Consider the following 183581-nt stretch of genomic DNA (forward strand, 5'->3'; position numbering starts at 1 on the left):
CCATCCCGAACCCGGAAGTTAAGCCCTTCAGCGCCGATGGTACTGCACGGGAGACTGTGTGGGAGAGTAGGACACCGCCGGACACATATTAGAAAGGCCCCGCCTCACGGCGGGGCCTTTCTCATTTATGCGGCCGTTTTAGATGTCGTCGCCTGCCAGGACGGCGTCGGCGTCGACGATGCGGTAGGCATAGCCCTGTTCGGCCAGGAAGCGCTGGCGGTGGGCGGCGTAGTCCTGGTCCAGGGTGTCCCGGGCCACGACGGCGTAGAAGCGGGCTCCGTGCCCGGAAGCCTTCGGGCGCAGCAGCCGCCCGAGCCTCTGGGCCTCTTCCTGCCGTGATCCATACGCTCCCGAGACCTGGACGGCGACGGAGGCCTCCGGCAAGTCGATCGAGAAGTTGGCGACCTTTGACACAACCAGGACGTCGATCTCTCCCGACCGGAAGGCGTCGAAGAGCCGTTCGCGCTCTCGTACACGCGTCTCGCCCTTGATGACCGGGGCGTCCAGCAGTTCGCCGAGCTCGTCCAGCTGGTCGATGTACTGCCCGATGACAAGGGTCGGCTCGCCGCGGTGCCGGTCCACGAGGGCCTGGATGAGCTTGGTCTTGGTGTCGGTCGTCGCACAGAAGCGGTAGCGCTCCTCCGGCTCCGCCGTCGCGTATGCGAGTCGCTCGGAGTCGGTCAAAGTCACCCGTACCTCGACACAGTCGGCCGGGGCGATCCAGCCTTGCGACTCCATGTCCTTCCAAGGCGCGTCGTACCGCTTCGGGCCGATGAGCGAGAACACATCGCCCTCGCGCCCGTCCTCACGTACGAGCGTCGCCGTGAGGCCCAGCCGGCGCCGGGCCTGGAGGTCGGCGGTCATGCGGAAGATCGGCGCGGGCAGCAGGTGCACCTCGTCGTAGACGACCAGGCCCCAGTCGCGGGCGTCGAACAGCTCCAGATGCGAGTACGCGCCCTTCCGGCGAGTCGTCATGATCTGGTACGTGGCGATCGTGACCGGCCGGATCTGCTTCTTCGTACCGCTGTACTCGCCGATCTCGTCCTCGGTCAGCGACGTGCGCTTGATCAGCTCCTGCTTCCACTGATGCGCCGACACCGTGTTGGTGACCAGGATCAGCGTGGTGGCCTGCGCCTGGGCCATGGCGGCCGCGCCGACGATGGTCTTGCCTGCGCCACAGGGGAGGACCACGACTCCGGACCCGCCGTGCCAGAAGGCCTCCGAGGCTTCCTTCTGGTACGAGCGGAGGACCCAGCCGTCCTCTTCCAGCGAGATCGGGTGCGCCTCGCCGTCCACGTACCCGGCCGCGTCCTCCGCGGGCCAGCCCAGCTTGAGCAGCGCCTGCTTCAGCGCGCCGCGTTCGCTCGGGTGCACGGCCACGGCGTCGTCGCCGACCCGGTCGCCGAGCATGCCCTTGATCTTCTTGGCGCGCAGGACCTCCTCCAGGACCGAGCGGTCGGTGGAGGAGAGGACGAGACCGAACGTGGGGTGCTTCTCCAGCCGCAGCCGCCCGTACCGCGCCATCGTGTCGGCCACGTCGACCAGCAGCGCGTGCGGCACGGGGTAACGGGAGAACTTGAGCAGCGTGTCGACCACCTGCTCGGCGTCATGCCCGGCGGCGCGGGCGTTCCAGAGAGCGAGCGGGGTCACGCGGTAGGTATGGATGTGCTCGGGGGCCCGCTCCAGCTCGGCGAACGGGGCGATCTCCTTGCGGCACGCGTCGGCCAGCTCGTGGTCGACCTCGAGGAGCAGGGTCTTGTCGGACTGGACGATGAGCGGACCGTCGGTCACAGGAAGGAACCCCCGGTTGGGATTGGAAGATGGTGTGCGCCTGCTGCACGGTACCTGAGCGCAGCCTCGCAGCACCGGCCCTCGGCCGAGTGGCCCGGCCTGAACTCCAACAGCCGCGGTCCGCCTTCTCTTCCCGAGCCCTCCCAGGCCCCTTCCCGAGCCCTCCCAGGCCCTTCCCCAGGCTTCCCAGGCCCCTTCCCGGGCCCTTCCTGAGCCCCGCTCCACCTCAGCGGATCAGATGTCGCTGTTCGAAGAGCCGGCCTCGTAGAGCACCGCGACGTAGACCACCATAATGATCAGGCCGACCACGAGGGAGACGCCGAAGATCACCCAGCTCCAGGTGATGAGCTTGCGCGCGGAATTGGGGTCGGTGTGGACCTTGGACATGGCCATGGCGGACGTGACGATCCCGGCGATCCCGAACACGCCGCAGCAGAACAGGGTGACGATGATATTGGCGATGAGGGCGCCGATGGCCGAGCCCTGGCTGGCAGGTGGCCCGTGCACGCCGGGCGGGCCATAGCCGTACGAGCCCCCTGGCGGCTGGCCGTACTGCCCGTAGGGATCCCAGCCGGACTGCCCTGCCCCGCCCTGCCCGTATGGGTTCTGCGGCTGCCCGTACGGGTCGTTCCACCCCGGCGGTTGCCCTCCGTAGCCGCTCACCGGCAACCTCCCCGCGCCGATTGGACCGGGTCTGCCCCGCGTGAATCCCACATGAATCGCACGCTACTCGCCCGGTGTCTCATTTCATTGGACTGAGGAGGCTATCTGTTGGTTCCTGTTCTCGGTGACCGGTCTCGGGCATTCTTGATCAGGACCTGATCCCGGGAGCGAGGAGATCGATCATGACTCTGGCGATGACCGCGGCCGAGCGGGAGCGCTTCCTGGCAGACCTGCACGTGGGGATCCTCAGCGTCACCGCGGAGGAAGGCCGGGCGCCGCTGGCCATGCCTGTCTGGTACCTGTACGAGCCCGGGGGCGAGGTCTCGTTCGTCACCGGCCAGGACAGCCGCAAGATGTCCCTGATCCGCAAAGCCGGCCGGGTCAGTCTGGCGGTCCAGAACGAGCAGATGCCTTACGGATACGTCACCGTGGAGGGCGCCGTCACCGCCGTCGAGCAAGCTCACCCGGAAGAACGCCGGACTCTTGCCGAGCGCTACCTCGGCCCCGAAGGCGCCGCCCAGTACTTGGAATCCACCAAGGACGTCGCCCACACCATGGTCGTCGTTCGCGTGCGCCCTGAACGCTGGCTGACCCGCGACTACAGCAAGATTTAGAACCCTATTCGTTCGGGGTCGGGCCGGCGGGGTCTACTTCGGCTACGCCGGTAATGCGGTGGAGGGCGAAGCGCTGGACTGCGGCTCGGGTGGCGTCATAGCCGGTGAGGAAGCCGCCTTCGACTCTCACGGGCTCGACGATCCGGCTGGAGGCCTGGCCTTGCTGGTCCAGGTAGCCGATCCACATGCGGGCGCCACGTTCGGCCGCGTCTCGGAGTAGCTCGATGGTGGCCATGGAGGGGGAACGGGGCGGCTCGCCGGACGGGGTCTCGGCGCGCAGGCGGGCCTGCTCGGCACCGTGGCGGGTGGCCTCGTCGCCTGCGCGCAGCGCCCGTACGGCTGCGGAGATCATGGCGGTGTCGGCGCTGGCGTCGGGGCGCAGCCGGACGATCTCGGTGCTCGGGAGCGGTTCCGCGCGGTGCGCGTCCGGGCGGGTCACGATCACACCGCCGCCGGGGGCCTCGGCGACCGGGGCCAGGCCCATCGTGCGGAGGGCGTCGAGGAGTTCCTGGCGGGGCACCGCCGAGGCGAGCACGGTTGGGGCCAGCCGGAACAGGCGCAGGGTGCCGGAGCGGCGGTCGGCCAGGATCTCGTCCAGGGTGGCGGGGGAGTCGGTGCGGACGTACGAACTGAGGCTGCCGACGCGGACATGGCCGTGGCGCCGGGCCACGTCCTCGATCAGGTACGTGAGGGGCTGCGGGAGCGGCGTCGCCGAGTGCCGGGTCAGAAAATCGAGCAGGTCGGCACCCGTCCGGCCCGCGTCCAGAGCGCGCCGGATCGATTCGGGGGTGAACCGGTAGACCGTGGCGCCGCCGGTCGACTCGACGTCGGCGCAGAGCGCGAGCTCGCGAGCCAGGTCGGAGACAAGGGGGCCCGGGGCGACGGCGGTCAGGTCCGCCTGGATGAGGACCTGATCGACCGGAGTCGGGAGGTATTTCTCGAGGCGCGGCTCGGGGTCGCCGCCGTCGAGGAGATCACGGGCGTACGGGACGACCTGGCCGAAGCCTGTGAGGCCCAGTGCGGCGGCCTCGCGCAGTGTCCAGCCGACCAGGCGGTCCCGGAGAGGCCCGCTGCGGCGGGGCTGGAGCCATGTCATGCGTGTACTGATGGCCTCCGCGGCGGGGGCCTCGCCGGCCGCCTCAGCCAGGACTTCGAGCGTCAGGCGGCGGAGGGCGGGGGCGCCGCCTCGCACCATCCCCTCGCTGAGCGCGTTGATCAGCCGGTCGCGGTCGTCGCGTTCACCGGCGAGTCCCGCGGCGCGGTCGGTGCGCAGCCAGCCGCGTGCCAGCTCGGTCCAGCGGCCGGGGATGTCGCGCAGGAGCCACAGGTCGTACGCGGGGGTCGGCAGCCATTCGCCGTCCAGATCCCCGCTGCGGGTCAGCAGGCCCGCCGCGTAGGCGACCTCGGCCAGGAGCGCCGCCCGCCATTGCTCGACGTCCAGCAGCGTGGCGGCGGCACGCAGGTCGCGCACCGCCAGCCCGCCGCTGCGCAGCACGGCGGGCGGCTCGATGCCCCAGCGTTCGAGGAGCTCCTCGGTCTGGCGGACGGCGGTGAACGCCTCGCCCGCGGCGGTCCGTACCGCGAGATCTTCCGGCCGTCTGGCGGCGGAGTGTCCGGTCAGCGGGGGCGCCTGCGGGCTGACGTCGCGGAAGAGACGGCCGCCGCGCAGATGGAGGGCGACCTCCCGGGGAAGGGTCACCGTGCGGTCGTCCTCGGCGGCAAGGAGACCGCGGGCCAGCAGGCGTTCGATGGGGGTCTCGGCGGTCTTCACCCGCACCGGACGGCGGGCGTCGCTGACGCGGCCGACCGGGGGTCCCCAGGCGAGCTGCTCCAGGGCCGCCCGGGCCTCCGGGCCGGCGTCGGCGATCAGGGGCTCGGGATCGGCCAGGATCGTCGCCAGGCGCTGCAGGAGCCGGGCGGCGTCCGCGAAGCCACGCGGCTCCTCGCCCTCCAGGTCCGTGACCAGCGTGGTGAGGCGTTCGAGTGGATAGCCGGCGAAGACCTCCTGGACCGGCGGGCCCAGACCGGCCGGATGCGGCAGCGCCTGCCGGACGCCGGGAGCCGGGGTGGCCGTCCCGTTCCCCCAAGCCAAGCCGAATCGGCGCAGGCGTTCCAGGGCTGCCTCTGTTTCCTGAGGTGTGGCGTTAAGGGCGGCCGGCAGTGCGCTCAGGGCGGCTGGCAGTGCCGATCGACGGAGCGTGGACTTCCGCGCCGGTGCACCCGTTGGCGGTGCACTCGTTGGCTTGGACGTGCTGGACTGCACCAGCAGGGCCTCGAGAACGGCCAGCGAAAAACGGTCGAGCCGATCGAGGGCACGGGAGATCGCGGCGGGCGTGGCGGCACGGGCGGCGAGAGCGGTGAGGTCGGCGGGAACGGGCGCGACCAGTTCTGGCCGGGCGGACAGGAGCGCACGCAGCTCGTCATCGCTGCGTGCGCGCAACCAGTCCGCGTACGTGTCCATCCCGCTCCAAACTTAATGTGGCGTGCCCAATGCTTCGGCGGGCACTATCAGCGTAGGAGGCGGGGGGCCTCCCTGGGCGCACTGCCGGAGCGAGGTGGCGGTATGACCGAGGTTGCCGAGCAGTTGATCCTTGAGTATCTCGGGAGGGTCGCCGACGCCGCCCATGGCGAACTCAGCTCGCCGGAACGGCTCGACTTCTGCAACCGGCTGCGCCGGCGGATCGAAGAACATCGGCGCGGCAGCAATGATCCCAGGCAGGTTCGGCAGGTCCTCGAGCAGTTCGGTGATCCGAAGTTCCTGGTGGCGAGGGAGCGGCGCCGGCTGGACGAGCTCCGCGCGGCGACGGCCTCGGCGGCCGCGGGGGACGGCCAGGTCAGCCCCCTGGAGCAGGACTCCGAGGACGAGGCCTCGGCACGGTCGGGACACCCGCCGCGCAGGCCGCGCGCCCCGGTACGCACCGTCCGCCGCGGTGGCCGGACGACCCGCCGCTTCACCTGGAGCCCCTCCGGCGCTGCTCGGCTGCGTCGCGAGCTACGAAAGGAGAGCAGCCGCAGTCCGTTCGCTCGCGTTATGACCGCGTTGCGCACAAGCTGGCGCTCGTTGTTCCGCCGAAGAAGAACCGGCTGAATGCACGGGCGCTCGTTCAGGCGGAAGCGGCGGGCGCCCGTTCAGGCGGGAGCGGCGGGCGATTTTTCGAGGTTGATCAGGCCTAGGCCCAGGCGGGCCCAGCTGGCCACAAAGCGCTTTTCGTCTATGCGGGTCGGCGGCTCGTACATCGACTCGTTGGCCAGCCAGTAGTTAACCACGGCGCCGCCCAGGATGGAGGCGATGGCGGGCCAGTCTTCGTCCACATGCTCGAATTCGGGCTGCTGGGAGAGCCACGTGGCGATGCCGTCGTAAAGCGGGTTGACGATCCCCTCGCGCATCTCGGCCACCAGGTGCGGGAACTGGTCGAGGTCGCGGAACAGCACCCGGATCAGGTCCTGCTCCTCGCGCATCTTCGCCAGGCCGGCCTGGCAGGTCATCTTGAGCCGGACTTCGAGCGGCCGGTCCTCGTACGCGACGGCGTGGTCCAGTACCTCGTTGACCTGCTGCCGGGTACGGTCGATGTGCTCGCGGATGGCCGAGGCGAGCACTTCCTCCTTGGAACGGAAGTGGCGGTAGAGGCCACCCGCGCCGGGAGACAGTCCGGCGGCCGCCTCGATCTCCGCGACCGAGGTCGCAGCGTAGCCCCGGTCGGCGAACAGCCGGAGCGATTCGGCCACGATCCGCTCGCGCGTAGATGTCGTCATGTTCTTTAATTCCTCCGCAAGAACACTAAGGCATGTTCGACCAGGTGTCCGTGCTCCAGGCGAGCCACACCCGAATTCGTGATCTGTCTCGCACCGGCGGGCGGGCTACTAGAGTTCGTTTCTCCGTGCCCTGTCGCCGTAGGGGCGCTGCCGGAAGGATCGACGATGCCTGAATTCCTCGCCGAGGACTTCGTGATCCCCACCCTGGTCGCCGGGCCGCGGTTCCGGATCCGTCCCATCACCGTGCACGACGTGGTCAAGGACTACGGCGCGATCGTGGGTAGCATGGACCGCCTCCGTGATCAGTTCGGCCCCGAATGGGGGTGGCCCGCATCGGAGTTCACTTTCGAGCAGGCTCTGATCGACGTGGCCTGGCTCCAGAAGGAGGGCCAGCTCCGGCGATCGTTCAGCTACGTGGTGACCACGCCGGACGAGGAACGCCAGCTGGGGCGCATTCACGTGGCCCCTTCCGACGAGCCCGACACGGATGCGGTCGTGGTGTTCTGGGTGCGCTCCGACCAGGATGATCCGACCCTGGAGAAGGAGCTGGAGGAGTTCGCGCGCGAATGGGTCAGCACCGCCTGGCCCTTCAAGGCGGTCCGCTTTCCCGGCCGCGAACTCCGCTGAGGCAGCCGGCTGAGGCAGTTGTCAGCCGAGGCAGCTGATGGATCAGGGGTGGCTGGTTGATCAGGCGAGGCGGCGGACCAGGGATGTCAGGATGCGGCCGACGATCAGGTAGACGAGGGCGGCAAGGCCGTAGTTGACGGCTACCTCGACCTTGTGGTCGTCGGGCTGGAAGACGTCCTTGAACTGCCAGGCCAGGTCGTCCGCCCAGTCGCCGACCGTGTTGACGAGATCGTTGGCGGTGTTGGCCTCGAACGCCACGAAGACGATGTGCACGGCGAGGATCAGCACGACGACCGTGGTGACGAGGGAGATGAACCAGGCGACCGCGTTCACGGCGCGTCTGCGGACCATCGTCATGGCTTCGGCACGGGGGCGCCGTACGCGGTGGGAGGTTCCGGTGGTTGTGGAGCCGGCCACCTTGGTCTCGCCCGGGGTTCGAGTTCGATCGTTGTCATCTGCCATGACGCCTCCCTGTGAGCCGGGCTGGGGTCGTTGGAACCCGGGGGCCGGGGTGGATTTTCGGGTTGCGTGTTTTTCCTGGTAGCGCGGTTTACGGCTGCGGGGGTGGGTATATCCGGAACACGAAACGCCGTTTCGGGCGGCCGGGCGAACCAGTTCCGGTCGCGCAAAACTGGAACGGCCGTGACGCGCACAGATTCCCGCGCCCTCCTACTCGGATCCCGTCGCATCGCCACTACCAGGGGGGCGCGGGTGCGTGTCCAGGTCAGGCCCCACATCGGGGAGACGAAGACATTGACGGAGACATACCGCCGGGCTCGGGCCCGAAGCCGTGTCATCTCCGTCATACCTATCCCTTTACCCTGTGGGACGTGCTGGATCTAGATTCTCGCGGTGCCGATGTTCCCGCGGTCGCGGTGGGGTTCGACCTCGATCTGACCTTGGCCGACACGCGCGCCGGCATCAGCGCCGTGTACGACGCCCTGGCCGCCGAGACGGGCGTTCCGATCGACACCCGGCTGGTGGTGACCAGGATCGGCCCGCCGCTGGAGACCGAGCTCGGCTACTGGTTCCCGCCCGGTGAGGTCGCGGCCATGGCCGAGCGTTACCGGGCGATGTATGCGGACATCGCGATCCCGGCGACCGTGGTGATGCCGGGCGCCGTCGCGGCGATCGACGCCGTCCGGGCGCGGGGCGGGCGGACGATCGTGGTCTCCGGCAAGAACCAGAAGGACACCGAACGGACCGTGCGTTTCCTCGGCCTGGAGGTCGACGAGGTTGTGGGCGGGGTGTTCGGCGCCGACAAGGGCCAGGCGCTGCGCCGTTTTGGGGCCGGCGCGTACGTCGGCGACCACACCGGTGACGTGGACGCCGCCCGCGCCGCCGCCGCGGTGGCGGTCGGCGTGGCCACCGGCTCGTTCGATAGTGCGGCCTTGACGGCTTACGGCGCCGACATCGTGCTTCCCGATCTGCTGGCGTTCCCCGGATGGCTCGGCGGGTTCTCCGTTGCCGGTCGGGGTTACCGATCGGGCGATGACGGCCGATAGTGGCCTCTGCCTGCAATCTTCCTGCGATGATCCGTTCCGGCCGAATATCCGGATGCCATGGCGGCCGGTCACCTGTAGCTTCTGTCCGTTGGCTCGCAGCTGTCTCCAGCCGTCGCTCGTGTGTTCATCGCCTCGCGGCCGGGCGCTAATCTTGGGGCCAATCCAGGACGAGAGTTGAACGAGGTCCCCCGTGCCGACTGGCAAGGTCAAGTGGTACGACGCCGACAAGGGTTTCGGCTTCCTCACCCGCGATGACGGCGGTGAGGTCTTCGTGCACTCTTCTGCGCTCCCCGGCGGCGTGACGGCGCTCAAGCCGGGGCAGCGCGTCGAGTTCGGCGTGGTCGAGGGCCGGCGTGGCCAGCAGGCGCTCCAGGTGCGCACGCTCGACACCCTGCCCTCGGTCGAGAAGGCCGTGGCCAAGGCCCGCCGCAAGAAGCCCGACGAGATGGTGCTGATCACCGAGGATCTCATCAAGCTGCTCGATGGGATCTCCAACACCTACCGCCGTGGCAAGCATCCGGCGCCCGCCGAGGCGAAGAAGATCGCCACCGTGCTCCGCGCGGTCGCAGACGACCTCCTCTCCTGAGGCACCTTCTCGGCGGGGTCAGGAGGTCCGGCGGGCCGGGGTGCCCGGCGTGTCGTCCAGGTTGAGGCGAGGGCGCAGGGGGTGGCCGCCGGTGCGGTGGACCAGCAGGGCGCCGAAGGCCAGGGTCAGGACACCGGCGACGATCGCGAGTGCCAGGCGGCCGTCGGCGACGATCGACATGCCGAGGCCCAGTAGGCCGCCGATGACCCAGACGAGCTGGTGCAGGGTCTCGGAGACGGCGAACGTGGAGGAACGGACCTCCTCGCCGATCTCACGCTGCACGACGGCGTCCAGGGACAGCTTGCCGAGCGACTGGCCGAGCCCCGCGGCGAGGGCGACCGCCAGGGCCGCCAAGAGGCCGAAGAAGGCGGCGCTGATCGCGGTGACGGCGGTGACGAACGCGAGGGTGGCGAAGACGATGATCCGGGGTGCTCGAGCCTTCATCCAGGCGCCCAGGGCCGTACCCGCCAGACCGCCGGCTCCGGCGGCCGCCGCCAGGAGACCCAGCGCCACGTTCGCCGAGACCTGGTCAAAGCGCTCCTGACGCAGCAGGAACGCCAGGTAGAGGATGAGGAAGCCCGAGAAGGCCCGCAGGATCGCGTTCGCCTCCATCGCCTCGGCCACGACCGGGCCCACGCGGGGGAACGTCCGCCAGCGGCGTTTCTTCGCAGGCGGCGAGTCCTCTGGGACGGGGGCCGGCGCCGTTTCGGGGGTGTCGACGTGGGCCGGGAGGCGCATGCTGAAGAACACGCCTGCCAGGAAGACCAGCATGGCGATGCGGAGCAGCCAGCCAGGGCCGATGAGCACGGCGAGGCCCGCCGCCACCGGAGCGGCGATGGAGGCCGCGATGAGCCCGGTGAACGAGGCGCGCGCGTTGGCGGTGACCAGCGTGATCTCGTCGGGCAGGACCCGCGGTGTGACAGCCGCGCGGAGCACGCCGAACGACTTGGACAACACGAGCACGCCGAACGCGGCGGGCAGGAAGGTCACCGCGTCGTTGTTGGAGACCGCTCCCGCCATGCCCCAGCACAGCAGGCCGCGGGCCACGAAGGTCCCCGCGATCGCGTACCGCCGGGCGTGCCGCATCCGGTCGAGCGCCGGGCCGATGAGGGGCGCGACGAAGGCGAACGGGGCCATCGTGACCAGCAGGTAGAGGGCCACCTGGCCGCGCGCCTCGGTGACGTCCAGGCCGAAGAACAACGTGCCGGCCAGGGCCACCGCGACGAGGGCGTCGCCGGTGGAGTTGACGGCGGCCGCCTCGATGAGGCTGCCGAGGCCGCTGCGGCCCGCGCCGCCAGCGTGCGTGGCACGGCGGGTGAGCCTGCCGGTGGACCGGGCGGCATCGCCGACCCGCCGGGCAGCCCGGCCGGCGCCGCGCGCGGCCGTGCCCGCACCGCGCGCCGTCGCGTCCACGCCCTCCCGGAAACCCATGCGGCTTGTCCCCCAGTCCGGTCTGCCTCGTCACTCTCTGTGGGAACGTCCTGAACCATCTTCACCCCGGAAGGCCCCGTCTTCACCCCCCACCCGGGCCAGGACTGGGCCAGGAATGACGTTTACCCGGGCCTCGGCGAACCCAACCTCGGACCGCGCGCGTGCGTCCGCATGGACGCGCGGACGCACGGACGTGTGCGTCCGTGCGCGGCCACGTCATTCCATGAGCGAGAATTGAGATGTGAGCCCACTTCGTCAGTCCAGCCCCGCGCGTTCGTCCACCACCGGGTCCGCCCGGCGAACCCGTCCGCCGGCCGTCGACGCCGCCTGCGCGGAGGCCATCGATCTTGCTCGGGAGGCCGCGGTGGAGACCTCGCGGCCCATTCCCGTCGGCGAACACCTGGGTGTACGGGCCGAGGGTGACCGGCTGGTCACGCACTACTTCGACTGCCTGGACCCGGCCTACCGAGGCTGGCGCTGGGCTGTCACCGTGACTCGCGCCTCCCGCGCCAAGGTCGTCACGGTCGACGAATGTGTCCTGCTGCCCGGCGATGACGCGCTGCTCGCGCCGCCGTGGGTGCCGTGGCTCGAACGCCTGCGCCCCGGTGACCTCGGCCCTGGAGATCTGCTGCCCACGGCTCCCGACGACGTCCGGCTGGCGCCCGGATTCACGCAGGTCACCGACTCGGCCGACCCGCAGCTCGGGTGGGAGCTCGGCCTCGGCCGGCCTCGCGTGTTGTCCCAGGAGGGGCGCGACGAGGCCGCGAGCCGCTGGTACGAGGGAGTGGCGGGCCCGCGCGCCCCGATCGCCTCATCGGCCCCGGCGCAGTGCTCGACCTGTGGCTTCTACGTGCCGCTCGCGGGTGAGCTGCGGCAGATCTTCGGCGTCTGCGCGAACGAGTACGCCCCTGACGACGGCCGGGTGGTCTCCGCCGACCACGGGTGCGGTGCGCACTCCGAGGCGGTCAACCTGCCGGCCGCCTCCGAGCACAACCCGCCGGTGATCGACGAACTGGGGTACGACCTCATGCCCTCGCAGGCCGCCGCCACGCTGGACACCGCCACGCTGGACACCGAGGCCGAAGAGGCACTCGGCCACAGTTGATCCACTCGTACGGTGTCCTCGATGTCGTGCAGACGGATGGGTGAACGGGCGGATGACTGAACCGTCGGATCGAGTGGACGTCTTTCGCGATGGCGTCGGAGTCGGCGTCGGCATTAGCGCGGGCGCGGGCGCGGATGTGGACGCGGGCGCGGATGCGGATGAGGGCGTGGATGCGGGTGAGGTTGCCGGGGCTGATCCGTTCGCGACCGGGGCTCTTCGTGAACGGGTGCTCCGCGCCTGGGCGGAGTCGCCCGCGCGGTTCCGTGAAGACGCCAACGCCGAAGAGGATTACGCGCTCGGCGGCTACCGCGACCGTGTCATCGTCGAGCTGGCGCAGAACGCCGCTGATGCCGCCACTCGGGCCGGGGTGCCGGGGCGGCTCCGGCTGAGCCTGCGGGACGGCGTCCTGCTCGCCGCCAACAACGGGGCCCCGCTCGACGCCGCCGGAGTCGAGGCGCTGTCCACCTTGCGCGCGTCGGCAAAACGGGACGACGCGGGCGCCGTGGGGCGGTTCGGGGTCGGGTTCGCCGCCGTGGTCGCGGTGAGCGACAACCCCTCGATCGCCGGCGTCGAATGGTCGGCCGACCGGGCACGCGAGCTGGTGGCGCGGATCCCCGCGCTCGCGGAGGAGCTCGACCGCCGGGGTGGCCACGTACCCCTGCTCCGTCTGCCCTTTCCGCTCGCCGATCCGCAGCCGCCCATTCCTGAGGGCGCCACGACGGTCGTACGGCTGCCGCTGCGCGACGCCGCGGCTGAGGCCCTCGTACGGGATCAGCTCGATCAGGTCGGCCCCGCCCTCATGCTGGCGCTGCCGGCCCTTGAAGAGATCGAGCTCGACGTTGACGGGACGCGCCTCCGCACGCTGACCGCCGATCACGGCACTCCCGGCACCGCGATGATCGACAAGGTGTCCTGGCGGACGGTCGAGGCCCATGGCTCGATCCCGGCTGAGCTCCTGGCCGACCGTCCCACCGAGGAGCGCGCCCGGCCGACCTGGCAGGTGCGCTGGGCGATGCCCGAGTCCGGGGGGCTCCCCGCAGGCATGCCCGCGGTCCTGCACGCTCCGACGCCGAGTGACGAACGGCTCGACCTTCCGGCCCTGCTGATCGCCTCGTTCCCGCTCGCCCCCGACCGCCGTCACGTCGCACCCGGGCCGCTCACCAGCTTCCTGGTGGAACGGGCCGCCGAGGCCTACGTACAACTGCTGCGGGGCGTGCCGGCGACGCCGCGCCTACTCGATCTCATCCCTGGCCCGATCGGCGCGGGGGAGTTCGACGCCGCGATCCGCCGGGCCATCCTGGCCCGCCTCCCCGAGACTCCGCTGCTGCCGACGGCCGCGGCTCCGGACGGCGGTGTCGTCCCCACCAGTTACCGAAGGGGACGGGACGCGGTGGCGGTCGACGGGCCGTCGGCGCTGATCGACCTGCTTGCGGGCGGGCCGGACGGCACCGAGGTCGTGGTGCCGGGTCTCCTGCCCGCCGGATGGCCCGTTCGGCACCAGGCGCTCACCGCGCTCGGCGTTCGCCGCATGGAGCTCGCGGACGTCGTTGACGAACTGGCCGCGCTCGACCGGGAGCCCGGATGGTGGCGGCGGTTGTACGAGGCGTTCACGGGTGCGTCCACCGACTCCCTCGGAGCCTTGCCGGTGCCGCTGGCAGGCGAGCCCGATCCGTTCAGAGAGCACGGCGCCCGGATGGTCCGCGGGCCGCGCGGGCTGCTGGTCGCCACCGACGGCATCGACCCGGTGAGCCTCGACGCCCTCGGGCTGCGGTTCGTCCACCCGGCGGCCGAGCACCCGCTGCTGCTGAGGCTCGGCGCGGTGGAGGCCGGTCCGCGGACGGTGCTCGCCGATCCGGCCGTTCGGGCAGCGGTTGAGGGCTCGTTCGACGCGGACGACCCGGATCGGGTCGCGGAGGCGGTGCTCGGCCTGGCGGCGGCAGCCCACCTCGATCCCGGCACGGAACCCTGGCTCGCCGAGCTCGCACTGCCGGGCGACGACGGCGACCTCTACCCGGCCGGGGAGCTCCTCCTGCCCGGCAGCCCGCTGCGCGACATCATGGCCGACGACGCGCCGTTCGGCGTGGTGGCGGCCGAGCTGGTGGAACGCTGGGGCGCCGAGCCCCTTGAGGCCGTCGGCGTGCTCAACGGCTTCGCCCTGGTCCACGGTGAGGACGTCAACCTGCCCGCCCTCGCCGATCTGGCGGAGTCTTTCGACCTCGACGGCGAGGACCTCTGGGCGGACGAGGTGCTGGAGCGGCTCGGGTTCCAGGACCTGCCGCCGCTGGTGCCGGAGTTCCGGGCCGTCCGCGACCTCGAGCTCGTCGCCGACTGGGACGCCGCGCTCCGATCCCTCGCCCGGCCGCCGTGGCGCGCCGCGCTGGTCGAGCCCGCACATGTGACGCTCGCCGACGGCCGTCGCGTGTCGGTGCCCTCGTACACGGCCTGGTGGCTTGGCCGGCATCCGGTCCTGAACGGGCAGCGGCCTGGCGAGCTGCGCTTCGCCTCTGGTTCGGATGAGCTGGCCGGGCTGTACGAGGTGGTGTCCGGCGATCTTGACCGCGAGGTCCTGCTGGCGCTGGGCGTGCGCACGTCGCTCGCCGAGCTGCTGGCGGAGCCTGGCGGTGCTCAGGAACTCCTGGACCGCATGGGCGACCCGTCTCGCACCGTCGCACGTGACCGGCTGGGCCCCCTGTGGACTGCGCTGGCCGATCTCCCCGAGGACGTGCGGGTGCGGCCGCCGGAGCGGGTGCGCGCCGTCGTGGACGGTGAGGTGGAGGTCGCCGAGGCGCCCGACGCGCTGGTCCTCGACCGTCCCGACCTGCTACCTCTGCTGGTGGGGCAGCCGCTGATCATCGCCGCGTACGGGCGGCACGAGCGCCTGGCCGAGCTGCTGGACCTGCCGGTCGCGAGCGAGGAGATCTCGGGCGTAGTGGGGTCGTCCGGCGAGACATACCTTGTCCCGGATGAAGCACGCGCCGTGCTACCGGACGCCCCCGAGACCTACATGGCCTACGTCAGCCTCCTGGTGAACGGCCAGCCCGTCTCCTGGTGGTACGAGGACGGCGTGATCCATGCGTGCGGCCCGGCAGGCCTGGCCCGCGCTCTCGCCTGGTCCTGCGGGCGCTGGGAGGACCGCTTCTTCCTGGAAGCCGTCCTCCGCGAACCGCACGCCCTCCCCACTCTCCAAGCCGAATCAGACCTCCACACCCCCTGATCTGGCACACCCCCTGATCTGGCCGAGCGAGGGTCACTCCAGGTCATTCCGGGTCGGTGGGGTCCCGGTGGGCGGCTCGGGCGGCCTCTTGGCGGGCGCGGCCCGACTGGAGGCGGGGGACGTACCAGATGGCGAAGAGGCCGATGGCGATGCCGGTGACGCAGACCCAGAGCCACCAGCGGTCGGCCCCGGTGATCAGGAGGACGACCAGGGCGATCGCCCAGGCGACGGTCCCGGCCAGGGCGATGCGCACGTCGTCGGTCTCCAGCGGCGGCGGATCGGGGCGGCGGGCAGGGGTCATACGATCAGCCTAAACGGCGGGCTCCAGAGATCTGGATCACACCCTCTGCGGCGCCCATGTTTCGCTCGGCCGCACGCCCGGTTTCACGCTCGTAACGATGGTCCGCGGTGGAGAGTTCTTTACTGATTGAGGTCTTTTCGGTCGGCCGTGTTTCTGTCACGGTGCGCGCATGAGCACTACCGATGACGCAGTCGAACGGCAGGCCAGTCCACTCGACCGGTACTTCAAGATCTCCGAGCGCGGCTCCACCGTGGGCCGGGAGGTGCGGGGCGGGCTGGCCACGTTCTTCACGATGGCCTACATCGTCGTTCTCAATCCGCTGATCATTGGGACCGTCGCCGATGCGGACAAGCAGTTCCTCGGCGACCTGACCACGCCCGGGGGGAGCATCGCGCTGGTGGCGGCGGCGACGGCGCTGGTGGCGGGGCTGCTGACGCTGGCCATGGGCGTGATCGGCCGCTATCCGTTCGCGATGGCGGCCGGGCTGGGGCTGAACGCGCTGCTCGCGTACAGCATCGCCAGCGGCATGTCGTGGGAGGACGCGATGGGCATCATCGTCCTCGAAGGCCTGATCATCACCGTGCTGGTGCTGACCGGCTTCCGGGTGGCGGTGTTCCGCGCGATCCCGGCGGGGCTGAAGACGGCGATCGCGGTCGGCATCGGCTTGTTCATCGCGTTGATCGGGTTTGTGGACGCCGGGTTCGTGCGGCGCATCCCGGGCGCCGTCGGTGAGGCCACGGTGCCGCTGCAACTGGGGGCGACGGGCAGCCTGTCCGGCTGGCCGACACTGGTCTTCGCGTTCGGGCTGATACTGACCGTGCTGCTGGTGGCGCGGAAGGTGCGCGGGGCGATCCTGATCGGGATCTTGGCAACGACGGTCGTCGCCATCGTGGTGGAGGCACTGGTCAAGGCCGGGCCGTTCAACAAGGGGCCCGGACCGGACGGGAAGCCGGTGATCAACCCGGACGGCTGGCAGCTGAACGTGCCGAAACTGCCGGACAAGATCGTCGGCACCCCGGACCTGAGCCTGATCGGTGACTTCAGCCTCTTCGGGAGCTTCGAGCGGGCCGGGGTCACGGCGGCGATCCTGTTCATCTTCACGGTGATGCTGGCCGACTTCTTCGACACCATGGGCACGGTCGTCGGCGTCGGCAAGGAGGCCGAGCTGCTCGACGAGAAGGGCGAGCTGCCCGGCATCCGCAACGTCCTGCTGATCGACTCGGTCGGGGCGGCGGCCGGCGGCGCGGCGTCGACCTCGTCCAACACCACCTACATCGAGTCGGCCGCGGGCGTGGCGGAGGGCGCGCGGACCGGGCTGGCGAGCGTGGTGACCGGCGGGCTGTTCCTGGTCGCGATGTTCTTCGCACCGCTGGTCACGATCGTGCCGTTCGAGGCGGCCACACCGGCACTGGTGGTGGTCGGCTTCCTGATGATGACGCAGATCAGGCACATCGACCTGAACGACTACGACATAGCGATCCCGGCGTTCCTCACGATCGTGCTGATGCCGTTCGCGTACTCGATCACTGTCGGCATCGGGGCGGGCTTCATCAGCTATGTGGCCATCAAGGCGGCCCGGCGCCGCTTCGACGAGATCCACCCGCTCATGTGGCTGATCGCGGCCCTGTTCGTGCTGTACTTCGCGCTCGACCCGATCAAGGAGCTGCTGAACGTGCGTTAGGCCCTGTGGTGCGTTGGGCCGTTGGCGGGTCAGGCTTTGTGGAGGCCGCCGATGACCATCTGGATGAGGAGTTCGTAGCTGGTCTCCAGATCTTGCGGGAGGCCGAAGCCTCCCGACGCCTCCAAAATGGCGAAGCCGTGCGAGGTCGAACGAAGGGCTCGGGCGGCGTGGATGAGGGCGTCGTCGCCGAGCTCGTACGCGCGAAGGGTGGCGAGGATGATGCCGAGGAGCCGGCTGGCGGCGGCCTCCAGACGCGGTTCGGGCGCCTGCTCCATGGCGGCGTAGCGGCCCGGGTGGTCCACCACGTAGGAACGGTAGGCCCGCATGATGGCGCGTACCGCGTCGTCTCCGGAACGGCCCAGGGCCGCCTCGCCGAGCCGTTCGGTGAGCTCCTCGATCACGCGGAGCGTCACCAGCTGCCGGAGCTCGGCGAGATTGCGCACGTGCTTGTAGAGGGACGGCGTCTGGACCCCGGCCTGCGCGGCGACAGCGGAGAGGGTGAGGGCGGCGGGGCCCTCGGCGTCCACGATCGCGATCGCGGCGTCGACGACCCCGGCAGGGGAGAGACCTACCCGCGGCATCAGGCTGCTCCCTGGGTGGCCGGCGCGATCTGGCTGAGGAACGCCAGCACGGCGGCGGCGGTCTCGGCGGGGAACTCCTGATGCGGGTAGTGGCCCGAGCCCTCGATCATCACGATCTCCGTCTTACCCGCCAGCTCGCCCGCGACGATGTCGGCCTCCGCCTTGGGATCGGGGAAGTCGGGGTCCTTGGTGCCCATGATGATCAGCGCGGGCTGGAAGACCCGGGCCAGCACACCCTCCAACTCGGCCTTGGCGTCCAGCCCCATGCTGCGGGCCGCCGCCAGCCGGCCGCGCTCCCGCATGTTCGCCTTGAGGGTCTTGAGGTAGGCGGGGAAGTCGGCGGGCTTCGGGCCCTTGAGGAGGTTCTTGTAGTACATCCCCCACAGTGCCGGGCTGCTGAGGATGACCTTGGCGAGCTGCCGCATCACCGGGTTCATGGAGACCGGCCGGGCGAACGGCGCCTCCAGCACGATCCCGCTCACGAGGGACGGCTCTGTGGCTGCCACCCAGGCCGCGGTGCCGCTGGAGAACGAGTTGCCGAGCACCACCGCCGGGCCGCCGCCGAGATGCCGGATGAGCGCCGCCAGGTCGCTGCCGCCGTTGGAGATGCTGTACGAGTCGAACGGGACGCTCGACTCGCCGTGCCCCCGCAGATCGACCGTGGCGACGCGGTAGCCGGCCTCGACGAGCTTCGGCGCCAGCAGCCGGAACGTGGCCCGCACGTCACCCATCCCGGGGGCGAGGATGACGAGGGGCCCCGCAGGCCGCCGCGAAGCAAGGCCTGATGGGGAGGTCGCGGGGGTCTGGGGGTCGTCCCCCAGAGGAGGCAGCCCTTCGCCGGTCACGTCGTAGGCGATCCGTCCGCCGGGAACCTCGATGTACTCGGTCATTCCGCGCTCCTTATGTCTGATAGCTGAAAAGCTAATCTCTTTAGCCTACCTTGTCAAGCGGGTCCATGGGACGATGGAGGCCGGGAGTCCAGCCGACCGATCGGAGGGGCCGGAGTCGTTGCGTGCCGCCGCCGGCGGGGGAATATCAACTCCTGCCGGATCGTTAGCAAAGGAAATGACTTCTGCGAACGAACATGACCATGTCACCGACCGGAACCGGAGCATCCGTGCCGTCCTCGGCGCACGGGCTGGCCGAAGATCTGCGCATCTCGATCGCCCGGCTGTCACGCCGCCTGCGCAGGCTGAGCCCCGCACCCACCGAAGGCGCCGGCGGTCCCAGCCCGCTGTCGCTGACACAGTTCGCCGCCCTCGCCGCCCTGGAACGCCATCAGTCGATGACGCCCCGAGAGCTGGCGGACCACGAGAAGGTGCAGCCGCCCTCGATGACGCGCGTGATCGCGTTCCTGGAGGGCCAGGGGCTCGTGGAGCGCAGCCCGCACCCGACGGACGGCCGTCAGGTGATGCTGAGCGCGACGACCGCGGGGCGGGACCTGCTGGCGGAGGAACGGCGACGCAAGGAGGCGTGGCTCTCGCAGCGCCTGAGCGAGCTGACGCCGGAGGAACGCGCGATCCTGCGCAAGGCGGCGCCCATCCTGGACAAGCTCAGCCAGGCCTGACCCCGGTGTCCTCGCTCTCCGACACCGCCGCCCCTTCCGACACCGCCGCCCCTTCCGACGCCGCCGACCCCTCCGACACCCCGGCTGCCGAGAGTGCGGCCGGTGGGATGTTCCGGTCGCTGCGCAATCGCAACTACAGGCTCTTCACTGCCGGGCAGGTCGTCTCCAACACCGGTACCTGGATGCAGCGGGTGGCGCAGGACTGGCTCGTGCTGGACCTCACCCACGGCAGCGGCGTCGCGCTCGGGATCACGACCGGGCTGCAGTTCCTGCCAATGTTGCTGTTCGGGCTCTGGGGCGGGGTGGTCGCCGACCGCTACTCCAAACGCCGGGTGCTGATGATCACTCAGGTGTCGATGGGTGTGCTCGCGCTGATCCTCGGCGTGCTGGCCATGAGCGGCACGGCACAGGTCTGGCATGTCTACCTGCTGGCGTTCGGCCTCGGCCTCGCCACGGTGGTCGACAACCCCACACGGCAGGCGTTCGTCGTGGAGATGGTCGGCAAGCGCGACCTGCCCAACGCGATCGCGCTCAACAGCGCCACGTTCAACGGCGCCAGGCTGCTCGGCCCGGCGCTCGCCGGGCTGCTGATCGCGGCGATCGGCACCGGCCCGGTCTTCCTGGTGAACGCGGCGTCGTTCGGCGCCGTCCTCCTCGGCCTGTACGCGATGCGCGAGCGCGAACTGAACGTCGCCGAGCCTGTCGCGCGGGCCAAGGGGCAACTTCGCGAAGGGCTCCGGTACGTACGCGGACGCCGCGATCTGATGCTGGTGCTCGTCCTCGTCGGCTTTGTCGCCACGTTCGGCATGAACTTCCAGATCACGGTCGCGCTGGTGGCCCGCGAGGTCTTCCACACTGGCGCGTCCTCGTTCGGCCTAGCCTCCAGCATGCTCGCGCTGGGTGCGCTTACCGGCGCCCTCCTGGCGGCCCGTCGCGTGTCACGCCCGCGCCTGCGTCTGCTGCTGGGCGCGGTCCTGGTATTCGGTGTGCTGGAGGTGGTGACGGGCCTGATGCCGACGTACGGCACGTTCCTGGTGATGCTCGTCCCCACCGGCATAGCGCTCATGACCTTCACCACCGCAGCGAACGCGTCGATGCAGCTGAGCGTCGAGCCGGAGATGCGTGGCCGCGTGATGGGGCTGTACATGCTCGTCTTCATGGGGACGAACCCGCTGGGCGCGCCGATGGTCGGCTGGATGGCCCAGGCTTTCGGTCCCCGCATGACGATCGTCTTCGGCGGCGTCATCGCCACCCTCACCGCCCTCGTCGTCGCGCTGCTGGCCGCTCCCCGCAGGTCGATCGCCCGCGCGCCGCGCGAGGCCGACAGCTCCGCACGCAAGGCGGACAGCTCCGCTCGCAAGGCCGACAGCGTCCCGCGCAAGGCCGGCAGCGTCCCGCGCAAGATCGGTAGTGTCACGCGCAAGATCGGACGCGTACCGGCGATGCTCGCGAACCGGATGACAGCGGGGCGCGGCTACTGACACTCTTTGACGGTCATTGCTCGGCATGCCGGAGATCGTCCGGTTTGATGCCTGCCGGCTATTGATGCAGGGTGCTGCTCGTACGGAGGAGGGGGAGGGCACGGCGATGGCTGTTTCGATGCAGAAGGGCCAGCGGATCTCGCTGGAGAAGCCCGGCGACGCGCTGACGATGGTGCGGATGGGCCTGGGCTGGGACGCGGTGAAGAAGAAGGGCTTCTTCGGCGCCCGCCAGCAGGAGATCGACCTGGACGCCTCCTGCGTGCTGTTCGCCGACGGGCGGCTCGCCGACGTCGTCTACTTCGGCAAGCTCGTCAGCGACGACGGTTCCGTCCGGCACACCGGCGACAACGTGACCGGGCACGGCGACGGCGACGACGAGTCGGTGCTCGTCGACCTCGGGCGGCTGCCGGTGCACGTCACCTCGCTGGTGTTCACGGTGAGCTCGTTCAACGGGCAGACGTTCGACGAGGTCGACAACGCGTTCTGCCGTCTGGTCGACGAGACGGGCGGCGGCGAGCTGGCCCGCTACACGCTCACGGGCGGCGGCGGGCACACGGCCATGGTGATGGCCCGCCTCTACCGGCACGCCAACGGCTGGAAGATGGCCGCCATCGGCGAGCCCAGCCAGGGCCGCACGTTCGAGGACATGTTGCCGTCGATCATCGCGCAGGCCTGAGCGCGGACGACGGATGACAGAGCTGCCCCGCGGGGCCAACGCCCCGCTGCCCGCGCGCCTGGTCGGTGTCGTCGTCTCCTGTGCGGTGCCGGTCGACGTGAGCGCGCTGATCGTGGGTCCCGACCGGCGCGTGCGTTCGGACGCGGATCTGGTGTTCTTCAACGCGCCCGAGGCGTCCGGCGTGCGCTGGTCGGAGGCCGGCGGCGGTCAGCGCATCGACGTCGATCTCGACGCGGTGCCGGGCGGCGCCGACGCCGTGATGGTGGCGGTGAGCCTCACCGATCCGGGATCGTTCGGCGCCGTCCCGCCGCCGCGCCTGGAGATCGTCGGTGCGGACGGGACGGCGCTCCTGGCGTTCACCGTCGACGGGCTCGGCCCGGAGAAGGCGATCGTCGGGTTCGAGATCTACCGGCGAGCAGGCGCGTGGAAGGTGCGGGCGGTCGGGCAGGGGTACGCGGGCGGCCTGGCCGAGCTGGTCACCGACCACGGCATCGAGGTCGAGGACGCCGAAGAGGACAACGCGTCCGCGCAGGAGAGCTCGCAGCCCGCAGCGCCCCCGTTCGTCGCCCCTACGGGCGCTCAGTCGCCGCCTATGCCGCCTGTGGGTGGTGCTGCGCCTACCCCTGGGCCATCGCCGACGGGGGCGCCGCAGCAGCCTGGGCCGCACGAGGTCGGCTACGTCGAACGGTGCTGGCTGGTCTGGGAGGACGCGAGCCGTTCGCTGTCGGCGTTCCGGGCCTCCACCGAGCACGCCCTGGTCATCCGGAACGACGAGATCGCCGGGCGGGCGCCGTCCGGCCGCTACCAGGAGCTGATGAGCGCGGCGACCGAACGCCTCAACGCCGACGCCGCGCAGCTCCGCGACGAGCTCGCGGCGTGCGATCCGTTCTCCACGGCGGAGGTCGCGCCGTTCTCCGGACCTGCCTGGCTGACCTGGCAGCCGCGTACCGACCTGGCCGAAGGCGTCCTGCTGGGCGGGCTGTCGGTCGACGAACTGCCCGGCCTCCAGGTGCCGCTCGTGCTGCGCATGCCGTGGCGGCGCGGGATCTGGATCTCGCGCGGCGCGCTGCCCGGGGACTCGCTCGCGTACGCGTGGTCGCTGGTCACCCGGTTCTTCGCCGCCCTGCCGCCCGGCGTGGCGGGCGTCGAGGTCATCGACGCCGCGGGCCTGTCGGGCGCGGGCTGGCTGAACGACCTGGACCCGGCGGGACCGGTGCTGCGCGAGGTCCTGCTCGGCGGGGGCGTCGCCAGCGGCCCCGCCGCCGCCGAACGGCTCCGCCGCCTGCTCGACCTCATCGACCTGCGCGGCGTGGGAGCTGACGAATCCGAGCTGCCCACCGGACCGCCGATCAGGCTCGCCGTCATCCTCGACGCGGGCTCGATGCTCGAAGGCGACCAGGCACACCAGGTGCTCCGTCTGGTGGAGGACGGCCCGCTGGTCGGCGTTCCCGTGCTGCTGGTGGAGACCGACACCCCGGCGGCCGAGTCCGTACGGGCGATGCGGGTACGCCAGGTCTGCAACAGCCTGCCGTCCACTCCCGGCAGCGTCGCCGACTCGTGGGTCGGCGCTGACTGGACCCTCACCCCGGACGTACTGCAGGACGCCGGTGACGGCACCCGCGCACCGTCCCTTCTGGCGCACGTGCTCGGCGCCCACGCCCGCACGATCGCCTCGTACGGCGGGGAGTCGCAGTCGCTGGGGTGACAGGCCCGGCATCGGGACGTGACAACGCGGCTCAGGTGCTGACAGGCTGTGCAGGTGGCGATGTGCATCGGTCCTTGGGAACGCCGATGAGACTCTTCGTCGCGCTCGTTCCGCCGCCGGAGATCCTTGATGAGCTCGAGGAGTTCATCGCTCCGGTCAAGGCCGAGTGGCCCGACCTCAAGTGGATCCGCCGCGAGCTGATCCACGTCACGCTGACGTTCCTCGGCGAGATCGACGAACGCACGCTGGAGAAGTTGCTGCCCCGCCTGGAACGCGCCGTGGGCCGCCACGACCGGCTCTCGCTGTCGCTGGCGGGGGCGGGCGCCTTCCCCGGCAGCGGAGCGCACGCCCGCGTCGTCTGGACGGGCCTCTACGGCGACCGGCGCGGCGTCGCCCGCCTGGCGGCCTCGACGACGGCCGCCGGCCGGCGCGTCGGCACCCCGCCCGACAAACACCGGACGTTCCGCCCGCACCTCACCCTCGCGCGGTCCCGCCAGCCGGTCGACGTACGGCCGCTGCTGGAGTCGCTGTCCACGTTCGCCGGCTCCTCCTGGACGGCGACCTCGATCCACCTGATGCGCAGCCATCTGCCGGGGAAGGGACACCCAGAGCTGGAGTACGAGTCGCTCAAGACATGGTCGCTCCGCTGAGAGCCCAGATGTGGCCGTTGTACGTGGCAGGATTCACCACCGCGTTCGGCGCTCACGGCATCGCGGCCAACCTGGGTTCCGAGGACGCGGTCCAGTGCGAGGCCGTCCTGTTCCCGTTTCCGGCGGTGGGTTGGTCGCCGTCGATCTAGGCCTTACGGGCTTCGGCTGTGGCCGTTAGAGCTCGGGTGGGGGTGGGGCGGGGCGGTCGGCGTCGGGTGGGCCCCAGGGGAGGCCGTGCTGCTCGCAGGCTCGGCGGAGTTCGTTGAGGTCGGGTGGGAAGGTGACCTGGCGGATGATGCGGCCTGTGGGGCTCCAGACCACGAGGCGGGGCATGCGGTCGGTGGAGTCGTCGATGCCGATGCCGCCGACGCGGTCGCGGTCGAGGTCCCATTCGACGCGGCCTTGGCGGGTGACGACGGCCAGGCCGGCGGAGGAGACGCGCAGCTGGGAACGGTTGCGGTCGTAGAGCCAGTAGCCGGCCAGGCCGATGAGGATCCCGGCGGGCATCGACCAGCTCGCGGTGGTGAAGAAGCCGCCCATGTCGGGGCCGAGCCATACGGCGCCGAGGATGGCGACCAGCTCGCAGAGGAGCACGCTCATCGCGTAGGTGCCGACGCGGGATCGGCGGGTCGCGTCGAGCAGGACGCCGGGGGCCGCCACGGCGCTGGGGGGCGGGGACAGTTCGAGTGGGGGGATGGTGACGGATGAGGCGGGGGCGGACAGGGTGGAGACGGCCGAGTGGAAGGCGGCGCTGAGGTAGGCGTCGTACTCGGCGTCGGTGATGGGGAGGCCGGCGCGGCGGGCGGACTCGCGGAGGTCGGTGCGGGAGATCCGGAGTGCGGAGAGGGGTGCGGCGAAGAACTCGTCGCCGTCGGAGTCGTAGAGGCGGACCCACGCGTGGCCGCCGATCGTCAGCAGCTCGATCCCGCCGATGCGGTCCTGCGGCATGCGCAGCACGACGTCGCCCGCGGCGTCGGCCCAGCCGAGGCCGTCGTCGGCGACGACCAGGCGTCCGCCGGGGACCTGCGCGAAGATCTCCGGCAGGCCGTCCAGGCCGTAGTCGGGGGTGCGGGTCGGGCGGGTGGCGGAGGTGATCACGCGGTAGCCGTGGTCGTCGAGCGCGTGCGCGAGCTGGAACGCGTCCAGGCCGTGCGCGGGCAGGCGGGCGACCAGGCGGAGCCGGTGGTCGAACGCGAGGACGGCGAGGGGCACAGGCCGGGGGTCGCCGGAGACGGGGTCTGGACGCAGGCCGGGGCCGAGAACGAGTGCGGCCACGTCGGCGGCGGGGACCTCGACGGTCACGCGGGGGCCACGGGCGTGCAGGCGTTCGCTTGTGATCTCCCACTGGACGTGATCGGCCCGCAGCAGGCGCCGCCGCGCGATGAGCACGGCGGTGATCGCGGCAAGCGCCCAGCAGCCCGCGGCGAGGCGGGGCCCGAAGCCGTCGGCGCCCTCAATGGCGATGCGCGTGACCATGGTGACGCCGAGCACGCCGGCGAGCCCGCCGAGGACGGCGATCCGGCGGCGGCTGGGAAGGGGGGCCGGTGTCGAGAGGTGAACGGGCGGGGCAGGGGCCGGTGGGTCGGACGGTTCGTGGGAGGCGGCGAGGAGCTGGGCTTCCTGGTCCAGGAGGCGCTGTTCGGCGGCGTGGTCGCGGGACAGGCCGGTGTCGTCCAGCCCGGGAACGCGCGGGGCGTCCTCGACGGCCGGGTCGAGCAGGTCGGCCGCCTCGCCGTCCAGGATGTGCATCGTGATGCCGAGGCGGCGGGCCGTCACGAAGAGGGCCAGCGGCTCCATGCCCATGGCCGACAGTTCGCCCACGGCGGTACGGCCGAACTTGTGGAAGACCGTCAGGACACCGTCGTCCGAGGTGAGGGCGAGGCCGTCGATCCGGGACCGCTCGTACCGCACCCCGCCGGGGCCGAGGCGTTCGAGGCCGTCCGCGGTCAGCCGCCAGTGCGGCCGGGGTCGGCGGCCACGGGCCTCGGGCGCCGCGCTCAGCAGCCACGGCGCGGCGGCCACGGCGGCGATCAGCGCCGCCCAGAGCCAGACCGGACGGATCGGCAGCAGCGCGAGCGCCACCGCCAGCAACGAGAACGGCCCCGCCGCCACCGGGCGCCACCGGCCTCCCGGCCCCTGCAGGCCGACCAGCTCATGCTCCACAGTTCCCATCCTCTCCGGAGCCTTGCGGGCCCGTTGCCTCCTTCCGACGATCCGATGAAGCGCTCTGTTCGAGAACGCTCGGTATGTAATCGTTCAGGACCGTTTGCGTACTACTCCGTAGCCGATGGCCGCGGCGATGCCGAGCACGAGGAACATCCCGACGCCGGTGCTCGTGGAGTCGCGGCTCCCCTCGCCGGCGCCGTCCTTGTCACCGCCCCGGGCTGCGGGTTTGGCGGCCGGGGACGGGATGGCGCTCTCCGGCAACGGCACCTCGTACACCGGCTGGCCACCGCCCTCTGAGCCGACGAGCAGGGACCTGCCGTCTGGCGAGTACGTGACCGACTCGCCCTGCTCCTGCGCGGGCAGTCCCACAGAACGCATGGATTTGCCGGGCCTCCCGTCGTCCTTCACGGAATAAATTCGCGCGCCGAAGTAGGTGCGGATGGCGTAACTTCGGCCGTCTGGCGCGAAGGCCCCGTCGGTGGCGATGGCGGGGGCGTCCCCGATCTTGCGCATCTTGTTGTATCCGCTGGTCCGCAGCCGTGCCGGTGCCTCGTACAGAGCACCCGAGAACAGCTTGCTCGCCACGTACAGCCGGTTGGTGCGCGGGTTGATCATCATCGTCTCGGCGTTGCGCGGGCCGTCCTCGTACTTGAGCTTGAACGAGGTCGCCCGCAGGGTCTGGCTGCGCAGCCGGGTGGGCTCGGGGATCCGGTAGACGGTGACGAACGGCCACGCGCCGCCGAGGTTGTCGCCGATGTCGGCCACGTAGATCGCCGGGCGGCCCTTCTCGTCCTGGCCGATCGCCATGCCCTCCCAGTCGCGGGCCCCCGCCCCCGCGAGGGTCAGCACCGCCTTGGTGGAGCCGTCGGGGCCCAGCGCGAAGATCTGCGCCACGCCGCCGGAGTCGTTGTGCGTGTAGATCACACCCTGGTGCCGCCTGCTGACCGCCAGCCCGCTGGACTCGTTGATCCGCGGATCGGAGATCTTGAAGACCACCTTCGGGTCGCGTTCCGCGGCGCCGGCCGGGGCGTCCGCGGTGGGAGCGGTGACCGCGGCGGCAGCGGTGACCGTGCCGGTGAGGGGGAGCGCGACGGCGAGGGTGAACGCGGCGAGGGCTGCAGCGGATCGGGTGAGCCGGCTGCGGCGCGGCGATGGCGATCGCATGAACTGATCTTCCCCGGTCCGGGTCATGTCGATCACGCGCTCCACGCCGTTCCGGTGCGTGCCAGACCCTGTTTCGGTCACGTTCAATTCAGCAGCGCGCCGACGACCACCGCGAGGACGAGCGCGGTCAGCACGGTGGGGAGCAGCCATTGGGGCGCACGGTTCACGTTCTGAGCTTATTCGCCCGGGCGCACGGCTCGAACCGGGAGCTCATGATCTGCATCTCATCCAGCATGTGCGGATTGTTCGGGTTGCTGCGTTCCCCCCTGGCTGACCACCCGGAGCGGGCGTCGGAGGCGTTCGTCACGCTGGGCACCTTGGCGGAGGAACGGGGGCGCGACTCGGCCGGCGTGGCCCTGTTGAACGGCAGGCCTGTGCTGCAGGCTGCCCGTCAGTCAGAAAGGGCCAACGGGTGCGAGGACGACCGCCGGTCCGACATGAGCCACACCGGCGTGCGGGTGATCAAGGGCCGCGGGCGGTTCTCGGGCATCTGGCGTGCGGACCTGCTCGACCGCCTGGACCGGTCGCCGATCGCGATGGGGCACACCCGGTGGGCCACCCAGGGCTCCCCGTTCGACCTGCTGAACGCCAGCCCGCTGGTAGTGCCGGACGGCACCGGGTCCGGCATCGTCGCCACCCACAACGGCGACGTGGAGGCGGGGGCACTGCGTGCTCGGCACCCGCTGCTGCCGCCCGCGCTGGGCACCACCGACAGCGAGCCGGTCTTCCAGCTCCTCGCCGGGTGCCGTGGCGCCGCGAACGTGACGGGACTGCTCGGCTCGCTCGTCGGCCGTGCCGCCCTCGCCTGGGTCGACCGGGCCCGTCCCGACCGTGTCCATCTGGCCAGGGCCGCGCTCAGCCCGCTGACCGTGGCGGTGGACACCGAGCAGAACTTCTACTGGGCCTCCAACCCGCGCTGGCTGGCCGAGGTCGAGCGGCACACGAAGGTGCGTTTCGCGTCCGCCGTGATGCTCCGCGAGGGCACCTACCTCCAGGTCGGGCTGACCGCCGCCTCGTCCCGCCGCCGTCCCCGGCCGCGCGTGCTCACCCGGGCGGGCTTCGTGCCGACCGCCCGCGACTGGGACCTTGATGATCGCGTGTGGACCGGCTTCACCGCCGCCGACATGGCCCGCGACCGTGCGACCCTGCGGCACCGCGTGATCAGCATCCCCGCGCCTCGGCAGGTGCCGGAGAAGGTCGCCGCCGCCACTGCGGTGTCGCCCGAGTTCGCCCCCGCCGTCTGACGTCCGTCTGACGTCCGTCCGACGACGAGAAAGCCGACCTCGGGCGCCGGGCGTGGAGGCCACGCCCGGCTCCGGGGCCGGCTCAGTCGTTCGAACGGCTCATGGGCTCGAACGGCCCATGAGCTCGAACGGGGTCAGAGACGCTCGACGATGTAGTCGACGCAGGCGGTGAGGGCCTCGACGTCGGCCGGGTCGATGGCCGGGTACATGCCGACGCGCAGCTGGTTGCGGCCCAGCTTGCGGTAGGGCTCGGTGTCGACGATGCCGTTGGCCCGCAAGATCTTGGCGACCGCCGCGGCGTCGACCTCGCCGGTGAAGTCGATCGTGCCGACCACCTGGGACCGCTGCGCCGGGTCGACCACGAACGGGGTCGTGTACGAGGTCTTGTCGGCCCAGGTGTAGAGACGCTGGGACGAGTCGGCGGTGCGGGCGGTGGTCCAGGCCAGGCCGCCCTGCTCGTTCATCCACTCGATCTGCTCGGCGAGCAGCAGGAGTGTCGCCACGGCCGGGGTGTTGTACGTCTGGTCCTTGGCCGAGTTGTCGACCACCGTCGGCAGGCTGAAGAACTCGGGGACGTAGCGGTCGGTGGCCGCGATCTCGTTGATCCGGGCGAGCGCGGCGGGCGAGGCGAGGGCCACCCAGAGGCCGCCGTCGGAGGCGAAGCACTTCTGCGGTGCGAAGTAGTAGACGTCGGTCTCGCTGACGTCCACGGGCAGGCCACCCGCGCCGGAGGTCGCGTCGACCAGGACCAGGGAGTCGTCGCCGCCGACCCGCTGGATCGGCATGGCCACGCCGGTCGAGGTCTCGTTGTGCGTGAGGGCGTAGACGTCGACGCCGTCCTCGGTGACGGGCTGCGGGTACGTGCCCGGGTCGCTGGAGATCACCGAAGGGTCGTCGAGCCAGGGTGCGCCCTTGGTGACCTTGGCGAACTTGCTGGAGAACTCGCCGAACGTCACGTGCTGGGACTTGGCGCGGACGAGCCCGAACGCCGCGATGTCCCAGAACGCCGTGGTGCCGCCGTTGCTGAGCAGGACCTCGTACCCGTCGGGCAGCGAGAACAGCTGCGACAGGCCGCTGCGGACCCGGCCGACCAGGGACTTGACCGGCTTTTGCCGGTGCGAGGTGCCCATGTAGGTCGAGCCGGACTCGGCCAGCGAAGCGAGCTGCTCGGGCCGGACCTTGGACGGGCCGCAGCCGAAGCGGCCGTCGGCGGGCTTGAGGTCTGCGGGAATGTCAATGGCTGGGTTCGCGCTCTCGGTCACCTGCTCAAGGGTAGTAGGCCCGGGGGAGCGATCTTCGGCGGGTCCGCATCGTGGGACGCCCGTTCCGGGTGGGCGCGCGGGCGAATGATCAATATGGTGCGGGGGTGCGCCATCAGATGACCACCCTGGCAGCGGGTGCCGCGATCGCCGCTACCGTCGCCGCCGCCGCCGTCGCCCGCCGCCGGCTGGTGATCGTGAATGTGACCGGGCCGAGCATGCTGCCCACGTACCAGCCCGGTGACCGGGTGCTCATCCGCCGGGTGTCCGCGCGGAGCCTCCGGCGTGGCCAGGTGGTGGTCTTCGAGGGGCCACAGGAGGGCCGGTGGCGCGCCGGTCCGCTGCCCGGGCTGGACGCCGCCGCATGGATGATCAAGCGGGTCACCGCGCTGCCCGGCGATCCGGTGCCCGGCGACGTCGTTCCCGCCGTCGCGGAGGCAGTGGTCCCGGAGGGGCGGCTGGTCGTCATCGGGGACGGCGTGTTCAGCGCCGACTCGCGCAGATGGGGATACGTCCCGGGCGATCGGGTGCTCGGCGTGGTCGTGCGCAGGCTCGTGTCCGGCCGGGCACCGGTGGAGCACGAGTCCGCTCAGCCCGGCTGGACGCCCGAGGGGGCCGGCTGGGTACCGGTGGACGGCTCGTAACCGCTGGCCTGCAGGGAGAACAGCCGGGCGTACTCGCCGTCCCGCGCCATGAGCTCCTCGTGCGAGCCCCGCTCGGTGATCTGCCCGTCGGAGAGCACGACGATCAGATCGGCCTCCCGCACGGCGCCGAGCCGGTGCGAGATGAGCACGCTGGTGCGGCCCGCGCGGTGGGTGCGCAGCCCCATGTGGATGGCGTGCTCGGCCTCGGCGTCCAGACCCGAGCTCGGCTCGTCCAGGATGAGCAGGTCCGACCGGTCGCGCATGAGCGCACGGGCCAGCGCGAGCCGCTGCCACTGCCCGCCCGACAACATCACGCCCGCCTCTTCGTCGTTGTCGCCGAAGAAGATCCGGCTGAGCAGCGTCTCGTAGCCGCGGGGGAGCGCGGCGAGGGTGTCGTGGATGCCGGCGCGCCGGGCGGCGTCTTCCAGCACCGCCTGGTCTCCGCCGCTCGCCAGGTCGCCGAGCATGATGTTCTCGGCGGCGGTCAGGTCGTACGACATGTAGTCCTGGAAGACCGCGCCGATTCGGCGGCGCAGCTCGTCCGGGTCGGCCTCGCACAGGTCCACGCCGTCCCAGCGGATCGAACCGCGCACCGGGTCGTACAGGCGGCACAGCAGCTTGACCAGCGTGCTCTTGCCCGCCCCGTTGAGCCCCACCAGCGCGACCGACCGGCCGTACGGGATGAACAGGTCGACCCCGCGCAACACCCACGGGTGGCTCTCGTCGTAGCGGAACCACACATCGCGCAGCTCGATGCCTTGGCGCAGCGCGGGCAGGGACACCGGCTCGGCGGGCACGGGCAGCAGGGGCTCGGCACGCATGACCTTCAGGTAGCGGCCGAACATCAGCAGCGCGTTGTGCGCGTCGGCCCACTGTCCGACGATCGTGTTGAGCGACGTCTGCACCCCGGCGACGGCGGCGATGAAGACCGAGACGTCGCCGATGCTCAACGCGCCATCGGCCGCCGCGAGGACGGCCCACAGCAGCCCGCCGCCCGCGATCAGTGCGCCGAGCAGTGAGAGCAGGCCCTGGCTGCGCAGGGTCCGGCGCTCGATGTCCTCCTCGGCGGCGTTGATGGTGCGCAGCTCGGTGAGCATGCGCTCGCGCAGGTGGCCGCCCAGGCCGAACAGCCGCACCTCTTTGGCGGCCTCGGGACTGCTGAGCAGGGCGCTGAAGAAGATCTGCCGCCGCGTGTTGGTACTGACGCCCCACATCATGCGGGCGCGCCGCCTGCTCAGCACGAGCTGGGCGCGGGCCGAGGGGAGGGCGGCGAGCAGGATGACGACGATCATGATGGGGCTGATCACGACGAGGGTGCCGACGAAGCCGATCAGCGTGATCGCGCCCTGGCCGATCGCGAGGGAGCCACGGACAATGCGGTCAGGCGCGTCCTGGCCCGCCTCCTGCGCCAGCCTGAGGTCGTCGTGGAAGGCGGGGTTCTCGAAGCGGCCGAGGCCCGGGTCGGCGTTCACCCGCTCGTACAGGCGTCCGGAGATGAGCACGCGCAGCGATCGGTGCAGCCGGCCCTGCATGTAGTCCGAGACGTACGGCATGACGATGAGGACGAGGCCCGCGGTGGCCAGCGCGACCGCGGCGGGAACCAGATCGGCGGCGGTCGTGCCCTTGCCGATCCCGTCCAGCACGACCTTGGTGAGCCAGGCCGTGACCACCGGCGCCAGGCCCATCAGCACCGCCGCGGCGACCGAGAAGGCCGTCGCTCCCGGCTGCGCCTGCCAGCTCAGTACGGCCGCGGACCGCGCGCGCTCCCAGAGCGTGCTGCCGTCGTCCCCGTCCTGCTCTTTCATGGGCTTGGCTCTCCCACTCGCGTTCGGCGGACCGGTCGGTAAAGCGGAACGGCATCCGCCTGGGCTTGATGACGGATGCCGTTCGCCGAAGGGCTGGGTCAGCCGGATAAAACGGTGACTACCAGAGTCGCTTGCAGTAGGTAATACCGCCCATGGGGCAGCACTCGTACACGCCGCCTCCACGGTATTCGCGCCAGCAGCCGGGGTCCGCGGACGCCTTGGTGTTGGGGGCGAGCCTGTCCAGCAGGCGGTCGCCGAGCTTGTTCAGGGAACGGATCATGGTTGGGATCCTCCGTCCGAGGTGAGCGCTGGTGATCAGCGCTCGGCTGCATGGACGGTAACCCTCTTCGCGATCTTCAAAATATGGTGAGGCTCGCCAGTGACGATCATGGAAATTGATCAGTTCTTGCACGTTTGACCGGCGTAGCGAGGGTCAACGGCGACGACGCAGGAAGGCCCAGAGGGTCAGGGCGACGAGAGCAGCGACGCAGATGGCGGCGATCGTGCCGGGTGGGTACAGCCAGGGGTCGCCCTTATCCCGGGCCTGCAGCGCGGTGTCGATCGAGTCGTATGCGAGGAACGCCAGCAGCAGCGCGGCGAGCGCGGCGGCGATGCGGCCGGAGAGGGCGTTCGTTCGGCGGCGCCTCGCCTCGCGTTCCTCCTCGTATCGAGTGAGCTCCGCCGCCGTGTCGGCCGCGGTGTCGGCAGCAGCGGGCTTGTCCGACCGCGACGCCGGTGCGGACGCCGGTTGTGACGACGGGCGGACACTGGGGCCGATATCGCCCTCCAGCGGCTCATCAATGTCATCGATCACGACTCAATCATCGCAAATGGGCTTCCCTTGTCCTGCCGGTGATCGATTTCATTGCCGTCGGCGTCTGATTGGTGACGCGCAGGAAGCCGGGAGAACCAGCGACCGTGGAGGTGCCGAGTGAACATGGGCGGCGATGTCACCCGGCTGGAGGGGTTGCTCAGCCTTTTCCAACGGATCAGGGAACGGCCGACGAGCCGGGCCGGTGATCGGCTGCGCCCCCTCTTGGTCACCATCGGGACGCCGCACGAGACCAGGCAGGTCGCCCATTTCTTCGTCGAGGCGTGCATGGCGGACGGCGGCCCCTACAGCCACATCACCGCCGACGGCCAGTCCTCGTTCACCGATCTCGCCCTGCTCCTACGGCACACCAGCCGCGATCTCTCTGCGAACCGGCCTCGCTTTGAGCCCGCGTTGCGCTTCCCGCTGCTGAGCATGGCGCTGTGGCTGCTGGAGTTGCGGCGGATGCGCCTTCAACAGGAGCAGGCTGGCGAGAACGAGCAGGCGCCGAGGTTCTCGTCCAACGCGCAGCGGCAAGCCTGGCAGCTGGCCGGCGACCTGCAGGCCGCCGAGGAGGACGCGCACCGCCGCACCCTGCTGGGCCGCGGCATCCGCAAGCGCCGCCAGATCGTCGTGCCCGCCGAACGACCGGGCGAACGAGGGCGGCTTGCTTCGGCACTCGTCCATCTGGAGCAGGTGGCGCCCATCGGGGTGGCGGCGGTGGCGCTGCTCAGCGCCGGTACCGCAGCCGCGCTGAACCTGGCCACGGCCATGCTGGCGGCCGCGGTCGGCATCGTCTTCATCGCCGGCCAGATCACCGCGCGGACGCGGGACTGGGCGGGACGGCGCCGCTATCGCTGGTTCACGACCACGCAGCAGACGTACCTGCGCGGCAACCGTTCGTCGGACTTCCTCGGGCTGGCCCTGGACGTCTTCTTCCGGGACGAGCCCGACCCCGGCATCCCGCTGGACGACGAGCTCGAACGGCTGCTGGTCGCCGCGTTCCTCCAGGACCTCCGGCACGGCTACCGGCGCAGCATCTGGCGGGCCGCCTGGGCACGGGTGCGTTATCCGGCGGTGGTCTTCGACCTCTTCCCAGCCGGCCACCCGAGCCGGGACCAGGCCCGGCGGTTCGTCGAGCGGATCGAGGAGCTGCGCCGGCATGAGGAGCGTTTCGATCCGCTCGTCATCGCGTTCCCGCTCGCCTCGGCGGACGAGGCCGGCCGGTTTGCCGACTCGGTACGGGTGCCGCTCGCCGAGCCCGCCACAGTGGACCTGGGCGTGCTGCGCGAGTACGGGGAAGGCAACCCGTTCTGGAACGAGTACCTCGCCGAGCAGCAGCGGGTGGCGGTGCTCGGCACGCGGCGGGCGTTCCAGGTGGATCTCGGGGCAGGCGACGGCTCGTCCACCGAGCCGATCCACCGGGGGCGGCGGCGGCCGTGGGTGACGCATCCGGCGATGCCGTGGATCGCGATGGGCGCAATCCTCGTCGCCTCGGTCACGGTGATCACGTTGCAGACGGTGCGCTACTGCTCACCGGTCTCGGTCTGGCACGCGGACAACGGCGAATGCATCGGCATCACCGATGGCTCGCACATCTACGCCAACCGGCTGGAAGGAGTCGAGAAGCGCATCCACAAGCTCAACGAGGACGCGGTGTCCTCTGGCAAGCCGTACGTCACGATCGTCTACCTGGGGCCGATGACCACGGACCCGCAGGACAAGAGCCTGCAGGCCGATCTGATGGCCGGGGTGCACGGCGAGCTGGTCGGCCTGTCGATCGCACAGGAGAAGCACAACGAGGCCAACGGGCAGCCGCGGCTGCGCGTCCTGCTGGCCAACTCCGGCTCGCGTTTCCGGTACGCGAAGGAGGTCGCCGAGCACATCCGGAAGAGGGCGGGCGAGGACCCGCGGATCGTGGCGGTGATCGGGTTCGGCCAGAGCAAACGGCAGACGGACGAGGCCATTGACGTGCTGGGCAAGTCGGCGCTGCCGATGCTCGGGACCACGAACACCTACGACTTGACCGCGCGCCGCAAGACCAGCTTCTCGCCGTACTACTTCCGTCTGGCGCCCTCCAACTGGCGACTGGCCCGGCACGCCGCGTACTGGAGCCGGAACGGGCAACTCGACGGTCTCCAGGCGTCCAGCGCGGACGTCTTCTACGACGCCTCCAAGGACGATCAGTACAGCCAGAATCTGGCCCGCGACTTCGCCGACTCGTTCAAGCCGGGCACGGTCCGGATCTTCGCGTACTCGGACCCGAGCCAGGTGCCGGGCAAGGTGGAGGAGGCGTGCGCGAAGCCGGCGCAGCTCTTCTACTACGCGGGCAGGTCGGACGAGTTCCGCTCGTTCATCAACAAGGTCGCCAACACCTCGTGCGGCGGCGGGAGCCTGGTCGTGCTGGGCGGGGACGAGGTCACCAAGTACGTGAGCGACAACGGTGCCGAGCTCGGCAGGACGGAATCGCTGCGGCTCTACTACACGCCGCTGGCGGCCAAGGAGGCGTGGGACCGCCGCTGGGTGGGCGACCGGCCGCTGCAGACGTTCTACGCCGAGTTCGAGCCGGTGGTCGACAAGCTGGTGGGCAAGACCGCCCCGGCGAACCTGCGCCCCTCCCGCACCCACGCGGCCATCGGTTACGACGCCGCCCGGACGATCATCAACGTGGCGGAACGGATCTTCGGAGAGCAGGCCCGGACACAACCCACGGCCGCGGCGATCCTGTCCGAGCTGACCGAACCCGACCGCCGCGCGTTCCCGCAGGGGGCGAGCGGGTTGTTGCTGTTCGGCCCGCGCACGACCGGGCACGAGGTCGAACAGAAGCCGGTGGTGCTGGCCAAGGTGGAGAAGAACGGCGCCACAACCGTCCTCCAGGTGTGCGGACGCCTCGTCGAGGGCGCGCAACCGGAGGCTTCTTGCCCGCCCAACCCCTAGCGGGGCGCATGGACAGTTGCGAGGCGGGCATGCAAAAGGCCCCCGGCGGGCTGCCGGGGGCCTCGAGCGCGTCGTGCGGGGGTGGCGGACGCCGTGCCGGAAAGAATCCGTCAGGCGTCGTTGCGCTTGAGGGCCTCCGCTGCGCCGGCGACGTCCTCGATGGAACGGCTGCCGGGACCGACGTACTTCGCGCTCGGCCGGACGAGGCGGCCGGTGCGCTTCTGCTCCAGGATGTGCGCTGCCCACCCGGCGGTACGGCCACAGGTGAACATGGCGGGCATCATCGCGGTCGGGACCTGGGCGAAGTCCAGGATGACCGCGGCCCAGAACTCGACGTTGGTCTCGATCGGGCGGTCCGGACGGCGCTCGCGCAGCACCGCCAGGGCGGCGTCCTCCAGGGACTTGGCTGCGTCGTAGCGCTCGGCGCCGAGCTCCCTGGCGGTACGGCGGAGCACGCGGGCGCGCGGGTCCTCGGCGCGGTAGACGCGGTGGCCGAAGCCCATCAGGCGCTCGCCGCTGTCGAGGATGTCGGTGACGACCTTGCGCGCGTCGCCGACCTGCTCGACCTTCTCGATCATCGGCAGCACGCGGGCCGGGGCGCCGCCGTGTAGCGGGCCGGACATGGCGCCGATGGCACCGGAGATGCTGGCCGCGACGTCGGCGCCGGTGGAGGCGATGACGCGGGCGGTGAACGTGGAGGCGTTGAGACCGTGCTCGGCGGCGGAGACCCAGTACGCGTCGATGGCCTGGACATGCTTGGGATCAGGCTCACCGCGCCAGCGGATCATGAACCGCTCGGTGATGGTCTTGCCCTCGTTGATGCGGCCCTGCGGGACCATCGGCACCGCCAGTCCACGGGCCGACTGGGCCGCGAACGACAGCGCCGTCACCGACACCTGGGCCAGGTTGGCGCGTGCCTCTTCGTCGCTGATGTCGAGCAACGGGCGCATGCCGTACGCCGGGGCGAGGATCGGCAGGGCGCTCTGGACGTCGACCCGGACGTCGCCGGAGTGGACCGGCAGCACGTGCGGCTCGGCCGGGGCGAGACCGGGATCGAAGCTGTCGTCGACCAGCAGACCCCAGGCGTCACCGAAGGAGACGCGGCCGACGAGTTCCTCGATGTCGACGCCCCGGTAGCGGAGGGCGCCGCCTTCCTTGTCCGGTTCGGCGATCTCGGTCTCGAAGGCTACGACCCCCTCGAGACCAGGTTTGAAGTCGGACATGTCGTCCTGCCTTTCGTCCCCATAGTGATAAGGCGGTGCCGTGCCATTGAACCCTGTCCGTCCTACTGGTGAGTACCCAGGTCCCTGTGAGATGCACAATGCCCTGGTGGGAGGCTCAGACGCTGTGGATCGCCCAACGCCAGACCCCGCACGGCTCCGGAGAGCTTATGAGGGAGGGGAATTGCTGGAGAGCGACGTGCCCGACAACCCGTTCGAGCTCTTCGACGCGTGGTTCGCCGGCGTCGCCGCCGCGGACCTGCCGGAGCCGAACGCGATGGTCCTCGCGACCGCCTCCGCCGACGGCGTGCCGAGTGCCCGGACGGTCCTGCTCAAGGGGTACGGGCCGGGCGGCTTCCGCTTCTTCACCAACCTGACCTCGGACAAGGCCCGGGACCTGGCGGCCAACCCCCGCGCGGCGCTCGTCTTCCCGTGGCACCCGCTTCACCGGCAGGTGCGAGTCGTGGGCCGGGTCGAGCCGCTGACGCACGCGGAGAACGAGGCCTACTTCAGTACCCGCCCGTACGGTTCGCAGTTGGGTGCATGGGCCAGCCACCAGTCCGAGGTGATCCCGAACCGGGACGTGCTGGAGGCCCGCTACGCCGAGCTAGCCGAGCGCTGGCCGGATCCGGCCGCGGCGGCCAACGAGCCTGGTGACGAGGGTGCGGCGAGTGTGCCGCGGCCCGACTTCTGGGGCGGGTACGCCGTGATCCCGGAGTCGGTCGAGTTCTGGCAGGGCCGCCTGGACCGCCTTCACGACCGCCTCCGCTACCGGCACGAGGGCCCCGAGTGGATCCTGGAACGCCTAGCCCCCTGACCACCGGAACGTCTAGCTCCTGACCACCGGAACGCCCTGCCCCTGACCACCGCACGCCCCGCTCAACCAGGCCCGGCGTGAAGTGCTTACCCTTGCTAAGGAGTGCCCCCGACTACAAGCGAGCGACGTGCGAGACGCAGCCGAGCCCCCGGAGAGGACCGGCAAAGAAGAGACCGGTAAGGCAGAGACCGGCAAGGCAGAGACCGGCAAGCCCCGATCAGGCTGGATGAAGCGGATCGTGATCGACACGCGTCCGCTCGCCCACTCCGCGTACCGGCGGTTGTGGATGGGGCAGGGCGTGTCGTTCGTCGGGTTCCAAGTCACCGCCGTTGCCGTGCCGGTGCAGGTCTACGACATGACCAGGTCCTCGTTCTGGGTCGGCGCGCTCGGTGTGGTCAACCTCGTGCCGCTGATCGTTTTCGGGCTGTGGGGCGGGGCCGTGGCCGACCACATGGACCGGCGCCGGTTGCTCTTCCTGTCCTCGTGCGTGACCTGGGTGTCCACCCTGCTCTTGCTCGCGCAGGCGTTGCTCGGGGTGAACGACCTCTGGCTGATCATGGCGATCGTCGCCGTGCAGGCCACCGGCTTCGCCGTCTCCTCGCCCACCCGCAGTGCGATCATCCCCCGGCTGCTGGAGAAGGATCTCGTCCCGGCGGCCAACACGCTCAACTTCACGGCCAGCACGGTCGGCATGCTCGTCGGGCCGCTCTTCGCCGGATTGATCCTCGCCACGTTCAGCTACTCGGCGGCTTACGCGTTGGACGCGATTCTTTTCACCGTGGGGCTGTACGCGGCATTGCGGCTGCCGCCGGTGCCTCCGCTGGGGGACGTCACCGGCACGCCTGGCTTGCGTTCGGTGTTCGAGGGCTTTCGCTACTTGGCGACTCAGCCGGTGCTGATGATGTCGTTTGTCGTCGACATCATCGCTATGGGCGTGGCCATGCCGCGCGCACTCTTTCCTGAGCTGGCCGACACGCGCTACGGCGGTGACGGGGCGGTCGGCTGGCTGTTCGCCGCGATCGCGATCGGCGCGGTCCTCGGAGGCCTTTCGTCGGGCTGGATCGGCCGCGTCCGCCGTCAGGGCATCGCGCTTGTGGGGGCCATTGTCGTCTGGGGGCTGGCGGTGGCCGCCGCCGGGCTTGCCCACAGCCTCTGGCTGGCGGTGCTCCTGCTCGCCGTGGGCGGCGCGGCCGACCTTGTCTCGGCCGTCTTCCGCCAGACCATGCTGCAGACGTACGCCCCAGACGAGATGCGTGGCCGCCTCCAGGGTGTCTTCACCGTCGTGGTTGCGGGTGGTCCTCGCCTGGGTGACCTTCGTGCGGGAGCCACCGCGGCCATGGCCGGGGCCACTGTCTCCTGGGTGGGCGGCGGGATCGCATGCGCCGTTCTTGTGGTGGTCGCAGCGCTCGCCGTCCCGGCCCTTCTCCGCTACGACACCCGCACTGCCGCCCCTGCCTCCACCCCGGAACCGGCACCGACCAACTAACCGAGGACGCTGGCGCCCTTACCGAAGCTGCTGGCGACCTAGCCGAGGCGGCTGGCGACCTAGCCGAGGGCGCTGGCGACCTTCTTCAGATCGTCGACCAGACCGGCGTACATCTCATCGCGATTGTCCGAGCGGAGCACAGCCGACGGGTGGATGGTCGCGAGCAGCTGGGCGCCGGAGCGTTTCTTCGCTTCGGCGTTGGCCTTGGCCGCAGGGGTGCCGATCAGCTCCAGGTCGGGCAGCGGCAGGAGTTCGCCGCGCTGCTTGGTCACGCGGAACGTGGAGCCGAGGAGCGCCTTGCCTGCCGTGGCTCCCAGCGTGACCACGACGTCGGGGTCGAGGCTCTGGAGTTCGGCGAGGAGCCAGGGGCGGCAGGCACGCATTTCGCCGGAGTTGGGGTTCTCGTGGATCCGGCGTTTTCCCTGGTACTTGAACTTGAAGTGCTTGACCGCGTTCGTCACGTAGACGTCGCCGCGTTCGATGCCCGCCTCCACCAGGGCGCGGTCCAGCAGACGCCCTGCCGGGCCGACGAACGGGGCGCCCTGGCGGTCCTCTTGATCACCTGGCTGCTCGCCGACGAGCACGACGTGCGCGTCCGGCGAGCCTTCGCCGAAAACCGTCTGGGTCGCGTTCTCGTGCAGCGGGCACCCTTTGCAGCCCGCCGAGGCCTGCCGCAGGGCCTCAAGATCGGCCCGGAGCTGGGGATCTTCCGGCAGGAAGGGCTCCGCGTCGTGGGAAGGAGTCGCAGTCATGGTGTGTTGCTCCATACCCACCACGAGAGGGATATGTGCAGGCACCGCCTCTGAGTCGGTTGAGCAAGTAGACTCGATCGCACAAGACTGGAGGGAGCTCGTGACCTCACACGGCCTGATTGACACTACGGAGATGTACCTCCGTACGGTTTTCGAGCTCGAAGAAGAGGGGATCATCCCTCTCCGCGCCCGTATCGCCGAGCGTCTCTCCCAGAGCGGCCCCACAGTGAGCCAGACGGTGGCTCGCATGGAACGCGACGGGCTGCTGCGAGTCGAGGGCGATCGGCACCTCGAACTGACCGAAGCGGGCCGCCACCTGGCGGTGTCCGTCATGCGCAAGCACCGTCTCGCGGAGTGCCTGCTGGTCAACGTGATCGGCCTGCCCTGGGAAGACGTCCACATCGAGGCCTGCCGCTGGGAGCACGTCATGTCGGAGCAGGTCGAGCGGCGCCTGGTGGCCCTGCTGGACAACCCGACGGCCTGCCCGCACGGCAACCCCATCCCCGGCCTGGACGAGCTGGGCGGCCACGGCGACGACAGCGAAGCCGCCCCCGTCTCGGTGATGTCCGACGTGGCGACCCCCGTCGGCGCCCGCGCGATCGTTCGCCGGATCAGCGAGCAGGTGCAAAGCGACAGCGATCTGATGCTTAAACTCAAGCAAATCGGGATACAACCGGGACGCGAGGTAACCCTTCAGACGACGGACGACGGTGTGCGGGTGACATGTGACGACGAGGCCGACAGCCCTGCGAGCGAGCTGCCGCGCGACATCGCCGAGCACGTCTTCGTCAGCCGGCGCTGACGGGGGTCCGTTGGCTATCGAGTTCCGGGTCTTTTCCGAAGATCTCCGTTCCCTCCTGTCGTTCTCGCGTATCCATGAGGCAAGTTCGTCGTTCAATACTGGGGACGCATCTGGACTCGGACGGGCGGGGTCATGAAGAGCTGGGGGGAATCGCCGTTCGCGGCGCACCTGCCACCTGAGACCGTCCTGAGCCAGATGGAGATGGCGGTCATCGTCTGCGACCGCTTCAGCAACGTCATCTACGGCAACTCGTTCGCCCGTCAGCTCTTCGGCTTCGGCGGAGACGAGGTGATCGGGCACTCGGTGTTGTCGCTGGGCATCGCCGAGGAAGATCATGAGCAGGCCACCGAGCTGGCCAGGCATGTGCTCAAGGGCGGGGTGTGGGAGGGGACCTTCTGCAACCTGCGCTCCGACGGCACCTCGGTCTACACGCGGGCGCACGCGGTGCCGCTCCGGCATCCGTCCGGGGCCGTCGACGGCATCGTGATCTTCGCCCGCGAGGCGCTCCGCAGCAACCAGCGCGAGCAGGACCGGTACGGCCTGCTGGAGCGCATCGGCGAGCGGCTGGCCGGGTCGCTGGAGCTGCAGACCACACTGCGGCGGGTGGCCGACATCCTGGTGCCGCAGTTCGCCGACCACTGCTTCATCGACCTGTTCGACACCGGTGAACGGCCCAACCAGGCCTATGGCCGGCTCGTCCGGCGTGCGGCACGGCACGCGGGCGGCTGGGAGCCACCGCCCGGCACCTGGGCCGACATCGGCGAGGCGATCTCCTACCCGGCCGGGCATTTCAGCGCCAAGGCGATGAGCCGCCGGGACGCGGTGCTCGTCGAGGACATGGTCCAGCATCGGTTCTCCGCGCCGAGCGACTCCAGCAAGCGGCTCGGCGACGAGATGGGCATCACCTCGGTGATCTCCGCGCCGCTGCTCGTGCGGGGCGAGCTGCTGGGCGTCATGAGCGTGGCGCTGTCCAACCTGACCAAGCGCCCCGACCCGCACTACGACGGTTTCGACCGCGACCTGATGGGCGCGATCGCCGGGCGGGTCGCGATAGCCGTCGACAACGCGATGCTCTTCGAGGAGGAACGCGAGACCGCACTCGCGTTCCAGAAGAACCTGCTCCCCAGCGAGCGGCCACCGCGGCTGGACGGCCTGCAGGTGGCCTGGCGCTACGAGCCCGCGCGGCCCAACGAGTCGCACGGGCACGGCGTGCAGACCCAGGTCGGCGGCGACTGGTACGACGTGATCCCGCTGTCGGCGGGCCGGGTCGGGCTGGTCATCGGCGACGTCGAGGGACGCGGGGCGCGGGCCGCCGCGGTCATGGGCCAGCTGCGCGCCGCGATGCGCGCGTTCGCCCAGGACGACAAGTCGCCCGCCGAGATCCTGCGCAAGCTCGACGAGTGGGTGCGCACGATGACCCGGCCGGAGCGGCAGCGCTCGGGATGGGCGCCCTACAACGACGAGGTCCGGCCGCCGCTGGTCTCGTGCACCTACTTCACCTACGACGCGTGGTCGCGGGTGCTGGAGTTCGCCAACGCCGGGCATGACCCGCCGCTGCTGATCGCGGACGGCGAGATCTCGGAGCTGAAGTTCGAGAGCGAGGGCGCCATGCTCGGCGTCCGCGGTCCGGGCATGGGCGGCGAGATCCTCTTCAACGAGGAGTCGACCGAGCTCAAGCCCGGCACCACGCTGGTGCTCTACACCGACGGCCTGATCGACCGGCGGCCCAAGGAGAACGGCGAGTACCACACCCGCGAGGAGGCCCGCGAGCTGGTCCGCGAGGCCATCGCCGAGGTGGCCCGCCGGGACGTGGAGACGATCGCGGAGGCCGCCTACGACGCGGTGCAGGGCGACATCGACGACGACGTCGCCATCGTGGTGATCCGTACCGCCGCGGAGGAGCTCGCGGTGGAGGAACGCCTGTTCCCGGCCGAGCCGATCATGGTCTCGGAGGCGCGCCGGATGGCCGCCGACGCGTTCGCCTCCTGGGGCATGCTCGACGAGCAGGCCGAGCTGGCGTGCCTGCTGGTCTCCGAGGTGGTCACCAACGTCGTGCTGCACGCCACGACGACGCCGACCCCGCGCCGCGAGCTGGTGCCGTCCGGCATGCCGCAGGTCCAGTTCAACACGGCGGGCGACCTCGACGGGGTCTTCGACGAGGACGACTGGAACCTGGGCGCCGACCTCGGCCGCCGCGAGCCGCCGACCAAGGACTTCCGGCTGCGGCTGCGCCGTGGCGCGGACGCGATCTGGGTGGAGGTCTTCGACTCCGACCTGCGGCTGCCGCGCATCCGCAGCGCCGGCGAGACCGACGAGGGCGGCCGCGGGCTCTACCTGGTCGACCAGCTGGCCAGCCGCTGGGGCGCCCGCCCCACCGCGGACGGCAAAGCCGTCTGGTTCGAGCTACCTCTCATTCCCTGATCCTCCGTACCTCGCTGGCCTCGGTGCGCAGCTGGTCCCGGAGCGCAGAGGTCTCGGTGCCCCGCTGATCTCGCCGGGGCGTTGGGCGTACCGTGGTGGGGTGCGTGCCTGGATGGTCGACAAGCCCGGACCGATCGCCGACCGGCCGTTGCGGCGGATCGACCGGGACGTGCCCGAGCCGGGGCAGGGCGAGCTGCTGCTCAAGGTCCTGGCCTGCGGGGTCTGCCGTACGGATCTTCACGTCGCCGAAGGCGATCTGCCTGTTCACCTGCCCGGGGTGACGCCGGGCCACGAGATCGTCGGGACGGTGCTCGCCGTCGGGGCCGGATGCCGGATCGGGGTGGGCGAGCGGGTCGGCGTGGCGTGGCTGCGCGGCACCTGCGGGGCGTGCCGGTTCTGCAGGCGCGGTGCCGAGAACCTCTGCCCGGCCTCGGTCTACACGGGCTGGGACGCGCACGGCGGGTACGCGGAGTACGCGATCGCCGTGGACGCGTATGCCTACGCGCTGCCGCCCGAGCTCGACGACGTCCGTGCCGCACCGCTGCTGTGCGCGGGGATCATCGGTTACCGGGCGCTGCGGTGCGCGGAGCTGCCACCCGGCGGACGTCTCGGGATCTGGGGGTTCGGCGGCTCGGCGCATCTGGCCGCGCAGATCGCGCAGGCGGAGGGCGCCGCGCTGCACGTCTTCACCCGGTCACCTGCGGCCCGCGAGCTGGCGCTGTCGCTGGGTGCGGTCTGGGCGGGCGACTCGTTCGGCGATGGGCCCGAACCGCTCGACTCGGCGATCATCTTCGCGCCGGCGGGCGGCCTGGTGCCGACCGCGCTCGAACGGCTCGATCGGGGCGGCACGCTGGCGATCGCCGGTATCCACCTGACCGATGTGCCGTCGCTCGACTACCAGCGGCACCTCTTCCAGGAGCGGCAGGTGCGGTCCGTGACCGCCAACACACGGGCGGACGGGGAGGAGTTCCTCGCGCTGGCCGCCCGGCTCGGGGTGGCGGTGACGACGCGCCCGTACGGGCTGGACGATGCGGATCAAGCGCTGGCCGATCTGGCGGCCGACCGTTTCACCGGAGCAGCCGTACTCGTGCCTTGAGACCGTGTCCTGAGGCCGTGTCCTGAGGCCGTGTCCTGAGGCCGTGCCCTGAGGTGGGCCGGGATCAGATCGGCTCGGCGGCCACGTGTGCCCAGTTCTGGGTGAACCAGAGCTCGCCGCCGATGATGCGGGGCTTGGCGCCGGTCCGGGGACCGCCGTCGACCTCCTCCTCCAGGGCCTCGCGGATCTCCGCGGCGGCGGCCAGGGAGTGCGCCCCGGCGAGCCAGGGCTCCACCGGCCGTTCGACCGTGAAGACGTCCAGCCGCCGGACGTTCGCGCCGGCGCTCGTGATCAGGTCGGTGAGGCCGGCGATCGAGAACGTGCCCGGGTGGTCGGGGTTGCGGACGCGCTCGATCCAATCCCGGTCGGCACCGGCCAGGTTGGTGCGCACCACGTCGGCGATGATCAGCCGTCCGCCGGGGCGGGTCACGCGGAGCAGTTCCCGCAGCACCTGCTCGGGATCGCCGAGGTTGTAGAGGGAGAAACGGGTGGTGACGAGGCTGAACGCGTTGTCCTGGTAGGGGAGTGCGGTCGCCTCCGCACGTACCGTCTCGGCACGTACCGTCAGCGCGTCGGCGGACTCGACCGGAAAACCGTCGGGATCGGTCAGGCCGAGCTGCCCGCCTCTGGCCGTGTGCTGCGGCGGGAGGTGCTGTGACCGGCGAATCTCGCGATGCGCGGCGGCGGGGCCGGCCTGGTCGCCGTCCGCGTCGGCGATGCGGACGGGGCCGGTGCCGAACTCGACGGTGGGCACGCGGCCCTGGCCGTCGGGACGGCCGGCCCAGGCCGCCGGCGGGGGCGCCGCGTCCACGGCGGTGACATGGCGGACCTGGGGGGACAGGGCGGCGGGCATCGGCCCGCGGCCCCGGGCGACGTCCAGGCAGACGTCCTCCTGGGTCGGCTCGGCGAAGTCCAGCAGGCGTCGTACATGCGGGGTCACCGTGCCGCCGGACTCATGGACCTCGGTCGCGGGGTGCGGCACGTCGGGTCTCCCTCGGCTCAGGTCGGCTTCGCGATGCGGGATGCCGCTCGGTCTGGCCGTACGCATGCCATCGGCACTGACTACGAGCGGGGTATGGAAGCCGAATTCGTCAGTTATGACTCTCCGGAGGGGGAGAAAGTTCGCCTCCTGTGGAGGGAAGTTCGTCCCCGTTAGAGGAGAAAACGTTACTCGACCTCACGAGTCGAGCTGTCGTCCGAACAAGGCCAGTGTGACCAGGACAAAAACGACGAAGACCGCGATATAGGTCGGCACTGGCAGCCGCAGCCGCTGGGCGGCCCAGCGCACCGCGAATCCGCACAACAGCGCCGTCACGACGAGCGCGATGATCCCTTCCATGGCCACCTTCGATCCGGGGGAGGTGCCTCTCCCCCTGAACGATAGACGGATTGATCGAGCGAGTCGCGGGGATGACCGCTGATATGGCGATCAAGGAGGAAGGCAGGTCCATGCCTCAGGGCCGGTCCATGCCTCAGGGGCGGGACCTGTACGTGATCCTCGGTGCGCTCATGCTCGCCATGCTGCTCGCGGCGCTGGACCAGACGATCGTCTCCACGGCCCTGCCGACGATCGTCAGTGATCTGGGCGGCCTCAACCACCTCTCGTGGGTGGTGACGGCGTATCTGCTCTCCTCGACCGCGTCCACGCCGCTGTGGGGCAAGCTGGGCGACCAGTACGGGCGCAAGCGGTTGTTCCAGACCTCGATCGTCATCTTCCTCATCGGGTCGGCGTTGTGCGGCGTGGCCCAGGACATGACCCAGCTGATCGCGTTCCGCGCCGTGCAGGGCCTGGGCGGCGGCGGGCTCATGGTGCTCGTCGTCGCGATCGTCGGCGACGTGGTGCCGGTCCGGGAGCGCGGCCGTTACCAGGGGCTGTTCGGCGCGGTCTTCGGTGTCTCCAGCGTGTGCGGGCCGCTGCTGGGCGGCTGGTTCGTCGACAACCTGTCGTGGCGCTGGGTCTTCTACATCAACATCCCGATCGGCATCGTCACGCTGATCGTCATCGCCGCCGTGCTGCACGCCGTGTCCGTTCGCGAGCAGCACACGATCGACTACCTGGGCACCCTGCTGATCGTCGGCTGGGCGGTCGGGCTGGTGCTCATGGCCACCTGGGGCGGCACGGAGTACGCGTGGTCGTCGCCGCAGATCATCGGTCTCGGTGTGGGCTCCGTCGTCCTCATCGTGTTGTGGATCTATGTGGAGCTGCGGGCCGGCGAGCCGGTCATGCCGCCGCGGCTCTTCAAGGAGGCCGTCTTCTCACAGGGCTCCGCGATCAGCTTCGTGATCGGCTTCGCGATGTTCGGTGCCATGACGTTCATCCCGATCTTCCTGCAGGTCGTGCACGGCGTCTCGCCGACGATGTCCGGCGTGCACCTGCTGCCGATGATGCTCGGCATGCTGGTCGCCTCGATCGGGTCGGGCCAGCTCATCAGCAGCACCGGCCGCTACAAGATCTATCCGGTCGTGGGCACGCCGATCGTCGCGCTGGGCATGTGGTTGTGCGCGGGTATGGACGAGACCACCTCCACGCTCTCCATGAGCCTGCGGTTCGCTCTGCTCGGCTTCGGGCTGGGGCTGGTCATGCAGGTGCTGGTCATCGCCGTGCAGAACGCCGTTCCGTACGAGGATCTCGGCTCGGCCACGTCGGGCGTCACGTTCTTCCGCCAGATCGGTGGTTCCTTCGGCGTCGCGGTGTTCGGCTCGGTCTTCGCCAACCAGCTGGCCTCCAACATGGAGGCAGTGGTGCGCAAGGGAGAGCTGCCGCCGGGCTTCGACCCGTCCGCCGCCCAGGGCGATCCCAAGCTCCTCGACCAGCTGCCGCCCCAGGTGAGGGGCGACGTGCTGCACGTGTACGCGGAGTCCATCCAGACCGTCTTCCTCTGGGCGGTGCCGGTCGCGCTCGTCGCGGTCGTGCTGACCTGGTTCCTGCGCGAGGTGCCGCTCCGCGCGACCGCCGGTGCCCAGGACTATGGCGAGGGATTCGGCGGCGCCCCCACGGTCCGGTCGTCCCGGCACGAGATCGAACGGGCGCTCAGCGTGCTGATGCGCAAGGACGCCAGGGCCATGGAGGTGTACGAGCGCCTCGGCGCCCTCTCCGGGGTCAACCTGCACGCCGGGAGCATGTGGGCCCTCTGCCGGATCGCCAAGGACGGCACGGTGTCCGGCGCCGAATTGGCCGAACGCGCCGGCGTGCCTGTCGAACGGGGCCGTCCGTACGTGGACCGCCTGGTCAACGCGGGTTTCGTCATACGCAGTGATGGCGACCTCGTCATCACCGACAGCGGACAGGCGGTCGCCGGCCGGCTCTTCGAGGCCCGTCGCGAGGGACTGGCCGAGCACCTGTCCGGCTGGTCTCCCGACGAACATCCTGAGCTCGCCGAGATCCTCACTCGTCTCTCCCGCGAGAGCCTGGGCGACGACGTCGACGCCAAGGCCGTCCAGACCGGCTCGGCGCCCGACGGCGGGGGCCACGAGAAGGGAGGCCGGCACGTCGCCCACGACTAGCCGGCACGCCGCCCACGACTAGATGGCGGGCCTATAGATGGCGGGCCTACCGAGACCCAGGTCACATGGCGTTGCCGCCGAGGCGATGTAATCTCATACTGACTAACCGAATCTCACTCGGTTTCGGGACGGAACCCCAACCCCACATTTGGAGGCGCAGTGGCCGAGGCGTACATCGTCGGCGCGGTCCGTACCCCCGTCGGCACCAAGAAGGGTGCCCTGAAGGACGTTCACCCCGCCGACCTCGGTGCCCACGTGCTCAAGGAGCTCGTGAACCGGACCGGGGTCGACCCGTCCGCCGTCGAAGACGTGATCACGGGCTGTGTCATGCAGGTCGGGCCGCAGTCGCTCGACATCGCGCGTACCGCCTGGTTGTCGGCCGGCCTCCCCGAGAACGTGCCCGGTGTGACCATCGACCGGCAGTGCGGCTCCTCGCAGCAGGCGATCCACTTCGCCGCGCAGGGCGTGCTGTCCGGCACCCAGGACCTCGTGGTCGCCTCCGGCATCGAGCAGATGGCCGTCGTGCCGATGGGTTCCTCGGTCGCGATGGCGATGGAGAAGGGCATGCCCTTCCCCTACGGCGACGGATGGGCCGAGCGCTACGGCCAGCAGGAGATCTCACAGTTCCGCGGCGCTCAGCTGATGGCCGAGAAGTGGGGCTTCTCGCGCGAGGACCTGGAGAAGTACGCCCTCGAGAGCCACCAGCGGGCGGCCAAGGCGATCGAGGCCGGCTACTTCGACCGGGAGATCGCGCCGATCGCCGGGCAGTCCAAGGACGAGGGTGCCCGCCCCGACACCTCGCTGGAGAAGATGGCGGGCCTCAAGCCGCTCCGCGAGGGCTGGGCCATCACGGCCGCGGTCGCCTCGCAGATCTCGGTCGGCGCCTCCGCCCTGCTCATCGCCTCCGAGGAGGCCGTCAAGCAGCACAACCTGACGCCGCGGGCACGCATCCACACCCTCACGGTGTGCGGCTCGGACCCGGTCTACATGCTGACGGGCCCGATCCCGGCGACCGAGAAGGCCCTGCAGCGCAGCGGCCTGAAGATCGACGACATCGACGTCTTCGAGGTGAACGAGGCGTTCGCCCCGGTGCCGATGGCGTGGGCTGCCGACACCGGGGCCTCGCTGGAGAAGACCAACCCCAACGGTGGCGCGATCGCCCTCGGCCACCCGCTGGGTGCGACCGGCGGCATCCTGATGACCAAGCTGCTGCACGAGCTGGAGCGCACCGGCGGCCGCTACGGCCTCCAAACGATGTGCGAGGGCGGCGGCCAGGCCAACGCGACCATCATCGAGCGAATCTGACTGTCGGCGGGCGGGGCCATGGCCTCGCCCGCCCCCGCGTTGGGGAGAGGCATGATCCTGTACGAGGTGGCCGGCCGGGTCGCGACGATCACTTTGAACCGGCCGGACGCCCGGAACGCGCTCAACGACCAGATGATCGATGAGCTGCTCGACGCGTTCGACCGGGCCGGTGCCGACCACCGCGTCCACGTGATCGTGCTGACCGGCGCGGGCGACCGGGCGTTCTGCGCCGGCGCCGACCTCGGCGGGCTGGACACCGGCGCGATCGACGACATCCGGGCGAGCGCGCCGTACCGCCTGTTCACGGCGTTCCCCCGGCTGGGCAAGCCGATCATCGCGCGCCTCGCCGGGCACGCGGTCGCGGGCGGCCTCGGCCTCGCCGCCGCCTGCGACCTGGTCATCGCCGCCGACGACGTCAAACTCGCCACACCCGAGGTCAACGTGGGCCTCTGGCCGATGATGATCATGGCCATCATCAACCGGAACGTGGCGCCCAAACACGCGTTCAAGCTCTACTACACCGGGCAGCGCATCACCGCCGCCGAGGGCCGCGAGATCGGCCTGGTCACCGAGGTCGTGCCGCGTGCCGACCTGGACACGCGGGTCGCCGAGCTGGCCGCGACCATCGCCGCCAAGAGCCCCATCGGCCTCCGCATGGGCCGCGAGGCGTTCTTCGCCATCGAGGGCCGCCCGCTGGAAGACCAGATCGCGCACCTGCTGGGCGAGCTGGTCGCACTGGCCGGGACCGAGGACGCCAAGGAGGGCATCACGGCCTTCCTGGAGCACCGCGAACCGGACTTCCAGGGCCGCTGACCTGGGCGCCTCCGGGAATATCGGGCCCCGCGGAAATCGGGGCCCCGCATGGTTGAGTGATCGACCATGCGAATCCGACGGCCCGCCGCCAACGCGCCACCAGGCATCATCGGACGGCGCGCGCGTGGGTTAGGCGATGGTGAGGCTCAGGGTGCGTTGAATGCGGGCGGCGGTTGCCTGTATGCGGTGTGCGGAGGCCTCGATTTTGGGGAGCTTGCTGGTGCGGCACGAGATGGCCAGCGCGCCCACGACACTGCCGGTGGCGTCGGTCACGGGGACGGCGGCGCAGCTGGTGCCGATCGCGTATTCCTCGCGGTCCAGGGAGAGCCCGGACGGCTTGGCCAGCGTGCGCAGGAGCTGCTGGTGGTCGGTGATGGTGTGCGGGGTGAGGTCGACCAGCGGGTGCCGGGCCAGGTAGTCGCGACGGCGTTCGTCATCGAGCTGGCCGAGCACGCACTTGCCGATGGCGGTGGCATGGGCCGCGGCGTCGAAGCCCACCCAGAGGTCGACGCGCGGTGTGCGGGGGCCGTCGGCTATGTCGACTATGCGGATCTCGTCGTCCTCGTGCAGGCCGAGGTAGGCGGCGACGCCGAGCTCGTCACGCAGAGCCATCAGGGCGGGGCGGATGCGGGCGAGCAGCTGCTGGGCCTTGCTCTGGCCGTTCAGGGACTGGACCCGGTCGCCGATCACCCAGACGCCGTCCGAGAGGCGCATCGCGTAGCCCTCGTGGGCGAGGGTGCGCAGCAGGTGATAGGTCGTGGCGAGAGGCAGTCCGGCCTCGCGGGCCAGCTGCTTGGCGGGCGCCCCGTTGGGATGCGAGGCCACTGCCTCCATCAGGTGCAAGGCACGTTGCACTGAGGCGATGAGAGTAGGTCTCCGTGTCTCATCCATCACGCACAGCGAACCCCTCTGGCCTCGTTAGGTCAAGGCCTTTCGTGATACTGGGTCCATTGGATCACTTCTTGCTCGACCTGGTGCCGTGTTCACGGAAGCCGGCGACCGAATTCAGTGTGCTGGAACGGTCCTTTCTTGGGCCTTGACTCCGAGGCGAGATCATTGTTCCCGCAGACAACATAAGTGCACTGTTAACGCATTGGCATCTTTGTGGTCTTTGGTGGGCTGGTGTTCGGTGGGCCCTACTCAGGGGTACGACTCGGGAGTAACTTCGCAAGGGAGACGCGGAAGCCATTCCGAGGAGCCGGTATGACCCAGCCGAGCCGCGTAGACGAGCGCACCGCCCGCAAGATCGCCGAAGAGGCGCGCGAGACCGAATGGCGCCTTCCGAGCTTCGGAAAGCAGCTGTTCCTGGGCGACTTCCGTCTCGATCTCATCCATCCCCATCCGCGTTCTGACGAGGTCATGGCGCGCAAGGGGGAGGAATTCCTGGCCCGGCTCCGGGAGTTCTGCGCGACGAAGGTCGACTCGGCGCTGATCGAGAGGGATGCGCGTATACCGGATGACGTCGTCAAGGGGCTGCGCGCGCTCGGTGCTCTCGGCATGAAGATCCCGGAGAAGTACGGCGGTCTCGGGCTCGGGCAGTATCACTACGGGCGGGCCCTGATGATCATCGGTTCGGTCAGCCCGGCGCTCGGTGCGCTCGTGTCGGCCCACCAGTCCATCGGAGTCCCGCAGCCGATCAAGCTCTTCGGCACCGACGAGCAGAAGAACACCTGGCTGCCGCGCTGCGTCAACGAGATCAGCGCGTTCCTGCTGACCGAGCCGGACGTCGGCTCGGACCCCGCGCGGCTCCGTACCACCGCGGTGCCCTCCGAGAACGGCGACTACGTCCTGAACGGCGTCAAGCTGTGGACCACCAACGGCGTCGTCGCCGATCTCGTGGTGGTGATGGCGCGGGTGCCGAAGTCCGAGGGGCATCGCGGCGGCATCTCCGCGTTCGTCGTCGAGGCGGGATCGCCGGGCATCACCGTCGAGCGCCGCAACGCGTTCATGGGACTGCGCGGCATCGAGAACGGCGTCACGCGCTTCCACGACGTCCGCGTCCCCGCCGCGAACCTGATCGGCAAGGAGGGTGCCGGGCTGAAGATCGCGCTCACCACGCTCAACACCGGCCGCCTGTCGCTGCCCGCGTTGTGCGCGGCGGCCGGCAAGTGGTCGACCAAGATCGCGCGCGAGTGGTCGAGGGAACGGGTGCAGTGGGGCCGTCCCGTCGGCGAGCACGAGGCGATCTCCAAGAAGCTCGCGTTCATCGTCGCGACCTCGTACGCCCTGGAGGCGATGCTCGACCTGTCCGGCCAGCTGGCCGACGACGAGCGCAATGACATCCGCATCGAGGCGGCGCTGGCCAAGCTGTGGTCCTCCGAGATGGCGTGCAAGATCGCCGACGAGCTGATCCAGATCCGTGGCGGCCGCGGCTACGAGACCGCGGCGTCGCTGGCGGCCCGCGGTGAACGTGGCGTGCCCGCCGAGCAGGTCCTGCGCGACCTCCGGATCAACCGGATCTTCGAGGGTTCGACCGAGATCATGCATCTGCTGATCGCCCGTGAGGCGGTGGACGCGCACCTGTCGGTGGCCGGCGACATCATCGACCCGGACGCGCCGCGCGGGCAGAAGGCGCGCGCCGCGGCCCGCGCCGGCGGCTTCTATGCCCGGTGGCTGCCGACGCTGGTCACGGGGGCGGGGCAGCGTCCCGGATCGTACGGCGAGTTCGGGCCGCTGGCGCAGCACCTGCGCTATGTCGAACGTGCCTCCCGCAAGCTGGCCCGCTCGACCTTCTACGCCGCCGGACGCTGGCAGGGGAAGTTGGAGTACAAGCAGGGCTTCCTCGGCCGCATGGTCGACATCGGCGCCGAGCTCTACGCCATGAGCGCCGTCTGCGTACGGGCGCTGCAGGACAGCCGGGAGGCCGGTGGGCGGTCGGAGGAAGGTGAGGGCAAGGCGGGCCGTCCTCCGGGGGTGTCCGCTACCAGGCTGGCCGACGCCTTCTGCAGGCAGGCGCGGGTACGGATCGACGAGCTCTTCGATGGGCTCTGGCGCAACACCGATGCCCTCGACGCCAAGCTCGCCAAGCACATCCTCTCCGGCGACTTCATATGGCTGGAGGAAGGCGTCCTCGACCCGTCCATCCCCGGTCCGTGGATCGCTGACGCGACCCCTGGCCCGTCCGACCAGGAGAACGTCCACCGCCCGATCGGCTGAGCGCCTCGGGTCCCTGACCCGGGGATCGTCGCACAGTGTCATCATGTGAAAACTCTCTGCCTGCGTTCTGGGCCAAGTGCCGATATGTTGCACTCACCCGGCGGTGCCGTGGTGACGACAGGGCGAAGGCGGAGGGACGACGCGATGCTCAGCGTGATCGTCGACGGGATGCGTGATCCCGAGTGGAACCTCGCCCTCGACGAGTCGCCGGTGCGCGTCGGCACGCCCCCGTTCCGGCAAGGACCCCCGTTCCGGAGTGCGGCCCGACCTCGATGTGCTCGTGGCCACGGCTGTCGAAGGGTTCGGCCTCCCGGCCGCCGCACTCCGGGACGGGATCATGCAGGTGTCCCGCGTCCGCGCTCGACAGGCCGAGCGTGAGCGAGCTCACCGAGACCACCTCTACGCGGTCCGGTACGGTGACGTGACCTGGCATTTGGCGGGTCGCCGGTCGACACGCCCAAGCGTGCGGCACAGCAGCGGGCTCTGGGGCGTTCGAGGCTGAAAGCGCACTCTCGGCTTGTGAACGGTCACTGTGGACTAGACTGACCCGACCTTGCGCTAGAGATCGGCCCGCCTCGAAGTCCAGGTCGGCACGCCGGTCCGGCGAACGCCAGCCGATTGCCAGGCGAGCGACAACGCACTCCAGCGAGCGGGAAGTATGCATTCACCAGGTCAGAAAAAGTCCATTGCCGGTACGCTCCTCAAGCTCCTTGGCAGCAAGACCGAGCCTGCCGTTCCCACCGCCGGCGACGGCGAACTCGTCCAGCCCGCCGCAGGCGACGGCGCCCTGGAAAACCACCTCGGCGGCGACGAGGCCCGCAACTACCGCAAGTACGAGTACGACATGGTGGCCCCGCACGTGGGCCGTTCCCTGCTGGAGATCGGCTCCGGCCTCGGGCACTTCTCCGAGCAGTTCGCCGGGCGGCTCGACTACCTGGCCGTGAGCGACAACGACCCCTACTGCGTGGGCGAGCTCCGCAAGCGCTACGACGACAACGACGACGTCGAGGTGCTCGACCTGGAGCTGCCGGCCGAGGTCGACATCCGGCAGAAGGTCGACACCGTCGTGATGATGAACGTCCTGGAGCACATCAAGGACGACGTCCAGGCGCTGCGCGACCTCGCCTCGGTGACCGCGCCCGGCGGCCGCATCGTCATCTGGGTGCCCGGCTACATGCAGCTCTACGGCGAGTTCGACCGCAAGGTCGGCCATGTGACCCGCTACACCCCGGCCACCCTGGAGGCCTCGGTCCGCGAGGCCGGGTTGACCCCCGAGGTGCTCAAGCCGATCAACTTCCTGGGCGGCATCGCCTGGTGGGCCGCCGTCCGCCGCGGCGGCGCCGGCTACCCCGACCCGCGCCTGGTGAAGATCTACGACCGCACGGTCATCCCCACCACCCGCGCCATCGAGCGCCTGATGCGCCCGCCGTTCGGCCAGACCGTCTTCTGCGTGGCCCGCGTCCCCAAGTAAACCGGCCCACAGGTCGCGGTCGGTAATCGGGCCCTCTCGGGCCGTGGTCGGACGGGTACGATGCGGGAAACCCTCCGAAACGTCGGTCACTTCACCGGCGATGCGACCAGAGGCGGCCCGTGGCGAGCGTTGCGCTGGAACAGCGGGCGGGCAGGCTGCCCGCAGAGGTGACAAGGTTCGTCGGAAGGAAGCGCGAGCTCGCCGAGGGCAGGCGGCTTCTGGACGCGTCCCGGCTGGTGACGCTGACGGGGGCGAGCGGGGTCGGCAAGACCCGGCTGGCGCTCCGGCTGGCGGCGGAGGCCCGTCCCGGCTACGCGGACGGGACATGGTTCGTCGATCTGTCGGCGTTGCGTGACGCCGAGCTGCTCGCGCACACCGTGGCCGAGGCGTTGCACGTGCCCGACCAGTCCACGCGCGACAGGCTGGACATGCTCGCCGAGCATCTTGCCGACCGCGAGCTGCTTCTGGTGCTCGACACCTGCGAGCACCTCGTGGACGCCTGCGCGATGCTGGCGGAGGTGTTGCTACGGTCCGCGCCGCACCTGCATCTGCTCGCTACCAGCCGCGAGCCGCTGGATGTCTTCGGCGAGCACACGATGGTGCTGCCGCCGTTGAGCCTGCCTGACGCCGAGGGCCCGGAGGCCGAGGTCGCGGCGTCGGACGCGGTGGCGCTCTTCGCCGACCGTGCCGCGGCGGTCGTGCCCGGCTTCACGCTCAGCGGGGGCGATCTGCCTGCTGTCGCGCGGCTGTGCCGGAGGCTGGACGGTATTCCGCTCGCAATCGAGCTGGCTGCCGTACGGCTTCGGGCGTTGTCGGTCGAGCAGCTCGTGGAACGGCTGGACGACCGGTTCCGGCTGCTCGGCACACATCGTGCACAACGGGCAGGCCGTTCCCGCCATCAGACTTTGCGTGCGGCGGTGCAGTGGAGCCATGAGCTCTGCACGCCGCGGGAGGCGTTGTTGTGGGCACGCCTCACGGTGTTCCCCGGCGGGTTCGATCTCGCCGCAGCCGAGCATGTCGGCGCCGACGGGGAGGGTGTGGAGGCCGGGCTTCCTGCGGATGCGGTCTATGAGACGCTCGCGCGTCTCGTCGAAAAGTCGATCGTGCTGCGCGAGGAGGGCGGCTGCCGCTACCGGATGCTCGACACGCTGCGTGAGTACGGCAGTGACCTGCTGGCGGGACTTGAAGAGGCAGAACGGCTGCGGCGTCGGCACCGTGACTGGTTCCTCGGGCTCGCCGTCCGCGCTGAGGCCGAGGCTTTCGGCGCCGATCAGGCCGAACGTCTCGAACGCCTCATGCGTGAGCACGCCAACCTCCGTGCCGCTCTCGATTACTCGGTCACCACGCCGGGGGAGGCCGCGCAGGCGACGCGGATGGCGGTGGCGCTCGCCCAGTTCTGGTTCTCCGCCGGGTTGCTCGGCGAGGGCCGCCTGTGGTTGGGCAAGGCCCTCGACGCGTCCGCGTCGTCCGATCGTGCCAGGGCGCTCTGCCTGGCCGGATTGCTCGCGGTGTTGCAGGGAGACCTTGAGGCGGCCGAGAGTTTCCAGGCTGAGGCGGTGCCGTTGGCTTCCAGCAGCTTGGAACGCGCCTACACAGTCGAGCTGGCCGGGCTCGTGGCGTTCTTCCGAGGCGACCTGGAGGCGGCCCGGCCGCTCCTGGCCGAGCCGGCACCGAGCGGCGATATCTGGACGATGCTGCGGCTGCCACTGCTCGCGGCGCTGCACTGCCTCACCGGCGACATCGACCGGGCGCTGGAGTACTGCGAGGAGTGCCGGGTCGTCAGCGCCGCGTCCGGTGACCAGTGGTGCCTGGCGTACGCGACGTGGGTGCGCGGGCTCGCGCACTGCCTCCGCGGCGATCCGCAGGCGGCGAGTGCGGAGACACAACGGACGTTGCGGCTCATGCGCGGGCTCAATGACCGGCTCGGCAGCGCGATGGCGCTGGACCTGGCCGCAGGCTGCGCGGGCTTCACCGGATCGTCCGAACGGTCGGCGCGGCTCTTCGGTGCTGCCGACCGGATGTGGCGGATCGTCGGCGCACCGATGTTCTTCGGGCCCGCCTATCTTTCACTGCGCGAAGTCGTGCTCGCCGAGGTGCGCGGCTCGCTCGGGGAGCGCGGCTGGCAGGTCTTCTACGGGGAGGGACTCCGGCTCAGCCTCGACGAGGCCATGGACCACGCCCTGGACGACCGGCCCGGCGTCAACGCGCGCGGCGTCGATCCATGGGAGCCCCTGACCCGCCGCGAACGCGAGATCGCCGCCCTGGTCGCGCAGGGACTGTCCAACCGGGAGATCTCCGAACGCCTGGTCATCGCCAAGCGCACGGTCGACTCCCACCTCGAACACATCCTCGCCAAGCTCGAGATGGCCTCCCGGACGCAGATCGCCGCCTGGGTCACCGAGCGCCTCCGTCCCAGCCGTTGATTTTTAGGTACGCCTATCGGGATGTCTCCCGATGCATCTTCGTGTCCAGGTCCGGAAGACTGTGTACTGCCGAAAGGGTCACGGGCCGCCTCTCCGAGCGGAGAAGTGCCGCCTACTTCCGCGGGCCGTGTCCGGGACGGCAACCACTGAAGTTCCCGTGTGGTCCGGCGATGCGGCGGCGGGAGCCCGGGAGGGGAGGTTCCCGCCGCCGGATCCACGCTCTGCCCTTCCACGAGCGAGCTCGTTCATGGACGCGCGTTCAGGGACACGCGTTCGAGGACGCGCGTTCGTTCAGGGGCGCGGTGTTGGGAAGAGCGCCAGGCGGTGCGCGGTGGCTGCGGCTTCGCCGCGGCTGGCGACGTCGAGCTTGGTCAGAATGTTGGAGACATGGACGCTCGCGGTCTTGGCCGAGATGAAGAGCACTTCGGCGATCTCACGGTTGCTCTGGCCGTCGGCGACCAGGCGCAGCACTTCGAGCTCGCGCGGAGTCAGACCGAGCGGCGGGCCTGAGGAGGGCGGCGCGGTGCCCGGCCCGACCGTGCGGGAGAGGCGGGCGCGGCGGCAGAGGTCATCGATCTGCGAGGAAAGCGGCCCGGCCTGGAGTTGTTCGGCGAGGTTCGCGGCCCGCCGCAGGCGAACGGCGGCGCCGTCGCGGTCGCCGTCGAGGATCGCTGCCTCACCGGCGCGGGTCAGCGTGGTGGCGAGCGAATACCTTTGGCCGAGCTTGTCCCACGCGGCCGCGGCGGCGTCCCAGGCGACCCGGTCGTTCACGCCACGGGCTCGGGAGACCTCCGCCAGGAACGTGAGGCGGTGCGCCTCTTGGGCCGGCCCCAGCACCTTGAGGCCGGCGGCGCGGGCCTCGATCTGCGGGAGGGCCGGTGCGCCGTCGATCACCGCCTGGTCGCCGAGGGCGGCGCAGGCGGTGGCGCCGAGAACCATGACAGGCCAGGTGTAGCGGCTGTCGTCCGGCAGACCCGTGGTGGGGATCACCGGGCGTACGGCCTCCAGCGCCTCCTCGTACCGGCCCGCCGCGATCCGGAGCCGTGCCTTCAGCCGGAGTGTGGCGAAGTAGTCCTGGGTCTTCAGCCACTCCATCGTGAGATCTTTTACCGCCATCGAGGCGTCGAGCCAGGCCTCGGCGGTCGCCAGGTCGCCGCGCGCCGCCGCGACCTCGCCGAGGAGCACGAGCAGAGAGGTACGGATCGTGATCGCCGGGTCCTGTTCCAGCGACTGGTCGAGGACGGTGAACGCCTCGTCCCAGCGGCCGAGCGACACCAGCGGCTCGGCGAGGTTGATGCCGAGGAACGTGCCCTTCGTACGGGCGACACCGAAGTCCTTGGCCTGCTCCATGCCGCGCCGGGCCACCTCGATGGCCTCTTCGTGCCGCCCGCTGCCCTCCAGGAAGTGCGACTTGATCACAGCGAGGCGCAGCAGCACACGGTGGCTCCCGGAGCGCAGCGCGACCTCGTCGGCCTCGGTGAGCACCGCCTCGTCCTCGTCGTAGTCGATGTCGACGCAGAACAGCGTGATCAGCGCGTCGGCCTCGGCGGTGACGTCGCCGAGCGCACGGGCGATCTCAAGCGACTCGATCGCGGCGCTCCGGGCCTCGTGGGTATCGGTCGTGAGACGTACATACTGTGCCAGCGTGGCCAGTGTGCGGGCGCGGATCACTGTCGGCTCGGGCGGCAGGCAGCGCACCGCCTCGCGCAGGTCCTCGACGAACCCGGGCCGGGCCATCTCATGGCGCATCCGGCCGCGCAGCTCCAGCAGGGCGGCGCGCCGCGTGTTGGGCCCGCCGGACTCCTCGACCTCGCGCAGTGCCGCGGTCGCCAGCTTGATGCCGATCTCGTACTCGCCGGCGAGGTCGGCGGCGATCGCGGCGTCCTCCAGCACGTCGGTGTGGTCGGCGCCGATCCGTTCGGCGGCGTCCGGCACCCGTTCCCAGAGCTCCAGGACGCGCGACAACATCCCCAGCGACTCGGCGTAGGCGAGGGCCTTGTGGGCGTCACCGGCCGCGCGGCTGGAGCTGACCAGCGCCCACGTGGCATCGTGCGCCGCGTTCCAGTGGTGGCTGAGCTCGATCCACAGCCGCCCGGCGGGTACGAGGCCCGGGGAGTTCTCGAGTGCCTGGGCGTAACGGGTGTGGAGCCTGGTGTGCTCGCCCGGCAGGAGATCGTCGTGGAGCGCTTCGCGGATCAGGGCGTGCCGGAACGCGTAGCCGTCGCCGTCCACGACCAGCACGTTGGCGGCCACGGCGGGCCGCAGGACGCGGGTCAGCGTGGCGTCGTCGAGCCCGGAGACCGCGGCGAGCAGGGCGTGCTCGATGCGGGTGCCGCCGCCGCTGGCGTCGCGCAGGACGTCCTGCGTCTCCTCCGGCAGCCGCTGCACGCCCGCGAGCAGCAGGTCACGCAGTGACTCGGGGATTTCGCTGGCGAGCGTGCCGTCGCTGTCGAGCAGCGCCTCGATGAACAGGGGATTGCCCTCGCTGCGTGCGTGGATCTTGTCCACGAGCTGCGGCTGCGGCTCGGTCCCGAGGATCCGGGCGGCCAGCTCGGCGACCTCGGAGCGCGACAGCCGGGCCAGCTCGACCCGCCGGACCTTGTCGCTGCGGCCGAGCTCGGCCAGCAGCGGCCGCAGCGGATGGGTCCGGTGCAGCTCGTCCACGCGGTAGGTGACCACGATCAGCAGCGGTGTGGCGATGACGTTGCGGATGAGGAACGCCAGCAGGTCACGGGTGGACCGGTCGGCCCAGTGCGCGTCCTCGATCACCAGCACCAGCGGCTGCCGCTCGGCCAGCCGTTCCAGCAGAGTCAGGACCAGCTCGAACAGCCGAGCGCGCTCCTCGCCGGAAGGAGTGTCGCTCTCGGGCTCGCCGAACTCGGGCAGGAGGCGCGCCAGACCGCGGGTGTCGCCGCGCGGCAGCAGCTCGGCCACCCCGTCGATGCCGATGTCGCGGACCAGGCCGCGCAGCACAGTGGTGAACGGGGCGAACGGCAGGCCATCGGAGCCCAGCTCCAGGCAGCCGCCGACCAGCAACCGGCCCCGGGGTGTCCCGTCGGCCGGTGCCTCCACCGCCCGGGCGAACTCCCGGATGAGCCGTGTCTTGCCGAGGCCCGCCTCACCGCCGACCAGCACGGCGCCCGGCGCGGCGGCCAGCGCCTCGTCCAGATCGCCGAGCTCGGCCGAGCGGCCCACCAGGACCGGACTCATCACGCGCGCACTCACGCACCAAGGATGCCCCATGAATACGACGAAATCGCACGAATATCACCCTGTGAGATCGCCAGCACGCCCCCGCCGACCTGCGGCAAGGCGCCGTCAGGAAACGTTTCCACCCACCCCGAACACGAGTCAGGCGCGCTGCGAGGCCGCCGCGGGTGAAATGCGCCTCAGCTCAGGCGCGCCACAGGTCGGGTGCGCCTCAGCTCGGGCGGGCTGCGGGTGGGGTGCGCCTACGAGCCAGGGTGCTGTGGGTGAGATGTGTTGCAGATCGGATGCGTCACGTGTGAGGGGCGCTGGGCGTCAGGTGCTCCACGAGCCGGGCGCGCTGCGGGCCGGGGGCGTTGCGAGTGGGGGATAGCGGGTGGGTGCGGTGTGGGTGGTGTGCTGCGGGTTAGGGGTGCCAGGTCTGGTTTCGGTGCTCGTCGAGCTCGGCGACTGGGCCTGGCGGCAGTGGCGGATGCATTGTCGTGCGGACGGGGCTTCCCACCGTGTCGCCGTGGATTACGCCCCGGCTCCCGAAGTGATTGTGCGCCATCATCTCGGTGCGTGTCAGCAAGGGTGCGACGGGAGCGCCCGCAGTGTCGAGCCGTTCGACAGCCTCGTCTCGGGTGAGCCGTGCGACGGCGGCCGCGACGGCCTCGTCCAGTTCACGCACCCGCCCGAGCCGTTCGAGGAACGGGACTTCCGCATACTCGTCCAGCCCTAGCGCCCGACATGTCGCGGCCCAGAGGTTCTCTTCGGAGACGACCCCGAGCGTGATCTTCTGCCCGTCCTTGGTCGTGTAGACGCCATATCCAGGCACGGGCCCTGACGTGGTGTTCCGGCTTATTGCTGTGGGCACCGTTCCGACCCAGTTGGCCAGCACGTCGGCCATGCCGAGGTCGATCCTGTCACCGACGCCGGTCGCACGGGCCTTGAGGCACGCCGCGGTGATCGCGAACGCGGCCATGGTCGCGGCCGCCATGTCGGCCACCGGTAGCTCATCGGCGTCGGGTGAGACCGCGTCCGCCGGAAGCGCCGCCGCGTAGGCCCGGTAGTTGACGTCGTGGCCGGGGGTCGCCGCCAGCGGTCCATGCGCCCCGTACCCCGAAAGAGAGCAGTAGACGAGGCGTGGATTGAGTGCCAGCAACGCCTCGTGGCCGACGCCGAGCCGGTCGGTGACCCCCGGCCGGAAACCTTCGACGAAAACCTCGGCACCGGCCGCCAACTCAAGACAACGTGCCCGGTCGCCGTCGTCCTTCAGATTGAGCGCGATGCTGCGCTTGTGCTGGTTGAGCAGGTCGAAGTGGCTCCGGAACATCCGCATCGGCTCGCCACCGGGCGGCTCCACCTTGATCACGTCCGCGCCGAGCTGGGCGAGCAGCTGCGTGGCGTACGGCCCAGGCCGCCACATCGTCAGATCCAGCACCCGCAACCCGTCCAGCAACGCCATGGACACCTCGTCTCGCCCGACCGTGATCGTTCCACGGTGTCGTCCCGGCATCGTGTGAGTCAAGCGAGCGCTTGGTGCATTCGGTGCCCGGTGACGCGAGAGAGCGCCCCGGGCTCCTCAGTCCTGCGGCTGGATGAGGGCGGAGAAGGTCACGGCGGGGCGCTTGAACGTTCGGCTGCAGGTGCCGCAGCTCAGATCTGGGGCAAGCCGTTCGCCGCAGGTGCGGTGGGTCAGCGTGATCGACAGGGGCCCGGACACCAGCCAACGGTCGCCCCACACGAGCATGGCCAGTGGCAGCGGATACAGGTCGAGCCCCTTCTCTGTCAGGTGGTATTCGTGCCTCAGCGGACGTTCGCGGTAGGGGGCGCGTGAGAGGACACCACTCTCGACCAGCCGGGTCAGGCGCTGGGAAAGGATGTTGGGCGCGATAGCGAGGCGCTGCTGGAAAGCGTCAAACCGGTGTGTCCCGACAGCGCACTTCTGGAACGAGTGAGCCGCCCGATCTGGTCCGGAGGTACGAGACGGCTGGGGTCGACCAGATTGGTTTTGTGCTGCAGTCCCGGCCCAATAGGCATGAGCACATCTGCGAGAGCATCGAGCTCTTCGGGAAGGCTGTCATACCGCATTTCCTGGAGAGACGGCAGGAGCGGGAGGCCGCGAAGGCTGAGCGGCTCGCGCCGAAAATCAGCGAGATGTTCGGCGGGCCGTCGCCCTATTGACGGTATTTTCGCTCGATGTTCTCTCTCCAGGAGCCCCCTCTCTTCACGCGCTTGAAGAAGTCCCAGCGCATCCTGGTCGCCGGCGCGGGTGGCGGCTTTGACGTGTACGCGGGCCTGCCGCTGGCCCTCGCGCTCCGTGAGACCGGCAAGGAGGTCCATCTCGCGAGCCTCTCGTTCAGCATGCTCTACGGCTTGGGCTCCGAGGTGTGGGTCGAGCCTGACGTCGCTGCCCTTACCCCGGAAATCGAAGTTCGGGATTGGTACGCCCCTGAGGCGACGCTTTCTCGTTGGCTTGACCGACATGGCGAGCCGTCGACGGTCTACGCGTTCCCGAGGTTGGGTGTACAGCCGCTGCGCGACGCCTACCGGGTCCTGATCGAACGGCTTGACCTGGACGCCATCGTGTTGGTGGACGGCGGCACTGACATTCTTATGCGCGGCGACGAGTCAGGGTTGGGTACGCCTGCGGAAGATATGGCGAGTCTTGCGGCTGTGCATGGGCTCGACGTTCCTCAGAAGCTCGTGGCCTCGCTTGGCTTCGGCATCGACGCCTATCACGGCATCAACCACGTGCAGGTCCTCGAAAACCTGGCGGCGCTCAACCGTGAGAACGCCTATCTCGGCGCCTTCTCAATACCGCATGACAGCCGCGCGGCCACCCTCTACATGGACGCGGTCGCGTACGCGGCGGAACGCACACCTGACCGTCCGAGCATCGTGAACGGGTCGATCGCCGCGGCCGTACGGGGCGAGTTCGGCGACGTGCGCTTCACCGAACGCACCGCCGACAGCGAACTCTTCATCAACCCGCTGATGGCGCTCTACTTCACCGTGGATCTGGACGGGCTCGCCCGCTACAACCTCTACCTGGACCGGATCGAGAAGACCCGGCAGATCAGGCAGATCGCCTCCATCATCGAGGAGTTCCGCGACGAGATCAGGCCCCGGGTGCCTCGGCAGTTTCCGCACTGAGCGCTGCGAGGTCATGCCCAGTTTGGATGGGTGACAAGCGATCACTGGTACGGGTCGGTGACTTCGCGGAGCTTGGTGAGGGCGCGGCGCAACTGCGTCGCGCCCTGCTTGCCCAGGTGCCGGGTCCATTCGGCCTCCACCTCGGCTTCCGCCGCCCGCGCGACCTTGACGGCGGCCTCTCCGCGTGGGGCGATTTGCACCAAACGTGCTCGTGCGTCGGCGGGGTCGGGCACCCGGTGCACGTAGCCCGCCCGTTCCAGCTGATCGACGAGGAACCCCGCCGTCTGCTTGGTGATCTGCGCCTGCTCGGCCAGCTCGGTGACCCGCGTGCCGTCCGGCCCGATCCGGGCGAAGACCCGGCCCTGCGCCACCGTCACATCGTCGAACCCCGCCGCGACCAACGCCTCCATCACGCGGGTCTCCATGGCCCGGTAGGCGATGAAGCACAGCAGTCCCAGGTTGGGGTCGTCGCTCATCCATCCCCTTGACATTAGACAGTCTCGCTGACCAATATTAGTAAGAGAATCGTACCAAACTGGGGGTCGTCATGGACCGTGACGATGTATGGCGAGCGATCGACGACCAGCGGCGCAGCCTGGCCGATCTCTTCGACGACCTGGCCGACCACGAGTGGGAGACCCCGTCGCTCTGCACCGACTGGCGCGTACGCGACGTCGCCGCCCACCTCACGCTCGCCCACACCGGCATGGGCACAGCCGGCCTCGCGTTGCTCCGTGCTCGCGGCAACGTCAACCGCATGATCCGCGACACCGCGTTGCGTGAGGGCAAACTTCCCGTCGACAGCTTCGCGCCCAAGCTCCGCGCCATGGTCGGCTCTCGCGCGAAGGCGCCCGGGATCTCAGAGATGGAGCCGCTCATCGACGTCCTCGTGCATGGCCAGGACATCGCCATCCCGCTCTCGCGCACTCGCCCCATGCCGACCGAGGCGGCTGCCGCCGCCGCGTCCCGCGTCTGGCCCGACCTCTGGCCCTTCCGGGCGGAACGCAGGCTGCAGGGCATTGAACTCGTCGCGACCGATCACGCCTGGACGGCAGGCGAAGGCCTCCTGGTCAAGGGCCCGATCTCGGCGATCCTGCTCCTCATCACTGGCCGTCGAGCCGCCCTTCCGCTTCTCGCCGGTCCCGGCGTTCCGAAACTGGAAGCCTTGCTGGCATCGTGAGAGCACTGGGGTCTTGAAGGCAGGTTGGCTCCTGTAACCGCAGCCGGCCGGAGGTTACCTCTCCTCAAGTTGCCGCAGATACTCGGCCAGTTCGGGGACTGTCGGCAGCACCTGCGGGTCCACGCTCTCCCGGATCAGACTGGCTTCTTCATCCCCGCGTTGCCCTTCGAGGATGACGACGATGAATCCAGGCGGAAGTGAGCCGTGGATGCCGCCCCGGCGCGCTGTCGTGGTCATCGCCTTGCAGACACCGGCCATCGCGCTATCGTGCGCCGACTCGAGCGTGTTCATTGCCGCGTCCTGTTCGGCCTCGGTGGTGGCGGGTGCCAGGTACTCCTCAACGAGACGGTGGTACCAGGGCGACATCGCATCGCTCGCGGCGTCCAGGACGTCCCACCGCCACTCCGGTGGGACGAACCGTGTCGAGTCCCCATGGTTCTTGTGCACCGCTGCCTCAGTGTTGGCGGCCAGGGCAGGCGGGAGGATCTGGACGTCGTCGCTGTAAAAGAGATGGAAGGCTGCGGCGTACAGCCGTTCGCCTGGATAAGCCGCTGCGAGGTCGGACAGGATGCGGCATCCGCTGTCATGCCATGCCGTCTCGAAGGCGCTCCAATCCATCGCCGCATGCTACCCCCCATGCATTCAGGCCGACGGTGTGGTTCACCTTGCGGTGGCGGCGCTGGTAGTGGAGGGCTACGGCGGCTAGGAGGGGCGCCCAGGCCACCAGGGGCAGGTAGAGGAAGCCGACCACTAGGTGCCCGGTCGCGGTCATGTTGTCGTGTGGCATCGCCCACCAGGCGGCGAACGGCGTCCAGAGGAACGCGAGGATCGCGACTCCCGTCCAGGCTGGGATCAGGACTGCGCGGGGCGGGATGTTCCTGCCTCCGACGAACGGGATCCAGCGGGGGACCACTTCGCCCCATGGCTGGATCAGGCCCAAGGTGAGTAGCGCGGCGGCCTCGGTCAGGAGGCTGAGGAGGATCAGGTACGTCGGTCCCCAGATGCCGGGAGGACAGATTTCGCGGAGGCCTTCTTCGGTGTACCCGGATGGTCCGCCCAAGACCACGCCGATGCGCCATAGGCCGGACGGGAGGGTGGTCAGGGCGGCCAGGTGGGCGGCTAGGCGGATCGGCGTGGGGATCATGCGATTGATCTTCGTGGGGGTGAGGGTGGGTCACCTCCCCCCTGGGGAGGCGACCGGTTCCCCCGTATGGGGGAGTTCAGGCGTAGGCGGGTTCGCGGGTTGACCGGAGGGCTAGGGCTAGCCAGACGATTCCTGCTCTGGCGACCAGGTGGCCGGTGGGCCGGTGTCATCTGAGGCCTGAGCACCCATGACCTTTGGCCAATATCGCCGCTGGTTTGTATCGGTGGGTGGTTCAGGCTCTTAATCTGGGCGCATGCCGCGCATGGCCTCGTGGTTGGCGATCTTTCTTTACGTCACGGTTCTGGTGGCGGGACTGTATTCAGCGATTGCCGGGTTGTGCCCGGCTGGTCTGCGCACGGCGGGATTTGCTGGGGCGCTGCTGTCGCTGGTGGTGCTCGAAGTGACGCGTTGGGGGCCGGCGGGTCCGATGCTGGCGTTGCGGGGTGGGCTCTATGTGGTGGTGGCCCTCCTGGATTGCTCAGGTATGGGGCGTGCGCTGTTGTTGCTCATTCCGTTCATCGGCTATTTCGTCCTCGGCCGCAGGGCGGGTTATGGGCTGGCTGCGCTGTGCCTTGCCGGGGTGATGGGGGCGCTCTCAACGCGGTCTGGGTGGTACGAGGACACCGAGGCCGTCTCGGATCTGCTGATGTTCGTGATCGGGCTCGTCTTCGCGATCGCGATGGCTGCGGTCGCCCACCGGCACGCCGAGCAGGCGGCGGCGCTGGCTGCGGCTGCCGAACGCAATCGAATCGCGCGAGACATTCACGACAACGTGGGTCACCATCTGACCGTGATCTCCGTTCAGCTGGAGAAGTCGGCGGCCTTTCGAAGCATCGATCCGGAAGCGGCCGACCAGGCACTTACGGACGCGCGGGAGTCCGCCCGGCTCGCTTTGGAGGACGTCCGGCGGTCGGTGGGGACGCTCCGGGCGCACGGGCAGTTCTCGCTGGCGGCGGCACTGGCCGCGCTGGTCGGGCGGTTCGGCACGGCCGTGACGCTCGATATCCGGGGGGATGAGTCGGTGCTTGATGGGCCGGCCTTGCCGGTGCTCTACCACGCCGCTCAGGAGAGCCTCACCAACGCGCATCGCCATGCCTGCGCGGAGCGTGTGAGCGTGGAGGTCGAGCTGGGGAGGCGGGAGGCGCGTCTGGTGGTCGAGGATGACGGCAAGGGCTTCGAGTCCCAGGTTGAGGGGTTCGGCGTGCGGGGGATGCGGGAGCGCCTGGAGCTTGTGGGCGGCTCGCTTCGGATCGACAGCGCGCCCGGTGAGGGTACGCGGGTGACCGCCACCGTGCCTGGATCGCGATGAGCGACGTCCGGGTGCTCGTCGCCGATGACCAGCGGCTGATCCGCGAAGGCGTCGCCTCGCTGCTGGGGCTGCAGCCCGGGGTGGTCGTGGTGGGGGTGGCGGAGGACGGGCGGGAGGCGGTCGAACGGGCTCTCGCGCTCACCCCCGACGTCGTGCTCATGGACGTGCGCATGCCGGTGATGGACGGTGTGGAGGCCACTTCGCTGCTACGGGGCAGGTTGCCAGAGTGCCGGATCTTGATGCTGACCACGTTCGACGATGAGGAGTACGTGGTCGCCGCGTTGCGTGGCGGTGCCAGTGGCTACCTGCTGAAGGATCTGCCTGCGGCTGAGCTGGCGCAGGCGGTGCGCATGGTGCATGCGGGAGTCGATCAGTTCGCTCCGGCCATTACTGGGCGGCTGCTCGGAGCCGTCCGGGACGTGCCCAGATCAGACGTTGCGCTCACCCGCCGTGAGCTGGATGTGATCCGGCTGATCGCGGCTGGTGCCACCAATCGCGAGATCGCGGCCCGTCTCTATGTGAGTGAGGGCACGGTCAAGAATCACGTCTCCAGCATCCTGGCGCGGCTCGGGCTGCGAGACCGTACCCAGGCCGCGATCTACGCCCATGACCACGGGCTGCTCTAGACGAAGACGCTAGGGCGTCCGGCCGACCGCGACGCCGCGCGGGGCTTGAAGGCCTCCCGGCAGGATCACAGCTCGTCGAGGATGTTCTGAAGGATCTTGGGTGTGGCGGAGGCCGGGGCCGACTGGACGGCGAGCCGGTTCATCACGTCGGTGTAGTGGAAGATGTCGGCCGGCTTGTCGGGATAGAACGCGTTGGTGAGCTGCTCCAGGTAGACCACGTCGGGCAGGTCGGCGGCGGGCAGCCGGAGAATGCTGATCGGGCCGCCCGCACCGTGGCCGCCCGCGCTGAACGGGCTGATCTGCACGGTGACGTGCGGCAGCTCGTTGAAGGCGATGAGCTGCTTCAGCTGGGCCCGCATGGTCGCGCGGTCGCCGAACGGCCGGCGGATCGCAGCCTCGTCGAGCACGGCCCAGAACCGCAGCGGGTCGGGCCGGGTGAGCACCTGGTGGCGCGCCATCCGCAGCTCGACGCGGCGTTCGATCTCGTTGGTGGACGCGCTCGGCATGCCGAGCCGGACCACAGCATGGGCATAGGCCTCGGTCTGCAACAGACCCGGCACGAACTGGACCTCGTAGCAGCGGATCATGCTGGCGCCCTGCTCCAGCCCGAGATACGCCTCGAACCACGGTGGCACGAGGTCGCTGTAGGGCTGCCACCAGCCCGGCGCGCTCGCCTGCTGCGCCATCTCCAGCAACGGCAGCCGGTCGGCCAGCTCGGTCACGCCGTACAACGTCAGCAGGTCGGAGACGTCACGGTCCTTGAACCGGACCCGGCCCAGCTCCATCCGGCTGATTTTCGACGCGGAGCCGCGGATCTCGTACGCCGCTTGCTCGGCGGAGATGCCGCAGAGCTCGCGCAGCCGTCTCAGCTGCGCGCCCACGACCAACCGCAGCACGGTCGGTCCCGCTCGCCCGTGCGTCAGCGCACTGGGCGGCACGTCCATGACACGTTCGGTGCCCACTCCCACTCCCGAAAATCACAAGCGACGCCGAACCCCGGTCAAGACTGACATCCACCACGCGGTGAGACAACCTCAGCTGGGACCTCTTCGCTCAGCGTTTACGCGCGACGCCGCACAGGGTGGACGTCTTGGTGATGTCATCGAACGGAGTGGGTTCGGGGCGCCACGACTCGCAGGCCACCACGCCCGGCTCGACGAGGTCGAAACCGTCGAAGTAGCCGATGATCTGCTCCGGCGGGCGCAGCCGGTAGGGCACCGCGCCGGTGTCGTCGTACTCCTGCTGGGCCTTGTTGTGCGCGTCGTCGGTGTCGGTGTCGTCGTACAGGGCCAGGTAGCTGCCCTCCGGGAGCCCGCTCATCAGGCCCCGGATGATGGACAGGACTTCCTCGTACGTCTGGATGTGGCCGAGCACGCCCATGAGCATCAGGGCGATGGGACGCTCGAAGTCGAGCTTCTCCTTGGCGAGGCGCAGGATCTCCTTGGGTTCGCGCATGTCGGCCTCGATGTAGCTCGTCGCGCCCTGAGCCGAACTGGTCAGCAGGGCGTGCGCGTGGACGAGCACGAGGGGGTCGTTGTCGACGTAGACGATGTGCGACTCGGGGGCCACCCGCTGGGCGACCTCATGGGTGTTGTCGACCGTCGGAAGCCCGGTGCCGACGTCGAGGAACTGCCGGATGCCCGCCTCACCGGCCAGGTAACGGACTGCGCGGGCGAGGAAGTGCCTGCTCACGCGGGCGACGTCCACGATGCCCGGATAGACCTGGACATAGGCGTCCCCGGCTTCGCGATCTACGGGATAGTTGTCCTTGCCGCCGAGCCAGTAGTTCCAGATCCGGGCGGAGTGCGGCACGGTGGTGTCGATCTGCGGGTGCACCGGGTCGTCTGCCATGGCGCAGCGGGCTCCTCTACACGGTCCACGCCGGAGGCGTGTGGGGAAGTGTGCGGGGCCGTCCCACCATTGGGCGGCACGCAGGTTTGAATTTCCCGACCAAGATAGACGACCTGTAGAATTTTTGCACTCCCTGGCCGTTTTGTGCAGGTGCCGGGCGTACGCGATGCTGGGGGCGTGTCAACGGAGACTCTTGTGAGCGCCACTGAGCTGCGCGCCTTCCTGCACGGGCTGCCAGGCGTCGACCAGGTCGGGGCGGAGGAGCGGGCCGCGCGGCTCGCCACGCGTTCGATCAAGACGTCGGCCAAGGCCCAGGCCATCGACCTGGCGATCACCATGGTCGACCTCACCACGCTGGAGGGCGCGGACACGCCCGGGAAGGTGCGCGCCCTGTGCGCCAAGGGCATGCAGCCCGATCCCGGTGATCCGGACGTGCCCAAGGTGGCGGCCATCTGCGTCTATCCGGACATGGTCCCCACGGCGGTCGGGGCCCTCCAAGGCTCCGGGGTCGGGGTGGCGAGCGTGGCCACCGCGTTCCCTTCGGGGCGGGCGCCGATGGAGGCCAAGCTGGCCGACACGCGGGCGGCGGTCGAGGCGGGCGCCACCGAGATCGACATGGTGATCGACCGCGGCGCGTTCCTGGCCGGCGACTACCTCAAGGTGCACGACGAGATCGTCGCGACCAAGGAGGCCTGCGCCGGCGCGGTCAACGACGGGCACGGCGCGCACCTCAAGGTGATCTTCGAGACCGGCGAGCTCGTCACCTACGACAACGTGCGGCGCGCCTCCTGGCTCGCCATGCGGGCGGGTGCCGACTTCATCAAGACCTCCACCGGCAAGATCTCCCCGGCCGCCACGCTGCCGGTGACGCTGGTCATGCTGGAGGCGGTACGCGACTTCCGGGACGAGACCGGGCGCATGGTCGGGGTCAAGCCCGCGGGCGGCATCCGCACCACCAAGGACGCGATCAAGTACCTGGTGCTGGTCAACGAGACGGCCGGATCGGACTGGCTCACCCCGGAGTGGTTCCGCCTCGGTGCCTCCAGCCTGCTGAATGATCTCCTCATGCAGCGCCGCAAGCTGGCCACCGGTGTCTACTCCGGCCCCGACTACTTCACGCTCGACTGACTGGACTGGCTGATCATGGACTTCGAGTACGCGCCGGCACCCGAGTCGCGGGCCGTCGTCGACATCAGGCCCTCGTACGGGCTGTTCATCGATGGCGAGTTCCGCGACGGGCACGGCGAGCCGTTCAAGAGCATCGACCCGTCGAACGAGGAGCCGCTCGCCGAGATCGCCGCCGCCGACGCCGCGGACGTGGACCGGGCGGTGGCCGCCGCCCGGCGCGCCCACGACAAGGTGTGGGGCCCGATGCCGGGCCGCGAGCGGGCCAAGTACCTCTACCGGATCGCGCGGATCATCCAGGAGCGGTCGCGTGAGCTGGCCGTGCTGGAGTCGATCGACAACGGCAAGCCGATCCGCGAGTCGCGGGACGTCGACCTGCCGCTGGTCGCCGCGCACTTCTTCTACTACGCGGGCTGGGCCGACAAACTCTCCCATGCGGGCTTCGGGCCGGATCCCAAGCCGCTCGGCGTGGCCGGTCAGGTCATCCCGTGGAACTTCCCGCTGCTGATGCTCGCCTGGAAGATCGCCCCGGCGCTGGCGTGCGGCAACACGGTGGTGCTCAAGCCCGCCGAGACCACGCCGCTGACCGCGCTGGCGTTCGCCGAGATCTGCCGCCAGGCCGACCTGCCGCCGGGCGTCGTCAACATCATCACCGGCGCGGGGGAGACCGGCCGGCTGCTGGTCGAGCACGCGGCCATCGACAAGGTCGCGTTCACCGGTTCCACCGAGGTGGGCAAGCAGATCGCGCGGGCCGCAGCCGGCACCGACAAGAAGCTGACGCTGGAGCTCGGCGGCAAGGCCGCCAACGTGATCTTCGACGACGCGCCGCTGGACCAGGCCATCGAGGGCATCGTCAACGGGATCTTCTTCAACCAGGGCCATGTGTGCTGCGCCGGGTCGCGCCTCCTCGTCCAGGAGTCGGTCGCGGAGGAGTTGCTCGACCGGCTCAAGCGGCGGATGGCCACGCTGCGCGTCGGCGACCCGCTCGACAAGAACACCGACATCGGCGCGATCAACTCTGGTGCCCAGCTGGAAAAGATCCGGATGTTGTCGGAGATCGGCGAGCAGGAGGGCGCCGGCCGCTGGTCGCCGCCGTGCGAACTGCCGCAGCGCGGATTCTGGTTCGCCCCGACGATCTTCACCGACGTCGCCCAGTCGCACCGCATCGCCCGCGAGGAGATCTTCGGGCCGGTGTTGTCGGTGCTGACCTTCCGTACGCCCGCCGAGGCCGTCGAGAAGGCCAACAACACGCCGTACGGGCTGTCGGCCGGGGTCTGGACCGAGAAGGGCTCCCGCATCCTGTGGATGGCCGAACGCCTGCGCGCGGGCGTCGTCTGGGCCAACACGTTCAACAAGTTCGACCCAGCGTCGCCGTTCGGCGGCTACAAGGAGTCCGGCTACGGCCGTGAGGGCGGCCGGCACGGACTGGAGGCCTACCTCGATGTCTGAACGCACTGAACGATCTGAGCGGCTCGCCGTGCGCAAGACCTACAAGCTGTTCATCGGGGGCGCGTTCCCCCGGTCCGAGTCCGGCAGGTCGTACGTGGTGAACGACGGCAAGGGCACCTTCCTCGCCAACGCCTCCCAGGCGTCCCGCAAGGACGTGCGGGACGCGGTGACCGCCGCCCGCAAGGCGTTCGGCGGCTGGGCCGGGCGCACCCCCTACAACCGGGGTCAGATCCTCTACCGCATCGCCGAGATGCTGGAGGGCCGCCGGGCGCAGTTCGTCGAGGAACTGCGCGCCGCCGGGCTGGCCAAGGCGGCGGCGAACGCCGAGGTGGACGCCGCGATCGACCGCTGGGTCTGGTACGCGGGATGGGCGGACAAGCTCGGCGCGGTCGGCGGCTCCGCCAACCCGGTCGCCGGACCGTTCTTCAACTTCTCCACGCCGGAGCCGACCGGCGTCGTCGGCGTCGTCGCCCCGGACTCCCCGCTGCTCGGTCTCGTGTCGGTCGTCGCCCCGGCGATCGTGTCGGGCAACACGTGCGTCGTCATCGCCTCCGAGCCGTCGCCACTGCCGTCGATCACGTTCGCCGAAGTGCTGGCGACGTCGGACCTTCCCGGCGGCGTCGTCAACCTGCTGACCGGCCGCCGCGACGAGCTCGCGCCGTGGCTCGCCGCGCACATGGACGTGAACGCCATCGACCTCGCCGGAGTGGCACGAGACAACGTCAGAGCCCTGGAAGAGGCCGCCGCTGAAAATCTCAAGCGGGTCCTGCGACCGGGCGTGACCGACTGGTCCGCAGAGCCCGGAACAGGCCGTATGACCGCCTTCCTGGAGACCAAGACGGTATGGCATCCGGTGGGCGTCTGACCTGATGAAGTACCTGATGAAGTAACAGTGTGTGTGTAGAGCGTCAACAAATGTGGAATAGATCTCCCCGTAACTGATCACACGGGGGGGAGATCAGTGCCTACCAAGACTGCAGAGCGCGCGACGTCCAGCCGAGGTACGGCTAGTCGCGCGAAAAGCTCAGCCACGAGGAAGACCACCGCGCGCAAATCGGCCACCAGGAAGTCGGCCGGCAAGCGCGTCAGCGCCGCTGCGAAGACCACGGCGCCGCGTACCACGGTCAAACGCTCGACGGCTGCCAAGGGCACCGCCAAGAAGTCCACTGCCAAGACGGCGGCTGCCAAGAGGTCCACTGCCACGAGGTCGACCACGCCTCGGAAGTCTGCTTCCGCGGCCCGCAAGTCGACCACCGGCAGGGCGACGACCGCCAGAAAGTCCACCACGGGCAGGAGGGGCACGACCGCCGCGAGGAAGACGGCGTCCCGCAGCACCGCCACCACCGGCCGGACGTCCTCGGCGATGGCGACCAAGGCGAAGACCGCCGCCACCAAGGCCTCGTCCGCCGCCAAGCAGATGAAGTCGGCGACGACCAAGGCCACGGCGTCGGTCAAGGCCATGACTGCCATGACCAAGGCGATGACCACCGCCACCAAGGCGATGAACGACGCAGCCAAGGCGATGAGCACCGCTGCCAAGGCCGTGTCCACGGCCCAGCGGACATCGGGCACGGCCCGGAAGGCGCCCGCTGGCCGGAAGGCCACGACGGCGGCCAAGAAGACGACCGCGGCCGGCCGGGCCGCAGGGACCCGGAAGGCGACCACGGCCCGGAAGGCGACCGCGAAGAAGGCGACCGCCAAGAAGACGACGGCGCGCAAGACGACCGCCCGCAAGGCGACCACGGGTCGCAAGGCCGCGTCGGCGGCCAAGAAGTCCACCGCCGCAGGCGAGCCCACGACGGCACGGAAGAGCACGGCGCGGAAGTCCACGACCGGGCGCAAGGCGACCGCCAAGAAAGCGACCACGTCCGCGGCCAAGAAGGCACCCGCGCGGTCGGTGACGGCGCGCAAGGCCACGGCCGCGTCGAAACGGGCGACCACCCGCAAGCCGGAGCCCTCGGAACCCTCGGAGGCCTCGTCCACGGCCATCGTCGAGCCGAAGACCGACATGGGCTCGATGCAGCACTCGTCCACCGGCACCGGCGGCTTCCTGTCCGGCGTGACCGGCGACGACGACGCTTCCCGCGGTTGACGGCCGGGGAGCCGGCGACGGAGCCCCTTCTCTACATTGGGACGGGGCTCTGCCGGATTTTCGAGGGAGCGGAGGGTTCATGGACGACGGCACGATCCTGTCGAACATCAACGACTACGTGGCCGAGGAGCACAAGCTGCGCGAGCTCCACCAGCGTGGTGAGCTCACTGGTGAAGAGGAACGCAGGCGGCTGCAACAGCTGGAGGTGGCCCTGGACCAGTGCTGGGACCTCCTCAGGCAGCGCAGGGCCCGTCTCGACGCGGGCGAGGACCCTGACAAGGCCGAAGTCCGCCCGCCGGGCGAGGTCGAGGGCTACCTGCAGTAGACCCGCACACACGAGAGAGCCGGTCCCGGAACGCTCCGAGACCGGCTCTCCGTAGTTGTTCTCCGCCGGGTGCTCCGGACTCTCGGCCGGATGCTCCGTTGTGCTCTCAGCCGTGCCGTCCGCCTCTACATCCGCCCGGGCACCGGGATGCCCAGCAGGTCGAGCCCCGTGGTCAGCGTGGTCAACGTGGCCGCGCACAGCGCCAACCGGGACTCCTTGGTCTCCTCGTCGGGCGCCTTGAGCACCGGGCAGTTCTCGAAGAACAACGTGTAGGCCTGGGCCAGCTCGAACAGATAGCTCGCCAGGCGGTGCGGCTCGCTCAGCTCGCCGGACTGTTCGACGACGCTGCCGAAGTCCAGGAGCTTGAGGGCCAGCGCGCGCTCGGCCTCATGTCCGATCTTGATCGGGCCGGTCGCCTTCTCCGGGTCGGCCCCGCCCTTGCGGAAGATCGAGCGGATCCGGACGGTGGCGTACTGGAGGTACGGACCGGTCTTGCCGTTGAACAAGGTCATCCGGTCGATGTCGAAGATGTACTCGCTGTCGAGCGACACCGACAGGTCGGCGTACTTCACGGCGCCGATGCCGACCTTTTCCACGATCTCGTCGCGGGTCGCGGCGTCGAAGTCGTCCTGGTGCTCGATCGCGTCGAACCGTTCACCGGCCCGTTCGACGGCCTCGCCCAGCAGCTCGGCGAGCTTGACGGTGCCGCCTGCCCGGGTGCGCAGGATCTTGCCGTCGGTGCCCAGCACGTTGCCGATCTGGGCGTGCTCGGCCCTGACGTCGTCGCCCAGCCAGCCGGCCATCCGGGCGACCGCGAAGACCATCTGGAAGTGCAGGGCCTGCGGCGCGCCCACCACGTAGATCATGCGGTGGACGTGCTCGGTGTCGACCCGGTAGCGGATGGTCGCCAGGTCGGAGGTGGAGTAGTTGTAGCCGCCGTCGCTCTTGCGGATGATCACCGGCAGCGGCTCGCCCTCGCGCCCGGTGAAGCCGGGCGGGAACGCGCACAGCGCGCCGTCGCTGACGACCGCGATGCCCTTGTCCTCGAGTTCCTGGACCGTGGGGGCGAGCAGGTCGTTGTAGAAGCTCTCGCCCTTGATGTCGTCGTCGGTGAGCGTGACGCCCAGCCGCCCGTAGACGGTGTTGAAGTAGCGCTTGGACACGTCCACCAGGACCTGCCAGAGCCGCAACGTCTCGGGGTCGTGCGCCTGGAGCAGCACGACCCGCTTGCGGGCGCGGTCGGCGAACTCGTCGTCGCTGTCGAACTTCTGCCGCGCGGCCTGGTAGAAGGCGGTCAGGTCGCTGACAGAGGAGTCGTCGTCGGCGGCCTTCTCCTCACCGATGTCGAGCAGGTGCTCGATCAGCATGCCGAACGGGGTGCCCCAGTCGCCGACGTGGTTGTCCTTGATCACCTCGTGGCCCAGGAAGCCCAGGATCCGGGCGATCGCGTCACCGACGATCGTGGTGCGCAGGTGCCCGACGTGCATCTCCTTGGCCACGTTGGGCGAGGAGTACTCGACGACGATGCGCTGCGGGGCCTCCGTCTTGGGCACCGCGAGCCGCGGGTCGGCCAGCGCCTGCTGGGCCTGCCCGGCGATCCAGTCGTCCCGCAGCGTGAGGTTGATGAATCCGGGACCGCTGACCTCGACCTTGCCGATCAGGTCGCCCTTGTCCAGCTTCGCCACGATCTCGTTCGCGATGTTTCGCGGGTTCTGCTTCTCGCCTCGCTCCGCGGTCAGCGGCTTGACCAGCGACATGGCCACGTTGGCCTGCAGGTCGGCGAACTGCGACGGCCGGATGACCGGGTCGGTGCCGGCGTACGACGGTCCGAAGGCGGCGGTCAGTGCCTCCCGGACCCGGGCGGTGAGTGCGAGTTGCGGATCGGGCATGGCCCAAGGTTATCGGGGACGCAACGGTGATCAGGTATTGCTTTTCCCGTTGTGTGGACCGGAAGAGTTGCGGAGCCTCGTCAACCATTTGTCCCAGCGCAGCGCGAAGGTGAGCAGGACGGCGGCGCCGGCGGCGATCCCGAGCGCGACCAGATCGTTGCGGAGGTATTCGGGCCGCAGCGCGAAGAAGTCGCGCAGCCACGGGACCGCGAGGACGACCAGGAACGCCATGCTCATCGCGACCACCAGGCCCAGCCGCCACCAGTTCCAGGGACGGGCGATCAGAGCCAGCACCCAGATGGTCAGGAAGAAGAGGGCTAGCGTGGCGGTGGAGCTGTTCGTGGAGAACGGGCTGCTGGTGTACTCGCTGGCCAGGTAGTACCCGGCGAACGTGGCGATGCCGCACGCGACCCCGGCGGGCACCGCGAAGCGCAGCACCCGGGGGACGAAGCCGGACCGGGCCCGCTCCAGGTTGGGCGCCAGCGCCAGGAAGAACGCGGGGATGCCGATGGTCAGGCTGCTGATCAGGGTGAGATGCCGGGGCAGGAACGGGAAGCGCACATGCATCAGCCCGACCAGCACGGCGAGGATGATCGAGTAGACCGTCTTGGTGAGGAACAGGTTGGCGACGCGTTCGATGTTGCCCAGCACCCGGCGGCCCTCGCCGACCACGTACGGCAGCGTCGCGAAGCTGTTGTCCAGGAGGACGATCTGCGCCACGCCCCGGGTGGCGCCACTGCCCGAGCCCATCGACACGCCGAGGTCGGCGTCCTTGAGCGCGAGCACGTCGTTGACTCCGTCGCCGGTCATCGCGACCGTGTGGCCGCGCGACTGGAGCGCCTTGACCATGGCGCGCTTCTGCTGGGGGTCGACCCGGCCGAACACCGAGTTGTCCTCCAGCGTCTGCGCCATGGCCTCGATGTCGTCCGGGAGCGAGCGGGCGTCCACGGGATGCTCGGCCTTCGGCAGGTTCAGGGAACGGGCGATGGCGCCTACCGAGGCCGGGTTGTCGCCGGAGATGACCTTGACGGCGACGCCCTGCTCGGCGAAGTACTCCAGCGTCTTCGGAGCCTCGGCGCGAATCCGCTGCCGCAACACGACCAGCGCGGCAGGCTCGGCACTGGCGGTCACGTCCAGGCGTTCGGGGGCGGTGAAGGAACCGTCGGGCACGCGGGCGAGGACCAGGACGCGCAGGCCGGTCGAGCCGAGCCGCTCCGCCTGCTGCCGGTGGGAGTCGCCGGGATCCAACAGCACGTCGGCTGCGCCGACGACCCAGGAGCCCTGACCGTCGAACGCGGCGCCGCTCCATTTGCGGGCCGAGGAGAACGGGACCGTCTCGCTGATCGGCCAGCCCGGATCGTGCTCGTCCAGGCCCTCCTTGACGGCCCGCATGGTCGCGTTGGGATCGGGGTCGCCGCCCGCGGTGGCCGCCAGCGCCTGGCGGGCGGGCAGGTCCTTGTCGAGGACGATGACCTCGTCCAGGTCCATGCCGGGCTCGGTGAGCGTGCCGGTCTTGTCGACGCACAACACGTCGACCCGGGCCAGGCCCTCGATCGCGGGCAGTTCCTGCACCAGGCACTGGCGATGCCCGAGCCGCACCACGCCGACCGCGAAGGCGATGCTGGTCATCAGCACCAGCCCCTCGGGGATCATCGTGACCACGCCGGCCACCGCGCCCACGATCGCTTCGCCGAAGCCGATGGAGGTACGGAACTGGCTGATGAAGAGCAGGATCGCGGTGGGGATGATCAGCCATGTGACGTACTTGAGGAACCGGTTGATGCCCGACATCAGCTCCGAGTGCGACAGCGAGAACCTGCTGGCCTCCTCGACCAGCCGCGCCGCGTAGGCCTCGCGGCCGACCTTCTCGGCGGTGAACGTGCCGCCGCCCGCCACCACGAAGCTGCCGGACTTGACCTCGTCGCCGGGCGCCTTCTGCACCGCGTCGGCCTCGCCGGTGAGCAGCGACTCGTCGACCTCCAGCCCGTGCGACGCGGCGACCGTCCCGTCCACCACGATCTTGTCGCCGGAACCGAGCACGATCAGGTCGTCCAGCACGACGTCCTGCTGCTCGAGCTCGGCGAGCGAGCCGTCCCGCATGACCTTGACCGGTGTCTCGCCCACGACGGCGAGCTTGTCCAGCGTGCGCTTGGCGCGCAGTTCCTGGATCACGCCGATCGCGGAGTTGGCGATGATGACCCCGCCGAACAACCCGTCCTGCCACTGGCCGAAGACCAAGACCAGAACGAACAACGTGCCGATGAGCGCGTTGAACCGGGTGAACACGTTCGCCCGGAGGATCTCGGCCACCGACCGGCTGGACCGGCGCGGCACGTCGTTGGTCTGGTTCGCCGCAACACGCTCGCGGACCTCCGCCACGGTCAGCCCCCGCGCGGGACCCTGCTGTACACCCGTCACTTCGCCCCCAGTGGGATGCAGCATTCCCCAAGATCCTTGAGGACAACCCCAGGCTAGGTGGCGGCGGGGGGCTCGCTCCGGGTGGGACCTATTTCGGCCGCGTCAGGCGGCGTGTTCGCCGCGTCGTGCGGCCGATCCTCGGAGGGCTGCTCGGCAGGCTTGTCCGGGGCCGTGCCGGCAGAGTCGTCCGGGGCCTTGTCGACGGCTTCCTCAGCCTTCTCGCCGCCACCATCACGGTCGACAGCCTTCTCGCCGCCACCATCACGGTCGACATGGATCAGGCGGCCCAGCCGGGATGGCGTACGGGTGGCCGCGACCTGGTCCCTGATGCGATCGACGATCCGGCCGGTGGCCAGTTCGTACGCGAGCGCGCAGGCCGAGGAGATGGCGCGGGCGCGGGAGGCGCCGTGCGCGATGACGACCGTGCCGTTCAGGCCGAGCAGCACCCCGCCGCCGTAGGTCTCGGAGTCGAGCCGGTCACGCAGGTCGGTGAGCTGGCGGCGCTGGAGGAAGCTGCCCAGCTTGGCGGTGCGGCTCCCGGTCATGGCCTCGCGGACCTCCGCGAGGGCCATCCGGACCGAGCCCTCCATGGTCTTGAGGGCCACGTTGCCGGTGAAGCCGTCGGTGACCACCACGTCCACCACGCTCCGCAGCAGGTCGTGGCCCTCGACGTTCCCGGCGAAGCGGATGCCGTGCCGGCCGTTCGCCAGCAGTTCGTGCGCGTTCTTGGTGACCTTGTCACCCTTGCCCGGCTCGGCGCCGATGTTGAGCAGGCCCACCGTCGGGCGTGCCAGCCCCAGCCGGATCTGGGCGTACGCGGTGCCGAGCGCCGCGAACTGCACGAGCGTCTCTGCCTTGACGTCGGAGGTCGCCCCGGCGTCCAGCAGCACGGTGGGCCTCGGCCGAGTGGGCAAGGTCACAGCGATCGCCGGGCGCATCACGCTTTGCTGGCTCTTGAGCCGCAGCCGTGCGGTGGCCACGACCCCGGCGGTGGAGCCCGCCGACACCAGTGCGGACGCGCGCCCCTGCTTGATCAGGTGGCATGCGATCGCGACCGACGAACGGGGCTTGCGCCAGCTCGCCAGCGCACCCTCGCCCATGTCCAGGGACTCCTCGGCGTGAACGATCGGGATCTCGCCGGAGATGCCGAATCGGTCCAGTTCACGGCGGATCCGCGGGGCCTGCCCGACCAGCACGAGCCGGACGCCGTGGTCGCGGACCGCCGCCACCGCCCCGGCAATGATCTCCTCCGGGGCGTGGTCGCCGCCCATGGTGTCGACCGCGATCGGCGCGGGCCGAGCCGGCGCCGCGCGCGACTCGCCTTTGCCGGTCATGGGCCTCCTGGTGGATCAAGGGATCACGACGGCCGCAAGAGTGCAGCTCATCGCATCGTATGGCGTCCCTTTACCCGTCCCGACAGCGGAACCTCGCCTGGTCCCGCGATGATCCGGCGGTTCAGTTCTGCTTCCGGCAGTCGGGACCGAGGCAGTGCGCGTTCTCCACGATGGGACGGCCGTCCACCAGGATCGTGTAGTAGTGCTCTTGCTTCTTGCGCTCGCCGGAGGCCAGGACCTGGACGGCCTTCTTGTCAGCCGTGGTTCCGGTGCAGGCCACGCGCAACTTGGCGTTGGTCCAACCGGGCATGTGCGTACAGTTCAGCGCGGTACTGAGGGTCACACCCCGGCTCCGAAGCTCAGCGTCCGCGGTGGTCTTCGTCGAGTTCAGCAGCTTCGCCTGTGTCTGGTAGCGGAGCTCCTTAGTGTCGATGAAGGTCGCGTAGACGATGGCAGCGGCCACTCCGATCAGGACGAGGGCGAGGGCGACGACGCCGAGCGCAATGGCCTTCACCTGATTGTCCTTGACGGCGACCTTCAGCCGGTCGGCCATGCCAGCGACATTGTCTGCAGTGTTGTCTGGGGCGTTGTCTTTCATAGCGGCGTTCACACGCGTAGCGTCACCGCCGCCGACCGGGCGCAGGCGTAGCGCCGGGCGGGTTTTCCACGGACCGGGTGAAACCGTTGCCCGATCACGAGGATGCGGGAGAGCAGCCCAGCCCCAGGCAATCCTGGTCGACCACCGGCTTGCCGCCGACCGTGATCACGTACTGCTCGCGCGGGTGGTCGGTGTCGGCCTGGGTGGCCTCGCCGGACACCACGACCGGGACGCCGGTGGTGGTCCGGCCCGTGCACCGCACCCGGACGAGCGATTCGTCGCCGGTCGCCGGCAACTCGCACGAGGGGCGGCCGGCCAGCCGGATCCCCCGCTTCTGGAGCTCGGCGACGGTGCCGTCGCCGACCGCGTTGCGGTACGCGCCGTCGGAGATCCGCTGCATGAGCTCGCAGCCGCTCAGCGTGCAGACGAGCAGCGCGGCCATCAGGCCTGCGCGGAGGGCCTTCACGCCCCCTCCCGCACGCTCTCCCGGGTGGGCGGACCTGGACCGTCGAGCACCGCGGTCACGGCGTCAGCGACAGCCTCGGGCCGGTCCAGATGCACCATGTGCCGGGCGCCCGGGAGCACCACGTGGCTGCCGTACGGGCTCATTTCGGCGAGGCGGCGGTGCCCCTCGCGCCATTTCTCGCGCTCGTCCTCCGACTGGCCGGGATCGCCGAGCGCGGTCAGCACGACCAGCGGGATCGCGGGGAACGGCCGGCGCTCGCGCAGCCGGTCGAGATCCTCGGCCATCTCCCGGTAGGCGAACTCCTCGGAGAGGACCGTGCCGATCACCGTGCCCCGCCCGTACACCGAACGGACGGTCTCGGCCGGGACGGGCTCGCCGCGGTCACTCGTGCACCGCATGACCAGCCGCCGCCCCGCCGGGCCGACGATCTTCGACAGCCGGGTGAATCCCAGCGCGGCTCCCAGCGCCTTGGCCGCCGGGTCGACCATGGCCGTGAGCCGGAATCGGGCACGAGGGTCGCGCTCACAACTCGGATCCACGAGCACGAGCCCCCTGACGAGCTCAGGGTGGAGCCGGGCGAGCGCCTCCGCGTGGAATCCGGCCATCGAGTGGGCCACGACGGTCACCGGCACCCCTGCACTTTCGGCGAGTGCCCTTTCGGCGAGCCCGGCCAGGATCGCGACCTCGCGGCGCAGACTGGGCGGGCTGGCCGCCAGCGGGCTCAGCCCGAGCCCGGGACGGTCGAAGTTGTGGACCCGGCAGCGGCCCTCCAGCAGGTCGACGGACGGCTGCCAGTCGAACCACGCCCCGCCGAGCCCGCTGCTCAGCAGCAGCGGCGGCCCGTCAGCCGGGCCGCTCGTGACCAGATGGACCTGCTCACCGTCGACGTTCTCCAGGGTGATCCGGGGGGTCATAGGCGTGTCGTCTCCCGTTCGGGCCGGTCACCGGGGGCGGACCGGCGGAGCCGCCGCCGGTCGTCGTACAGGGCCCAGGCGATGGTGACGAGCCCGAGGACCAGAATGCTGATCTGAACGCGCTGGATGATGCCCAGCCAGCGGCCGAGGAGCATTGCCAGGACCGTGCTGAGCGCGAACGCGGTCTCCGCGAGCGCCAGCAACCAGCCCCAGCGCGCGAGGACGGGCCACCAGCCGTACCGGCGAGCCGCGATCGACAGGGTGAGCAGCGCCGCCACCCCGAAGGCGATCACCATGCTGCTGGTGACGGCGTGGAACTGGTGGGAGAACGAGACGTTCTCTGATCGTTCCCGGAGCGAACACCACGTCTCCAGGCTGGGCGCGCAGTCGAGCGGGAAGACCGCGTCGCCGATGGCGCACACCCCGAAGAGACCGAGGAACGTCCAGCCGAGGGTGGACCAGGGGCGCCGCGGCAGGGTCAGCAGGCAGGTGCCGGCGACCGTGATCGAGAGCACCCCGGTGACGAAGTCCCCGGCGCTGTAGACCTGGTGGAACGGCTGGTCAACGGCCGAGAGCTCGCTCACATAGCCGTTGATGACGTCCAGGTCGGGGCTGAGGAGATGTTCCAGCAGGAAGGTCGAGTAGGTGATCGCGGCGACGGTGGCGAGGACCACGGCAAAAGCCGGCACCGCTCCCGGCGCGTCGTCGCGCGGCTCCGGCTTCACCCCGTCCCCCCTCGCCCCGTACGGCCCGTGCCATCCACTACCAGTATTTCTGTAGTCAGCATAAGGACGTGACCGGGGCGCCACTTTCACGTGCCGTAATCGTTGTACTAGCGGTGGACTGCCGAGACCCCCGTCTCAGGCGGTTTGTCTGGCTCGGGCTTGACCAGCTTCTTTGTACCCTGGAGGGGGTACCTATTCGTCATGAAGGTGGATCAAACGCTTCAATGGGGGTGAATCGGGACTCATTGATCACTGTCCGTGACGACGCGCCCCGGCGCGCGTTTTCCCCCGCTGACTTTCAAGGAGTACCAACACGTGACTTTGGTGAACGACGCGGCTCCCGCAGTGCGATCCACTGGTCGCAAGTTCCGCGCCTTCACGGCGAAGCATCTCGACGAGCTCACCGCTCGTGCTGGTCTGTCGCCCGAACAGCGGCTCGCGACCCGGGCGGTGGCGACAGTCCTGCCGTTTCGGACCAACCAGTACGTGATCGATGAGCTCATCGACTGGTCGGCGGCACCCGAAGACCCGATCTATCGGCTGGTCTTCCCCATGGAGGACATGCTCCCCGCCGAAGACGTCGCGCACCTCTCGGACCTTCTCCGCAGGGAGGCCCCCAAAGCCGAGGTTGAGGCGGCGGCACGCGCCGTCCGGATGAAGCTCAACCCGCATCCGGCCGGGCAGATGGAGCTCAACATCCCGAGCTTCGGGGACGGCAAGATCCCCGGCCTGCAGCACAAGTACGACGAGACCGTGCTGTACTTCCCCAAGCAGGGGCAGACCTGCCACGCGTACTGCACCTACTGCTTCCGCTGGGCGCAGTTCGTCGGCGAGGCCGACCTCAAGATGGCCGGTGACGACACCCAGCAACTGCGCGACTACGTGCTCGCGCACCCCGAGGTGACCAGCGTCCTGTTCACTGGCGGCGACGCCATGATCATGGGTGAGACGGTGCTCCGCCGCTACGTCGAGCCGCTGCTCGACCTGGAGCAGCTGGAGTCGATCCGCATCGGCACCAAGTCGCTGGCCTACTGGCCGCAGAAGTTCGTGACCGACCCGGACGCCGACTCCATGCTGCAGCTGTTCGAGCAGGTCGTCGAGTCCGGCAAGAACCTCGCGTTCATGGCGCACTTCACGCACCCGCGCGAGCTGGAGCCCCTGGTCGTCACCGAGGCGGTCCGCCGGATCCGCGACACCGGGGCGGTCATCCGCACCCAGGCGCCGCTGATCCGCACGATCAACGACGACCCGGCGGTCTGGGAGGACATGTGGCGTACCCAGACGCGGATGGGCATGGTCCCGTACTACTTCTTCGTGGAGCGTGACACCGGGCCGCAGGACTACTTCGCGGTACCGCTGGCACGGGCGTACGAGATCTTCCGGGACGCCTACCAGGGCGTGTCGGGGCTCTCCCGCACCGTCCGAGGGCCGTCCATGTCGGCGACCCCCGGCAAGGTGTGCGTGGACGGCGTGCTGGATCTGATGGGCGAGAAGGTCTTCGCCCTGCACTTCATCCAGGCCCGCAACGCCGACCTGGTGGGCAAGCCGTTCTTCGCCAAGTACGACCCGGACGCCGTCTGGCTGGACGATCTCAAGCCGGCCTTCGCCGACCGCTTCCCGTTCGAGGTCTGACCGCTTCCGTTCGAGATCTGACAGGGCCGTTGGGCCACGGCGAGTCGGCCGGGGTGGCGTACCCACACCGGCGACTCGCCGTGGCCCGGCGCGCTCCAGCGAGGCGCCCGGTCCGGACGCGTCAGTGGCCGTACACGGGGACGATCGAGGCCCTGGCCAGGGTGTGGGCCGTGATGTTGAAGCCCGCCACGGCAGGGGAGACGTCCGAGTCGATGCCCAGCGTCTCCACGTCCAGTGCGTGCACCGTGAAGACGTAACGGTGCGGCGTCCCGGGCGGCGGGGCGGAGCCGCCGAACGCCTTGATCCCGTAGTCGTTGCGCGCCTGGACCCCGGTCTTGGAGTCTTCCGACCCGGCGCCCGTGGGCAGCTCGGTCACGTCGGCCGGGATGTCGAACGCCACCCAGTGCCAGAAGCCGCTGCCGGTCGGCGCGTCCGGGTCGAAGCAGGTCACCGCGAAGCTCTTGGTCTCCGCCGGGAAGCCCGACCAGCGCAGGTGCGGGGAGAGGTTCTCGCCGCTGAAGCCCCAGTCGTTGAAGACATGCCTGTTCGAAAGCTGCTCGCCGTGGGTCACGTCGTCGCTCTCGATGGTGAATGGCGGCACCTTGGGCAGATGCTCGTGCGGAAGCGGGGCGGGCATGGCGACCTCCTCGTCAGACGATCGTTGTCCCTCCCATCTCTATCAGTGGAGCCTCACGGCTTCACCGCTACGTCTTCACTGCGCCCATGGTGAAGCCCGTCACGAAACGATCGAGGAAGAGGTTGAACAGGAACGCGATCGGGACGGCCATGGTCACCGTGGCGGCCTGGAGCGACTGCCAGAAGAAGACATCGCCGCGGATCAGCTGGGTCGGCACGCCCGTGCTGACGACCATCTCCGGGCTCGCCGACACGAACGCCAGCGCGTACACGAACTCGCTCGCCGTCAGGGTGAAGCTGAAGACGACGACGGCGACGATCCCGGGGAAGACGAGCGGCAGGACCGCCCGCCCGAACGCGCCCAGCCGGCTGTAGCCGTCGACCATCGCCTGCTCCTCGACGTCCTTCGGCACGGCCTTCAGAAACCCGATCAGCAGCCATACCGACACCGGCACGGTGATCGTCGGATAGACGACGACCATCGACCAGATCGTGTCCTCCAGGCCGAGCGCGACCACGACGCGGGTCAGGGACAGGAAGAGCAGCGACGGCGGCACCAGATAGACCAGAAAGATCGCGATGCCCATCGGGGTGCCCCACGGCCGGTTGAGGCGCGCCAGGGAGTACGCGGCGGGCAGCGCCAGCGCGAGCGTGAGCACGACGACAAGGGCGCCGACCAGGAGCGTGTTGACCACGAACGTGAGGAACGGCGTGTCGGTGAACAGGAACGTCACGTGGTCGGGCGTGGCGGGCTCGTTGAAGAGGAACGGGCTGCTCTCGGGGTTGTAGAGGTCGCGGTTCTGCTTGAACGCGCTGACGACGCTCCACAGGAACGGAAGGGCGCACACCAGCGACGCCAGCACCGCCGCACCGTACACACCGCACCGGGCGAGGACATGCCGGATCGCGTACTGCCGCCGGAGCCGCGCCATCTCCTGCGCGGTCTGCCGCTGCGCCCCGTTCTTCGTCACGAGGGTGTTGGTCACTGCGACTCCAAGCGACGGACGGCGCGCAAGATCGCGACCGCGCCGGCGAGCAGGATCGGGAAGAGGAACAGCGCGATCGCAGCGCCCTGGCCGACGTCGCCGCCCTCGATGCCGCGGAAGTAGGCCCATGACGCCAGTACTTCGGTCGAGTGCGTGGGGCCGCCGCGCGTCAGCACGTACGACACGGTCATGTCGGTGAACGTCATGATGGCGCCGAACAACCCCGCGACCGCGATCACCGGCAGTGTGAGCGGGATCGTCACCTCGAACATCCGCCGCCAGAAGCCCGCCCCGTCGATCCGGGCGGCCTCGTCGATGTCGCGCGGGATGGCCACCAGCCCGGCCATCACGATCACCGCGGCCAGCGGGGTGAGCCGCCAGACCTGGACTGCGATCACCGACACCATCGCCGTCGAGGGGCGCCCGAGCCACACCACGTTGGTGTCGATCACGCCCACCTGGCGGAGCACCCAGTCGACCGGCGAGTAGATCGAGTCCAGGAACCACAACCACGAGATCGTCGACAGCGCCACCGGCGTCGTCCACGGCAGCAGCACCAGGAAGCGCACGAACCACTTGCCGCGGAAGTCGGCCACCAGGATGTTGGCCAGGATCTTGCCCAGCAGCACGATGAAGATCATGGTGATCACGGTGAAGACCACCGTGTTGACCAGCGACCGCCAGAACACCCGGTCGTCGAAGATCGCCTCGAAGTTGCGGGACCCGACGAAGTCGTACGAGGGATCGCCGGTCGTCACGTCCGAGAACGCGAACGCGATGGCCAGCAGGAACGGCACGCCCACCAGCGCGATGATGTAGACCACCGAGGGCAGCAACATCGCCCAGGCCAGAAACCCCTCCCGGTCGGCGAGCCCCGGCTTGGACCGCCGCGCCGGCCGGAACCTGCCGTCCGGCGGACTGTCCGGCGGGCCGCCCCGCCGCATCCGCGCATGGGTCACGAGCCGCTCCCGTTCCCGACAGGCACCGCCGGCGTGCGGCCGCCCTCCGCGGCGTCGAAGAAGCGCAGCCGCCCCGCCACCACAGCGAACTCGTGCGTCTCGCCCGCCGACAGCGGGGTCGTCACCGTCGCGGGCAGCCGGGCGATCACCCGCGTCTCCTCGCCGAGCCTGGTCACCGTGCCGTACACGTGCCGGTCGCCGGACAGGTACTCCATCCGCTCGATCTGCAGCGGCATCGTGACGCGCGCGTCGTACGGCACGTTCTCGGCCGGGAGCAGGTGCTCGGGCCGGAAGCCGATCAGCCGGTCGTCGCGCCGCACCAGGTTCATCGGCGGCGACCCGATGAACGTGGCCACGAACGTGTCGGCGGGGTCGTCGTACACCTCCACCGGCGTCCCGATCTGGCGGACGCGGCCCTTCTCCAGGACCGCGATCCGGTCGCCGAGCCCCATCGCCTCGGCCTGGTCGTGGGTGACGTAGATCGTCGTCGTCCCGATCTGCTCCTGGAACTGCTTGAGCTCGTCCCGCGCCGTCGCGCGCAGCTTGGCGTCCAGGTTGGACAGCGGCTCGTCCAGCAGGAACACCGCCGGATCCCGGACGAGGGCACGCGCCAGCGCCACCCGCTGCCGTTCACCGCCTGACAGCTGCCGAGGCTTGCGGCCCAGCAGCGGCTCGATGCCCAGCCGCCCGGCCGCGTCCTTGGCCCTGCGCTCCCGCATGCCGCGCGGCATCTTCTCGGCCTTCAACGGGAAGACGATGTTGTCGAGCACCGACTTGTGCGGGTAGAGCGCGTACGACTGGAACACCATCGCGACCTGGCGGATCCGCGGCGGCAACCCGTTGACCACGTTGCCGCCGATCAGCACCTCGCCCTCGGTCGGCTGCTCCAGGCCGGCGATCGTGCGCAGCAAGGTGGTCTTGCCGCACCCCGAGGGGCCCAGCAACACCAGGTATTCACCCGGCTCGGCCGCGAGGTTGACCCCGGCCAGGGCGCGCACGTCGTCGTCCTTCCGGCGACGGCCGCGCAGATGTCCGTCGAAGGTCTTGACCAGATCCCGCACCTCGACAGCGTTCATATGCTCGCTCCGCTCGCCGGCGTTCATGGATCGATCAGCCACCCACCAGGCCTCGCGCGCGCCAGTTCTTGAAGATCGAGTTGATCTGCTTGTCCGCCTCCGCGACCGCCTGCTTGGCGCTGACCTGGCCGCGCGCCGCGCGCCCGAACATCGTCGGCAGGACGTTGGTGTTGAAGATCTCGCCGATCGCCGGATTGGAGGGCCCGGGGTAGCCGATGTTGGCGCTCCACGACGTGGCGGTCTTGAGCAGCGCGAGTTTGTTGGCGGGCTTGGCGCCGAACGGGTCCTTGTCCAGCCAGCCGTTCAGCTGCGGCACGAGCGACGGCCACCCGGGCAGGTCGTAGAGCTCGGAGTTGTAGGTGACCGCCGGGAAGTTGGCGGTGTAGTGCAGCAGGAACTCCTTGGCGGCGTCCGCGTTCTTGGCGTGCTTGGGGATGACCCACTGCTGGATGACGTGCTGGGCCGCCATCGCCGCCCGGGGGCCGCGCAGCGCCGGCACGAAGAAGATGTCGTCGCCGATCTTGGGGTTGGTGCCCATCGCGGTGCGCCAGGCCGAGATCGAGTTGAGGATGTAGGAGGACTTGCCCGCGATCAGCGCCTGGTTGTTGGACGCGGGCACCCAGGAGAAGACCTCGTTGGTCTCGGCCTGCTTCCACAGCCGGGTCATGAAGTCGACGGCCGCCACCGTGGCATCGGAGTTGATCACGACCTTCTCGTTGGGGTCCTGCTCGGACGCCCCGTACGACCAGAGGAGCGCCCGCGCCGCCATGTTGGAGTCGGTCTCCGGCGACAGCCCGATACCGCACGGCACGCCCGTCGTCCGCTTGATCTCGGACGCGCCCCGCAACAGTTCGTCCCAGCTGCCGGGCCCGTTGGGCAGGCCGACCTTCTCCCACATCGACTTGCGGTAGTCGCCCGGGTCCGGCGACCAGCCCGGGCAATAGCAGTAGAACCGCTTGGTGTTGGGGTTGAAACTCGACTTGCGGCACAGCTCCAGCTGCGGCCCCCACCGCCGCGTGGCCTCCTGCACCAGGTCGGTCATGTCCAGCACGGACGGCTCGTACTGCGAGAACGGCGCGATGTGCTGGATGACGTCGTGGCCCTGCTTGGCCTGGATCTCCGACGCCGCCCGGCGCGGCACGTCCACCGTGTTGATGTGGTCGACCCGGACGGTCACGCCGACCCGCTTGCCCCACTCGGCCACGAACTTGTCGAACCACTTGTCGTGCCGGGGCACGAAGTGGCTCCACATCAGGATGCTCAGCGAGCCACTGAGCTTCCGTGTGGGCGCGGTGAAGACCTCCTTGGGCGCCTGTCCGGGATCCTTGGCCTGGGGTCCGCTGCTCTCGCTCGCGCAGCCCGCCGCAATGCCCGCGGCTCCCACGGCCACTGCCGTCGATTGAAGGAAGCCGCGTCTGCTCAGCTGCTCGGCCATGGCGGAGTCTCCCTCGCCGCTGAAGGTCTTCCTTCGAAGTTAGATCGGCAAGGGGCCTCTCATCCAGAGGCGAATAGGTAACTCTATGTAACTGTAGTCACTCGCACCGCAACAGTCACAGTAGTCTCGAAAGTGACTACTTTCCGGTGGCGTCGGTGTAGGCCTTGAGGACTTCCGTGGGGTCGCCGTCCATCTTGATCCGGCCCTCGTCGAGCCAGATGACCCGGTTACAGGTCTCCTCGATGACGTCCAGGTTGTGCGCGACCAGGAAGACCGCGCCCGCGTCCTTGCGCAGCTCGTCGATCTTGGCCTTGCTGCGCCGCTTGAACTTGGCGTCACCGGTGGCGAGGGCCTCGTCGATGAGCATCACGTCGTGCGTGCGGGCCGCGGCGATCGCGAACCGGAGCCGGGCGCCCATGCCGGAGGAGTAGGTCGACATCGGGTAGTCGATGAAGCCGGGCTTGAGATCGGCGAACTTCACGATCTCGTCGTACTTCTCCTTGGTCTCCTCGGGCGTGAGGCCCATGGCCAGGCAGCCCAGCACGATGTTGCGGGAGCCGGTCAGGTCCTTCATCAGCGCCGCGTTGACACCCAGCAACGACGGCTGGCCGTCGGTGTAGACGCCGCCCTTGGCCGGGGGCAGCAGGCCCGCGATGGCCTTCAGCAGGGTGGACTTGCCGGAGCCGTTGGTGCCGACGACACCGATCGCGTCGCCCCGGTAGGCGATGAACGAGACGCCGCGGACGGCGTGGATCTCCTTCATCTGGGGGCGGTTTTGGCGCTTGACGACCCGCATCAGCGCGGTCGCCGCGTTGCCGCGGCCACCGCCCGAGCCATAGACCCGGTAGATGATGTGCAGGTCGTCCACGACGACGATCGGCTCCCGGTTGGGGTCGATCGCGACCGCGGGCTGCGCGTCGGACACCGGAGACTTCTCCTTGAGCGCTCTAGCCACGCCCGTACCTCTCCTCCGCACGGTGGAAGTACCAGAATCCCCCGACCAGCGCGATCACAGCCCAGGCGATCGCGTACCACCACAGATGGCTGTCGGTCCAGTGCCACTTGGGGAGGTCCTTGTTGCGATAGGACTCGATCAGCGAGGTGCGAGCGAGTTCCACATAGACCGACCCGGGATTGGCCTTCAGCAGCTCGGTCAGCCACGGGTGGTCCTTGAGCCGGTCCTGGGCGATCTGCGGAATCGCGAAGATGACGCCGGAAGCGTAGAGCCAGGTGCGCAGGATGAACGGCAGCAACTGCTGGATGTCGGGGGTGAACGCGCCGATCCGCGCCAGCACCAGGCTGAGCCCCATGTTGAAGCACAGCTGGAGCAGCAGTGTCGGCACGATCAGGAGCATGTAGAGCGACGGCACCTCACCCCAGGCGAACACCACCGCGAACAGCACCACCATGGAGATCAGCAGCTGCTGGAGCTCCACGATCACATGCGCGAACGGCAGCGAGGCGCGCGGGAAGTGCAGCGCCCTGATCAGCGACAGGTTGCCACTGATCGACTTGGCGCCCGCCGTCACCGACCGCTGGGTGAAGGTGAAGATGAAGACACCCGTCACCAGGAACGGGATGAAGTCGGTGACGTCCCGTCCTGTCTGCAGGAGCACACCGAAGATCAGGAAGTAGACCGCGACGTTCAACAGCGGCGTCAGTACCTGCCAGAGCTGCCCCAGCCGGGAGCTGGTGTACATCGACGAGGTCTTGGCGGAGGCGAAGTTCCAGATGAACGTTCGCCGTTGCCAGACCTGCTGGACGTAGGTGCTCAGCGGGGGGCGCGCTGCGCTCTGCTTCAGCCCATGCCGTGCGGCGAATCCGGCCAGCGACTCGCTGCTCTGCCCGTTCATTCGAGGAGACTCCGAGATCGTGCCGACCGGCTCGCCACCCGAGGAGCTGAGCCGTTCCGGGTGACTCATGCCGGGAAGCCTATTGCAGTCCACGTTGTGTGAGGGACGTTCGCCCACATGTGACCCCCGCATTGTGATCTTTGGGGAATCATGTCCTGTTCCTTGGGGATACCCCCGTCATGCATGCCTATGACGGGAGACGAGCGCGGTGGTCACCGATTGTGATCGTGGAGCCGCCGGGGGTTGATCATGGCAGCCGGGTGCTCCGGCGGCTGGGCAAGATCGACCGGCAGGCCTTCGACAGCGTCGCGGCCGCTCATCTGCCGGGGCTGGAGTACGTCCTGCCCCGGTTGTCGCGTGCCGCCGATCATGGTGTGCTGTGGTTCACCATGGCCGGTGTGATGGCCGTGTCCCGGCGTGCCCGGCTGCGGCGGGCGGCGCTGCGCGGCGCCATCGGGATCGCTGTGGCGAGCCCCGCCGTCAACATCATCGGCAAGCAGGCGTTCCGCCGGAAACGCCCGATCGTGGACCTGGTCCCGCCGATCCGGATCCGCTGGAAGCTGCCCACGTCACACGCCTTCCCCTCGGGGCATTCCGCCTCGGCCGCCGCGTTCGCCGCCGGGGTGGCCATGGAGGCGCCGCGCGCGGTCGCCGTCCCGGTGGCGGCCACCGCGGCCGCGGTGGCCTTCTCCCGGATCTACACGGGGGCGCACTATCCCGGCGATGTGATGGCCGGGGTGGGGATCGGCGTGCTGGCGGGCGTGGGCACCCGCCTGGCCTGGCCGGCCCGCCCGCCGGTCGCACAGGTCTCGCGGCGCACGACCAGGTCCGTGCAGGTCAGCGAGGACGGGGAGGGGCTCGTCGTGGTGGTCAACGGCAAGGCCGGTGGCACGGAGCCGGCCTCGAAGGGCAGTCAGGCGAAGAGCACCGACCGCGAGGTTCCGCCGGGACGAGGGCTCGTCACAGGCCGGACCGATCTCGACGTGGCGGTGTTGTCGCGGGAGTTCCCTGCGGCGGAGGTCATCCGGGCCGGACAGGACGAGGACCTGGAAAAACTGCTCGACGAGTTGGCCAAACGGGCCACCGTGCTGGGCGTCGTCGGCGGGGACGGGACCGTCAACGCGGGGGCCCGGGCGGCCCTGAAGCACGACGTGCCCCTGCTGCCGATCCCCGCTGGCACGTTCGACCACTTCGCCCGCGCGCTCGGCATCGAGACGCCCATGGACGCGGTCGCCGCGTACCGGGAGGGATGTGTTGCCCGGGTCGATGTGGGATCCATCACGTCGCGGGAGGGCGGGGACGGCCTGATCTTCCTGAACACGGCGAGTTTCGGGGCGTACACCGAGCTGATCCTGCGGCGGCGCCGACTGGAGGCGCGGCTCGGCAAGTGGCCCGCGCTCGCGGTGGCGGCCGTCCGTACGCTCCGGCACTCCACGCCGATCGAGATCGTGGTCGACGGCCGGAAACGCCGAGTGTGGATGGCGTTCGTTGGCAACGGGACATACGGCTCGCGCGGCGCGGCGCCGACCTGGCGAAACCGGCTGGACGACGGGCGGCTCGACATCCGGATGATCACCACGGGCAAACGGGTGCCCCGGGTACGGGCGCTCGCCGCCGTCCTGCTCGGCCACCTGCACATCACCCCGGGCTACCGGTCCTGGCACGGCGATTCGCTCGAGCTGATCGCTACGGAGGGTGACCTCCGGCTGGCCCACGACGGTGAGCTGTCGACGGTCCGGAGCGTGGTGAGATTCGCGAAGGAGGCCGGTGCGCTGTCGGTCCTCTGCCCTCGGACACCGAGCTGAGAATTCCCCTCTTATTCACCCCCGCGTCGAAAGGAGATCGGGCAACGGCGGAGGCCGGCGACCACGGAGGAGCCGTTGTACGTGGCGCCGCCCGCCGGCTCGATCCGGTCGTACCGCTCCAGGAGGGCCTCCAGCACCAGCCGGATCTCCATCCGGGCCAGCGCCGCGCCCAGGCAGAAGTGCGGGCCGAACCCAAAGGCGAGGCTCGGCGCCGGAGGCCGCCGGGCGATGTCGAAACGGCCGGCGTCCGGGCCGAACGCCGCCGGATCGCGGTTGGCTGCCCCGTACAGGAGCATGACCTTGTCGCCTTCGGCGATCTCTGACCCGCCCAGCGTGACCGGGCGGGTCGCCGTACGGAGGAAATAGACGACGGGTGAGGTCCACCGCAGGATCTCCTCGACCGCGGTCGGCAGCAGCTCGTCGCGCCGGGCCTTCAGCGCCGTCCACTGGTCCGGCCGTTCGGCGAACGCCAGGAGCCCGCCGGAGAGCGAGTGCCGCGTCGTCTCGTTCCCCGCCACCAGGAGCTGGATGAGGAACATGACCAGCTCCAGATCGGTGAGCTTGTCGCCGTCGAGCTCCAGGGTGGCGAGCTGGGAGATGACATCGTCGCGCGGGGATGCCCGCCGTGCGTGTGCCTCGCCGATCAGATAGGTGCCGCACTCGATCCGCAGGGCGCCCCGCTCCTCCTCGGTCAGGTCGGGGTTCGCGCCCGGGACGATGGCCTCGGACCAGGAGTGGAAACGTTCCCAATCCGCCTCCGGGATGCCCAGCAGCAGGCAGATCACCTGCAACGGCAGCGGCACGGCGAGCCCGTCGACCACGTCGAAGCGCCCGTCCCCTGGCACCGCGTCCAGCAGGGCCGTGATCCGGTCCCGGACGGCCCCCTCCAGCCGCCGCAGCACCGAGGGCCGGAACGCGGGGGCCACCAGGCCGCGGTAACGGGTGTGGTCCGGCGGGTCCGTATGCATGATCGTCGGCGGTGCGTCGTACGAGTGCCCGATCTCGGAGATGAGGATGCCGTCCCGGGACCGGTACGTCGCGGGGTCGGTGACCGCCTCCATCACCTCGGCATGAGTGCCGACGACCCACAGCGGCAGCTCCGGATGCCGCACGGGCGACCCGTGCCCGTGGAGCTGCTCGTAGAGCCCGACCGGGTGCCCCTCCCCGAACGATCCGTCCGGGAAGTCCTTCGGGATCACGGGAGGATGCCCTCGGGACGCGGGATCCCCGCGGCGTCGCACATCGCGAGGTAGGCGTTCAGCGTCGACTCGCCGTCCACGACGCCGCTGATGTTGCCGTCCGCGTCGTACTCGATGAACGCGCCCTCGATGATGAAGAGGATGTCGCTGTCCTCTTCGATCATCAGCGTGTGGACCGATCCCGGCGGCTCGTGGATGAACGTCCCCGCCACATAGTCGATCCCGTACTCGGCGTACTTCCACCGTCCCGAGAACGTGTAGGCGTGCACGCTGCCCGTGTGCTTGTGCGTGGGCAGCTGGAACGGCGCCTTGAACCGGTTGCGCACCACCCAGGTGTCGGGCGACACCCGCAAGACCTGCAGGCCCACCGGCCCGGCGTTCACCCACGGAAGATCGTCAGCATGCACGAACCCGACCAGCGGGCCGATCGTCTCAGTCATGATCAAACGCTAGGTAGGTGGGAGTCCGGGCGCAAGGGTTGTGCGCTTTCGTCCCGGTTCGTCGACGTTCAGATCGGGTAAGGCACCGTTCGGCGATACGGGGGCAGCCGATTCGGAAGGGTGAACATGTCCACGGGAGTCGATCCGAGCGCACTGAGTGACGAGGATCTACTGCGGGAGCTGGGAAGCCTGTACGACACCAGGCTCGACGCCTTGCGGCACGCCGCCGTCCAGGCGTTCGGCGAACACACCAAACGCATGAACATGCTCGAAGCGGAGTACGTCCGCCGCCGCCCGGCCCGGGAGATCGACCCCGGCCGCCTGCGCGCCGGCGCCCGCGCCCGCTAACGCAACAGCCCGTCCACCAACGCGCGAAGAGAGAGCTCGAACAGCCGGTCCTGATCGACCGGCTGTCCGAGTTCGTGCGCAAGGGAGGGCTCAATGCCGATCTCGTCGGCGTCCCGCCACAGCTCGGCCGTGGTCGGGTGCTGCTCCGGCCCGCGCCTGACCGCGCGCTCCAGCAGCACGTACCCCACCACGTGGTGGAGCACGGCACGCACCACGACGGCGCCCCGGCGCCCGTCCAGCCCGGCGGCGCCCACCTCCCGGGCGAGCGCACGTTCGGCTGGCAACATCATCAAGGCCGTCCGGCCATGCTCGTACACGAGCGCGATCACATGCGGATGGTCATGGATCATCCGGCGCAGCGCCTTGCCCACCGCGATGATCCGCTGCCGGGGGCTCCGGCCGGCCGGAGCGACATCGCCGAGCTCGGCCAGCACCCGGTCCACCAACTGCGCGATCAGGGCCTCCCGGTTGCCGACGTGCCAGTAGATGGCTGTCACCGCCACGCCCAGCTCCGCCGCGAGCCGCCGCATCGAGAGCCCTTCCAGACCCTGCTCCTCAACAAGCCGCATGGCGGCATCGAGCACCGACTCCCGACTGACCCGTGGCGCGTTCATCCCTAGTGGTCGACAGACCGCTCGTGCTCGGCGACGATCGCCAGGACGTCCGCCGGAACGTCGGTGAACGTGTAGACGAGCTCCATCGCTGCCGGATCGAGATCGGCCATGTACGGCATGATGCGCCAGGCCTCGTCCATCAGCTCGGCGACCGTCGCCCCGATGCAGCTGCCTGGATGGCTCGTCGGCAGCCCCAGCCACCAGCCGGCCTCGCGGGTGACAACGATCTCGACGGGATCTCGCCCCTGCTCATCTGCCATTCCAGAGCAATAACACACTCCGTCCGGCCTGGTTGGGCTGAGACCGGAAGGGGCGGGCGTGGCCGGATGCGGTCGGGAGGGGTTGGCGGGGGCTGGGGTCTCTGTAACGGTGTTACAGGGACCTCGTCGAGAGGGGTGCGACTCCAATGGCCCGTGTCCGTTATGGTCCGCGTACGGCTGAGGAGCTTCGGGCTGCGCGGGAGGCTCGTGCTCGGATACCCGACATCTGGTCCACCGGGATCATCGCCCTGTGGGAGAGCGATCCCGACGCCGTCGCCCAGGTGTTGCCGCCGCCGCTCAAGCCCGCGGGGCGGCCGCTCGTGCGGGCCACGATCAGCCGCGTGGACCTGCCAGGCGGCCATGTGCTGGGTGCTGGATCGGTTGCCGTGCGGGCCGTGCATGACGGGCAAGAGGGCGACTATCCGCTCGTCATGCCGATGACGACCGAGCGGGCGCTGATTGGCGGGCGGGAGGTCTTCGGGGAGCCCAAGAAGCTCGGCGAGGTGGTGGTACGGAGGTCCGGCGACCGCGTGAGCGCCGGGTTGACGCGGCATGGTGTGTCGTTCGTGCTGGTGAGCGGTGAGGTGACGGAGGAACTGCCGCTGCCTGGCGAGCACGAGAACCTGGACTTCTACTTCAAGTTCCTGCCCGCGCCTGATGGGAGCGGGCTGGACGGAGACGCGGCTCTTGTCCACTGCACGCGACGGGGGAGGACGCGGTCGCTGCATCGGGTGGAAGGCGAGGTCGTTCTCAACGAATCGCCGTACGACCCGGTGGCGGACTTGCCGGTGCGACGGCTTGTGGGAATCACGCTCGGGGAGCGGACCTCCGTGCAGGAGGGGCGGATCGTCGAGCGGGTGGCGGCGGAGGTCGTGCTGCCGTTCGTGCACCAGCGGTACGACGATCCGATGCAGGTCCTCGATGCTTGAGCTGCGGGGGAAGGTCGCCGTGGTCACCGGGGGCGCAGGCGGCATCGGGCTGGCGATGGGACGGGCGTTCGCCGCCGAGGGCATGCGGGTGGTGCTTGCGGACGTGGAGGAGCCCGCGTTGTCCAAGGCGGCCGCGGAGCTTGGAGCGCTCGGCGTGGTGGCCGATGTGACGTCAGAGGCGTCCATGCAGGCGCTTGCCCAGCGGGCGTACGACGCGTACGGCGCCGTCCATGTGCTGTGCAACAACGCGGGTGTCGGGCCCGCCGCCGCACCGCCGATCTGGGAGCAGGAGATTGGCGACTGGCAGTGGGGGCTCGACGTCAACGTGGTGGGCATCCTTCACGGGCTGCGGGCGTTCCTGCCACGGATGATCGCGGCGGGGGAGCCCGGGCATGTCGTCAACACGGCCTCGGGGAACGGGGGCGTGGCGCCGATCCCGTCGGCGGCTGTCTACGCGGTGACCAAGGCCGCCGTGGTGACGCTGTCCGAATGCCTCTACGGGCAGCTCGGCGGGACCGCGATCGGAGTCTCCGTTCTCTTCCCGGGTCCGCACATGTTGCGTACGGGGATCTTCACCGCCGAACGCAACCGGCCTGAGCGGTACGCGCGCACGACGGCGGGCCCCGCCGCGCGGACCGCTGACGAGGTCGCCGAGGCGATGCGCGCGCACGGCCTGGAGCCAGAGTTCACGCCGGTCGAAGAGGTCGCGGATCAGGTGGTCGAAGGAGTGCGGGCGGGCCGCTTCTGGATCCTGCCGCCGAGTGAACGCACCGACACCATGATCCGCGCCCGCGCCGAGTCGATGTGCGCTCGATCCGCGCCTACTTACCTCCGCTGAACGAGGAGAGCGGCATGACGAATGACCCTTATCTGATTATTTCGGCGGACACGCATGCCGGGCTGCCGACCGAGCAGTACCGCCCGTATCTGGACCCCGCGCAGCACGAGGCTTTCGACGTGTTCCTCGCCCAGCAGACGGCCATCGCCGACGCGCGCAAGCAGCTGGGCTTGCAGAACGAGGAGTTCGCGGGCGCTTGGTTCGAGGAGCATGAGGAAGAACTACGTGCCGGCTGGGACGCGGCCCGGCGCGATGGCGAGCTCGACAAGGACGGTGTGGTCGGCGAGGTCATCTTCCCGGACGCCGATGCCGTGGCGGGCAGCACCGCCGCCCCGTTCGGGGCCGGGCTGGGGATGGTCGGCGCGGACTACGAACCGGAGCTGGCGCTCGCCGGGGCGCGGGCGCACAACCGCTGGCTCGCTGGGCTGTGCCAGGACTCCCCGGCACGGCGGCGGGGCGTCATCGTCGCGCCGGTCGTGGGGGACGTGCCAGGTGCCGTGACGGAGATCCGGCGGGCGCATGCGGACGGGCTGCGCGGCGGCATCATGATCCCGTCGATGTGGGGGGAGGGGGAGAAGCCGTACCACGACCAGGCGTACGACCCGGTGTGGGCGGTGTGCGAGGAACTCGGCCTGCCCGTTCACACGCACGTCGGAGCCGCGCCGCGGCACGAGCTCGGCACCCACCTCGGGCTGTACGTGACGGAGGTGGTGTGGTGGTCCGCCCGGCCACTGTGGTTCCTCATCTGGACGGGCGTCTTCGAGCGCTTTCCCGGGCTGCGCTTCGGGGTCACCGAGGCCGGCGCCTGGTGGGCGGGCAACCTGCTGTGGCAGATGGACGTCGCGTACGACCGCGAGCACGGCACCCAGAAGCTCGCCTCGTTCGGCGAGCACATGAAGCGCAGGCCGTCGGAGTACTTCGACGCGCACTGCTTCATCGGCATGTCGACACCGAAGCGCCGCGAGCTGTCGCAACGGTACGAGATCGGCGTCGGCAACCTCCTGTGGGGCAACGACTTCCCCCATCCCGAGGGCACCTGGCCGCACACCCGCGACTGGCTGGCCCACGCGTTCGCCGACATCCCGGGCGATGAGACCCGTGCGATGCTGGGGCTGACCGCAGCGCAGACCTACGGCTTCGACACCGCCGAACTCAGGCCGCTCGCCGACCGGATCGGCCCGACCCCGCAGGACCTCGGCCAGGACAAGGCCGACACCTCGATCTGGAACGCCGCCCGCGAGACCGGTCGTCACTGGCTGACCGGCCCCGATGTCCCGGCCGTCGTCGGAGCCGCCAGGAGGGCTCGATGAACCAGCTTGTCATTTCCGCTGACTCGCACGCGGGCGCCGACCTGCTCGACTACCGGCCGTACCTGGAGTCGCGGCTGCACGACGAGTTCGACGCCTGGGCCAAGGGCTACGTGAACCCCTTCGCCGACCTGCAGGCACCCGAGGCCACCCGCAACTGGGACTCCGACCGGCGGCTGCGCGAACTGGAAGAGGACGGCATCGTCGCCGAAGTGCTCTTCCCCAACACGATCGCGCCGTTCTTCCCCATGGCCAACCTCACCGCACCGCACCCGGCCCCGGGAGAGTACGAGCGGCTCGCGGCGGGCCTCCGGGCGCACAACCGGTGGATGGCCGACTTCTGCGCACAGGCACCCGGGCGCCGCGCCGGGGTCGCGCAGATCATGCTGAACGACGTGGACGACGCGGTGGAGGAGATCCGGTGGGCGCACGCTGCCGGGCTGACCGGCGGCGTGCTCGTCCCCGGCGTTCCCCCCGGCGCATCCGTACCGCCGCTCCACTCGGAGGTATACGACCCGATCTGGCGGACGTGCGCCGAGCTCGGGATGCCCGTCAACCACCACGGCGGCACGGGCGCGCCCGGCCTGGAGCCCAACCCGGTCTCGCTCGCCGTCTTCATCGTCGAGGTCAGCTGGTACGCGCATCGTGCGCTCTGGCATCTCATCTTCGGCGGGGTCTTCGAACGCCACCCGGATCTGGTGTTCGTGCTGACCGAACAGGGGTCCGACTGGATCCCCGGGGTGCTGAAGACGCTCGACTACTACTACTCGCGTTTCCGTTCCGGCGACGCGACGGCGGAGGCGAAGTTCGGCGGCCCGGCGGCCTCGCGGCTCTCGCTCAAGCCGAGCGAGTACTTCGCGCGCAACTGCTACGTCGGCGCGACGTTCATGAAGCCGTCGGAGACCCCGCTGCGGCACGAGATCGGCGTCGAACGGCTCATGTGGGGCAGCGACTTCCCGCATGACGAAGGCACATTCCCGTACAGCCGCGAAGCCCTACGCCGGACGTTCCACAACGTGCCGGCCGAGGAGAAGCTCGCCATTCTCGCCGGCAACGCGGCGCGGGTGTACGGCTTCGACCTCGACGCGCTGCGTCCCCACGCCGATCGTGTCGGCCCGTCCGTAGAGGAGCTTGCCCAGCCGCTGACCGAGCTGCCCGAGGGCGCCACCAGCCCGGTCTTCAACCCGGAGACGATCATTCGTGCCTGGTAAAGCTTCACTAGATAGATCGCGCGTCGGTGCCGCCGCTCCCGCGGCGCCGTGCCACGCTGTGTGCTCTCCCCCCGGCTGTCAGGACCGTCACGGCTCGTCGCTTCGGGGAGGTGTGGCCACGCTGTGGGTGAGGCGAGAAGGACCAGGCCCGCCAGACACGGCAGGCATCGCGGCACCGAGGATCCCCCGCGGGTCCACGGTGACCAGCCCGGCCTGGCAGAGTGCGCGCTCCGCTGGTGGCCGTTCGTCGCGGGCGCGCTCGCGGTGACGGCGATCCTGCTCGGCACCTATCTGGTGGCGGGCATAGGTCTGGTGGCGGGCGTAGGCCCCCGTTCACCCGACGCGTCCGCCGCCGAACATCTCGCCCGGCCCGCGACCACCCCGCCGACGGACCGCGTCGACCAGCCCGCGGACCGGATGGCGCCGGAGACGCCGCCGCCCGGCATCCATCGCCTGATCAGCACGTACACGACGCGTTTCAAGGCGGGCGAACCGCGCGTCCGCAACATCCAGATCGGCGCGCGCAGGCTCGACGGGACGCTCGTCCGGCCCGGCGCCGTCTTCTCGTTCAACCGGGTCGTCGGACCGCGCACCCGGAGCCGGGGTTACGTCCCGGCGCCCGCGATCGTCGGCTCCCGGATGGTGGACGACGTCGGCGGCGGGATCTGCCAGGTCTCCGCGACGTTGTTCAACGCCGTATTCCAAGGCGGGCTGAAGATCCGCAAGTGGCGCGCCCACTCGCTGTGGATGCCGGAGTACCCCAGGGGCCGAGAGGCGGCGGTCGCCTACCCGGACCTCGACTTCACCTGGCGCAACGACACCGGGCGGCCGGTGACGATCAGCGCCTCGTACACCCAGACCTCGCTGACCGTGAGCCTGTGGGGCACGCGCCGGTACGAGGTCCGCGCCCGGCGTTCCCAGCCCTACGCGTTCGTCCCGTTCACTTCGGCGGTTCTCCGCGGCCCTCGCTGCGTCCCCATGACCGGGGGCAGGGGCTTCCAGATCGACGTGTGGCGCACTCTGAAGAGCGACGGCCGCCAGGTGCGCCGGGAGAGGTTCCACACCGGCTACCGCCCCCAAACGCAGGTGCACTGCGCCTAAGGTGCACTGCTTCTGAGGTGCACAGCGCCTAGGGTGGGCCCATGTCGCTGAACGAGGGCACGTACGAGCTGGGACCGGACAACGGGCGGCTGGTGCTCAGGACCAGCCGCAGCGGGCTGGGACGTCGCGCCGGTCACGACCTCACGATCGAGGCCACCCGGTGGTCGGCGACCGCCACGATCGCCGACTCCACCGCCGCGTCTTCGGTCGAGGTGACCGTCGAAGTGGATGGTCTGGAGGTACGGGAGGGGACAGGTGGCGTGCTGCCCCTCTCCGACTCCGACCGCAGCGAGATCAAGAAGAACCTGCGCAAGGTGTTGCAGGTCGACCGCCATCCGACGATCACGTTCCGGTCCACCGCGGTGGAGGGTTCGGCCGAGAAGCTCACAGTCGATGGCCAGCTGACCATCATGGGGCGGTCCGAGTCGCTGGCCGTCCAGGCGGCGGTGGCGGACGGACGTCTCCAGGGCGGTGCGACCATCCAGCAGACCCGTTGGGGCATCAAGCCCTACTCGGCCTTCTTCGGCGCGCTCAAGCTCGCCGACGACATCGAGGTCGCCTTCGATCTGACCCTTGGTGATCGCTAGGGCGCTTCGAGACGCGCGCCAGTCTTCGAGACGCGCGCTAGCCGACGGGACCCTGGTGGCGTGCCGCGCGGGTGAACTGGTCGTCCAGCGTGCGCGGGAACGGGACCAGCCGGTGCCGGTCGCGCCAGGGGGCGAACTGGCGGACCACGTTGAATCCGGCGGCCGTGATGATCCGCGTCGCCCGGCCGGCCAGCGGCCAGGCCGGGTAGACGTCCAGGTGCTCGACGCCGGCGGGCAGCGCATCAGGCCGGCGGGGGGACACAAGGGTGAGATCCGGGCGGAGCCCCTCCATCGCGGCCGTCTCCTGGGCATAGGCGACGAGTTCGAGGATCTCCTCGTCCGGCCCCGAATGGACGATCAGCCAGCCCGTCGGGCTCGGCAAGTCACCGCCAGGCCGTGCCGGTGGATCGGTGAGCCCCAGCGGAGCGATCTCGCGCGACACGGCCTCAAGGTGCGCGTGGTGCTCCGGCGCCAGGGGTTCGAGGACGAACGTGAGGTCGAAGCGCGGCGGGTCGGCCGGGAGGACCGGCCGGTAGTTCTCCCAGCGCAGGAGCCGGGCCAGATGGACGACGCGCGTTCCGGCCGGGATCGCGGCAGCCGTGAGCTCGCCGCGGAGCCCTGCCGGGAACGCGTCGATGACTAAGTCCCGGGGTGCCAGGGCGGCCAGTGTTTCCGCCGTCCAGCGGGTCAGGCCGGAGCGGTCAAGGCCGTGCGGCGGCCGCACCACCGGCAGGTCGCCGACCACGCGCTCGTCGGCGGCGAACGGCGAGTCCGACAGGAGCGTCACCGGCTCGTCCCAGCCGAGGGTGTGCAACGCCGCGCGGATCCGGGTGAGATGGCCGAGCCCGCCGCCGTGGACACAGCAGACGATCAACTGTCAGCCCACCTCGTCGAAGACGGTCACGTAACCGGCCGTCTCGTTGGCCGGGGTGAAATCCCGCCGGACACGCTGCTCGCCGGCCGCACCGAGCTTGGCCAGCTCCGCGTCGGTGGCCCGGGCCGCCCGGTCGATCGCGGCCCGGCAGGCGTGCGCGTCGCCTGCCGGAAAGATGAAACCGATCTCGTCGTCAGCCACGTCGGCCAGGCCGCCCGCGTCCGATGTGAGCAGCGGCACCCCGAGTGCCGCCGCCTCCAGCGCCACGTTCGGCATCCCGTCATAGAACGACGGCAGCGCGGCCAAGTCGCAGGAGGCGTAGACGGACGGCAGCTCGTACCGCTCCATGAAGGGCAGGACCGAGTGCGGAACGGCATCGCCGCGTTCAGCCAGCCACTCCGTGACGCTCTCCTCGACTTCGCCGACCAGCAGCAGGTGGAACGCCTCGGCGTGGCCTGAGGCCCAGAGGGCGTCGAGGAGGAAGCCCACGCCCTTCTTGTTCTTGAGCTGCCCGATGAGCCCGATCGTGCGCCGCCCGGAGGCGACATGACCGGCCCGCCACGTCCGTGCCCGGTCGCGCTCGGAGGGCAGGATCCGCCAGTCGGTCATATCGACGCTGTTGGGCACCCATGTCACGGCCGTGTCCGGTGCCAACGCGGCGATCAGGGGCCGGTGCGAGCGGGCGACCACGCAGACCCGCGCTGACGCGGTCAGCGCGTCCCGCAGCACGTCCCGGCGCCGCATCGAGAACGCGCCGATGTCGATGTCGTTGCCGCGCAGGAGCGTGACCAGCGGCGCACGCAGCAGCGACGCGTACATCGGGGCGCCGAGCATCGCGTACGTGCCGCCGAACGCGACGACATGGCTGTACGAGGTCTCATCGGACGCCAGGACCGTCCAGAGCCGCCGCAGAGCGTGCTCCGGGTCATCTTGTAGCGGGGCCGTGAGCAGACGGCCGCCGTGCTCACGCTCGATCTTCCACGGCCGGGCACGCCGGGTGAGGTGCGCGACGTCGATCTCCACACCCGCGGCGCGCAGGCCCCGCACGATGCGGTCGCACGACTGCGCCATCCCGCCCTGGCTCGGCGGGTAGTGCTCGGTGAGCCAGAGGATCCGTGTCATCAGCTGTCCACGAACCCGCCGTCGTCGTCCGTGCCGTAGTCGCCCGAGCCTGACGACCAGTCGTCGCCCGGGTTGAACGTGCCCCGGTCGTACGAGTCGAGGCTCGCGTACCAGGCCGCATCGCTGTAGGTCTGCGAGCTGCGTTGGTAGTGATAGCGCCGGTAGGCGCCGACCCAGCGCGGGTCGTGCGGGTCCCGCGCGCCGTATCCCGCGGCCGTGGCGCATTCCGGGCACAACCCGTGCGCGTCCACGTGCGCGGCGCAGATCGGGCGGCTGCACTGCGGGCAGGAGGCGACGGCCGCCTGGCCGCATCGGCCCAGCACGAAGAAGCCGGTGGTCACGGTGCAGGGGGTCACCCGGTCCTCCTCGTCGCGCCGCCCGGTGGCGTCCACCGGAACAGCTCCGTCGTCACATGCAGGATCTGCTCAGGCAGCGCGCGTTCGTCCGTCGTGCCCATGAGCTTGGCACTCGCCCGGATCAACGTGCGCCGTCCACCGCGCGCCTTGACCGTCACCCACTGCGGCGGCGGCGTTGCCGGACGCTGCGTGACGGCGCCCTCGGGGAGCTTCCGCGAGACGGTCACCCGCTGCACCGTCTTGGTCTTCGTCTTGACCTTGTGCTTGCCTCTGGCGTTCACCTTGTGGATCTTCCGGTGCCGGACCCGGTCGGCCACCGCGAGCTCCAGCACGCTGCCGTCGCGCAGCTCGGCCCGCAGCCGCAGCCAAGGGTCGAACGACCACCACTCGGTGATGCTGCGGACCCACCGGTTGGGGCCGGGAAATTTCTGCTGTGGGGTGACCTTGCCCTGCACGTTCGGCCCGCGCAGATCGGCGGTGACGCCCAGCATCCCGTCCGGCCGCATGTCGGCGGCGAACACCCGGATCAGCGGCACCAGGACGGTGCGCGCCCGGTCGGGCGGAGCCCACTTGCGCCGCCGGACCACCGCGTCATGCCCCGCCAGGCTCTGGACCAACTGCTCCCACTCGCCCGGCCGCATCGATACCGACAGCCCCCGCTGCCAGATCAACGCCTGGTGCAGCGGGTGGAACCTCTCGATCGCTGCCTTCTGTTTCTGCCAGAACACCCGCCACCCCAATCTTCGGCGCGATCGTACGGTAGACCGCCGCGAGGCGGGCGCGCGAGTGTGGCCAGGTCAGGCCGTCCGAGATCCGCCGCTTTGCCCGCCCGCCCATGGCCCGGGCCTCTCCGGGATACTCCAGCAGGATCCGGATCGCGCGGGCGAGCGGTGCGGGCCGGTCGGCGGGGACGAGCCGGCCGTGCTCGCCGTCGGCCATCAGCTCCCGGACGGCGGGGAGGTCCGAGGCGACCACCGGGGTGCCCGCCGCCATCGACTCCAGCACCTTGAGCGGCGCGCAGCCCTGGTCGAGATTGCGGGCGCAGCCGGTGAGCGGCGCCACCGACACCTCCGCGTTCGCCAGCCAGGCCGCCACCTCGTGGTGCGGCAGCGTGAACCGCCAGTCGATCCGGTCGTCCACCCCGAGGCGCTCGGCCAGGCGGCGCAGCGGCTTGGCGCGCCGCTCCGGCACCGACGAGCAGATCACCAGCCGCAGGTCCGGCAGGTCGGCCAGCCGGGCGAACGCGCGGAGCAGGACGTCGAGACCCTGCCACGGCTGGAGGGCGCCGACGTAGACGATGTAGCGGCCGGGGGCGGTCGCCGGGCGGGCGGGCCGGGCGCCCACGTCGGCTCCGTTCGGTACCAGAGTGATCTTGGAGTCCGGCACGCCGAGCCGGCCGAGGGCGTCGGCGATCACGTTCGACGGGACGACCACCGCGTCGCTGCGCTCCAGGCAGAACCGTTCCAGCTCGCGGATCTTGGCCAGCGTGCTGGGAGCGGTCAGCGGCCAGGTGTGCCGCATCTCGATCGACGGCAGCCCGTTGACCTCGTACACCACGCGGTGCCGCCGTCCCGGCGCGGTGACGGCGGGCAGCGCGCCCCACGGGTCGCGGACGTGGCAGACCTCCAGCGACGCGAGGTGCGGCTCCAGATGACCGGCGACCCAGCCGGAGAACGCCTCCGTCCGGTCGATCAGGTTCGGGACCTCGGCCTCGAACCGTGCGATCTCCCGATCGCCCTCCCGCTGGTAGCGCGGCAGCCCGCCCCCGCCGAGCGCCGCCAGCAACCCGCCGCCGAAGTGCGTGAACAGCTCGTCGGCCATCTGCGCGATATGGACCGCCGAGCCCTTGCTGGAGGGGAAACGATCGAACGCCACGTACGCGGCCCGATGGCGGATCATCGGGCGCCTGCCCGGAGCGACCGGTGCCAGGCGATCTGGTCAGGCAGGCCTTCGGCGAGCCCGGTCCGGGCCGACCAGCCCAGCAGCCGCGCCGCCCGGCCGGTGTCGGCCCAGGTGCGTTCGGCGTCGCCCGCCACCGGCTCCTCGGTCCGGATCTCGGCCGCCACGCCGAGGGCGCCGGTGATCAGCCCGATCGCCGCCCGTACGGCGGCCGGCTCGGGATGCCCGATGTTGATCGCGATCCCGGGTGGCAGCTCGGTCTCGGCGGCCGTGACCGTGGCCGCCACCACGTCCCGGACATGGGTGAACGATCGCGACCTCTGCCCGTCGCCGAAGACCGGCAGCGGGCGCCCGTCCAGCGCCGCCTCGATGAACCGGTGGAACGCCATGTCGGGACGCTGGCGCGGCCCGTACACAGAGAAATAGCGCAGCAGGACCGCGGGCAGGCCATCCTTGGCGGCGCGGACGGTCAGCCGCTCCACCTCGGCCTTGCTGCGCGCGTACGGGCTGGCCGGGGCATGCGGAGCGTCCTCGCGGTGGGGATGGTGGTGCGCGGACCCGTAGACCGACGAACTCGAAGCCACGACCATGCGGGGCCGCCGCTCCGCGCAGGCCTCCAGCAGCCGCCTGGTCGCGGTCACGTTGTCCCGCTCGGCCAGCGCCCGGCCCGCGCCCCACGAGGTACGGATGCCCGGCCGGCCAGCCAGATGCACGACCGTGTCGGCCTCACCGAGCTTGGTGAGATCGTCTTCCGCGAGATCGGCCTCGATCGGCGTCACGCCCGGCGTGTCGGCGAGGAGGGCCCAGGTCCGCTCCGCGATCTCCGGTGTGAGTGAACGGTCCGGTGCGTCCACGGCCAGCACCTCGTGCCCGGCACCGGCCAGCGCCTCGGCCACATGGCTCCCGATGAACCCAGCGGCGCCCGTAACAACTATCCGCATCCCCTCACCACCACGCGCATCCGTGCACAGTACCCATCACGGACACCCCATCGTGGACATGATGTCCGCCGTGTCCGGTCAGGTGAGCAGGCTGCGGACGCGCTCGACGACCTCGGTGGGTGGGATCTTCACCGTCTCCCCGGTGGCGCGGGCGGTGACCTCGACCACGCCTTCCGCCAGGCCGCGCCGCCCCACGGTGACGCGGAACGGGATGCCGGTGAGCTCCACGTCCCGGAACTTCACGCCTGCCCGCTCCGCCCGGTCATCGATGATCACCTCGACCCCGGCGGCGCCGAGCCCGGCGTAGATCTCCTCGGCCGCGGCGGCGGTCTCCGCGTCGTCGGACTGGGCGATCACCACGGCCACCTGGAACGGCGCGACCGCGACCGGCCAGACGATCCCCTTGTCGTCGTGGTGTGCCTCGACGATGGCGGCCATCGCGCGTTCCACCCCGATGCCGTAACTCCCCATGGTCAGCGGCACCCGCTTGCCGTCCGGGTCCAGCACCTCGGCGCCCAGCGCGCGGGCGTAACGGTCGCCCAGCTTGAAGATGTGGCCGACCTCGATCGCGCGCTCGATCCGCAGCGGCTCGCCGCAGCGCGGGCAGGGCTCCCCGACGGCCACCTCGCGCAGATCCGCCCAGGTGCCGACCGGGATGTCGCGGTCGACGTCGACCCCGCGCAGGTGCACGTCGTCGGTGTTGGCGCCGGTGAACATGCCGCGGCGCCCGCGCAGGGCCTCATCGGCGATCACCGGATGGCCGGTGACCCCGACCGCGCCGAGGCTGCCCGGCAGGGCGCCGAGCGCGTCCTGGATCTCCTCGGGTGCGGCGGCCCGGATCGAGGTGGCGCCGGTCGCGTCGACGAGCTTCTGCTCGTTCAGCGGATGGTCGCCACGGAGGAGCACGAGCGTGAGCCGGCCCTCCAGCAGGTAGACCAGCGTCTTGATCTGCCGGTCGCCGGGCGCGTCGTAGCCGTTGGCCAGGTCCTCGATCGTGCGGACGCCGGGCGTGTCGAACGGCTCGGGAGCGGGCTCGCCGGGCCCGTCGTCCGGCTGGGGCAGGCGGGACGTCGCCTTCTCGATGTTGGCCGCGTAGCCGCAGGCGGGGGAGTGCACCACCAGGTCCTCGCCGATCTCGGCGGGACACATGAACTCCGTCGAGCCGGATCCGCCCATGGTCCCGCTGGACGCGTCGACCGGGATGGCGGGGATGCCGAGCCGCTCGAAGATCCGTACATAGGCGCCGTGGTAGGCCTCGAACGAGGCGTCCAGGCCCGCCTGGTCGACGTCGAAGCTGTAGGCGTCCTTCATCGTGAACTCGCGGACCCGCAGCAGGCCGCTCTTGGGGCGCGGCTCGTCCCGGAACTTGGTCTGGAACTGGTACCACTGCTGGGGAAGCTGCTTGTAGGAGCTCAGCTCCTGGGCGATCGTCGCGAAGATTTCCTCGTGCGTCATGCCGAGGGCGAGATCCGCCCCGCGCCGGTCCTTCAGCCGGAACATCTCCTGGCCCATGAGCTCCCAGCGTCCCGACCGCTGCCAGATCTCAGCCGGATGCATGGTGGGCAGCAACATCTCCTGCGCCCCTATCCGGGCCATCTCCTCCCGGATGATCTGGATGATCTTGGACCGGACCCGGACCGCCAGCGGAAGCAGCGAATAGTGACCCGCTGTGAGCTGCCGCACATAGCCCGCGCGCAGCAGCAGGCGGTGGCTCGGGGCGTCGGCCTCGGCCGGATCGTCCCTCAAGGTCGGGGTGAACGTCTGGGACCAGCGCATTAGCGGACCATAACAGCGAGGCACCGAAGGACCATTGTGTCCTGGCTATGTCGCCTGACTTAGTACCCTCGTTGCCGTGAGTCGAGAAGGTGTGACACCGCAGAGCGAGGATTTCTCCGCCTGGTACAACGAGCTGGTCGTGCAGGCGCAGCTCGTCGACCGTGGCCCGGTGCGGGGCACGATGGTCATCCGACCGTACGGGTACCGGATCTGGGAGCTGCTCCAGGCCGACCTGGACCGGCGGATCAAGGAGTCGGGGCACGACAACGCGTGCTTCCCGATGTTCATCCCGGAGTCCTACCTCAAGCGTGAGGCCGAGCACGTCGAGGGGTTCTCGCCGGAGCTGGCCGTGGTGACGATCGCCGGCGGCAAGGAGCTGGAGGAGCCGCTGGTCGTGCGGCCGACCTCCGAGACGGTCATCGGCGAGTACATGGCCAAGTGGATCGACTCGCACCGTGATCTTCCACTGCTGCTCAACCAGTGGGCCAACGTGGTCCGCTGGGAGATGCGGCCGCGGCTGTTCCTGCGTACCACCGAGTTCCTCTGGCAGGAGGGGCACACCGCGCACCTCGATGAGGACGACGCGATGCGCGAGACCATGTGGGCGCTGGACGCCTACGGCCAGGTCGCGCGCGAGCTGGGCGCGATCCCGGTGGTGGCGGGCGAGAAGACCCCGGGCGAGCGGTTCGCCGGGGCCGTCCGCACCTTCACGGTCGAGGGCATGATGCGGGACGGGCGGGCGCTGCAGTCCGGCACCTCGCACTACCTGGGCACCAACTTCGCCAAGGCGTTCGAGATCCAGTACCAGGACGCGGACGGCAAGCTCCAGCTCGCCCACACCACGTCCTGGGGCATGAGCACCCGCATGATCGGCGGCGTGATCATGACGCACGGTGACGACAAGGGCCTGGTGCTGCCGCCGCGGCTGGCCCCGTACCAGGTCGTGATCGTCCCGATCGGCCGCAAGGAGCAGGGCGAGCTGGCCGCCGCCGAGGCGCGCAAGCTGGGCGCCGCGATCAAGGCGATGGGCATCCGCGTGCACGTGGACGACAACCGGCCGCAGCTGTCGCCCGGGTTCAAGTTCAACGAGTGGGAGATGCGCGGCGTCCCGATCCGCATCGAGCTCGGCAAGCGCGACATCGAGGCCGGCGTGGCCACGCTCGCCCGGCGCCTCCCGACCGTGGAGGGCCAGGGCAAGGAGCAGATCCCGCTGGAGAAGGTGCCCGAGCTGCTGCCGGGCATCCTGGCCGACTTCCAGTCGTTCCTGCTGGCGCGCGCGGAGTCCTTCCGCGACGAGCACACCGCCGAGGTCGACACCTGGGAGGTCTTCACCGGGCAGGTGGCCACGGGCTGGGCGAACGTCTTCCACTGCGGCCGCCCGGAGTGCGAGGACGAGATCAAGGCCGACACCGCCGCGACACCGCGGGTCATCCCGGCCGACGCGCCGGAGGAGACCGGCGAGTGCGTGAAGTGCGGCCGTCCGTCCATGTACGGGAAGCGTGTGATCTTCGGCAGGGCCTACTAGCGGCGGCTGAGCCTCTTAGGTCCCTAGCCCCCTGAAGCCTCTTGGGCCGGATCCTCGGCGGGCCCCTCCTCATCTGTGAGGAGGGGCCCGCCTCTTTGTGCGTGCGAGTTTTTGTGTGCGGGCTAGCACGTCGCTTGAGAGGGTGCATCGGTTTACCGGCAAATGTGTCCGCATGTGGCCAATGTGGTCTCTGTTCGCCATGGAAGTCTTGCCGGGTTTTGGGGCTATATGCGCAACATGTGGTGCTTCGTGATCGACTCCACCGCAGCAATGCGCGTGGAGCAGACCCCCCGCTCCCCCAGGAGGCACCCGCGAATGAGTAAGGCGTCGAAGTCGAGGCGATCCCTCGCAACGCCCGTCATCGCCACTGCGGCACTGGCCATCGGTGTCGCGCTCCCCGCCCAAGCCCTCGCACAGGCTCAGTCGTCTGAGCAGGGCGTCGTCCGTTACGCCGGTGCTCCCAACGCCGTGCCGGGCGACTACATCGTGGTGCTGAAGGACACCGCCAACACCCGCGACAAGGGCGTTCCGGCCGTCGCGCGCACGCTCGCGAGCAAGCACGACGGCACCGTCCGCAAGGTCTTCCGCACCGCCGTACGCGGCTTCTCGGTGCGGCTGGACGGGACGCAGGCGCGTCGCATGGCCGCCCGCTCGGATGTCGCGTTCGTCGAGCAGAACCGCATCTTCAAGATCAACTCTGCCGTTCCGGCCGCTCCGCAGGCCAACCCGCCCTCGTGGGGCCTGGACCGAGTCGACCAGCGCAAGCTCCCACTCGACAAGTCCTACAACCCCAGCGCCACAGGCAAGGGCGTCAACGCCTACGTCATCGACACCGGCGTCCGGCTCACCCACTCGACCTTCGGGGGGCGGGCCACCAGCGGTTACGACTTCGTCGACAACGACAACGACGCCACCGACTGCCAGGGCCACGGCACGCACGTGGCCGGGACGGTCGCCGGGAAGGAGTACGGCCTGGCCAAGGAGGCGAACGTCGTCGCCGTCCGGGTGCTCGACTGCCAGGGCAGCGGCTCCACCGAGGGCGTCATCGCCGGCGTGGACTGGGTCACCCAGAACGCCAAGAAGCCGGCCGTGGCGAACATGAGCCTCGGCGGCGGGGCCTCGGAGGCCCTGGACGACGCGGTCAAGAAGTCGGTCGCGTCCGGCGTGACCTACGCGCTCGCCGCGGGCAACGACAACCAGGACGCGTGCGGCTCCTCGCCCGCCCGCGTGCCCGAGGCGATCACCGTCGGGGCGACCGACGAGCAGGACGCCCGCTCGTCGTTCTCCAACTTCGGCCAGTGCGTGGACATCTTCGCGCCGGGCTCGGACATCACCTCGGCTTGGATCACCGACGACAACGCCTCGCGCAGTGCGAACGGCACGTCGATGGCCAGCCCGCACGTCGCGGGCGCCGCGGCGCTCTACCTGTCCGGCAACACCGCGGCGACCCCGGAGCAGGTGGCCGAGGCGCTGGGGACGAACGCGACCCCCAGTGTGGTGACGAACCCGGGCACGGGCTCGCCTGACAAGCTCCTCTACGTCGGCAGCTGATCGAGACCATCCGGTGAGGGGTGTCCCGTCGTGCGCGGCGGCGGGGCACCCCGTTCGGGTCCCCGTGGCCCAGGCGAATTTGGCCGGGTCCCCGTGGCCTGGATGAACGTGGTCAGGACCGATCCTTGTGCTCCAGCGAGCGCAGGGTCAGCAGAGGCTGAACGAACCAGGCCCAAGCGGACAGGATGACGACCACGATCGCCGTGGCGACGGCCGGCCCGGTCCCGCCCAGGGTCTTGACGATCAACGTGGTGGAGGCGGCGATGGAGAGCGCGAGCGCCACCGCGCCGAGGATCCCGAACCGGTTGGCCCGCCTGATCAGCAGCGGCTTCTGGTTCTGCTGGAACAGAATGCGGTGCTGGATGGTCGGGGCGATGAAGCAGACGGATGCCAACGCCGCCCCGAAGAGAGCCACGTAGAACAGTGCCCGGCCGGAGTCGTCCACGCGGTTGAACCCGGGGGCGAACGGCACGGTCAGCAGGAAGGCGAAGAGCACCTGCACCCCCGTGACCGCGACCCGGAAACCCTGCAGCAACTCCATGAGCTGCCGATCGAGGCGTTCGTGCTCGGTTTCGTTACGGGGGTTCGTGGCTGCGGAGGGCGATGCGGTTCCCATGGGGGGCAAATACCCCCGAAACGGACGATTTCACTTCCGCTTCAGTTGAGGGGGGTGGGGAGCCTGCGCAAGGCCAGCATGGATACGTCGTCCCGGAGATCGCCGTCGCAGTAGTCGATCAACCGCTGCTCCACCGCGTTCAGCATGTCCTGCAGGGGAGCGGCGGCGTGTCCCGCCAGCACCTCCAGCAGCCGCTCCTGCCCGAACTGCCGCCGGGCCAGGTCGCACGCGTCCAGGACGCCGTCGGAGTGGAGGAACAGGGTGTCGCCCGCGGCGAGCTCGATCTCCTCCCTGCCCGCCTCGAAGTCCTCGAAGAGGCCGAGCGGCAGGCCGCCGCTGGAGGCGTACCGGACCATCCCGTCGGGACGGATCACGATCGCCGGCGGATGACCCGCCGAGGCGAGGGTCGCCGTCACGCCCTCATCGCCGATCGTCAGCCCGGCCATCACCGCGGTCACGAAGCGCTCCTCGTCGAGCAGCGTCTGGTTGACCATGGACAGCACCTCGGCCGGATCGGACTTCCAGCCGGACAAGGTCCGCACGCCGTGCCGGGCCGCGGCCGTCACCGCGGCCGCCTCCTGGCCCTTGCCGCAGACATCGCCGAGGACCATGGCCCAGCCGCCGCCTGCCGCAGGGAAGACGTCATAGAAGTCGCCGCCGACCTCGATGCCGTGCGTGGCGGCGCGGTAGAGCCCCGCCACCTCGACGCCGGGGATCTGGGGGAGCCGCTGTGGCAGCAGGCTCGCCTGCAGGGACACGGCGATCTCGTCCCGGCGCTGGTAGAGCCGGGCGGCCCGGATGACGAGCGCCAGATAGCGCCCGAGCCGCTGCGCGACGCCCAGGTCGAGGAGGTCGAGGGGGCCGTGCTCGCCGCTGCTCGCGAGCGTGATCGTCCCGATGCAGCGGTCGCCGTCCTCGACCGGCACGCACAGGACCGAGGTCGCGCCCATCTTGACGCAGGCAGGCTGGCCGTCGGCGCAGACGCCGAGGAGGTCGAGATCCTCCACGTGCGGTCGCAGTGCGCTCTGCCGGGTGGTGAACACCGTGTAGGGCAGGGTGCCGGGCTCGGGGGCGAGCTGCTCCAGGCTGTGCACGGTCTCGTCGCCGCGCTCGTCGGGCTGGCCCATGACCACCACGCGCCGCAGATCACCATTCGGCTCGTGGCCGGCCGAGCCGAGGCCGCCCGGCCCGCCCGTCGACGCCGGGCCGGGGCGGGGCGGGGTGAGGTCGATGAAGACCCATTCGGTCATCTCGGCGGTCAGCAGCCGCGCGCAGCGGCGGACCGCCACGTTCTCGTTGAACACGGGCTCGTCGAGCAGCAGCTCGGAGGCGGTGGCGAGCACGTCCATCCGGTGCACCAGCGCGGCCATGACCTCGTCGTCGCGGTCGCCGCTGCGGGGTGAGACCTCGCGCGCCGTGCCCGCGGTGGATCCGGCGGCGGATCCGGCACTGGGTGCCGCGGCCTGTGCGGGCCGGGCGCCGTCCGCCAGCGCGCGAACGGCGGCGGGTGCCGGGCCGTCGGCGAGGGTGGCGGCACCCGCCGCGACGACGACCATCGGATCGGGCTCCCCGCGGATCCACACCCGGGCCATGGTGACCATCGCGTCGACCGGGTGCTCCCGGCCCAGGAAGCGCACCTCGGTGCGGCGCCGCCGGCCGGTCCGGACGACCGCGGCCAGCTGCGACCGGAGCGCCGCGCGAGTGGGAAGGTCACAGAACGCGATGAACTGCTTACCGGAGACATAGCCGGGGGAAGTGCCCAGCATCGCCGCGGCCTGCTTGTTGACCCGGCGTACGCCGGCGTCGCGGTCCAGCAGGAAGAGCGGCACCGGGGCGTCCTGGAAGACGGTCCGCAGCACGCGGCGCTCGGTCTCGGCGGTCGTCGAACGACCGGCCGCGTTGGCCTGGTCGGCGCCCATCGTCCGCAGTGCCGTCAACGCGAGCTCGAGCTCGACCATGGCCGCGTCGAGCGTGGCCCGCAGGTCGGGCGCGGGCATGTTGGCAGCCTGCCGCAGCTCTTCGATCCGGCCCTCGAGATCGCTGATCTCACGCAGGATCGTCTCTGGTTCGAGCTGTTCGGCCATGTACGGTGCTCCAGGTGTTCGTCGGCGAGACAGGCGGGTCAGTGCCCGTACTCGTGTCAAACGTCCCCGCTGGTCTTGGTCGCCGTCCGAAGCCTATTCCTGTTGCGCATGCCTGGCCTAGTGCGGGCGCAAGAGCCTGTGCGGTGGCTCATGGTGGCGCGGGAACGGGATGTACGCAGCCTATGCGGGCCTATGCGGTGCCGTTAGGCGGGTTCAGCCCTTGATCTCCGACGATGCGTTGAGCCAGTGCGGTCAGCTTGACGCGCCGCGACTGCGAGATCCGGCGCAGCGCGGAGAACGCCTCGTCGGCGTCGCAGCCGAGGGCGTGCATCAAGATGCCCTTCGCCTGGTCCACGACGGCGCGGGTCTCGACCGCCTCCTGCAACTGGATCGCGGTGCGGTGGACCTGGTCGTACTGCAGCGTGTTGGAGACCGCCGCGCTGCCCTGCGCGGCCAGCAGGGCCGCGAGGGACTGCTGGTCTGGACGGAGGGACCGCGGCGTCACCCCGTACAGCGACAAGGTCACGAGCACGGGCGCGTTGTAGTGCGGGGTCGTGCTGAAACAGCGCACCCCCCGGCGCAACATGTCCGAGGTTGAGGCGGGCCAGCGGGTCTCCGCCAGGACGTCGTCCGAGATCATCGCGCGACGGGTCCGGACGACGTCGAAGATCGGGCCGTTGCCACGCTGGAGCTGAAGGTCGGTCACCTCGGCGAGATCGGGATGGCTGGCGGCCGAGGCCAGCGGCTCGGGACGCTCCGTCTCGTCGGACGGGAGCGCCCAGCGGACGCTCGCGGCACCGGCGCAGCCGGGCACCGCACGGGACGCCAGCTCGGTGACCCGGTGCAAGGTCCCCAGGTCGGACGACTCGCCCACGATGCCCAGGCGAGCGATCTCCACGGCGAGCTGGTCGGTGAGGACGGTCTCGGCTGAGGGCACATCAGCGACGTTATCCCGGTAAGGGGCCGTTTCGTACTCCCAGGCCGGTCTCAAGCTGCTGCAACGACCGATCAATCGCCCCGACATGTCCGCCTCACAGTCGTTCTCAGGTCCGGCAGCGGTCCGCCAGGCTCCGTCTCACGAATGCCGTCTCACATGTGCCGTCTCACAAGTGCGGCGGTGCCTTGCTGATCGCGGCGAGGACCCCGGGCGCCTCGCCGTTCGCCATTGCCAGATCACCGATCGACACGATGCCCACCGGACGATGCTCCGCGTCGACCACCGGCAGCCGCCGGACGGCCTGCTCCCGCATCAGCCGTGCCGCCGTCTCGGTGTCGTCGTCGGGACCGAGTGTGGTGATCTCGGCCGTGCACACGTCGCTGAGCGGAGTGAGTGAGGGATCACGGCTCTCCGCGACCCCGCGGACGACGATGTCGCGGTCGGTGACCATTCCGCACAACCGGCCGGCGAGCGTGACGAGCACGTCGCCGATTCCGTTGTCCCGCATGATGCGGGCGGCCTCGTCAAGGGTCGCCTCCAGCGGGAGGGTCTGAGGGGTGGCGGTCATGAGGTCACTGACCCTCCGAGACATGGCGCCCGCACTCCTTCCGCCCGACCCAGGTGCGTGTGGCTTGCTTGCTGTTCCCGCGCCGTACCCGCAATGCAACGCCCTATGCCGGAACGATGGATCCGAAGGTAAAGATGTTCGGAGGCGCCCGCAGAGGGCCCGTCAGAGTCCCGTTCGGACCGTTCAGAACAAGAAGACCTTGCCTGTGTGGGCGCGCATGGCGCAGTCGTTGGGGTACTCCCGCTCGAAACGCACCGACCGGCCCTTCCAGTGCCCCTCGGCCTTCGCGACGATCGGCGCGTAGATCAGCGTGCACATGGTGCTGGCGGGGTCCCGCTCGATCTTGCCCTTGCGCGCGGTCAGCTCCCGGCAGGCTGCTTTGGCTCTGGGGTGCGTCCCGCCGCCGGAGTGCGTTCCGCCGCCCGGGTCGCAGATCAACAGGGCCTTGCGGGTGCTGGACGTGTTCGCCTCGGGAGACGTCAGAGTGAGCTGCAGTTTGGCGCTCGGCGAGGTCAGGGGCAGCGTGGTCGCGTGGACGGGTGTGATGGGCAGAAGGGCGAGGGCGGCGCCGGTCAGTGCAGTGGAGATGAGATGCGGCAAGGGAACCTCCCGAGCTCGACACAGGATCATCGCTAAATGTATCTGTACAACTACAGAAAGTGTTGAGATTTGGTTCGCGTGATCCAGCGGCAGAGCGGGGAGGGCGGGAGGCTGCAGAAAGGGGTGATCCCGCGGTCACGGGGGAACCGCGGGATCACGTCTTAAGGGTCCGGGGAGGGAGAAGTCCGAGTAGGGGAGTGAGGAGGGCTCAAGGGGCTGAGGCGACTGAGGGGACGACTGAGGGGACTGAGTGGCGTCAGGCGGCGAGGGTGTGGCGGTCGGTGAGCGCCTCGCGCAGCTGCTTGCGGCCGCGGTGGAGGCGGGACATCACCGTGCCGATGGGGGTGCCCATCATCTCGGCGATCTCCTTGTAGGGGTAACCCTCGACATCGGCGAGATAGACCGCGTCCCGGAAGTCCTTGGGAAGGCCGCGGAGCGCGGCGACGACGTCCGAGTCGGGCATCCGGTCGAGCGCCTCGGACTCGGCGGACCGGAAGCCGGTCGAGTGGGCCTCGGCCTGGGCGATCTGCCACTCCTCCAGCTCCTCCGAACCGGCGCGCATCGGCTCGCGCTGGCGCTTGCGGTAGGAGTTGATGAAGTTGTTGGTGAGAATGCGGTGCAGCCAGGCCTTGAGGTTCGTGCCTTCCTTGAACTGGTGGAAGTTGACGTAGGCCTTGGCGAGGGTCTCCTGGACCAGGTCCTCGGCGTCGGCGCTGTTGCGCGTCATGCGGACGGCGCTGGCGTACAGCGGGTCGACATAGGGGAGGACGTCGCGCTCGTAGCGCTCGGGGTCCGTGCAGGCAGGGGCAGTGGATCGGGTCTTGCGGACAGGCGGGTTGTGAACAGACATGGTGGCTGCGGTCATCATCGCTCCCGTAGGTCATGACCCGGTAGGGCCGGTTGACTCCGCGCACGGTGGCGCGGCCGGGCGGATCAGGCCGCCCCCCTTGTGAGGTACGTTCCACCACTCCCGACGAGTTCGACGCCGGCCTATGACGCGACAATGCGGAGCCGGGTGCGGGCCAAGGGTCTGGGCCGCGCATGGAGGGTGGGGGGAGGGATAGTGCGGACCGCCGGAACCAGGGCGACCCCGTGGCCGGGACGTCGCGGGCGTGACGCGATCGGGCGCTTCCACTCCTCGTGGGTGTTCCCCATATGTAAGACGCTTGGGACGGCCCGAAAGGTTGCGTGGCGTCGGTCACATTTCCCCCGCCGAAGGTCACGACGGGATTTACCGGCTGGTATAGCACCTGGTCCCGGGGGTTTATTCCGGATCTGCTCCGGCTCGACTCCCGTTCGGCTCCGGCTCGACGGCCGAAGGCCCCGACCGGTGGAGGCGGTCGGGGCCTTCGGGGCTTACGCGGGACAGCCGGGCAGGTGCCCCGGCGTCCCGAGGATCACGTACGGGGGCGGCGTGATCGTCTGCCCGGGAACATCTGGTGTCAATGTGGCAGTCGCGCTTGTTGCCGCATCTGGTCAATCTCGAGCCGTTCCGGACGTGCGGACTGGCGGTCACTTCGTCAGAGAGCCAGCGCTGGGGGCTCACGCGAGGTAACGTCCTCTTTACCGCGGGTTGTCGGGGCATGAAATCGAAGACCGCCCAGAGAGGGGTCCGCGTGTTCATCGCTCACGGGTCAGCCGCCGGCGGATCACGGCCGATCCGCACCGGCTCCACGGAGACAGGCAACGCGCCCGGTGGCCTCAGGCCGGGCGTCATCGGCCCGGGACGGCGCTCACGCCCGACCCGGCGGGATCCCCTCGACCGCGCCCAACCCACGAACTGGAGACGATGGCTGTGCGGGAGCGGTTCATCTTCCTCGGCGAGGCCGGCCAGCAGATCGGCAGCTCGCTCGATCATCTACAGGCTTCCCGGACGCTCGCGGAGGTCCTGGTACCGCGGCTGGCCGACTTCGTCGCCGTGGAACTGCTGGAACGGGTCGCCGCCGCCGACTGGGCGCCGGCGTCACACGTGGTCGACGCCACCACCCTGATGCGCCGGGTCGCCGTCGTGCACGACGGCGAGCCCGGCCGCTGGGACGACACCATCCCCGAGGGCGAGGCGCTGTTCCTGCCCGACGACACCCCGTTCGCCGAGGCGATGCGCACCGGCCGGGCCGTGCACGTGCCGCGGCGCGCGCTGCTCGTCGTGCCGCTGGTCGCGCGCGGGCAGGTGCTCGGCACGTTCAAGCTGCTGCGCAAGGCGAGCCGGTCCGGCTTCGACGAACTCGACGTCGCCGTCGTCGACGAGCTGGCCCGCCGCGCCGCCCTGTGCATCGACAACGGGCGGCTCTACCGCCGCGAGGTCCAGATGGTGCAGGAGCTGCAGCGCACCATGCTGCCCGCCGAGGCGCCGCGGATCGCGGGTGCCCGCGTGTGCTTCCGTTACCGGCCCGCAGGGCAGGTCGCGCAGGTCGGCGGCGACTGGTTCGACGCGATCCCGCTGCCGGGCTGCCGGCTGGGCATCGTGATCGGCGACGTGATGGGCCACGGTGTCACGTCCGCGGCCATCATGGGGCAGCTGCGGACCGCCGTGCGCACGCTCGCGATGCAGGACCTGCGCCCCGACCAGATGCTCCGGCACCTCGACGACCTGGCGCAGCGGCTCGGTGAGGGCTGCGTCGCCACGTGCCTGTACGCGGTGTACGACCCGGTCGACCGGCGGTGCCAGATCGCCAACGCCGGGCATCTGCCGCCCGTGCTGGTCTCGCCGTACGGGGAGACCGCGGTCCTCCGGGTGCCCTCCGGTGTCCCGATCGGCGTCGGCGACGAGTCGTCCGAGTCGTTCGAGACGGTCGAGTTCCCCGTCGCGGACGGCGCCCGGCTCGTCCTCTGCACCGACGGCCTGCTCGAACACCGTGACCGCGACGTCGTGGAGGGCCTGGAGACGTTGCGGGGCTGCCTCGCGGATACGGGCCGTCCCCTCGACCGGACGTGCGACGACATCGTCGACGTGCTCACCCCCGAGTCCCCGGCCGACGATGTCGCCCTGGTCGCCGTCGCGCTCGACGGCATCCCCAAGGAGGACGTCGCGGCCTGGGACCTGGAGGCCGAGGCCAGCATGGTCCCGAGGGCCCGTGCCCAGGCCACGGCCAAGCTCCTCGACTGGGGTCTGCATGATCTTGTCGACACCGTCGAGCTCCTGGTCAGCGAGCTGGTCACGAACGCGCTCGTGCACGGCGCCGGGGCCATCGGCATGCGGCTGATCAAGGGCAGCACGTTGTTGTGCGAGGTCAACGACGACGGGTACGAGCTCCCGCGCCTCTGCCAGGCCGACGCCAACGACGAGTCCGGGCGGGGCCTCCAGCTGGTCAGCCATCTCGCCGAACGCTGGGGCACCCACCGCACCGACCTGGGCAAGGTCGTCTGGTTCGAGATGCTTCTCGGAAGTCCCTAGGTTCCGAGACACTACGTCTGACGTGGGGCTTCGCACAAGAGGCGCCAGGCACAGGCCAGCCACCGCGCGGCCAAAGGTAACCGGGTGCAGCTCGTTCTAGGGGCACTCTTAGCTGAGCGGACAATGTGGTCTTGTGGTCAGAGCAGTGATCCATCCGCCGCCTGACAGGCGCCAGCGGCAACTCAATGAACGATCTTGTATCTGCGCCCATGAAGTCACCCGCAGCTTTGCAGTGATCATGCATCCGAACCCGGGTCGCCAATCCGCCAAATGCTCAGCTCAGCCCATCACTGAGAACGAGCTCCACTCCTGGTGGATCGCCACCGCTCGTTGTTTCGGGCCTTCGCACCAAACCACGCAAAGTGCGTTAGAAGGGGTGACGTGGCAGCAGCCATCGGCAGGCTACCGGGGGCACCCCTAGGAGCGGGTCAGCCAACGGCGCGGCTGATGCGCACCTGGTCGCTGAATTCATCGAAGGTCAGGCCGTATTGATCGTTGACCAGCGTCGGGGCGCTGCCTATATGTGTGTTGATGTCCTTGCCGCTACGAGCATCGAGGACCACTGGGTCGATGGCCTCGCCATAGACGACGCCGCGCCATGCGGCCGTTACGGTGGGCGCTTTCCGGTTCGCAGCCTTGTCTGGAAGCTGCCACAGCCGTCGAGCCGTGGCCAGGTCGATGGCCGCGACGATGCCCGAACCAGAGCACACGGCGGTCGACTGTCTATCGTAGAGGCACTCGTGCGACGGACCGTCCAGCGTCAGCTTAATGCGGCCGGTGGCAGGGTCGAGGAACAGACTCGCCACCTCCAGGGGTCTCCCACCCTCCGGGGTGCCTGCCACGTGTGTCAGCCCCGGCCCGGGATCAGGCGACGGCATGACTAGGCTCACCTGGCGTTGCCAGAGCTGGCGCCCGTCGGTGGTGGACTTGCCCACTACTCGGCGGCCACGCATCCCCACGACTGTGTGAGGTTCCAGATCGATGGCCCGAAGCCCCTGGTCTTCCCAGATCACAGCGCCGTTGCGCACGTCGATCAAGGCACTGACGATGTCCTCGTCATGCTCCCCGGTCGTGACCAGAACATGCTGGTCGTCGGCCCCGACCACGTCCGGCAGCCCGAGATCGGTGTCCTGGTAGGAGCCGTTGCCCTTGGCGACCTCCGTCGCCCAGATCTGCCCTCCGGTCGCCGCGTCGTATGCGGCGACCCTGATGGAGTACCGGCCCGCCAAGGTGCCCTCGCCCCGGGTCGAGATCGGGAAAGCGCTGACCACGGCCCGGCCGGAGATTCGCGGGGTGGTCCTGCCGGTAGTGAACAAGGTGACCATGTCCGGTACCGGGACGCGCCAGACCTCCTTCCCATCCGAGAGCCGGAAGGCGACGATGCCGCCAGTGCCGCCATCTGAGAATTTGCTGGCGTGCTGGTAGACCAGGTCGGTGCCCAGCGCCAGCTCTTCTGGAAGGGTCTTCCCGGGGGACGTGATCTCCAGAGAGGTGAGGGACTCGAACGCCTGTGGAGGGCCGGTTGGCCGTGATGGCATGCTGTGGATCGGTCCCTCTCCCGACCGGCCGATCTGCCGGTGCGCCGAGTCCTGGCCGCCGCACGCGGCCATGGCGCACACCATGACAATCCCAGCCACCATCCTCCACATCACACCGGGCAGAGTAACGGCACGATCTCAGTCCGTGATGGGAGCTCACGAAAATGGTATGACGGCAGCCGCGCAGCCCATGGAGCTCACTGCTGGTGATCGTTGACCACTGGATGAGACTCCCAAACTGAAAGTGGGCGCCTGTGGGCCCCGCTGCCCCACGCCCGCGCGTGAGGGAGGTAGTGCCGTTGCTCTACATGCACGGCCTGTCGCACCGGGAAGTGGTAGAACGCCAGCAACTCGTTCCAGATCGTCGACCACCTTGCGACGGCCTTGTTCCCAGAGCTCCGCCAGGTGGCTTCTATCGACCCCTGGATGCGCCGACTTCGGCATCGCCCCCCTCGAAGGCCTTCTCTGGGCGTCAAGCTACACGGGCCTCTTCGGCCGCCCACCGGGCCTGCTCGGCGTCGTTGGCTTCCCTGCGGGCCTGCTCGATTTCCGCCGACTGAATCCGCTCCGCCTTGCGAAGCGCCTGATTGGCCTCTTCGAACGCCTCGTACGCCCGGTTCATGAGGGTCAGGGTGCGCTCTTCGTCGGCCTTGAGGGGGTGGCCGATCTTCCAGAAGCTCCGGGGGTGCGTCTCGTCCTTGGTCTTCTGGTAGGCGTCGCTGGCCTTGTGGTGCGCAAGGATGGCGGCCTTGTGGGCGACCTTGGCCTGATCATGCTTGGCCTGGGCTTTATCCAAGGCGACCTGCGTCTTCAGCCGGGCGGCCAGCACCTCTGGGTACTCGGCCGGTTCCAGGGCGGACGGTGGCACGATGGCCTTTACGACATACACACAGCACTCGCAGTGGGCTTCGGCCTTGGCCTGCTTGGTTTCAGGCTTAGTGGTCCTCATGATGTGGGCTTCCTTTCGTCGTTCCGCAGGTCGCGGATCACGTTTTGTAGCCGGAGAGTCTCTCCGGCCAATGCGTCACTCAGATACTCGCTACCTTGACGCCGGACGATTCCGGCCATCGTCTTGACGCGCTCTCCGATATCTTCGAGCAGCCCGGCCAAAGCGTTGTCGGTGACTTCGCTAGCCACCCTCATCATGTAGTCGTCACCGAAGTCACCCATTGGCTCGCCTCGCAGCCTGCGCCCGTTCAACGGCCACGAGCTCGCCGCTGGACTCCTCGTCGAGAGCTTCGCGCCAAATCTCCAAGAGCTCTTGCTGCTCAAGTTCCTCGCGGATCTGGTTGAGTTCTTCAATCTCGTTCACGCAGCCTCATCCTCCAGGTACAGGGAACGAAGGATCTCAGCCAGTTCCTGTCGCTCGACGTGGGCCCTAATGTCTTCGAGCTCGGACTTGGCTGAGACCGTGTGCGTGCCGATGCCCGCCGCGACAGTCACAGGCGAGATCTCGTGAACGAGGACCTTTTTGAGGATCCTCCGGCACTGTTCCCCGTCACCCGGCGAATGGTTCTCGACGTCGAACCCATAGGAGTATTGGGTCAGCTTGCCGTTGGCCATGTCGAAGCGAATAGCCTCGAAAAGGTCGCGCGCCGCCTGAAGCTGCATGTTGAACTGCAAGTCCGCCCGAGCGTCCTTGTGCGTCTCATAAATTCGAGCCACACCGAGCGGAAGCGCGTTCGTCTCCCAAAGGCCATGATTCCAGCCCGAGATGTGAACGGTCTGATTGCCAAAGGCGCCCCTCTCAGTCAGGTCTCCGTGATGATCTACGACGTCGAATTCCGCGAAGACCACCGTCACCTTTCCATGCGCTCCGACGTCTTCGGTGGTGGCTGTTCCCTGATCCGTAATGGACTCGGTCGGCGCCAGCTTCGTGCTGGTCATGCTGCGTCCTTAGTGTCGTCCAGTAGGCGGGTTTCCCCGTGACGATTTGAGGGGGACGGGCCAGGCTTGCCGAGTAGTGCGGTTAGCCCCGCCTTGTGGTCCCACCTATGAAAGGTGCGTGGTGCCTTTCGCCACGGGTCTTGGAGGCGTCGCCATCCATTGCTAGCGGGCAGCGGAAGACCAACCACCACCGTGGCCATGCAGTTATCGCATGCCGAACGCACACGGGTGAATCCGTGCCGATGTCCGTAGGCAGCCTGCCCCGCGCATCGTCGGCACAAGCCGTGTTCTTGATACCGGGCGGTTACTCTCTCCCAGTAGAGAGCCTGATCCGGGGTTTCCGGCGGTTCTTCAAACAACGGTCGCTTCACCCGGTCGCGATCCACCGTCTTACTGACCACCAGGGCCAAGGTGAAGACGTAGTCGTGCGATCCACCGGCCATCGTCTTGTCATAGGCCATGGCGAGCGTTGGATTATTGTTGCCCAGGCTGACGGCCCCGGGGACGATGGTCACCGAAGGCGGTTCCTGCGCTCCCGGGATGTAGGCGAAGATCCGGCCATTGAGCTCTGGAATGGTCTCCAGGCGGTCTTTGAGGCCGTCCTTGACCTGGGTGAGCGTGGCCGTCGTCATGCCGCCGCCGCTTCGAATTCGTCCACGAGGAAGCGAGCCAGTTCCCGCCGGACGGCCTCTTGGCTAGCCACCGGGAGATTCTCCATGTAGGTGGCCAAATGATCCCGTGCCTTCGTAGCGTGGTACTTCGCCCGGACCTCTTTAAGGTCAGGCGACTCCGTACGCGTGGCGACCATGAGCAGGCCCCGCCACCGGCGGACGTCTGGCGATTCCTTCAAGGCCGATCCTCTCCTGCTGCTGACATTAAGAAAGCGAGCTCTGGCTAAGACCTCTTTATGGGAGGTCCTGCCAGGCTCGCTACCTATTATCGATTCTATTCGATGAAACGACCGCTTGAACCTGCTGGCCACCGTTTCCTAGAATGCAAAAGGGAGACCCCCGGACGCGAGGGTCTCCCTTTCTGCTAGGGGCCCCGCCTGGGCTACTGGGCGCAGGGTCCGGGAGTCCCGGCCGAGGGGTGGAGGTTAGGTAGGTGCCCGGACAACTAAGACCGTGTCCTACGTGGTGAGTTTGAGGAGGCGTTTGTAGCAGGTGAGGGCGGCGGCGAGGCCAAGAAAGGCCAGGTAGTTGCGGGGGTAGCGTTCGTAGCGGGGTGACAGGCGGCGGTACCCGGTCAGCCAGCTGATGGTGCGTTCGATTACCCAGCGGTGTCGTCCAAGCCGCTCGCTACTGTCGATGCCGATGCGGGCGATGCGCGGGGTGATGCCAACCCTGCGGAGCCATCGGCGCAGGTCAAGGTGATCGTAGGCCTTGTCAGCGTGCAGCTTGCCGACCAGCCGATACCGGCCCATTTCCGGGTCGTGTTTCATTTGGAATGCGGCGACCATCGGCTTCAGGCCGTGCATGTCGTGGGTGTTGCCGGCCGAGATGCCGACGCCGATGGGCAGCCCGGCCGCGTCGGACAAGATGTGCATTTTGGAGCCGGGTTTGCCGCGCGGGTTGCTGGACCTATCGCGTGTCATCTTGGACTCGACTCACGTGCGGGCGAAGAAGGGGGCGGGCACACCGAGCCCAGCCCCGTCGACCGCGCGGGGCCGTTAGGCTCCCGACGTCTCCCAGGCGCCATCCGTATCCATCCATGATCGTCCAAGGTCTCCGCTCGCGGGGGCTGGGGGTCGCGAGCCCCCGCTTCGGGCACGCCCAAGCCCTTTGTTCCACCCATGCCGAATCGGGCTCAATATCCTGACCTTTCCCCTTGTGTGGCACTGTAGTGCATTCGCAGGCCAGTGCCGTGCTCTACTCATGCGGCCATTCATAGTTAGATCCTCATATCGGTGGCAGGCCAAGATGTTTACAGACATACTGCGGAGCCCCAGCCTTGTCGATCTGGTAAAGAGGTATTGATGACAAGAGCTACAAGAGGGCGCCGCACGCACCCACCAAGCAGATCTGGACGGAGTCAACGTTTTAGCAAAATTCGGGTCTGGTTTGCCGGGATTGCAGCAACCGCGCTTGCGGCTGCTTTGGTCCCCGTCCTTACTGGATGGATCAATTCGATAGGCCGAAACGCCAAAGACGTCGTTTCCAAAAAAGAGTCTCCGTTGCGGGTTGCGGTGATGCCTTTTACTCAACCATGCCAGCACGGCTGGGTGGTACCAAAAAGACCGCCCAGTGAGATCAGCGCCTCTGACCCTCCACACGTTGACAACCTGCGGTCTTGGGCGAATTTGCCTGTTGCCTCCACAGGAGCCAGCGCTTCTCCGAGCGGCGTCCTGCTGACTGTGCAAGGGCGCTCAAGTGCAGAAGTCGTAATTACGAGCATTACGGCTCGTGTGCATCTTCGCCGAACGCCGCCGTCTGGAACCCTGCTTGAAGCGGCCTGTGGCGATGCGGGGGCATTTCGCTGGCTGGGCGTCGATCTTGATCGTCGCCCTCCTCGCATTCTTCCCGGATGGGATGCCGATATGGCTGGAGCCGCGCGAATCGATGGCGACACACCACACTGGCATATTAAGCCGATCAAATTTCCCTACAAGGTCTCCAGTTCCGAGGCAGAATCTTTCTATGTCTCAGTGCACACCAAGGAGTGCGATTGCACTTGGGAGGCAGAACTGACTTGGGCCTCGGAAGGTCGAACCGAGACCATGAGAATCCCGGAAAACGGTGCTAGATTTCGCACCATCAGCACAAAGAATGTACTGGGCCGCTGCACTCTGATCGGCGAATATTTTGAGTGCAAGTAGTCCCCCTCCTCATGGTATGTGCTTGAAGTCTTCTCCTTGCTTATTGAGGGATGAGCGAGCGGTGTAGCGAAGACTGGCCCGGAGAGGCCGCACGCCCGCGCGGCCGCCGGACGGGCGATCTCGTGTCGGATCGTGTTCTCCCCGACCTCGCGCGAGTTGGCCAGCGTCAGAGGCATACTCAGAAAGATCGTGGAGCCCGTGACAACTCCCTTACAGTCCACGTGCGATTCGCACACCCCTAGGGAGGTCTGGCGTCGGTTCCAAGCGAACTCCCAGTCAAACCCCGTAGGGTCAAGCCACTCGGCGATCAGTTTGCGGGCAAGGTCTTCAGCATCGGTCAGGTTCAAAAAGCACTTGTCCCCTCGTAACGCCCGGGTTCAAACGATCAGGTGACACCAGCCCATAAGCACCCGCCTACTGATCGCCGGCTCACAATTCCCGCACTTGTGGTTGATCGCTACAAGCCCAGACAAAGGCCGCACGCTCAAAGGTTTCCTTGCCCTTTCAACCGGCCCCGACCAAAAGACCAGCCACAGGCTGCCCGACCAGTATTTCTTAATCATTACGGGACAGTCTTAGGGCGGTCGGCAGGAGGGGCTTCAATCAACGCGGGCCCAAGGCTGGGGGAGCGCCTTCGTTACGAAGGGGCGAGATCAAACCAAGCAACCGCTAGGGGGGATCACCGACGTGCTAACCCCGCCAACTTGGTAGGGATTTGCCCCTTCATTGCCGCAAGGGCTTCGGTGAAAGTGTCCGACCGGTCGGACAGGTGCACCACTTCAAGCAAGCTCGGCCCGTTGTGCAGCTTCGAGCTACCCGAGCAGCGGGCCCCGTTCATCACTCTTGTGGCTGCGCTGGCACCGGGCGCACTCGGGGCGCAGATTGGCCGGGTGATCGGCGGCCGTCGAATCGACGAATCGAGCTCGCGGGATGACGTGCCCTACCGTGATTTTGTTGTTCGGATCACCGTAAGGCTGGCCACACAGAGCGCACCCAAGCTGCTCCTTGTGGATCCGCCGGTACAGACGCCCATGGTGTTCCCCGATACCGCGATCCCTAGGCGAACCGCGCCGTACGTCACGCTCTTTCTGCGCGCCACGCTTGCAACCGGGACACTTGTTGCCCGGGGTTTCTCGGGTCTTCTCGAAGAGCTGGTGACAGGCAACACACATCTTGCTCGGCATGGTTCGGGCTCCTTCCCCCACCTAGGAATAACAACCACCAGGCGCAGCGACCTTCCCGTTTTCAGTTTTTGGCCCTAAGTCGACTTTTCCGAAGTGCGTAGAAGTTGGGAATACAGAGGGTCATCTGGAGCCTGATCGTTTGCGCGAGACGGGGTACCCCCCCGGGTCCCGGCCGAGTGGCCGCCCTTCTGCGTTGAGAGCCCTGCTGCTTTGCTTGCCACCACGCGGGTGAAGGTGAGCCTAGGGTCCGCGCTTCCGCGTCGTCTCCGGCTACCTGACAGCCTTTTGTCCTCGGTCCACCGCTCGCTTAAGACGGCCCCGCGAACGAGAACCGCTTCGGACTTCGCTGACCTTCGCCTGCTTCGACTTTCGACCGCTTCGAGGCTGAGGCCTTGGCCTGCGCCGGTGCCTTGGGCCCTTGACCTTGGCCTTGCCTGCTGCCCTGTGCCTGGGCCTTGTGCCTATGCCTGATGCCCACACATTGCCCGAACCCTGTGTGTGCCTATGCCTGACATTGCCCGGCTTGTGTCGAGCCATTGCAGCATTGGCCTTGCTGGCATGTGTCGAGCTATTGCGGTATTGCATTGGCATGCATGATATGCATCACTATGTGCCATTGATATATGAGTGCGTAACTACCTAGCACTATGTGCCATGAACTAGCACTATGCACCATGTGTATGCCAACTACCACGGGTACCTACCTATCCCACTACTTGGTACCACGCACTACCCCCAACCCCCGGACCCCCGGTAGCACATAGGCCCTTGGCCCTGCTTAGGCCCCTGCCCCGCTTGAGAGGGCCCACCCTGGTCGAAGGTGGCGCTCTGGTCGAAGGAGGCCCTCGATCTTGGAGCAGGCCCCCGGGTTCGCGAAGAGGGGGGCGATCTTGGCGAGAGCCCGGGGTTCTGCCAAGCCACCGCCCCCCTTCTCGAAGGGGGCCCGTCCTTTAGCGGAGCCTTCGACCCTGCTATGCGAAAGGGGGTCTGTTTCTGGGGGGGAAGGCGGGGATCGAATTCGTCGGCCCTCTTGACTGGCTCACGGGTCGATCTTTTCCCGGCACTCTTCCGGCATGCCCGTTTGCTCGATGCACTGGGCGATCTGCTCTTCCTTCGGCGGCACTTCCACGCGGCTGTTACGCTCTCGCGTTTTCTCCTGACCGGGCCACTCCTCCTTGGGCGGCTGAACCTCACCCACACCTTCCGGCCCGAATTCCTTGATGCAGCTCTGCCGAACGCTCCCGCCCGCCGGACTCCGGCACTCTTCGGGCAGCGCTTGACGAGTCGGCTTCGGCTTGGGCTTCGGTTTCAGGGTTGGCTTCGGCTGAGCCGGTTGGGTCGTCTTCGTTGGCTGCGGTTTCGTTGGCTGAGCCGTCGTCGTTGGCGCGGGCGGCGGGGGATCTTTGGCGTCGCTGCATCCTGCCACCGCTGCGAAGGCGATGACTGAAGCCGCCGTGAGACTGCTGAGATTCATGATTCCTCCATTCGAGGCCAAGCGCCCCGACCACAGAGGGATTTCGAAGATCCTTTTTCGCGGAGTCGGGCAGAGTCGTGAGTTGGGAGTGCAAACCCAGTCGATCAGGTAACGCTCGCCACCTCAACCAAGCCCGCCCACGCGTTTGGGGACCAAGGCATTACTGATCATCAGCCGGCAAAAGTTGATCTCGGGTTTGTCGAGCCCGGTTAGAGATCTTGACTTGTTCGCTTAGGACGGGTTAAGAAGACGCGCCCCCTGCTGGACCTAGACCTAGCGAAGCGGCCAAAGGTTGTGGGTCGAGTAGGGAGGGGCGGCGCTGTTACGCCCTCTACGAAGTGGACCTGACTTACCTATGTATATAGGGGGCCAGGTCAGGTTCAGTTGTTGATCTAGGAATGGGGCCTTAGCCGTGACCCCGGGTAGGCTGGTTGACAAGTTCCCCACGTGAAGGGACCACCGACCGATGAGCCCAGAACTTCGGGCGTACCTGGCAAGCCGAGAACGAACCCCACAACAAGAGATGGCGTCCCTGCGTCGCCAAATCGGCCTCGCCATGAACCGGGACCGATGGAAAAAGGCAGCCGAGCTTGAGCGTCGGTACGAGGCACTAGCAGCACGTGTGAGCTAGTTCACACGAACGTGGGATGATCGAGTTCGCGCGCCGTTGTTCTACCTTTCAGATGCACCTTTCCGGGTGTTGGCGGAGGGGTGACCAGACTTCCGCATTCTGGTCACCCCCAGCACCGGAAAGTCTCGCCAACAGCCCGTATCGAAAGGTCCGCGCGATGTCGTTGCCGTCCCCCCAAGAGCTCATTGAGCAAGCCAAAGATCTTGCCACCAAGGGCTATTTCGTCTTCCCGCTGGCCGGTAAGTCCCCGGCCGACCACTTCCGCTTCCACCATGGTGAGCAGCCGCACGAACGGGCCTCCGACGATCCCGAGATGATCTCCCAGATGCCGTGGGGCGGAGAGGCCGATGGCGTCGGCATCCACACCGGCCGATCCGGCATCGCAGTGGTGGACGTGGACGCCAAGAACGGGATCGACGGTTTCGACTCGCTGGCCACCGTCGATGACACCCTCCTAGAACACGCTGAGAAGCTCCACAACGGCCGACACCTGGTGTTCACGCAGTCGGATAACCCCGTTCCGACTAACGTCGGCTGGCTTGCCCAGGTGGACGTCAAGGCCAACGGCCCGGCCTATGTCAAGGCTCACAATCTCGACGAGTGGCCGAAGGTCGCAGAGCTCCCCAAGGCGCCGGGGTGGCTGACCAAGATGGTCGGGCTCTCCCAGGTCGATTCCGGTGAACCCCGCTTCGCGCCGCGCGACCCTCAGTTCCCGGACGATGTGAAGGGGACGACCGCCGGTCTGGCCAAGCTGAGATACCAGCTGCAGGACCTCCGGAAAGCGTGGGACGAGCACGGCCTCAGCAAACCGGGCACCGACGAGCACAAGCCGTTCAACTGGTGGCTGAACCGCACGGCCTACATTGCGGCGCGCCTGGTTGCGGGTGGCGAGCTTGACGACGAATACGCCTATGCCACCATTGACGACCTTCTCATTGAGCTAGGTGCTCCAGAGGACCAATGGAAGTCGTTCGGTTCCGGCTGGGACAAGGGTCTCGCCAACCCCCTCTACCTGACTGTGGAGGACGGAGAAACCCAAGACAAGGTCACTACACTCCGCGAACAGATGCGGAAGGCTACGCGAAAGCCCAGTGATCCCGAGTTTGGAGCCAACCCTCCTACGTGGATCATCGGCGGGTGGCTGGAAGACAAGGGCGTCCACCAGATTTACGGGCCGTCCGGTGAGGGCAAGTCCTTCACTGCCGTTTCGCAAACTTGCCACATTGCGAGCGGAAAACCGTGGAGCGGCCACGCGGTCAAACGGTCCCGGGTTTTGTACGTCGCAGCCGAAGGTGCCGACGGCATTGAGCGTCGTATCCGAGCTTGGTGCCAATATCACAAGGTACGGCGTACAGAACTCGACGACTGGTTGACCGTTCTCTCGTTCGCGCCCCAGCTCCAGAAGGAAGAACATCGGGAAGCGTTCATAGCCGAGTACGCCGAGTGGAAGCCCGAAGTGGTGATCCTCGACACCCAGGCGCGGGTCTCGGTCGGCATTGAAGAGAACTCCGCTCAGGCCATGCAACCTTTCGTGGAAGATCTGGAAGGCATAGGCGAGGCTTTCGGCGCAGTGGTGATGTTGATCCACCACAGCGGTAAGCCCGGGCAGTGGGGATCCATCTCGTCGCGTGGCTCTACTGCCATGAAGGGCGCTCTGATCTCGGAGACGGAAGTGCGCAAGCGTAACGGCGCCTACCTGATCACCAATACAAAACAGAAGAACGCACCCGAGCAAGACGAGATCTGGTTCAAGGTCGAAATGGTCCATGAACTGGAAACGGGCGTGCTGGTGAAGACCGCTAAGCCTGCTGAGAAGAAGGACATTGACTCGGAGGACCTTCGGAAACGCCGCGTTCAGTGGTTGGATGCCAACGCGGAAGAGTTGAGGCTGGGTGATATGAGCCAGAACAAGAGTGTTACTGCTGTGAGGGACAATCTGCCAAAGTATCTGAAGGCCCCAGGTCACTGCAGTACGGATGACTATAAAGCTCTTATCCAGAGCTGGAGGGACAACAGGATTGCCGACGCAGCGTAAATAGCGCCGCTCATAACTGAACACAGCCGAGACCCTCTCTCACTCCCAGTGAAACGAGGGTCTTCGCATGTCCGCTGTCACGTACGCCCGGCACTACTGTTCTCGCCAGCACCGCACGTTCAAGGCCGCTGCCGCGTGCATCTTCGGCAAGAGCCCGGTCACCGGCGAAGGCCAATGGGCGTTCGTCCACGAGTACTTGTGCTTTCCAGAGCAAGACCGCCGGTACTCGATTGAGCTCTACTCCACCGAGGCCGAAGCCCAAGCCGAAGTCGACCGCCACAATGGCTACGGCAAATGTTCCGGCTCATGCGCTGGCCACCGGTTGGTGCGAATCGCCGACCTGGACCGTCTCATTCAAGTGGAGAGGAACACCGCACTGAAGGAGTACCGCCGTGGATGATCTGATGGTGACCGAAGCCACTCACGCGCACCACGCCCGGGTGTGGGCCGTTGTGCGCAAGCTGGGCGTTGCGGACGGGGCGTCGAGCCGAACCAGGGCGCACGGGCCGCCCGCCAGGCACTGCTTGACTCAGACTGCATCGGCGTCCCCTTTCCTAGTCTCGTGAGGCTCCGGCAGGCCAGAACACGCGTACTGGCACGTTGGTCCGTTCTGCGGCTTGAACGACATCTGCCGTGCCCCCGAAGCCCCGTGCGGGCTTGCCGTCCCAGACCGCCCAGAGCTGATCGGCGAGCGTCAGCATGAACTCGCTGGCTGCCTGGTGCGCCTCGCTGGTGGATTCGGTGAAGGGCAGCTCGTGCACGTCCGTGGCAGCAGCCAACAATCTGTCGTAGGTGGCGTGATGCTCCTCTGGCAAGTTCTCCCGGTACTCAGCGGCAGGTATCACAGCCACCAGTTCGCCGCCGTTCTCCAGGACGGCTTGAGCGAACAGGGCATCCGCTCCGTCCGCAAGGCATGAGACTCCGATGAGCGGGGTGGGCTGCGCCGTGAGGGCGCCTCGAAGCTCGTCCAAGACGAGGGTTTCCGTCTCGGCGGGCAACAAGCGGTGCCCACTGATAGCGATGCGCACGAGTTCTCCCTAGACGAATGTGGACCGAAGCCGGTCATCGAACCGGGCAACGGCCGAACCGGACGGCCCCGAGTAGCTGTAGCGGAACTGTCTGGCCTTCTGAAGTACGCGCTCTGAGTTGTAGCTAATGCCGATGTCCAGCGCTCCCATGGCGAGTCCGAACGCCTGCTCAACGTCTCCTCGTTGAGCCTGCGCCGTAGCGACTTCCAGTGTGGTCAAAGCGGCTTGCTTTGGGGCTGGCTGCTTGGTGGGCAGTGATTCAGCGAACGCCCTGACCGCCTGCTCTCCTTGGCCGAGCCGGACAGCGACAGACGCGCGGGTCCGGGCGAGCTTAGCGTCGTCGAACGGGAAGACCCACGGCCACGGAGGTGGACTGTCAGCGGTCTTGATGGCGGCCTCCGAGCGCAGCAGGGCACGTGTTGCCGCCTTCTCGTCCGGGCGCGGTCCGGATGAATGGGCGAGGGCTTCCAGGGCCTCCAGCCAGGCGGCGGGAGTGCTCCCGCCTGAGGTGCGATCGAGGTAGGTGCGAGCTTGTTTGAGCATGGCTAGGCCCAACAGCGGGTCTGAAGCTGCGTCGATCTCGAAGGTCGCCAGGCTTCCCGTCATGTATGCGGCGAGTAGATCGTTGTCTGCGGCCTGCGCTGCGGCGATCGCCCGGCGGTAGTAGGTGCGTGCACTGCCCAGATCCATCATGTCCATCGACAACCACGCAGCGAAACCGGCGGCCTCGCTCACAGCTGCTGCGATTGGCATCGCGTGTGCTCCGGCGTTCTGGTGCGCCCTGATCGCCATGTCAAGGTGCGCCCTGACGCCGTCAATGAGGTCACTTGATCGAAACGTCGCGTCCAGCCGCCGTTGCTGACCAGTGATGGTGGTCAGCGTCTCGGCGGTGGCCGTGTTGCTGACCTTGTTAGTTCGTGGAAGCGGCAGGAGGCCGAGCATGGCCATCGTGCCGAACTGTCTGCGGTTCGTGGGGTCTTCCTCTTCCTTGCTCTCGTCGGGATCGCCCAGGCGAAGGAGATGCGTAGGGATGTCGAGAACACGGGCGATGGCGCGCACTTGGTCGAGGGTGAGACTCGTTTCTCCTCGGATCACCTTCGACGCCCAGCTCTGCGTATAGCCGACCGCCTCTCCAAGGTCGGCCTGGCTCCATCCCCTAGCGTTTCTGATCTCCTCCATGAGGGTCCCCATGTCGCACGTGGCGAGCGCTTGGGCGACGACTGGATGAGACCAAAACTCAGGTGGCTCCACGAGCCTACGTTAGGGCGATGAGCCCTGAACACGCGATAGTCGCCTGTGGAATGGGGGGCCGCGAGTTCTAGTCGTGCCAGTAGTACGACCTTTCCCATCACGGGTACGGGCCGTGACTATCGGCGACACAGTCTGTCGCCCACGTAGTTAATGGAGCCGCCGTGATCCCCGCTGCCCCTCCTCGAACAACCCCCGCCCAGAGGTGGCTTGGCCGCCAAGCCCTCCGGCCCGCGTCCAGGCGGTAGCCGTGGGACGGCGGGCCGAGGGGGCCCACCTCGCGCCGCCTCCGCCCGAACTGATTAGGAGTCCCACTCCAGAACCTCTGATCCCGCAGCGTGAGCGGGTCACGTTCCTGGTGCACCTAGCGCAAATGTTCCAGGCGATGACAGGCCTCATGACCGCCTATGCGGTGATCGGGGGCTACATGGTGCTCAACGTGATCCCGGTAGACATCCGGTACTCCGCCGTCACGATCGGGCTCTGCTACCACGACGGCGCGTGGTGGTTCTTCAACGTCCACAGCGGGAAGCCGATTCGGCCGGCAAACGAGCTGAGCGCAGCAGCACACCAGATCAGGACCGAGATGGAAGAGGCAGCAGCAGCATGACCGACCAGGAATACAGCCACGTCGCCCGCAAGCAGATCGGCCAGCTCGCGAAGGTCCACAATCTCGCCGAGGGCACGTGGATCACGGTGCGGGATGCCAAAGAGCTGACGGGGATGACCCCCGGTGTCCTGACGCGCTGGGAAGAAGAGGGCGTGATTTCGTGCTTCCAGCCACAGCCGGGCTCGCCTCGCATGTACCTCCGTGAGGAGTTGGAGTTGTTGGCTGGGTTGCGCACCAACGGGCGGCCCCCTGGCCTACGTGTGGTGCGTCGGCTTGTGGAACAGCTCCAAGCAGAGCAGGGCGCCCGATGACGCCCCCCGGCCCAATGGGATACCAGGCCCGGCCGGTGGCAATGGCCACGCTGGTTTCCAGCATTGTCCAAGACCGTCTGTTTGAGCACGGCATCAAATACGCCTGGGTCGGGCTGATGGCCGTGCACGTGGAAGAGCACGCCTTCCCCGAGCTGGAAGCTATGGACAGGTGCCCCGCCGACAAGGCCATGGATGTCGCCCTCCCCGCGACCATCAAGGCATGGGACGCCGCCATGAGGGCGCACGGGATGTTTCGCGGCACGATCGACAAGACCATGCGCCAAGCGCAGATGGATATCGAGGAGCTCATGGATGAGCGCATCGCGCACATCCAGGCCACGATCAAGCAACAGGCCCTAACGCCTAGTGAGGACGCTGCCTTGCAGGCCGAGGAAGCCGAGTTGGAAGGCGTTCTTCATCGGGTCCGTGTCTCGAGTGCCGACCCGATCAAGTGACCGACGCCCCTCTCGCGCGCAGCCACGCCAGGGCGCGGGTGCTGGCCAGACCTCCCCGCCAGAAACGAGTCCGTCCACACCGAGACGGCTGGGAAAACGTGTCCGGCGGGTGAGGGGTAGGGGTCGCGCCTTCCAGGGCGATGGCGGGCGCGGCCTCAGCCTCCAACCACCAGCAGCCGAAGGAGGTGACGCACCGAAGTTCGACAGATCGGGGGAACCATGCGCGGCGAACCGCGTCGCGCTGTGACTCAGGGAGAAGGCATGACCGTCGCGTTGGACAACGTCATCGAAACTGGCAGGGACCCGCGTGAGCTGATCCCGGCCGAGGCATTCACCCTCCTGGTGGAGGACTTCCGCAAGGCCACCCACGCCAGCCACGACTACACCTCGCGCGTCGTCGCGCAGTGCCTCGTGTTCCTCAAGGCGGTGGGCAACATCCGCCAGGCCGAGCGCCTGGCCCCCTGCAACTACGTTCGCATCGTGCCGACGCCCCCGGTTGATGAGGCGTGGCATCAATTCCTCCAGCGGACGGAGGTATACGTTCCGATGAGCCTGGCGTTCGCCGAGGGCTTCATCCACCACCGCCCAGTCATGGACGACGACATCCGGTCAGGCGCGGCGCTCGCCCGCACCATCCCGCAGCTTCACGCCACGGGCTACTACGTGGACCCGGAATTCTGGGAGGGCGAGGCGGGCCAAAGCTGCTGCCCACCCGAGTGCAACGACCAGGGCGGCCGTGACTGGCGGGCCCTGGTGGACTGGAGCGGCTTCCTGCCGCTGGACGGCCCGCTGGACATCCGTATCTGACCAAGTGACCTAGAAAGGGCTCACGTGCGTACTGACTGGACCGACCTGCCCAAGGAACTGCGGACTCAGATCGAAGCCCACACCGGCTCGATCGACCGCATCGTCCCGGCCCCCACGGGCAACCACGCGGACATCGCCTCCACTCTGGAGACCAGCGACGGGCGCGTGTTCGTGAAGGCCGCCCGCAAGTTGGAGGACCGGGACGGCCCAGAGGTCATGTCACTGCGTCGTGAAGCCGCCGTGAACCCTGCCGTGTGCGAGTACGCCCCCCGGCTTCGGTGGCAGGCCGAGACCGAGGGGTGGCTCGCGCTGGGCTTCGACCACGTTCAGGGCCGCCCCGCTGACTTCTCCGCCGGGTCACCCGACTTGGAGATCTTGGCCAAGACCGTTCACGCCCTTCAGAGTGCGCCGTGCCCCGACGTGCCGATGCTGTCGGGTGGGAAGCGCTGGCAGAAGTTCGCCGACGATCCCGCACCGTTCGAAGGTGTCACGCTGCTGCACACCGACCTCAACGAGGACAACTTCCTCATCACCGACCAAGGTCGCGCCTTTGTGATCGACTGGGCGTTCGTCACGCGCGGCGCGGCCTGGCTGGAACTGGCGTTGTTGATCCCATGGCTGATCAAGGCCGGGCACACGCCGCAGGCCGCCGACGAGTGGGTCAGCCAGTTCACTTCGTGGGGCGACGCCCCTCCGGCCGACCTCGACATGTTCAGCGCCGCGTTTGCCGAGCAGTGGCGCACGGCCAGCCAGGTCCGAGACGACGCATGGATCACGCGGCACGCTGACCTGACAGCGAGGTGGGCCGCCTACCGGCTGAAGGAGTAGGCCAGATGACTGACTGGGTCCAGCACCATCCCACGCACCAGCTCACAGCGCCGGACGGTCAGGAAGTGAACATCGACGTGGAGATTGTTCCGCTGGTGGCCGCGCTGTGGCGGTTGGGGTTTGAGACGAAGGTGGCCTGTCAGGATGCCGGGGAGGCCGTTCGCGAGGGTGGAACACGCGCGCCCGAGGCTGACCGGCCGCGAGTGTCGGCGAAGCTGATGGGCCGGGCGTGGCTTGTGATCCGGCACGAGCATGTTCCGCGGTTCCTGGAGATCTGCTCAGGGCTCGGACAGCCAGACGACTGGATAGTACGGCCAGTGAAAAAGGACCGCGCCGCCGACGAGTGGTTGTCGGTCGTGTTTCCTCGGGAGCTCATCCCAGCGGCGGCGCGGGCCGTTCAGGCGGCGGGGTAGCACTCGGCGTAGCAGTAGACGCACGGGCCGCCGGTGTCGTAGCGGACCAGCCCCGCGTGTGGCAGATAGGACACCGTTCGCGGATGCGGACCACTTCGGGCGGATCCAGACGGCGGCGTGCGACGTCGGTGAGGTGCAGCAGCCGCCCGGCGTAGCTGTCGCCGCCCGTCATTGCCAGCGCGGCGGCCAGGTGCCGAATGAGCGTCCGTACGGGCGTCAGGGTGGAGTACGGATCCACGCACGCGGCCCACTCAGTCACGGTCTCGCTCAGCTTCACGCGCAGGTCCATGACGCCTTCGTTTGCGGGTGAGGACGGGCCGCCGCTGCTAGACGAGCGGCGGACCAACCTCACCCAGACGCGGGTCCGCGTGGTCAACCAACTCCACGCGCTGCTGCGGGATCTGGCTGCCCGGTGGAGCGCCCGCGCAGCCTGCCAGGCCAGTGAGGCGACGGCTCTGCTGCGCGCTGTCGGTGCGGCCGGACCGGACCGGTCGAGCAGGCCCGCCACAAGGAAGTGATCGCCGACATCCGCAGGTCTGATGATCAGTCTGGCGGCCAACGCCGCCAAGCTCAAGCACGCCGTCACCCAGGCCGACAGCACCTTGATGGACACCACCCACCACGGGTAGTCGGGGCTCTCGCGTGGCCAGCCTAGGCGGCCTTGGCGAACGTCACCCGGGTCTCGTGGCCGGGACGGAACGGCAACGGGCCGACCACGTCGAAGGTCACGAAGTGCTTGGCGCCGTGGCCCTTGAAGGCGATCGAATGCGGATCGAACCTCCCTGGAGAACTGCGCTTGATCACGATCTGCGCGAGCATGGCCCGCACGATCGACCGCTTCTCCTCCAGGGACGCAGCGTTCCAGTCGGCGGCCGTGAACCTGGCTTGAGCCTCGCGGCGCGCCTTGTCCTGCTCTGCGGTGCGGGCCTTGCGCTTGGTGGTGTTGAGGGTCGCGCGGAGTTCGCGGAGGGTCGGGAAAAAGTCGGCGTCGTCCACGTGACCCGTCGCGTACCCGGCACGAAGGCGTTCGATACGGGCCTCGGTTTCGGCGATGGCAGCGTCGGCGTCGTGCTGCGAAGGCTGGCCACCGCTTCCGATCGGTCCATGCTTCGCCTGGTGTTCCTCGAACAGAGTGAGCACGGCCAACGTAATCAGCGCGTCCACGGTTGGTCCGCTCCGACCGATCCGGCCACACCCGCCCCACTGGGGTCGGCACCGGTACATCCACCCACCGTTGTAGGTCGCGCCGTACATGGACGCTCCGCACAGCCCACAAGTCAGCAGACCGGACAGAAGGAACTTCCGGGGCTTGTGCTGACCGTGGCCCGGGTTGCTGGACAGGGCAGCGTTGAGCGCTTCGTGCTGGGCCAGCGTGATGATCGGGTCCCAGTTGCCCTTGAAGCGCTCTGTGCGCTTGGCCCCGGTTTCCGGGTCGCGGTACGTGTGGTCGAGCTGGCCAGTCAGAGCCGGACTGCGCAGGATGGACCGAACCGTGGCGGGCCACCACGTCCTACCACCTCGCGGCGTCGGCACGCCCTCAGCGTTGAGCGAGCGAACGAGTTGCCCGAGCGAGCCACCGGCAAGGATGTGCTTGACCCAGGCGCGGATGCGGTCGGCTTCCTCAGGCACGATCTGCATGTCAGCGTCGTAGCCGTACGGTGGCCGTCCCGAGGGTTTGGCACCGTTGCGGGCCCTCGCGAGCAATGCGCGGGATGTTCGCTCGGAGATCCTCCGGGCCTCTTGTTCAGCCACCGCGCCCTTGATGTGAGCCACCATCCGACCGTTCGCCGTCAGAAGGTCATCACCTTCACACGTCGCTACGGGGCAGCCTGTCCGCTCGACCCACTTCACGAACGGGACAAGCTCATCCAAGCGGCGGGTCAGCCGGTCGAAGTTGTAGACAAGGATGCCGTCGATTTCGCCCGCCTCGAAGTCGGCTTTGAGGCTCTCGAAGACGGGTCGGCGCTTGCCCTTGGACGCGGACGTGTCGTTCTCGACGTAATGGGTCGGCGAATCCCAACCGAGCTGCGTGGCTAGCGCTTCGAGATCCTCGCGCTGCCGGGTGACGCCGAGTGCCAGACCTTCGGTGTCTTGGCTGATTCGTTCGTAGGCGCCCGGCTTGATCGGCTTTCCCATGGTTCCCCCCGTGTTGTCGCAGGTCAGGGTACGTGAGCCTGAGGACTTCCCGGAACCGTCTGGTTCGAACACCGCCTGCCCTGACCTGACCCGGCAGAGGCGCCGGTCAGATCCAGCTGTCGAACCAGATGCGGAAGCGCCAGGCGTCGTACGTGAGGACTCTCGCGGTGAGGATGGGGTGGAGGAGGTAGAAGTTCGCCAAGACCGTGAGCATGTAGGCGCCGCTGAGGGTGGCGCCCACCAGACGGCGGCCCGAGTCGTCGGCGGGGCCGAGGAGCAGCCCGAGCGCGAGAACGATCGCCAGCACCATGAACGGGATCATCGGTGTCGCGTAGAAGGCGAACATCGTCCGGTCGCCGGCCGCGTAGTAGAACCAGGGCACCAGCCCCGCCCCGTACCCGAGGAGCGCCGCCCCGGCACGCCAGTCCCGGTGCACGAGCCACCAGCCGAGCAGGACGGCGAGGGCGAGGAGCGCCGCCCACCAGATCGCCGGGGTCCCCACGCCCAGGACCTCGCGGGAACACTTGGCAGCCCCGCAACCGGACGGCTCTGAGTAGTAGAACGCGACGGGCCGCCGCAGCAACGGCCAATCCCACGGCCACGACTGGTAGCGATGCTTGTCATCGAGTCCCGTGTGGAACCCCATCACCTGGGCGTGGTAGTGCCAGAGGGAACGGAGAGGCGCGGGCACGAACGAGAACGTGCCGCCCCGTCCGTCCGCCCAGTGCCGCCCCCAGCCGATGTCGGAGGCGAACCATCCCGCCCACGTCGCCACGTACGTGACCGCCGAGACGATCACCACGGACACGAAGCCGGGAAGCGCGTCACGGCGCAGCGCGCCCACGAAGGGACGGCGGATACCGGCGGCCCGGCGGGCGCCCGAGTCCCAGAGGAACGTCATGACTCCGAACGCCGCGACGAAGAAGATGGCGCTCCACTTCGTCCCGCACGCGAGCCCGAGGCAGATCCCGGCGCCCAGACGCCACCACCGCATCCCGAGGCCGGGGCCGAACCGCATCCCGAGACCGGGGCCGGACCGCAGGTCGTCGACGCGATCGGCCAGCCGGGCGCGCGCGACGTCACGGTCCACGACGAGACAGCCGAACGCCGCGAGCACCCAGAACATCACGAAGACGTCGAGGATCGCGGTACGGCTCGCCACCAGGTGCAGGCCGTCCAGCGCCAGCAGCAATCCCGCCCCGGTGCCCAGCAGGGTCGAACGTGTCATGCGGCGGGTCACGCGGGCCAGGACCAGGACCGAGAGCGTCCCGAACAGCGCGGCGGCGAAGCGCCAGCCGAACGGCGTCATGCCGAACAGCCACTCGCCGCTCGCGATCATCCACTTGCCGGCCGGCGGGTGGGCGACGAAGCTGCCGCCGCCGGTCCAGATACTGTCGGTGTCACCCTTGAGGATCAGCGGATCGGCGAGGTCCTTGCCCTTGGCGTCCTTGATCGTGGAGTGCTCGACGCCGAACGTCAGGAGCGCCAGCGCGTCCTTGGCGTAGTACGTCTCGTCGAAGACGACCGCGTGTGGTTGCCCGAGCCGGTCGAACCGGAAGAACGCGGCGAACGCGGTGACCAGGAGCGGGCCGAGCCAGCCGAGGAGCCGGCGCCCCGGCTGCGGAGGGGAGAGCCACTCCTTGAGAGTGAAACCTTTGAGAAGGAGACCTGCGCCTTCGCCCCTGGCCATCAGCGACATCCGGCCATCCTAGGGATCTTCACCCCATGTCCGAAGTGGCCGGTGTTGCGCTGTTGGTAGGAAATTGTCGCCTTAACGGCAGAATTTTTTCGGGCTCGATCACCGGTCAGATCGCTAGTGTCGGTTCTGACGGAGGGTCCGCGCTTGGACTCTGTATCGGGGGACGAGTTGGGTGACATTCTGACGCTGCCGGTCCCGGAGACTCTGCACGCCACGTACGCCGTCGCCCTGGTGGCCGACCCGGCAGACCCGCGCGAGCTGGCTCGCGCACAGGTCGCCCTACGTGTCGCACCACCGCTGCGCGACCTGGTGCTCGGCATGCTGGACAGCCCGATGCTGACGCTCGACCTGCGGCCCGCGGACGAGTTTCCGCCGCTGCCGACCGATCTGCTCGCCGTATACGGGGCAAGCCCGGGGGAACTGGCCGACGTCCGTGCCGCGTCGCACCTCCTCGCCGTCCGCGCCGCCTACCGGCCGGGCCGGCCGCCGGCCCACGAGTGGGCGACGAGGGCCATCGCCGGGGCGATCGGCGCCGCCCTCTCGGCCCCGGTCATCGACGTCTTCACCCCGCAGGTGCTCTCGCCGGAACACCTCCGGCGCTCGCTGCCCGACGCCGGCGGCAACACCCGCCTGACCGACTGGATGCTCCTGCCGCACACGGCGGGCCCGCACGGCTTCTGGTTCACGACCAAGGGCCTGGCCAGGTTCGGGCTCCCCGAGCTGCAGACCGAGCATGTGCCGCCCGGTCTCGTCGAGCCGTGGGGCCGCCTCCTGAACGGCCTGGCCCGGCGCCTGCTCGATCTGTGGCTCGACGAACTCCACGCCGGCCGGCAGACCGTCTTCGTGGAGCTCCCCGAGCTGATCTCCGTCGGCCTCCAGGACGTCGCCGCCGCGCACGGCGTCGAGGAGCCGATGCGCCGCGAGGTGACCGTGCGCCTGCGCCTGGACGACGAACGCGACGAACGCCCGGACGACGGAGCCGAACCCCTTCTGACCGTCCTCGCCGCGGACGACGGCCCCGACCGGCTGGAGGCCCTCTGCGCCGCGCTTTTCGGTACGGGCGTCTCCTGATCTCCAATCGCCTTGCGGCCGTCGCCCGCGCGGCACAGGATCGTTGTTGTGAGATTCGGCCCGCGAGACAGCCCCCAGTCCGACGACCCCGACGAGCCCGCGTCCCCTGAGCCCGCCACTCCCCATCCCGGTGACGTCCACGTGGCCGGCAGCAAGGGCGAGTCCACCGACTGGGAACCCGTCCAGCCCCGCCCGGAAGCGAACCCCGTCCCCGGACCCGCTGCGGATTCCGAGCCGCCGGAAAGCCACGAGCCGCCGCCGACACCCGAGCCGCCGCCGACCGCGGCGTCTGCAGCCGAACCTCCGGCATCTGAGCCACCGGTACCCAAACCTCCGGCATCAGAGCCGCGGCATGCGTCGTCCTCGGATGAGACGTGGACGGCGTACGAGCCGCAGCATGCCTCGCAGCCGCCCCCGCCACCGGTGGAGCGTGGCGGGCCGTTGGCCAAGGATCCACCGCCGTCGACCACCGCGCCGGACGTGCCGACTCCCATGGCGGACGTGCCGACCCCCATGCCGGACGCGTCGACCACCGTGCCGGACGTGCTGGAGGCCCCGCGCCCGGTGGAGCCGACCTGGGCGCCGCCCGCACGGCCGGCGCCCGAGGTGTCGATGACGGATCCGGCCGGGCGCGAGGCGCTCGTCGACACCTTCGTCAGCGGTTTCGTGGACAGCGCGATCTGGCAGGCGACGCTGGCGGTGCTGGAGGGAGCGTTCCCCGGGCTCGGCCTTGCCGCGATGCTGACGCGGCGCGCCGACGAGCTGCAGCGGACGATGGACAGCCTCCAGGACGGCGGCGCGGCCCGGCTCGGGCTCCCGGCGTGGGTCGATGAGGCGGGCATGGTGTTCGACCTCAGTGCCCACCTGAACGTCCGCGAGGAGCCGGCGAGCAAGCCGCGGGCGTCCTGGCCGTACGCCGGTGCGTTCGTCATCGACACGCTCGATCCGCTGCGTTACCACCGGGCGGTCGGCGGGCCGCTGGCGCCCCGCGATCCGGCTCAGACGCGACCGCGGACGGGGGAGGGCGACGACACGGGAGTCGTGATCGTCGCGGATCTCACGAAGGCGCGGGTGCGGGTGCTCGACTCGGCGGCGTTGTGGCGGTACGCGGGCCAGATCGTGGTGGCGACGCTGTACGACCCGTTGCTGCCGGAGACCAGGACGCGGACACGGCGGACGCTCCGGGCCTTGCAGCGTGTGGTCTTCATCGATCCGCGGCTGGGTCTGGGGTTGTGCCTGCAGGTCGATGTCGTGCGGACGCCACGGTGCCTGCTGGCGTTCCGCGTCGACTCAGGCGCGCCACGCTTCGTCAGGCCCTAGCCGTCGGCTAGTCGTCGGTGCGCAGCCAGGTCAGCTCGCACTGTTGCTCGTCGGGGAGTTCGCGGAGTTGTGCCGCGAGCTCCCACGGCTCCACGCGTTCGCCCTCGGGGAGCAGCCCGCAGAGCAGCGCGTGCGGTGTGCGCACGGCCGTGAACGAGCCGATGCGGGCCACGCCGCCGCCGCGCAGATGGGCGAGCTCGGTGAGCAGGGCGGCCAGGGCCGAGGGGTCCTGCGGGTCGTAGAGGCCGCGCACGTAGGTGAACAGCTCCTCCGACAGCGCGTCCGGCTGGCGCCCGGAGAGATGGTAGGCCGTGCCCCAGTAGCCGCCGTTCGCGGCGGGGCGCTGGTCCCGGACGCGGATCTGCAGGCCGTACTCGGCCGCGCAACGTTCGTACGTCGCCGACAAGAGCGGCTCGGCCTCGCCCTCCTCGCTCAGCAGGAGCCCGGGGACGATCCCCTCGTCGCGGGCGAGCCGGCCCAGCATCTCCTGGTGGAGCTCGCCGACGACGTGCTCGACATTGTCGAGGGAACGGGCGAGCGCGTGCTGGGCGTCGCGGTCGAGCTCGACGCTCTCCAGCTGCGCGGCGAACTTGTCGAGCTCGTGTTCGACGCGTTGCACCCGGTCGCCCAGCGACGACACCCGGTCGAGCACCTCGGCGGGTGTGCCCTCGGCAGGCGGGTGCGGTATCGGGATGCCCGCGGGCTCGTTGACCTTGGTCTGGAGGACGCCGAGCTGCTTGTTGAGCTCGGTCACCTGGGCGCGCAGCTCGCGCAGCTCGGCCTGTGCGCGGGGCAGTCTCTTGTCGGAGGCCAGGTAGAGCTCCCGCCCGGCGATCGCCAGGCACAGCAGGACCAGGATCACAGTGGTCATGTGGCTCCTCGGAAGGCGGACGTGCGCCCTTCGACCCTAACCAGCCGCAGCCGCTTTGGGTGGACAAAGCGGTGTCACACGAAAAGAGCCGCGTCAGCCGAAAAGACCGCCCAGCAGACCGCCCAGGACGTCACCGATGATGCCGGCGGCCTCACCCGCGACCTCGCCGGCGACACCGTTAGCGGCGTCCGCTACGGCCTGGCCGGCGTACTGGCCCGCCTGGTCCATCGCGAAGTTGGCGGCCGATCCGGCGACGTTGGCGGCGGCCTGGTCGACCCACTGGCCGACGGGAGGGCCGGCGACCGCGTAGCCCGCGACACCCGCCGCGGCGACACCGGCCGCCGCGACCCCACCGGCTGCGGCCGCCGCACCCCAGCCGGGGTGGTGACCGTGGTGGTGGCCGCGATGCTGGACGTGGTACGCGGGGGGCGGCGGAGCCGGGTGCCCATGCTGAGCCGGGTATCCCTGCTGGGCCGGGTGTCCGTGCTGGGCCGGGTGTCCGTGCTGAGCTGGGTATCCCTGCTGAGGATAGGGAGCGGGAGCGGGCGGGCCCGGAGGCACGGGCGGCGCGGCGTGCGCGGCAGGTGCGTACGGGGCGGCCGGGGCCGGGACGGAAGGGGGCGCTTGCCCGGGGGCAGGAGCCGGCGGCGGGAAGTGACCAGGAGCGGCGGCCGGTTGGCCGTGCTGCGCGGGCGGCACGCCATAGGACGGTGCCGCAGCCGGGCCTGGCGGCGGGAACGGGGCCGCGCCACCCGGGGGAGGCGGGAGGGGCGCGCCGTGCGGCGGCGTACCGTGCGCCGGCATGCCGTGTGGCGGCGTGCCGGAGAAGCCGGGACTCTGCGCGGGACCGCGCGAGCGGGCCGCGGCCTTGTCGAGCCACTTCGAGATCTCGGCGGGCCAGTCGGTCTCGGCGGCCTCCTTGTGCTCGCACTTGAACCGGCCGAACGTCTCGTCGGACGAGCCGCCGCCGTTCCGGCGGTCGGCCTCCAGCACGAAGGAGACAGTGCCGGGGGCGGCGACGAAGCTGAGCCCGACCTCGCCGAGCCGGTCCCGGTACTGCTGCGGCGGCGCGAGCTGGATCTCCTGGTAGAAGGGCAGCTGCTGGGAGACGCCGCGCAGCTTGCTCTGCTCGAACGCGACGTTCCTGATTTTGAAGCCGAGCTGGGCGATGGCGGCCAGCACCCACTGCTGGGACTCCAGCGGCTCGACCGAGATCGGGTCCACGTCACCGGGGTCGGGCACGCCGACGGTGTCGACCTCGGTGCACAGCCCGATGGTGAAGCCGGGCAGCTCGCGGCCGAGCACGGTGGTGAACGGCAGCTCGTACGGGAGCGGGATCGAGAACGCGAGGTCGCGCTGGGCGCCCGCCTCCAGCCGGAAGGCTCGGGTGAGCGCACCGCGGTAGACCTCGGGGCCGGCGTTCTGGCCGCCGTACCCGTTGTCCATGCGCGGCATCAGCGCGATCGTCACGTGCCGTACGTCGACGGCGCTGCTGCCGCCCCTGAGGTGGACCTTCCCGGCCACCACGCCGCCCGGACGCGCGTGCGGCGCCGACAGGATCGTGTCGACCGTGGGAGCACCGGCTGGACCGCCAGGGCCACCGGCTGGACCGCCCGGACCACCGAATCCGCCCGGCACCTGCTGCCCGTAGGACACTGGCCGTTCCCCTCTCACGAGCACGCACGGGGCCGCTCCCCGCAAACGTAAGACGCACTCCACCATGCCACTGGTTGCGGGTGACTAGCCGAACATTACGCCCAAAGCATCAGTCTTTGGCAGTGACGGAGACGGTCGCGTAGCCGAGGGATTCCAGGGGTTCCCGGATCTGTGCGGCGTCGCCGACCACGATGACGGTCAGCTTCTCCGGGTCGACGTGCGTCGCGTACGCCTTGGCGACACCGTCCGGCGTCGCGGCCCGTACCGCCTCCAGGTAGCGGCGCGGGTAGCCGGGACCCAGACCGCCCGCGGACGCGTCGGCGAGCTCGGCGGCGACCGCGCGGGCCGTCTCGTACTCGGCGGGCGCCCGGTCGGCCAGCGCGCGCACGGACGAGCCGCACTCCTCCGCGCTGATCCCGCGCGAGATCACGCCGCGCAGCTCGGTGAGCGCGTCGGACACGGCGTCAGCGGTCACCTCGGTGTGCACGGCGCCCTGCGTGATGAACAGCCCGCAGTGCCGCATCCGAAGCAGCCCGGCGCGCACGCCGTAGGTGTAGCCCTTTTCCTCGCGCAGCACCGCGTTGAGCCGCGAGGTGAGCCCGCCGCCCAGGACGTGCGAGGCCACCATGAGGTTGGCCCAGTCGGGGTGGGACCGGTTGGGCACGCCATGCGCGATGCTCATGTACGACTGGACCGAGCCGGGACGGTCGACGACGACGATGCGCGGCCCGGTGGTGGGCTCGATCGTGTCAGGTGCCTGGAGCGAGTCGCCGGTCGCGGCCCAGCCCTCCAGCGCGCCCGAGAGCGCCGTGTCCGCGTCGGTGCCGGACAGGTCGCCCGCGACGACGGCGGTGGCCTCGGCGGGGACCGCGGAGGTGAAGAACGCGCGCACGTCCGCGCCGGTGAGCGCGGCGATCGACTTCTTCGTGCCGCCGGTCGGCCGGGAACTGCGCGCCGCCTCCGGGAACATCACCGCGCGCAGCTCGCGCGCCGCGCGGCTGCCGGGGTCGGCGTCCTCCTGCGCGATCTCTTCGAGCCGCTCGTTGACCAGCCGGGCCACGTCGGAGTCGGCCAGCGCCGGCCCGCGGATGACCGCCGAGAAGAGCTCCAGCGCCTCGCTGAGGCGGGTCACCGGGACGTCCAGCGCGATCCGCATCGCGGTCAGGTCGGCCGAAGCGTAGAGGCTGGCACCGATGCGTTCGAACGCGGCGGTCAGCGCGGTGCCGCCGCCCGGCTCGGTGCCTTCGAGCAGCGCCCGCGCGGCGAGCGTGGCGACGCCGTCCTTGCCGGTGGGCTCACGGCTCGCGCCCGCGTCCAGCACGAGCCGCACGGCGGCGAGCCGACGGCCAGGCAGGTCGCAGCGGAGAGTGCCGGGGCCGCCGGTGACGCGGCCCTCCGTGCCGACCGGGAACAACCAGGCCGGGACAGGCCCGGGCACCGGACGGGGCTGCAGGGCGAGGCCGCTCACTTGGCACCTCCGTAGGTGAGGACGGTACGGGCGCCCGGCGCCAGCCAGCGGCCCGCCATCTCGGTGATGTCGTCCGCGGTGACCGCGGCGGCGCGCTTGGGCGCGGTGAAGACGCGCGCCGGGTCGCCGAACTGCGTGGCGTTGGCCGACAACGCGTTGGCCAGACCGGTCACCGTCTCTGTCTGCTCGAAGAAGCCGCGCTCGGCCTGCGCCGTCGCGCGCGCCGTCTCGTCGGCGTCGGGGCCGCCCGCGGCGAAGCGCGCCAGCTCCTCGTCCAGCACCGCGGCGATCTTGTCCACGTCCGGGCCGACCGCGTCGACGATGGCCAGCGACGGGCCGCCGGCCAGCCGGGTCACCCCGGCCCAGACCTCGGTCGCGATCTGGTCGCGGCGCACCATCCGGTCGTACAGCCGGGAGCCGGAGCCACCGCCGAGGATCTCCACGGCCAGCTCGGCCGCCTCGATGTCGTTGCCGCCGTCCGACGGCAGCGGGAACATCGCGAAGTAGGCGGGGGAGGGGACCTCCTCGTCGACCTCCTCGCCTCGGACGCCGTCGAGCGGGCCGAGGTCGCCGGGGCGGGCGGCGGGCACCTGCGGGCCCGCCGGCAGGCCGCCGAAGTAACGCTCGACCGCGGCGAGGGTCTCCTCCGCGTCGACGTCGCCCACGATCGACAGCACCGCGTTGCCGGGTGCGTACCAGGTGGCGAAGAAGTCCGTGCAGTCCTCGAGCGTGGTCGCGTCGAGGTCGTCCATCGACCCGATCGGCGTGTGCGCGTAGGGGTGGCCCGCCGGGAACGTCAGCGCGCACAGCCGCTCGAACGCGGTGCCGTACGGCTGGTTGTCGTAACGCTGGCGGCGCTCGTTCTTCACGACGTCGCGCTGGTTGTCGAGATTGGCCTGGGTGAGCGCGGCGGGCAGCGTGCCCATCCGGTCGGCCTCCAGCCAGAGCGCGAGCTCCAGGTGGCTGACCGGCACCGTCTCGTAGTAGTTGGTGCGCTCGAACGACGTGCTGGCGTTGAACGTGGCGCCCGCGCTCTCCAGCAGCGCGGCGTGCTCGCCCTCGGCGACATTGGCCGATCCCTGGAACATCAGATGCTCGAAGAGGTGGGCGAGCCCGGTGCGGCTGGCCCGCTCATGCCGCGAGCCGACGCCGTACCAGATGTTCACGGCGGCCAGTGGTACGACGTGGTCCTCGCAGACCACAACGCGCAGGCCATTGCCGAGCGTGTGCTCATGCAGCGGCTGTTCTGCCACGGAGCGCTCCCGTCCGGTCGGTGGTAGCACCGCACGCGACCTCGGTGAGGGGGCCCTGGCGGCGGGCTTGATCTCTACTCACCGTACCGGGTGTCCGGGGCCCCGAGCGCAGGTCCGCTCAGGTGGCGGGGCGGGAGTTGGATCCTCTGGTGTCGGCGGCCTGCCGAGCGGCCTCGTGAGCGGCGACGGCGTCGTCCAGCGAGCGGTGCAGCACAAAGATCTTGGTGAGCTGCGTGACATGGAAGACGCGGCGGACGCGGTCGTTCACGCCCATGAACGACATGGAGCCGTCGCGGGCGCGCAGGCGGTGGTAGATACCGACCAGTACACCGAGGCCCGTGGAGTCCAGGAAGGTGACGTCGCCGAGGTCGACCACCAGATGGAGGCCGCCCGTCTCGATGATGTCGAGCAACATCTCCCGCAGCCGGGGGCTGGTGAACACATCGATCTCGCCGCTGATCTTGACGACTGTGAGGTCTCGCTCGACCCGATGCTCGACGGCGAATTCCACCGGTTCTCCTGGCTCCTGTCGTAGCTTCTGGGACGTCCGGCTCCTACCCTCCGACCGGCGGGTTATCCACGATTGCCCGGATCTTCTGTGCGCGCCGTGTTCATGGAGTGGCGCTCAGAGAGCTGTTCAGGGGGCCGTTGAGGGGGTACGGAAAAGTGCCCAGACGACCTTGCCGCCGGGCAGTCCGCGCCAGCCCCAGCGCGTACAGAAGGAGTCGACCAGGTGCAGACCACGGCCGGTCTCGGCGATGTAGTCGGGTTCCTTGCGGCGGGGTGCGCAGGTGCTCGCGTCCAAGATCCCGCACAGAAGCCAGGGTGCCTCGTGGAGGAGCCGCAGCCGGATCGCGGTCGGCGCGGAGCGCATCGGGTCGGAGAGCCGGCCATAAGTGTCACCGCGATGGCCACTGTGTCGTAGCGCGTTGGTGACGAGTTCCGAGACGACCAGCCCGACGTCGTCGCTGATGACCGCCATGTTCCAGGCCTTCAGCCTGGAGAGTGCGAAGTGGCGGGCCTCGGTGACCGATTCCGGCTCGGGGAGGACGGTGAACGAGACGGTGCAGCCGGCGGGCCGCACCAGGGCGGCGAGTGCGGCGTCCAGAGGTTCTGGCAGGTCAGAGGATTCAGGTATGGGTGTCGAGTGCACGGCATGGTCCTGTGTTCCGGCCGGCCTCACGGCAGGGGCCAGCCCCCACCGCGTGTCGTCGTGCGCCTGGCGTGACGTCATTTCCCGGGACCCCGCAAAGTGATCTCGTTGTGCAGCCGTGGCTCGGAAGTCTCGTGCGTTATCCTGCGCATCGTAGCGTGCGAATGCAAGGCCCAATGCACGTGCATCCGCTCGGGAATCTGCTCAGGAGGCCCGGCGGGGCAGGGTTTTGGCTCACGATGTACCCGCATGATCGGAGGTAGCGGCAGGATAAGTAGGCCAGTGGCACACTGTGTTAGATTTCCCGGCTCTGCCGGGGAAGTTCGCTGTCCGCCATCTAGCCGGGAGGTTGGGCGTGACTCCAGAGACGCCGGGAACCGGGTCGACGGTCCGTCGGATCCTGCTCGGCTCACAGCTGCGTCGCCTGCGTGAGGCGAAAGCCGTGAGCCGTCAGGAGGCCGGCTACGTCATCCGGGCGTCGGAGTCCAAGATCAGCCGACTGGAACTCGGGCGGGTCAGCTTCAAAGAACGTGACGTGGACGACCTGCTCACGTTGTACGGCGTCACCGACCGGACCGAACGCGACGCGCTGCTCCAACTGGCGCGCGACGCCAACACCCCGGGCTGGTGGCATCGCTACAACGACGTGCTCCCCAACTGGTTCCAGACCTATGTCGGACTGGAAGAAGCGGCCACGCTGATCCGTACCTATGAGCTGCAGTTCGTGCCGGGACTACTGCAGTCGGAAGGGTACGCCCGCGCGGTCATCCGGCTGGGCAACGCCGGCGCCACCGAGCACGAGATCGACCAGCGCGTCGAGCTGCGCCTGCAGCGGCAGGAGCGGCTCACCGGCCCGAACGCCCCACGGCTGTGGGCCGTGCTGGACGAAGGGGCCCTCAAACGACCCATCGGGGGTCCCGAGGTGATGCGGGGCCAGTTCGAGCACCTCATCACCATGAGCAAGCTCCCCAACGTCACCATCCAGGTCATGCCGTTCCGGTTCGGCGGCCATGCCGCCGAGGGCGGGGCCTTCACGATCCTGCGCTTTCCCGAGCAGGACCTGCCTGACGTGGTCTACGTCGAGAACCTCACCGGTGCGATGTACCTGGACAAGCGCGACGACGTCGACACCTATCTGCAGGCGATGGAGCGCCTGTGCGTCGACAGCGCGACCCCGGAGCGCACCGTCGAGATTCTCGGTGATCTTCTCAGAGAGACATGATGCTCCAGACCGAAAACGGCCATGACATGGCCGGACGGGATAACTACTACGACAACGGGATTCCTGCGACGAGGCTCCACGGAGCCCGCTGGCTGAAGTCCCGTCGAAGCAACTCCCAGGGGAACTGCGTCGAGATCGCCGAACTGCCCGACGGGCAGGTGGCGATGCGCAACTCCCGACACCCCGAGGGCCCGGCCCTCATCTACACCCGTCCGGAGATCGAGGCTCTCATCCTCGGCGCCAAGGACGGCGACTTCGATGATCTGATCGCTCCTAGCAACAACTGACGCATCACATTCGTCGCGCGTGCCCGGCCGTCCCCGTTCTGTTCGGGCCCGATCGTCGAAAGGCGGCGAGCCGGTCACTCCCACTCCGGCCGGCTCGCCCCCACACCCGTCACCCGCAGAGTGCGCTGTGTCAGCCGCAGTTGCCGTAGCTGGAGCTGACGCCGTTGCCGCCGAAACGGACGCAGGTCTTCTTGGCCGAGACGTAGACAGGGCCGCCGTACCAGGAGAACGAGCCGCTATCCATGTCCTTCTGGCCGTCGCTCTGGCGCTGGATCCAGACGGAGACCGGAGACGACTTGCCCACGTTCTTGGTCTTCATCGTGACGGCGCAGTTGAAACCAGAGGGATGGTAGAGCAGGTACGCCGTTCCGCCCGGCACAGGCAAGCTGCGCTGCACGGCGAAGCCGCCCCCGTGGCCGCCGCTGTCGCAGGCTGCCTGGGGCGTGAACTTGTTGGCCGGCTCGCCGCCCGAGCCTCCGCCTCCGCCGCCTGCGGGGGGCTTAGAGGGCTGCCCGTCGTCGTTGGGACGGTTGGGATCGTTTTGGCCGTTCTTCTGCTTGGGCGCCTTGGACTTCTTCGGGCCCTTGGAGGGCTTGCCGTCCGCGCCCGCAGGGTTGCCCGCCTGGTCAGGGGCGGTGGTCGGCAGCGACTGGTCGGCGGCGGAGGTGTTCTGGTCGGCTTTCTTGCCGTTGTCGTCGCCGGAGCGGGTCGCCGCCCAGACCGCACCGCCCCCGAGCACCACGACGACCGCAGCGGCCGCGGCGAGCGGGACGAGCTTGCGGTTGCGCTTGCGCTTCTCGGGCTGCGGGAGAGGCGGTGGTGCGCCGGCTGGAGCCTGGCCAGGAGGAGCCCCCGGAGCCTGGCCGACCGGAGGAGGGGTCAGGTTCTCGTACGGGGGTGGCTGCGGGGCCGTGTAGCCCCCTGCGACCGGCTGGCCCGCACGGGGGTCGGTGGCTGACATCGGCGCGGGGAGGCTGCCGCTCGCCGCGCCGACCAGGCCTTCCTGCGCCTCGCGCGCGGTCGGGCGAAGCGCCGGGTCCTTGGCGAGGCAGGCGAGGACGACGTCGCGCAGCGGGCTCGGCAGATCGCCCAGGTCCGGCTCTCCGGTCAGGATGCGGTGCATCACCGCGGCCATCTCGTCGTTGCCGAACGCGGGACGGCCGGTGGCGGCGTACGCCATCGTGATGCCCCAGGCGAACATGTCCGCGGCCGGCCCGACCTCGCCGCCGGTGAAGTGCTCGGGTGCCATGTACGCGGGCGTGCCGACATTCTGGGTCTCGCCCGCGGCGCCGAGCGCCCGGGCCACCCCGAAGTCGATCACGCGCGGGCCGTCGGTGCCCAGCATGACGTTGTGCGGCTTGAAGTCGCGGTGCACGATCCCGGCCTGGTGGATCGCGGTGAGCGCGGTCAGCGTGCTGATCGCAAGGCGTTCCAGGGCACCGCCCGTCCGCGGGCCCTCGGCCTCCACGAGGCGGTGCAGGGAGAGCCCCGCGACGTACTCGCTCACGATGTAGGGCTGGTCACCGGCCACATCGGCGTCGAGCACCTGGGCCGTGCAGAACCGGGCCACCCGCTTGGCGACCTCCAGTTCGCGCACGAAGCGCATCCGCGCCGACTCGTCGGCCGTGAGGCCCGCGTGCAGGAGCTTGATCGCGACGTACTCGGCGGACTCCCCGTCCCGGCGGCCGAGGAAGACCGCACCCTGGCCGCCCTCGCCGAGGCGGCCGAGGACCACATACGATCCCAGCCGCTCTGGATCCCCAGACCGCAGAGGGTGGGCGTCCGGCATCGTCCTGTCCGTCACACCGTTCTCTTCCCGTCGCTTGCGTCGCTTGGTTGCCAGAGTATTTGTCCCAAGATGGTATGTGCTCTGGAACGCAGCGATCGCGTCGAGGCGTGACGCCGGAGCGGAGGACGGGCTTGGCCACCTGGTAAGGAGGCGGGGTAGGGAGGTGGCGGTAGGCCCGCATGACCAGCCGTTCCCACGGGATCAGCCAGGCGATGGCGACCAGGGCGGGGACCAGCTGTGTGTGGATCAGAGCCGTGAGCAGTTCCTGCGCGGAGATCGTGTTGAGGCCGACGTTGACGAGGCGGATGCCGATGCGGAGCGGGGTGAGCTGCCAGAGTGCCGAGAGCATCTCCTGCATCGTCATCACCACCTTCGGATATTGCCTGAGCTAAAGCGAATGCTCGTTTTATAAGATGCTCGCACGGGCATCCCGTTCAATCAAGAACGGATGTTCGTTTTGCGGTGTGATGGCGGCCACGCTGAGGTGCTGCTCTTCGGGACTCCGGGGCAATTGGACTACAGTCCGGTTGAGGTGGGTCCGTTCGATCGGGAGGGATCGTGGAACTGGAGCTCATGCGCACGCCTCCGACCAAGGAGCGTGCCGATGCGGCGCGCAACCGGGCCAAGGTGCTGGCTGCGGCGGCCGAGCTCTTCGCCGCGCACGGCGTCGAGTCGGTCTCCATGGACGCGATCGCCGCCGCCGCGGGGGTGGGCAAGGGGACGCTCTTCCGCAGGTTCGGCGACAAGGCCGGGCTCGCGGCGGCGCTCCTCGACGAACGTGAACGCGAGCTCCAGGATGCGATCCTCTTCGGCCCCGCGCCGCTTGGACCCGGAGCGCCGCCGGCGGACCGGCTACGCGCGTTCGCGGACGCCTATCTCGACTTCGCGCTGGCACATCTTCCGCTCGTCCGGATGTCCGAGACCGCGTCGCCGGGCGCGCGCTACCGCATCGGCGCGTACCGCTTCTGGCATCGGCATCTCACGATCCTCCTCGCCGGCGAGAGCGACCCTGAGGCCCTGGCGCATGCGCTGCTCGCCTCGCTGGGGGCCGAGCACCTCATGGCCGTCGTGGAAGATCTCGGTGCGGAACGGGCCCGGAACGCGGTACGGGTGTTGTTCCTGGCTCATGCCGCTGACCCTGGACAGCGGAAAGCCCCCGCCTGATCGCGGCCGGGTGATCGGCACCCGTCGTGGTCTGGCGGAGGCTCTCCGTTCGGCTGATCAGGCCGGGTCGGGCGTGCGCCGCTGGGGCTGCGCGACCCGGCCGTTCTCGTGGCCTGGTGGTCCCTCCGGGTCGTGATGCCGCTCCAGCCGGGCGGCGACTGCGAGGGCGCGGAGCGAGGTCGACCGCACCTGCGCGCGGCGGCCATCGGCCCTGCGGGGCCGGGGAATGCTGCTTCTCATGGCGTCCTCCATCAGGGCATGAACAACGGACGCCGGGGCCTCCGGGTCGCCCGTGTGATCGTTGCAACTGCAAGATCCTTCGGCCTATTCCCTGGTGAAAGCGCAGGTATGCGGCTTCTTCTTCAATCTAATGCCTAGATGGTATTGCAAGCATTAGGTCATTCTGTCATGCTGTCTAATGTTTGATCTGCACATCAACCATTAGGAGAGCGCATGACCACCCTCACCACTGGGCACGTCGGGCTCAACGTCACCGATCTCGGCCGTTCCGGCGACTTCTACCGCCGCGTTCTCGGGCTGGAGACGCTCGGCGAGTCCGTGGACGCCGATCGCCGGTACGCCTTCCTGGGGCTCGACGGCAAGCTGCTGATCACGTTGTGGCAGCAGAGCGACGGCCGGTTCGCCACGGCGCTTCCCGGGCTGCACCACCTGGCGTTCCAGGTACCCGGCATCGAGGACGTGCGCCGGGCGGAGGCCACGCTGCGCGAGCTGGGCGCGACGCTCGTCCATGACGGCGTGGTCGCGCACAGCGAGGGTGCCCAGTCCGGCGGTGTCTTCTTCGAGGACCCCGACGGGATCCGGCTGGAGATCTACGTGCCGACGGGTGCCGGCGATCGTCCGGCACCCGCCCAGTCCGCTCCCACCTGCGGTTTCTTCTAGACCGACAGACAGCGCAACGACGAGATCGGAGGAGGACCGGTGGGCCGGCATCCTGGTGAAGCGGCGCTCCAGCACCGTATGGGCGTGACCCGCGACGGCTGGGGATCGGCGAGTGTGGACGCCGAGATCCCCCCGGTCGCGGCGGAGTTCCTGAGACAGCAGCGTCTGCTCGTGCTGGGCGCGGCCGACGACGACGGGGCGATGTGGGCGGACGCGATCGTCGGCCCGCCCGGCTTCGCGACGCCGGTCGACGCGCGTTCCATCGCCGTCGACCGGCGGCCTGCCCTGCTGGAGCCGTTGATCGCGGACGAAGCCAGGGAGGTCGGCATGCTCGCGATCGAGCCGCCGACGCGGCGGCGGATGCGGGTGAACGGCACGGTCTCCGCCGCAGGCGACGGGCTGCTCATCCGGACTGAGCAGGTCTATGCCAACTGTCCCAAGTACATCCAGACGCGCGAGATCGTCGACGGCGTGGCCGGGCACGAGCGAGGCGCAGCGCGGACGAGCCGCACCCTCACCGCCGCCCAGCGGGAGTGGATCGACCGGGCTGACACCTTCTTCGTCGCCACCCACGCGTCCGGGCAAGGCGCGGACGTGTCACACAGGGGCGGCAACCCGGGTTTCGTGCGCGCCAGCGGCGAGGACCGGCTGGTATGGCCGGAGTACGTGGGCAACTCGATGTACATGACGCTCGGCAATCTCGAACTCGACCCGGTGTGCGGCTTGCTGTTCGTCGACTGGAAGAACGGGCACACCCTGCATCTGACCGGAAACGCCCGCGTGGACTGGGATCCGGAACGGGCCACGACGCTGCCGGGGGCGCGCCAGGTCGTCGACTTCGACGTCGAACGGGTCGTCGAGCTTCCCGGCGCGCTGCCGGGGACCTGGGAGTTCGGCGAGTACCACCGGTTCAACCCGAAGATCGGTGACACGATAAGCACGTGAGGCCCGACGAGATCGAGGAGACCGCCGCTCCGGCGCTGGGGGAGCCGCTCGGCATCGAGTTCGGCAACACCAGGTACGCGGTGCGCGGCGACATACGGGAAGGGCTGGCCGGGGCAGGGCCGCTCGCCGACTGGCTGCACGCGCACGCCGCCGCGTTCGACGACGGTCTCGCCGAGGCGGCCGTGCGTGACCTCGCGAAGACCGACCTCGGCAGGTTCGTGGCGTTGCGGGACGCGATCCGGGCTCTCGCCCGCCAGGCGGTCCAGGACGGCGATCCGCTCCCGGAGGCGCTCACCGAGCCGTTCCCGGAGGCGCTCGCCGTCCTGAACGCCGCCGCAGCCGCCGCGCCGCGCTGGCCCCGCCTCGCCCTCACGCCACCGGCGGTCGTGGAAGAGACCGCAGCGCCGCCGGTGGACGCCGTGCTGGCGGCCATCGCCCGGTCAGCCATCGAGATCCTGGGCGGGCCGCAGCGCGCCGACCTGCGTGCCTGCGGCGGCCCGGGCTGCGTGCTCTTCTTCGTGAAACAGCATCCCCGCCGCGAGTGGTGCTCGCCTGGCTGCGGCAACCGCGCCCGCGTCAGCCGCCACTACGAGCGGCATCGCACTTCTAAGTAGTCCCATACCTATATAGGTTGCACTGCTACCATCATCGTCATGGCTGCCGACCGCCGCGCGAGCTGGCTCAAGGGCGTGCTCGACCTCCTGGTGCTCGCCACCCTCACCGAGGGCGAGAACTACGGGTACGAGATCTCCAAGTCGCTCGCCACGTCGGGCCTCGGCCAGATCAAGGGCGGGACGCTCTACCCCGTGCTCAACCGCCTGGAGGAGGCGGGGCTGGTCGTCGCCGAGTTCCGCGTCGCCGACCGGGGGCCGGGCCGCCGCTACTACCGCCTGACCGAGGAAGGCCGCGACACCCTGGCCGAGCAGGGCCGGCTGTGGCGTGCCTTCGACGAGTCCGTACGTTCGGTCCTCGACCGGGGTGGGGTGACATGACCTACTTCGACGAATTGGCCGCCCACCTGAGCGAACGCGGCGTGCCGGCCGCCGAGATCCGGGGCACGGTCGACGACCTGGCCGCCTATATCGCCGAGTCCGGTGCTGACCCGGTCGAGGAGTTCGGCCCCGCGGCAGACTTCGCCGGCGAGCTCACCGAGGGCGGCGGCACGTCCACCGGGCCCGCGCCCGATGCCGAGGTCTGGCATTTCCACGCCGACGCGTTCAACGACGTGCAACAGCTCAACGAGTTCGGCGAACAGGGCTGGGAACTCGAAAGCTACGACATGAAGCACGGCTTCACCTGCCGCCGCGACATCGAACGCCCGCAGCGCTGGGAGTACCACAAGATCGTCCCCACGCTGCGCCGCAAGGCCGTCGCCAAGCGCCTTGCCCCCGAAGGCTGGGAACCGGCCGTCGCCTGGACCGTCTGGATGTACTTCAAGCGCCCGAAGTCCGCCAGCGTCGGACCCTCGGGCGAGCTGGACACCGCTCCCGAGGCGCCTGCTCGTTACTTCTTCTGGAGCAAACGCTTCTACGTATTCGTCGCCGTCTACACCGCGTTCCTCACCGGCGTCGGCCTCGCCTGGGCCGCCCTCTCGGGGGACATCAGCGTGGCCGTCGGCTTCATGACGGGCATCGTCATCGCCGGTATCGCCATCGTCGTTCCCATGGCCCGCGCCCGGCGCCGAGCCCGTCCTCCCCGCGATCCCGGCGGCTAGAGGTAGAGGCCGTAACGCTCGGCCTCCGGTCCGGTCGTGGGCGGGAGATCCTCGGGCCGCAGGGTCAGGATCTCCGCGTCGTCTGGACGGTCGGCGGCGGTGATGCGCGTGGCCTGGTTGGCGATGGCGGCGTCCAGCAGGTTGCGCATGAGGCGGCCGTTGCCGAACGTGGGGCCGCGGTCGGCGCGTGCCAGCAGCGTGCGGACGGCGGCCGTCGTCTCGGGGGCGAGGGTGAGTCCCTCGATGGCCGTGAGCTGCTCGAAGATGGCGACCAGCTCGGAGTCGGAGTAGTCGGGGAAGCGCAGCCGCTTGGGGAAGCGGGACTCCAGGCCCGAGTTGGCGGCGAGGAAGGCGGCCATCTCGCGTTCGTAACCGGCCGCGATGACCAGGAGATCGCCGCGGTAGTCCTCCATCAGCTTGACCAGGGTGGCGATGGCCTCGCGGCCGTACGAGTCGTTGTCGGCGGTGAGCGAGTACGCCTCGTCGATGAACAGCACGCCGCCGAGGGCCTGCTCGACGGCGGCCTGGACCTTGGGCGCCGTCTGGCCGAGATAGGCGCCGACGAGATCGTTCCGGCCGACCTCGACCAGATGGCCGGACGAGAGCAGGCCGAGGTGCGCGTAGACGCGGGCGATCAGCCGGGCCACGGTCGTCTTGGCGGTGCCCGGGTTGCCGGTGAAGACCATGTGGCGGGTGGGGACCGTCACGGGCTGGCCGGCCTCGCGCCGGAGCTCGGCGCTGCGCGCCTCGGCGACGAGCTTGCGGACCTCGGTCTTGATCTCGCTGAGGCCGATGAGGCCGTCCAGCTCGGCGATCGGGTCGCTCGCGGGGACGCTGCGGGTGGTGCCGGACAGGGAGGGCGGGAAGTCCTCGGGCCGGAGCTCGGCGAGCTGCTCCGGGGTCGCCTTCTTCAGTTCGACGACCCGCCGTGACTGGAGTGCCGTGGCGCGTTCGCACAGGTTGCGCATCAGGCGGGCGTTGCCGAACGAGCGGCCGCGCGGCGTGCGGCGCAGCAGGTCGATGATCTTCTCGCTCGCCCCGGTGGTGAGCTCGAGACCGGTCTCGGCGGCGAACCCGGCGAAGACGGTGACGAGCTCGTCGTCGGTGAAGTCCGGGAACCGGATCGTGGTCGGGAACCGCGAGGCCAGCCCCGGGTCGGAGGCGATGAAGCGCCGCATCTCGCGTTCGTAGCCAGCGACGATCACTACGAGGTCCTCGCGGTGGTCCTCCATCATCTTCACCAGCTCGGCGATCGCCTCAGCGCCGTAGTCGCCGTCGTAGTCCGCCTGGGTGAGCGAATACGCCTCGTCGATGAAGAGCACGCCGCCGATGGCGCGCTGGACCACGGCGCGGGTCTTGACCGCGGTCTCGCCCAGGTACTCGCCGATGAGCTCAGCCCGCGACGCCTCCACCAAGTGCCCCGACGAGAGGATGCCGAGGTCCTTGTAGATCCGGGCGAGGAGCCGCGCCACGACGGTCTTGCCCGTGCCGGGGTTGCCGGTGAAGACCATGTGCCGGGCGGGCATCGTCACGGGCAGGCCGGAGTCGCGGCGCAGCTGTGCGGCCCGCGCACCGGCCACCAGCAGCTCGATCTCGTGCTTGACGGGGGCGAGGCCGGTGAGGGCGGCCAGCTCGGCCTGCGGATCGCTGGGCGATCCGGCGGCGTCGAAGGTGGCCGGGACGTCGGCGCGCTTGACGACGAGCTCGGCGCCCGGCTCGGTGCGTGCCCGTACGGCGTCCACCACGATGTCGGCGAGCAGGTGCGCCAGCCGCGCGTTCCGCAGGTTGCGCACGGGCGGGGTCTTGACGAGCAGCTGCCCGGCGGCGGTGAGCGCGCGCTTGTGGGCGCGGGCGCCGCGCTGGTGGACGGCGCGGTTGAAGAGCTCGGCGTATCCCTCGGCGTTGAACGTGTGCGTGTGGGCCTTCTTGAACCGCAGCGACAGGCCGGGGTTGACCTCGCGGATCCGCTGGTCGCCGCCCGTCTCGCAGAGCGCCACGACGTGCAGGCCGTCGAAGACGTCCAGGACCCGGTGCAGCTCCTCCAGGATGGCGTCGCCGCTGCGCGGGTCGCGGGACATGTCGTCGAGCCCGTCGATGACGAGCAGGTTGGCGCCGTCGCAGTCACGGGCGTCGATGTAGAGGCCGTTGGTCGCGCTCGCCACGGTCTTCCCGGCGAAGAAGTCATCGGCCAGCCACACTGGCGGTCCGGTGATCCCGCGGTCGTGCAGCAACCGGGCGACCTCCTGGGCGGCGTCGCGCTTGCCGGTGCCGTCCGGCCCGGCCAGCAGCAGCCGTACCGGCTCGGTGCCGCCGTCGGCGATCTCCTGCAGCGCCGCCACGACCTCGGGCTGGCCGACCAGCCCGGCGCCGACCTCCGCCTTGGCCTTGGCCCTGGCCGTCCGCGCCGGAGCGTCGCTCAGCGTGCCGGCGAGCGGGTTGAGGACGGTTCGGCGCGGCGCGTACAGCCGCCGCAGGTCCATCTGGAACTGGTTGACGGGCACCCACACCGGGTTCGGCATGTCCGCCACGTCGGGGAGGCCCTGGACCACGCCCGTGAACCGCACCGACATGTCCAGCCAGCCCCGGCACGCGTCCGCGGCGCCCGCACCCAGGCCGCGGCCGAGCCACGCCCTGGCCTGCCGGAACCACTCGGCCGGCTGGAACTCCTCGCGGATGGCGGCGAACCGTTCGAGCAGCTCGCCGTAGCGGTCTTCGCCCAGCACGGCCGACAGCTCTGCCGGGACCTGATCCCTGTCCGCCTGCAACACCAGGTGCGCGAGCAGGTCGAGATCGGGCTCGTCGTGCGGGGCCACCTCCCGCAGGTGCTTGTGGACGGCCAGCAGCCCGTCGCACACCCATTCCAGATAGCCGATCGGCCCGCTCAGCTCGGGCAGCACCGCGAGGATCTCGTCGTCGGCGTGGGCGAGCCAGGCCGCGTGCTGATCGGCCACGGTCGTTTCCAGATCCAGGTCGGAGGGCGGATCGTCGTACAGCTTGATCAGCGCCTGCCGCCGCTTCTCCAGCGGTTCCAGGCCCTCCAGAAGGTCGAGCGACTCCCGGGCGAGGTCGAGGGCGAGGCCCGGGTCAGGTGACTCCCGCAGCCAGTCCACCGGCCGGAACGAACCGGGCCCGGCTCCCCACTGGGTCGGCTTGCGCAGCGGCTCGGCGGGCGGGTGGTGGTAGTGCCCGAGAATCTCACGGTCCAGCATCGAATGGGAGCCGCCCACGATCGCGCCCGCGCCGCACAGGAAGTCGACCGTGAGGAGCAGGTCCGCGGCGACGAGCGGGGTGGGACTGGCGAGCATGCCGTGCCGGTCGGTCGTCAGACCGGCGCAGCGCTGGTCCTTGACGAGCCTGTCAACGCGTGCCCGGATCTCCTCGAAGAGCCCGTCCGGCACCCGCCACGGCCCGTGCGCGTACACGTCGAGCACCGGCTCGTCGCTCACCAGCAGTTCGAGGTGCTCCGGCAGCGCCACACGTTCCTCCCCGCAGGATCAACGGCACCCGAATCGGGCCCCCGTCGTATCAATCGGTGCAAAAGCCTAGGGGTTACGCGGTGTCAAGGTGTCGGTTCGGTGACAAGGTGTGGTTTGAGTGCACCTCAGAAACAGGGGCGGCTCAGGAACGAACGTGTTTTTTCCGGCTGGCGAGATCTTGTGGTTTGTTCGCACTTCAGGCGAGTGCGATCACGAGGCGGCACCTACTCAACTGGGTACGTCGTCATCGGAGGTCTGCAACTCGCTGGAGCAACACCGTCTGGGAGAAGATGCCGTGATCAGGAAGTTGCTCGTCGCCAACCGGGGCGAGATCGCCGTCCGGGCGTTCCGCGCCGCCTACGAGCTCGGCATCGCCAGCGTGGCGGTGTACGCGTATGAGGACCGGTTCTCGCTGCACCGGCAGAAGGCCGACGAGGCGTACGAGATCGGCGAGCACGGGCATCCGGTGCGCGCCTACCTCGATGTGGACGGCATCATCGAGACCGCGCTGCGGGTCGGCGCCGACGCGATCTATCCCGGCTACGGGTTCCTGTCCGAGAGCCCCGAGCTGGCGGAGAAGTGCGAGCGCAACGGCCTGACGTTCGTGGGGCCGCCGAGCCCGGCGCTGCGGCTGGCGGGCAACAAGATCGAGGCGGTCGCCGCCGCGCGGCGGGCCGGGCTGCCGGTGCTGCGCTCGCTGACTCCGGCGGAAGGCGAGGAGCTGGCGGTGGCCGATGAGGTCGGCTTCCCGCTCTTTGCGAAGGCCGCGGCGGGAGGCGGCGGGCGGGGGCTGCGGCGGGTCGACCGGCGCGAGGATCTTGAGGCGGCCGTCGACACGGCGCGGCGCGAGGCGCAAAGTGCGTTCGGCGATCCGACCGTGTTCCTGGAGCAGGCCGTCGATCGTCCGCGCCACATCGAGGTGCAGGTGCTGGCCGATGGTGGCGGGCACACCGTGCATCTGCGCGAGCGTGACTGTTCCGTGCAGCGGCGCCATCAGAAGGTCGTCGAGATCGCCCCGGCTCCGCAGCTGGACGAGGCCGTGGCTGAACGGCTGTGCGCCGACGCGGTCGCGTTCGCCCGCGAGATCGGCTACGTGAACGCGGGCACGGTCGAGTTCCTGGTCGACGACGCCGGGCGCCATGTCTTCATCGAGATGAACCCGCGCATCCAGGTCGAGCACACCGTGACCGAGGAGGTCACCGGCGTCGACCTGGTGCAGAGCCAGCTGCGCATCGCGGGCGGCGAGACCCTGGACGACCTCGGCATCTCCCAGGACGACATCGCGGTCTCCGGATTCGCCGTGCAGTGCCGCATCACCACCGAGGACCCGGCCAACGGCTTCCGCCCGGACACCGGCAAGATCTCGGCGTACCGTTCGCCCGGCGGCGCCGGAGTGCGGCTCGACACCGGAACCACCCACGCGGGCGCCATCGTCACGCCGCACTTCGACTCGCTGCTGGTCAAGCTGACCTGCCGCGGCCGCACGTTCGAGGACGCGGTACGGCGGGCCCGCCGCGCCGTCGCCGAGTTCCGGATCCGGGGCGTCGCCACCAACATCCCGTTCCTCCAGGCGCTGCTGGACGAGCCGGACTTCCGCACGGGCGGCGTCACCACCGCCTACATCGCCGAGCACCCCGAGCTGCTGACCGCGCGGTCGAGCGGCGACCGCGCCACCCGCCTCGTCCGCTACCTCGCCGACGTCACGGTCAACAAGCCGCACGGCGAGGCGCCCACCGACCTCGACCCGGCGACCAAGCTGCCGGAGCTCGACCTGTCCAGCCCGGTGATCGAGGGCTCGCGCGACCGCCTGCTCGCCCTCGGGCCGCAGGGCTTCGCCACGGCGCTGCGCGCGCAGCAGAGCCTCGCGGTCACCGACACCACGTTCCGGGACGCGCACCAGTCGCTGCTCGCGACGCGCGTACGGACGTTCGACCTCCTCAAGGCGGCGCCGTACCTCGCGCGCATGACGCCGCAACTGCTGTCGCTCGAAGCGTGGGGCGGCGCCACGTACGACGTCGCGCTGCGCTTCCTCGGAGAGTCGCCATGGGAGCGGCTCGCTCAGATCAGGGATGCCGCCCCCAACCTGTGCATCCAGATGTTGCTGCGCGGCGCCAACACCGTCGGCTACACGCCCTATCCCGATTCGGTGGCGCGCGCGTTCGTCACCGAGGCGGCCCGTACCGGCGTCGACATCTTCCGGGTGTTCGACGCGCTGAACGACGTGGACCGGATGCGCCCGGCCATCGACGCCGTGTTGCAGACGCACGCTTTGGTCGAAGGAACGCTCTGCTACACCGGTGACCTGTCAGACCCGGGCGAGAAGCTCTACACGCTCGACTACTACCTGCGCCTGGCCGAGGAGCTTGTTGAGACGGGCGTCCATGTGCTGTGCATCAAGGACATGGCCGGCTTGCTGCGCGCGCCTGCCGCCCGCACGCTCGTGACGGCGTTGCGTGAACGCTTCGACCTGCCCGTTCACCTGCACACCCACGACACCGCCGGCGGCCAGCTCGCCACCTATCTCGCAGCCGTCGAGGCCGGGGTGGACGCGATCGACGGCGCCGCGGCGCCGCTGTCGGGGACCACGAGCCAGCCGCCGCTGCAGGCCATCGTCGCGCACACCGACTTCACCGAACGGGCCACCGGGCTCGATCTGGGCTCCCTCACCGCGCTGGAGCCGTACTGGGAGGCTGTCCGAAAGCTCTACGCGCCGTTCGAGATGGGCCTGCCCTCGCCGACCGGCCGCGTCTACCAGCACGAGATCCCCGGCGGCCAGCTGTCCAACCTGCGGCAGCAGGCGGTCGCGCTCGGTCTCGGCGACCGGTTCGAGGAGATCGAGCGGCTGTACGCGGCGGCCGACCGCATCCTCGGCCGGCTGGTGAAGGTCACGCCGTCGAGCAAGGTCGTCGGCGATCTGGCGCTGCACCTGGTCGCGGCGGGCGCCGACCCGGGCGACTTCGCCGCGCACCCCGAGCGTTACGACATCCCCGACAGCGTGATCGGCTTCCTGAACGGCGAGCTGGGTGACCCGCCGGGCGGCTGGCCCGAGCCGTTCCGGAGCACCGCGCTCGCCGGGCGGCCGTTCACCCCCGCGAGGGCCGAGCTCACGGGCGCCGAGGAGAAGGCGCTCGCGGGCCCCGAGGTCCGCGACACCCTCGACCAGCTCCTCTTCCCTGCACCGGCGAAGGAGTACCGCGAGGCGCGCGCCGCGTACGGCGATCTGTCACTGCTGCCGACGGGGGCGTTCCTCTATGGCCTGCGCCCCGGCCAGGAGGTCTCGTTCGACCTCGAACCCGGCGTCCGCGTGCTGGCGATGCTGGAGGCCGTCGGCGAGATCGATGAGGCCGGTGTCCGGCAGGTCATCTGCACGGTGAACGGCCAGCTGCGGACGTTGTCGGTCCGGGACAAGTCCGTTGTCTCCGACACCCCGCCGGTCGAACGCGCCGACCCGAACGAGCCCGGCCATGTCGCCGCTCCGTTCGACGGCTCGGTGACCCTGCGCGTGGCCAAGGGCGACGAGGTCGCGGCCGGGGACGTCGTCGCCACTATCGAGGCCATGAAGATGGAGGCCGCCATCACGGCTCCCGTCGCGGGCACCGTCGGGCGGCTCGCCGTCCCGGAGGTCACCCCGGTCCAGGCCGGTGACCTCTTGATCGTGATCGCCTGATCGCGGGCGCTTGATCACGGGCGCGTCAGCGCACGGCGTAGCCGGCGAGGCAGGGCCCGAGGGCGTCGAAGGCGGTGGCGACGTCCTCGGTCAGCGCCGCCGCGATCTCGTCGTTGCGCTGCCCTTCGAGGGTGCGGCGCAACGTCTCGTTGAAGAGCACCCGGTGGACGCCGCCGAGCTGGGCGGCGGCCACCCGGGGGAGGAGGTCGCCCGGCCCGGCGCCGGTCTCCTCGGCGAGCGCGGCGGCGAGAGCGTCCTCGCGTTCCTCGTGGAACTCGCGCAGCCGGGCCACGAGCGCGGGACTGTCGGTGATCATGCGGGCGAACTCGGGGCCGGAGAAACCGATGACCGGGTCGTGCGCCGCGATCGCGGTGAGGTAGGCGCGGCGCAGCGCGGCCAGCGCGGACTCGCCCCGCGCCCGCTCGCGAACGACCTTGGCGAGCCGGCCCACGAACACCTCGTGCAGATCGAGGGCTATGTCCTCCTTGCGCGGGAAGTAATTGGTGACGGTCATCTTGGCCACCTGCGCCGCCGCCGCGACCTCGGCGATCGTCACCTTGTCGAAGCCCCGTTCCAGGAAGAGCCGGGTGGCCTGATTGGAGATGTTGTCCCTGGTCTGCTGCTTCTTGAGCTCCCGGAGGCCCATCGGTTGTGCGCTCATGCCGTCACGATACATCAGATCGACCTAAGTTTGTTGTTGACATAGTTCTAGGTCTGACCTAAATTTAGGTCATCCGGGAATCATTCGCCGCTCCCGGACGTTCCAGACAACCGTCACCCAGTGGAAGGAATCGCTTTTGAGCGCTACCGCCGTCCGGACCACTCGCACCGCCCGCAACGCGACCATGGTTTCTTCCGGTGACCCGGTGAAGGACTACCTCAAGCAGATCGGGCGCACCCCGCTGCTGACCGCCGAGCAGGAAGTCGAGCTGGGCGGGCGCATCGAGGCGGGCAGGCTCGCTCAGGAGCGCATCGACGCTGTGGACGGCTCGGAGGGCGCCGAGGGCGACACGCTCGCCCCGGCCGAGCGCCACCGGCTGGAGCTGACCGTCGCGGACGGCCTCCGCGCCAAGGACCACATGGTCGAGGCCAACCTGCGGCTCGTCGTGTCGATCGCCAAGCGCTATGCGGGCGGCGGCCTGCCCCTCCTGGACCTGATCCAGGAGGGCACCATCGGCATGATGCGCGCGGTGGAGAAGTTCGACCACCACCGCGGCCTGAAGTTCTCCACGTACGCCACGTGGTGGATCAAGCAGGCGGTCGGCCGCGCACTGGCCGACCAGAGCCGCACCATCCGCATCCCCGCGCACGTCGTCGAGATCCTCAACAAGGTGACCCGCACTCAGCGGCAGATGTTGCAGGATCTGGGCCGCGAACCCACCCACGAGGAGCTCGCTGCCGCGCTCGACCTCACCGCCGAGAAGGTCGCGCAGGTGCTCAAGTACGGCCGCGAGCCGATCTCACTGCACACCCCGTTCGGTGAGGACGGCGACGGCGAGCTCGGCGACATCATTGAGGACGACGGGCCCGACCCGGCCGACGCCATCGCCACGTCCCTGCTGCGCGACCAGCTCGACGCGGTCCTGGAGACGCTGACCGAACGGGAGGCGGGCGTGATCTCGCTGCGGTTCGGGCTGAACGACGGCGAGCCCAAGACCCTCGACGAGGTCGGCAAGGTCTACGGGGTCACGCGCGAGCGCATCCGCCAGATCGAGTCCAAGGGAATGCACAAGCTCCGTCACCCCTCCCGTACCCGCACCCTCGCCGACCTCCTCACCTAAGGCGATCTAGGACGCCCTAGATCGCCCTAGGGGGCTATCTAGGGCGCTCTAGCGGGCTAGCGAGTCGGCGTGACCAGGTCGCTCGGGTCGGTGTTGGCGCCGCATAGGACGATCGCGACGCGTTCACCCTCGGCGGGCTCGTAGGCGCCCGTGAGCAGGGCGGCGTAGGCGGCGGCGGTGCCGTGCTCGACGACCAGCCGGTGGTCGTCCCACAGCCGCTGCCGCGCCGCGACGACCGCGGTGTCGGGAACGAGGACCGACCGCACGCCGGTACGGAGCGCCACGTCGAAGGCGATCTCACCGAGGCGGCTGGCGCCGAGCGAGTCCGCCGCGACGCCGGAGACCTCGACGTCCACGGGAAACCCGGCCTCCAGCGCACGGTTGAGCGTGGGGACGGTGTCGGGCTCGACGCCGACGACCTTCGCCTGCCCCTCCACCGCCGCCGCGACCCCCGCCATCAGCCCGCCACCGCCGACCGCGATCAGGATCGTGTTGACCTCCCGGTCCGTCTGCTCCAGGAGTTCGAGGCCGAGCGTGCCCTGGCCCGCGCAGACCTCGGGTTGGTCGTACGCATGGCAGAGCAGCGCACCGGTGTCGGCGGCCCGCTTGCTCGCCGCCTCGTAGGCCTCGGCGTACCGGTCGCCGATCTGCACGACGTCCGCGCCGAGATCGCGCAGCCGGTCGACCTTGACCATCGGCGCGGACATGGGCACGTACACCTCGGCGGGCACGTCCAGCGCGCGCGCCGCGTACGCGACGGCGAGGCCGGCGTTGCCTCCGGAAGCCGCGATCACTCCGCTGCCGGGCAGCCGGCCCTCCTCGGCGGCGGTCAGAATGCGGTTGAACGCGCCGCGCGCCTTGAACGAGCCGGTGTGCTGGGTCTGTTCCAGTTTCAGCCACACGCCGTCGCGCCGCATGACGGGCGTGTGCCGGATCCGGTCTCCGATCCGTGCCGCCGCCGCCTCGACTTCGGAACGTGTGATCATGCTGGCCGTACCTCCTGGCAGTAGGGGGATCGCAACACCAACGGTATGCGGTCGGACCCCTCGCGGGGTCCCCGGTCGAAGGGCTCGTCAGAGGGGCTCGTCGGCGAGATAGGGCGGGGCGGGCTCGTACTGGATGTAGCGGCGCACGGCCCGGGAGTGGTCACGACCGTGGATCTTGCCGATCAGCCACAACGCCATGTCGATCCCGGCGGACACACCCTGGCTGGTGACCACGTTCCCGTCCACGACATACCGGGCGTCGCGGACCACCGTGATCTCACCGCGCGCTTCGAGGGTGTCCTCGAAACCGTGGTGGGTGGCCACGCGGCGGTTACGTGCAGGGCCCGCCTCATGAAGGAGCAGCGAACCGGTGCACACGCTGGTCACCCACTCCGCCTGGGCGGCGACCTTCTCGATCCAGCCGATCAGCGCTGGGTTGTCCACCTCGCGCCGGGTGCCCTGGCCGCCCGGGATGAGCAGCACGTCCAACGGCGGGTGGTCGTCGAGCGTGTGGTCGGGCAGCACCCGCAGACCCTTGGCGCACTGGACGGGCCCGGAGCCCTCGGCGATGAGGACGGCGGTGTCGGCGTTCTCACGCAGCATCGAGGAGGCGGTGATCACCTCCCAGGGGCCGACGAAGTCCAGCTCCTCCGCGCCGTCGAAGACGAGCAGTCCGTAGGTCGTCATACATGCTCCTTCATTCGTGCTCCCTCATGCGTACTCCTTCAGTGCTCGGAAGCGGTCGCGATAGTCGGACGGTGGAACGCCGAGCCTTCGCTGGAACACCCGCCGCAGCGTCTCGCCGGTGCCGAAGCCCAGCCGCCGCGCCATCGCCTCGACCGGCTCGTCGCTCTCGGCGAGGGCACGGCGCGCGGCTTCGACGCGGACCCGCTCGACGTACGCGGCGGGCGGCACGCCGACCTCGGCGGTGAAGCGGCGCTGCAGATGCCGCGGGCTCAGCCCGGCGGTGCCGGCCAGGTCGCCGATGGTGTGCCGGGCGCCGGGATCGGAGTTGACCGCGGCGACCGCCGACCGGATCGGGTCGGACGCGGGCTGCTCGGACCAGAGCGGCACGCTGAACTGCGACTGGCTGCCGGGACGGCGCAGGAACATCACCATCTCCTGGGCCACCGCGTGCGCGATGTCCCGGCCGTGATCCTCCTCCACGAGGGCGAGGGCCAGGTCCATCGCGGCCGTCACTCCGGCCGAGGTCCACACCCGGCCGTCCCGGATGAAGATCGGGTCGCAGTCCACGGTGAGCTCGGGATGCTCTTCAAGGAGCTGCCGTTCCCGCGCCCAGTGGGTCGTCACCCGGCAACCGTCGATGAGCCCGGTGGCCGCCAGCAGGAGCGTCCCGCTGCACACCGAGGTCAGGCGCCGGGTGCCCCGGCCTGCGGCGGTGACCCAGTCGACGAGCGCCCGGTCGTGCCGGGCCTCGTCCACCCCGAGCCCGCCAACGACGAGAAGGGTGTCGATGCCGTCCGGTTCGAGGTCGCCGACGCCGTACGACGCGTACACCGGAAGGCCGCTGTGGGTCCGCACCGGACCGGCCACGGGCGCCACGACCCGGCAGTCGTAGCCGCCCGTGAGCCGGTGGGCGTACTGGAAGATCTCATGCGGGCCCACCAGGTCGATCGGGTGAAACCCCTCATAGATCACGAAGGCGATGCGACGCATGCCTCCAGGCTCGCTTCGGCATGGTCATGGCGTCAACGACGCGTACCCCACAATTCGCGCCATGCGCCGAGTGGTCATTTTCCGGTGGTGTCTTCGCCCTTGAACGAGCAGTCCGCCGGCTCGTCCGGGCCCTCGATCTTTCCGTCCGGAATGGGCAGCGGCGCGTCCTTGACGGAGTAGCCGCTGATCCGTTCGTTGTACGGGCCGCGGCTGACGGGGCTGAACGGGGCGGGGCCGGTGCCCATCTGCAGGCACCGCGGGTCGACGATGCCCCACGAGAAGCCCATCCGGTCGAACCTGTGGCCGAGCGGCGACTGGTAGAAGGTCAGCGTCGCGCGCTTCATGTTCGCCGGCACGTCGTCCTGCCGGATGCCGGAGACGATGGCGACCGGGCCGGTCGCCATCACGTAGTCCACCTTGATGCTGCCCCAGTGGTCCTTGGAGGGACCTCCGGGCACGTCGGGCGCGTAGTGGTTGAACTTGATGGTCCCGCGAGCGGCACCCCACACGATCTTGTTGTTCACGACCTTCCAGGGCGCGCCGTGCGCGTCGACGATGAACCGGCGGTGCGGGTACTCCTTGTCCCCGGGGTAGTTGACCCAGGCGTCGCCGGTGACGTGCGCCTCCTTGGGCTTGGCGGCGGCGGGCCGGTCCTTGGTGGTGGCGGGCCGGTCGTCGGCTGCGGCCATCGCGCCGCCCCCTCCGAGCGCGGTCATCGCGACCGCCGCCGCTGCCCCCATCACCATGGCCCGCTGCTTCGAACTGAGCGTCATCGCCCTTGTCTCCCTCGGCTCCTGCGGACGGTGTCGCCCGCGTTCCCAAGATTCGCGTCGAGGGGACGCGCGCGACTTCCCCCGTACGGCCGAGGTGTTTAGCCCGCTGGCCTCGTCCGTCCTCATCCGCGCGGGTCATCCGGGGGGACGTGTGTTCAGGTCACCGATGTGTTCAGGTCGCGGGTGCGTTCAGGTCGTGGATGCGTTCAGGTCACGGATGCCTGGTCGCCCGCGCGGAAGGTGAGGCGGTACGCGCTGGGGGAGACGCCGATCGTGGCGGCCAGGTGCTGGCGCATGGAGGCGGCCGTACCGAAGCCCGCCTCGGCCGCGACCCGGTCCACCGGCAGGTCGGTCGTCTCCAGCAGGCGCCGCGCGTGCTCGATGCGCTGCTGTGTCAGCCACTGGCCGGGCGTCATCCCCACCTCGTCGCGGAACCGCCGGGAGAACGTGCGGACGCTCATCCGCGCGTGGCCCGCCAGCTCGGACAGGGTGAGCGGGCGGTGGAGCTGCTCCAGGGCCCACGCCCGGGTCGCCGCCGTGGTGGCCGCCGACGGCTCGGGCACCGGCCGTTCGATGAACTGGGCCTGCCCGCCCTCGCGCCACGGCGGCACGATGCAGCGGCGGGCCACCCGGTTGGCGATCTCGCTGCCGTGGTCGCGGCGCACGAGATGCATGCACAGATCGATCCCGGCGGCGACCCCCGCCGCCGTCAGCACGTCGCCGCTGTCCACGAACAAGACGTCCGGATCGACCTCCACCTGGGGAAACTTCCGCTGGAAATGCTCGGCCTCGTTCCAGTGCGTGGTCGCCCGGCGGCCGTCGAGGAACCCGGCGGCGGCCAGGATGTACGACGCGGTGCAGAGCGAAACGAGGCGGGTGCCGGGACGCAGCCGGCCGAACGCGTCCGCCAGCGGCTCCGGCAGCCAGTCCCGGTCGTCCTCCGGGTCGGCGTCGAACGGCGGGATCACCAGCGTGTCCGCCGTCTCGACCGCCTCGATGCCGTGCTCGACGGCAACCGCGAAATCGGCGCTCGTCCGTACCGGCCCGCCGTCCAGCCCGCAGGTGACCACCTCGTACAGCGGCTCGCCGTCCGGGCCCGTCGCGGAACCGAAGATCCGGACCGGGATGCCCAGCTCGAACGGGTAGATGCCGTCGAGGGCGAGGACGACGACGCGGTGCCTGATCTGCATGGCTGGATCCTTTCACATAGCGAAGGTCCGGCCATCGGCCCGCCCGTGTCCACCGATCGGTGGACACGAGGTTCAACCGGTCGAGGCTCATGCCGGAAAGGGCCCGCCGACCAGCATTGATCCCATGACGAACCTCCCTGTACGCATGGCGCGCTGGAGCGCGCACCACCCCTGGCGGGCGATCGCTGCCTGGTTCCTTTTCGTGTTCATGTGCCTCGGCCTCGGCATCGGGGTCGGCGGCAACATGGCCCAGTCCGCCGACTACCGGGTCGGTGAGGCCGGCCGCGCCGAGGCCCTGCAGGAGCAGGGCGGGCTGGAGCGCAAGCCCCTCGAACGAGTGCTGATCAGCACGAAGGCGCGCGGGCCGCTGGACGCCGGCAAGGCCGATGCCGCCGTGCGCGACATCACCGACCGGATGAAGCGGCTGCCGGAGGTCGCGTCGGTCGCCGGGCCGGTCCGTTCGGCCGACGGCACGGCGGTCCGGGTCGACGTGACGATGAAGGGACCGGAGCAGGAGGGCAAGAAGCACATCGACCCACTGCTCGCGCAGACGGCCGAGGTGCAGAAGGCTTATCCGGACCTGTGGGTGGAGGAGTCGGGTGGCCCGTCCATCAGCAAGGACGTCCAGGGTCAGCGCAGTGAGGACTTCTCGCGCACCGAAATGATCGCGCTGCCGGTCACGCTGATCGTTCTGCTACTGGTCTTCCGGTCGCTGGCGATGGCGACCGTGCCGCTGCTGCTGGCGATCACCTCGATCATGTCGGCGATCGGGCTGTCGATGCTCGCGTCACATGTCTTCCCGGACGCGGGCGTCGGCACGAACATCATCCTTCTGATCGGCATGGCCGTGGGCGTCGACTACACGCTCTTCTACCTCAAGCGCGAACGCGAGGAACGGGCCCGCTCAGGCGGACGGCTCAGCTCTGCGGCCGTGGTGGAGCTGGCGGCGGCCACCTCTGGACGGGCCGTCGTGATGTCGGGGCTCGCGGTCGCGGCGTCCAGCGCCACGCTCTACCTCGCCGACGACGTCATCTTCTCCTCGCTGGCCACCGGCACCATTGTGGTGACCGTCGCCGCCGTGGTCAGCTCGCTGACCGTGCTGCCCGCGCTGCTGACCAAGCTGGGGGAGCGCGCGGAACGCCGCGCGGAGCGCAGGGCGCTGAAAGGCAAGACCACACGGCGCAGGGGGCAGAAGAACGGCCGGATCACCGAGGCCATGCTGCGCCCCACCAGCAAGCACCCGGCGGTCACGCTGGCGGTCGCGGTCTTCGCCATGCTGCTCATGGCCGCCCCCCTGCTAGGCCTCAAGCTGACCGACGTAGGCCGGGAGACCTACTCCCGCGAGCTGCCCGCGATGCAGGCGTACGACCGGGTGAACGCCGCGTTCCCCGAGCTCAAGGCCTCGAACCAGGTTGTCGTCCGGGCCGCGCCCGAACGCGCCGCCGAAGTGGCCGCGGCGCTGAACGATCTTGCCGGACGCACCAAGAACGACCCGCTGTTCGGGGGCACGCCGCGACTTCTGACCTCGCCCGATAGCCGGATCACCATGCTGGAACTGGGCGTCCCGCACGACATGAGCACGCAGGCGGCGCGCGACTCCCTCACGAAGGTCCGCGAGACCTACCTGCCGGCGACCATCGACAAGCTGCCCGGAATCGAGGCCGAGGTGAGCGGCGAGGTCGCCCGCTACGTGGACTACCCCGAGCATCAAGCGCGGAAGATGCCGATGATCCTCGGTGCGCTGCTGCTCGTCACGTTCGTCATCACCGTGCTGGCCTTCCGGTCCGTCGTCCTCGGCCTGGTCGGCGCGCTGCTCAACCTGCTCTCGGCCGGCGCCTCGCTCGGCCTGCTGACGCTGGTCTTCCAGGGGCGCTGGGCCGAGGGCCTGCTGGGCTTCACCTCGATGGGCTCGATCGGCTCGCGGGTGCCGCTGTTCCTCTTCGTGATCCTGTTCGGCCTGTCCATGGACTACCAGGTGTTCGTGATCAGCCGGATCCGGGAGGCGGTCCAGCACGGCGTGCCGACCCGTACGGCGGTGCTCGATGGCATCCGCGGCTCGGCCAGCGTCGTGACGAGCGCCGCCCTGGTGATGGTCACGGTGTTCGCGAGCTTCATCCCGCTGCACCTCATCGAGATGAAGCAGATGGGCTTCAGCCTCGCGGCCGCGGTGCTGCTGGACGCGTTCGTCATCCGGCTCCTGATCCTGCCGGCGGCCATGCTGCTGCTCGGCGAGCGGACCTGGTGGCCGTCCCGCCCGAGGGCACACGTCGCCGCCCCGGTCGAGCGCACACCGCAGAACGTAGGCTGATCATCATGTCGCGGCCCGACGACCAGTCCTGGATCCACCGCTGGAACGGCATCTCCTGGGTGCTCCTGGGTTTGGTGCCCACGTCCATCGCGGGTGTGGACAACCACGGTGCGATGAGGCACTGGTCGTTGGGGCTGCCGCTCGGGCTCGCCGTCGCCTACGCGGTCGCCGTGCGGTTCCCCGGCCGCCGCGTGCAGTTCCTGTACGTGCTGATCGTCGGCCTCGGGGCCCTGTCGTACCTACGTGGGGGCAGCGCGGCGCTGTTCATCGTGTCGATCCCGCACTTCTGGATCTTCGCCGGAGGCTCCCGCCGGTCGATCATGCTCAGCGGCGCTGCTGCCCTGACCACCGCGACCGGCGGGATCCTCCGCAACGGCGACCTCCTCACCGGCAACGTCATCGTCACGCTCTTCGCATTCCTGGCCAGCGTCGTGCTGGGGCTCTCGATGCTCAGGATCATCAAGCGAAGCGAAGATCGCGCCACCCGCCTGAGCGCTGAACTGGAGGCCGCTCAACAGGAGCTGCTAGAGGCCCACCAGCGCCAGGGCGCCGTCCTCGAACGCGAACGGCTCGCCCGCGAGATCCACGACACCCTCGCGCAGGGATTCGCCTCCATCGTCGTGCTGGCCGAAGCGGCCCGTTCCGGCATCGCCACCGACCCCGAGCTCAGCGCCCGCCAACTGCTCTCGATCGAGCAAACGGCCCGCGAGAACCTCGCCGAGGCGCGCGTCCTCGTCGGCTCCGCACCGCAGAGCGGCATCGCCCCCAGCTCGATCGCCCGAACCCTGCGCCGAACCCTGGACCGCTTCGCTGAAGATACCGGGCTCACCGTCACCGCGGACCTGCCCGACATCGAATGCGACCAGCAGACCCGCATCGCCCTCCTCCGCTGCACTCAGGAGTCGCTGGCCAACGTGCGCAAGCACGCCGCCGCGACAACAATCGGCGTCGTCCTCACGCGCGACCCCCACGCCATCGAGCTGGAGATCACCGACGACGGCCGCGGCTTCATCGTCGCGGAATCCCAGGGCTTCGGACTCGACGGCATGCGCAAACGCCTGGCCGAACTCGGCGGCGAGCTCACCGTCACCAGCTCACCCGGCGACGGCACCCGCGTCCTCGCCATGATCCCCGCGAACGGTGCACCATGACCCGCATCATCCTGGCCGACGACCACACCGTCATGCGCGCCGGCGTCGCCGCGCTGCTGGCCGCCGAGCCGTCCATCACGATCGTCGGCGAGGCGGACAACGGCCGCGAGGCCGTCGACCTGGTGGAAAGCCTCGCCCCCGATGTGGCGCTCCTCGACCTCCGGATGCCCGTCCTCGACGGCGTCGCCGCCACCGCCGAGATCGTCAAGACCACCACCCGCGTGCTCATCCTCACCACGTACGACACCGACACCGAGATCGAGCGCGCCGTCGAGGCCGGCGCCATCGGTTACCTGCTCAAGGACACCACCCGCGAGCAACTCGTCGCCGCCATCCACGCCGCCGCCCGTGGCGAGACGGTTCTTGCTCCCCGAGTCGCCGAGAAGCTCGTGGCCCGCATGCGCAAGCCGACCCCCGTCGCCCTCACCGCCCGCGAGATCGACGTCCTGAACGCGGTCGCCGACGGCCTCTCCAACGCCGACATCGGCAAGCGCCTCGTGATCGCCGAGGCCACCGTCAAGACACACTTGCTCCGCATCTTCGCCAAGCTGGACGTCAGCGACCGCACCCACGCCGTAGTAGTCGCCCTGGAACAAGGCCTCCTGACCCGATGACCCTCAGCATCACCGTCACCCAGCCGCCCTGCATCCCATACAACATCGAGGCGAACGCGACGACCCATGCAGCCGCGATCCGGCGTGCCGGCACTCGCCTAGTGGTCTTCCCCGAACTCTCCCTGACGGGCTACACCCTCGACGCCCCGGCGATCACCCTCACCGACCCCCGCCTGGCCCCCATCATCGAAGCCTGCACAGCCACGAACACCCTCGCCCTGGTCGGCGCTCCCGTCGGAGGCCACATCGCCATGCTGGCCATCAATGCCACCGGAGCCACCCTGGCGTACAGCAAGATCTACCTAGGCGGCACCGAGCCCGACCACTTCACCCCGGGCACCAAGCCATCCGTCCTTGACCTCGACGGATGGCGCCTAGGCCTGGCCATCTGCAAAGACGCAGGCGTTCCCCAACACTCATCGGACACTGCCGCCCTGGGCATCGACCTCTACGTCGCCGCCGTATGCGAGCTGCCCGAGGACGTCCCCGTGATCGACCAACGAGCCCGCCGCATCGCCACGACCCACAACGTCCCAGTCGCCATCGCCAGCTTCGCTGGCCCAGCCGGAGCCCCCTACAACCCAACCGCCGGCCACTCCGGCTTCTGGACACCCGAAGGCACCATCACCGCCCAAGCGGGCCCCGACCCCGGCGACATGGTCACCTGGTCCGCTCCTCGGTCCTGAACGTACGGAAGCCGCGCCGGTGATAGTTGGGCAGCGCGTTCGGGTGATCCAGCGAAGAGGTGTGCAGCCAAACTCTGCGCACGCCCGAGTTCAGCTCCCACGCCTCCCGCACGCCCAACGTCAACGCGTAACCGCCCAGTCCCCTGCCGACGAACTCCGGGAGCAATCCGAACGACACGATCTCCACCTCATCCCCGGGATGCGGGTCATAGGTGACGATCCCGGCCGCCTCACCCTCATAGGACAACAGCCGGAAGATGCGCCCAGGATTATCGGCAAACCACTTGGCCCACTCCTGGTCGTTCCGCGCGGAGCTCTTCCAGCCGTAGGGTGCCCCGATCCGGGCCAGCACATCGGGGATCAGTGGCGAGTCACGTTCAAGGGGCACCAGCACCAGCCCAGGCACAGCCTTGGCCGGAACGAGCTGCTCCACGTCGGTCATTTCGACATAGGTAACGATCTCGTTCACCCGCCGAGCCTACGGTCGCCCGAACGCCGGGCACATGACCGCAGTCCGCAAGACCTCATCGAGATCCTCTGCGAACAAGCAGTGAGATTGTTCCGATCGTCCTGACTGGGGCATGATCTTTGCTTTGAACAGGGAGGGCGCCCGGTGGCCAAGGAATTCCGCGACGTCGCAGGCAAGGCGGCCAAGGTCGTCGCGCAGCAGGCCCGGCAGCGTGGGATCTTTCTCTCGCTGAGCGACGGGGAGATCCGGTCGTTCCTCTCCGGGGTGGTCGAGGCCGGGGAGCGACTGGAGGCCTACGCGGATCTTCGGCCGCATCATGACTGCCCGAAAGTGCCGCGCAGGCGGCGTGTGCAGGACGGGTTCGGCGGCAAGGCTCCGGCCAGGAAGATGGCAGGTGCCGCAGTGGAGATCGCGGCGTTCGCCGCCGGGGCGTGGGAACCCGACAGCAGAGGCCGGCTGACGTCGGTTTTTCATGGCGAGCCGGACAGCATGGCGGGGCAGCTTCTCGTTCAGTTCAACCCGGTGACCAGCGGATGTGAGCATGTCCTGGCCGTGACGAGCCAGCGTTTGATACTGGTTCGCATTCGTAGCGGGGTAGGCCGGAAACTCGGGCCCGCCATTATGCCGTGGTGGGTCCAGCGCGCCCAGGTCCCGGCCAGCCGCCGCTATGGCCAGGGTGACCTCGGTCTCGGCTTCGCCGACTCCTCTTGGATCCGGCTGAACGGCGGCGCCTCGGCGAGGGGCGAAGCCCTCCGTGCCTGCTTTCCTGATGTCCCCGGTCCCTGGCCCGGAGACAAGCAGCCCAGACGGCGATAGCGCGCCACCTTGATCGCGTCACGCCCACGCCCCGGACCGGCGAGGCCGGCTCGGGCCGATCTGCCGTCGGGTCAGCGCGCGGGGGGTCGGATCTCGCCGGAGCCGCGGGGGATGTAGCGGGTGGGCAGCGTCACGAGTTCCCGGGGCCGGTCCGGCTCATCGATGCGGGCGAACAGGATGCGTGCCGCCTGCCGGCCCATCTCTGCGGGGTCCTGCGCGATCACCGACACCGGCGGGTCGAGCATGTCGGCGAGGGGGAAGTCGTCGAACCCGATGTGGGCGACCTGGTCATGCAGGCCGAGATCCACCAGAGCGAGCCTGGCGCCGACCGTGAGGGAGTTCTGCGCGGTCACGATCGCGGTCGGCGCCGGGCCGCCGGCGGTGAGCATCTGCGTCACTGCCCGGCGTGTGGTGGCAGCGTTGTGCACGTCACGGCAGATCCAGGCCGGTCGTATCGGGCAACCCAGCTCGGCCATGGCCTGGGCGAAGCCTTCGTAACGCTCGCGCGCCGTCCACAGTGCGGGACGGTCGCCCGCGAAGCCGATGTGGCGGTGTCCCAGTGCGTGCAGGACGTGCACGGCCTTGGCGACACCGCCGCGGTTGTCGGCGATCACGGTGTCCACGGTGTCCAGCGAGGAGGCGCGGTCCACGCACACGACCGGGGTCCCGGCGCGATGCGCCGAGTCCAGTTCCTCGTCAGCACCTCCGGTGGAGACCACGATCAGGCCGTCGACGCGGCGGGTACGCAGCGTCTTGAGAAGTTCGCGTTCCCGTTCGGGCTTCTCGTCGTTGCTGCTGGCCAGCACCAGCAGTCCCCGCTCCACACTGGCGTCCTCGATGGCTCGGTGCAGGGCGGAGGAGAAGGGGTTGGCCACGTCCTCCAGCACAAGACCGACGGTGTTGGTGCGCCGGTCGGCACGGCGCAGGCTGGTGGCCGTGGTGTCCTTGCGATAACCGAGTTGCTGCGCAGCCTCCAGCACCTTGTCGGTGAGCACCGGATCGACCGGTGTGCCGTTGATGACGCGGGAGACCGTCGTCAGCCCGACTCCGGCCAGGGCCGCGACGTCCTTCATCGTCGCGACCCTGCCCGGCACACGCGTTCGCTCGCTGCCCACCCGATTCTCCTCACGGCGCGGACGTGGGACGCCGCCGCCGGCATCCACCTGTAGACATCCTCCGGTCACCGCTTCATACTGTCGAATGCAACCCTGAGGAAACGTTTCCTCAACTCGTCGGAAACACAGACCAACATCGACTATCCGCAGCGCAGGCGGCATCCGCCGGCGTTCCATGCGGGACGGGAGCGGGTGGCGCCGCCCTCCCCGGTCCGTGCCCCCATACGCCCCGAACCCCCTGCCGCCGCCGGCAAAGCGGCCTCGCCGCACAGGTGACGCGGGCCGGTTCACGGCGTGCCCTCATTCCACGGATCAGGAGAGCACGATGGACCTTGCGCGAGCATGCGCCTCGTCCCCCCGCCGCGGCCGATGGCGCCGCACGTTGCGAAGCGTTGCGGCACTGTGCACCGCACTGCTGGCCGGCGCGGCGCTGACCGGTGCGGTCCCGGCCGGTGCCGATACGGCCGGTGCCGACACGCCCACGTATGACGAGACGTACCGGCCGCAGGTGCACTACTCACCGGCACAGAACTGGATGAACGACCCCAACGGCCTGATCTTCCATCAGGGCGAATACCACTACTTCTACCAATACAACCCATCAGGCAACACCTGGGGCAACATGTCCTGGGGCCACGCGACCAGCACCGACCTGGTGCACTGGAAGCAACAGCCGGTGGCCATTCCCCACAACGACGACGAAATGGTCTACTCCGGCAGCGTGGTTCTCGACAGGTCCAACAGCACCGGATTCGGTACCGCCCAGAGCCCGCCACTGGTCGCCGTCTACACCAGCCACTTCAAGGCCTCCGGCAAACAAGCGCAGTCCCTGGCCTACAGCCGCGACGGCGGCCTGAGTTGGACGCGGCACGCCGCCAACCCCGTCCTGGACATCGGATCGGTCAACTTCCGCGACCCGAAGGTCTTCTGGTACGCGCCCACCAAGAGTTGGCTGATGGTGGTCGCCCTGTCCGACCAGCACAAGGTCAGCTTCTACTCCTCGCGTGACCTGAAATCCTGGACGCATCTGAGCGATTTCGGTCCACAGAACGCTGTCGGCGGCCTATGGGAATGCCCTGACCTGTTCCCGCTTGCGGTGGACGGCGACCCGCGCAAGACAAAGTGGGTTCTGGTGGTCAACCTCAACCCTGGTGGGATCGCAGGCGGTTCCGGTGCGCAGTACTTCACCGGAACCTTCAACGGCACGAGGTTCACCTCCGACGATCACGGCTACACGCCACCATCCGGGACGGTCCTGGCCGACTTCGAGGGAGGCGACTACGGCGGCTGGAGTGCCACCGGCACAGCATTCGGCACCGCCCCGGCCACCGGCGCATTGCCCGACCAGCAAACCGTGTCCGGGTTCCTGGGCCGCGGGCTGGCCAACTCCTTCCTGCAGCACGACTCATCCACCGGAACCCTGACCTCGCCCGTTTTCACCGTCGACAAGCCCTATCTCAACTTCCTGGTCGGCGGTGGCAACCACCCGCACGTCGACGGCGCGGGCGACGGCAGCCCGCCACCGGGCGAGGTGTTCGCCGACTTCGAAGGGCCCACGTGGGGACAGGGGTGGACCGCCACCGGCGACTTCACCGACGCCGGTCCGACCACCGGGAACCTGTCCGGGCAGATCGGCAGCCGCATCCTGGACACCTGCGTCAAGACCTGTGATCCGGCCACCGGCACCATCACCTCACCGAGCTTCACCATCACCCGCAAGTACATCGATTTCCTCATCGCCGGCGGCAATCATCCGTGGGGCGGTGACGGAGCGACAGCCGTGAATCTCATCGTGGACGGCCAGGTCGTCAAGACGGCAACCGGCAACAACAGCGGCACCATGGACTGGACTTCCTGGGACGTCTCCACCCTCGCGGGCAAGACAGCGCAGCTTCAGGTCGTCGACAACGCCACCGGAGGATGGGGGCACCTCATGGTCGACCACCTCGTCCACTCCGACCAGGCCGCAAAGCCCCGCGACGTGCAGACCACCGTCAACCTCCTGGTCGACAACCGGGTCGTGCGCACCGCCACCGGCCAGAACAGCGAAATGCTGGACTGGACCTCCTGGAACCTCAAAGACCTGATCGGCAAGAGCGCCCAGATCCAGATCGTCGACGCCGGCAACGGTGACTGGGGACACGTGCTGGCCGACCAGTTCATGACCGCCGACGCGCCGGCCACCAACGGCATACAACGAGCGCACTGGGTCGACTACGGCGCCGACTTCTACGCCGCGGTCACCTACAACGACGCTCCGGCAGGCAAGCGCATCATGCACGCCTGGATGAACAACTGGAACTACGGCGGCAACATCCCCACCTCCCCCTGGCGCAGCGCCGCCAGCTTCCCGCGCGAACTGTCACTGAAGACGATCGACGGGAAACCGCAGCTGGTCTCCCAGCCAGTCGACGCGCTGGCCTCACTGCGACGCGGGAAAGCGGCCAAGCTGGACAACACCACCGTGCGCAGCCGGACCCAGACAGTGCGAGGGGGCGGGCAGGTACTGGAAATCCACACCGTCCTGCGCCAGCTCGACGCAAAGCGATTCGGGATCAACGTGCGCACCGGCAAAGGCCAACTGACCCAGATCGGATACGACACCACAACCAGCGAGCTCTACATCGACCGCACCGCCTCCGGGAACGTCACATTCGACGCGACATTCCCCGGAGTCCACCGCGCACCACTGCCCCTGGACCACGGGCAACTCAAACTGCGCATCATCGTCGACGCGTCCTCGGTAGAGGTCTACGCCGGCCAAGGACAAGTCACCCTCACCGACCAGATCTTCCCCGACCCCGCCAGCACCGGCCTGAGCGTCTTTGCCAACGACGGCAGCGCCCAAGTCAAAACCCTCACCGCATGGCACCTCGCATCCACCTGGAAAAACTAACCCCGCACCACCAGAGCCGGTGGCCGCGGCGCCCGTAGACCCAGCGCCCGCGGCCACCGGCTCAGCTGTCGTCGGATGGTGCGGGATGTGGCTGGGAGTTTGGGGCTGAGGGGTGCGGTAGTGCGCCGGGGTCTTCTGGTTCGCGGTGGGGGCGGAGCGCGGGTGCGGTGGTGGCTCGTGGGATCAGGTGGGGGAAGTTCACGGTCGCGCCGCTGCCCGGCCTGAGCGGTCCCGGCTCCTCCAGCCGGGGCGGCCACAATGTGGCCCTGTCGTCGTTCGCCAAGAACAAGGCCACGGCCCTGGACTTCATGAAGTTCTTCACCAGCCACGACAGCGCGGGCACGTTCCTCAAGGACGCCTCCCACGCCCCGCCCTACGCCGACCTGTACGACGACGCGTCGCTGATCAAGCAGTATCCCTACCTTCCGGTCCTCAAGCAGTCGATTCTGCGTGCCGTGCCGCGCCCGCGGGCGGTGCAGTACGGGGATGTGTCCTCGGCGATCCAGCAGCAGGCCTACGCCGCGTTGACCGGTGACAAGAGCAGCGCGCAGGCACTCAAGGACCTGCAGAACGACCTGCAAAAGGCCACGGCGCCGCCGACGAGTTCCCCGGTGATCGGGCGTTCGTCGCCGAGGCATGGGCCGACACCCCCCAGCGGCTCGCCGCCTACGTCCGCCCCGGCGGCCTGCACGCCGCGTTCAACTTCGACTTCCTCATGGCCAGCTGGGAAGCCAAGGACCTGCGCGCGGTCATCGACGACTCCATCGCCATGCTCAGCGCCGTGGGCGCACCACCCACCTGGGTGCTGTCCAACCACGACGTCATGCGCCACACCAGCCGCTACGCCCGCGCAACCGTCAAACGATGGGTGCCCAACGAGCCCTACCAGCCCGAAGGTGCCGTGGACCTGGACCTGGGCACCCGACGCGCCCGAGCCGCCGCCCTGCTGATGCTCGCCCTGCCCGGCGGCGCCTACATCTACCAAGGCGACGAACTCAGCCTGCCCGAAACCGAGGACCTGCCCGAAACAGTCCTCCAAGACCCGATCTGGGAACGCTCCGGACACACCAACCGGGGCCGCGACGGCTGCCGCGTTCCGATTCCCTGGTCCGGGCAGGTGGAACCGTTCGGCTTCAGCCCCAAGAACGCCGCCGCGCCACCCTGGCTACCGCCGCCCACCAACTGGGGCCAATTCAGCGTCGAAGCACAGACCGGCGACCAGACCTCGACGCTGGAGCTGTATCGCAAGGCCCTGCACCTACGCCGCGAAAATCCCGCCCTCGGCGACGGCAACATGACCTGGCTCGACGCCCCAGCCGGAATCCTCGCCTTCAGTCGCGACCCCGGCTTCGTCTGCGTCGTCAACCTCTCAACTGAGGCATACCAGCTGCCCGAACACACCTCGATCCTGCTGGCCAGCGGCCCTGTCGAAGGCCGACAGATACAACCGGACCACGCGGCCGGGAGTGTCTGAAAGATCGTGTGGGTGGGGTGGTGATCCGGAAGGCTGGGAGGTCCCAGCCGGGAAGGATCATCTGTGACCACGCACGAAGACGAGGTAGAGCAGGTCGGGGGCCTGGAGGTGCAG

The 183581-nt window shown here is 69.3% G+C and carries 167 protein-coding genes, 1 rRNA gene and 3 pseudogenes; 78 read left to right on the forward strand and 93 right to left on the reverse strand.

Annotation, left to right across the window (positions count from 1 at the left end):
• Positions 1–83, forward strand: a 5S ribosomal RNA gene (gene rrf, locus ACH34W_RS43610); the annotation flags it as partial.
• Positions 84–138: 55 nt separating this feature from the next.
• On the opposite strand, the gene ACH34W_RS43615 is transcribed toward rrf, so the two are convergent.
• Positions 139–1791, reverse strand: coding sequence for a DNA repair helicase XPB (locus tag ACH34W_RS43615; RefSeq protein WP_395967104.1), 1653 nt, complete (start codon positions 1789–1791; stop codon positions 139–141).
• A 234-nt stretch (positions 1792–2025) separates the two neighbouring features.
• Positions 2026–2454, reverse strand: a complete 429-nt coding sequence (locus ACH34W_RS43620) for a hypothetical protein (protein ID WP_395967105.1) — start codon at positions 2452–2454, stop codon at positions 2026–2028.
• A gap of 182 nt (positions 2455–2636) precedes the next feature.
• Between ACH34W_RS43620 and ACH34W_RS43625 the strand changes: the two genes are divergently transcribed.
• Positions 2637–3068, forward strand: a complete 432-nt coding sequence (locus tag ACH34W_RS43625; RefSeq protein ID WP_395967106.1) for a pyridoxamine 5'-phosphate oxidase family protein — start codon at positions 2637–2639, stop codon at positions 3066–3068.
• 4 nt (positions 3069–3072) lie between these two features.
• Here ACH34W_RS43625 and ACH34W_RS43630 read toward each other — a convergent pair whose 3' ends face one another.
• Positions 3073–5529, reverse strand: coding sequence for a helicase-associated domain-containing protein (locus ACH34W_RS43630; protein WP_395967107.1), 2457 nt, complete (start codon positions 5527–5529; stop codon positions 3073–3075).
• A gap of 102 nt (positions 5530–5631) precedes the next feature.
• Here ACH34W_RS43630 and ACH34W_RS43635 point away from each other — a divergent pair, with 102 nt between their 5' ends.
• Positions 5632–6156 (forward strand): hypothetical protein, encoded by a 525-nt coding sequence (locus tag ACH34W_RS43635; protein WP_395967108.1) that lies wholly within the window; start codon positions 5632–5634, stop codon positions 6154–6156.
• 41 nt (positions 6157–6197) lie between these two features.
• Here the strand turns inward: ACH34W_RS43635 and ACH34W_RS43640 are convergent, their stop codons facing one another.
• Positions 6198–6821, reverse strand: coding sequence for a TetR/AcrR family transcriptional regulator (locus ACH34W_RS43640; protein ID WP_395967109.1), 624 nt, complete (start codon positions 6819–6821; stop codon positions 6198–6200).
• A gap of 165 nt (positions 6822–6986) precedes the next feature.
• Between ACH34W_RS43640 and ACH34W_RS43645 the strand changes: the two genes are divergently transcribed.
• Complete coding sequence (locus tag ACH34W_RS43645) at positions 6987–7448, forward strand: GNAT family N-acetyltransferase (protein ID WP_395967110.1); 462 nt, start codon at positions 6987–6989, stop codon at positions 7446–7448.
• Between the two features lie 60 nt (positions 7449–7508).
• Here the strand turns inward: ACH34W_RS43645 and ACH34W_RS43650 are convergent, their stop codons facing one another.
• Positions 7509–7910: a hypothetical protein gene (locus ACH34W_RS43650; protein ID WP_395967111.1), complete on the reverse strand. Its 402-nt coding sequence runs from the start codon at positions 7908–7910 to the stop codon at positions 7509–7511.
• Positions 7911–8278: 368 nt separating this feature from the next.
• Between ACH34W_RS43650 and ACH34W_RS43655 the strand changes: the two genes are divergently transcribed.
• Together ACH34W_RS43655 and ACH34W_RS43660 are read left to right on the forward strand one after the other, a co-directional pair.
• The gene (locus ACH34W_RS43655) at positions 8279–8953 is read left to right on the forward strand and encodes an HAD family hydrolase (RefSeq protein WP_395967112.1); all 675 of its coding nucleotides are present in this window, start codon (positions 8279–8281) and stop codon (positions 8951–8953) included.
• 190 nt (positions 8954–9143) lie between these two features.
• The gene (locus ACH34W_RS43660) at positions 9144–9539 is read left to right on the forward strand and encodes a cold-shock protein (RefSeq protein WP_395967113.1); all 396 of its coding nucleotides are present in this window, start codon (positions 9144–9146) and stop codon (positions 9537–9539) included.
• 18 nt (positions 9540–9557) lie between these two features.
• Here the strand turns inward: ACH34W_RS43660 and ACH34W_RS43665 are convergent, their stop codons facing one another.
• Positions 9558–10970, reverse strand: a complete 1413-nt coding sequence (locus tag ACH34W_RS43665) for an MFS transporter (protein ID WP_395967114.1) — start codon at positions 10968–10970, stop codon at positions 9558–9560.
• Positions 10971–11211: 241 nt separating this feature from the next.
• On the opposite strand from ACH34W_RS43665, the gene ACH34W_RS43670 reads away from it, so the two are divergent.
• Together ACH34W_RS43670 and ACH34W_RS43675 are read left to right on the forward strand one after the other, a co-directional pair.
• On the forward strand, positions 11212–12075 hold the full coding sequence (locus ACH34W_RS43670; RefSeq protein WP_395967115.1) for a DUF3027 domain-containing protein: 864 nt from the start codon (positions 11212–11214) through the stop codon (positions 12073–12075).
• Between the two features lie 52 nt (positions 12076–12127).
• Complete coding sequence (locus ACH34W_RS43675) at positions 12128–15289, forward strand: sacsin N-terminal ATP-binding-like domain-containing protein (RefSeq protein WP_395967116.1); 3162 nt, start codon at positions 12128–12130, stop codon at positions 15287–15289.
• 43 nt (positions 15290–15332) lie between these two features.
• Here ACH34W_RS43675 and ACH34W_RS43680 read toward each other — a convergent pair whose 3' ends face one another.
• Positions 15333–15590, reverse strand: a complete 258-nt coding sequence (locus ACH34W_RS43680; RefSeq protein ID WP_395967117.1) for a DUF2530 domain-containing protein — start codon at positions 15588–15590, stop codon at positions 15333–15335.
• A 169-nt stretch (positions 15591–15759) separates the two neighbouring features.
• Here ACH34W_RS43680 and ACH34W_RS43685 point away from each other — a divergent pair, with 169 nt between their 5' ends.
• A complete protein-coding gene (locus ACH34W_RS43685; RefSeq protein WP_395967118.1) occupies positions 15760–17271 on the forward strand; it encodes an NCS2 family permease in 1512 nt (503 codons plus the stop codon).
• Positions 17272–17300: 29 nt separating this feature from the next.
• Here ACH34W_RS43685 and ACH34W_RS43690 read toward each other — a convergent pair whose 3' ends face one another.
• Positions 17301–17852 (reverse strand): TetR/AcrR family transcriptional regulator, encoded by a 552-nt coding sequence (locus tag ACH34W_RS43690; protein ID WP_395967119.1) that lies wholly within the window; start codon positions 17850–17852, stop codon positions 17301–17303.
• On the reverse strand, positions 17852–18742 hold the full coding sequence (locus ACH34W_RS43695; RefSeq protein ID WP_395967120.1) for an alpha/beta fold hydrolase: 891 nt from the start codon (positions 18740–18742) through the stop codon (positions 17852–17854). Before ACH34W_RS43695 ends, ACH34W_RS43690 begins: the two co-directional genes overlap by 1 nt.
• A 200-nt stretch (positions 18743–18942) precedes the next feature.
• Here ACH34W_RS43695 and ACH34W_RS43700 point away from each other — a divergent pair, with 200 nt between their 5' ends.
• The 6 genes from ACH34W_RS43700 (at position 18943) to ACH34W_RS43725 (ending at position 24080) form a co-directional block, all read left to right on the forward strand.
• Positions 18943–19419, forward strand: a complete 477-nt coding sequence (locus tag ACH34W_RS43700) for a MarR family transcriptional regulator (protein WP_395967121.1) — start codon at positions 18943–18945, stop codon at positions 19417–19419.
• A 107-nt stretch (positions 19420–19526) separates the two neighbouring features.
• The gene (locus ACH34W_RS43705) at positions 19527–20900 is read left to right on the forward strand and encodes an MFS transporter (protein ID WP_395967267.1); all 1374 of its coding nucleotides are present in this window, start codon (positions 19527–19529) and stop codon (positions 20898–20900) included.
• 106 nt (positions 20901–21006) lie between these two features.
• Positions 21007–21576, forward strand: a complete 570-nt coding sequence (locus ACH34W_RS43710; RefSeq protein WP_395967122.1) for a TerD family protein — start codon at positions 21007–21009, stop codon at positions 21574–21576.
• 13 nt (positions 21577–21589) lie between these two features.
• Entirely contained in the window at positions 21590–23281 is a 1692-nt protein-coding gene (locus ACH34W_RS43715) for a TerD family protein (RefSeq protein ID WP_395967123.1), read from the forward strand.
• Between the two features lie 86 nt (positions 23282–23367).
• Positions 23368–23931, forward strand: coding sequence for an RNA 2',3'-cyclic phosphodiesterase (thpR, locus tag ACH34W_RS43720; RefSeq protein WP_395967124.1), 564 nt, complete (start codon positions 23368–23370; stop codon positions 23929–23931).
• Positions 23916–24080 carry a hypothetical protein gene (locus tag ACH34W_RS43725; RefSeq protein WP_395967125.1) on the forward strand — a complete coding sequence of 55 codons (165 nt, stop codon included), beginning with the start codon at positions 23916–23918 and terminating at the stop codon, positions 24078–24080. The genes thpR and ACH34W_RS43725 overlap by 16 nt, the downstream gene beginning before the upstream one ends.
• A gap of 25 nt (positions 24081–24105) precedes the next feature.
• Here ACH34W_RS43725 and ACH34W_RS43730 read toward each other — a convergent pair whose 3' ends face one another.
• Together ACH34W_RS43730 and ACH34W_RS43735 are read right to left on the reverse strand one after the other, a co-directional pair.
• A complete protein-coding gene (locus ACH34W_RS43730) occupies positions 24106–26094 on the reverse strand; it encodes a hypothetical protein (protein ID WP_395967126.1) in 1989 nt (662 codons plus the stop codon).
• A 93-nt stretch (positions 26095–26187) separates the two neighbouring features.
• On the reverse strand, positions 26188–27261 hold the full coding sequence (locus tag ACH34W_RS43735) for a hypothetical protein (protein ID WP_395967127.1): 1074 nt from the start codon (positions 27259–27261) through the stop codon (positions 26188–26190).
• Between the two features lie 212 nt (positions 27262–27473).
• On the opposite strand from ACH34W_RS43735, the gene ACH34W_RS43740 reads away from it, so the two are divergent.
• Entirely contained in the window at positions 27474–28505 is a 1032-nt protein-coding gene (locus ACH34W_RS43740; RefSeq protein ID WP_395967128.1) for a hypothetical protein, read from the forward strand.
• A 134-nt stretch (positions 28506–28639) separates the two neighbouring features.
• On the opposite strand, the gene serC is transcribed toward ACH34W_RS43740, so the two are convergent.
• On the reverse strand, positions 28640–29767 hold the full coding sequence (gene serC / locus ACH34W_RS43745) for a phosphoserine transaminase (protein WP_395967129.1): 1128 nt from the start codon (positions 29765–29767) through the stop codon (positions 28640–28642).
• A gap of 116 nt (positions 29768–29883) precedes the next feature.
• Here serC and ACH34W_RS43750 point away from each other — a divergent pair, with 116 nt between their 5' ends.
• Entirely contained in the window at positions 29884–30408 is a 525-nt protein-coding gene (locus ACH34W_RS43750) for a S26 family signal peptidase (protein WP_395967130.1), read from the forward strand.
• Here ACH34W_RS43750 and ACH34W_RS43755 read toward each other — a convergent pair.
• The 3 genes from ACH34W_RS43755 to ACH34W_RS43765 form a co-directional block, all read right to left on the reverse strand.
• Positions 30354–32213: an ABC transporter ATP-binding protein gene (locus tag ACH34W_RS43755; protein ID WP_395967131.1), complete on the reverse strand. Its 1860-nt coding sequence runs from the start codon at positions 32211–32213 to the stop codon at positions 30354–30356. The genes ACH34W_RS43750 and ACH34W_RS43755 overlap by 55 nt on opposite strands.
• Positions 32214–32331: 118 nt before the next feature.
• A complete protein-coding gene (locus ACH34W_RS43760; protein ID WP_395967132.1) occupies positions 32332–32493 on the reverse strand; it encodes a hypothetical protein in 162 nt (53 codons plus the stop codon).
• A 153-nt stretch (positions 32494–32646) separates the two neighbouring features.
• Positions 32647–33027 carry a hypothetical protein gene (locus ACH34W_RS43765; RefSeq protein WP_395967133.1) on the reverse strand — a complete coding sequence of 127 codons (381 nt, stop codon included), beginning with the start codon at positions 33025–33027 and terminating at the stop codon, positions 32647–32649.
• Positions 33028–33150: 123 nt separating this feature from the next.
• Here ACH34W_RS43765 and ACH34W_RS43770 point away from each other — a divergent pair, with 123 nt between their 5' ends.
• Positions 33151–35961 (forward strand): ABC transporter substrate-binding protein, encoded by a 2811-nt coding sequence (locus ACH34W_RS43770; RefSeq protein WP_395967134.1) that lies wholly within the window; start codon positions 33151–33153, stop codon positions 35959–35961.
• A gap of 110 nt (positions 35962–36071) precedes the next feature.
• Here ACH34W_RS43770 and ACH34W_RS43775 read toward each other — a convergent pair whose 3' ends face one another.
• Positions 36072–37184 carry a citrate synthase 2 gene (locus ACH34W_RS43775; protein ID WP_395967135.1) on the reverse strand — a complete coding sequence of 371 codons (1113 nt, stop codon included), beginning with the start codon at positions 37182–37184 and terminating at the stop codon, positions 36072–36074.
• 91 nt (positions 37185–37275) lie between these two features.
• On the opposite strand from ACH34W_RS43775, the gene pdxH reads away from it, so the two are divergent.
• Positions 37276–37998 (forward strand): pyridoxamine 5'-phosphate oxidase, encoded by a 723-nt coding sequence (gene pdxH / locus ACH34W_RS43780; protein ID WP_395967136.1) that lies wholly within the window; start codon positions 37276–37278, stop codon positions 37996–37998.
• Between the two features lie 127 nt (positions 37999–38125).
• The gene (locus tag ACH34W_RS43785) at positions 38126–39484 is read left to right on the forward strand and encodes an MFS transporter (RefSeq protein ID WP_395967137.1); all 1359 of its coding nucleotides are present in this window, start codon (positions 38126–38128) and stop codon (positions 39482–39484) included.
• A 59-nt stretch (positions 39485–39543) separates the two neighbouring features.
• Here the strand turns inward: ACH34W_RS43785 and ACH34W_RS43790 are convergent, their stop codons facing one another.
• A complete protein-coding gene (locus tag ACH34W_RS43790) occupies positions 39544–40236 on the reverse strand; it encodes a UdgX family uracil-DNA binding protein (protein WP_395967138.1) in 693 nt (230 codons plus the stop codon).
• 100 nt (positions 40237–40336) lie between these two features.
• Between ACH34W_RS43790 and ACH34W_RS43795 the strand changes: the two genes are divergently transcribed.
• The 3 genes from ACH34W_RS43795 (at position 40337) to ACH34W_RS43805 (ending at position 44555) form a co-directional block, all read left to right on the forward strand.
• Positions 40337–41038 (forward strand): metal-dependent transcriptional regulator, encoded by a 702-nt coding sequence (locus tag ACH34W_RS43795; RefSeq protein WP_395967139.1) that lies wholly within the window; start codon positions 40337–40339, stop codon positions 41036–41038.
• 132 nt (positions 41039–41170) lie between these two features.
• Complete coding sequence (locus tag ACH34W_RS43800) at positions 41171–43459, forward strand: SpoIIE family protein phosphatase (RefSeq protein ID WP_395967140.1); 2289 nt, start codon at positions 41171–41173, stop codon at positions 43457–43459.
• Positions 43460–43559: 100 nt separating this feature from the next.
• Positions 43560–44555, forward strand: a complete 996-nt coding sequence (locus ACH34W_RS43805) for a zinc-dependent alcohol dehydrogenase family protein (RefSeq protein WP_395967141.1) — start codon at positions 43560–43562, stop codon at positions 44553–44555.
• Between the two features lie 64 nt (positions 44556–44619).
• On the opposite strand, the gene ACH34W_RS43810 is transcribed toward ACH34W_RS43805, so the two are convergent.
• Positions 44620–45537, reverse strand: coding sequence for a class I SAM-dependent methyltransferase (locus ACH34W_RS43810; protein WP_395967142.1), 918 nt, complete (start codon positions 45535–45537; stop codon positions 44620–44622).
• A 195-nt stretch (positions 45538–45732) separates the two neighbouring features.
• Positions 45733–45894: a hypothetical protein gene (locus ACH34W_RS43815; protein WP_395967143.1), complete on the reverse strand. Its 162-nt coding sequence runs from the start codon at positions 45892–45894 to the stop codon at positions 45733–45735.
• 71 nt (positions 45895–45965) lie between these two features.
• Between ACH34W_RS43815 and ACH34W_RS43820 the strand changes: the two genes are divergently transcribed.
• From ACH34W_RS43820 to ACH34W_RS43830, 3 genes are all read left to right on the forward strand, one after another.
• Positions 45966–48059 carry an MFS transporter gene (locus ACH34W_RS43820; RefSeq protein ID WP_395967144.1) on the forward strand — a complete coding sequence of 698 codons (2094 nt, stop codon included), beginning with the start codon at positions 45966–45968 and terminating at the stop codon, positions 48057–48059.
• Between the two features lie 159 nt (positions 48060–48218).
• On the forward strand, positions 48219–49364 hold the full coding sequence (locus ACH34W_RS43825) for an acetyl-CoA C-acetyltransferase (protein WP_395967145.1): 1146 nt from the start codon (positions 48219–48221) through the stop codon (positions 49362–49364).
• A 51-nt stretch (positions 49365–49415) separates the two neighbouring features.
• Positions 49416–50177: an enoyl-CoA hydratase/isomerase family protein gene (locus tag ACH34W_RS43830; protein WP_395967146.1), complete on the forward strand. Its 762-nt coding sequence runs from the start codon at positions 49416–49418 to the stop codon at positions 50175–50177.
• Between the two features lie 129 nt (positions 50178–50306).
• On the opposite strand, the gene ACH34W_RS43835 is transcribed toward ACH34W_RS43830, so the two are convergent.
• On the reverse strand, positions 50307–51068 hold the full coding sequence (locus ACH34W_RS43835; protein ID WP_395967147.1) for an IclR family transcriptional regulator: 762 nt from the start codon (positions 51066–51068) through the stop codon (positions 50307–50309).
• A 312-nt stretch (positions 51069–51380) separates the two neighbouring features.
• Here ACH34W_RS43835 and ACH34W_RS43840 point away from each other — a divergent pair, with 312 nt between their 5' ends.
• The 3 genes from ACH34W_RS43840 to ACH34W_RS43850 all read left to right on the forward strand — a co-directional run bounded on the left by ACH34W_RS43840 (position 51381) and on the right by ACH34W_RS43850 (position 57227).
• Positions 51381–53333, forward strand: coding sequence for an acyl-CoA dehydrogenase family protein (locus ACH34W_RS43840; protein WP_395967148.1), 1953 nt, complete (start codon positions 51381–51383; stop codon positions 53331–53333).
• 658 nt (positions 53334–53991) lie between these two features.
• Positions 53992–54804, forward strand: a complete 813-nt coding sequence (locus ACH34W_RS43845) for a class I SAM-dependent methyltransferase (protein ID WP_395967149.1) — start codon at positions 53992–53994, stop codon at positions 54802–54804.
• A gap of 119 nt (positions 54805–54923) precedes the next feature.
• A complete protein-coding gene (locus ACH34W_RS43850; RefSeq protein WP_395967150.1) occupies positions 54924–57227 on the forward strand; it encodes an ATP-binding protein in 2304 nt (767 codons plus the stop codon).
• Positions 57228–57518: 291 nt separating this feature from the next.
• Here the strand turns inward: ACH34W_RS43850 and ACH34W_RS43855 are convergent, their stop codons facing one another.
• The 4 genes and pseudogenes from ACH34W_RS43855 to ACH34W_RS43870 form a co-directional block, all read right to left on the reverse strand.
• Positions 57519–60452 carry an AAA family ATPase gene (locus ACH34W_RS43855; RefSeq protein WP_395967151.1) on the reverse strand — a complete coding sequence of 978 codons (2934 nt, stop codon included), beginning with the start codon at positions 60450–60452 and terminating at the stop codon, positions 57519–57521.
• 388 nt (positions 60453–60840) lie between these two features.
• A complete protein-coding gene (locus ACH34W_RS43860; protein WP_395967152.1) occupies positions 60841–61932 on the reverse strand; it encodes a CaiB/BaiF CoA transferase family protein in 1092 nt (363 codons plus the stop codon).
• Positions 61933–61998: 66 nt separating this feature from the next.
• Positions 61999–62139, reverse strand: a complete 141-nt coding sequence (locus tag ACH34W_RS43865) for a hypothetical protein (RefSeq protein ID WP_395967153.1) — start codon at positions 62137–62139, stop codon at positions 61999–62001.
• 12 nt (positions 62140–62151) lie between these two features.
• A pseudogene (locus ACH34W_RS43870) lies at positions 62152–62340 on the reverse strand (winged helix-turn-helix transcriptional regulator); the annotation flags it as partial.
• 275 nt (positions 62341–62615) lie between these two features.
• On the opposite strand from ACH34W_RS43870, the gene ACH34W_RS43875 reads away from it, so the two are divergent.
• Positions 62616–63572, forward strand: coding sequence for a DUF1152 domain-containing protein (locus tag ACH34W_RS43875; RefSeq protein ID WP_395967154.1), 957 nt, complete (start codon positions 62616–62618; stop codon positions 63570–63572).
• 41 nt (positions 63573–63613) lie between these two features.
• Here the strand turns inward: ACH34W_RS43875 and ACH34W_RS43880 are convergent, their stop codons facing one another.
• Positions 63614–64048 (reverse strand): MarR family winged helix-turn-helix transcriptional regulator, encoded by a 435-nt coding sequence (locus ACH34W_RS43880; RefSeq protein ID WP_395967155.1) that lies wholly within the window; start codon positions 64046–64048, stop codon positions 63614–63616.
• Positions 64049–64119: 71 nt separating this feature from the next.
• Between ACH34W_RS43880 and ACH34W_RS43885 the strand changes: the two genes are divergently transcribed.
• Positions 64120–64752 carry a maleylpyruvate isomerase family mycothiol-dependent enzyme gene (locus tag ACH34W_RS43885; protein WP_395967156.1) on the forward strand — a complete coding sequence of 211 codons (633 nt, stop codon included), beginning with the start codon at positions 64120–64122 and terminating at the stop codon, positions 64750–64752.
• Positions 64753–64806: 54 nt separating this feature from the next.
• Here ACH34W_RS43885 and ACH34W_RS43890 read toward each other — a convergent pair whose 3' ends face one another.
• On the reverse strand, positions 64807–65370 hold the full coding sequence (locus ACH34W_RS43890; protein WP_395967157.1) for a DUF4303 domain-containing protein: 564 nt from the start codon (positions 65368–65370) through the stop codon (positions 64807–64809).
• Entirely contained in the window at positions 65336–65896 is a 561-nt protein-coding gene (locus ACH34W_RS43895; protein ID WP_395967158.1) for a hypothetical protein, read from the reverse strand. Before ACH34W_RS43895 ends, ACH34W_RS43890 begins: the two co-directional genes overlap by 35 nt.
• A gap of 253 nt (positions 65897–66149) precedes the next feature.
• On the opposite strand from ACH34W_RS43895, the gene ACH34W_RS43900 reads away from it, so the two are divergent.
• Both ACH34W_RS43900 and ACH34W_RS43905 read left to right on the forward strand, forming a co-directional pair.
• On the forward strand, positions 66150–67205 hold the full coding sequence (locus tag ACH34W_RS43900) for a sensor histidine kinase (RefSeq protein WP_395967159.1): 1056 nt from the start codon (positions 66150–66152) through the stop codon (positions 67203–67205).
• On the forward strand, positions 67202–67831 hold the full coding sequence (locus ACH34W_RS43905; protein ID WP_395967160.1) for a response regulator: 630 nt from the start codon (positions 67202–67204) through the stop codon (positions 67829–67831). Before ACH34W_RS43900 ends, ACH34W_RS43905 begins: the two co-directional genes overlap by 4 nt.
• A gap of 65 nt (positions 67832–67896) precedes the next feature.
• Here the strand turns inward: ACH34W_RS43905 and ACH34W_RS43910 are convergent, their stop codons facing one another.
• Both ACH34W_RS43910 and ACH34W_RS43915 read right to left on the reverse strand, forming a co-directional pair.
• Positions 67897–68793, reverse strand: a complete 897-nt coding sequence (locus tag ACH34W_RS43910) for a helix-turn-helix domain-containing protein (protein ID WP_395967161.1) — start codon at positions 68791–68793, stop codon at positions 67897–67899.
• Between the two features lie 91 nt (positions 68794–68884).
• A complete protein-coding gene (locus ACH34W_RS43915) occupies positions 68885–69682 on the reverse strand; it encodes an SAM-dependent methyltransferase (protein ID WP_395967162.1) in 798 nt (265 codons plus the stop codon).
• A gap of 177 nt (positions 69683–69859) precedes the next feature.
• On the opposite strand from ACH34W_RS43915, the gene deoC reads away from it, so the two are divergent.
• Genes deoC through ACH34W_RS43930 form a run of 3 tightly spaced genes read left to right on the forward strand, consistent with a single transcriptional unit; the run spans position 69860 to position 73121 of the window.
• Entirely contained in the window at positions 69860–70810 is a 951-nt protein-coding gene (deoC, locus tag ACH34W_RS43920; RefSeq protein WP_395967163.1) for a deoxyribose-phosphate aldolase, read from the forward strand.
• Between the two features lie 15 nt (positions 70811–70825).
• Entirely contained in the window at positions 70826–72256 is a 1431-nt protein-coding gene (locus ACH34W_RS43925; protein WP_395967164.1) for an aldehyde dehydrogenase family protein, read from the forward strand.
• A complete protein-coding gene (locus tag ACH34W_RS43930; protein WP_395967165.1) occupies positions 72249–73121 on the forward strand; it encodes an aldehyde dehydrogenase family protein in 873 nt (290 codons plus the stop codon). Before ACH34W_RS43925 ends, ACH34W_RS43930 begins: the two co-directional genes overlap by 8 nt.
• Positions 73122–73198: 77 nt before the next feature.
• On the opposite strand, the gene ACH34W_RS43935 is transcribed toward ACH34W_RS43930, so the two are convergent.
• On the reverse strand, positions 73199–73750 hold the full coding sequence (locus ACH34W_RS43935) for a hypothetical protein (RefSeq protein WP_395967166.1): 552 nt from the start codon (positions 73748–73750) through the stop codon (positions 73199–73201).
• Between ACH34W_RS43935 and ACH34W_RS43940 the strand changes: the two genes are divergently transcribed.
• Both ACH34W_RS43940 and ACH34W_RS43945 read left to right on the forward strand, forming a co-directional pair.
• Positions 73725–74348: a hypothetical protein gene (locus tag ACH34W_RS43940; RefSeq protein ID WP_395967167.1), complete on the forward strand. Its 624-nt coding sequence runs from the start codon at positions 73725–73727 to the stop codon at positions 74346–74348. The two genes, ACH34W_RS43935 and ACH34W_RS43940, sit on opposite strands and share 26 nt — an antisense overlap.
• A 79-nt stretch (positions 74349–74427) precedes the next feature.
• Positions 74428–74673 (forward strand): DUF2630 family protein, encoded by a 246-nt coding sequence (locus ACH34W_RS43945; protein WP_395967168.1) that lies wholly within the window; start codon positions 74428–74430, stop codon positions 74671–74673.
• A 125-nt stretch (positions 74674–74798) separates the two neighbouring features.
• Here the strand turns inward: ACH34W_RS43945 and argS are convergent, their stop codons facing one another.
• The 7 genes and pseudogenes from argS to ACH34W_RS43980 all read right to left on the reverse strand — a co-directional run bounded on the left by argS (position 74799) and on the right by ACH34W_RS43980 (position 83017).
• Entirely contained in the window at positions 74799–76562 is a 1764-nt protein-coding gene (gene argS, locus ACH34W_RS43950) for an arginine--tRNA ligase (protein WP_395967169.1), read from the reverse strand.
• Between the two features lie 30 nt (positions 76563–76592).
• Positions 76593–79004 carry an HAD-IC family P-type ATPase gene (locus ACH34W_RS43955; protein WP_395967170.1) on the reverse strand — a complete coding sequence of 804 codons (2412 nt, stop codon included), beginning with the start codon at positions 79002–79004 and terminating at the stop codon, positions 76593–76595.
• A 254-nt stretch (positions 79005–79258) separates the two neighbouring features.
• A pseudogene (gene plsX, locus ACH34W_RS43960) lies at positions 79259–80314 on the reverse strand (phosphate acyltransferase PlsX); the annotation flags it as partial.
• 121 nt (positions 80315–80435) lie between these two features.
• Positions 80436–80867: a hypothetical protein gene (locus ACH34W_RS43965; protein WP_395967171.1), complete on the reverse strand. Its 432-nt coding sequence runs from the start codon at positions 80865–80867 to the stop codon at positions 80436–80438.
• Between the two features lie 139 nt (positions 80868–81006).
• Positions 81007–81378, reverse strand: coding sequence for a hypothetical protein (locus ACH34W_RS43970; RefSeq protein ID WP_395967172.1), 372 nt, complete (start codon positions 81376–81378; stop codon positions 81007–81009).
• On the reverse strand, positions 81375–82292 hold the full coding sequence (locus ACH34W_RS43975; RefSeq protein WP_395967173.1) for an alpha/beta fold hydrolase: 918 nt from the start codon (positions 82290–82292) through the stop codon (positions 81375–81377). The genes ACH34W_RS43970 and ACH34W_RS43975 overlap by 4 nt, the downstream gene beginning before the upstream one ends.
• Positions 82289–83017 (reverse strand): DUF998 domain-containing protein, encoded by a 729-nt coding sequence (locus ACH34W_RS43980; protein ID WP_395967174.1) that lies wholly within the window; start codon positions 83015–83017, stop codon positions 82289–82291. The genes ACH34W_RS43975 and ACH34W_RS43980 overlap by 4 nt, the downstream gene beginning before the upstream one ends.
• 315 nt (positions 83018–83332) lie before the next feature.
• On the opposite strand from ACH34W_RS43980, the gene ACH34W_RS43985 reads away from it, so the two are divergent.
• A complete protein-coding gene (locus ACH34W_RS43985) occupies positions 83333–84649 on the forward strand; it encodes a KamA family radical SAM protein (protein ID WP_395967175.1) in 1317 nt (438 codons plus the stop codon).
• A 121-nt stretch (positions 84650–84770) separates the two neighbouring features.
• On the opposite strand, the gene ACH34W_RS43990 is transcribed toward ACH34W_RS43985, so the two are convergent.
• The 7 genes from ACH34W_RS43990 to ACH34W_RS44020 all read right to left on the reverse strand — a co-directional run bounded on the left by ACH34W_RS43990 (position 84771) and on the right by ACH34W_RS44020 (position 91663).
• Entirely contained in the window at positions 84771–85286 is a 516-nt protein-coding gene (locus tag ACH34W_RS43990; RefSeq protein ID WP_395967176.1) for a YbhB/YbcL family Raf kinase inhibitor-like protein, read from the reverse strand.
• Between the two features lie 67 nt (positions 85287–85353).
• Positions 85354–86271 (reverse strand): carbohydrate ABC transporter permease, encoded by a 918-nt coding sequence (locus ACH34W_RS43995; protein WP_395967177.1) that lies wholly within the window; start codon positions 86269–86271, stop codon positions 85354–85356.
• The gene (locus tag ACH34W_RS44000) at positions 86268–87230 is read right to left on the reverse strand and encodes a carbohydrate ABC transporter permease (protein ID WP_395967178.1); all 963 of its coding nucleotides are present in this window, start codon (positions 87228–87230) and stop codon (positions 86268–86270) included. Before ACH34W_RS44000 ends, ACH34W_RS43995 begins: the two co-directional genes overlap by 4 nt.
• Entirely contained in the window at positions 87227–88306 is a 1080-nt protein-coding gene (locus ACH34W_RS44005; RefSeq protein WP_395967179.1) for an ABC transporter ATP-binding protein, read from the reverse strand. Before ACH34W_RS44005 ends, ACH34W_RS44000 begins: the two co-directional genes overlap by 4 nt.
• A 34-nt stretch (positions 88307–88340) precedes the next feature.
• Positions 88341–89741: an ABC transporter substrate-binding protein gene (locus ACH34W_RS44010; protein WP_395967180.1), complete on the reverse strand. Its 1401-nt coding sequence runs from the start codon at positions 89739–89741 to the stop codon at positions 88341–88343.
• Positions 89742–89877: 136 nt separating this feature from the next.
• Positions 89878–90666, reverse strand: a complete 789-nt coding sequence (locus ACH34W_RS44015; RefSeq protein ID WP_395967268.1) for an ABC transporter ATP-binding protein — start codon at positions 90664–90666, stop codon at positions 89878–89880.
• A gap of 22 nt (positions 90667–90688) precedes the next feature.
• Positions 90689–91663, reverse strand: a complete 975-nt coding sequence (locus ACH34W_RS44020) for an ABC transporter permease (RefSeq protein WP_395967181.1) — start codon at positions 91661–91663, stop codon at positions 90689–90691.
• A gap of 152 nt (positions 91664–91815) precedes the next feature.
• Here ACH34W_RS44020 and ACH34W_RS44025 point away from each other — a divergent pair, with 152 nt between their 5' ends.
• Positions 91816–93399 (forward strand): bifunctional phosphatase PAP2/diacylglycerol kinase family protein, encoded by a 1584-nt coding sequence (locus ACH34W_RS44025; RefSeq protein ID WP_395967182.1) that lies wholly within the window; start codon positions 91816–91818, stop codon positions 93397–93399.
• 11 nt (positions 93400–93410) lie between these two features.
• Here ACH34W_RS44025 and ACH34W_RS44030 read toward each other — a convergent pair whose 3' ends face one another.
• Both ACH34W_RS44030 and ACH34W_RS44035 read right to left on the reverse strand, forming a co-directional pair.
• Positions 93411–94598, reverse strand: coding sequence for a cytochrome P450 (locus ACH34W_RS44030; protein ID WP_395967183.1), 1188 nt, complete (start codon positions 94596–94598; stop codon positions 93411–93413).
• Positions 94595–95038, reverse strand: a complete 444-nt coding sequence (locus ACH34W_RS44035; protein WP_395967184.1) for a 2,4'-dihydroxyacetophenone dioxygenase family protein — start codon at positions 95036–95038, stop codon at positions 94595–94597. The genes ACH34W_RS44030 and ACH34W_RS44035 overlap by 4 nt, the downstream gene beginning before the upstream one ends.
• Positions 95039–95164: 126 nt before the next feature.
• Between ACH34W_RS44035 and ACH34W_RS44040 the strand changes: the two genes are divergently transcribed.
• Complete coding sequence (locus tag ACH34W_RS44040) at positions 95165–95386, forward strand: DUF6158 family protein (RefSeq protein ID WP_344547725.1); 222 nt, start codon at positions 95165–95167, stop codon at positions 95384–95386.
• Here ACH34W_RS44040 and ACH34W_RS44045 read toward each other — a convergent pair.
• A complete protein-coding gene (locus ACH34W_RS44045; protein ID WP_395967185.1) occupies positions 95383–95955 on the reverse strand; it encodes a TetR/AcrR family transcriptional regulator in 573 nt (190 codons plus the stop codon). The two genes, ACH34W_RS44040 and ACH34W_RS44045, sit on opposite strands and share 4 nt — an antisense overlap.
• 47 nt (positions 95956–96002) lie before the next feature.
• Positions 96003–96260, reverse strand: coding sequence for a hypothetical protein (locus tag ACH34W_RS44050; protein WP_395967186.1), 258 nt, complete (start codon positions 96258–96260; stop codon positions 96003–96005).
• 146 nt (positions 96261–96406) lie between these two features.
• Between ACH34W_RS44050 and ACH34W_RS44055 the strand changes: the two genes are divergently transcribed.
• The 6 genes from ACH34W_RS44055 to ACH34W_RS44080 all read left to right on the forward strand — a co-directional run bounded on the left by ACH34W_RS44055 (position 96407) and on the right by ACH34W_RS44080 (position 102233).
• Complete coding sequence (locus ACH34W_RS44055; protein WP_395967187.1) at positions 96407–97189, forward strand: acetoacetate decarboxylase family protein; 783 nt, start codon at positions 96407–96409, stop codon at positions 97187–97189.
• Positions 97182–98027: an SDR family NAD(P)-dependent oxidoreductase gene (locus ACH34W_RS44060; RefSeq protein WP_395967188.1), complete on the forward strand. Its 846-nt coding sequence runs from the start codon at positions 97182–97184 to the stop codon at positions 98025–98027. The genes ACH34W_RS44055 and ACH34W_RS44060 overlap by 8 nt, the downstream gene beginning before the upstream one ends.
• A 14-nt stretch (positions 98028–98041) precedes the next feature.
• The gene (locus ACH34W_RS44065) at positions 98042–99337 is read left to right on the forward strand and encodes an amidohydrolase family protein (RefSeq protein ID WP_395967189.1); all 1296 of its coding nucleotides are present in this window, start codon (positions 98042–98044) and stop codon (positions 99335–99337) included.
• The gene (locus ACH34W_RS44070; protein WP_395967190.1) at positions 99334–100545 is read left to right on the forward strand and encodes an amidohydrolase family protein; all 1212 of its coding nucleotides are present in this window, start codon (positions 99334–99336) and stop codon (positions 100543–100545) included. The genes ACH34W_RS44065 and ACH34W_RS44070 overlap by 4 nt, the downstream gene beginning before the upstream one ends.
• A gap of 123 nt (positions 100546–100668) precedes the next feature.
• Complete coding sequence (locus tag ACH34W_RS44075; protein WP_395967191.1) at positions 100669–101646, forward strand: VanW family protein; 978 nt, start codon at positions 100669–100671, stop codon at positions 101644–101646.
• A gap of 41 nt (positions 101647–101687) precedes the next feature.
• Positions 101688–102233, forward strand: a complete 546-nt coding sequence (locus tag ACH34W_RS44080) for a YceI family protein (protein ID WP_395967192.1) — start codon at positions 101688–101690, stop codon at positions 102231–102233.
• Between the two features lie 37 nt (positions 102234–102270).
• On the opposite strand, the gene ACH34W_RS44085 is transcribed toward ACH34W_RS44080, so the two are convergent.
• From ACH34W_RS44085 to ACH34W_RS44115, 7 genes are all read right to left on the reverse strand, one after another.
• On the reverse strand, positions 102271–103107 hold the full coding sequence (locus tag ACH34W_RS44085) for a hypothetical protein (RefSeq protein WP_395967193.1): 837 nt from the start codon (positions 103105–103107) through the stop codon (positions 102271–102273).
• Positions 103108–103110: 3 nt separating this feature from the next.
• Positions 103111–104229, reverse strand: coding sequence for a glycosyltransferase family 4 protein (locus ACH34W_RS44090; protein ID WP_395967194.1), 1119 nt, complete (start codon positions 104227–104229; stop codon positions 103111–103113).
• Entirely contained in the window at positions 104229–104585 is a 357-nt protein-coding gene (locus tag ACH34W_RS44095; protein WP_395967195.1) for a hypothetical protein, read from the reverse strand. The genes ACH34W_RS44090 and ACH34W_RS44095 overlap by 1 nt, the downstream gene beginning before the upstream one ends.
• Positions 104582–105202, reverse strand: a complete 621-nt coding sequence (locus ACH34W_RS44100; RefSeq protein WP_395967196.1) for a hypothetical protein — start codon at positions 105200–105202, stop codon at positions 104582–104584. The genes ACH34W_RS44095 and ACH34W_RS44100 overlap by 4 nt, the downstream gene beginning before the upstream one ends.
• Positions 105177–106484, reverse strand: coding sequence for a glycosyltransferase family 4 protein (locus tag ACH34W_RS44105; RefSeq protein WP_395967197.1), 1308 nt, complete (start codon positions 106482–106484; stop codon positions 105177–105179). The genes ACH34W_RS44100 and ACH34W_RS44105 overlap by 26 nt, the downstream gene beginning before the upstream one ends.
• On the reverse strand, positions 106481–107425 hold the full coding sequence (locus ACH34W_RS44110; RefSeq protein WP_395967198.1) for an NAD-dependent epimerase/dehydratase family protein: 945 nt from the start codon (positions 107423–107425) through the stop codon (positions 106481–106483). The genes ACH34W_RS44105 and ACH34W_RS44110 overlap by 4 nt, the downstream gene beginning before the upstream one ends.
• A gap of 78 nt (positions 107426–107503) precedes the next feature.
• A complete protein-coding gene (locus ACH34W_RS44115) occupies positions 107504–109201 on the reverse strand; it encodes a proline--tRNA ligase (protein ID WP_395967199.1) in 1698 nt (565 codons plus the stop codon).
• Between the two features lie 76 nt (positions 109202–109277).
• Here ACH34W_RS44115 and proS point away from each other — a divergent pair, with 76 nt between their 5' ends.
• Together proS and ACH34W_RS44125 are read left to right on the forward strand one after the other, a co-directional pair.
• Positions 109278–110726 carry a proline--tRNA ligase gene (gene proS / locus ACH34W_RS44120; RefSeq protein WP_395967200.1) on the forward strand — a complete coding sequence of 483 codons (1449 nt, stop codon included), beginning with the start codon at positions 109278–109280 and terminating at the stop codon, positions 110724–110726.
• A gap of 315 nt (positions 110727–111041) precedes the next feature.
• Positions 111042–112277: a S8 family peptidase gene (locus tag ACH34W_RS44125; protein WP_395967201.1), complete on the forward strand. Its 1236-nt coding sequence runs from the start codon at positions 111042–111044 to the stop codon at positions 112275–112277.
• Positions 112278–112389: 112 nt separating this feature from the next.
• On the opposite strand, the gene ACH34W_RS44130 is transcribed toward ACH34W_RS44125, so the two are convergent.
• The 6 genes from ACH34W_RS44130 to ACH34W_RS44155 all read right to left on the reverse strand — a co-directional run bounded on the left by ACH34W_RS44130 (position 112390) and on the right by ACH34W_RS44155 (position 117932).
• A complete protein-coding gene (locus tag ACH34W_RS44130; RefSeq protein ID WP_395967202.1) occupies positions 112390–112893 on the reverse strand; it encodes a DUF6328 family protein in 504 nt (167 codons plus the stop codon).
• A 41-nt stretch (positions 112894–112934) separates the two neighbouring features.
• The gene (locus tag ACH34W_RS44135) at positions 112935–114977 is read right to left on the reverse strand and encodes a SpoIIE family protein phosphatase (protein WP_395967203.1); all 2043 of its coding nucleotides are present in this window, start codon (positions 114975–114977) and stop codon (positions 112935–112937) included.
• Between the two features lie 190 nt (positions 114978–115167).
• On the reverse strand, positions 115168–115914 hold the full coding sequence (locus tag ACH34W_RS44140) for an ANTAR domain-containing protein (RefSeq protein WP_395967204.1): 747 nt from the start codon (positions 115912–115914) through the stop codon (positions 115168–115170).
• Between the two features lie 166 nt (positions 115915–116080).
• Positions 116081–116506, reverse strand: coding sequence for a CBS domain-containing protein (locus ACH34W_RS44145; protein WP_395967205.1), 426 nt, complete (start codon positions 116504–116506; stop codon positions 116081–116083).
• 159 nt (positions 116507–116665) lie between these two features.
• A complete protein-coding gene (locus ACH34W_RS44150; protein WP_395967206.1) occupies positions 116666–117082 on the reverse strand; it encodes an SSI family serine proteinase inhibitor in 417 nt (138 codons plus the stop codon).
• A 256-nt stretch (positions 117083–117338) separates the two neighbouring features.
• Complete coding sequence (locus tag ACH34W_RS44155) at positions 117339–117932, reverse strand: sigma-70 family RNA polymerase sigma factor (protein ID WP_395967207.1); 594 nt, start codon at positions 117930–117932, stop codon at positions 117339–117341.
• Between the two features lie 939 nt (positions 117933–118871).
• Here ACH34W_RS44155 and ACH34W_RS44160 point away from each other — a divergent pair.
• The gene (locus ACH34W_RS44160; RefSeq protein ID WP_395967208.1) at positions 118872–120476 is read left to right on the forward strand and encodes a SpoIIE family protein phosphatase; all 1605 of its coding nucleotides are present in this window, start codon (positions 118872–118874) and stop codon (positions 120474–120476) included.
• Positions 120477–120904: 428 nt separating this feature from the next.
• Here ACH34W_RS44160 and ACH34W_RS44165 read toward each other — a convergent pair whose 3' ends face one another.
• The 9 genes from ACH34W_RS44165 to ACH34W_RS44205 form a co-directional block, all read right to left on the reverse strand.
• Positions 120905–122086 carry a PQQ-binding-like beta-propeller repeat protein gene (locus tag ACH34W_RS44165; protein ID WP_395967209.1) on the reverse strand — a complete coding sequence of 394 codons (1182 nt, stop codon included), beginning with the start codon at positions 122084–122086 and terminating at the stop codon, positions 120905–120907.
• A 400-nt stretch (positions 122087–122486) separates the two neighbouring features.
• Positions 122487–122963 carry a hypothetical protein gene (locus ACH34W_RS44170; RefSeq protein WP_395967210.1) on the reverse strand — a complete coding sequence of 159 codons (477 nt, stop codon included), beginning with the start codon at positions 122961–122963 and terminating at the stop codon, positions 122487–122489.
• Entirely contained in the window at positions 122960–123184 is a 225-nt protein-coding gene (locus ACH34W_RS44175) for a hypothetical protein (RefSeq protein WP_395967211.1), read from the reverse strand. Before ACH34W_RS44175 ends, ACH34W_RS44170 begins: the two co-directional genes overlap by 4 nt.
• A complete protein-coding gene (locus tag ACH34W_RS44180; protein ID WP_395967212.1) occupies positions 123177–123326 on the reverse strand; it encodes a hypothetical protein in 150 nt (49 codons plus the stop codon). Before ACH34W_RS44180 ends, ACH34W_RS44175 begins: the two co-directional genes overlap by 8 nt.
• Positions 123323–123901, reverse strand: coding sequence for an HK97 family phage prohead protease (locus ACH34W_RS44185; protein ID WP_395967213.1), 579 nt, complete (start codon positions 123899–123901; stop codon positions 123323–123325). Before ACH34W_RS44185 ends, ACH34W_RS44180 begins: the two co-directional genes overlap by 4 nt.
• Positions 123898–124533: a hypothetical protein gene (locus ACH34W_RS44190; RefSeq protein WP_395967214.1), complete on the reverse strand. Its 636-nt coding sequence runs from the start codon at positions 124531–124533 to the stop codon at positions 123898–123900. Before ACH34W_RS44190 ends, ACH34W_RS44185 begins: the two co-directional genes overlap by 4 nt.
• A complete protein-coding gene (locus ACH34W_RS44195) occupies positions 124530–124751 on the reverse strand; it encodes a hypothetical protein (RefSeq protein WP_395967215.1) in 222 nt (73 codons plus the stop codon). The genes ACH34W_RS44190 and ACH34W_RS44195 overlap by 4 nt, the downstream gene beginning before the upstream one ends.
• Positions 124752–125030: 279 nt before the next feature.
• Positions 125031–125495 (reverse strand): IS5 family transposase, encoded by a 465-nt coding sequence (locus ACH34W_RS44200; RefSeq protein ID WP_395967216.1) that lies wholly within the window; start codon positions 125493–125495, stop codon positions 125031–125033.
• 3444 nt (positions 125496–128939) lie between these two features.
• Positions 128940–129374 carry a hypothetical protein gene (locus ACH34W_RS44205; protein WP_395967217.1) on the reverse strand — a complete coding sequence of 145 codons (435 nt, stop codon included), beginning with the start codon at positions 129372–129374 and terminating at the stop codon, positions 128940–128942.
• Between the two features lie 788 nt (positions 129375–130162).
• Between ACH34W_RS44205 and ACH34W_RS44210 the strand changes: the two genes are divergently transcribed.
• Complete coding sequence (locus ACH34W_RS44210; RefSeq protein WP_395967218.1) at positions 130163–132040, forward strand: AAA family ATPase; 1878 nt, start codon at positions 130163–130165, stop codon at positions 132038–132040.
• Positions 132041–132107: 67 nt separating this feature from the next.
• Positions 132108–132440, forward strand: coding sequence for a hypothetical protein (locus tag ACH34W_RS44215; protein ID WP_395967219.1), 333 nt, complete (start codon positions 132108–132110; stop codon positions 132438–132440).
• Positions 132441–132594: 154 nt separating this feature from the next.
• Here the strand turns inward: ACH34W_RS44215 and ACH34W_RS44220 are convergent, their stop codons facing one another.
• Both ACH34W_RS44220 and ACH34W_RS44225 read right to left on the reverse strand, forming a co-directional pair.
• Entirely contained in the window at positions 132595–133068 is a 474-nt protein-coding gene (locus ACH34W_RS44220; protein WP_395967220.1) for a hypothetical protein, read from the reverse strand.
• Between the two features lie 9 nt (positions 133069–133077).
• The gene (locus tag ACH34W_RS44225) at positions 133078–134247 is read right to left on the reverse strand and encodes a helix-turn-helix domain-containing protein (protein WP_395967221.1); all 1170 of its coding nucleotides are present in this window, start codon (positions 134245–134247) and stop codon (positions 133078–133080) included.
• 442 nt (positions 134248–134689) lie between these two features.
• On the opposite strand from ACH34W_RS44225, the gene ACH34W_RS44230 reads away from it, so the two are divergent.
• The 6 genes from ACH34W_RS44230 (at position 134690) to ACH34W_RS44255 (ending at position 137740) form a co-directional block, all read left to right on the forward strand.
• Positions 134690–134926: a hypothetical protein gene (locus tag ACH34W_RS44230; RefSeq protein WP_395967222.1), complete on the forward strand. Its 237-nt coding sequence runs from the start codon at positions 134690–134692 to the stop codon at positions 134924–134926.
• A complete protein-coding gene (locus ACH34W_RS44235; protein ID WP_395967223.1) occupies positions 134923–135237 on the forward strand; it encodes a MerR family transcriptional regulator in 315 nt (104 codons plus the stop codon). The genes ACH34W_RS44230 and ACH34W_RS44235 overlap by 4 nt, the downstream gene beginning before the upstream one ends.
• 41 nt (positions 135238–135278) lie before the next feature.
• On the forward strand, positions 135279–135692 hold the full coding sequence (locus ACH34W_RS44240) for a hypothetical protein (RefSeq protein WP_395967224.1): 414 nt from the start codon (positions 135279–135281) through the stop codon (positions 135690–135692).
• Positions 135693–135953: 261 nt separating this feature from the next.
• Positions 135954–136499 carry a hypothetical protein gene (locus ACH34W_RS44245; RefSeq protein WP_395967225.1) on the forward strand — a complete coding sequence of 182 codons (546 nt, stop codon included), beginning with the start codon at positions 135954–135956 and terminating at the stop codon, positions 136497–136499.
• Between the two features lie 24 nt (positions 136500–136523).
• Positions 136524–137327, forward strand: coding sequence for a phosphotransferase (locus ACH34W_RS44250; protein WP_395967226.1), 804 nt, complete (start codon positions 136524–136526; stop codon positions 137325–137327).
• Positions 137328–137332: 5 nt separating this feature from the next.
• The gene (locus ACH34W_RS44255) at positions 137333–137740 is read left to right on the forward strand and encodes a hypothetical protein (protein ID WP_395967227.1); all 408 of its coding nucleotides are present in this window, start codon (positions 137333–137335) and stop codon (positions 137738–137740) included.
• On the opposite strand, the gene ACH34W_RS44260 is transcribed toward ACH34W_RS44255, so the two are convergent.
• Complete coding sequence (locus ACH34W_RS44260) at positions 137700–138029, reverse strand: hypothetical protein (RefSeq protein ID WP_395967228.1); 330 nt, start codon at positions 138027–138029, stop codon at positions 137700–137702. The two genes, ACH34W_RS44255 and ACH34W_RS44260, sit on opposite strands and share 41 nt — an antisense overlap.
• Here ACH34W_RS44260 and ACH34W_RS44265 point away from each other — a divergent pair.
• Positions 138028–138258, forward strand: coding sequence for a hypothetical protein (locus ACH34W_RS44265; protein ID WP_395967229.1), 231 nt, complete (start codon positions 138028–138030; stop codon positions 138256–138258). The genes ACH34W_RS44260 and ACH34W_RS44265 overlap by 2 nt on opposite strands.
• A gap of 133 nt (positions 138259–138391) precedes the next feature.
• Here ACH34W_RS44265 and ACH34W_RS44270 read toward each other — a convergent pair whose 3' ends face one another.
• Both ACH34W_RS44270 and ACH34W_RS44275 read right to left on the reverse strand, forming a co-directional pair.
• Entirely contained in the window at positions 138392–139876 is a 1485-nt protein-coding gene (locus ACH34W_RS44270; RefSeq protein WP_395967230.1) for a recombinase family protein, read from the reverse strand.
• Between the two features lie 106 nt (positions 139877–139982).
• On the reverse strand, positions 139983–141575 hold the full coding sequence (locus ACH34W_RS44275) for a dolichyl-phosphate-mannose--protein mannosyltransferase (RefSeq protein WP_395967231.1): 1593 nt from the start codon (positions 141573–141575) through the stop codon (positions 139983–139985).
• A gap of 144 nt (positions 141576–141719) precedes the next feature.
• On the opposite strand from ACH34W_RS44275, the gene ACH34W_RS44280 reads away from it, so the two are divergent.
• Positions 141720–142646: a hypothetical protein gene (locus ACH34W_RS44280; protein WP_395967232.1), complete on the forward strand. Its 927-nt coding sequence runs from the start codon at positions 141720–141722 to the stop codon at positions 142644–142646.
• A gap of 48 nt (positions 142647–142694) precedes the next feature.
• Entirely contained in the window at positions 142695–143966 is a 1272-nt protein-coding gene (locus ACH34W_RS44285; protein ID WP_395967233.1) for a hypothetical protein, read from the forward strand.
• A 7-nt stretch (positions 143967–143973) separates the two neighbouring features.
• Here ACH34W_RS44285 and ACH34W_RS44290 read toward each other — a convergent pair whose 3' ends face one another.
• From ACH34W_RS44290 to ACH34W_RS44315, 6 genes are all read right to left on the reverse strand, one after another.
• Complete coding sequence (locus ACH34W_RS44290; protein WP_395967234.1) at positions 143974–144837, reverse strand: hypothetical protein; 864 nt, start codon at positions 144835–144837, stop codon at positions 143974–143976.
• A gap of 93 nt (positions 144838–144930) precedes the next feature.
• Positions 144931–146493 (reverse strand): sporulation protein, encoded by a 1563-nt coding sequence (locus tag ACH34W_RS44295; RefSeq protein ID WP_395967235.1) that lies wholly within the window; start codon positions 146491–146493, stop codon positions 144931–144933.
• 109 nt (positions 146494–146602) lie between these two features.
• Positions 146603–147961 carry a M16 family metallopeptidase gene (locus ACH34W_RS44300; RefSeq protein ID WP_395967236.1) on the reverse strand — a complete coding sequence of 453 codons (1359 nt, stop codon included), beginning with the start codon at positions 147959–147961 and terminating at the stop codon, positions 146603–146605.
• Positions 147958–149214, reverse strand: a complete 1257-nt coding sequence (locus tag ACH34W_RS44305; RefSeq protein WP_395967237.1) for a M16 family metallopeptidase — start codon at positions 149212–149214, stop codon at positions 147958–147960. The genes ACH34W_RS44300 and ACH34W_RS44305 overlap by 4 nt, the downstream gene beginning before the upstream one ends.
• A gap of 118 nt (positions 149215–149332) precedes the next feature.
• Positions 149333–149725 carry an STAS domain-containing protein gene (locus ACH34W_RS44310; protein WP_395967238.1) on the reverse strand — a complete coding sequence of 131 codons (393 nt, stop codon included), beginning with the start codon at positions 149723–149725 and terminating at the stop codon, positions 149333–149335.
• Between the two features lie 126 nt (positions 149726–149851).
• Positions 149852–150367 (reverse strand): ATP-binding protein, encoded by a 516-nt coding sequence (locus ACH34W_RS44315; protein WP_395967239.1) that lies wholly within the window; start codon positions 150365–150367, stop codon positions 149852–149854.
• 400 nt (positions 150368–150767) lie between these two features.
• Here ACH34W_RS44315 and ACH34W_RS44320 point away from each other — a divergent pair, with 400 nt between their 5' ends.
• Complete coding sequence (locus ACH34W_RS44320) at positions 150768–151589, forward strand: helix-turn-helix domain-containing protein (protein ID WP_395967269.1); 822 nt, start codon at positions 150768–150770, stop codon at positions 151587–151589.
• A gap of 26 nt (positions 151590–151615) precedes the next feature.
• A complete protein-coding gene (locus ACH34W_RS44325) occupies positions 151616–151876 on the forward strand; it encodes a DUF397 domain-containing protein (RefSeq protein ID WP_395967240.1) in 261 nt (86 codons plus the stop codon).
• A 130-nt stretch (positions 151877–152006) separates the two neighbouring features.
• On the opposite strand, the gene ACH34W_RS44330 is transcribed toward ACH34W_RS44325, so the two are convergent.
• Entirely contained in the window at positions 152007–153680 is a 1674-nt protein-coding gene (locus ACH34W_RS44330; protein ID WP_395967241.1) for a serine/threonine protein kinase, read from the reverse strand.
• Positions 153681–154223: 543 nt separating this feature from the next.
• Here ACH34W_RS44330 and ACH34W_RS44335 point away from each other — a divergent pair.
• Entirely contained in the window at positions 154224–154829 is a 606-nt protein-coding gene (locus ACH34W_RS44335; RefSeq protein ID WP_395967242.1) for a TetR/AcrR family transcriptional regulator, read from the forward strand.
• 57 nt (positions 154830–154886) lie between these two features.
• Here the strand turns inward: ACH34W_RS44335 and ACH34W_RS44340 are convergent, their stop codons facing one another.
• Positions 154887–155069 (reverse strand): hypothetical protein, encoded by a 183-nt coding sequence (locus ACH34W_RS44340; protein ID WP_395967243.1) that lies wholly within the window; start codon positions 155067–155069, stop codon positions 154887–154889.
• 213 nt (positions 155070–155282) lie between these two features.
• Between ACH34W_RS44340 and ACH34W_RS44345 the strand changes: the two genes are divergently transcribed.
• From ACH34W_RS44345 to ACH34W_RS44365, 5 genes are read left to right on the forward strand one after another with little or no spacing between them, the layout of a single operon-like run.
• Positions 155283–155729, forward strand: coding sequence for a VOC family protein (locus ACH34W_RS44345; RefSeq protein ID WP_395967244.1), 447 nt, complete (start codon positions 155283–155285; stop codon positions 155727–155729).
• Between the two features lie 39 nt (positions 155730–155768).
• Positions 155769–156674 carry a pyridoxamine 5'-phosphate oxidase family protein gene (locus ACH34W_RS44350; RefSeq protein ID WP_395967245.1) on the forward strand — a complete coding sequence of 302 codons (906 nt, stop codon included), beginning with the start codon at positions 155769–155771 and terminating at the stop codon, positions 156672–156674.
• Positions 156671–157288: a CGNR zinc finger domain-containing protein gene (locus tag ACH34W_RS44355; RefSeq protein WP_395967246.1), complete on the forward strand. Its 618-nt coding sequence runs from the start codon at positions 156671–156673 to the stop codon at positions 157286–157288. The genes ACH34W_RS44350 and ACH34W_RS44355 overlap by 4 nt, the downstream gene beginning before the upstream one ends.
• 39 nt (positions 157289–157327) lie before the next feature.
• Positions 157328–157666: a PadR family transcriptional regulator gene (locus ACH34W_RS44360; RefSeq protein WP_395967247.1), complete on the forward strand. Its 339-nt coding sequence runs from the start codon at positions 157328–157330 to the stop codon at positions 157664–157666.
• On the forward strand, positions 157663–158388 hold the full coding sequence (locus ACH34W_RS44365; RefSeq protein ID WP_395967248.1) for a hypothetical protein: 726 nt from the start codon (positions 157663–157665) through the stop codon (positions 158386–158388). The genes ACH34W_RS44360 and ACH34W_RS44365 overlap by 4 nt, the downstream gene beginning before the upstream one ends.
• Here ACH34W_RS44365 and ACH34W_RS44370 read toward each other — a convergent pair.
• Positions 158385–161864, reverse strand: coding sequence for an AAA family ATPase (locus tag ACH34W_RS44370; RefSeq protein ID WP_395967249.1), 3480 nt, complete (start codon positions 161862–161864; stop codon positions 158385–158387). The genes ACH34W_RS44365 and ACH34W_RS44370 overlap by 4 nt on opposite strands.
• 295 nt (positions 161865–162159) lie before the next feature.
• Between ACH34W_RS44370 and ACH34W_RS44375 the strand changes: the two genes are divergently transcribed.
• Entirely contained in the window at positions 162160–165531 is a 3372-nt protein-coding gene (locus ACH34W_RS44375) for a pyruvate carboxylase (protein WP_395967250.1), read from the forward strand.
• Between the two features lie 25 nt (positions 165532–165556).
• Here the strand turns inward: ACH34W_RS44375 and ACH34W_RS44380 are convergent, their stop codons facing one another.
• A complete protein-coding gene (locus ACH34W_RS44380) occupies positions 165557–166192 on the reverse strand; it encodes a TetR/AcrR family transcriptional regulator (protein WP_395967251.1) in 636 nt (211 codons plus the stop codon).
• Between the two features lie 190 nt (positions 166193–166382).
• Between ACH34W_RS44380 and ACH34W_RS44385 the strand changes: the two are divergent.
• Positions 166383–167312, forward strand: a pseudogene (locus ACH34W_RS44385) (RNA polymerase sigma factor); the annotation flags it as partial.
• 56 nt (positions 167313–167368) lie between these two features.
• Here the strand turns inward: ACH34W_RS44385 and ACH34W_RS44390 are convergent.
• The 5 genes from ACH34W_RS44390 to ACH34W_RS44410 form a co-directional block, all read right to left on the reverse strand.
• Positions 167369–168298 (reverse strand): threonine/serine dehydratase, encoded by a 930-nt coding sequence (locus ACH34W_RS44390; protein ID WP_395967252.1) that lies wholly within the window; start codon positions 168296–168298, stop codon positions 167369–167371.
• A gap of 87 nt (positions 168299–168385) precedes the next feature.
• The gene (locus tag ACH34W_RS44395; protein ID WP_395967253.1) at positions 168386–168985 is read right to left on the reverse strand and encodes a DJ-1/PfpI family protein; all 600 of its coding nucleotides are present in this window, start codon (positions 168983–168985) and stop codon (positions 168386–168388) included.
• A gap of 24 nt (positions 168986–169009) precedes the next feature.
• Positions 169010–169975: a GlxA family transcriptional regulator gene (locus ACH34W_RS44400; protein ID WP_395967254.1), complete on the reverse strand. Its 966-nt coding sequence runs from the start codon at positions 169973–169975 to the stop codon at positions 169010–169012.
• Positions 169976–170049: 74 nt separating this feature from the next.
• Positions 170050–170748, reverse strand: coding sequence for a hypothetical protein (locus tag ACH34W_RS44405; protein WP_395967255.1), 699 nt, complete (start codon positions 170746–170748; stop codon positions 170050–170052).
• A gap of 206 nt (positions 170749–170954) precedes the next feature.
• Positions 170955–171938: a GlxA family transcriptional regulator gene (locus ACH34W_RS44410; RefSeq protein ID WP_395967256.1), complete on the reverse strand. Its 984-nt coding sequence runs from the start codon at positions 171936–171938 to the stop codon at positions 170955–170957.
• 124 nt (positions 171939–172062) lie between these two features.
• Between ACH34W_RS44410 and ACH34W_RS44415 the strand changes: the two genes are divergently transcribed.
• Genes ACH34W_RS44415 through ACH34W_RS44430 form a run of 4 tightly spaced genes read left to right on the forward strand, consistent with a single transcriptional unit; the run spans position 172063 to position 176697 of the window.
• On the forward strand, positions 172063–174246 hold the full coding sequence (locus tag ACH34W_RS44415) for an MMPL family transporter (RefSeq protein ID WP_395967257.1): 2184 nt from the start codon (positions 172063–172065) through the stop codon (positions 174244–174246).
• Between the two features lie 5 nt (positions 174247–174251).
• Positions 174252–175397 (forward strand): sensor histidine kinase, encoded by a 1146-nt coding sequence (locus ACH34W_RS44420; RefSeq protein ID WP_395967258.1) that lies wholly within the window; start codon positions 174252–174254, stop codon positions 175395–175397.
• Positions 175394–176011 (forward strand): response regulator, encoded by a 618-nt coding sequence (locus ACH34W_RS44425; protein ID WP_395967259.1) that lies wholly within the window; start codon positions 175394–175396, stop codon positions 176009–176011. The genes ACH34W_RS44420 and ACH34W_RS44425 overlap by 4 nt, the downstream gene beginning before the upstream one ends.
• Positions 176008–176697 (forward strand): carbon-nitrogen hydrolase family protein, encoded by a 690-nt coding sequence (locus ACH34W_RS44430; protein ID WP_395967260.1) that lies wholly within the window; start codon positions 176008–176010, stop codon positions 176695–176697. Before ACH34W_RS44425 ends, ACH34W_RS44430 begins: the two co-directional genes overlap by 4 nt.
• Here the strand turns inward: ACH34W_RS44430 and ACH34W_RS44435 are convergent.
• Positions 176672–177166, reverse strand: a complete 495-nt coding sequence (locus ACH34W_RS44435; RefSeq protein ID WP_395967261.1) for a GNAT family N-acetyltransferase — start codon at positions 177164–177166, stop codon at positions 176672–176674. The genes ACH34W_RS44430 and ACH34W_RS44435 overlap by 26 nt on opposite strands.
• A 144-nt stretch (positions 177167–177310) precedes the next feature.
• Here ACH34W_RS44435 and ACH34W_RS44440 point away from each other — a divergent pair, with 144 nt between their 5' ends.
• Positions 177311–177982 carry a hypothetical protein gene (locus ACH34W_RS44440; protein WP_395967262.1) on the forward strand — a complete coding sequence of 224 codons (672 nt, stop codon included), beginning with the start codon at positions 177311–177313 and terminating at the stop codon, positions 177980–177982.
• A 71-nt stretch (positions 177983–178053) separates the two neighbouring features.
• On the opposite strand, the gene ACH34W_RS44445 is transcribed toward ACH34W_RS44440, so the two are convergent.
• On the reverse strand, positions 178054–179097 hold the full coding sequence (locus ACH34W_RS44445) for a LacI family DNA-binding transcriptional regulator (protein ID WP_395967263.1): 1044 nt from the start codon (positions 179095–179097) through the stop codon (positions 178054–178056).
• Between the two features lie 325 nt (positions 179098–179422).
• Between ACH34W_RS44445 and ACH34W_RS44450 the strand changes: the two genes are divergently transcribed.
• Complete coding sequence (locus ACH34W_RS44450) at positions 179423–181993, forward strand: GH32 C-terminal domain-containing protein (RefSeq protein WP_395967264.1); 2571 nt, start codon at positions 179423–179425, stop codon at positions 181991–181993.
• 61 nt (positions 181994–182054) lie between these two features.
• On the opposite strand, the gene ACH34W_RS44455 is transcribed toward ACH34W_RS44450, so the two are convergent.
• Positions 182055–182345 (reverse strand): hypothetical protein, encoded by a 291-nt coding sequence (locus tag ACH34W_RS44455; RefSeq protein WP_395967265.1) that lies wholly within the window; start codon positions 182343–182345, stop codon positions 182055–182057.
• A 363-nt stretch (positions 182346–182708) separates the two neighbouring features.
• Between ACH34W_RS44455 and ACH34W_RS44460 the strand changes: the two genes are divergently transcribed.
• Positions 182709–183467 (forward strand): DUF3459 domain-containing protein, encoded by a 759-nt coding sequence (locus ACH34W_RS44460; RefSeq protein ID WP_395967266.1) that lies wholly within the window; start codon positions 182709–182711, stop codon positions 183465–183467.
• Positions 183468–183581 lie beyond the last annotated feature (114 nt).

Origin of the sequence: Actinomadura sp. 6N118 (assembly GCF_044326415.1) — a bacterium.
In the GTDB taxonomy this organism is placed as follows: Bacteria; Actinomycetota; Actinomycetes; order Streptosporangiales; family Streptosporangiaceae; genus Spirillospora.

Bases quoted from the DNA above. Each gene is read 5' to 3' on its own strand.
- ACH34W_RS43625 (WP_395967106.1), top strand. From the start codon at position 2,637: ATGACTCTGGCGATGACCGCGGCCGAGCGGGAGCGCTTCCTGGCAGAC.
- ACH34W_RS43630 (WP_395967107.1), bottom strand. From the start codon at position 5,529: ATGGACACGTACGCGGACTGGTTGCGCGCACGCAGCGATGACGAGCTG.
- ACH34W_RS43635 (WP_395967108.1), top strand. From the start codon at position 5,632: ATGACCGAGGTTGCCGAGCAGTTGATCCTTGAGTATCTCGGGAGGGTC.
- ACH34W_RS43640 (WP_395967109.1), bottom strand. From the start codon at position 6,821: ATGACGACATCTACGCGCGAGCGGATCGTGGCCGAATCGCTCCGGCTG.
- ACH34W_RS43645 (WP_395967110.1), top strand. From the start codon at position 6,987: ATGCCTGAATTCCTCGCCGAGGACTTCGTGATCCCCACCCTGGTCGCC.
- ACH34W_RS43650 (WP_395967111.1), bottom strand. From the start codon at position 7,910: ATGGCAGATGACAACGATCGAACTCGAACCCCGGGCGAGACCAAGGTG.
- ACH34W_RS43665 (WP_395967114.1), bottom strand. From the start codon at position 10,970: ATGGGTTTCCGGGAGGGCGTGGACGCGACGGCGCGCGGTGCGGGCACG.
- ACH34W_RS43675 (WP_395967116.1), top strand. From the start codon at position 12,128: ATGACTGAACCGTCGGATCGAGTGGACGTCTTTCGCGATGGCGTCGGA.
- ACH34W_RS43680 (WP_395967117.1), bottom strand. From the start codon at position 15,590: ATGACCCCTGCCCGCCGCCCCGATCCGCCGCCGCTGGAGACCGACGAC.
- ACH34W_RS43685 (WP_395967118.1), top strand. From the start codon at position 15,760: ATGAGCACTACCGATGACGCAGTCGAACGGCAGGCCAGTCCACTCGAC.
- ACH34W_RS43690 (WP_395967119.1), bottom strand. From the start codon at position 17,852: ATGCCGCGGGTAGGTCTCTCCCCTGCCGGGGTCGTCGACGCCGCGATC.
- ACH34W_RS43695 (WP_395967120.1), bottom strand. From the start codon at position 18,742: ATGACCGAGTACATCGAGGTTCCCGGCGGACGGATCGCCTACGACGTG.
- ACH34W_RS43700 (WP_395967121.1), top strand. From the start codon at position 18,943: ATGTCACCGACCGGAACCGGAGCATCCGTGCCGTCCTCGGCGCACGGG.
- ACH34W_RS43705 (WP_395967267.1), top strand. From the start codon at position 19,527: ATGTTCCGGTCGCTGCGCAATCGCAACTACAGGCTCTTCACTGCCGGG.
- ACH34W_RS43710 (WP_395967122.1), top strand. From the start codon at position 21,007: ATGGCTGTTTCGATGCAGAAGGGCCAGCGGATCTCGCTGGAGAAGCCC.
- ACH34W_RS43715 (WP_395967123.1), top strand. From the start codon at position 21,590: ATGACAGAGCTGCCCCGCGGGGCCAACGCCCCGCTGCCCGCGCGCCTG.
- thpR (WP_395967124.1), top strand. From the start codon at position 23,368: ATGAGACTCTTCGTCGCGCTCGTTCCGCCGCCGGAGATCCTTGATGAG.
- ACH34W_RS43725 (WP_395967125.1), top strand. From the start codon at position 23,916: ATGGTCGCTCCGCTGAGAGCCCAGATGTGGCCGTTGTACGTGGCAGGA.
- ACH34W_RS43735 (WP_395967127.1), bottom strand. From the start codon at position 27,261: ATGCGATCGCCATCGCCGCGCCGCAGCCGGCTCACCCGATCCGCTGCA.
- ACH34W_RS43740 (WP_395967128.1), top strand. From the start codon at position 27,474: ATGATCTGCATCTCATCCAGCATGTGCGGATTGTTCGGGTTGCTGCGT.
- ACH34W_RS43750 (WP_395967130.1), top strand. From the start codon at position 29,884: ATGACCACCCTGGCAGCGGGTGCCGCGATCGCCGCTACCGTCGCCGCC.
- ACH34W_RS43755 (WP_395967131.1), bottom strand. From the start codon at position 32,213: ATGAAAGAGCAGGACGGGGACGACGGCAGCACGCTCTGGGAGCGCGCG.
- ACH34W_RS43760 (WP_395967132.1), bottom strand. From the start codon at position 32,493: ATGATCCGTTCCCTGAACAAGCTCGGCGACCGCCTGCTGGACAGGCTC.
- ACH34W_RS43770 (WP_395967134.1), top strand. From the start codon at position 33,151: ATGGGCGGCGATGTCACCCGGCTGGAGGGGTTGCTCAGCCTTTTCCAA.
- ACH34W_RS43775 (WP_395967135.1), bottom strand. From the start codon at position 37,184: ATGTCCGACTTCAAACCTGGTCTCGAGGGGGTCGTAGCCTTCGAGACC.
- pdxH (WP_395967136.1), top strand. From the start codon at position 37,276: ATGCACAATGCCCTGGTGGGAGGCTCAGACGCTGTGGATCGCCCAACG.
- ACH34W_RS43790 (WP_395967138.1), bottom strand. From the start codon at position 40,236: ATGACTGCGACTCCTTCCCACGACGCGGAGCCCTTCCTGCCGGAAGAT.
- ACH34W_RS43800 (WP_395967140.1), top strand. From the start codon at position 41,171: ATGAAGAGCTGGGGGGAATCGCCGTTCGCGGCGCACCTGCCACCTGAG.
- ACH34W_RS43815 (WP_395967143.1), bottom strand. From the start codon at position 45,894: ATGGAAGGGATCATCGCGCTCGTCGTGACGGCGCTGTTGTGCGGATTC.
- ACH34W_RS43820 (WP_395967144.1), top strand. From the start codon at position 45,966: ATGACCGCTGATATGGCGATCAAGGAGGAAGGCAGGTCCATGCCTCAG.
- ACH34W_RS43830 (WP_395967146.1), top strand. From the start codon at position 49,416: ATGATCCTGTACGAGGTGGCCGGCCGGGTCGCGACGATCACTTTGAAC.
- ACH34W_RS43835 (WP_395967147.1), bottom strand. From the start codon at position 51,068: ATGGATGAGACACGGAGACCTACTCTCATCGCCTCAGTGCAACGTGCC.
- ACH34W_RS43840 (WP_395967148.1), top strand. From the start codon at position 51,381: ATGACCCAGCCGAGCCGCGTAGACGAGCGCACCGCCCGCAAGATCGCC.
- ACH34W_RS43845 (WP_395967149.1), top strand. From the start codon at position 53,992: ATGCATTCACCAGGTCAGAAAAAGTCCATTGCCGGTACGCTCCTCAAG.
- ACH34W_RS43860 (WP_395967152.1), bottom strand. From the start codon at position 61,932: ATGCCGGGACGACACCGTGGAACGATCACGGTCGGGCGAGACGAGGTG.
- ACH34W_RS43875 (WP_395967154.1), top strand. From the start codon at position 62,616: ATGTTCTCTCTCCAGGAGCCCCCTCTCTTCACGCGCTTGAAGAAGTCC.
- ACH34W_RS43880 (WP_395967155.1), bottom strand. From the start codon at position 64,048: ATGAGCGACGACCCCAACCTGGGACTGCTGTGCTTCATCGCCTACCGG.
- ACH34W_RS43885 (WP_395967156.1), top strand. From the start codon at position 64,120: ATGGACCGTGACGATGTATGGCGAGCGATCGACGACCAGCGGCGCAGC.
- ACH34W_RS43890 (WP_395967157.1), bottom strand. From the start codon at position 65,370: ATGGATTGGAGCGCCTTCGAGACGGCATGGCATGACAGCGGATGCCGC.
- ACH34W_RS43895 (WP_395967158.1), bottom strand. From the start codon at position 65,896: ATGATCCCCACGCCGATCCGCCTAGCCGCCCACCTGGCCGCCCTGACC.
- ACH34W_RS43900 (WP_395967159.1), top strand. From the start codon at position 66,150: ATGCCGCGCATGGCCTCGTGGTTGGCGATCTTTCTTTACGTCACGGTT.
- ACH34W_RS43905 (WP_395967160.1), top strand. From the start codon at position 67,202: ATGAGCGACGTCCGGGTGCTCGTCGCCGATGACCAGCGGCTGATCCGC.
- ACH34W_RS43915 (WP_395967162.1), bottom strand. From the start codon at position 69,682: ATGGCAGACGACCCGGTGCACCCGCAGATCGACACCACCGTGCCGCAC.
- ACH34W_RS43925 (WP_395967164.1), top strand. From the start codon at position 70,826: ATGGACTTCGAGTACGCGCCGGCACCCGAGTCGCGGGCCGTCGTCGAC.
- ACH34W_RS43930 (WP_395967165.1), top strand. From the start codon at position 72,249: ATGTCTGAACGCACTGAACGATCTGAGCGGCTCGCCGTGCGCAAGACC.
- ACH34W_RS43940 (WP_395967167.1), top strand. From the start codon at position 73,725: ATGACCAAGGCGATGACCACCGCCACCAAGGCGATGAACGACGCAGCC.
- ACH34W_RS43945 (WP_395967168.1), top strand. From the start codon at position 74,428: ATGGACGACGGCACGATCCTGTCGAACATCAACGACTACGTGGCCGAG.
- argS (WP_395967169.1), bottom strand. From the start codon at position 76,562: ATGCCCGATCCGCAACTCGCACTCACCGCCCGGGTCCGGGAGGCACTG.
- ACH34W_RS43955 (WP_395967170.1), bottom strand. From the start codon at position 79,004: ATGCTGCATCCCACTGGGGGCGAAGTGACGGGTGTACAGCAGGGTCCC.
- ACH34W_RS43965 (WP_395967171.1), bottom strand. From the start codon at position 80,867: ATGGCCGACCGGCTGAAGGTCGCCGTCAAGGACAATCAGGTGAAGGCC.
- ACH34W_RS43975 (WP_395967173.1), bottom strand. From the start codon at position 82,292: ATGACCCCCCGGATCACCCTGGAGAACGTCGACGGTGAGCAGGTCCAT.
- ACH34W_RS43990 (WP_395967176.1), bottom strand. From the start codon at position 85,286: ATGCCCGCCCCGCTTCCGCACGAGCATCTGCCCAAGGTGCCGCCATTC.
- ACH34W_RS44005 (WP_395967179.1), bottom strand. From the start codon at position 88,306: ATGAACGCTGTCGAGGTGCGGGATCTGGTCAAGACCTTCGACGGACAT.
- ACH34W_RS44010 (WP_395967180.1), bottom strand. From the start codon at position 89,741: ATGGCCGAGCAGCTGAGCAGACGCGGCTTCCTTCAATCGACGGCAGTG.
- ACH34W_RS44020 (WP_395967181.1), bottom strand. From the start codon at position 91,663: ATGAGTCACCCGGAACGGCTCAGCTCCTCGGGTGGCGAGCCGGTCGGC.
- ACH34W_RS44035 (WP_395967184.1), bottom strand. From the start codon at position 95,038: ATGACTGAGACGATCGGCCCGCTGGTCGGGTTCGTGCATGCTGACGAT.
- ACH34W_RS44040 (WP_344547725.1), top strand. From the start codon at position 95,165: ATGTCCACGGGAGTCGATCCGAGCGCACTGAGTGACGAGGATCTACTG.
- ACH34W_RS44045 (WP_395967185.1), bottom strand. From the start codon at position 95,955: ATGCGGCTTGTTGAGGAGCAGGGTCTGGAAGGGCTCTCGATGCGGCGG.
- ACH34W_RS44050 (WP_395967186.1), bottom strand. From the start codon at position 96,260: ATGGCAGATGAGCAGGGGCGAGATCCCGTCGAGATCGTTGTCACCCGC.
- ACH34W_RS44055 (WP_395967187.1), top strand. From the start codon at position 96,407: ATGGCCCGTGTCCGTTATGGTCCGCGTACGGCTGAGGAGCTTCGGGCT.
- ACH34W_RS44060 (WP_395967188.1), top strand. From the start codon at position 97,182: ATGCTTGAGCTGCGGGGGAAGGTCGCCGTGGTCACCGGGGGCGCAGGC.
- ACH34W_RS44065 (WP_395967189.1), top strand. From the start codon at position 98,042: ATGACGAATGACCCTTATCTGATTATTTCGGCGGACACGCATGCCGGG.
- ACH34W_RS44070 (WP_395967190.1), top strand. From the start codon at position 99,334: ATGAACCAGCTTGTCATTTCCGCTGACTCGCACGCGGGCGCCGACCTG.
- ACH34W_RS44080 (WP_395967192.1), top strand. From the start codon at position 101,688: ATGTCGCTGAACGAGGGCACGTACGAGCTGGGACCGGACAACGGGCGG.
- ACH34W_RS44090 (WP_395967194.1), bottom strand. From the start codon at position 104,229: ATGACACGGATCCTCTGGCTCACCGAGCACTACCCGCCGAGCCAGGGC.
- ACH34W_RS44105 (WP_395967197.1), bottom strand. From the start codon at position 106,484: ATGATCCGCCATCGGGCCGCGTACGTGGCGTTCGATCGTTTCCCCTCC.
- ACH34W_RS44110 (WP_395967198.1), bottom strand. From the start codon at position 107,425: ATGCGGATAGTTGTTACGGGCGCCGCTGGGTTCATCGGGAGCCATGTG.
- ACH34W_RS44115 (WP_395967199.1), bottom strand. From the start codon at position 109,201: ATGCGCTGGTCCCAGACGTTCACCCCGACCTTGAGGGACGATCCGGCC.
- ACH34W_RS44125 (WP_395967201.1), top strand. From the start codon at position 111,042: ATGAGTAAGGCGTCGAAGTCGAGGCGATCCCTCGCAACGCCCGTCATC.
- ACH34W_RS44130 (WP_395967202.1), bottom strand. From the start codon at position 112,893: ATGGGAACCGCATCGCCCTCCGCAGCCACGAACCCCCGTAACGAAACC.
- ACH34W_RS44135 (WP_395967203.1), bottom strand. From the start codon at position 114,977: ATGGCCGAACAGCTCGAACCAGAGACGATCCTGCGTGAGATCAGCGAT.
- ACH34W_RS44145 (WP_395967205.1), bottom strand. From the start codon at position 116,506: ATGTCTCGGAGGGTCAGTGACCTCATGACCGCCACCCCTCAGACCCTC.
- ACH34W_RS44155 (WP_395967207.1), bottom strand. From the start codon at position 117,932: ATGTCTGTTCACAACCCGCCTGTCCGCAAGACCCGATCCACTGCCCCT.
- ACH34W_RS44160 (WP_395967208.1), top strand. From the start codon at position 118,872: ATGGCTGTGCGGGAGCGGTTCATCTTCCTCGGCGAGGCCGGCCAGCAG.
- ACH34W_RS44165 (WP_395967209.1), bottom strand. From the start codon at position 122,086: ATGGCCGCGTGCGGCGGCCAGGACTCGGCGCACCGGCAGATCGGCCGG.
- ACH34W_RS44170 (WP_395967210.1), bottom strand. From the start codon at position 122,963: ATGAGGACCACTAAGCCTGAAACCAAGCAGGCCAAGGCCGAAGCCCAC.
- ACH34W_RS44175 (WP_395967211.1), bottom strand. From the start codon at position 123,184: ATGGGTGACTTCGGTGACGACTACATGATGAGGGTGGCTAGCGAAGTC.
- ACH34W_RS44185 (WP_395967213.1), bottom strand. From the start codon at position 123,901: ATGACCAGCACGAAGCTGGCGCCGACCGAGTCCATTACGGATCAGGGA.
- ACH34W_RS44190 (WP_395967214.1), bottom strand. From the start codon at position 124,533: ATGACGACGGCCACGCTCACCCAGGTCAAGGACGGCCTCAAAGACCGC.
- ACH34W_RS44200 (WP_395967216.1), bottom strand. From the start codon at position 125,495: ATGACACGCGATAGGTCCAGCAACCCGCGCGGCAAACCCGGCTCCAAA.
- ACH34W_RS44205 (WP_395967217.1), bottom strand. From the start codon at position 129,374: ATGAATCTCAGCAGTCTCACGGCGGCTTCAGTCATCGCCTTCGCAGCG.
- ACH34W_RS44210 (WP_395967218.1), top strand. From the start codon at position 130,163: ATGTCGTTGCCGTCCCCCCAAGAGCTCATTGAGCAAGCCAAAGATCTT.
- ACH34W_RS44215 (WP_395967219.1), top strand. From the start codon at position 132,108: ATGTCCGCTGTCACGTACGCCCGGCACTACTGTTCTCGCCAGCACCGC.
- ACH34W_RS44225 (WP_395967221.1), bottom strand. From the start codon at position 134,247: ATGGAGGAGATCAGAAACGCTAGGGGATGGAGCCAGGCCGACCTTGGA.
- ACH34W_RS44230 (WP_395967222.1), top strand. From the start codon at position 134,690: ATGTTCCAGGCGATGACAGGCCTCATGACCGCCTATGCGGTGATCGGG.
- ACH34W_RS44235 (WP_395967223.1), top strand. From the start codon at position 134,923: ATGACCGACCAGGAATACAGCCACGTCGCCCGCAAGCAGATCGGCCAG.
- ACH34W_RS44240 (WP_395967224.1), top strand. From the start codon at position 135,279: ATGGCCACGCTGGTTTCCAGCATTGTCCAAGACCGTCTGTTTGAGCAC.
- ACH34W_RS44245 (WP_395967225.1), top strand. From the start codon at position 135,954: ATGACCGTCGCGTTGGACAACGTCATCGAAACTGGCAGGGACCCGCGT.
- ACH34W_RS44255 (WP_395967227.1), top strand. From the start codon at position 137,333: ATGACTGACTGGGTCCAGCACCATCCCACGCACCAGCTCACAGCGCCG.
- ACH34W_RS44265 (WP_395967229.1), top strand. From the start codon at position 138,028: ATGACGCCTTCGTTTGCGGGTGAGGACGGGCCGCCGCTGCTAGACGAG.
- ACH34W_RS44260 (WP_395967228.1), bottom strand. From the start codon at position 138,029: ATGGACCTGCGCGTGAAGCTGAGCGAGACCGTGACTGAGTGGGCCGCG.
- ACH34W_RS44270 (WP_395967230.1), bottom strand. From the start codon at position 139,876: ATGGGAAAGCCGATCAAGCCGGGCGCCTACGAACGAATCAGCCAAGAC.
- ACH34W_RS44275 (WP_395967231.1), bottom strand. From the start codon at position 141,575: ATGTCGCTGATGGCCAGGGGCGAAGGCGCAGGTCTCCTTCTCAAAGGT.
- ACH34W_RS44290 (WP_395967234.1), bottom strand. From the start codon at position 144,837: ATGACCACTGTGATCCTGGTCCTGCTGTGCCTGGCGATCGCCGGGCGG.
- ACH34W_RS44325 (WP_395967240.1), top strand. From the start codon at position 151,616: ATGGCCGGACGGGATAACTACTACGACAACGGGATTCCTGCGACGAGG.
- ACH34W_RS44340 (WP_395967243.1), bottom strand. From the start codon at position 155,069: ATGAGAAGCAGCATTCCCCGGCCCCGCAGGGCCGATGGCCGCCGCGCG.
- ACH34W_RS44345 (WP_395967244.1), top strand. From the start codon at position 155,283: ATGACCACCCTCACCACTGGGCACGTCGGGCTCAACGTCACCGATCTC.
- ACH34W_RS44360 (WP_395967247.1), top strand. From the start codon at position 157,328: ATGGCTGCCGACCGCCGCGCGAGCTGGCTCAAGGGCGTGCTCGACCTC.
- ACH34W_RS44365 (WP_395967248.1), top strand. From the start codon at position 157,663: ATGACCTACTTCGACGAATTGGCCGCCCACCTGAGCGAACGCGGCGTG.
- ACH34W_RS44380 (WP_395967251.1), bottom strand. From the start codon at position 166,192: ATGAGCGCACAACCGATGGGCCTCCGGGAGCTCAAGAAGCAGCAGACC.
- ACH34W_RS44390 (WP_395967252.1), bottom strand. From the start codon at position 168,298: ATGATCACACGTTCCGAAGTCGAGGCGGCGGCGGCACGGATCGGAGAC.
- ACH34W_RS44395 (WP_395967253.1), bottom strand. From the start codon at position 168,985: ATGACGACCTACGGACTGCTCGTCTTCGACGGCGCGGAGGAGCTGGAC.
- ACH34W_RS44400 (WP_395967254.1), bottom strand. From the start codon at position 169,975: ATGCGTCGCATCGCCTTCGTGATCTATGAGGGGTTTCACCCGATCGAC.
- ACH34W_RS44405 (WP_395967255.1), bottom strand. From the start codon at position 170,748: ATGACGCTCAGTTCGAAGCAGCGGGCCATGGTGATGGGGGCAGCGGCG.
- ACH34W_RS44410 (WP_395967256.1), bottom strand. From the start codon at position 171,938: ATGCAGATCAGGCACCGCGTCGTCGTCCTCGCCCTCGACGGCATCTAC.
- ACH34W_RS44415 (WP_395967257.1), top strand. From the start codon at position 172,063: ATGACGAACCTCCCTGTACGCATGGCGCGCTGGAGCGCGCACCACCCC.
- ACH34W_RS44420 (WP_395967258.1), top strand. From the start codon at position 174,252: ATGTCGCGGCCCGACGACCAGTCCTGGATCCACCGCTGGAACGGCATC.
- ACH34W_RS44425 (WP_395967259.1), top strand. From the start codon at position 175,394: ATGACCCGCATCATCCTGGCCGACGACCACACCGTCATGCGCGCCGGC.
- ACH34W_RS44430 (WP_395967260.1), top strand. From the start codon at position 176,008: ATGACCCTCAGCATCACCGTCACCCAGCCGCCCTGCATCCCATACAAC.
- ACH34W_RS44450 (WP_395967264.1), top strand. From the start codon at position 179,423: ATGGACCTTGCGCGAGCATGCGCCTCGTCCCCCCGCCGCGGCCGATGG.
- ACH34W_RS44460 (WP_395967266.1), top strand. From the start codon at position 182,709: ATGGCCAGCTGGGAAGCCAAGGACCTGCGCGCGGTCATCGACGACTCC.